211 protein-coding genes and 3 pseudogenes (1 of these 214 cut by a window edge) are annotated in these 222,237 nt (G+C 70.2%); 128 read left to right on the forward strand and 86 right to left on the reverse strand.

The annotated features are described in order from the left end of the window. Positions 1-408, reverse strand: partial view of an ATP-binding protein gene (locus ACWCRD_RS11465; protein WP_450965630.1) — the start only. It extends 1,158 nt beyond the left edge of the window; 408 of the gene's 1,566 nt are visible here — the first part of the coding sequence; its start codon is at positions 406-408; its stop codon lies off the left edge, out of view. After that, a complete protein-coding gene (afsQ1, locus tag ACWCRD_RS11470) occupies positions 405-1,082 on the reverse strand; it encodes a two-component system response regulator AfsQ1 (protein ID WP_030929935.1) in 678 nt (225 codons plus the stop codon). Before afsQ1 ends, ACWCRD_RS11465 begins: the two co-directional genes overlap by 4 nt. A 264-nt stretch (positions 1,083-1,346) precedes the next feature. Between afsQ1 and ACWCRD_RS11475 the strand changes: the two genes are divergently transcribed. After that, complete coding sequence (locus tag ACWCRD_RS11475) at positions 1,347-2,090, forward strand: SigE family RNA polymerase sigma factor (protein WP_344404457.1); 744 nt, start codon at positions 1,347-1,349, stop codon at positions 2,088-2,090. A 171-nt stretch (positions 2,091-2,261) separates the two neighbouring features. Here the strand turns inward: ACWCRD_RS11475 and ACWCRD_RS11480 are convergent, their stop codons facing one another. After that, a complete protein-coding gene (locus ACWCRD_RS11480; RefSeq protein ID WP_450965631.1) occupies positions 2,262-2,897 on the reverse strand; it encodes a uridine kinase family protein in 636 nt (211 codons plus the stop codon). 126 nt (positions 2,898-3,023) lie between these two features. On the opposite strand from ACWCRD_RS11480, the gene ACWCRD_RS11485 reads away from it, so the two are divergent. Continuing rightward, positions 3,024-3,425 carry a hypothetical protein gene (locus tag ACWCRD_RS11485; protein WP_450965632.1) on the forward strand — a complete coding sequence of 134 codons (402 nt, stop codon included), beginning with the start codon at positions 3,024-3,026 and terminating at the stop codon, positions 3,423-3,425. 73 nt (positions 3,426-3,498) lie between these two features. On the opposite strand, the gene ACWCRD_RS11490 is transcribed toward ACWCRD_RS11485, so the two are convergent. From ACWCRD_RS11490 to deoC, 5 genes are all read right to left on the reverse strand, one after another. Then, positions 3,499-3,750, reverse strand: a complete 252-nt coding sequence (locus tag ACWCRD_RS11490; RefSeq protein ID WP_450965633.1) for a type II toxin-antitoxin system RelE family toxin — start codon at positions 3,748-3,750, stop codon at positions 3,499-3,501. Then, on the reverse strand, positions 3,751-3,999 hold the full coding sequence (locus tag ACWCRD_RS11495; RefSeq protein ID WP_208782558.1) for a type II toxin-antitoxin system Phd/YefM family antitoxin: 249 nt from the start codon (positions 3,997-3,999) through the stop codon (positions 3,751-3,753). Positions 4,000-4,127: 128 nt separating this feature from the next. Further along, the gene (locus ACWCRD_RS11500) at positions 4,128-5,042 is read right to left on the reverse strand and encodes an aldehyde dehydrogenase family protein (RefSeq protein WP_450965634.1); all 915 of its coding nucleotides are present in this window, start codon (positions 5,040-5,042) and stop codon (positions 4,128-4,130) included. Then, positions 5,035-6,471, reverse strand: a complete 1,437-nt coding sequence (locus ACWCRD_RS11505; RefSeq protein WP_450965635.1) for an aldehyde dehydrogenase family protein — start codon at positions 6,469-6,471, stop codon at positions 5,035-5,037. The genes ACWCRD_RS11500 and ACWCRD_RS11505 overlap by 8 nt, the downstream gene beginning before the upstream one ends. A 5-nt stretch (positions 6,472-6,476) precedes the next feature. Then, positions 6,477-7,439, reverse strand: coding sequence for a deoxyribose-phosphate aldolase (gene deoC, locus ACWCRD_RS11510; RefSeq protein ID WP_450965834.1), 963 nt, complete (start codon positions 7,437-7,439; stop codon positions 6,477-6,479). A gap of 113 nt (positions 7,440-7,552) precedes the next feature. On the opposite strand from deoC, the gene ACWCRD_RS11515 reads away from it, so the two are divergent. Then, positions 7,553-8,242: a PH domain-containing protein gene (locus ACWCRD_RS11515; RefSeq protein WP_450965636.1), complete on the forward strand. Its 690-nt coding sequence runs from the start codon at positions 7,553-7,555 to the stop codon at positions 8,240-8,242. Between the two features lie 125 nt (positions 8,243-8,367). Here ACWCRD_RS11515 and ACWCRD_RS11520 read toward each other — a convergent pair whose 3' ends face one another. The 4 genes from ACWCRD_RS11520 to ACWCRD_RS11535 all read right to left on the reverse strand — a co-directional run bounded on the left by ACWCRD_RS11520 (position 8,368) and on the right by ACWCRD_RS11535 (position 11,816). Then, positions 8,368-9,999, reverse strand: a complete 1,632-nt coding sequence (locus ACWCRD_RS11520) for a phospho-sugar mutase (RefSeq protein WP_450965637.1) — start codon at positions 9,997-9,999, stop codon at positions 8,368-8,370. 117 nt (positions 10,000-10,116) lie between these two features. Beyond that, positions 10,117-10,941, reverse strand: coding sequence for a purine-nucleoside phosphorylase (locus tag ACWCRD_RS11525; RefSeq protein WP_450965638.1), 825 nt, complete (start codon positions 10,939-10,941; stop codon positions 10,117-10,119). Positions 10,942-11,047: 106 nt separating this feature from the next. After that, complete coding sequence (locus ACWCRD_RS11530) at positions 11,048-11,329, reverse strand: type II toxin-antitoxin system RelE family toxin (RefSeq protein ID WP_450965639.1); 282 nt, start codon at positions 11,327-11,329, stop codon at positions 11,048-11,050. A 49-nt stretch (positions 11,330-11,378) separates the two neighbouring features. Further along, complete coding sequence (locus ACWCRD_RS11535) at positions 11,379-11,816, reverse strand: gamma-glutamylcyclotransferase (RefSeq protein ID WP_275775213.1); 438 nt, start codon at positions 11,814-11,816, stop codon at positions 11,379-11,381. Between the two features lie 106 nt (positions 11,817-11,922). Between ACWCRD_RS11535 and ACWCRD_RS11540 the strand changes: the two genes are divergently transcribed. Both ACWCRD_RS11540 and ACWCRD_RS11545 read left to right on the forward strand, forming a co-directional pair. After that, positions 11,923-13,371 carry an NAD(P)H-quinone dehydrogenase gene (locus tag ACWCRD_RS11540; RefSeq protein ID WP_115906258.1) on the forward strand — a complete coding sequence of 483 codons (1,449 nt, stop codon included), beginning with the start codon at positions 11,923-11,925 and terminating at the stop codon, positions 13,369-13,371. A 166-nt stretch (positions 13,372-13,537) separates the two neighbouring features. Next, on the forward strand, positions 13,538-14,491 hold the full coding sequence (locus tag ACWCRD_RS11545) for a DeoR/GlpR family DNA-binding transcription regulator (RefSeq protein ID WP_450965640.1): 954 nt from the start codon (positions 13,538-13,540) through the stop codon (positions 14,489-14,491). 141 nt (positions 14,492-14,632) lie between these two features. On the opposite strand, the gene ACWCRD_RS11550 is transcribed toward ACWCRD_RS11545, so the two are convergent. Further along, positions 14,633-15,181, reverse strand: coding sequence for a TetR/AcrR family transcriptional regulator (locus ACWCRD_RS11550; protein WP_450965835.1), 549 nt, complete (start codon positions 15,179-15,181; stop codon positions 14,633-14,635). A 196-nt stretch (positions 15,182-15,377) separates the two neighbouring features. Further along, entirely contained in the window at positions 15,378-17,150 is a 1,773-nt protein-coding gene (locus tag ACWCRD_RS11555; protein WP_450965641.1) for an acetyl/propionyl/methylcrotonyl-CoA carboxylase subunit alpha, read from the reverse strand. A gap of 384 nt (positions 17,151-17,534) precedes the next feature. Here ACWCRD_RS11555 and ACWCRD_RS11560 point away from each other — a divergent pair, with 384 nt between their 5' ends. Next, on the forward strand, positions 17,535-18,038 hold the full coding sequence (locus ACWCRD_RS11560) for a hypothetical protein (protein WP_450965642.1): 504 nt from the start codon (positions 17,535-17,537) through the stop codon (positions 18,036-18,038). On the opposite strand, the gene ACWCRD_RS11565 is transcribed toward ACWCRD_RS11560, so the two are convergent. The 4 genes from ACWCRD_RS11565 to ACWCRD_RS11580 all read right to left on the reverse strand — a co-directional run bounded on the left by ACWCRD_RS11565 (position 18,007) and on the right by ACWCRD_RS11580 (position 20,791). Continuing rightward, positions 18,007-18,627: a Maf family protein gene (locus ACWCRD_RS11565; protein WP_450965643.1), complete on the reverse strand. Its 621-nt coding sequence runs from the start codon at positions 18,625-18,627 to the stop codon at positions 18,007-18,009. The genes ACWCRD_RS11560 and ACWCRD_RS11565 overlap by 32 nt on opposite strands. Before the next feature lie 61 nt (positions 18,628-18,688). Continuing rightward, positions 18,689-18,817 (reverse strand): morphogenic membrane protein MmpB, encoded by a 129-nt coding sequence (gene mmpB, locus ACWCRD_RS11570; protein ID WP_344404440.1) that lies wholly within the window; start codon positions 18,815-18,817, stop codon positions 18,689-18,691. A gap of 163 nt (positions 18,818-18,980) precedes the next feature. Beyond that, positions 18,981-19,190, reverse strand: coding sequence for an acyl-CoA carboxylase epsilon subunit (locus ACWCRD_RS11575; protein ID WP_450965644.1), 210 nt, complete (start codon positions 19,188-19,190; stop codon positions 18,981-18,983). Between the two features lie 8 nt (positions 19,191-19,198). Beyond that, complete coding sequence (locus ACWCRD_RS11580) at positions 19,199-20,791, reverse strand: acyl-CoA carboxylase subunit beta (protein WP_450965645.1); 1,593 nt, start codon at positions 20,789-20,791, stop codon at positions 19,199-19,201. Between the two features lie 111 nt (positions 20,792-20,902). Here ACWCRD_RS11580 and ACWCRD_RS11585 point away from each other — a divergent pair, with 111 nt between their 5' ends. Together ACWCRD_RS11585 and ACWCRD_RS11590 are read left to right on the forward strand one after the other, a co-directional pair. Continuing rightward, positions 20,903-21,769, forward strand: a complete 867-nt coding sequence (locus ACWCRD_RS11585; protein ID WP_450965646.1) for a biotin--[acetyl-CoA-carboxylase] ligase — start codon at positions 20,903-20,905, stop codon at positions 21,767-21,769. A 100-nt stretch (positions 21,770-21,869) separates the two neighbouring features. After that, on the forward strand, positions 21,870-22,985 hold the full coding sequence (locus ACWCRD_RS11590; protein WP_115906251.1) for an adenylate/guanylate cyclase domain-containing protein: 1,116 nt from the start codon (positions 21,870-21,872) through the stop codon (positions 22,983-22,985). Positions 22,986-23,126: 141 nt separating this feature from the next. On the opposite strand, the gene ACWCRD_RS11595 is transcribed toward ACWCRD_RS11590, so the two are convergent. Then, the gene (locus ACWCRD_RS11595; RefSeq protein WP_450965647.1) at positions 23,127-23,675 is read right to left on the reverse strand and encodes a hypothetical protein; all 549 of its coding nucleotides are present in this window, start codon (positions 23,673-23,675) and stop codon (positions 23,127-23,129) included. 175 nt (positions 23,676-23,850) lie between these two features. Here ACWCRD_RS11595 and ACWCRD_RS11600 point away from each other — a divergent pair, with 175 nt between their 5' ends. The 3 genes from ACWCRD_RS11600 (at position 23,851) to hutH (ending at position 27,667) form a co-directional block, all read left to right on the forward strand. Then, positions 23,851-24,669: an enoyl-CoA hydratase/isomerase family protein gene (locus ACWCRD_RS11600; RefSeq protein ID WP_450965648.1), complete on the forward strand. Its 819-nt coding sequence runs from the start codon at positions 23,851-23,853 to the stop codon at positions 24,667-24,669. A gap of 95 nt (positions 24,670-24,764) precedes the next feature. Further along, positions 24,765-25,952 (forward strand): diguanylate cyclase domain-containing protein, encoded by a 1,188-nt coding sequence (locus tag ACWCRD_RS11605; protein WP_450965649.1) that lies wholly within the window; start codon positions 24,765-24,767, stop codon positions 25,950-25,952. A gap of 176 nt (positions 25,953-26,128) precedes the next feature. Further along, entirely contained in the window at positions 26,129-27,667 is a 1,539-nt protein-coding gene (gene hutH, locus ACWCRD_RS11610; protein ID WP_450965836.1) for a histidine ammonia-lyase, read from the forward strand. A gap of 59 nt (positions 27,668-27,726) precedes the next feature. Here the strand turns inward: hutH and ACWCRD_RS11615 are convergent, their stop codons facing one another. Then, on the reverse strand, positions 27,727-28,539 hold the full coding sequence (locus tag ACWCRD_RS11615; protein WP_450965650.1) for a hypothetical protein: 813 nt from the start codon (positions 28,537-28,539) through the stop codon (positions 27,727-27,729). Between the two features lie 42 nt (positions 28,540-28,581). Next, a complete protein-coding gene (locus tag ACWCRD_RS11620) occupies positions 28,582-28,896 on the reverse strand; it encodes a hypothetical protein (protein WP_450965651.1) in 315 nt (104 codons plus the stop codon). Positions 28,897-29,005: 109 nt separating this feature from the next. Here ACWCRD_RS11620 and ACWCRD_RS11625 point away from each other — a divergent pair, with 109 nt between their 5' ends. The 5 genes from ACWCRD_RS11625 to ACWCRD_RS11645 all read left to right on the forward strand — a co-directional run bounded on the left by ACWCRD_RS11625 (position 29,006) and on the right by ACWCRD_RS11645 (position 34,203). Beyond that, a complete protein-coding gene (locus tag ACWCRD_RS11625; RefSeq protein ID WP_450965652.1) occupies positions 29,006-29,359 on the forward strand; it encodes a hypothetical protein in 354 nt (117 codons plus the stop codon). A 166-nt stretch (positions 29,360-29,525) separates the two neighbouring features. Next, complete coding sequence (locus tag ACWCRD_RS11630) at positions 29,526-30,794, forward strand: L,D-transpeptidase (RefSeq protein WP_450965653.1); 1,269 nt, start codon at positions 29,526-29,528, stop codon at positions 30,792-30,794. Between the two features lie 136 nt (positions 30,795-30,930). Next, entirely contained in the window at positions 30,931-32,370 is a 1,440-nt protein-coding gene (locus tag ACWCRD_RS11635; RefSeq protein WP_450965654.1) for an ABC transporter permease, read from the forward strand. 234 nt (positions 32,371-32,604) lie between these two features. Next, a complete protein-coding gene (locus tag ACWCRD_RS11640; protein WP_450965655.1) occupies positions 32,605-33,288 on the forward strand; it encodes an ABC transporter ATP-binding protein in 684 nt (227 codons plus the stop codon). 144 nt (positions 33,289-33,432) lie between these two features. Further along, positions 33,433-34,203, forward strand: coding sequence for a globin domain-containing protein (locus tag ACWCRD_RS11645; protein ID WP_450965656.1), 771 nt, complete (start codon positions 33,433-33,435; stop codon positions 34,201-34,203). A gap of 39 nt (positions 34,204-34,242) precedes the next feature. On the opposite strand, the gene ACWCRD_RS11650 is transcribed toward ACWCRD_RS11645, so the two are convergent. After that, positions 34,243-35,154 (reverse strand): helix-turn-helix domain-containing protein, encoded by a 912-nt coding sequence (locus ACWCRD_RS11650; protein WP_450965657.1) that lies wholly within the window; start codon positions 35,152-35,154, stop codon positions 34,243-34,245. Between the two features lie 171 nt (positions 35,155-35,325). On the opposite strand from ACWCRD_RS11650, the gene ACWCRD_RS11655 reads away from it, so the two are divergent. Both ACWCRD_RS11655 and ACWCRD_RS11660 read left to right on the forward strand, forming a co-directional pair. Continuing rightward, positions 35,326-36,366, forward strand: a complete 1,041-nt coding sequence (locus ACWCRD_RS11655) for an NAD(P)-dependent alcohol dehydrogenase (RefSeq protein WP_450965658.1) — start codon at positions 35,326-35,328, stop codon at positions 36,364-36,366. Between the two features lie 131 nt (positions 36,367-36,497). Next, on the forward strand, positions 36,498-36,881 hold the full coding sequence (locus ACWCRD_RS11660) for a VOC family protein (RefSeq protein ID WP_450965659.1): 384 nt from the start codon (positions 36,498-36,500) through the stop codon (positions 36,879-36,881). Between the two features lie 9 nt (positions 36,882-36,890). On the opposite strand, the gene ACWCRD_RS11665 is transcribed toward ACWCRD_RS11660, so the two are convergent. From ACWCRD_RS11665 to ACWCRD_RS11675, 3 genes are read right to left on the reverse strand one after another with little or no spacing between them, the layout of a single operon-like run. Further along, positions 36,891-37,628 carry a hypothetical protein gene (locus ACWCRD_RS11665; protein ID WP_450965660.1) on the reverse strand — a complete coding sequence of 246 codons (738 nt, stop codon included), beginning with the start codon at positions 37,626-37,628 and terminating at the stop codon, positions 36,891-36,893. 30 nt (positions 37,629-37,658) lie between these two features. Further along, positions 37,659-38,765 carry a serine hydrolase domain-containing protein gene (locus ACWCRD_RS11670; RefSeq protein WP_450965661.1) on the reverse strand — a complete coding sequence of 369 codons (1,107 nt, stop codon included), beginning with the start codon at positions 38,763-38,765 and terminating at the stop codon, positions 37,659-37,661. Positions 38,766-38,773: 8 nt separating this feature from the next. Beyond that, positions 38,774-39,424, reverse strand: coding sequence for a DUF4291 domain-containing protein (locus tag ACWCRD_RS11675; protein ID WP_450965662.1), 651 nt, complete (start codon positions 39,422-39,424; stop codon positions 38,774-38,776). Positions 39,425-39,593: 169 nt separating this feature from the next. Between ACWCRD_RS11675 and msrA the strand changes: the two genes are divergently transcribed. Further along, on the forward strand, positions 39,594-40,106 hold the full coding sequence (gene msrA / locus ACWCRD_RS11680; RefSeq protein ID WP_344404417.1) for a peptide-methionine (S)-S-oxide reductase MsrA: 513 nt from the start codon (positions 39,594-39,596) through the stop codon (positions 40,104-40,106). A 16-nt stretch (positions 40,107-40,122) separates the two neighbouring features. Here msrA and ACWCRD_RS11685 read toward each other — a convergent pair whose 3' ends face one another. Continuing rightward, on the reverse strand, positions 40,123-41,241 hold the full coding sequence (locus ACWCRD_RS11685) for a hypothetical protein (RefSeq protein WP_450965663.1): 1,119 nt from the start codon (positions 41,239-41,241) through the stop codon (positions 40,123-40,125). Positions 41,242-41,403: 162 nt separating this feature from the next. Between ACWCRD_RS11685 and ACWCRD_RS11690 the strand changes: the two genes are divergently transcribed. Beyond that, a complete protein-coding gene (locus tag ACWCRD_RS11690) occupies positions 41,404-42,558 on the forward strand; it encodes a cystathionine gamma-synthase (protein ID WP_450965664.1) in 1,155 nt (384 codons plus the stop codon). 13 nt (positions 42,559-42,571) lie between these two features. Here ACWCRD_RS11690 and ACWCRD_RS11695 read toward each other — a convergent pair whose 3' ends face one another. The 3 genes from ACWCRD_RS11695 to ACWCRD_RS11705 all read right to left on the reverse strand — a co-directional run bounded on the left by ACWCRD_RS11695 (position 42,572) and on the right by ACWCRD_RS11705 (position 44,026). After that, entirely contained in the window at positions 42,572-42,820 is a 249-nt protein-coding gene (locus ACWCRD_RS11695; protein WP_365836306.1) for a hypothetical protein, read from the reverse strand. 25 nt (positions 42,821-42,845) lie between these two features. Then, the gene (locus ACWCRD_RS11700; protein WP_450965665.1) at positions 42,846-43,349 is read right to left on the reverse strand and encodes a sigma factor-like helix-turn-helix DNA-binding protein; all 504 of its coding nucleotides are present in this window, start codon (positions 43,347-43,349) and stop codon (positions 42,846-42,848) included. A 170-nt stretch (positions 43,350-43,519) separates the two neighbouring features. Further along, positions 43,520-44,026 (reverse strand): MarR family winged helix-turn-helix transcriptional regulator, encoded by a 507-nt coding sequence (locus ACWCRD_RS11705; protein ID WP_450965837.1) that lies wholly within the window; start codon positions 44,024-44,026, stop codon positions 43,520-43,522. A gap of 166 nt (positions 44,027-44,192) precedes the next feature. Between ACWCRD_RS11705 and ilvA the strand changes: the two genes are divergently transcribed. The 3 genes from ilvA to ACWCRD_RS11720 all read left to right on the forward strand — a co-directional run bounded on the left by ilvA (position 44,193) and on the right by ACWCRD_RS11720 (position 47,470). Beyond that, on the forward strand, positions 44,193-45,422 hold the full coding sequence (gene ilvA, locus ACWCRD_RS11710) for a threonine ammonia-lyase (RefSeq protein ID WP_450965666.1): 1,230 nt from the start codon (positions 44,193-44,195) through the stop codon (positions 45,420-45,422). Between the two features lie 195 nt (positions 45,423-45,617). After that, positions 45,618-46,628 carry an ATP-binding cassette domain-containing protein gene (locus ACWCRD_RS11715; protein ID WP_450965667.1) on the forward strand — a complete coding sequence of 337 codons (1,011 nt, stop codon included), beginning with the start codon at positions 45,618-45,620 and terminating at the stop codon, positions 46,626-46,628. After that, positions 46,625-47,470 (forward strand): ABC transporter permease, encoded by an 846-nt coding sequence (locus ACWCRD_RS11720; RefSeq protein WP_344404410.1) that lies wholly within the window; start codon positions 46,625-46,627, stop codon positions 47,468-47,470. The genes ACWCRD_RS11715 and ACWCRD_RS11720 overlap by 4 nt, the downstream gene beginning before the upstream one ends. Before the next feature lie 67 nt (positions 47,471-47,537). Here the strand turns inward: ACWCRD_RS11720 and greA are convergent, their stop codons facing one another. Beyond that, a complete protein-coding gene (gene greA, locus ACWCRD_RS11725) occupies positions 47,538-48,038 on the reverse strand; it encodes a transcription elongation factor GreA (protein ID WP_030929763.1) in 501 nt (166 codons plus the stop codon). A 169-nt stretch (positions 48,039-48,207) separates the two neighbouring features. Continuing rightward, positions 48,208-48,606 (reverse strand): DUF4307 domain-containing protein, encoded by a 399-nt coding sequence (locus tag ACWCRD_RS11730; RefSeq protein ID WP_450965668.1) that lies wholly within the window; start codon positions 48,604-48,606, stop codon positions 48,208-48,210. A gap of 134 nt (positions 48,607-48,740) precedes the next feature. Between ACWCRD_RS11730 and mca the strand changes: the two genes are divergently transcribed. Both mca and ACWCRD_RS11740 read left to right on the forward strand, forming a co-directional pair. After that, positions 48,741-49,601: a mycothiol conjugate amidase Mca gene (gene mca, locus ACWCRD_RS11735; protein ID WP_450965838.1), complete on the forward strand. Its 861-nt coding sequence runs from the start codon at positions 48,741-48,743 to the stop codon at positions 49,599-49,601. Then, positions 49,594-49,842, forward strand: coding sequence for a hypothetical protein (locus ACWCRD_RS11740; protein ID WP_450965669.1), 249 nt, complete (start codon positions 49,594-49,596; stop codon positions 49,840-49,842). Before mca ends, ACWCRD_RS11740 begins: the two co-directional genes overlap by 8 nt. Positions 49,843-49,869: 27 nt before the next feature. On the opposite strand, the gene ACWCRD_RS11745 is transcribed toward ACWCRD_RS11740, so the two are convergent. Next, positions 49,870-53,070: an NB-ARC domain-containing protein gene (locus tag ACWCRD_RS11745; RefSeq protein WP_450965670.1), complete on the reverse strand. Its 3,201-nt coding sequence runs from the start codon at positions 53,068-53,070 to the stop codon at positions 49,870-49,872. A 139-nt stretch (positions 53,071-53,209) separates the two neighbouring features. Here ACWCRD_RS11745 and ACWCRD_RS11750 point away from each other — a divergent pair, with 139 nt between their 5' ends. The 5 genes from ACWCRD_RS11750 (at position 53,210) to ACWCRD_RS11770 (ending at position 61,965) form a co-directional block, all read left to right on the forward strand. Then, the gene (locus ACWCRD_RS11750) at positions 53,210-55,267 is read left to right on the forward strand and encodes a thioredoxin domain-containing protein (protein ID WP_450965671.1); all 2,058 of its coding nucleotides are present in this window, start codon (positions 53,210-53,212) and stop codon (positions 55,265-55,267) included. Between the two features lie 190 nt (positions 55,268-55,457). Next, positions 55,458-56,726 (forward strand): glycosyltransferase, encoded by a 1,269-nt coding sequence (locus tag ACWCRD_RS11755; RefSeq protein WP_450965672.1) that lies wholly within the window; start codon positions 55,458-55,460, stop codon positions 56,724-56,726. Continuing rightward, positions 56,723-58,372, forward strand: a complete 1,650-nt coding sequence (locus tag ACWCRD_RS11760; RefSeq protein ID WP_450965673.1) for an ArnT family glycosyltransferase — start codon at positions 56,723-56,725, stop codon at positions 58,370-58,372. Before ACWCRD_RS11755 ends, ACWCRD_RS11760 begins: the two co-directional genes overlap by 4 nt. Continuing rightward, positions 58,369-59,550 carry a glycosyltransferase gene (locus ACWCRD_RS11765; RefSeq protein ID WP_450965674.1) on the forward strand — a complete coding sequence of 394 codons (1,182 nt, stop codon included), beginning with the start codon at positions 58,369-58,371 and terminating at the stop codon, positions 59,548-59,550. The genes ACWCRD_RS11760 and ACWCRD_RS11765 overlap by 4 nt, the downstream gene beginning before the upstream one ends. Before the next feature lie 9 nt (positions 59,551-59,559). Further along, complete coding sequence (locus ACWCRD_RS11770; RefSeq protein WP_450965675.1) at positions 59,560-61,965, forward strand: galactose oxidase-like domain-containing protein; 2,406 nt, start codon at positions 59,560-59,562, stop codon at positions 61,963-61,965. Here the strand turns inward: ACWCRD_RS11770 and ACWCRD_RS11775 are convergent. From ACWCRD_RS11775 to trhA, 4 genes are all read right to left on the reverse strand, one after another. Beyond that, positions 61,962-62,687 (reverse strand): Mut7-C RNAse domain-containing protein, encoded by a 726-nt coding sequence (locus tag ACWCRD_RS11775; protein ID WP_450965676.1) that lies wholly within the window; start codon positions 62,685-62,687, stop codon positions 61,962-61,964. The genes ACWCRD_RS11770 and ACWCRD_RS11775 overlap by 4 nt on opposite strands. A gap of 33 nt (positions 62,688-62,720) precedes the next feature. Beyond that, positions 62,721-63,353: a TetR/AcrR family transcriptional regulator gene (locus ACWCRD_RS11780; RefSeq protein ID WP_450965677.1), complete on the reverse strand. Its 633-nt coding sequence runs from the start codon at positions 63,351-63,353 to the stop codon at positions 62,721-62,723. A 5-nt stretch (positions 63,354-63,358) separates the two neighbouring features. Continuing rightward, on the reverse strand, positions 63,359-64,912 hold the full coding sequence (locus tag ACWCRD_RS11785; RefSeq protein WP_450965678.1) for a DHA2 family efflux MFS transporter permease subunit: 1,554 nt from the start codon (positions 64,910-64,912) through the stop codon (positions 63,359-63,361). A gap of 101 nt (positions 64,913-65,013) precedes the next feature. Further along, positions 65,014-65,760: a PAQR family membrane homeostasis protein TrhA gene (trhA, locus tag ACWCRD_RS11790; protein WP_450965679.1), complete on the reverse strand. Its 747-nt coding sequence runs from the start codon at positions 65,758-65,760 to the stop codon at positions 65,014-65,016. Between the two features lie 342 nt (positions 65,761-66,102). Here trhA and ACWCRD_RS11795 point away from each other — a divergent pair, with 342 nt between their 5' ends. After that, entirely contained in the window at positions 66,103-67,926 is a 1,824-nt protein-coding gene (locus tag ACWCRD_RS11795; protein ID WP_450965680.1) for a phosphoenolpyruvate carboxykinase (GTP), read from the forward strand. Positions 67,927-68,341: 415 nt separating this feature from the next. Here the strand turns inward: ACWCRD_RS11795 and ACWCRD_RS11800 are convergent, their stop codons facing one another. Together ACWCRD_RS11800 and ACWCRD_RS11805 are read right to left on the reverse strand one after the other, a co-directional pair. Next, complete coding sequence (locus ACWCRD_RS11800; RefSeq protein WP_450965681.1) at positions 68,342-68,758, reverse strand: SCO4983 family protein; 417 nt, start codon at positions 68,756-68,758, stop codon at positions 68,342-68,344. A 47-nt stretch (positions 68,759-68,805) separates the two neighbouring features. Beyond that, positions 68,806-70,017: a pyridoxal phosphate-dependent aminotransferase gene (locus ACWCRD_RS11805; RefSeq protein WP_344404396.1), complete on the reverse strand. Its 1,212-nt coding sequence runs from the start codon at positions 70,015-70,017 to the stop codon at positions 68,806-68,808. Between the two features lie 931 nt (positions 70,018-70,948). Here ACWCRD_RS11805 and ACWCRD_RS11810 point away from each other — a divergent pair. Beyond that, on the forward strand, positions 70,949-71,818 hold the full coding sequence (locus ACWCRD_RS11810) for a S1 family peptidase (RefSeq protein ID WP_450965682.1): 870 nt from the start codon (positions 70,949-70,951) through the stop codon (positions 71,816-71,818). Positions 71,819-71,919: 101 nt separating this feature from the next. Here ACWCRD_RS11810 and ACWCRD_RS11815 read toward each other — a convergent pair whose 3' ends face one another. Both ACWCRD_RS11815 and ACWCRD_RS11820 read right to left on the reverse strand, forming a co-directional pair. Further along, positions 71,920-73,530 (reverse strand): N-acyl-D-amino-acid deacylase family protein, encoded by a 1,611-nt coding sequence (locus tag ACWCRD_RS11815; RefSeq protein ID WP_450965683.1) that lies wholly within the window; start codon positions 73,528-73,530, stop codon positions 71,920-71,922. 10 nt (positions 73,531-73,540) lie between these two features. Next, positions 73,541-74,806: an amino acid deaminase gene (locus ACWCRD_RS11820; RefSeq protein ID WP_450965684.1), complete on the reverse strand. Its 1,266-nt coding sequence runs from the start codon at positions 74,804-74,806 to the stop codon at positions 73,541-73,543. 218 nt (positions 74,807-75,024) lie between these two features. Between ACWCRD_RS11820 and ACWCRD_RS11825 the strand changes: the two genes are divergently transcribed. The 5 genes from ACWCRD_RS11825 (at position 75,025) to ACWCRD_RS11845 (ending at position 79,692) form a co-directional block, all read left to right on the forward strand. Next, positions 75,025-76,248, forward strand: a complete 1,224-nt coding sequence (locus ACWCRD_RS11825) for a sugar kinase (RefSeq protein WP_450965839.1) — start codon at positions 75,025-75,027, stop codon at positions 76,246-76,248. After that, complete coding sequence (locus ACWCRD_RS11830; RefSeq protein ID WP_450965685.1) at positions 76,245-77,021, forward strand: IclR family transcriptional regulator; 777 nt, start codon at positions 76,245-76,247, stop codon at positions 77,019-77,021. Before ACWCRD_RS11825 ends, ACWCRD_RS11830 begins: the two co-directional genes overlap by 4 nt. Next, a complete protein-coding gene (locus tag ACWCRD_RS11835; protein WP_450965686.1) occupies positions 77,018-77,428 on the forward strand; it encodes a RidA family protein in 411 nt (136 codons plus the stop codon). Before ACWCRD_RS11830 ends, ACWCRD_RS11835 begins: the two co-directional genes overlap by 4 nt. 133 nt (positions 77,429-77,561) lie before the next feature. After that, the gene (locus ACWCRD_RS11840) at positions 77,562-79,070 is read left to right on the forward strand and encodes a GntP family permease (protein ID WP_450965687.1); all 1,509 of its coding nucleotides are present in this window, start codon (positions 77,562-77,564) and stop codon (positions 79,068-79,070) included. A 64-nt stretch (positions 79,071-79,134) separates the two neighbouring features. Continuing rightward, positions 79,135-79,692, forward strand: coding sequence for a hypothetical protein (locus ACWCRD_RS11845; RefSeq protein WP_450965688.1), 558 nt, complete (start codon positions 79,135-79,137; stop codon positions 79,690-79,692). 10 nt (positions 79,693-79,702) lie between these two features. Here ACWCRD_RS11845 and ACWCRD_RS11850 read toward each other — a convergent pair whose 3' ends face one another. Continuing rightward, complete coding sequence (locus ACWCRD_RS11850; RefSeq protein ID WP_450965689.1) at positions 79,703-81,046, reverse strand: M14 family metallopeptidase; 1,344 nt, start codon at positions 81,044-81,046, stop codon at positions 79,703-79,705. Positions 81,047-81,284: 238 nt separating this feature from the next. On the opposite strand from ACWCRD_RS11850, the gene ACWCRD_RS11855 reads away from it, so the two are divergent. The 3 genes from ACWCRD_RS11855 (at position 81,285) to ACWCRD_RS11865 (ending at position 85,176) form a co-directional block, all read left to right on the forward strand. Next, positions 81,285-83,657, forward strand: coding sequence for an ATP-binding protein (locus ACWCRD_RS11855; RefSeq protein ID WP_450965690.1), 2,373 nt, complete (start codon positions 81,285-81,287; stop codon positions 83,655-83,657). Between the two features lie 53 nt (positions 83,658-83,710). Continuing rightward, entirely contained in the window at positions 83,711-84,616 is a 906-nt protein-coding gene (locus ACWCRD_RS11860) for an anti-sigma factor RsbA family regulatory protein (protein ID WP_450965691.1), read from the forward strand. A gap of 77 nt (positions 84,617-84,693) precedes the next feature. Then, positions 84,694-85,176, forward strand: a complete 483-nt coding sequence (locus ACWCRD_RS11865) for an ATP-binding protein (RefSeq protein WP_450965692.1) — start codon at positions 84,694-84,696, stop codon at positions 85,174-85,176. A 47-nt stretch (positions 85,177-85,223) separates the two neighbouring features. Here the strand turns inward: ACWCRD_RS11865 and ACWCRD_RS11870 are convergent, their stop codons facing one another. The 3 genes from ACWCRD_RS11870 to ACWCRD_RS11880 all read right to left on the reverse strand — a co-directional run bounded on the left by ACWCRD_RS11870 (position 85,224) and on the right by ACWCRD_RS11880 (position 87,301). Next, a complete protein-coding gene (locus ACWCRD_RS11870; RefSeq protein ID WP_450965693.1) occupies positions 85,224-86,465 on the reverse strand; it encodes a hypothetical protein in 1,242 nt (413 codons plus the stop codon). A 75-nt stretch (positions 86,466-86,540) separates the two neighbouring features. After that, the gene (locus ACWCRD_RS11875) at positions 86,541-87,047 is read right to left on the reverse strand and encodes a SigE family RNA polymerase sigma factor (protein ID WP_450965694.1); all 507 of its coding nucleotides are present in this window, start codon (positions 87,045-87,047) and stop codon (positions 86,541-86,543) included. A 65-nt stretch (positions 87,048-87,112) separates the two neighbouring features. Then, complete coding sequence (locus tag ACWCRD_RS11880) at positions 87,113-87,301, reverse strand: hypothetical protein (RefSeq protein ID WP_450965695.1); 189 nt, start codon at positions 87,299-87,301, stop codon at positions 87,113-87,115. On the opposite strand from ACWCRD_RS11880, the pseudogene ACWCRD_RS11885 reads away from it, so the two are divergent. Next, a pseudogene (locus ACWCRD_RS11885) lies at positions 87,290-87,492 on the forward strand (ATP-binding protein); the annotation flags it as partial. The gene ACWCRD_RS11880 and the pseudogene ACWCRD_RS11885 sit on opposite strands and share 12 nt — an antisense overlap. 183 nt (positions 87,493-87,675) lie before the next feature. Beyond that, positions 87,676-87,792 (forward strand): annotated as a pseudogene (locus tag ACWCRD_RS11890) (DUF6531 domain-containing protein); the annotation flags it as partial. 292 nt (positions 87,793-88,084) lie between these two features. Here ACWCRD_RS11890 and ACWCRD_RS11895 read toward each other — a convergent pair. Then, positions 88,085-89,791 (reverse strand): chitinase, encoded by a 1,707-nt coding sequence (locus ACWCRD_RS11895; RefSeq protein WP_450965696.1) that lies wholly within the window; start codon positions 89,789-89,791, stop codon positions 88,085-88,087. Positions 89,792-90,088: 297 nt separating this feature from the next. On the opposite strand from ACWCRD_RS11895, the gene ACWCRD_RS11900 reads away from it, so the two are divergent. From ACWCRD_RS11900 to ACWCRD_RS11965, 14 genes are all read left to right on the forward strand, one after another. Next, on the forward strand, positions 90,089-90,925 hold the full coding sequence (locus tag ACWCRD_RS11900) for a hypothetical protein (RefSeq protein ID WP_450965840.1): 837 nt from the start codon (positions 90,089-90,091) through the stop codon (positions 90,923-90,925). A gap of 93 nt (positions 90,926-91,018) precedes the next feature. Further along, positions 91,019-91,726 carry a Flp pilus assembly protein CpaB gene (cpaB, locus tag ACWCRD_RS11905; RefSeq protein ID WP_450965697.1) on the forward strand — a complete coding sequence of 236 codons (708 nt, stop codon included), beginning with the start codon at positions 91,019-91,021 and terminating at the stop codon, positions 91,724-91,726. 9 nt (positions 91,727-91,735) lie between these two features. Further along, a complete protein-coding gene (locus ACWCRD_RS11910; RefSeq protein WP_450965698.1) occupies positions 91,736-92,989 on the forward strand; it encodes an AAA family ATPase in 1,254 nt (417 codons plus the stop codon). A 2-nt stretch (positions 92,990-92,991) separates the two neighbouring features. Beyond that, positions 92,992-93,378 carry a pilus assembly protein gene (locus ACWCRD_RS11915; RefSeq protein WP_450965699.1) on the forward strand — a complete coding sequence of 129 codons (387 nt, stop codon included), beginning with the start codon at positions 92,992-92,994 and terminating at the stop codon, positions 93,376-93,378. 1 nt (position 93,379) lies between these two features. Continuing rightward, on the forward strand, positions 93,380-93,757 hold the full coding sequence (locus tag ACWCRD_RS11920) for a TadE/TadG family type IV pilus assembly protein (protein ID WP_450965700.1): 378 nt from the start codon (positions 93,380-93,382) through the stop codon (positions 93,755-93,757). 23 nt (positions 93,758-93,780) lie between these two features. Further along, a complete protein-coding gene (locus tag ACWCRD_RS11925; RefSeq protein WP_450965701.1) occupies positions 93,781-95,118 on the forward strand; it encodes a CpaF family protein in 1,338 nt (445 codons plus the stop codon). A gap of 36 nt (positions 95,119-95,154) precedes the next feature. Beyond that, positions 95,155-96,099 carry a type II secretion system F family protein gene (locus tag ACWCRD_RS11930; protein ID WP_450965702.1) on the forward strand — a complete coding sequence of 315 codons (945 nt, stop codon included), beginning with the start codon at positions 95,155-95,157 and terminating at the stop codon, positions 96,097-96,099. A gap of 46 nt (positions 96,100-96,145) precedes the next feature. Beyond that, entirely contained in the window at positions 96,146-97,033 is an 888-nt protein-coding gene (locus ACWCRD_RS11935) for a DUF5936 domain-containing protein (RefSeq protein WP_450965841.1), read from the forward strand. A gap of 19 nt (positions 97,034-97,052) precedes the next feature. Continuing rightward, positions 97,053-98,615 (forward strand): sensor histidine kinase, encoded by a 1,563-nt coding sequence (locus tag ACWCRD_RS11940; RefSeq protein WP_450965703.1) that lies wholly within the window; start codon positions 97,053-97,055, stop codon positions 98,613-98,615. Positions 98,616-98,682: 67 nt separating this feature from the next. After that, entirely contained in the window at positions 98,683-99,624 is a 942-nt protein-coding gene (locus ACWCRD_RS11945) for a response regulator (protein WP_450965704.1), read from the forward strand. Between the two features lie 159 nt (positions 99,625-99,783). Next, positions 99,784-99,984, forward strand: a complete 201-nt coding sequence (locus ACWCRD_RS11950) for a Flp family type IVb pilin (protein WP_232647703.1) — start codon at positions 99,784-99,786, stop codon at positions 99,982-99,984. Continuing rightward, positions 99,984-100,595: a pilus assembly protein TadG-related protein gene (locus tag ACWCRD_RS11955; RefSeq protein ID WP_450965842.1), complete on the forward strand. Its 612-nt coding sequence runs from the start codon at positions 99,984-99,986 to the stop codon at positions 100,593-100,595. Before ACWCRD_RS11950 ends, ACWCRD_RS11955 begins: the two co-directional genes overlap by 1 nt. Positions 100,596-100,611: 16 nt before the next feature. Then, positions 100,612-101,190, forward strand: coding sequence for a hypothetical protein (locus ACWCRD_RS11960; protein ID WP_450965705.1), 579 nt, complete (start codon positions 100,612-100,614; stop codon positions 101,188-101,190). An 8-nt stretch (positions 101,191-101,198) separates the two neighbouring features. Next, positions 101,199-101,849: an OmpA family protein gene (locus ACWCRD_RS11965; RefSeq protein ID WP_450965706.1), complete on the forward strand. Its 651-nt coding sequence runs from the start codon at positions 101,199-101,201 to the stop codon at positions 101,847-101,849. A gap of 87 nt (positions 101,850-101,936) precedes the next feature. On the opposite strand, the gene ACWCRD_RS11970 is transcribed toward ACWCRD_RS11965, so the two are convergent. Beyond that, positions 101,937-102,224: a GntR family transcriptional regulator gene (locus ACWCRD_RS11970; protein ID WP_450965707.1), complete on the reverse strand. Its 288-nt coding sequence runs from the start codon at positions 102,222-102,224 to the stop codon at positions 101,937-101,939. Positions 102,225-102,382: 158 nt separating this feature from the next. On the opposite strand from ACWCRD_RS11970, the gene ACWCRD_RS11975 reads away from it, so the two are divergent. From ACWCRD_RS11975 to ACWCRD_RS12010, 8 genes are all read left to right on the forward strand, one after another. Further along, on the forward strand, positions 102,383-102,700 hold the full coding sequence (locus ACWCRD_RS11975) for a hypothetical protein (protein WP_450965708.1): 318 nt from the start codon (positions 102,383-102,385) through the stop codon (positions 102,698-102,700). A gap of 281 nt (positions 102,701-102,981) precedes the next feature. Beyond that, complete coding sequence (locus tag ACWCRD_RS11980) at positions 102,982-103,329, forward strand: Uma2 family endonuclease (RefSeq protein WP_450965709.1); 348 nt, start codon at positions 102,982-102,984, stop codon at positions 103,327-103,329. Positions 103,330-103,353: 24 nt separating this feature from the next. Further along, positions 103,354-103,530, forward strand: a complete 177-nt coding sequence (locus tag ACWCRD_RS11985) for a hypothetical protein (protein WP_450965710.1) — start codon at positions 103,354-103,356, stop codon at positions 103,528-103,530. Positions 103,531-103,768: 238 nt separating this feature from the next. Continuing rightward, positions 103,769-104,038, forward strand: coding sequence for a hypothetical protein (locus ACWCRD_RS11990; protein WP_450965711.1), 270 nt, complete (start codon positions 103,769-103,771; stop codon positions 104,036-104,038). A 104-nt stretch (positions 104,039-104,142) separates the two neighbouring features. Then, positions 104,143-104,673, forward strand: coding sequence for an N-acetyltransferase family protein (locus ACWCRD_RS11995; protein ID WP_450965712.1), 531 nt, complete (start codon positions 104,143-104,145; stop codon positions 104,671-104,673). A 275-nt stretch (positions 104,674-104,948) separates the two neighbouring features. After that, positions 104,949-106,952: a PrsW family glutamic-type intramembrane protease gene (locus ACWCRD_RS12000; RefSeq protein WP_450965713.1), complete on the forward strand. Its 2,004-nt coding sequence runs from the start codon at positions 104,949-104,951 to the stop codon at positions 106,950-106,952. Next, on the forward strand, positions 106,949-107,338 hold the full coding sequence (locus ACWCRD_RS12005; RefSeq protein WP_450965714.1) for a hypothetical protein: 390 nt from the start codon (positions 106,949-106,951) through the stop codon (positions 107,336-107,338). The genes ACWCRD_RS12000 and ACWCRD_RS12005 overlap by 4 nt, the downstream gene beginning before the upstream one ends. 30 nt (positions 107,339-107,368) lie before the next feature. Then, positions 107,369-108,016: a hypothetical protein gene (locus ACWCRD_RS12010; RefSeq protein WP_450965715.1), complete on the forward strand. Its 648-nt coding sequence runs from the start codon at positions 107,369-107,371 to the stop codon at positions 108,014-108,016. Between the two features lie 115 nt (positions 108,017-108,131). Here ACWCRD_RS12010 and ACWCRD_RS12015 read toward each other — a convergent pair whose 3' ends face one another. Continuing rightward, the gene (locus ACWCRD_RS12015; RefSeq protein ID WP_450965716.1) at positions 108,132-108,857 is read right to left on the reverse strand and encodes an SDR family oxidoreductase; all 726 of its coding nucleotides are present in this window, start codon (positions 108,855-108,857) and stop codon (positions 108,132-108,134) included. 104 nt (positions 108,858-108,961) lie between these two features. Between ACWCRD_RS12015 and ACWCRD_RS12020 the strand changes: the two genes are divergently transcribed. Next, positions 108,962-109,810: a LysR family transcriptional regulator gene (locus tag ACWCRD_RS12020; protein ID WP_450965717.1), complete on the forward strand. Its 849-nt coding sequence runs from the start codon at positions 108,962-108,964 to the stop codon at positions 109,808-109,810. A gap of 27 nt (positions 109,811-109,837) precedes the next feature. Here the strand turns inward: ACWCRD_RS12020 and ACWCRD_RS12025 are convergent, their stop codons facing one another. Further along, the gene (locus ACWCRD_RS12025) at positions 109,838-110,212 is read right to left on the reverse strand and encodes a DUF192 domain-containing protein (RefSeq protein ID WP_450965718.1); all 375 of its coding nucleotides are present in this window, start codon (positions 110,210-110,212) and stop codon (positions 109,838-109,840) included. 129 nt (positions 110,213-110,341) lie between these two features. Between ACWCRD_RS12025 and ACWCRD_RS12030 the strand changes: the two genes are divergently transcribed. The 3 genes from ACWCRD_RS12030 to ACWCRD_RS12040 all read left to right on the forward strand — a co-directional run bounded on the left by ACWCRD_RS12030 (position 110,342) and on the right by ACWCRD_RS12040 (position 112,957). Further along, positions 110,342-111,103 carry a prepilin peptidase gene (locus tag ACWCRD_RS12030; protein WP_450965719.1) on the forward strand — a complete coding sequence of 254 codons (762 nt, stop codon included), beginning with the start codon at positions 110,342-110,344 and terminating at the stop codon, positions 111,101-111,103. Between the two features lie 78 nt (positions 111,104-111,181). Next, entirely contained in the window at positions 111,182-112,054 is an 873-nt protein-coding gene (locus ACWCRD_RS12035) for an LLM class flavin-dependent oxidoreductase (protein WP_450965720.1), read from the forward strand. 87 nt (positions 112,055-112,141) lie between these two features. Beyond that, a complete protein-coding gene (locus ACWCRD_RS12040; protein WP_450965721.1) occupies positions 112,142-112,957 on the forward strand; it encodes a methyltransferase domain-containing protein in 816 nt (271 codons plus the stop codon). 3 nt (positions 112,958-112,960) lie between these two features. Here the strand turns inward: ACWCRD_RS12040 and ACWCRD_RS12045 are convergent, their stop codons facing one another. Then, positions 112,961-114,115 (reverse strand): winged helix DNA-binding domain-containing protein, encoded by a 1,155-nt coding sequence (locus tag ACWCRD_RS12045; RefSeq protein ID WP_450965722.1) that lies wholly within the window; start codon positions 114,113-114,115, stop codon positions 112,961-112,963. A 648-nt stretch (positions 114,116-114,763) separates the two neighbouring features. On the opposite strand from ACWCRD_RS12045, the gene ACWCRD_RS12050 reads away from it, so the two are divergent. The 6 genes and pseudogenes from ACWCRD_RS12050 to ACWCRD_RS12075 form a co-directional block, all read left to right on the forward strand. Further along, positions 114,764-115,537, forward strand: coding sequence for an isoprenyl transferase (locus ACWCRD_RS12050; RefSeq protein WP_450965723.1), 774 nt, complete (start codon positions 114,764-114,766; stop codon positions 115,535-115,537). A gap of 328 nt (positions 115,538-115,865) precedes the next feature. Next, positions 115,866-117,191, forward strand: coding sequence for a PhoH family protein (locus ACWCRD_RS12055; protein WP_450965724.1), 1,326 nt, complete (start codon positions 115,866-115,868; stop codon positions 117,189-117,191). A gap of 419 nt (positions 117,192-117,610) precedes the next feature. Continuing rightward, positions 117,611-118,294 carry an aggregation-promoting factor C-terminal-like domain-containing protein gene (locus tag ACWCRD_RS12060; protein WP_450965725.1) on the forward strand — a complete coding sequence of 228 codons (684 nt, stop codon included), beginning with the start codon at positions 117,611-117,613 and terminating at the stop codon, positions 118,292-118,294. Positions 118,295-118,453: 159 nt separating this feature from the next. After that, the gene (locus ACWCRD_RS12065) at positions 118,454-119,809 is read left to right on the forward strand and encodes an AI-2E family transporter (protein WP_450965726.1); all 1,356 of its coding nucleotides are present in this window, start codon (positions 118,454-118,456) and stop codon (positions 119,807-119,809) included. Between the two features lie 273 nt (positions 119,810-120,082). Beyond that, entirely contained in the window at positions 120,083-120,295 is a 213-nt protein-coding gene (locus ACWCRD_RS12070) for a hypothetical protein (protein ID WP_450965727.1), read from the forward strand. 44 nt (positions 120,296-120,339) lie between these two features. Next, positions 120,340-120,561: pseudogene (locus ACWCRD_RS12075) on the forward strand (roadblock/LC7 domain-containing protein); the annotation flags it as partial. A gap of 169 nt (positions 120,562-120,730) precedes the next feature. Here ACWCRD_RS12075 and ACWCRD_RS12080 read toward each other — a convergent pair. The 5 genes from ACWCRD_RS12080 to ACWCRD_RS12100 all read right to left on the reverse strand — a co-directional run bounded on the left by ACWCRD_RS12080 (position 120,731) and on the right by ACWCRD_RS12100 (position 125,585). After that, a complete protein-coding gene (locus ACWCRD_RS12080; protein WP_450965728.1) occupies positions 120,731-123,064 on the reverse strand; it encodes an ABC transporter permease in 2,334 nt (777 codons plus the stop codon). After that, on the reverse strand, positions 123,061-123,747 hold the full coding sequence (locus tag ACWCRD_RS12085) for an ABC transporter ATP-binding protein (RefSeq protein ID WP_450965729.1): 687 nt from the start codon (positions 123,745-123,747) through the stop codon (positions 123,061-123,063). The genes ACWCRD_RS12080 and ACWCRD_RS12085 overlap by 4 nt, the downstream gene beginning before the upstream one ends. Continuing rightward, positions 123,744-124,268, reverse strand: a complete 525-nt coding sequence (locus tag ACWCRD_RS12090; RefSeq protein WP_450965730.1) for a PadR family transcriptional regulator — start codon at positions 124,266-124,268, stop codon at positions 123,744-123,746. The genes ACWCRD_RS12085 and ACWCRD_RS12090 overlap by 4 nt, the downstream gene beginning before the upstream one ends. 145 nt (positions 124,269-124,413) lie before the next feature. Beyond that, entirely contained in the window at positions 124,414-124,671 is a 258-nt protein-coding gene (locus ACWCRD_RS12095) for a hypothetical protein (protein ID WP_450965731.1), read from the reverse strand. Continuing rightward, positions 124,668-125,585: an SPFH domain-containing protein gene (locus ACWCRD_RS12100; protein ID WP_450965732.1), complete on the reverse strand. Its 918-nt coding sequence runs from the start codon at positions 125,583-125,585 to the stop codon at positions 124,668-124,670. The genes ACWCRD_RS12095 and ACWCRD_RS12100 overlap by 4 nt, the downstream gene beginning before the upstream one ends. 275 nt (positions 125,586-125,860) lie before the next feature. Between ACWCRD_RS12100 and ACWCRD_RS12105 the strand changes: the two genes are divergently transcribed. Next, complete coding sequence (locus ACWCRD_RS12105) at positions 125,861-128,242, forward strand: transglycosylase domain-containing protein (RefSeq protein WP_450965733.1); 2,382 nt, start codon at positions 125,861-125,863, stop codon at positions 128,240-128,242. A gap of 211 nt (positions 128,243-128,453) precedes the next feature. On the opposite strand, the gene ACWCRD_RS12110 is transcribed toward ACWCRD_RS12105, so the two are convergent. The 7 genes from ACWCRD_RS12110 to ACWCRD_RS12140 form a co-directional block, all read right to left on the reverse strand. Continuing rightward, positions 128,454-128,885, reverse strand: a complete 432-nt coding sequence (locus ACWCRD_RS12110; RefSeq protein WP_450965734.1) for a hypothetical protein — start codon at positions 128,883-128,885, stop codon at positions 128,454-128,456. Between the two features lie 662 nt (positions 128,886-129,547). Then, complete coding sequence (locus ACWCRD_RS12115; RefSeq protein ID WP_450965735.1) at positions 129,548-131,644, reverse strand: SpoIIE family protein phosphatase; 2,097 nt, start codon at positions 131,642-131,644, stop codon at positions 129,548-129,550. A gap of 307 nt (positions 131,645-131,951) precedes the next feature. Then, the gene (gene fomD / locus ACWCRD_RS12120) at positions 131,952-132,653 is read right to left on the reverse strand and encodes a cytidylyl-2-hydroxypropylphosphonate hydrolase (RefSeq protein WP_450965736.1); all 702 of its coding nucleotides are present in this window, start codon (positions 132,651-132,653) and stop codon (positions 131,952-131,954) included. Between the two features lie 72 nt (positions 132,654-132,725). Then, positions 132,726-134,114 (reverse strand): class II fumarate hydratase, encoded by a 1,389-nt coding sequence (locus ACWCRD_RS12125; RefSeq protein WP_450965737.1) that lies wholly within the window; start codon positions 134,112-134,114, stop codon positions 132,726-132,728. A gap of 80 nt (positions 134,115-134,194) precedes the next feature. Next, on the reverse strand, positions 134,195-134,995 hold the full coding sequence (locus tag ACWCRD_RS12130; RefSeq protein WP_450965738.1) for a DUF2690 domain-containing protein: 801 nt from the start codon (positions 134,993-134,995) through the stop codon (positions 134,195-134,197). A gap of 233 nt (positions 134,996-135,228) precedes the next feature. Next, positions 135,229-135,753: an SH3 domain-containing protein gene (locus ACWCRD_RS12135; protein WP_450965739.1), complete on the reverse strand. Its 525-nt coding sequence runs from the start codon at positions 135,751-135,753 to the stop codon at positions 135,229-135,231. A 514-nt stretch (positions 135,754-136,267) separates the two neighbouring features. Continuing rightward, positions 136,268-137,935, reverse strand: a complete 1,668-nt coding sequence (locus ACWCRD_RS12140) for a fumarate hydratase (protein ID WP_450965740.1) — start codon at positions 137,933-137,935, stop codon at positions 136,268-136,270. Positions 137,936-138,114: 179 nt separating this feature from the next. On the opposite strand from ACWCRD_RS12140, the gene ACWCRD_RS12145 reads away from it, so the two are divergent. Together ACWCRD_RS12145 and ACWCRD_RS12150 are read left to right on the forward strand one after the other, a co-directional pair. After that, the gene (locus ACWCRD_RS12145) at positions 138,115-138,816 is read left to right on the forward strand and encodes a DUF1707 SHOCT-like domain-containing protein (protein ID WP_450965741.1); all 702 of its coding nucleotides are present in this window, start codon (positions 138,115-138,117) and stop codon (positions 138,814-138,816) included. 174 nt (positions 138,817-138,990) lie between these two features. Next, positions 138,991-139,368, forward strand: coding sequence for a WhiB family transcriptional regulator (locus ACWCRD_RS12150; protein WP_450965742.1), 378 nt, complete (start codon positions 138,991-138,993; stop codon positions 139,366-139,368). A gap of 173 nt (positions 139,369-139,541) precedes the next feature. On the opposite strand, the gene glpX is transcribed toward ACWCRD_RS12150, so the two are convergent. Next, positions 139,542-140,576, reverse strand: coding sequence for a class II fructose-bisphosphatase (gene glpX, locus ACWCRD_RS12155; RefSeq protein WP_344405575.1), 1,035 nt, complete (start codon positions 140,574-140,576; stop codon positions 139,542-139,544). Positions 140,577-140,703: 127 nt separating this feature from the next. On the opposite strand from glpX, the gene ACWCRD_RS12160 reads away from it, so the two are divergent. Continuing rightward, positions 140,704-141,225, forward strand: coding sequence for a DUF4245 domain-containing protein (locus tag ACWCRD_RS12160; RefSeq protein ID WP_450965743.1), 522 nt, complete (start codon positions 140,704-140,706; stop codon positions 141,223-141,225). A gap of 62 nt (positions 141,226-141,287) precedes the next feature. On the opposite strand, the gene ACWCRD_RS12165 is transcribed toward ACWCRD_RS12160, so the two are convergent. The 3 genes from ACWCRD_RS12165 to xseA all read right to left on the reverse strand — a co-directional run bounded on the left by ACWCRD_RS12165 (position 141,288) and on the right by xseA (position 143,535). Further along, positions 141,288-141,878 carry a malonic semialdehyde reductase gene (locus ACWCRD_RS12165; RefSeq protein WP_450965744.1) on the reverse strand — a complete coding sequence of 197 codons (591 nt, stop codon included), beginning with the start codon at positions 141,876-141,878 and terminating at the stop codon, positions 141,288-141,290. Positions 141,879-142,039: 161 nt separating this feature from the next. Beyond that, a complete protein-coding gene (locus tag ACWCRD_RS12170; RefSeq protein WP_450965745.1) occupies positions 142,040-142,270 on the reverse strand; it encodes an exodeoxyribonuclease VII small subunit in 231 nt (76 codons plus the stop codon). 47 nt (positions 142,271-142,317) lie between these two features. Beyond that, a complete protein-coding gene (gene xseA, locus ACWCRD_RS12175; protein WP_450965746.1) occupies positions 142,318-143,535 on the reverse strand; it encodes an exodeoxyribonuclease VII large subunit in 1,218 nt (405 codons plus the stop codon). 181 nt (positions 143,536-143,716) lie between these two features. Between xseA and ACWCRD_RS12180 the strand changes: the two genes are divergently transcribed. Then, complete coding sequence (locus ACWCRD_RS12180; protein ID WP_450965747.1) at positions 143,717-144,727, forward strand: 4-hydroxy-3-methylbut-2-enyl diphosphate reductase; 1,011 nt, start codon at positions 143,717-143,719, stop codon at positions 144,725-144,727. A gap of 29 nt (positions 144,728-144,756) precedes the next feature. Continuing rightward, on the forward strand, positions 144,757-145,512 hold the full coding sequence (gene ppgK, locus ACWCRD_RS12185; RefSeq protein WP_450965748.1) for a polyphosphate--glucose phosphotransferase: 756 nt from the start codon (positions 144,757-144,759) through the stop codon (positions 145,510-145,512). A 56-nt stretch (positions 145,513-145,568) separates the two neighbouring features. Here the strand turns inward: ppgK and ACWCRD_RS12190 are convergent, their stop codons facing one another. Beyond that, positions 145,569-146,186 (reverse strand): DUF6542 domain-containing protein, encoded by a 618-nt coding sequence (locus ACWCRD_RS12190; protein WP_450965749.1) that lies wholly within the window; start codon positions 146,184-146,186, stop codon positions 145,569-145,571. Positions 146,187-146,385: 199 nt separating this feature from the next. Here ACWCRD_RS12190 and ychF point away from each other — a divergent pair, with 199 nt between their 5' ends. Then, positions 146,386-147,474, forward strand: a complete 1,089-nt coding sequence (gene ychF / locus ACWCRD_RS12195; RefSeq protein WP_450965750.1) for a redox-regulated ATPase YchF — start codon at positions 146,386-146,388, stop codon at positions 147,472-147,474. Positions 147,475-147,597: 123 nt separating this feature from the next. On the opposite strand, the gene ACWCRD_RS12200 is transcribed toward ychF, so the two are convergent. Together ACWCRD_RS12200 and ACWCRD_RS12205 are read right to left on the reverse strand one after the other, a co-directional pair. Next, positions 147,598-149,004, reverse strand: coding sequence for a replication-associated recombination protein A (locus ACWCRD_RS12200; protein ID WP_450965751.1), 1,407 nt, complete (start codon positions 149,002-149,004; stop codon positions 147,598-147,600). A 476-nt stretch (positions 149,005-149,480) separates the two neighbouring features. Then, positions 149,481-149,876, reverse strand: a complete 396-nt coding sequence (locus ACWCRD_RS12205; RefSeq protein WP_450965752.1) for an MmcQ/YjbR family DNA-binding protein — start codon at positions 149,874-149,876, stop codon at positions 149,481-149,483. A gap of 236 nt (positions 149,877-150,112) precedes the next feature. Between ACWCRD_RS12205 and ACWCRD_RS12210 the strand changes: the two genes are divergently transcribed. The 4 genes from ACWCRD_RS12210 to ACWCRD_RS12225 all read left to right on the forward strand — a co-directional run bounded on the left by ACWCRD_RS12210 (position 150,113) and on the right by ACWCRD_RS12225 (position 155,058). Continuing rightward, entirely contained in the window at positions 150,113-150,943 is an 831-nt protein-coding gene (locus ACWCRD_RS12210; RefSeq protein WP_450965753.1) for a helix-turn-helix domain-containing protein, read from the forward strand. 457 nt (positions 150,944-151,400) lie between these two features. Continuing rightward, complete coding sequence (locus ACWCRD_RS12215) at positions 151,401-152,837, forward strand: carboxylesterase family protein (RefSeq protein WP_450965754.1); 1,437 nt, start codon at positions 151,401-151,403, stop codon at positions 152,835-152,837. Positions 152,838-152,896: 59 nt separating this feature from the next. After that, a complete protein-coding gene (locus ACWCRD_RS12220) occupies positions 152,897-153,919 on the forward strand; it encodes an alcohol dehydrogenase catalytic domain-containing protein (protein ID WP_450965755.1) in 1,023 nt (340 codons plus the stop codon). Between the two features lie 386 nt (positions 153,920-154,305). Next, entirely contained in the window at positions 154,306-155,058 is a 753-nt protein-coding gene (locus ACWCRD_RS12225; protein ID WP_450965843.1) for an alpha/beta hydrolase fold domain-containing protein, read from the forward strand. Between the two features lie 262 nt (positions 155,059-155,320). Here the strand turns inward: ACWCRD_RS12225 and ACWCRD_RS12230 are convergent, their stop codons facing one another. Together ACWCRD_RS12230 and ACWCRD_RS12235 are read right to left on the reverse strand one after the other, a co-directional pair. After that, positions 155,321-155,989 (reverse strand): TetR/AcrR family transcriptional regulator, encoded by a 669-nt coding sequence (locus ACWCRD_RS12230; RefSeq protein WP_450965756.1) that lies wholly within the window; start codon positions 155,987-155,989, stop codon positions 155,321-155,323. 66 nt (positions 155,990-156,055) lie between these two features. Continuing rightward, on the reverse strand, positions 156,056-156,811 hold the full coding sequence (locus ACWCRD_RS12235; RefSeq protein WP_450965757.1) for an SDR family oxidoreductase: 756 nt from the start codon (positions 156,809-156,811) through the stop codon (positions 156,056-156,058). A 532-nt stretch (positions 156,812-157,343) separates the two neighbouring features. On the opposite strand from ACWCRD_RS12235, the gene ACWCRD_RS12240 reads away from it, so the two are divergent. Continuing rightward, positions 157,344-158,762 (forward strand): ATP-binding protein, encoded by a 1,419-nt coding sequence (locus ACWCRD_RS12240; protein ID WP_450965758.1) that lies wholly within the window; start codon positions 157,344-157,346, stop codon positions 158,760-158,762. Between the two features lie 559 nt (positions 158,763-159,321). Here ACWCRD_RS12240 and ACWCRD_RS12245 read toward each other — a convergent pair. Beyond that, a complete protein-coding gene (locus ACWCRD_RS12245) occupies positions 159,322-160,299 on the reverse strand; it encodes an SMP-30/gluconolactonase/LRE family protein (RefSeq protein WP_450965759.1) in 978 nt (325 codons plus the stop codon). Between the two features lie 137 nt (positions 160,300-160,436). Here ACWCRD_RS12245 and ACWCRD_RS12250 point away from each other — a divergent pair, with 137 nt between their 5' ends. The 7 genes from ACWCRD_RS12250 (at position 160,437) to ACWCRD_RS12280 (ending at position 167,491) form a co-directional block, all read left to right on the forward strand. Further along, entirely contained in the window at positions 160,437-160,883 is a 447-nt protein-coding gene (locus ACWCRD_RS12250) for a MarR family winged helix-turn-helix transcriptional regulator (protein WP_450965760.1), read from the forward strand. Between the two features lie 111 nt (positions 160,884-160,994). Then, complete coding sequence (locus ACWCRD_RS12255) at positions 160,995-162,113, forward strand: DUF4190 domain-containing protein (RefSeq protein ID WP_450965761.1); 1,119 nt, start codon at positions 160,995-160,997, stop codon at positions 162,111-162,113. Between the two features lie 147 nt (positions 162,114-162,260). Further along, positions 162,261-163,013 (forward strand): GntR family transcriptional regulator, encoded by a 753-nt coding sequence (locus tag ACWCRD_RS12260; RefSeq protein WP_450965762.1) that lies wholly within the window; start codon positions 162,261-162,263, stop codon positions 163,011-163,013. A gap of 389 nt (positions 163,014-163,402) precedes the next feature. Beyond that, the gene (locus ACWCRD_RS12265; RefSeq protein ID WP_450965763.1) at positions 163,403-163,603 is read left to right on the forward strand and encodes an SPOR domain-containing protein; all 201 of its coding nucleotides are present in this window, start codon (positions 163,403-163,405) and stop codon (positions 163,601-163,603) included. 18 nt (positions 163,604-163,621) lie between these two features. Then, complete coding sequence (locus ACWCRD_RS12270) at positions 163,622-164,014, forward strand: (deoxy)nucleoside triphosphate pyrophosphohydrolase (RefSeq protein WP_450965764.1); 393 nt, start codon at positions 163,622-163,624, stop codon at positions 164,012-164,014. 95 nt (positions 164,015-164,109) lie between these two features. Further along, the gene (locus ACWCRD_RS12275) at positions 164,110-164,541 is read left to right on the forward strand and encodes an ATP-binding protein (protein ID WP_450965765.1); all 432 of its coding nucleotides are present in this window, start codon (positions 164,110-164,112) and stop codon (positions 164,539-164,541) included. Between the two features lie 274 nt (positions 164,542-164,815). Next, positions 164,816-167,491: a SpoIIE family protein phosphatase gene (locus tag ACWCRD_RS12280; protein ID WP_450965766.1), complete on the forward strand. Its 2,676-nt coding sequence runs from the start codon at positions 164,816-164,818 to the stop codon at positions 167,489-167,491. Positions 167,492-167,578: 87 nt separating this feature from the next. Here ACWCRD_RS12280 and ACWCRD_RS12285 read toward each other — a convergent pair whose 3' ends face one another. After that, positions 167,579-169,168, reverse strand: coding sequence for a hypothetical protein (locus ACWCRD_RS12285; protein ID WP_450965767.1), 1,590 nt, complete (start codon positions 169,166-169,168; stop codon positions 167,579-167,581). A gap of 80 nt (positions 169,169-169,248) precedes the next feature. Here ACWCRD_RS12285 and ACWCRD_RS12290 point away from each other — a divergent pair, with 80 nt between their 5' ends. Then, on the forward strand, positions 169,249-170,469 hold the full coding sequence (locus ACWCRD_RS12290; protein WP_450965768.1) for a hypothetical protein: 1,221 nt from the start codon (positions 169,249-169,251) through the stop codon (positions 170,467-170,469). A 21-nt stretch (positions 170,470-170,490) separates the two neighbouring features. Here ACWCRD_RS12290 and ACWCRD_RS12295 read toward each other — a convergent pair whose 3' ends face one another. The 4 genes from ACWCRD_RS12295 to ACWCRD_RS12310 are packed head-to-tail and all read right to left on the reverse strand — an operon-like array spanning position 170,491 to position 174,349. Further along, positions 170,491-171,261 carry a succinate dehydrogenase/fumarate reductase iron-sulfur subunit gene (locus ACWCRD_RS12295; protein ID WP_450965769.1) on the reverse strand — a complete coding sequence of 257 codons (771 nt, stop codon included), beginning with the start codon at positions 171,259-171,261 and terminating at the stop codon, positions 170,491-170,493. Continuing rightward, positions 171,258-173,201: a fumarate reductase/succinate dehydrogenase flavoprotein subunit gene (locus ACWCRD_RS12300; RefSeq protein WP_450965770.1), complete on the reverse strand. Its 1,944-nt coding sequence runs from the start codon at positions 173,199-173,201 to the stop codon at positions 171,258-171,260. Before ACWCRD_RS12300 ends, ACWCRD_RS12295 begins: the two co-directional genes overlap by 4 nt. Before the next feature lie 16 nt (positions 173,202-173,217). Further along, positions 173,218-174,039 carry a hypothetical protein gene (locus ACWCRD_RS12305; protein ID WP_450965771.1) on the reverse strand — a complete coding sequence of 274 codons (822 nt, stop codon included), beginning with the start codon at positions 174,037-174,039 and terminating at the stop codon, positions 173,218-173,220. 19 nt (positions 174,040-174,058) lie between these two features. Next, complete coding sequence (locus tag ACWCRD_RS12310; protein WP_115906133.1) at positions 174,059-174,349, reverse strand: hypothetical protein; 291 nt, start codon at positions 174,347-174,349, stop codon at positions 174,059-174,061. A gap of 412 nt (positions 174,350-174,761) precedes the next feature. On the opposite strand from ACWCRD_RS12310, the gene ACWCRD_RS12315 reads away from it, so the two are divergent. The 3 genes from ACWCRD_RS12315 to typA all read left to right on the forward strand — a co-directional run bounded on the left by ACWCRD_RS12315 (position 174,762) and on the right by typA (position 179,727). Then, positions 174,762-176,897: an ABC transporter family substrate-binding protein gene (locus ACWCRD_RS12315; RefSeq protein ID WP_450965772.1), complete on the forward strand. Its 2,136-nt coding sequence runs from the start codon at positions 174,762-174,764 to the stop codon at positions 176,895-176,897. A 155-nt stretch (positions 176,898-177,052) separates the two neighbouring features. Continuing rightward, positions 177,053-177,685: a hypothetical protein gene (locus ACWCRD_RS12320; protein ID WP_450965773.1), complete on the forward strand. Its 633-nt coding sequence runs from the start codon at positions 177,053-177,055 to the stop codon at positions 177,683-177,685. A 134-nt stretch (positions 177,686-177,819) separates the two neighbouring features. After that, on the forward strand, positions 177,820-179,727 hold the full coding sequence (gene typA / locus ACWCRD_RS12325) for a translational GTPase TypA (RefSeq protein WP_450965774.1): 1,908 nt from the start codon (positions 177,820-177,822) through the stop codon (positions 179,725-179,727). Positions 179,728-179,863: 136 nt separating this feature from the next. Here typA and ACWCRD_RS12330 read toward each other — a convergent pair whose 3' ends face one another. Next, positions 179,864-180,088, reverse strand: coding sequence for a hypothetical protein (locus ACWCRD_RS12330; protein ID WP_450965775.1), 225 nt, complete (start codon positions 180,086-180,088; stop codon positions 179,864-179,866). 793 nt (positions 180,089-180,881) lie between these two features. Between ACWCRD_RS12330 and ACWCRD_RS12335 the strand changes: the two genes are divergently transcribed. The 11 genes from ACWCRD_RS12335 to ACWCRD_RS12385 all read left to right on the forward strand — a co-directional run bounded on the left by ACWCRD_RS12335 (position 180,882) and on the right by ACWCRD_RS12385 (position 194,077). Beyond that, positions 180,882-181,916: an ABC transporter permease gene (locus tag ACWCRD_RS12335; RefSeq protein ID WP_450965776.1), complete on the forward strand. Its 1,035-nt coding sequence runs from the start codon at positions 180,882-180,884 to the stop codon at positions 181,914-181,916. A gap of 83 nt (positions 181,917-181,999) precedes the next feature. After that, positions 182,000-183,814: an ABC transporter substrate-binding protein gene (locus ACWCRD_RS12340; RefSeq protein WP_450965777.1), complete on the forward strand. Its 1,815-nt coding sequence runs from the start codon at positions 182,000-182,002 to the stop codon at positions 183,812-183,814. 94 nt (positions 183,815-183,908) lie between these two features. Beyond that, positions 183,909-184,889 (forward strand): ABC transporter permease, encoded by a 981-nt coding sequence (locus ACWCRD_RS12345; RefSeq protein WP_450965778.1) that lies wholly within the window; start codon positions 183,909-183,911, stop codon positions 184,887-184,889. Positions 184,890-184,911: 22 nt separating this feature from the next. Further along, the gene (locus ACWCRD_RS12350; RefSeq protein WP_450965779.1) at positions 184,912-185,973 is read left to right on the forward strand and encodes an ABC transporter ATP-binding protein; all 1,062 of its coding nucleotides are present in this window, start codon (positions 184,912-184,914) and stop codon (positions 185,971-185,973) included. Positions 185,974-185,984: 11 nt separating this feature from the next. Further along, entirely contained in the window at positions 185,985-187,106 is a 1,122-nt protein-coding gene (locus ACWCRD_RS12355) for an ABC transporter ATP-binding protein (protein ID WP_450965780.1), read from the forward strand. Positions 187,107-187,267: 161 nt separating this feature from the next. Next, a complete protein-coding gene (locus ACWCRD_RS12360; protein WP_450965781.1) occupies positions 187,268-188,146 on the forward strand; it encodes a GNAT family N-acetyltransferase in 879 nt (292 codons plus the stop codon). A gap of 104 nt (positions 188,147-188,250) precedes the next feature. Further along, positions 188,251-189,885: a peptide ABC transporter substrate-binding protein gene (locus tag ACWCRD_RS12365; RefSeq protein WP_450965782.1), complete on the forward strand. Its 1,635-nt coding sequence runs from the start codon at positions 188,251-188,253 to the stop codon at positions 189,883-189,885. Between the two features lie 6 nt (positions 189,886-189,891). Continuing rightward, a complete protein-coding gene (locus ACWCRD_RS12370; protein ID WP_450965783.1) occupies positions 189,892-190,815 on the forward strand; it encodes an ABC transporter permease in 924 nt (307 codons plus the stop codon). Beyond that, complete coding sequence (locus ACWCRD_RS12375; protein WP_450965784.1) at positions 190,808-191,785, forward strand: ABC transporter permease; 978 nt, start codon at positions 190,808-190,810, stop codon at positions 191,783-191,785. Before ACWCRD_RS12370 ends, ACWCRD_RS12375 begins: the two co-directional genes overlap by 8 nt. A 284-nt stretch (positions 191,786-192,069) precedes the next feature. Continuing rightward, positions 192,070-193,053: an ABC transporter ATP-binding protein gene (locus tag ACWCRD_RS12380; protein ID WP_450965785.1), complete on the forward strand. Its 984-nt coding sequence runs from the start codon at positions 192,070-192,072 to the stop codon at positions 193,051-193,053. Further along, a complete protein-coding gene (locus ACWCRD_RS12385) occupies positions 193,046-194,077 on the forward strand; it encodes an ABC transporter ATP-binding protein (RefSeq protein ID WP_450965786.1) in 1,032 nt (343 codons plus the stop codon). The genes ACWCRD_RS12380 and ACWCRD_RS12385 overlap by 8 nt, the downstream gene beginning before the upstream one ends. A gap of 217 nt (positions 194,078-194,294) precedes the next feature. Here ACWCRD_RS12385 and ACWCRD_RS12390 read toward each other — a convergent pair whose 3' ends face one another. After that, positions 194,295-196,454: a prolyl oligopeptidase family serine peptidase gene (locus ACWCRD_RS12390; protein WP_450965787.1), complete on the reverse strand. Its 2,160-nt coding sequence runs from the start codon at positions 196,452-196,454 to the stop codon at positions 194,295-194,297. A 176-nt stretch (positions 196,455-196,630) separates the two neighbouring features. On the opposite strand from ACWCRD_RS12390, the gene ACWCRD_RS12395 reads away from it, so the two are divergent. The 8 genes from ACWCRD_RS12395 to ACWCRD_RS12430 all read left to right on the forward strand — a co-directional run bounded on the left by ACWCRD_RS12395 (position 196,631) and on the right by ACWCRD_RS12430 (position 204,226). Next, entirely contained in the window at positions 196,631-196,825 is a 195-nt protein-coding gene (locus ACWCRD_RS12395) for a hypothetical protein (protein WP_115906118.1), read from the forward strand. Positions 196,826-196,871: 46 nt separating this feature from the next. After that, positions 196,872-197,744 (forward strand): N-acetyl-1-D-myo-inositol-2-amino-2-deoxy-alpha-D-glucopyranoside deacetylase, encoded by an 873-nt coding sequence (gene mshB / locus ACWCRD_RS12400; protein ID WP_450965788.1) that lies wholly within the window; start codon positions 196,872-196,874, stop codon positions 197,742-197,744. Next, positions 197,741-198,151, forward strand: a complete 411-nt coding sequence (locus ACWCRD_RS12405) for a DUF6113 family protein (RefSeq protein ID WP_450965789.1) — start codon at positions 197,741-197,743, stop codon at positions 198,149-198,151. The genes mshB and ACWCRD_RS12405 overlap by 4 nt, the downstream gene beginning before the upstream one ends. Before the next feature lie 154 nt (positions 198,152-198,305). Then, positions 198,306-200,621 carry a hypothetical protein gene (locus ACWCRD_RS12410; protein WP_450965790.1) on the forward strand — a complete coding sequence of 772 codons (2,316 nt, stop codon included), beginning with the start codon at positions 198,306-198,308 and terminating at the stop codon, positions 200,619-200,621. Between the two features lie 143 nt (positions 200,622-200,764). Further along, on the forward strand, positions 200,765-201,691 hold the full coding sequence (locus ACWCRD_RS12415) for an ABC transporter ATP-binding protein (protein ID WP_450965791.1): 927 nt from the start codon (positions 200,765-200,767) through the stop codon (positions 201,689-201,691). Then, the gene (locus tag ACWCRD_RS12420; protein WP_450965792.1) at positions 201,688-202,419 is read left to right on the forward strand and encodes an ABC transporter permease; all 732 of its coding nucleotides are present in this window, start codon (positions 201,688-201,690) and stop codon (positions 202,417-202,419) included. Before ACWCRD_RS12415 ends, ACWCRD_RS12420 begins: the two co-directional genes overlap by 4 nt. A 5-nt stretch (positions 202,420-202,424) precedes the next feature. Next, positions 202,425-203,615, forward strand: coding sequence for a sensor histidine kinase (locus tag ACWCRD_RS12425; protein WP_450965844.1), 1,191 nt, complete (start codon positions 202,425-202,427; stop codon positions 203,613-203,615). After that, entirely contained in the window at positions 203,612-204,226 is a 615-nt protein-coding gene (locus tag ACWCRD_RS12430; RefSeq protein ID WP_450965793.1) for a response regulator, read from the forward strand. Before ACWCRD_RS12425 ends, ACWCRD_RS12430 begins: the two co-directional genes overlap by 4 nt. A gap of 115 nt (positions 204,227-204,341) precedes the next feature. Here the strand turns inward: ACWCRD_RS12430 and ACWCRD_RS12435 are convergent, their stop codons facing one another. Further along, positions 204,342-205,193, reverse strand: coding sequence for a transglutaminase-like domain-containing protein (locus tag ACWCRD_RS12435; protein ID WP_450965794.1), 852 nt, complete (start codon positions 205,191-205,193; stop codon positions 204,342-204,344). Positions 205,194-205,225: 32 nt separating this feature from the next. Next, the gene (locus ACWCRD_RS12440; RefSeq protein ID WP_450965795.1) at positions 205,226-206,278 is read right to left on the reverse strand and encodes a GNAT family N-acetyltransferase; all 1,053 of its coding nucleotides are present in this window, start codon (positions 206,276-206,278) and stop codon (positions 205,226-205,228) included. A 140-nt stretch (positions 206,279-206,418) separates the two neighbouring features. Between ACWCRD_RS12440 and fdxA the strand changes: the two genes are divergently transcribed. Both fdxA and ACWCRD_RS12450 read left to right on the forward strand, forming a co-directional pair. Beyond that, a complete protein-coding gene (gene fdxA / locus ACWCRD_RS12445; protein WP_030929316.1) occupies positions 206,419-206,739 on the forward strand; it encodes a ferredoxin in 321 nt (106 codons plus the stop codon). Positions 206,740-206,879: 140 nt separating this feature from the next. Then, the gene (locus tag ACWCRD_RS12450; RefSeq protein WP_450965796.1) at positions 206,880-207,971 is read left to right on the forward strand and encodes a bifunctional succinyldiaminopimelate transaminase/glutamate-prephenate aminotransferase; all 1,092 of its coding nucleotides are present in this window, start codon (positions 206,880-206,882) and stop codon (positions 207,969-207,971) included. Positions 207,972-208,037: 66 nt separating this feature from the next. Here the strand turns inward: ACWCRD_RS12450 and ACWCRD_RS12455 are convergent, their stop codons facing one another. Beyond that, entirely contained in the window at positions 208,038-208,493 is a 456-nt protein-coding gene (locus tag ACWCRD_RS12455) for an ATP-binding protein (RefSeq protein WP_450965797.1), read from the reverse strand. Between the two features lie 279 nt (positions 208,494-208,772). Further along, complete coding sequence (locus tag ACWCRD_RS12460) at positions 208,773-209,750, reverse strand: heavy metal transporter (RefSeq protein WP_450965798.1); 978 nt, start codon at positions 209,748-209,750, stop codon at positions 208,773-208,775. A gap of 85 nt (positions 209,751-209,835) precedes the next feature. On the opposite strand from ACWCRD_RS12460, the gene dapE reads away from it, so the two are divergent. Both dapE and ACWCRD_RS12470 read left to right on the forward strand, forming a co-directional pair. After that, entirely contained in the window at positions 209,836-210,915 is a 1,080-nt protein-coding gene (gene dapE, locus ACWCRD_RS12465; protein WP_450965799.1) for a succinyl-diaminopimelate desuccinylase, read from the forward strand. 99 nt (positions 210,916-211,014) lie between these two features. Next, positions 211,015-211,773: an LOG family protein gene (locus ACWCRD_RS12470; protein WP_450965800.1), complete on the forward strand. Its 759-nt coding sequence runs from the start codon at positions 211,015-211,017 to the stop codon at positions 211,771-211,773. A gap of 98 nt (positions 211,774-211,871) precedes the next feature. On the opposite strand, the gene folP is transcribed toward ACWCRD_RS12470, so the two are convergent. Continuing rightward, positions 211,872-212,732: a dihydropteroate synthase gene (folP, locus tag ACWCRD_RS12475; protein ID WP_450965801.1), complete on the reverse strand. Its 861-nt coding sequence runs from the start codon at positions 212,730-212,732 to the stop codon at positions 211,872-211,874. 164 nt (positions 212,733-212,896) lie between these two features. Between folP and ACWCRD_RS12480 the strand changes: the two genes are divergently transcribed. Together ACWCRD_RS12480 and ACWCRD_RS12485 are read left to right on the forward strand one after the other, a co-directional pair. Then, positions 212,897-213,253, forward strand: coding sequence for a DivIVA domain-containing protein (locus tag ACWCRD_RS12480; RefSeq protein WP_450965845.1), 357 nt, complete (start codon positions 212,897-212,899; stop codon positions 213,251-213,253). After that, positions 213,250-213,831: a DNA-3-methyladenine glycosylase I gene (locus ACWCRD_RS12485; protein WP_450965802.1), complete on the forward strand. Its 582-nt coding sequence runs from the start codon at positions 213,250-213,252 to the stop codon at positions 213,829-213,831. Before ACWCRD_RS12480 ends, ACWCRD_RS12485 begins: the two co-directional genes overlap by 4 nt. Positions 213,832-213,886: 55 nt before the next feature. Here the strand turns inward: ACWCRD_RS12485 and chcB are convergent, their stop codons facing one another. After that, the gene (gene chcB / locus ACWCRD_RS12490) at positions 213,887-214,690 is read right to left on the reverse strand and encodes a 2-cyclohexenylcarbonyl CoA isomerase (RefSeq protein WP_450965803.1); all 804 of its coding nucleotides are present in this window, start codon (positions 214,688-214,690) and stop codon (positions 213,887-213,889) included. 373 nt (positions 214,691-215,063) lie between these two features. Here chcB and ACWCRD_RS12495 point away from each other — a divergent pair, with 373 nt between their 5' ends. Next, a complete protein-coding gene (locus ACWCRD_RS12495; protein WP_003966491.1) occupies positions 215,064-215,231 on the forward strand; it encodes a DUF3117 domain-containing protein in 168 nt (55 codons plus the stop codon). A gap of 92 nt (positions 215,232-215,323) precedes the next feature. On the opposite strand, the gene ACWCRD_RS12500 is transcribed toward ACWCRD_RS12495, so the two are convergent. Beyond that, the gene (locus ACWCRD_RS12500) at positions 215,324-215,956 is read right to left on the reverse strand and encodes an O-methyltransferase (RefSeq protein WP_450965846.1); all 633 of its coding nucleotides are present in this window, start codon (positions 215,954-215,956) and stop codon (positions 215,324-215,326) included. A gap of 301 nt (positions 215,957-216,257) precedes the next feature. Between ACWCRD_RS12500 and sigE the strand changes: the two genes are divergently transcribed. Next, positions 216,258-216,962, forward strand: coding sequence for an RNA polymerase sigma factor SigE (gene sigE / locus ACWCRD_RS12505; protein ID WP_078912335.1), 705 nt, complete (start codon positions 216,258-216,260; stop codon positions 216,960-216,962). Further along, positions 216,959-217,939, forward strand: a complete 981-nt coding sequence (locus ACWCRD_RS12510; RefSeq protein WP_450965804.1) for an anti-sigma factor family protein — start codon at positions 216,959-216,961, stop codon at positions 217,937-217,939. Before sigE ends, ACWCRD_RS12510 begins: the two co-directional genes overlap by 4 nt. A 62-nt stretch (positions 217,940-218,001) precedes the next feature. Here ACWCRD_RS12510 and ACWCRD_RS12515 read toward each other — a convergent pair whose 3' ends face one another. Further along, a complete protein-coding gene (locus tag ACWCRD_RS12515; RefSeq protein WP_450965805.1) occupies positions 218,002-218,424 on the reverse strand; it encodes a hypothetical protein in 423 nt (140 codons plus the stop codon). On the opposite strand from ACWCRD_RS12515, the gene ACWCRD_RS12520 reads away from it, so the two are divergent. The 3 genes from ACWCRD_RS12520 to ACWCRD_RS12530 all read left to right on the forward strand — a co-directional run bounded on the left by ACWCRD_RS12520 (position 218,423) and on the right by ACWCRD_RS12530 (position 222,113). After that, positions 218,423-220,519 carry a trypsin-like peptidase domain-containing protein gene (locus tag ACWCRD_RS12520; protein WP_450965806.1) on the forward strand — a complete coding sequence of 699 codons (2,097 nt, stop codon included), beginning with the start codon at positions 218,423-218,425 and terminating at the stop codon, positions 220,517-220,519. The two genes, ACWCRD_RS12515 and ACWCRD_RS12520, sit on opposite strands and share 2 nt — an antisense overlap. Positions 220,520-220,723: 204 nt before the next feature. Next, positions 220,724-221,176 carry a sec-independent translocase gene (locus ACWCRD_RS12525; RefSeq protein ID WP_450965807.1) on the forward strand — a complete coding sequence of 151 codons (453 nt, stop codon included), beginning with the start codon at positions 220,724-220,726 and terminating at the stop codon, positions 221,174-221,176. Positions 221,177-221,441: 265 nt separating this feature from the next. After that, on the forward strand, positions 221,442-222,113 hold the full coding sequence (locus ACWCRD_RS12530; protein WP_450965808.1) for a hypothetical protein: 672 nt from the start codon (positions 221,442-221,444) through the stop codon (positions 222,111-222,113). The last annotated feature ends 124 nt before the right edge of the window (positions 222,114-222,237 follow it).

Consider the following 222,237-nt stretch of genomic DNA (forward strand, 5'->3'; position numbering starts at 1 on the left):
CGACCCGGGCACGTCCTGCAGCGAGAAGCCCTCCAGGCCGCTCGAACTGCCGTAGACGGTCCTGCCGTCGGCGTCCTGCGCGACGAGCAGCACGCTGAAGCGCTGGCTGCTGTTGGCCATCTGGCCCGCGGTGTGCTGCAGTTCGTCCTGCGTGGGGTGCGCGCTCAGGGTGCCCGCCCGGGTCTGCATCGCCTGCCGGAAGTCGCCGAGCACCGCGTCCTGGGTGCGGGTGAGCACGGCCTCGCGGTTGAGCCAGTACGCGATCCCGGACGCGGACACGGCGGCGGTGAGCGCCACCAGCCCGAAGACGACCACCAGGCGCAGCCGCAGACTGGTGAAGCGCAGCCCTGAAAGATGTCCCTTGCGAGTCGCGGCCCAGCCGCGAACCCCCCCTTGCGCTTTGGTCACTGAGGCGTGTCCAGCCGGTAGCCCACGCCACGCACGGTACGGATCAGCGTCGGGGACGACGGCACGTCCTCGACCTTGGCACGCAGCCGCTGGACACACGCGTCCACCAGCCGGGAGTCACCGAGGTAGTCGTGCTCCCACACCAGCCGCAGCAACTGCTGCCGGGACAGCGCCTGCCCGGGCCGCCGGCTCAGCTCCAGCAGCAGCCTGAGCTCGGTCGGCGTGAGCTGCAGGTCCTCGCCGTTCTTGGTCACCGTCATCGCCGCGCGGTCGATGACCAGGCTGCCGAAGCTCGCCGCGTCGGTCGACTCGCGGTCCCCGCGCCGCAGCACGGCCCGGATCCGGGCGTCGAGCACCCGCCCCTGGATCGGCTTGACCACGTAGTCGTCGGCGCCGGACTCCAGACCCACGACCACGTCGATGTCGTCGCTGCGCGCGGTCAGCAGAATGATCGGCAACTGGTCCGTGCGCCGGATGCGCCGGCACACCTCGAACCCGTCGATGCCGGGCAGCATCACATCCAGCACGATCAGGTCCGGCCGCTGCTCCCGCAGGAGCTTCAGACCGTCCTCACCGGTGGCAGCGGTGGCAACCCGGTGTCCCTGGCGCGTAAGAGACAGCTCCAGGGCCGTACGGATGGCGTCGTCATCCTCGATCAGCAACAGGGTAGGCACGCGCTCATTCTGGCCCATGGTGGGTCGGGGTTTCGACTCCGCTGCAGACCCGTACGCCTGTGTGCCCGTACCGCTCTGCTCTGTGACCGCGCTGTGTCTTCCCTGCGGCCGACCCCTGTGACAGGTCTGTGACAGTCGGCGGACACGGCCATGAAGGTGCGAGGGCAAGCTTCTCGGCACAGGCAAGGAAGCACCGCAGAGACACCGCGGAGATCCACCGCCTGAGCAAGTCGAACACCGGAAGTCCACGACGGGGGGCGCGAGATGAACATGCTGCACAGCACCAGCACCAGCGCAGTGGTCACGCGCCTGCACGACGTGAACGGGGGCCGGGGTTCCGAGAAGTCCGGTGCCGTGAGCGGGCGGGGGTGCGCTCGCGGCGCCGGGCGTCAGCACACCGCGTACATGACGGTGGTTGACACCTTCACGGGGGAGACGCACGGGGGAAGCGCGTACAGGGAGGACACGGGGGAGCGTCGCTCGCTGTCGGAGGCGGAGTTCACCGCCTACGTCCAGGAGCGCCGCGCCTCCCTGTACGCCACCGCCTACCACCTGACCGGTGACCGCTTCGAGGCCGAGGACCTGCTGCAGAGCGCGCTGTTCTCGACGTACAAGGCCTGGGACCGGATCAGCGACAAGGCCGCGGTCGGGGGCTACCTCCGCCGCACCATGACGAACCTGCACATCAGCGCGTGGCGCCGCCGCAAGCTGAACGAGTACCCGACCGAGGAACTGCCGGAGACGCCCGGCGACACGGACGCGATGCGCGGCACGGAGCTGCGCGCGGTCCTGTGGCAGGCGCTCGCCCGCCTCCCCGAACTCCAGCGCACCATGCTGGTCCTGCGCTACTACGAGGGCCGCACGGACCCGGAGATCGCGGAGATCCTCGACATCAGTGTCGGCACGGTGAAGTCCAGCATCTGGCGGTCGCTCCGCCGGCTGCGCGAGGACGAGGTCCTCAGCTTCGGCCGTGACGAGGAGGACGCCTTCGGGGAGCTCGTCGCCTGAGGGTTGGGGGGGAAGCAAGTAACGGGGGAAGCACGGGGGAGCGGTAACCGGGGGGAACCCACGGGGGACCAACGGGGGCTCATGGGGGAAGCACCACGGGGGAACGGGGGAAGCGGGACTGGAGGGCCGGGGGGTCCGTCCAGTCCCGCTTTTTTGCGTGTACCCGTCCGGTCAGCGCGAGGGGGTTGCGGCCGGGCGGCGGCCCACAGCGGCAGCCGCCAGCCGGCCCAGGGCCTCGTCCCGGTCACAGGCGTGGGCGCCGAGGGCGGTCTGGCGGGCGACGATCGAGCGTTCCTGGCGCATCAGACGCCAGCCGCGGCGCAGCAGGAACGGCACCGACTTGCGGCCCTCCTTGAGATCACGCAGGAAGCGACGGCGGAAGGTGCGGACCGCGCCGCGGTTCAGGCACAGCGCGTCGGCCAGCAGCCCCAACTCCCGGCAGCGCTCGACGATCTCGGCCGCGAAGATGCCCTCCGCGATGAACAGCGGGGTCCGTCCTATGTCGACGGTCTCCTCACCGGTGCGGGCCGAGAGCGAGATGTCGTAGACGGGAACCTTCGTACGGCCCGTGCGGCACAGCTCCGCGATCGCGGCGACGGCGGTGTCCGTGTCCCAGGAGTCCGGGTGGTCCCAGTCGATGTCGGAGCTTCCCGCCACCAGCGGCAGCGTCGGGTCCTCGCCCTCCTTGTAGAAGTCGTCGAGGCGCAGCACGGGCAGGCCGGAGCGGGCGGCGACAAGGGACTTGCCCGAGCCCGAGGGGCCGCAGAGCAGCACGACGCGGGCGGCGGAGGGGAGATGGATGCTCACGGGACACCAGTTTGACGTATTCCGTACGTCCTGCCGACCCCGCGGGTCGGCTTTGGTGTGCGCATCACATCTCAACTACCCTTCGTGTCGACCTGATTACTCAGCGAATCCAAGGTGACTACTGCAATGGCACGACACGCTTCCCCCTCCAAGCCCACCGCCCAGCGCGCCCTGATCGCCCTCGCGACCGTCTCGGCGGCCCTGGCCGCGAGCGCGGCGACGGCTTCCGCGGACTCGACGGCCGCCGTGAAGGTGCCGCTGTCGCCGGCGACCGCGGCGAACACGCTCAGCAAGCTCGACCCGCAGAAGAGCCTCCAGGGCCCGACCGGTCAGGTGCGGTCGGTCACCGGCTCCGTCCAGGGCCTCAAGCGCAACGCTCTCCCCGGCAACACCGTCGACCCGACGAGCAACCACATCGCCGGCCCGCTCTCCGGGCTGAGCTACCTCGCCGAGACGAGCCCGGTCGGTACGGTTCCGGCGGCACTGACGACGGCCGCCATGCTGCTGGGCGGCCCTCGCCTGGTCTGAACCCGGCCGGCGCATTGAAAGAGAGCCGCGTCTTCCCCCGAGGGAGGGAGGACGCGGTTCTCCGGTCTCTGAATCAGGCGGTTCGGCCGAGGTGGGTGACCAGGATGTGGATCACGTCGTTGTCGATGACGTACAGCACCCGGTAGTCCCCGACGTGCAGGCGTCGGAGGTCGGGTGATCCGTAGGGGACGGAGCCCGACGGGCGAGGCTGAGTGGCCAAGGCGTCCACGGCCGCGTAAACGGCGGACAGCCCGGCGGGATCCTCCTTGAGGAACCGCACGGCCGCGCTCGTGGCTCGAGGCTCCCAGATGATCTCGTAGGCCACTTACCGCAGCCCCAGCATCCGGCCGACTTCCTCATGCGGGATGCCCGGTTCAAGCGTTCCCTCTGCCTTGCGCCGCTGGTAGTCCGCGAACACCAGGGCGTCTTCGAGATCCTCTATCACCTGCGGCGATACGAGGAGAGCGGCCACGTGTCCGTGATCGGTGAGGGCGATGGTCTCGCGGCCGTGGGCGGCGCGCCGGACCAGGTCGCCGAGCTGGGAGCGGGCTGCGCTGATGGCGATCTCTACCATGCGCACATGGTGGCACATGATTACTCTAGTGTGCAATTGGTGTGACTATAGGCCTGCATGACTCGCCTCAGCAGGAAGAGCCGCGCCTCCCCCGGACGGAGGGGAGGCGCGGCTCGGTCGGGGAGGGCTCAGTACGCCGAGCCCGACGCGCCCAGCGACCCCGTCGGGTGCCAGACCGTCTTCGTCTCCAGGAACGCCGTCATGCGGTCGATGCCCGGGGTCGCCGACCAGTCGACCTCGTCCACAGGCTGTGGACGGAGCACCCGCTTCAGGTTGTCCGCCGCCGCGATCTCCAGCTCCTTCGCCAGTACGTCATCGGCGCCCGCGAGGTCGATCGCGTTGACGTCCTGGTGTGCGGCCAGCGGTGCCGCGATCTCCGCCGTACGGCCGGAGAGGACGTTGACGACGCCGCCGGGCAGGTCGGAGGTGGCCAGGACCTCGCCCAGGGACAGGGCGGGGAGCGGGGACCTCTCGGAGGCCACCACGACCGCCGTGTTGCCGGTCGCGATCACCGGGGCGATCACCGAGACCAGGCCGAGGAACGACGACTCCTGGGGCGCCAGGACCGCGACCACGCCCGTCGGCTCCGGAGAGGACAGGTTGAAGTAGGGGCCCGCGACCGGGTTTCCGCCGCCCACGACCTGGGCGATCTTGTCGGTCCAGCCCGCGTACCAGACCCAGCGGTCGATCGCCGCGTCGACGACCGCGGCCGCCTTGGACTTCGACAGGCCTTCCGAGTCGGCCACTTCGCGCACGAACTGCTCGCGGCGGCCCTCCAGCATCTCGGCGATGCGGTAGAGGATCTGGCCGCGGTTGTACGCCGTCGCGCCCGACCAGCCGCCGAACGCCTTGCGGGCGGCGACCACCGCGTCGCGGGCGTCCTTGCGGGACGAAAGGGGCACGTTCGCCAGCCAGTTGCCCTTTTTGTCCGTCACCTCGTACACCCGGCCGCTCTCGGAACGCGGGAACTTCCCGCCGACGTACAGCTTGTAGGTCTTGAAGACCGACAGACGCTGCTCGGTCTTCTCGTTCTTCTCAGACATCGAGGTACGCCTCCAGGCCGTGGCGGCCGCCCTCGCGGCCGAAGCCCGACTCCTTGTAGCCGCCGAACGGCGAGGTCGGGTCGAACTTGTTGAACGTGTTGGACCAGACGACGCCCGCACGGAGCTTGTTCGCGACGGCGAGGATCCGCGAACCCTTCTCCGTCCAGATGCCCGCCGACAGGCCGTACGGGGTGTTGTTGGCCTTGGCGACCGCCTCGTCCGGGGTGCGGAAGGTGAGGACCGACAGCACCGGGCCGAAGATCTCGTCGCGGGCGATCCGGTGCGCCTGGGTGACGTTCGTGAAGAGCGTCGGGGCGAACCAGTAGCCGGAGGACGGGATTTCGCAGGCCGGGGACCAGCGCTCGGCGCCCTCGGCCTCGCCCTGCTCGACGAGGGTGGTGATGCGGGAGAGCTGCTCCTCGGAGTTGATCGCGCCGATGTCCGTGTTCTTGTCCAGGGGGTCGCCGAGGCGCAGGGTGGTCAGGCGGCGCTTGAGCGAGTCCAGCAGCTCGTCCTGGATCGACTCCTGGACGAGGAGCCGGCTGCCCGCGCAGCAGACCTGGCCCTGGTTGAAGAAGATGCCGTTGACGATGCCCTCGACGGCCTGGTCGATGGGGGCGTCGTCGAAGACGATGTTGGCGCCCTTGCCGCCCAGTTCGAGGGTGAGCTTCTTGCGGGAGCCCGCCACCGTGCGGGCGATCTCCTTGCCGACCGCCGTCGAGCCGGTGAACGCGACCTTGTTGACGTCCGGGTGTGCGACGAGCGCGGCGCCCGTGTCGCCGTAGCCCGGAAGGATGTTGACGACACCCTTGGGGAGGCCGGCCTGGCGGCAGATGTCCGCGAAGAAGAGCGCGGACAGGGGGGTCGTCTCGGCGGGCTTGAGGACGACCGTGTTGCCGGTGGCGAGCGCCGGGGCGATCTTCCATGCCAGCATCAGGAGGGGGAAGTTCCAGGGGATGACCTGGCCCGCGACGCCCAGGGGGCGGGGAGCGGGGCCGAAGCCGGCGTGGTCGAGCTTGTCCGCCCAGCCCGCGTAGTAGAAGAAGTGCGCGGCGACCAGGGGCAGGTCGGCGTCGCGGGTCTCCTTGATCGGCTTGCCGTTGTCCAGCGTCTCCAGGACCGCCAGCTCACGGCTGCGCTCCTGGATGATCCGCGCGATGCGGAACAGGTACTTGGCGCGCTCGGAGCCGGGCAGCGCCGACCACTTCTCGAAGGCCCTGCGGGCGGCCTTCACCGCGCGGTCGACGTCCTCGGAACCGGCCTGGGCGACCTCCGACAGCACCTCCTCGGTGCTCGGGGAGACCGTCTTGAAGACCTTGCCGTCGGCGGCCTCCGTGAACTCGCCGTCGATGAACAGGCCGTAGGACGGCGCGATGTCGACGATCGAGCGGGACTCGGGTGCCGGGGCGTATTCGAATGCGGATGCCATGGTGATCAGTCCACCGTCACGTAGTCGGGGCCGGAGTAGCGGCCGGTGGCCAGCTTCTGACGCTGCATCAGCAGATCGTTCAGGAGCGAGGAGGCGCCGAAGCGGAACCAGTGGTTGTCCAGCCAGTCCTCGCCCGCGGTCTCGTTGACCAGGACGAGGAATTTCACGGCGTCCTTGGTCGTCCTGATGCCGCCGGCGGGCTTCACACCGACCTGGATCCCGGTCTGCGCGCGGAAGTCGCGCACGGCCTCCAGCATCAGCAGGGTGTTGGCGGGGGTGGCGTTGACCGCGACCTTGCCCGTGGACGTCTTGATGAAGTCCGCGCCCGCCAGCATGCCGAGCCAGCTCGCGCGGCGGATGTTGTCGTACGTCGACAGCTCACCCGTCTCGAAGATGACCTTGAGGCGGGCCGAGGCGCCGCAGGCCTCCCGCACGGCGACGATCTCGTCGTACACCTTCATGAAGTTGCCCGCGAGGAACGCCCCGCGGTCGATGACCATGTCGATCTCGTCGGCGCCCGCGGCGACGGCCTCGCGGACGTCGGCCAGCTTCACGGCGATCGGGGCGCGGCCCGCCGGGAAGGCGGTGGCGACCGAGGCGACCTTCACGGAGGAGCCGGCGACGGCCTCCTTCGCGGCGGGCACCATGTCGGGATAGACGCAGACGGCCGCGGTCGCGGGGGTCGTACGGTCCGTGGGATCGGGATGGACCGCCTTGGCGCCGAGCGCCCGGACCTTGCCCGGGGTGTCCGCGCCTTCCAGCGTCGTCAGGTCGACCATCGAGATGGCGAGGTCGATGGCGTACGCCTTCGCGGTCGTCTTGATGGAACGGGTGCCGAGCGAGGCGGCGCGCGCCTCCAGACCGACCGCGTCGACGCCGGGCAGCCCGTGAAGGAAGCGGCGCAGCGTGCTGTCGGACGCGGTGACGTCTTCGAGTGCGTGGGCTGCGTTGGGTGCAGTGGTGGGCATGGTCACCAGACGAGCATATCTACGCGCGTAGCGGCTGTACACCCCCGGCCGCTCATCAAGTGCGCAGGCACCGCGTACGGGCATCGTCGTGGCCGTCGGGCAGAATCGGCGGTATGACGACCCCGGACCACGAGTCACCAGCACCGCAGCCCCCTGCCCCCCAGTACAAGGACCGGGCCTACCGGTCGTCCGGGGGTCTCGCCGGCGGCGTCCTGCTGCTTGCCATCGCGGGCTGGCTGGGCATCGACGCGATCGTCTCCGGGCACGGCCGCACCCCGTGGCTGGCGCTTGCCACGCTGATCCTCGTCGTGCCGCTGATCCTGGCCTTCACGCTGCGCCCCGCCGTCCACGCCAACGCCGAGCGGCTGCGCATCCGCAACCCCTTCCGCATCGTCGTGGTGCCCTGGAGCGAGGTCGCCCTGCTGCGGTCCGGCTACTCCAACGAGGTCGTCGTGAAGTCCGGGAGCAAGTACCAGCTGTGGGCCGTCCCCGTCTCGCTGCGCGCCCGGAAGAGGGCGGCGCGACAGGAGGCCCGGGCCACGGTGGACGCGAGCGGCCGGGGCCGGCGGGGCCGTCTGGGCGGTGCCTTCGGAACCGGCGGACTCCCGGGCGGCACCGCTGTCCCGGAGGGACCCGTCCGCGCCGAGAGCGACAAGATCATGGACGATCTGCGCGAACTGCTCGAAACCCATGAGCGGACGGGGACGGCGCAGGGCGAGGTGACGGTGCGCTGGGCATACGAGATCGCGGGGCCCGCGCTGGCCGGCGCGGTACTGCTGGCGATCCTGGCGGCTACGGGCTGACCCGCGCCTGAGCCGCCGGGGGCACCGGCATCGCTCGGGCTGCTGTGGCACAACCCTCGAAGGGGCGCCCCGGGCCGATGGCCCAGGGCGCCCCTTCGAGGTGGCGCGGGTCCGAGCGGTGCCGCTCAGATGCCCGCCGCCGCCGACAGGTCCCGCTTGATCGCCGCGAGGAGGTCGTTCGCGGTGGCGTGGGCGGCCGGGAGGTCGGCGTGTGTGGGGGCGGGGACCACGACCTCCAGGTAGCACTTCAGCTTGGGCTCCGTGCCGCTCGGGCGGACGATGACGCGGGCGCCGTCGAGCGTGTAGCGCAGCCCGTCGGTGGGCGGCAGCTTCCCGGTGCCCCGGGTGAGGTCCTCGGCCCTGGTGATGGCGAGGCCGGCGAGCGCGGTCGGCGGCTGCTCCCGCAGCCGCCGCATGGCGCGCGCGATGACCGACAGGTCCTCCACCCGGACCGAGAGCTGGTCGGTGGCGTGCAGCCCGTGCTCCACGGCGAGGTCGTCGAGGAGGTCCGGCAGGGTCCGCCCCTCCTCCTTGAGCTCGGAGGCCAGCTCGGTGATCAGCAGCGCGGCGGTGATGCCGTCCTTGTCGCGCACCCCGTCCGGGTCCACGCAGTAGCCGAGGGCCTCCTCGTAGCCGTAGCGCAGTCCCTCGACGCGGGCGATCCACTTGAAGCCGGTGAGGGTCTCCTCGTACGGCAGACCCGCCTTCTCGGCGATACGGCCGAGCAGGGAGGAGGAGACGATCGACTCGGCGAAGGTGCCCCGGGCGCCGCGCCTGACCAGGTGGGCGGCGAGCAGCGCGCCCACCTCGTCACCGCGCAGCATCCGCCAGTCGCCGCCGTCCCGCACGGCCACCGCGCAGCGGTCGGCGTCGGGGTCGTTGGCGATGATCAGGTCGGGGTCGGTCGTGCGGGCCTGCGCGAAGGCGAGGTCCATGGCGCCGGGCTCTTCCGGGTTGGGGAAGGCCACGGTCGGGAAGTCCGGGTCAGGCTCGGCCTGTTCGGCCACCAGGACGGGCTCGGGAAAACCTGCCCGGGCGAACGCGGCGAGCAGGACGTCCTTGCCGACGCCGTGCATCGCGGTGTACACGGTGCGGGCGGTGCGCGCGGAACCGGCGGAGAGCACCGCCTCCGTACGCGCCAGATAGGAGTTCAGGACGCGGTCGTCGAGAATCTCCCAGCCGGCTTCCGGACGCGGCACGTCGTCCAGGGAGACGATCGCGTCGATCTCGGCGGCGATCTCCGCGTCGGCCGGCGGCACGATCTGCGAACCGTCCCCCAGATAGACCTTGTAGCCGTTGTCCCGGGGCGGATTGTGGCTGGCGGTGACCTCCACGCCCGCGACCGCGCCGAGGTGCCTTATCGCATAGGCGAGCACGGGCGTGGGCAGCGGGCGGGGGAGCACCGCGGCCCGGAAGCCCGCGCCCGTCATCACGGCCGCCGTGTCGCGCGCGAAGTCCGCGGACTTGTGCCGGGCGTCGTAGCCGATGACGACGAGCCCGCCGCGCTCCCCCTTGGCGTTGAGGTACGCGGCAAGACCGGCCGCGGCACGGATGACGACGGCCCGGTTCATCCGCATCGGCCCGGCACCCAGCTCACCGCGCAGACCCGCGGTGCCGAACTGGAGGGTGCCGCTGAAGCGCTCTTCGAGCTCCGCGACGTCACCGGCCTCGATGAGCTTGGCCAGCTCGTCGCGGGTCTCCGGGTCGGGGTCCTCGCCGAGCCAGGCGTTGGCGCGGGTCAGCAGTTCGTGGTGCACGTCCGGGTCAACCTCTCGTGTTCGTCAAAACCAGCCCCTTGGGGTCCCCCCACGCCCTTGAGGCAGTGGGGGAGTCTGAGGAGCGGGGGGTCCGGGGACCGGAGGCCCCTGCGTTGCCTACAGCCGTCCGAGGACCTGGGCCAGCAGCGATCCCATCCGCGTCGCGCTGTCCCGCCCCGCCTGCAGAACCTCCTCGTGGTTCAACGGCTCACCCGTCATCCCCGCGGCGAGGTTCGTCACCAGGGAGATACCCAGTACCTCCGCACCCGCCTCACGCGCCGCGATGGCTTCCAGCACCGTCGACATGCCCACCAGGTCCGCCCCGATCACCCGCGCCATCCGGATCTCGGCCGGCGTCTCGTAGTGCGGGCCGGGGAACTGGGCGTAGACGCCCTCCTCCAGGCTCGGGTCGATCTCCTTGCACAGGGCGCGCAGCCGCGGCGAGTACAGGTCGGTCAGGTCCACGAAGTTCGCGCCGACGATCGGCGACGTCGCCGTCAGGTTGATGTGGTCGCTGATCAGCACCGGCTGCCCCGGCCGCATGCCCTCGCGCAGCCCGCCGCAGCCGTTGGTCAGCACGATGGTCTTGCAGCCGGCGGCGACGGCGGTACGGACGCCGTGCGCGACGGCGGCGACCCCGCGGCCCTCGTAGTAGTGCGTACGGCCCAGGAACACCAGGGCCCGCTTCTCACCGATCTTGTACGAGCGGATCTTGCCGCCGTGCCCCTCCACCGCCGGCGGCGGGAAACCGGGCAGGTCGGTGACGAGGAGCTCGGCGTCGGGTGCGCCGAGGGCGTCCACGGCCGGTGCCCAGCCGGAGCCCATCACGAGGGCGACGTCGTGGGTCTCGGCACCGGTCAGTTCGCGCAGGCGCGCGGCGGCGGCGTCGGCGGCGGCGTGCGGGTCGCCCTGGATGTCGTCCGGAAGAAGAGATGCGTTCACGCGTCGAGAGTAGCCGCTCAACGCCTACGCGCGTAGATGGCAGAGCTCACGGGATGGCGATCGTTGTCTTGTCGTTTCCAACGAAGCCGCCGCGCGGGGTGGGCGGTCATGCGTCGGGGATGAGGACGTCCTTGTCGTTGAAGACCTCGACGATGAAGATCAGCAGGCGGCCGCGGCTCACCGTGTACTCCACCAGGACGTTCTGGGTGAGCCGGATCGTGCGGTCGTCCCCCGTGGAGCTTATGGGGCGGGACACATCGACGAAGGGGTCGCGGGCCAGCAGGGCTATGCCCTTGTCGAACGCGGTGCGCTGCCGGTCGTCGAGCCGGTCGCGGGCCGCGGCAGCCTGCACCGTGTAGTAGACGTCGTACGTGGTCGTGGGGGCCATGCGCTCTCCCCTTGGTGCGTCGATCCCCCCAGCTTAGAGGCGGGGACCCTCAGCAGGGACGCTTGCGTAGTTCCATCACGTAATCGTGTGGAGCTCCCGCGGATTCCGCCGCATCCGCGATCTCCCCGAGGTACCGCGCCGAGGGCAGACCGCCCTCGTACCCGTCCAGGACGTACGTCCACGCCGACTCCTCGCCCTCCAGCGTGTGCACCCGCACCCGCATCCGGCGGTAGACGCCCAGACCGACGCCCTCCCAGCGGTCCATGGACTCCTCGTCCGGCGGCGCGATGTCGTACAGCGCGACGAAGACCTGCGAGAACGGGTCCTCGACGATCGTCGCCAGGGCGCCCTCCCAGCCCATGTGCTCGCCCCCGAACGTCAGCCGCCAGCCGTTCAGCCAGCCCGTGGCGCGCATCGGCGAGTGCGGGGCGCGGCGGGTCATCAGCCGCGCGTCGAGGTTGCCGGCGTACGCGGCGTAGAGCGACATGGGTCGAGAGTACGGCAGCCGACCCACGCACCCCTGACGTATCAGCGGCCCCTTGCCAACCCATTGCCCCGCCCCCGGGCAGTGGCACCTTGAGCGGTGCGGGACAATGGGGTACGTGACTCGGATCGTGATCATCGGTGGCGGACCCGGCGGATACGAGGCGGCCCTGGTGGCCGCCCAGCTCGGCGCGGAGGTGACCGTCGTCGACTGCGACGGTCTGGGCGGGGCGTCGGTGCTGACCGACTGCGTACCGTCGAAGACCCTTATCGCTACGGCCGAGGTGATGACCACCTTCGACTCCTCGTACGAGGAGCTCGGCATCATCGTCGCCGACGACACCCCGCCGCTGGAGCAGGCGGCCCGGGTGGTCGGCGTGGACCTCGGCAAGGTGAACCGCCGTGTGAAGCGGCTCGCCCTGGCCCAGTCCCACGACATCACCGCCTCCGTCACCCGCGCCGGCGCCCGGGTCATGCGCGGCCGCGGCCGCCTGGAGGGCATGCAGGCCCTCGACGGCTCCCGCAAGGTGATCGTCTCCGCCGCCGACGGCACCGAGGAGACCCTCACCGCCGACGCCGTGCTGATCGCGACCGGCGGCCACCCGCGCGAGGTGCCCGATGCCCAGCCCGACGGCGAGCGCATCCTCAACTGGACGCAGGTGTACGACCTGAACGAGCTCCCCGAGGAGCTCATCGTGGTCGGTTCCGGTGTCACCGGCGCCGAGTTCGCCGGCGCCTACCAGGCCCTCGGCTCCAAGGTCACCCTCGTCTCCTCCCGGGACCGCGTGCTGCCCGGCGAGGACCCGGACGCCGCCGCCGTCCTCGAGGACGTCTTCCGCCGCCGCGGCATGAACGTCATGGCCCGCTCCCGCGCCGCCGCCGCCAAGCGGGTCGGCGACCGCGTCGAGGTCACCCTCTCCGACGGCCGTGTCATCACCGGCAGCCACTGCCTGATGGCGGTCGGCGCCATCCCCAACAGCGAGGGCATGGGTCTGGAGGAGGCAGGCGTCAAGCTGCGCGAGTCCGGTCACATCTGGACCGACAAGGTCTCCCGGACGACCGCTCCCGGTGTGTACGCCGCCGGAGACGTGACGGGCGTCTTCGCCCTCGCCTCCGTGGCCGCCATGCAGGGACGTATCGCCATGTACCACTTCCTCGGCGACGCGGTGGCCCCGCTGAACCTGAAGACCGTCTCGTCCAACGTCTTCACCGACCCGGAGATCGCGACCGTCGGCTACACACAGGCCGACGTCGACGCGGGCAAGATCGACGCCCGGGTGGTCAAACTCCCGCTCCTGCGCAACCCGCGCGCCAAGATGCAGGGCATCCGCGACGGCTTCGTGAAGCTTTTCTGCCGCCCGGGCACGGGCATCGTGGTCGGCGGTGTGGTCGTGTCCCCGCGCGCCTCGGAACTGATCCATCCGATCTCGATCGCCGTCGACAACAATCTGACGGTCGAACAGATCGCGAACGCGTTCACCGTGTACCCCTCCCTTTCGGGGTCGATCGCGGAGGTCGCGCGGCAGCTCCACACCCGCAAGACCGGCGGCGAGGTCTGACGGCCGAAACCGACTCCCCGCTGGTCACAGGGAGTTGTCGAGCATGCGTACGGCATAGGCGGGGCGGGTAGGCCCTATACCACTTCCCGCCCTCCTGTGCGAACAACTTCTGCTATTCGGCGCAAACAGCTGAAAGCAGACGGTCGCCCGCGTTACTGTCAGTTTCGTGTTCGCTGCAGAACGTCGCCAATTGATCCTCGAAATGGTGCGAGCGAACGGGGCCGTGTCGCTCCGTGAACTCGCCCGCGTCGTCCAGACCTCCGAAGTGACCGTACGGCGGGACGTGCGCGCACTGGAGGCAGAAGGACTCCTCGACCGCCGGCACGGCGGTGCGGTACTGCCGGGCGGGTTCACGCGGGAGTCCGGCTTTCCGCAGAAGTCACATCTCGCGACCGCCGAGAAGACGGCCATCGCCGACCTCGCCGCCAACTTCGTGGAAGAAGGCGAGGCCATCGTGGTCGGGGCGGGAACCACCACCCAGGAGCTGGCCCGCCGGCTCGCCCGGATCCCCGGGCTCACCGTCGTCACCAACTCCCTGCTGGTCGCCCAGGCGTTGGCCCATGCCAACCGCGTGGAGGTCGTGATGACCGGCGGCACCCTGCGCGGCTCCAACTACGCCCTCGTGGGCAGCGGCGCCGAGCAGTCCCTGCAGGGGCTCAGGGTGTCCCGTGCGTTCCTGTCCGGGAGCGGGCTCACCGCCGAGCGCGGGCTGTCCACGTCCAACATGCTGTCGGCGTCCGTGGACCGGGCGCTGGTGCAGGCGGCCGCGGAGGTCGTCGTGCTCGCCGATCACACCAAGCTCGGTACGGACACGATGTTCCAGACCGTGCCGACGGATGTGATCACCCGGCTGGTGACCGATGAGCCGCCGGTGCATGACGATCGGGCCGCGACCGAGTTGCAGGCGCTCGCCGATCAGGGCGTGCAGATCGCTGTGGCCGGGGCCTCGGGGAATTCGGGCGGTGATTCCGTCCCCCCGCGCCAGGCGCGCCGGGACGTGGCCCTGCCGGGGCCGCGGCGCGGGCAGCCGGGGGCCTCCGGCCTTCGGGCGGCGGCGATGCTTGACGGTTCCACCGGGGAGCGGGAGAGGGCCCGGGTTGCCGATTTGCGGCGGCGGTAGGGTTATTGCCTATTCGCCGTAGGGGTTTGTGTTGTTGCGCGAGTGCGGGCCGGTTGTGGCTTGTCGCGCCCACGCGGCGGAGCCGCAAATCGATACAGCCCCGCGCCCCTTAAGGGGCGCTCCCCTCAGGGCGGCTATAACTCAACCGGCCCTGAGGCCCCGCAAGGTGAGTGTCAGCAAGCGGTCTGCCAACTGGGGATCTGACGGGGATTCCTCTGCCGCCAGTGCGATGGCGTTGGTGAGTTGGAGGAGGTCGGTGATGGTGACGTCCTCGCGGACCTTGGCTGCTTGCTGCGCACGCTTCAGCAGGGCGGCGCCCGCCTCGTGCATCGGGGTGCTGCAGCTGGCCAGGGCCGAGGTGGCGTCGGAGGTCACGGACATCAGGGCCAGGGCCAGGCCGCGGTACTCGCCGGCGTGGGTGATGATCTCGCGCAGCCAGGTCACCAGGGCCGTGCACGGCTCGGGGGCGTTCAGGAGTTCGTGGGAGCGGTCCAGGAGGTCGCTCACCGCTTCCTCGAAGACGGCGCTCAACAAGGCGTGACGGTTGGGGAAGTGACGGTACAGGGTGCCGATGCCGACGCCCGCGCGCCGGGCCACGTCCTCCAGGGACGCGTCCGCGCCGTGCGCGGCGAAGGCGGCGCGGGCCTCGGTGAGCAGCCGTTCGTAGTTGCGGCGGGCGTCGGCACGCATGACGCGCGGGGGCGCCGGCGTCAGCTCTGTGCCGCCGTTCGCCGCGGTCCCCGCAGCCGTCGTGCCCACCATGCCTCCCACCTGCCCTCGCGCGCGCCCCGGTCTGCCTCCAGCATGCCATCGGAACGGGCGGAAACGAGGCGCCCGGCGGACTGAGTGCTTCAGTCCGCCGGGCGCCTCGGGATGTCGTGCCCGGTCAGTCCTTGATCTCGCAGATCGGTGCGCCGGAGCTGACGGACGCGCCGACGTCGGCGGACAGGCCCTTGATGGTGCCGGACTTGTGGGCGTTCAGCGGCTGTTCCATCTTCATCGCCTCCAGGACGACGACCAGGTCGCCCTCCTTGACCTCCTGGCCCTCCTCGACGGCGACCTTGACGATCGTGCCCTGCATCGGCGAGGCGAGCGTGTCGCCGGAGGCGACCGGGCCGGACTTCTTGGCGGCGCGGCGCTTCGGCTTGGCGCCGGCCGCGAGGCCGGTGCGGGCCAGGGACATGCCCAGCGAGGACGGCAGGGAGACCTCCAGGCGCTTGCCGCCGACCTCGACGACGATCGTCTCGCGGTCCGAGTCCTCCTCGGCCTCGGCCTCGGCCGGGGCGGCGAACGCGGGGATCTCGTTGACGAACTCGGTCTCGATCCAGCGGGTGTGGACCGTGAACGGCTCGGCGGAGCCGGTGAGTTCGGGGGCGAACGCCGGGTCCTTGACCACCGCACGGTGGAAGGGGATCGCCGTCGCCATGCCCTCGACCTGGAACTCCTCCAGGGCGCGGGCCGCGCGCTGCAGGGCCTGCTCACGGGTGGCGCCCGTGACGATCAGCTTGGCGAGCAGGGAGTCCCAGGCCGGGCCGATGACGCTGCCGGACTCGACGCCCGCGTCCAGCCGCACGCCCGGGCCGGACGGCGGGGCGAAGGTGGTGACGGTGCCGGGGGCCGGGAGGAAGTTGCGGCCCGGGTCCTCGCCGTTGATGCGGAACTCGAAGGAGTGCCCGCGCAGCTCGGGGTCGCCGTAGCCGAGTTCCTCGCCGTCGGCGATGCGGAACATCTCGCGGACCAGGTCGATGCCGGCGACCTCCTCGGTGACCGGGTGCTCGACCTGGAGGCGCGTGTTGACCTCGAGGAAGGAGATCGTCCCGTCGAGGCCGACGAGGAACTCCACGGTGCCCGCGCCGACGTAGCCGGCCTCCTTGAGGATGGCCTTGGAGGACGAGTACAGCTCGGCGACCTGAGCCTCGGACAGGAACGGCGCCGGGGCCTCCTCGACCAGCTTCTGGTGGCGGCGCTGCAGCGAGCAGTCACGGGTGGAGACGACGACCACGTTGCCGTGCTGGTCGGCCAGGCACTGGGTCTCCACGTGCCGCGGCTTGTCCAGGTAGCGCTCGACGAAGCACTCGCCGCGGCCGAAGGCGGCCACGGCCTCACGCACCGCGGAATCGTAGAGCTCGGGCACCTCTTCGAGGGTGCGGGCGACCTTCAGACCGCGGCCGCCACCACCGAAGGCGGCCTTGATGGCGATCGGCAGACCGTGCTCCTCGGCGAAGGCGACGACCTCCTCCGCACCCGAGACCGGGTCGGGGGTGCCGGCCACCAGGGGGGCGCCGGCGCGCTGGGCGATGTGCCGGGCGGCGACCTTGTCGCCGAGGTCGCGGATGGCCTGCGGGGGCGGGCCGATCCAGATCAGCCCGGCGTCCAGGACGGCCTGCGCGAAGTCGGCGTTCTCGGAGAGGAAGCCGTATCCGGGGTGGACGGCGTCCGCGCCGGACTCGCGCGCCGCGTTCAGGATCTTGTCGATCACCAGGTAACTGGTCGCCGGGGTGTCACCGCCCAGGGCGAACGCCTCGTCCGCGGCGCGGACATGCAGAGCGTCGCGGTCCGGGTCCGCGTAGACGGCCACGCTCGCGATCCCGGCATCCCGGCAGGCCCGGGCCACGCGGACAGCGATTTCGCCACGGTTGGCGATGAGCACCTTGCGCACGATTGAGGCTCCCTCCTTGAAACAAGCCGAGTTTAGGGACTGGCTACACGGCACTACGACCCGTCCCCAGTGGTGAGCTTGCCCACACGGAGCGTGATGCGAGGCTTGCTCGACCCGCGAAATCCCTTGTCGCACCTCGGTACGCAGGACTCCTCCCGGAAACCCTAGCTCTCCCATGTGGTCAAGGTCTCTGTGAGAGCGTGCTGCGGGCCACTCCGTTTCTTTGTGGAGTCCCTACGAATGGCCCAACGAATCTTTGCCGCCCGCAGAACCCTTGTCCCGAGGTTTACCCGTTAGTAGCGTTCGCGATGTCTCGTACGTACTCGAGGTAGCAGCAGCCTTGGCCGACCCCCTCGGGCGGCAGTCGAAAGTGGGTGGGGCCCGGTGGTGCGCAGACCGGTGGCGTGGGTCGTGGCGGTCGTGCTCTTCGTGGAGGCGTTCGGCATCGCGGCGCTGAACTGGTTCCTGGGGGTGGTCGTCGACCGGCAGGACATGTCGCTGGCCGGCCTCGACCCCGACATGATGTCGGCTTCCTCGAAGATCGGCGGTGTCGTCTTCGGCCTCTACTTCGCCCTGTGCGGCCTGGTCGCGCTCCTCGTGGCGATCCGCGACCGCCCGCCGGCCGGCTTCGGGCGCATCCTGCTGATCAGCGCCGCGGTCGTGCACGGGCTGCTGGGGGCCTTCGTATGGGGGCTGGTGGGCTGGACCGCGTTCCTGTTCATGGTGGTCGTGCTCGCCCTCATCGTGCTGCTCCTGATGACGTACGACCGTCCGGCCGAACCCACGGACGCGGTCCCGCCCGCGGCACCCGGCCCCGAGAGCGACGGCGGCAGCAAGGGCGAGGGGGGATCCCCCGTCAGCTCTCCGCCGGCGCCCACAACTCCGTGATGCCGACGCCCAGCTGGGCGAGGAGCCGGCGGACGAGGGGCAGGCTGATGCCGATCACATTGCCGTGGTCGCCGTCGATGCCCTCGATGAACGGCGCGCTGCGGCCGTCGAGCGTGAACGCCCCCGCGACATGGAGGGGTTCGCCGGAGGCGACGTAGGCGGCGATCTCCTCGTCGGAGGGGTCGCCGAAGCGGACGACGGTGGAGGCGGTGCCGGACGCGTACCGCTTGTTCGCCGTGTCCCAGACACAGTGCCCCGTCTGCAGGATGCCCGTGCGGCCGCGCATCGACTTCCAGCGGGCCGTGGCCTCCTCGGCGTCCGCGGGTTTGCCCAGGGCCTCGTCGTCCAGCTCCAGCACGGAGTCGCAGCCGATCACCAGGGCGCCGTGCGCCTCCGGCCTGGCGGCGACGACGGAGGCCTTGGCCTCCGCGAGGGCGAGGGCGAGTTCGGAGGGGGTGGGGGCGGTCACGGCGTCCTCGTCCACGCCGCTGACGATCACCTCCGGTGCGAGGCCTGCCTGGCGCAGGAGGTTCAGCCGGGCGGGGGACTGGGAGGCGAGGATGAGGCGGCGGCGGGGCGCATCTGTCATGCGGTCAGCGTAGCCGTGGGGTGCCACGCGGCGGAGCCGCACATCGCTGCGGCGGTGAGGGTCACCTCAGGCCGATCACGACCATCGCGAGGATCATGGCCAACGCCATGAGGAGGCCGAGCCGCCGCAGCATCTCCTGCATGTCGCGGAGTTCTTTGGGCGGCTCGTTCTCAGGGTCGGACCACAGCATGCCACCAGCGTGGGGCTTGGGCGGGGGACGGTGCCTGAGTACCCGTACTCAAGTTTGGGGCCCGCAGCGGTTCGTTGTCGGCTGCGGGCCCGGTGGGGGCTTGTCGCGCCCACGCGGCGGAGCCGCATATCGATACAGCCCCGCGCCCCTAAAGAGCCATCGCTTACCCCGGCCAGTATGTGCGGGCCCATGATGTGGGCCCGGGCTGGGGCAAGCGGTGGCTTGCGATCCTGGCCGGGTCCGACCAGGAGTCCCTGTCTCGTGTTGCGCCCGGCGGGACGGAGGCTTCCGCCGCGGCGCGGGCTCGGACCACCGCCAGGGCGGCGGCCAGCTCCTCCGGGGTCGGGTTGCCCCGTACGACCTTGATCGTCATGGCGGCTCCTAGAGGGGGATGTTGCCGTGCTTCTTCGGGGGCAGGGATTCCCGCTTGGTGCGCAGCTGACGCAGGCCGCGTACGACGTGGCGGCGGGTTTCGGACGGCATGATCACCGAGTCGATGTAGCCGCGCTCGGCCGCGATGTAGGGGTTGAGGAGGGCGTCCTCGTACTCCTGGATCAGACGGGCGCGGGTCGCCTCCACGTCCCCGGCGGCCTCCGCCTCCGCGATCGTGCGGCGGTGCAGGATGTTGACCGCGCCCTGGGCGCCCATGACGGCGATCTGGGCGGTCGGCCAGGCGAGGTTGAGGTCCGCGCCGAGGTGCTTGGAGCCCATGACGTCGTAGGCGCCGCCGAAGGCCTTGCGGGTGATCACCGTGATCAGCGGGACGGTCGCCTCGGCGTAGGCGTAGATCAGCTTGGCGCCGCGGCGGATGATGCCGGTGTGCTCCTGGTCGACGCCCGGGAGGAAGCCCGGCACGTCGACGAAGGTGATGACCGGGATGTTGAAGGCGTCGCAGGTGCGCACGAAGCGCGCCGCCTTCTCGCTCGCGTCGATGTCGAGGCACCCCGCGAACTGCATCGGCTGGTTGGCGACGATGCCGACCGGGTGGCCCTCCACCCGCCCGAACCCGGTGAGGATGTTCGGCGCGAACAGCGGCTGCGTCTCGAAGAACTCGGCGTCGTCCAGGACGTGTTCGATCACCGTGTGCATGTCGTACGGCTGGTTCGCGCTGTCCGGCACGATCGCATCCAGTTCGAGGTCCTCGGCGGTGACCGCCAGGTCCGCCTCCTCGGCGAAGACCGGGGCCTCGGAGAGGTTGTTGGACGGCAGGTACGACAGCAGCTGCTTGACGTACTCGATGGCGTCCTTCTCGTCCCCGGCCATGTGATGCGCCACGCCGGAGGCGGAGTTGTGGGTGCGGGCGCCGCCCAGCTCCTCGAAGCCGACGTCCTCGCCGGTGACGGTCTTGATGACGTCCGGGCCGGTGATGAACATGTGCGAGGTCTGGTCGACCATGACCGTGAAGTCGGTGATCGCGGGGGAGTAGACCGCGCCGCCCGCACAGGGGCCGACGACCAGGCTGATCTGCGGGATGACACCGCTGGCGTGGGTGTTGCGGCGGAAGATCTCGCCGTACGCGCCGAGGGAGGCGACTCCCTCCTGGATGCGGGCGCCGCCGGAGTCGTTGATGCCGATGACCGGACAGCCGGTCTTCAGCGCGAAGTCCATGACCTTGACGATCTTCTGGCCGTAGACCTCGCCCAGGGCGCCGCCGAAGACGGTGAAGTCCTGGGAGAAGACCGCGAGGGGACGGCCGTCGACGGTGCCGTAACCGGTCACCACGCCGTCCCCGTACGGGCGGTTGTTCTCCAGGCCGAAGTTCGTCGACCGGTGCCGGGCGAACTCGTCCAGCTCGACGAAGGAGCCCTCGTCGAGGAGGAGCTCGATCCGCTCACGGGCCGTCAACTTGCCCTTGGCGTGCTGTTTTTCGACGGCGCGTGCGGAGCCGGCGTGCGTCGCTTCCTCGATACGACGCTGGAGATCCGCGAGCTTGCCCGCGGTGGTGTGGATATCGATCTCTTCCGGCTCGGACATCGGGATCGCGGCTCCCTGCCTGCTCAAAAGGGGGGACGGTTACTCATCCGTAGAGTAGTGGGGGCGCTACGAATCAGCAGTGCGGCGTTTCACACACCTAGGGTGGCTTGCATGACGCCGCGAGATGCTTCAGACGACAGCCGCTGGTCCGACCTGGACCGGCCTCCGCTCAACGCCGCCGCACTGCGGCGCGGGCTCGTGCAGGAGGGCGGGCTGTGGCGCGAGGTGGAGGTGGTGCGCAGCACCGGCTCCACCAACTCCGACCTGGTCGCCCTGGCGGGCGCGGGCAAGGCGGGCGAGGGGTACGTCCTGGTCGCCGAGGAACAGACCGCCGGGAGGGGCCGCCTGGACCGCCAGTGGTCCGCACCGGCCCGCTCGGGCCTCTTCTTCTCCGTGCTGCTGAACCCGGCCGAGGTGCCGGTCGCCCGCTGGGGCTGGCTGCCGCTGCTCACCGGGGTCGCCGTGGCCACCGGGCTGTCCCGCTCCGCGGGCGTCGACACGGCACTCAAGTGGCCCAACGACCTGCTTGTTTCCATCGGCGGCGAGGAACGCAAGGCCGGCGGCATCCTCGCCGAGCGGGCCGGGGACGACGGGGTCGTCATCGGGGTCGGCATCAACGTCACCCTGCGGGAGGACGAACTGCCGGTGCCGCAGGCGGGCTCGCTGGCCCTCGCGGGAGCGGTGAGCACCGATCGCGACCCCCTGCTGCGGGCCATGCTGCGGTCCCTGGAGGAGTGGTACCGGCGCTGGCGCGACGCGGGCGGCGATCCTTCGGTCAGCGGCCTGCAGGAGACGTACGCGGCGGGCTGCGCGACGCTGGGCAGGACGGTGCGCGCGGAGCTGCCGGGCGACCGGTCGATCACCGGGGAGGCGGTGGCGGTGGACGGCGACGGAAGGCTGGTGATCGCCACGGCGGACGGGGTGCAGGAACCAGTGGGCGCGGGAGACGTCGTTCACCTGCGACCGGCTCAGGGGTGACCACCCCTGCCGGCGCCCGAACGGAGTGAGCTACCGCACACCTGCCGTACAGTTGAGGCCGGTCGATACCTGACCGTGGCAGATCGGAAGGGCAGCAGGCGTGACCGTCGACGACACGGGCTCCGGCACGGGCGCGGACGGCCGGGTGGACCCCCACGCCGCCGATCCCGGCGAGGACCCGCTCGCCCTGCGTCTCGAGCACCTGATCCTCGGCGCGGAGCGCCGCTACACCCCCTTTCAGGCGGCCCGCAGCGCCGGCGTCTCCGTGGAGCTGGCCACCCGCTTCTGGCGGGCCATGGGCTTCGCCGACATCGGACAGGCCAAGGCGCTCACCGAGGCCGACGTACTGGCGCTGCGCCGTCTGTCCGGCCTCGTCGAGGCCGGGCTGCTGAGCGAGGCGATGGCGGTGCAGGTGGCCCGGTCCACCGGCCAGACCACCGCCCGGCTCGCCGAGTGGCAGATCGACTCCTTCCTGGAGGGCCTCACCGAGCCCCCGGAACCCGGGATGACCCGCACCGAGGTGACGTACCCGATCGTCGAACTGCTCCTGCCCGAGCTGGAGGAGTTCCTCGTCTACGTCTGGCGGCGCCAGCTCGCCGCCTCCGCCGGGCGGGTGGTGCAGGCCGCCGACGACGAGGAGATGGTCGACCGGCGCCTGGCCGTCGGCTTCGCGGACCTGGTCGGCTTCACCCGCCTGACCCGCCGGATGGAGGAGGAGGAACTCGGCGAACTCGTCGAGGCCTTCGAGACCACCGCCGCCGACCTGGTCGCCGCGCACGGCGGCCGGCTGGTCAAGACGCTGGGCGACGAGGTGCTCTACGCGGCCGACGACGCCGGGATCGCCGCCGAGATCGCGCTGCGTCTCATAGAGACCATGGCGAACGACGAGACGATGCCCGAGCTGCGGGTCGGCATCGCCTTCGGCACGGTGACCACTCGTATGGGCGATGTCTTCGGTACGACGGTGAACCTGGCCTCCCGGCTGACGTCGATAGCCCCGCGTGACGCCGTCCTGGTCGACGCCGACTTCGCCCAGGAGCTGATCCGCACCGGGGAGGCGCCGGCCTCCGAGGCCGAGGCGGCCGAGGCGGCTGCCGCGGCGGAGAAGGAGGGGGAGGAGCCGCCGGTGTACCGGTTTGCGCTGCAGCCCATGTGGCAGCGGCCGGTGCGGGGGCTTGGCGTCGTCGAGCCATGGCTCCTGACGCGGCGGGGTTGAGCACCCCGCCGGGTCTGCTTTTTGCGGCTCCGCCGCGGGGCGGTGATGGGGCGTCTTTCGGGTGCGGCTTCGTCGTGGCTGGTCGCGCCCACGCGGCGGAGCCGCATATTGATACAGCCCCGCGCCCCTTCAGGGCGCTCCTCAGTCGGCGTCGGGGTGGTCCACGCACAGGCCGATGACCGGTACGCACAGGTCGGACTCGTCCGGCTGCGGGGTCGGCGGAGGCGTCGTGCGGGCGGGTGTCGGAGTCGGGTGTGGAGCGGGAGCTGGTGTCGCAGGCGGCTGCGGACCGGTCGTGGGCGCTGGGGTGTCCGGTGTGACCGGGATCGTTGTGGTGACCGGAGTGGGCGCCAGGCTCGGTCTCGGTGCCGCCGCCTGTGAGGACGCGACGGTGGAAGGCGCCGTCGGGGTCGTCGTCGCCCCGCCCATCGCGTAGGTCGCCGACGGGCTCACCCGGGGTGCGGCCGCGACGGCGGCCACAGCGGTGCTCGACTGGTCGGTGCCCGGGTCCTGGCCGGGGTCCGCCTCCGTGGTGCCTAGACCGGCGCTTCCCGAATCCGGTGCCATCCGCACGAGGCTCAGGGCGCCCGCGGCCAGGGCCAGGCCGCTGACGGCGAACAGCAGTTTGCGGGGGCGGGGCCTGCGATGGCGGCCGCGCCTCATCGATGTTTCCGCCGTCACCGTCATCATGTCCCCTCCCCCTTTGCGCCCGCGCTCCCCTGTGCGCCGTGGCGGACGCACCGTATGCGCTCCCATGGGCGGTGTGGCGGGAGTTGGGCGGGATGTCACCCGAACGGGGACAACGGAACGAAACCCTGCAATGATCGGGCCGACGGTTGTTAACCCGCGTTAACCGGAGGGTGTCATGGGCGAGGAGCGGTTCGGGGAGTTCGTGGTGGTGCGGCGACATGACGACGAGGGTGTCGGGGACGTCGGGCATGTCGCGGAACTCGTCCTCGACCGGCCCAAGGCCATGAACGCCGTGTCGAGCGAGATGGCGCGGTCGATCGCCGCGGCCTGCACGGCACTCGCCGCGGACCGTGACGTACGGGTGGTCGTGGTGACGTCCACGCACGAGCGGGCGTTCTGCGTCGGGGCCGACCTCAAGGAGCGCAACTCCTTCACCGACGCCGACCTGCTCCGGCAGCGGCCGGTCGCGCGGGCCGCCTACACCGGGGTCCTGGAGCTGCCGGTGCCGACGATCGCGGCGGTGCACGGGTTCGCCCTGGGCGGGGGCTTCGAGCTGGCCCTGTCGTGCGACCTGATCGTGGCCGACCGTACGGCGGTGGTGGGGCTGCCGGAGGTGTCCGTGGGCGTCATCCCGGGCGGCGGCGGTACGCAGCTGCTGCCGCGGCGGGTGGGGGCCGCGCGGGCGGCCGAGCTCATCTTCACGGCACGGCGTCTGCAGGCCCCGGAGGCACGGGAGTTGGGGCTCGTGGACGAGCTGGTGGAGGAGGGGCGCGACCGCGAGGCAGCGCTGGAGCTGGCCGCGCGCATCGCCGCGAACTCCCCGGTCGGCCTGCGGGCCGCCAAGCGGGCACTGCGCCTGGGGCACGGGCTCGACCTGCGGGCCGGGCTGGAGGTCGAGGACGCGGCATGGCGGTCGGTGGCGTTCTCGGGGGACCGGGCGGAGGGGGTGGCGGCGTTCAACGAGAAGCGGCGGCCCGATTGGCCGGGTGAGTGAAACCAGCCGGGGGTCTGGGGCGGAGCCCCCAGTACCGGTCACCCCACCGCCGTATCAGGAGAACAAACCAATAGAAACCTCCCTAACCTGGAGTAATGGGTGAGGACAAACGGCTCGCAGCAGTCGTCGCGCTGGCGCAGGGCATGGCCGCGGCCCACGGCTCGCGCGAGGCGTGGCGGGCGGCGGCGGCCGGGGGGTGCCGTGCGCTCGGCGGGAGCTTTGCCGCCCTGTCGGTGTGGGAGCGGGAGCTCGGCCGGCTGCGGGTCCTCGCGAACGTGGGGGAGCGGGCCGAGGGGGAGGAGGAGTTCCCGGAGGACGAGTCGTACCCCGTGCACCAGTTCCCCGAGATCACCGAGTTCCTGCACGAGCGGTGGGCCGGCGGCGGCGAGCCCGACGCCTGGGTCGAGACGGCGCAGGGGCCCGCGCCGGGCGGCCGCCCCGGATACCTCCACCAGCGGGTCGCCGCCCTGCGCCGCCGGGGCCGCGGGTGCTGTGTGGTCGCCCCGATCGTGCTGCACGGGCGCGCGTGGGGCGAGCTCTACGTGGCCCGCCCTGCCGGTGCTCCCGTCTTCGACCGGGGCGACGCCGACTTCGCGACCGTGCTGGCCGCCGTCGTCGCCGCCGGGATCGCCCAGGCGGAGCGGCTGGAGGAGGTGAGGCGGCTCGCCTACACCGACGCCCTCACCGGTCTCGCCAACCGCCGCGCCGTCGATGCGAAGCTGGACGAGGCCGTCGAGCGGCACCGCGCGGACGGCACGGTCGTCAGCCTCGTCGTCTGCGACCTCAATGGCCTCAAGCGCGTCAACGACACCCAGGGGCACGCCGTGGGCGACCGCCTCCTGGAGCGCTTCGGCTCCGTCCTCTCTCTGTGCGGTGCGATGCTCCCCGGTACGCTCGCCGCCCGCCTCGGCGGTGACGAGTTCTGTCTGCTCTCCGTCGGCCCGTCCGCCGACGAGGCCGTCAAGGCGGCCGACGAACTCTGTCGCCGCGCCGCCGAGTTGGAGCTCGGCGACGGGGTCGCCTGCGGGGTCGCTTCCACCGAGGATCCCATCGGGCCCGTGCGGTCGGCCCGGCGGCTGTTCCGGCTGGCGGACGCGGCCCAGTACCGGGCGAAGGCGCTCCGCGCGGTTGCGCCGGTGGTGGCTGGGCGGGCGGGGCCCGACGATCCGGTGGTGCGGTTGGCCGACGAGCCGCCGCCGCAGGGTCCTGCGGAGCGGCGGCGGTTCCGGGGGGCCCGGGGGGACGTGCCGGGGGCTCCGCCCCCAGACCCCCGGTCGGCCTGAACGGACTCGTCCTCGAACTCCCCCGCTCTCGGCTTCGCTCGAGCGGGGGACCCCCATGACGGGCTGAAAGACAACGACACCGACCGGGGGCCGAGAGGTGACCGGTGTGTAAGGGGTCCAGTGGCGACCCGGTAGTGACATCTTCGTCTTCACTGCGTACGCTCCTGAATATGGATATGCACACTGTGGTGGTGGGGACGTCCGGGGTGACCGCGTCCGACGTTCTTGCCGTGGCGCGCGGCGGTGCCCGGGTCGAGCTTTCCGCGGAGGCGGTGGCGGCCCTCGCCGCCGCCCGGGAGATCGTGGATGCGCTGGCGGCCAAGCCCGAGCCCGTCTACGGCGTCAGCACCGGCTTCGGCGCCCTGGCGACCCGGCACATCAGCCCGGAACTCCGCGCTCAGCTGCAGCGCAACATCGTCCGCTCGCACGCCGCGGGCCTCGGTCCGCGGGTGGAGCGGGAAGTCGTACGGGCCCTGATGTTCCTGCGGCTCAAGACGGTCTGCTCGGGGCACACGGGCGTGCGGCCGGAGGTCGCGCAGACCATGGCCGAGGTGCTCAACGCCGGGATCACCCCGGTCGTCCACGAGTACGGCTCCCTCGGCTGCTCCGGCGACCTCGCGCCGCTGTCCCACTGCGCCCTCACGCTCATGGGCGAGGGGGAGGCGGAAGGACCGGACGGAGCCGTCCGCCCCGCCGGTGAGCTCCTTGCAGAGCACGGGATCGCCCCCGTCGAACTGCGGGAGAAGGAGGGCCTCGCCCTTCTCAACGGCACCGACGGCATGCTCGGCATGCTGGTCATGGCCCTCGCCGACCTGGAAGCCCTCTACAAGTCCGCCGACATCACGGCCGCCCTGTCGCTGGAGGCGCTGCTCGGGACCGACAAGGTGCTCGCCCCCGAGCTGCACGCCATCCGTCCGCACCCGGGTCAGGGAGCCTCCGCCGCCAACATGCTGGCCGTACTGAAGGGTTCGGAGCTCACCGGGCACCACCAGGACGACGCGCCGCGCGTCCAGGACGCCTACTCGGTGCGCTGCGCCCCGCAGGTCGCCGGCGCCGGACGGGACACCATGGCGCACGCCCGGCTGGTCGCCGAGCGCGAGCTGGCGTCGGCCGTGGACAACCCGGTCGTCCTGCCCGACGGGCGCGTCGAGTCCAACGGCAACTTCCACGGCGCGCCGGTGGCGTACGTCCTGGACTTCCTGGCCATCGCCGCCGCGGACCTCGCGTCGATCGCCGAGCGGCGCACCGACCGGCTGCTCGACAAGAACCGCAGCCACGGCCTGCCGCCGTTCCTGGCCGACGACGCGGGTGTCGACTCGGGGCTGATGATCGCCCAGTACACGCAGGCCGCGCTGGTCAGCGAGATGAAGCGGCTGGCGGTACCGGCGTCCGCGGACTCGATCCCCTCCTCCGCCATGCAGGAGGACCACGTCTCCATGGGCTGGTCAGCCGCCCGCAAGCTGCGTACGGCCGTCGACAACCTCACGCGCGTGGTCGCCATCGAGCTGTACGCCGCCACCCGCGCGATCGAACTGCGTGAGGGCCTGGCCCCGGCGCCCGCCTCGCAGGCCGCCATCGCGGCCGCACGCGCGGCGGGGGTCCAGGGCCCCGGCCCGGACCGGTTCCTGGCGCCCGACCTCGCCGCCGCGGACGCGTTCGTGCGCGAGGGGCATCTGGTCGCCGCGGTCGAGAGTGTGACGGGACCGCTCGCCTGACCGCTCTTGTCGGTACGAGGGCCGCCGCTGTCTCCCCCCGGCGGCGGCCCTCCCGCATGTCAGCTCTGGGCGAGCTTGGCCGCCTGTGCCTTGACGATCTCGGCGGGGACACCGTACTTGTCCTGCTTGCCGGCCAGGGCCGCCAGGCTGATCGAGTAGTAGGTGGCGACCGTGGAGCCGTGCCGCACCACCTCGGCGTGCACCGTCGTCGTGTCGCCGTCGGCCTTGCCGGTCACGGCGAACGCCACCGACTCGTCACCGCTGCCGGAGGACTTCTCCTCGGCGACCTTGGTGAACTTCTGCGTGTCCTGGCCCTTGGCGGAGACCGTGAAGCCGTTCGCGCAGCCGCTCACCGCGTCCGACACCGACTTCATCGTGTCGTGGGCGCCCCCGCCGTCGTACGAGGACAGCGAGACGATCGTCAACTTGGACTCCAGGACGTCCTGGAGGCCGTTCATCGCGGCGTCGAGGTCCTTGTCCGAGGTGCCCGTCGGTGTGGGCTTGTCGGTCTTCTCCGTGGCCATCCGGTTGACGTACGCGCTCGTGTCGCCCGGCGCGAACCCGGTGAGGACGTAGGCGAGCGGTGCGCACCTGGCGTCGGCCACCTTCACCTGGTCCTTGGAGGCGGCGAACTTGCCGCCGGTGTCCGCGGACTTGACGTCGTAGCCGTCGAGGTCCGCCCCGCTGATGATGAGCTTCTTCAGCTCGGCCGCGCTGAGCGCCTTAGCGGCCGCAGTCGACGAGGAGGACGGGTCCTTGGAGCCGGAGCCCTTGGAGTCGTCCGCATTCCCGCCGCAACCCGTGATGAGGGCGAGCGACAGCACGCTCACGGCAGCCGTGGCGCCCGCACGCACCCTCGATGATCTCTTCATGGGCGGACTATGAAGGTCGCGTCAAGGAAACGTCAAGCGAATTCAAAAACCGAGGCGCTCCCGGCGCACCGAATACGCCACGAATCCGGCGCCGATCCCGAGGAAGACGGTGCCGCCGATGACGTAGGGAGTGGTGTCGGGGCTTCCCGTGTCGGCGAGTTGGGCCTGGGCGCCGGAGCTGTCCGTGGTCTCCGACACGGCCCGCGCCTGCGCTGTGACCTGCGAGGCCGGGGCCGCCGACGACGCTCTTCCCGCCGGTTCTTCCCCGGTCGCCTTGGCGGAGGGAACGAACCACAGGGCGCACAGGACGGTGCCTGCGGCGGTGGCGGTCAGCAACGGACGTCGAGCGGATGACACGGAATATCGATCCCCTTGTGGCGCTGGCGAATTGGCCGTGTGGGGCGATGTTAGTGAAAGGCGCGGGTCACAGGAAAGTCACGGGAGCCCCGGGCCTTACGCTCCGGGCATGAACGCTGAAGAGACATCACGTTTTGTCCGCCTTCGAGTGGAACTCGTCCTCGAAATCGAGGACCCCGGCGAACTGACCAAGGCGGCGCTGCGGCGCCTCGCCGCCGACACCGACATGCCGGCCGACGAGCGGGCGCACGCCGAGGGTGCTGTGACGGAAGACACGGCGGAGGCCCTCGCCTCTCTCGTCGACCCGTTCGACCTGGTGAGCGAGGTGCCGGGGGTCGACCTCGCGCAGGCCTCCTGGTCGAGCGAGCCCATCGACTACGACCCCGATTCGCCGGACTGGGACCTGGACGAGGATGATGTGGACGAAGACGACGAAGACGAGGGGGCCGACGGCGTCTCCTGAGCGGCTTGGGCAAGCGTGACCCCGGGTGGCAATTGCCGTCCGGGGTTTTCTTCGTCTCCGACGTGGTGTGCCCCACACCTGCGGGATATGTGGAACGGGACGAACCGGCCGTAGCGTTGAAGTTCGTTGACGGGGACTCTCGGGGCTTTTTGGGGATACGGCGACAATGGAGAAGCGTGTGATGACGAACAGTAAGCGGCGCAGGGGCCTGACGGTCGCGTCCGCACTGCTCGGCGGGGTTCTGGTGCTCTCGGCCTGTTCCGGCGGTGGCGGCGGCGACGCCTCCGGCAGCAAGGGCAAGGACACCTCGCAGGCCAAGGCCGACGAGGCGGCGGCCCAGAAGGCGTCCGAGGCGGACATCAAGATCACGCCGAAGGACGGCTCCGACAACGCCTCCATCAACAACTCCGCGGCCGTCACCGTCAGCAAGGGCACGCTCACGAACGTGACCATGACGACCGAGAGCGGCACCGCCGTCGCCGGCACGCTCTCCGCCGACAGGACCAGCTGGAAGCCGAGCGCCCAGCTGGAGCGCTCGACCACCTACAAGGTCGCGGCGGTGGCGAAGGACTCCGCCGGTCGCGTCGCCCACGAGAACGCCTCGTTCACCACGGTCGCCCCGGCCAACAGCTTCATAGGCACCTTCACTCCGGACAACGGCAGCACCGTCGGCGTGGGCATGCCGGTGTCGATCAACTTCGACAAGGCGATCACCAACAAGGCCGCGGTCCAGAAGGGCATCACGGTCTCCTCCAGCAGCGGCCAGGAGGTCGTCGGACACTGGTTCGGCGCCAACCGTCTCGACTTCCGCCCCGAGAACTACTGGAAGGAGAACTCCACCGTCACGCTGAAGCTCGCGCTCGACGGTGTCCAGGGCGCCTCCGGTGTCTACGGTGTGCAGCAGAAGACGGTCACCTTCCACATCGGCCGCAACCAGGTCTCGTACGTCGACGCCAAGACCAAGCAGATGAAGGTCACGCAGGACGGCAAGGTCATCAAGACCATCCCGATCTCGGCCGGATCGCCCGAGCACACGACGTACAACGGCGTCATGGTGATGTCCGAGAAGTACAAGCAGACGCGCATGAACGGCACGACCGTCGGCTTCACGGACAACGACGGCAAGGCCGAGTACGACATCAAGGACGTGCCGCACGCCATCCGCCTCACCAACTCCGGCACCTTCCTGCACGGCAACTACTGGGGCGCGAAGTCCATCTTCGGCTCGGTGAACACCAGCCACGGCTGCGTGGGCCTCTCGGACACCAAGGGCGCCAACGACACCAGCACGCCGGGCTACTGGATGTACAGCCACTCGATCGTCGGTGACGTCGTGGTCATCTCCAACACGGGCGACAAGACCGTCCAGCCGGACAACGGCCTCAACGGCTGGAACCTGAGCTGGGCGGACTGGAAGGCCGGTTCGGCCATCTGACCTCCTGTCGGTTCACAGCTTTCCGAAGCCGCCCCCAGGGGCGGCTTCGGTGTTTCCGGGCCCCTGCACGGCCTTCTCATCCATCTTTTATTCGGGCCTTATCGAGTCATCACGGGGCGTCCCTAGTTTGCGGCGCATGTTCTTCACCTACCTGAGGCGCGAACTGCGCCGCCGCAGAAAGGCGGCCCTCGTCGTCGCCTCCGGTCTTGCCCTCGGCATCGCGCTCGTCATCGTGGTCAGCTCCGTGTCGTCGGGCATGGGCAGGGCGCAGGACAAGGTCCTCCAGTCGCTGTACGGGCTGGGCACGGACATGACGGTCACCAAGGCGGCCACGCCGACGGCGGGCAACTCCCAGCGTCCGCGCTTCCAGTTCGACGCGCGGGGCAACGGCGACGACTCGACGCAGAGCAGCGACCGGGTCATCGTGCAGGGCTTCACGACCCTGGCCGCCTCGACCGTCAGCAAGGTCGGGGACCAGAAGGGCGTCTCGTCCGCGGTGGGCGGGCTGAGCCTCAACGTGGTGAAGGTCGACGGCCAGTTCACCCGCGGGCAGTTCCAGCAGAACCAGAACGCCGCGGGCGGCCAGGGCGGCCGTGGCGCGGGCGGCGGCACCGGGCAGCCCCAGGGCGAGGTGCGGGGCGGGGGCGCCAACTTCGACATCAACCAGTACACGGTGTACGGCACCGACGTCACCAAGACCGCGCTCGGCCCGCTGACCTCGTCGAAGATCACCAGCGGCCGTACCTTCAAGACGACCGAGACCGACGCCAAGGTCGCCGTGGCGGACTCCGCGTACGCCAAGGAGAAGAAGTACAAGGTCGGTTCGACCGTCACCATCAAGAACGTCAAGTTCACGGTGATCGGCATCGCCACCGCGGACAGCGCGGACGCGGCGGCCAACCTGTACATCCCGCTGCAGCAGGCGCAGACGCTGGCCGGCGAGAAGAACAAGATCACGACGGTCTACGTCAAGGCGACCGACTCCCAGCAGATCGACTCCGTCAAGTCGACCATCCAGAAGAACGTCTCGGGTACGACGGTCACGACGTCCACCGACCTTGCGAAGACGGTGTCCGGGTCGCTGTCCACGGCCTCGTCCCTCGCCACGAATGTCGGCAAGTGGCTGTCGATCGCCGTGCTGGTGGCTGCGTTCCTGGTGGCGGGGCTGCTGACGTCCGCTGCCGTTTCGCGGCGGGTGCGGGAGTTCGGCACGCTGAAGGCGCTGGGGTGGACGTCGGGGCGGGTGACCCGGCAGGTCGTCGGCGAAGCCATGGTCAACGGGCTGTTGGGCGGTGCGCTGGGGATCGCGCTGGGGCTGGCGGGGGCGTACGTCGTCACCAGCGTCAGCCCCACGCTGCAGGCGCAGTTGGGGGGTGGTGGCCCCGGGGGCGGCTTCGGCGGGCCCGGGCGGCGGGCGGCGAGGACGCTGGAGGTTGCGCTGACGGCGCCGGTGAGCGTGACGACGATCGTGCTGGCGGTGGTACTTGCGGTGGCCGGCGGTCTGATCGCCGGTGCCTTCGGAGGCTGGCGGGCGTCGCGGTTGCGCCCGGCGGATGCGCTGAGGCGCGTCGAGTAGCCGACGCCGGCTGCGGCTGGGGGGAGGGCGGTGCGCTCAGCCCGCGCGTGCGGGGTGCCGCTCCCTTTGGGCCGGGAGCCGCCCCAGCGGCACGACTGCCCGCAGCTACGCGCCCTGAAGGGGCGCGGGGCTGTATCGATTTGCGGCTCCGCCGCGTGGGCGCGATCAGCCCCCACCCACCCGCAGCCGAACAACGACACGCACCACCCCCGAACCCCACCCAGGAGTCACCTCATGTATGAGCTGAGAAACCTCACCAAGCGCTACACCCGAGGCAAGGACACCATCCACGCCCTCGACGCAGTCGACCTCTCCATCGCCGACGGCGACCGCCTGGTCATCCAGGGCCCCACGGGCGGCGGCAAGTCCACCCTCCTCCAGATGCTCGGCGGTCTCGACCGCCCCACCTCCGGCGAAGTCGTCCTCGACGGCACCGACCTGGCCAGGCTCTCCGAGGCCAGGCTCACAGACGTCCGCAGCGAGAACATCGGCTTCGTCTTCCAGTCCTTCAACCTCATCCCCACCCTCACCGCCCAGGAGAACGTCGAAACCGCTCTCGTACCCCTCGGGGTGAAGGTGAAGGAGCGGCGCGAGCGGGCCGCCGAGGCGCTGACCTCGGTCGGTCTCGGCGAGCGGCTCGGACACCTGCCCGGCGAGATGTCCGGAGGACAGCAGCAGCGCGTCGCCATAGCCAGAGCACTCGTCAAGCAGCCGAAGGTGCTGCTCGCCGACGAACCCACCGGAAATCTCGACGAGTCGATGCGCGACGAGATCATGGAGGTGCTGGAGCGCATGTGGAAGGAGCTAGGGCTGACCTTCATCATGGTCACCCACGACTCCGCGATCGCGAAGAAGGCCCCGCGGCTGGCGACGATCCGCAAGGGCAAGCTCACCGTCAAGGAGAACGCGGGCGCGTAACACGCGGAACAGGCGGGGAGGCCGTCTCTTGCCTCTCTCTTCTCCATTGAGGTTCGCCAAGTGAGCCGCAGGTTCGCTGAGCGCTGAGCGAACCGCCCGCCGGAAGTAAAGCTTCCGGCGGGCGGTCCGTGTTTCCGTGGGCGCATGACCACACAGACCGTCGAGTACATCCGCTACCGCATCCCGGAAGACCGCTCGGCGGAGTTCCTCGCCGCCTACACACGGGCCGCGGCCCAACTGGCGGCGGCACCGCAGTGCGTGGACTACGAACTCGCGCGCTGCGAGGAGGACTTCGAGCACTACGTCCTGCGCATCACCTGGACGTCGACCGAGGACCATGTGGAGGGCTTCCGCAGCTCGGACCTGTTCCCCGACTTCCTCGCTCAGATCCGCCCGTACGTCGGCAACATCGAGGAGATGCGTCACTACAAGCCGACGACGGTACGCGGCACGGGCTCGTCGGTGCCGACGCTGTACGACTGGGCCGGGGGCGCCGCCGCCTTCACCCGTCTGACGTCGGTCTTCTACGACAAGGTCCTGAAGGACGACCTCCTCGCCCCGCTCTTCGCCGACCTGGCCGCCGACCACGCCGAACACGTCGCCCTCTGGCTCGGCGAGGTCTTCGGCGGCCCCGCCACCTACTCCCTCACCCAGGGCGGCCACGGCCACATGGTCGCCAAGCACCTCGGCAAACACATCACCGAGCCACAGCGCCGCCGCTGGGTCAACCTCATCCAGGACGCGGCGGACGAGGCCGGCCTCCCGACGGACGCCGAGTTCAGGTCGGCGTTCTTGGCGTATGTGGAGTGGGGGACACGCCTCGCCGTCCATTTCTCGAGCCCGGACGCAAAGCCGCCGACGGAGCAGCCGGTGCCGCGGTGGACGTGGGGAGCCGTGCTGCCGTACCAGGCGTGAACGCTCAGCCCGTCCGGCGCGCCAACCGCCGGGCGCGCCTCAGGCCGACGGCGCCGACTGCCCCGCCCGAGTGGCATCCGCACCCCAACTGGCCAGCAACCGCAGCGCTTCCGCCGAGGGCGAGCCGGGTTCGGCGTGGTAGACGACCAGGGCCTGATCGCTGCCGTCGGTGACGGGGAACGACTCGTAGTTCAGCATCAGGTCGCCGACCAGCGGGTGGTGCAGGTGTTTGACGCCGTGGCTCTTCTCCTTGACGTCGTGCGTGGCCCACAGCCGCCTGAACTCCTCGCTCTTGACGGAGAGTTCGCCGACCAGGGCGGACAGCCGCGGATCGTCCGGATAGCAGCCCGCCTGCATGCGCAGCAGGGCGACGACGTCGGACGCCTTCTCCTCCCACGCCACGAACAGCTCGCGGTACGCGGGATTCAGGAACACCAGCCGGGCCCAGTTCCGCTCCTGCGGCGCCAGCTCCCCCCAGTCGCCGAAGACGGCCGCGGCCATCGGGTTCCAGGCGAGAATGTCCGAGTAGCGGCCTCCGATGTACGCAGGCACCGAGTCCATCGTGTCCAGCAGCTGCCGCAGCGCGCCCCGCACCTGCTGCGACCGCGCCGCCGGCTTCTTCTTGTGCTGCTTCGGCTTCGCGAGATGCGTGAGGTGGTTGTGCTCTGCGTCCGACAGCCGCAGCGCCCGCGCGATGGCGTCGAGCACCTCCGCCGACACGTTCCGCCCGTTGCCCTGTTCGAGGCGCGTGTAGTACGCCACCGAGACACCCGCCAGCTGCGCCAGCTCCTCCCGGCGCAGCCCGGGCACCCGCCGGTGCCGGCCGAAATCCGGCAGCCCCACGTCCCCCGGCTTCAGCCGGGCGCGCCGGGTGCGCAGGAACTCGCTGAGCTCGGCACGCCGGTCCAGTGCCCCCGCGGGCTCGGGTACGGGATGGGGCTGTTCGTCCATGCCTCAAGTATTCACTGTCGTACGCACACCATCCTGACCCCGCCAGTGGTAGGCACAGCGGACGTATGCAGAAGCGTGGCCTGGGTGAAGTCCGTCCGGTCCGGCATGCTGGGCGACATGCCCGGTCAGAAGGCAGCCGGGCGCGTAACCACTGCTAGGAGACCCCTCGGCATGACCACTGTTGCCGCTTACGCCGTCCCCGCCGCGAAGGCTCCGCTGGAGCGCACCACCATCGAGCGCCGCGAGGTCGGCGAGTTCGACGTCCTGATCGACATCAAGTTCGCCGGTATCTGCCACTCCGACATCCACCAGGCGCGGGAGGGCTGGGGCGAGGCGATCTTCCCGATGGTCCCGGGTCACGAGATCGCGGGCATCGTCTCCGAGGTCGGCGCCGGCGTCACCAAGTACCGGGTCGGCGACCGCGTGGGCGTCGGCTGCCTGGTCGACTCCTGCCGGGAGTGCGAGAGCTGCAAGGCCGGCGAGGAGCAGTACTGCACCGGCGGCAACGTCGGCACGTACAACTCCATCGGCAAGGACGGTGAGCCCACCTACGGCGGCTACGCGGAGAAGGTCGTCGTCGACGAGAACTTCGTCGTCCGCATCCCCGACGCCCTGTCGCTGGACGTGGCCGCGCCGCTGCTGTGCGCCGGCATCACCACCTACTCCCCGCTGAAGCACTGGAACGCCGGCCCCGGCAAGAAGGTCGCGATCCTCGGCATGGGTGGCCTCGGCCACATGGGTGTCAAGATCGCCCACGCGCTCGGCGCCGAGGTCACGGTCCTCTCCCAGTCCCTGCGCAAGAAGGACGACGGCCTGAAGCTGGGCGCCGACCACTACTACGCGACCAGCGACGAGCAGACCTTCAAGGACCTGCAGGGCTCCTTCGACCTGATCCTCTCCACGGTCTCGGCCCCGCTCGACTTCGGTGCGTTCCTGTCGCTGCTGAAGCGGGACGGCGCGCTGGTGAACGTCGGCGCCCCCGAGGAGCCGATCGCCCTCAACCTCTTCTCGGTGATCGGCGGCCGCAAGACCCTCGCCGGCTCCATGATCGGCGGTATCGCCGAGACCCAGGAGATGCTCGACTTCTGCGCCGAGCACGGCTTCGGCGCCGAGATCGAGGTGATCAGCGCGGACCAGATCAACGAGGCGTACGAGCGGGTGGTGGCGAGCGACGTCCGCTACCGCTTCGTGATCGACATCGCGACGATCTGACTCGTCTGACAGGTGGGGCCCCGGCGAAGGTGACGCCGGGGCCCCTCGTGTGCGGTCCCCCGACGCCGTTCTGAGGCGAGCCTTACCTTGTCCGCCCTTCGGAGTATCTTGGGCGTGAGGAGGCCCACACGATGAACGTGCAGCTGAACCACACCATCGTCGCCGCCCACGACAAGAAGGCGTCGGCCCGGTTCCTCGCCGACATCCTGGGGCTGGAGCCCAGTCCGCCGTTCGGCCCCTTCATCCCCGTCCAGATCCCGAACGGCGTGACCCTCGACTACATGGAGACGGACGGCGAGATCACGCCCCAGCATTACGCGTTCCTGGTGTCCGAGGACGACTTCGACACCATCTTCGGCCGTATCCAGGACGCCGGGCTGACCTACTGGGCGGACCCGTACCACCACCGCCGCGGCGAGATCAACCACAACGACGGCGGGCGGGGCGCGTACTTCGACGACCCCAACGGCCACAACCTGGAGATCATCACCAGGCCGTACGGCAGCGGGAGTTGACCTGCCGGTTCACTCGGAGGGAAGGAACTCGCCGGCTCCGTAGGACCGTACGAGAACGCTCCCGTCGGCGGACGGTTGCACGGAGTGCGCGCGTCCGAGCCCCGAGACCCGGGCGCGTGCGTCCGCGCCGACCTCCACGACCGTGTTCTCGTCGATCGCGACGCCGTGCGGGAGTCCGTGCCGTGCGACCGCGGCGATCATGCGCGGCAGCGTTCCCCACTGTGCCGCGTGCACCTCCACGGAGAAGTGCACCAGCCCGAGCCCGGGCCGCACTTCGATCTCCTCCAGGTCCTCTGCGGTGTCCTCGTGGCACACGGGTACGCCGTCGTCGAGCCACCCTCCGACGAGGGCGTGCGGCGCGGCGAGGGCCGCCCCGGCGGAGAAACCGGCGTACGGGATGCCGAACTCGGCGAGAGCGGACCGCAGTTGGTCCAGGCACCCGGCGAACGCGTCCTGATACGCGGGCGTCAGTCCGCCACAGACCACCAGCCCGTCCAGATCCTTGAGGCGGTCCGCGGTGAACTCCCCGCCGAGCGGCACCAGCAGCGGTACGGGGCTGCAGTCGGCGACCTTCCGCAGCACGGCGTCGTACCGGCCGAACTGCTCGCTGCCGTCCCCCTCGTCGAGCACGACACAGCCGATGCGCGGCCCCGTGGCCGCGCGCAGGAACGGCCCGTAGACGGCGTGCGCGGCCGTCGCGTCCCAGCCGCCCCCGATCAGGAACGTACGACTGCCACGGCTGCCCATCTGTGCTCCCACTCTCTCCCCGTCCGCCTGTCAGGCCCGCAGTCCCACGAGACCGTCGTAGGCGGACATGACGATCTCCAACCCCCGGTTGTCGTCGGCGGGTTCGCGCATCTGGTTCGTCACGTACGCCACCACCATCCGGGCCTCGGGTTCGATCATCACCATCGACCCGCCCCAGCCGCCCCACCCGTAGGTGTTGCCGAAGAGTCCGTAGCCCAGGCCCCAGCGCACCGGCATGCCCAGCACCCGGTCGTCGCCGCTGAACTGCTCCTCCCAGGCGCGATCGCACCCCGCCCGCGACAGCAGCCGCACTCCCCGCAGCGTCCCTCCGCAGGCCATCGCCGACTGCACGAGCGCGACCGACCGGGCGTTGCCGAATCCGCTCGCCGCGGGGATCTGCGCACGGCGCCAGGCCACGCTGTTGCCGTCGCGGACCCTGATGGCGGTCCCGGCGGCGGGCGTCGAGCCCCTGCCGGGCGCGCTCGCGGTGTACTCCTCGTCCCGTCCCGGCGGCGGCACCGTGAGCGCGACGCGCCGGTCGTGCTCGGCGGCCAGCCCGATGTGGAAGTCGGCCCCCAGCGGCCCGGCGATCTCCTGAGCGAAGAACTCGCCCACGCTCCGCCCGCTGATCCGCCACACCACCTCGCCCACGAGGAACCCCTGGGTGAGCGAGTGGTACCCGGCCGCGCTGCCCGGCTCCCACTGCGGGGCCTGCGCGACGAGCCGTGCCGTGGCGGACGGCCAGTCGTAGATCTCCTCGACCGGCCCGTCCCAGTCGGGCAGACCGGCGGTGTGCGAGAGCAGGTGCCGCACCAGCACCCGCTCCTTGCCCGCCGCGGCGAACTCCGGCCAGTACCGGGCCACGGGTGCGTCCAGGTCGAGTTCGCCACGGTCGGCCAGGACGAGCGCGCACAGCGCCGTCATGGTCTTGGTGACGGAGAAGACGCCCACGATCGTGTCCCGCTCCCACGGCACGGTGCGCTCGGCGTCGGCGAACCCGCCCCACACGTCCACCACCGGCTCGCCGTCCACGAAGACGGCCACCGATCCGCCCGCGTCCCCGGCGTCCAGCATCTCCGCCAGCCGATTGGGCACCGCGGTGAACAGACCGTCGTACGAGCCCTGGATGTCAGCCATGGGTGGCATTAGCCCGCATCGGCACGCGCCGCGGCAACCGAATTTGCGGCCGTCCGCTGTCCCGCCGACGGACGCAGATGGGCCAGGAGTTCCTCCGCCGCAGGGTAGGGGCGCTCCTGCGGAAGCAGCCGGGCCGCCGAGTCGAGGTCGCCGCTGCCCACGTACGCATGTATCTGCCGGGCCAGCGGGGTCACATCACTGATGGCGACCGTCCACTCGTCCGCATAGCGTCGTACGGCCTCACCGGAGAGACCGAGCTGCAGCGACCGGTACGGCAGCGGCCGCAGCCGCAGATCCCGCTCGGGATCCCACTGCACCCGAGCCGGCGCCCTCTTCAACGCACGCTGCCAGGCGGCACGGTCGGCATGCACCCGGGGTTCGTAGCTCGACAGACACGCATGCCGCAACGCCCACTCGAAGCCGCCCCGGCTGATCTCGACGGCGAGCACGGTCTCCTGCCCCGCCTTGGCGCCCCAGCCACAGCGGTACATCATCCACAGGAACGACGGCTTGATCCAGGTCATCCGGTCCCGCTTCCACGCGGCCGGGAAACGTCCCTCGCGGACCGCGGGCCCGCCGATTTCCGGTGGGTAGGCCTGGTAGACGGTGACCGTGGACTCTGCGTGGACCGCACGGATTGCGCGCTGTGGATCTTCCATGGCATCAGCGTGGGGGACCGCCGCCCCGCGCGGCGACCGGTTTTCCCGCCGAGGAGCGCCCCGGAATCGCCTGGGACCCTCGCGCGTTGAGGGGGGTGGGCACGGGATGCCGATGGTGCGCGAGCAGCGTCGCCCGAGTGACCGAGCTGACCGATATGGGAGGACTGCAATGGCTGCGCAGACGCAGAGGGCCGTGCTGGCGGGCGGATGCTTCTGGGGGATGGAAGAGCTGATCCGCCGGCTTCCGGGTGTGACGGCGACCCGGGTGGGATACACCGGGGGTGACGTGCCGAACGCGACGTACCGCAACCACGGCACGCACGCGGAGGCCATCGAGATCCTCTTCGACCCCGAGCAGACCGACTACCGCGCGCTCCTGGAGTTCTTCTTCCAGATCCACGACCCGAGCACCAAGAACCGCCAGGGCAACGACATCGGCCTCAGCTACCGCTCGGCGATCTACTACGTGGACGACGAGCAGAAGCGGATCGCCGAGGAGACGATCGCGGACGTGGACGCCTCCGGCCTGTGGCCGGGCAAGGTCGTCACCGAGGTGGAGCCGGTCGGCCCCTTCTGGGAGGCCGAGCCCGAGCACCAGGACTACCTGCAGCGTTACCCGGACGGCTACACCTGCCACTTCCCCCGCCCGGGATGGCGGCTGCCCGCCCGCACGGAGGGCTGACCACCCCGTCGCCCGCTCAGTGCGGCAGCGTCGCCGGGCTGCCGCCGTTCGCCTCGTAGCCCGCCACCGCCAGCGCCCGGTAGACCGCGAACTCGGCTGCCGGGTCGGCGGACAGGGTCCAGGGGAGCGCGCCGACATGGCCGTCGATGTGTATGAGCTGGTTCATGGCCTCCGCCCAGCGCTCCGCACGCACCAGGAAGAAGACCAGCAGGTGGCGCACGTGCGCGAGCATCGGGTCGTCGGGACGGGCCGAGTGGACGGCGTGCAGCGCCCCGTGGATCGCCTTCGTCACGGTCTCGCTCTGGTAGAAGCTGCTGACCAGGTTCACCTCGGGCAGGTGCTCGAAGACCGCGAACAGCGGCATCGCGGCGAGGAGTGAGCCCTGCGGCGCCCGCGCGGCCGCCGCCTCCGCGAAGGAGTACGCCAGCTCGCGCGAGCCGTGCCACTTCTCGCACCAGTAGTGCAGGGCGGCCAGGTGCGCGCCCATGTGGGTCGGGGCGCGGTCCAGGATCCGCAGCCAGAGCTGCTCGAACTCCGGCCGCGAGTAGGCCAGCCCGCGGGCCACCGACAGCTCGATGATGTACGGGACCGGGTCACCGGGGGCGAGCAGCGCCGCATCGCCGCACGCCGCCCTCGCCTCCTCCATGATGATCCGGAACTCGTCCGTGCCCGGCGCCGACGTCCGCCACGCCTGCTGGACCAGGAACTCCGCGTGCACCGCGGCGCCGCCCGCGTCCTTGGGCTGCTCGGCCCGCCACACCCTGAGCCATTGACCGCCCGGGGTCTCGCTGACCCCGCCGGGCCGCTGCTGCAGCTCCAGCGACGCGGCGCCGGCGAAGGCCTGCACACGCTGCCAGCGCAGCTCGCCCGCCGCCTCCGTGCCCGCCAGCAGCTGGGAGGCCGCGCGGTGGTCCTGCGTGCGCTGCACCAGGTCCAGGACGTCGAGCAGGTCCTGGTCGGGGCCGGGCATGCGGACGTCCAGCTCCTCCTCCCGCACGAATCCGTAGTTCGCGGGGTCGGCGGCGTCCGGATGACCGGCCGGGACCTGCTCGATCATGCCCCGCCTGCGCCGCAGCACGGGGAGCAGCACGAAGCCCAGCATGACGGCGGCGATCAGGACCCAGAGAAATTCCATGGCTCAAGCGTTCCAGACGCCGGTGACAATTGGCGAACCCGGTCGGCGACCTGTGGAAAACTCCCCGAGCCCGGAGCCGGAACCGAGGGAAAACCCGGCAGTACGGCCTCCCTCGCCTCGCCGTCCGGCGCGCGCGCCGCAAGCGCACTACCCTCGGTGCCCATGAGCGACAGGCACATCAGTCAGCACTTCGAGACCCTCGCGATCCACGCGGGCAACACCGCCGATCCCCTGACCGGCGCGGTCGTCCCGCCGATCTACCAGGTCTCGACCTACAAGCAGGACGGCGTCGGCGGTCTGCGCGGCGGCTACGAGTACAGCCGCAGCGCCAACCCCACCAGGACCGCCCTGGAAGAGAACCTCGCAGCCCTCGAGGGCGGCCGTCGCGGCCTCGCGTTCGCGTCCGGACTGGCGGCCGAGGACTGCCTGTTGCGTACGCTGCTCAGCCCCGGCGACCACGTGGTCATCCCCAATGACGCGTACGGCGGCACGTTCCGTCTGTTCGCGAAGGTCGTCGCCCGGTGGGGGGTGGAGTGGTCGGTCGCCGACACCAGCGATCCGTCCTCCGTACGGGCCGCCATCACCCCGAAGACCAAGGCCGTGTGGGTGGAGACCCCCTCCAACCCGCTGCTCGGCATCACCGACATCGCCGCGGTCGCGCAGATCGCCCGGGACGCGGGCGCGAAGCTCGTCGTCGACAACACCTTCGCCACGCCGTACCTGCAGCAGCCGCTGGCGCTCGGCGCGGACGTCGTCGTGCACTCGCTGACCAAGTACATGGGCGGCCACTCCGACGTCGTCGGCGGTGCGCTGGTCGTCGCCGACGAGGCGCTCGGCGAGGAGCTCGCGTACCACCAGAACGCGATGGGCGCGGTCGCCGGCCCCTTCGACTCCTGGCTGGTGCTGCGCGGCGCGAAGACGCTGTCCGTGCGCATGGACCGGCACAGCGAGAACGCCGGCAAGGTCGCCGACATGCTCACCCGGCACGCACGCGTGACGCGCGTTCTCTACCCGGGCCTGCCCGACCACCCCGGTCACGAGGTCGCCGCCAAGCAGATGCGGTCCTTCGGCGGCATGGTCTCCTTCCGGGTCGAGGGCGGCGAGGAGGCGGCCGTCGAGGTCTGCAACCGCGCCAAGATCTTCACGCTCGGCGAGTCCCTGGGCGGCGTCGAGTCGCTGATCGAGCACCCCGGGCGGATGACCCACGCGTCCGTGGCGGGCTCGGCGCTGGAGGTGCCCGCCGATCTCGTACGCCTCTCCGTCGGCATCGAGAACGTCGACGACCTCCTGGAGGACCTGCAGCAGGCGCTCGGCTAGCCGACCCGCCCGCTCACCAGCCCGTGTACGGGGGAGTCGTCTGCGAGGGCGGCTCCACCCACGGACGGGCCATCATCGCCCACACGAGGAACGCCACACCCGCGGCGCACAGCAGCAGCCACATCAGACGGCGCGCGAGCGTCCTGCGGCGCAGGCTGCGGGCACCGCGGCGCACGACCTCCCCGTACAGGTCCGGCGGCACCGGCGGCGGCACCTGCTCCATGATCCGTCGTGCTGCGGCCTCGCGCTCGGCCCGGTTCATGCGCGTCCCCCTTTGCCGGCGCGCCTCATGACGGCGCCACCTTCGCCCCGCCGACCGCCGGTGCCGGGCTGCGCGGCGGATGCAGCAACGTCGCCGTGGCCCGGTCGCAGATCGCGCGGACGCGATCCGTCGGCAGGCCGAGCAGCGCCGCCGTCTGCTCCTCGCCGACCCCCTCGTACAGCCTGAGGACCAGGATCAGACGCTCCTGCGGCGCCAGCAGGGCCAGCGGACTGCCGGGATGCGGGCGGCCCCGCCCGAAACCGCCGTACTGGTGCCATGCCGCGCGCGCGAAGCGGCTCGCCAGGTACTGGCGGGCGCGGTCGTACGGGTCCTCCCCGCGCAGCCGGTCCCAGCACGCGTACGTGTGCGCGAGGGCCAGCGTCAGCAGGCGCCGCGCGCGCGGGTTGTCGTCGGGGGCCTCCGCAGTGAGCAGCGTGGCGGCATGCAGCAGCCGCCCTGCCGCGCCCGCGACGAACGCCTCGAACTCCCGGGCCCGGCGGGCACCTTGGAACACCTGCCGCTGTCGCACCGCGCCTCCCGCCCTGACGCGACCCTGACCGAACGGACCCGGCCGCGTACGGGGTGCACAACCGCGTACGACGGGGCCCGGTCTCATCTGAGGCCAGGGGTGGCCTTTCGGTCAAGAGCTGCGCGGCACGCGGGCGTACCGAACAGGGCGGGCGCGCCTGCCGACGGCGGCTACGAGGCCGACGACGCCTCCGGCGCAGGCACCCCCTGGGCCGACATCCGGGAGGAGAGAGCGGTGTTGAAGCGCGTCAGGAGCGTGCAGAACGCCTCTCGCTCCTCCGGCGCCCAGTCGTGTGTCAGCTCGGCCATCAACTGACGCCTCGAGGAGCGCACTTCCTCCAGCCGTGACTGGCCGCGCGGGGACAGCTGGAGCACCACCGCCCGCCCGTCCTCGGGGTGCGAGGTGCGCTTGACGAGCCCGGTGTCCACGAGCGGAGCCACCTGCCGGGTGACCGTCGAGGAGTCGATGCCCATGCTCGCCGCGAGCGCCTTGACGCCCATGGGGCCTTCCTTGTCGAGGCGGTTGAGCAGCAGGTATGCGGCGCGGTCCATGGAGTTGCGCACCTGCCCGACGCCGCCGAGCCGGGTCTGTTCGGCACGGCGGGCGAAGACCGCCACCTCGTGCTGCAGCGTGTCGAGGAGACCGGTGTCACCGACGGTCGTCATGTCCATCGACATTTCAGGTGTTGTGGGCATGGCCGGAGGCTCACTTCATGAAGGGGGGCTGGCTGGAATGGGGGACAGAGTACGCGGCCGGGGGGCAAGCCGTACCGGCGCTGCACAAACCAGTCTCGGACGTTGGTCACAGCGACCGTGCGCGCCTGTGAACTGCGATGCTTGAGTCATGAGCTACAGCACGGCTGACTCCTTTCGGCCCGTGACCCTCGACGACGTGCGGGGCGCCCAGAAGATGCTCTCGGGCGTGGCGCGGGTGACGGCGATGGAGGGCAGCAGGCATCTGTCCCAGCTGGTGGGCGCGCCGGTGCACTTCAAGTGCGAGAACCTTCAGCGCACGGGTTCGTTCAAGCTGCGCGGCGCCTACGTCCGGATCGCCGGGCTGCTGCCCGAGGAGCGGGCCGCCGGGGTGGTGGCGGCGAGCGCCGGCAACCACGCGCAGGGCGTCGCGCTGGCGTCCTCGCTGCTCGGCGTGCGGGCGACGGTGTTCATGCCGAAGGGCGCCCCGCTGCCGAAGATCAGCGCCACCCGCGAGTACGGCGCCGAGGTGCGCCTGCACGGGCAGGTGGTCGACGAGACGCTGGCCGCCGCGCAGGCGTACGCGGCCGAGACCGGCGCGGTGTTCATCCACCCCTTCGACCACCCGGACATCATCGCGGGCCAGGGCACGGTCGGACTGGAGATCCTCGAGCAGTGCCCGGAGGTGCGCACCGTCGTCGTCGGCATCGGCGGGGGTGGCCTGGCGGCCGGCATCGCGATCGCGGTGAAGGCGCTGCGGCCGGACGTACGGATCGTGGGTGTGCAGGCGGAGGGTGCGGCGGCGTACCCGCCCTCGCTGGCGGCCGGGCGCCCGGTGTCGGTCGAGCACCCGGCGACCATGGCCGACGGCATCAAGGTCGGGCGGCCCGGCGACGTGCCGTTCGAGATTGTCCGCGAGCTGGTCGACGAGGTCCGCACGGTCTCCGAGGACGCCCTGTCCACCGCGTTGCTGCTGTGCCTGGAGCGGGCCAAGCTGGTCGTCGAACCGGCCGGTGCGAGCCCCGTCGCGGCGCTGCTGAGCGAGCCGGGAGCCTTCGAGGGCCCGGTGGTGGCGGTGCTGTCCGGCGGGAACGTCGACCCCCTGCTGATGCAGCGCGTCCTGCGTCACGGCATGGCGGCGCAGGGGCGCTACCTGGCCGTACGGCTGCGGCTGACGGACCGGCCGGGGGCCCTCGCGACGCTTCTCGGGGTGTTGTCAGTGGTGGACGCTAACGTCCTCGATGTGAGTCACGTACGGACCGACCCACGGCTCGGGCTCACGGAGGCGGAGGTCGAACTGCACCTGGAGACCAAGGGGCGGGAGCACTGCGCCGAGGTCGGCCGGGCACTGCGCGAGGCGGGCTACACGGTCATCGACTGAGCCGCCCGGCGACCGGGCCGAGCAGGAACCCCAGGTCAGGAGCTCTTCGCCACTCGATCGAGTAAATGCGTTGAGAGACGCGATACATCGCGTTACGGTGTGTGTCGTGACGGCCGCCTGTCACGCCACCCGACAGGCGGTGCAAGTGCGCAACCCAAGGCTTTCCGAAGCATCCCCGACGACGTGGAGACTCATATGCCAGGCGCCATCTATGCCGAAGGCCTGGTCAAGACCTTCGGTGACGTAAGGGCTCTGGACGGCGTCGACCTCGATGTCCCCGAGGGCACCGTGCTGGGCCTGCTCGGGCCGAACGGCGCGGGCAAGACGACGGCGGTCCGCTGCCTGACCACTTTGCTGCGCCCCGACAGCGGCAGGGCGGTCGTGGCCGGCCTCGACGTCCTCAAGCAGCCCAACGAGGTGCGGCGCTCCATCGGCCTGTCCGGCCAGTTCGCCGCGGTCGACGAGTATCTGACCGGCCGCGAGAACCTGCAGATGGTCGGCCAGCTGTACCAGATGAAGGCCAGGGCCGCGAAGGCCAGGGCGGGAGAGCTGCTGGACCAGTTCGACCTCGCGGAGGCCGCAGACCGGCCCGCGAAGACCTACTCCGGCGGCATGCGCCGCCGACTCGACCTCGCCGCGGCCCTGGTCGTCTCGCCGCCCGTGATGTTCATGGACGAGCCGACGACCGGCCTCGACCCCCGCAATCGCCAGCTGCTGTGGGAGGCCATCAAACAGCTCGTCTCCGGCGGCACGACCCTGCTGCTCACCACCCAGTACCTGGAGGAGGCCGACCACCTCGCGCACGACATCGTGGTCGTCGACCACGGCCATGTCATCGCCCGTGGCACCTCCGACCAGCTCAAGGCCCGCACCGGCGGCGAGCGCGTCGAGGTCGTGGTGCACGAGCGTGAACACATGTCGACCGCAGGCGAGATCCTCACCGGCTTCGGAAAGGGCGAGCTCACCGTCGAGGAGCACACCCGCAAGCTCACCGTGCCCGTCGCCGGCGGCGCGAAGCTGCTCGCCGAGGTCATCCGGGAGCTCGACACCCGCGGCATCGAGATAGATGACATCGGCCTGCGCCGCCCCACCCTCGACGACGTCTTCCTGTCCCTGACGGGACACGTGGCAGAGGTCAAGGACGAGGAGAGCGGCACGCCCGCGGAGACCAAGGACCGCAAGCAGAAGAAGGAGGCAGCCAAGTGAGCGCCGTCACCGACGCCGTGCGGGTCGCGCCGCCCGCGAACCCGGTCAGCCAGTCGATCCGCGACTCGCTGGTCGTTGCCAAACGCAATCTGATCCGCATGTCCCGGATCCCCGAGATGGTCATCTTCGGCCTCATCCAGCCGATCATGTTCGTGGTGCTGTTCAGCTATGTGTTCGGCGGTTCCATGAACATCGGCGGCACCACGGACCCCCAGGTCTACCGCGAGTTCCTGATGGCCGGCATCTTCGCCCAGACGGTCACCTTCGCCACCGCGGGGGCGGGCGCGGGCATCGCCGACGACATGCACAAGGGGCTCATCGACCGTTTCCGCTCGCTGCCCATGGCACGCGGCGCGGTGCTGACCGGACGGACGCTGGCCGACCTGGTGCAGACGGCCCTCACGCTGTTCGTGCTGGCCATGGTCGCCCTGCTGGTCGGATGGCGTACCCACACCAACATCGGTGAGGTGCTCGGCGCCTTCGGCCTGCTGCTCCTGACCGGCTACGCGTTCACCTGGATCGGCGCGGTCATCGGTCTGTCCGTGCGCACGCCCGAGGCGGCCACCTCCGGCGGTCTGATCTGGCTGTTCCCCGTCACGTTCATCTCGAACGCGTTCGTGGACTCCAGCCGTATGACCCCCTGGCTGCGTCATATCGCCGAGTGGAACCCGTTCAGCGCGACGGTCCAGGCCTGCCGCAAGCTCTTCGGCAACCCCGGCGTCTCGCCCTCGGACGCCTGGCCCATGGCGCACCCCGTGTGGGCCTCGTTGATCTACTCGGTCCTGATCATCGTCATATTCAGGACGCTGGCGGTGCGGAAGTACCGCTCGGCGACGGCGTGACCGACGGAACGAAGGCGCCCCCGGCGTCACCACGACGCCGGGGGCACCAAAGGACGTGCAGACCGGATCAACCGGTGTAGGGCTCGGCCTTCAGGATCGTCACCGAAGCCTTCTTGCCGTTCGGCAGCTCGTACTCAGCGTCCTCGCCGACCTTGTGGCCGATCACGCCGGAACCCAGCGGGGACTGCGGCGAGTACGTCTCGATGTCCGAGCTCGCGTACTCGCGCGAGGCGAGCAGGAAGGTCATCGTGTCGTCCTCGTCGCCGTCGAAGGCGATCGTCACGACCATGCCGGGGGCCACGGCGCCGTCCGCCGAGGCCGGGGCCTCGCCGACCTTGGCGTTCTCCAGAAGCTGGGTCAGCTGGCGCACACGGAGCTCCTGCTTGCCCTGCTCTTCCTTGGCCGCGTGGTACCCGCCGTTCTCACGCAGGTCGCCCTCCTCGCGCGCGGCCGCGATCTTGGCGGCGATCTCCGTGCGCGCAGGACCAGACAGGTACTCCAGCTCGGCCTTGAGCTGGTTGTACGCCTCCTGGGTCAGCCAGGTGACGTTCTCGCTGGTCTGGGTCACAGGTGCTCCTCGTAGGTACTGGGAATACAAAGCATCGCCCTACCCAGAAGAATGGTCCTTCACGGATGGGCGAAACCACGAGCCTAACAATTCAGCGGCTGAAGGGGGAGGACATAAGCCACCAGAATTGCATCAATGCAGGTCACGTCTTGTGTATTTCCGGCTGACGTCAGTCGGCGTGGCAGCCGAGAAGTTCCGCCGTGGTGCCCTCGGAGGTCGTACGCAGCGTGACGACCCGGTCGATGCGCGTGGCGTGCCCGCCGAAACGGAAGTCGGCCCGGCCCACCTCCGCCCCGTCCTTCGACTGGGAGCGGATGGTGCAGTAGCCGGAGGTGCCGGCGTCCTTGCGGACCTCCAGATGCACCTTCACCGAGTCCTTCTGCGCATCGAAGGTGATCACCTCGGCGCTGATCTTGTTCTGGGCGACGTAGTGGTAGGCGAAGTAGCCGATCAGCAGCAGCAGGAAGGTCCCGAGCACAGCCCCGGCGATCTTGAGCTTGCGGTCGGCGCGCTCGTCCGAGGAGCGGCCGTAGCGGCCCTCGGGCAGCCGCGTGCTCGCCGTACTCATGATCGTCCTCTCCCAAACCGGACCACGGAATTTTTCTCCCCCGGATTCGGTCACTATAGAAGCCGCCGATCGCGCCGGTTCACACCGGGCGCCGACTTACCGAGGATTGAGTCTTGACTGACCAGCTGCGACTGATGGCCGTGCATGCCCACCCCGACGACGAGTCGAGCAAGGGCGCGGCCACCATGGCGAAGTACGTGTCCGAGGGGGTGGACGTGCTGGTCGTGACCTGCACGGGCGGGGAGCGCGGCTCCATCCTCAACCCCAAGCTGCAGGGCGACAAGTACATCGAGGAGCACATCCACGAGGTACGCAAGAAGGAGATGGACGAGGCCCGCGAAATCCTCGGGGTGAGCCAGGAGTGGCTCGGCTTCGTCGACTCCGGCCTGCCCGAGGGCGACCCGCTGCCGCCGCTGCCCGAGGGCTGCTTCGCCCTGGAGGACGTCGACAAGGCGGCCGGCGAGCTGGTGAAGCAGATCCGTTCCTTCCGTCCCCAGGTGATCACCACCTATGACGAGAACGGCGGCTATCCGCACCCCGACCACATCATGACCCACAAGATCTCGATGGTGGCGTTCGAGGGCGCGGCGGACACCGAGAAGTACCCGGAGTCCGAGTTCGGCCCCATCTACCAGCCGCTCAAGCTCTACTACAACCAGGGCTTCAACCGCCCCCGCACCGAGGCGCTGCACAACGCGCTGCTGGACCGCGGCCTGGAGTCGCCGTACGCGGACTGGCTCAAGCGCTGGAGCGAGTTCGAGCGGGTAGAACGCACGCTGACCACGCACATTCCGTGCGCCGAGTTCTTCGAGATCCGCGACAAGGCGCTGATCGCCCACGCCACGCAGATCGACCCCGACGGCGGCTGGTTCAAGGTCCCGATGGAGATCCAGAAGGAGGTCTGGCCGACGGAGGAGTACGAGCTGGCGAAGTCGCTCGTCGATACCTCCCTCCCCGAGGACGACCTCTTCGCGGGCGTCCGCGACAATGCCTGACATGAGCGCAAGCGTGAGCCTGGCAATGACGCACCTCGTCCCCCTCGCCAAGGAGGTGGACGAGAACAAGGTCACCCCCGGCGTCCTCGGCTTCATCGTCTTTGCGGCGATGGCCCTGGCGGTGTGGGCCCTGATGAAGTCGATGAACCGGCACATGGGCAAGGTGAAGTTCAAGGAGCCGGCCGACGCGGATGCCGGGACCGCGGAGTCCGCTGCCGACTCCGAGGCACGCCGGAGCTGACGCAGTGGGAGCGGGGGTGGCCGGCGGTCAGTGACTGGCCGGTACCGCCACCCCCATCACCTCCCGCGCATGCCGGCTCGGCACCATCCCGAGCCGCCAGGCCTGCCAGCCCTCCTCCAGGTTCACGCCCCGCTCCAGCAGCAGCTGATACGCCTCCACGTAGTCGTCGAGCTTCCGGTCCCGCAGGGGATGGCCGGAGCGGGAGAGCTGGGCCAGTTCCTCCTGGGCGACCGCCGTGCCGATCTCCACGCCGCCGGGGGCCGCGTAGGGAAGCAGGGTGCAGCGCAGGAAGCGCGCCCAGTCCGCGCCGCGCTGGTCGCCGTACGAGGTGAACAGCTCCACCGCGTCGTCGCACAGCGCCAGCGCCTGCTGGCTACGGGCATTGCCCGCGTCCACGACCGCGAGTTCCAGGCAGGTCCATGCCTCGCCGTGGGCGACGCCGATGCGCTGGAAGTCGGCGCGGGCGTCGACCAGGAGCTGGCGGGCGAAACCGGAGTTCCTGAGCGAGCCCGTCTGGGCGGCGCGCTGGTCGCGGGTGACTCTCGCCGAGTGGTGGCGGGCGCAGGCCAGGCCGTAGACGTCGCGCATACGGGAGAACATCGTGCGGGAGCGTTCCAGTTCGCGGACCGCGTGATCGAGGTTGCCGGTCTCCTCCAGGGCCTGGCCCAGGTAGTAGACCGTCCAGGCCTCGCCACGGGCGTCCTCGTTGTCCCGGTGCCGGGACGCCGCCTGTCGCAGGCCGTCCACCGCCTGGGACGGATCGCCGGCGACCAGGCGGGCCCGGGCCAGCTGGGTGAGGGCCCAGGCCTCGCCGCGGGCGTCGCGGGTGCGGCCGTAGCGGTCCAGGGCCGCGTTCAGCTCGGACTCGGCGCGCGGGACGTCTCCCATGCGCAGGGACAGCTGGCCGAGCTGGAAATGGGCCCACGCCTCGCCGTGCACGGACTCGTTCGCGCGGTGCAGGACCAGAGACTCGGAGAGCAGCCCCAGTGCCTCCGGCACATGGCCGCGGTCCCGTTCCACCGCGGCCAGGGCGTGCATCGTCCAGCCGCGGTCCGTCGCCAGTTCGGGGGCCGCCTGCAGCTCCAGCGCCTCGCGGAGCTTCACCGCCGCCTCCGTGAGGTTGCCCTGGTGGTGCAGGGTGATGCCCAGGGAGCACAGGGCACGGGCCGCGCCCGCGTCGTGGTGGGCCTCCATGTACAGGTCGACCACCGAGGTCAGCGTCGTCCGCGCCTTGTCCAGCTCACCCAGCTGACGGGCCGCGATGCCGGTGCGCCACTGCACCGAGCGGACCAGCAGACCCTGGTCGACGGCCTGCGCCAGCTCGCTGATCTCGCCCAGACGGTAGAGGTCGCCGCGCAGCAGGCAGTAGTCGCACAGCGCGCCCAGCAGATTCAGCACCGCCGCCTGGTTCACGCCCTCCGCGTGCCGCAGCGTGGAGGTGATGAAGCTCGACTCGTCGTCCAGCCAGCGCAGCGCCTCGTCCAGAGACGTGAAGCCGTGCGGGCTGAAGCGGTCCGAGCGGGTCGACATGTTGCCGTCGACCAGCCGCAGCACCGAGTCGGCGAGGTCGGCGTAGTTCACGATCAGGCGTTCCTGCGCGGCCGTGCGCTCGCCCGCCTCCTCCTCGTCCAGCAGACGGGCATGGGCGAAGGCCCGCACCAGGTCGTGGAGGCGGTAGCGGCTGCCGCGCACATGGTCGATCAGGCCGGCCCGGGAGAGCGCCACCAGATGCCGGGTCGCCTCCGTCTCGTCCGTCGCCAGCAGGGAGGCGGCCGCGGCGGCACCGAGGGAGGCCCGCCCGGCCAGCGCCAGCCGGCGCAGCAGCCGGCGGGCCGCCTCCGACTGGTCCGTGTAGCGCAGCCACAGCACACGCTCGATCGGCTCCACGGGGCCGTACGCCGCCAGATCCGTGGCCAGCTGCCGCGGCGAGCGCGGGCCCAGCGACGAACCGGCGATGCTCAGCGCCAGCGGCAGCCCGCCGCACAGCTCCCGGATACGGTCCGCCGCATCGGCGTCGTACGGCCCCGAGCTGTCCTGCGCCGCCGCGTCCAGCAGCTCCTCCGCGCCCGCCGCGTCCAGCGCCTCGACCGGCAGCTCATGGACATGGGCCTGCAGGTCGGAGGGGAGTTCGAGGGGCTCGCGGGCGGTGACCAGGACCAGGCTGTCGGAGCGCTCGGGGACGAGCGTACGGATCTGTTCGGAGTCCGAGGCGTCGTCCAGGACGACCGTGACCGGCAGGCCCGTCAGATGCTGGTGGTACAGCTCGCTCAACCGCTTGACCTGCTGGTCCGGGGAGGAACGCTCACGGAACAGCAGCTGCTCGCGGGGCGCGCCGAGCCGGTTCAGCAGGTGCAGCAGGGCGTCCCGGGTGGACAGCGGCGGCTCCTTGGGGCTGCCGCCGCGCAGGTCGACCACGCAGGCGCCGCGGAAGTAGTCCTTCAGGTCGTGCGTGGCCCGCATCGCGAGGGCCGTACGGCCGCTGCCGGGCGCCCCGTGCAGGATCACCACCGTGGGGCGGGTGTCCGTGCTCGCGCGGGACGCCTGCACCCACTGCCGTATGCGTGCCATGTCCTGCCGCCGCCCCGCGAACGCCCCGGCGGGCTCCGGGAGCTGGGCGAACGACTGCGCCAGCACATTCCGCCCGCGGGCCGCCGCGCTCTTGTCGGTGCCCCGCAGCTGCGGTCCCGGCTTCTTCGGGCCGGTGGACGCGGCGCGCACCCGCTGCTGGTCGAGGAACGGCCGGATGCCGCGCACCTCCAGTGCCGTCAGCCACTGCAGCCGCAGCTGTTCAGGACCGCCGGGCTGGTTCGCGGCGCCGGCCCGGTGGTGGGCGGCGGGCAGATGGGAACCGGCCACCTTGATCACGGTCGCCGCGGCGCCGACCACGCCGACCGTCACGCCCGCCCCCACCGCCGTACCGGTGTCCGTGCCGAAGGCCAGGTCGGCCACGGCCGCAGCGACCGCCGCAACAACCGCCACCAGCAAGGGAGTCCCGGCCCCCTCCTTCGCGTACCTCTGCCCGAAGGTCAGCCGGTCGCCCTCCGCCTCGTCCAGCGCCCGCGTGTAGGCCTCGTACTCCTCGGCGGCCGTCTCCGCCATCGCGTCCAGCGCGCCGCGCGACCGCGACAGCAGCACCGCTCCGTCGGTGCGTCCGCCGGAGCGTCGTACCTCTTCCTCCACGGCCCGGGCCAACAGCCGTTCGGCATCCACCCGATGGCTGTCCCGCATGTCACGTCCCCCTCCGGCGGCAACTCCTTTGCGTACGAGTGTCCTTCGGGGAAGCCGCGAGCGACAGAGGGCAGCGATCACCGGCGTCCGGGACAGGCCTGGCGCGTGCCACCGGGGGTACTGCGGCAGGATGGACCTCATGCCGAACCGACTGGCTCACGAGACGTCCCCCTACCTGCTCCAGCACGCGGACAACCCCGTCGACTGGTGGCCCTGGTCGGCCGAGGCCTTCGAGGAGGCGCGCAAGAGCGGCAAACCGGTCCTGCTGAGCGTCGGGTACTCCAGCTGCCACTGGTGCCATGTCATGGCCCACGAGTCCTTCGAGGACCAGGCCACCGCCGACTTCCTCAACGAGCACTTCGTCAGCGTCAAGGTCGACCGCGAGGAGCGCCCCGACGTCGACGCCGTCTACATGGAGGCCGTCCAGGCCGCCACCGGCCAGGGCGGCTGGCCCATGACCGTGTTCCTCACGCCGGACGCCGAGCCCTTCTACTTCGGCACGTACTTCCCGCCCGTGCCGCGGCACGGCAGCCCCTCCTTCCGGCAGGTCCTGGAGGGCGTCCGCTCCGCGTGGTCCGACCGGCGGGACGAGGTCGCCGAGGTCGCCGGGAAGATCGTGCGGGACCTCGCCGGCCGGGAGATCTCCTACGGCGACGCACAGGTCCCGGGCGAGGAGGAGCTCGCACAGGCGCTGCTCGGGCTGACCCGTGAGTACGACCCGCAGCGCGGCGGGTTCGGCGGCGCACCGAAGTTCCCGCCGTCCATGGTGATCGAGTTCCTGCTGCGCCACCATGCCCGGACCGGCGCCGAGGGCGCCCTGCAGATGGCCGTGGACACCTGCGAGCGCATGGCCCGCGGCGGCATCTACGACCAGCTCGGCGGCGGCTTCGCCCGCTACTCCGTCGACCGTGAGTGGGTCGTCCCGCACTTCGAGAAGATGCTCTACGACAACGCCCTGCTGTGCCGTGTGTATGCGCACCTGTGGCGGACCACCGGCTCCGAGCTCGCCCGTCGCGTCGCTCTGGAGACCGCCGACTTCATGGTCCGTGAACTGCGCACCGCCGAGGGCGGTTTCGCCTCCGCTCTCGACGCCGACAGCGACGACGGCACGGGCAGGCACGTCGAGGGCGCGTACTACGTGTGGACGCCCCAGCAGCTCACCGAAGTCCTCGGCGAGGAGGACGCCCGGCTCGCCGCCCACCACTTCGGCGTCACCGAGGAAGGCACCTTCGAGCACGGCCAGTCCGTCCTCCAACTCCCGCAGCACGACGGCCTGTTCGACGCCGAGAAGATCGCCTCCATCCGTGAGCGACTGCTCGACAGGCGGAGCGAGCGTCCCGCCCCGGGCCGCGACGACAAGGTGGTCGCGGCCTGGAACGGTCTCGCCATCGCCGCCCTCGCCGAGACCGGCGCCTACTTCGACCGCCCCGACCTGGTCGAGGCCGCGGTCGGCGCCGCCGATCTCCTCGTACGGCTGCATCTGGACGAGCAGGCCCGCCTCGCCCGTACCAGCAAGGACGGCCGGGCCGGCGCCAACGCAGGGGTGCTGGAGGACTACGCCGACGTCGCCGAGGGCTTCCTCGCGCTCGCGTCCGTCACCGGCGAGGGCGTCTGGCTCGAGTTCGCCGGGTTCCTGCTCGACCATGTCCTCGCCCGTTTCGTCGATGCCGAGTCCGGCAGCCTCTACGACACCGCCGCCGACGCCGAGCAGCTGATCCGCCGGCCGCAGGACCCCACCGACAACGCCACACCGTCCGGCTGGACCGCCGCCGCGGGCGCCCTGCTGAGCTATGCCGCCCACACCGGGGCCCCCGCCGCGGCAGCGGCTCATGTCAACGTCCATCGGGCCGCCGCGGAAAGGGCGTTGGGCGTGGTGAAGGCGCTCGGGCCGCGGGTGCCGCGCTTCATCGGCTGGGGGCTCGCCGTCGCCGAGGCCCTCCTCGACGGGCCGCGGGAGGTCGCGATCGTCGGCCCGGCGCTCGACGACCCCGCCACGAAGACCCTGCACCGCACGGCACTTCTGGGCAACGCCCCGGGCGCGGTCGTGGCCGTGGGACTTCCGGAGAGTGACGAGTTTCCGCTCCTCGTCGACCGGCCGCTGCAGCAGGGTCAACCTGCGGCTTACGTCTGCCGTAACTTCACCTGCGATGCCCCGACCACCGATCCGGAACGGTTGCGGACCGCGCTGACCAGCTGAAACGGCAGCGGGCAAGGGGCAGTTACGTAAGCGGTGTTCGAATTGTTCACTCTCGGGACCCGTTGTGAAGAAATGCGTTCTTCATTGAAACGGCCTACAGACTTCACAGATCACCCTTAATGTCTACACAGTTCCGCGACAGATGTGACGTCTGTCGCGGCAGGGGGCATTGGGGATCTGGGGGGATCTGTTGCTGACGTCTGTCTTCATCGCTGCCGTCTCACTGGCCTTGTTCTGGATGGCGGCCTTCACCCTGTGGTGGCAGATGCACGCGTGGCGAACGCCCGAAGTGCTCGCCTCCACCCGCTTCAGCAGGCCGGACGGGGACGAGCATGTCTCCTTCTCGCTGCTGCTGCCGGCCCGGCACGAACAGGCCGTGCTGGACCACACCATCCAGCGTCTGCTGGAGTCGACCCACACCGACTTCGAGATCATCGTCATCGTCGGGCACGACGACCCCGCGACCACGGAGGTCGCCGAGCAGGCGGCCGCGCGCGACCCGCGCGTCCGTGTCGTCGTCGACACCCATGAGAAGAAGAACAAGCCGAAGGCCATGAACACGGCGCTGCCGCACTGCCGCGGTGATGTCGTCGGGGTCTTCGACGCCGAGGACCAGGTCCACCCCGAGCTCCTCGCGCATGTCGACCACGCCTTCCGCACCACGCACGCGGACGTGGTGCAGGGCGGCGTCCAGCTCATCAACTTCCACTCCAGCTGGTACTCCCTGCGCAACTGCCTGGAGTACTTCTTCTGGTTCCGCTCCCGGCTGCACCTGCACGCGCAGAAGGGGTTCATCCCGCTCGGCGGCAACACCGTCTTCGTACGGACGGACGTGCTCAGGAAGGCCGACGGCTGGGACCCCGACTGTCTGGCCGAGGACTGCGACCTGGGCGTACGGCTGTCCAGCGTCGGCAAGAAGGTCGTCGTCGCCTACGACTCCGACATGGTGACCCGGGAGGAGACACCCGGAAGCCTCATGTCGCTGCTCAAGCAGCGCACCCGCTGGAACCAGGGCTTCCTCCAGGTCTACCGGAAGAAGGACTGGAAGCAGCTCCCGGGCTTCGGGCAGCGGCTGCTCGCCCGGTACACACTGATGACGCCGTTCCTGCAGGCCTTCTCCGGGGTGATCATCCCGCTCAACGCGGCGGTCGCGCTCTTCCTGGACGTGCCCGTCGGGGTCGCCTTCCTCACCTTCCTGCCGCTGGTCACCGCGGCGGTCACCTTCGTCTTCGAGGTCGTCGGGCTGCACGACTTCGGCAAGCAGTACGGGCTTCGCGTCCGCCTCGCCCACTACCTGAAGCTGGTCGTGGGCGGCCCCTTCTACCAGGTCCTCCTCGCCGGGGCCGCGATCCGCGCCGTATGGCGTGAGCAGCGCGGCCGCAACGACTGGGAGCTGACCAGCCACGTCGGCGCACATCTGAACGACACAGCGGTACTCCGAGAGGACGTCCCTGCGTGACCTCCACCCTTCCCGCGGTGACCACTCCGAAGGTCCCCGCGCAGCGGCAGCCTGCGCCCGAAACCGGTTCGGCCGGCCTGACGGCCCCGCCCCGACGCCTCCGCTCCTCCCGCCCCGACCTCCTGCTGTGCGGCGCGCTCCTCGTGGCGATCCTCGTCGTGCAGGGCTGGAACATCGCCGACTACCCGACGCTCAGCGACGACGAGGGCACCTACCTCGCCCAGGCCTGGGCGGTCCAGCAGGGCAGGGGCCTGGCCCACTACACCTACTGGTACGACCATCCGCCCCTCGGCTGGATCCAGATAGCCCTGCTCACCTGGATCCCGTCCTGGCTGAGCCCCGGCTCGATGACCGTCGGCTCCATGCGTGCGGTGATGCTGATCGTCTCCGCGGTCAGCGCGGTCCTCGTCTTCGTCCTCGCCCGCCGCCTGTCCCTCCCGCGCTGGGCCGCCGGGCTCGCGATGGTTCTGTTCGGCCTCTCGCCGCTCTCCGTCGTCCTCCAGCGCGAGATCTTCCTCGACAACCTCGCGGTGATGTGGACGCTGCTCGCCTTCACCCTCGCCGCCTCCCCGAGCCGCCACCTCTGGCACCACTTCGGCGCGGGCCTCGCGGCCGCCACGGCCGTGCTCACCAAGGAGACGATGCTCGTCGTCCTCCCCGCGCTGTTCGTCACCATGTGGCGGCACAGCCACCGCGACACCCGCAAGTTCGCGGTGACGGGAGCCGTCACGGCCTGCACCCTGATCGGCCTGAGCTATCCCCTCTTCGCCCTGCTGAAGGGCGAGTTGTTCCCGGGCGGCGGACACGTCTCGCTCTTCGAAGGCGTCAAGTACCAGATGACCAGGCCGGGTTCGGGCTTCGTCCTCGACCGCGGCTCCGGCTCCTGGGGCGTCCTGCACTCGTGGCTCTACTACGACCGCGTCCTGCCGTTCGGCGGCCTCGCCGGCGCTCTGCTGCTGGTGGCCGGCTGGCGCCGGTCGGTCACCGCGCGCGCCCTCGCCGGACCGGCCCTCACCGTCGCGATCCTCACCGCGCTGGCCCTGCGGCCCAACGGCTATCTGCCCGCGATGTACGTCATCCAGGCGCTGCCCTTCCTCGCGCTGGTCCTCGCCGGGGGCATCGCCTCCGTCGCCCACGCCGTGCTGCGCAGGTGGCGGCGCCCCGACGAACAGCGCTGGACGACGTACGGCCGTTACACCCTCGCCGCCGTCCTGGCGCTCGCCGCCGGCGCCTACACCGTCCCGAAGTGGTACGACGGCGACCGCACCGCCGTCACCGCCGACGCCAACGCCCCCTACCGCTCCGCCTCCAAGTGGCTGGCCACCGAGGTCGCGCACCCGAAGGACACCCGCGTCCTGGTCGACGACGCGCTCTGGCTGGACCTGGTGCACGAGGGATACCGGCCCGGGCTCGGCGTCATCTGGTTCTACAAGGCCGACCTCGACCCGGCTGTCACGAAGACGATGCCGCACGGCTGGAAGGACCTCGACTACGTGGTCGCCTCCCCGACGGTGCGGCGCGACGCGGTGGATCTGCCCAACGTCAGAGCGGCCATCGAGCACTCCACGCCGGTCGCCACCTTCGGGACCGGTCCCGACCGCATCGAGATCCGGCGGATCCAGACCGCCTCCGGAGGCGTCCGATGACCCACGAGTACACCGCCCCCGGGGAGCTCGACGATCCCGCCGCACGCGGCGTCGAAGTCGCCGAGCCCGGCGCCGTCACCATCGTCGTACCGACGTACAACGAGTCCGCGAACATCCGCCGGCTTCTGCACCAGATCACCGAGTCGGTGCCCTCCCGCCTGCCCTGTGAGGTCGTCTTCGTCGACGACTCCACCGACGACACCCCCGAGGTGATCCAGGAGGCGGCGAAGGACTGCCCCTTCCCGGTCACCGTGCTGCACCGTGAGGAGCCCGTCGGCGGTCTCGGCGGGGCCGTCGTCGAGGGCATGAAGGCGGCCGGGTCGGACTGGATCGTCGTCATGGACGGCGACTGCCAGCATCCGCCGTCCCTGGTACCGGAGTTGGTGGCCACCGGCGAGCGCGCGAACGCCGGACTCGTGGTCGCCTCGCGGTACATCAAGGGCGGCAGCCGCGCGGGGCTGGCCGGCAGCTACCGGGTGGCCGTCAGCCGCGGGGCCACCTGGCTGACGAAGTCCCTGTTCCCGCGCAGACTGCGCGGCATCAGCGACCCGATGAGCGGCTTCTTCGCGATCCGCCGCAGCGACATCGCGGCGGAGGCCCTCAAGCCCCTCGGCTACAAGATCCTCCTGGAGCTGGCGGTCCGCAGCCGCCCCCGCCAGGTCACCGAGGTGCCCTTCGTCTTCCAGGACCGTTTCGCGGGGGAGTCCAAGTCGTCCGCGCAGGAGGGCTTCCGCTTTCTGCGCCATCTGGTCGGCCTGCGCACCGCCTCGCCCGTCGCCCGCATGGTGGGCTTCGGTCTGATCGGCGCGAGCGGCTTTGTGCCGAACCTGGTCGGGCTGTGGGCGCTGACGGTCGCCGGCCTGCACTACGTACCGGCCGAGATCCTCGCCAACCAGTTCGGCGTCGCCTGGAACTTCGTCCTCATCGAGCATCTGCTGTTCCGCGACCGCCGCGCGCATCGACGCTGGTGGGACCGCCTCGGCCGGTTCGCGCTGCTCGCCAACGCCGACCTGGTGCTGCGCATCCCGCTGATCGCACTGTTCGTGAACCGGTTCGGTATGGGCGCGCTCACCGCCACCGCGCTCGCGCTGGTGACGACGTTCGTCCTGCGCTTCGTCGGGACCGAAGCGCTGGTCTACCTCCCGCGCAGGGGCCGCGGGAAGAGCACCGCAAGCTAGGAGAGCCGTGTGAAAAAGCACCGCAGGAGAACCGCACTGGTCGGGGTGGGGGCCCTGACCGCCGGTCTGCTCCTCACCACACCCCAGTCCGCCGAGGCGGCCAACCTCGTCAAGAACCCCGGCTTCGAGACGGACGGCACGGGAGGGATGCCGTACTGCTGGGAGAAGTCCGGCTGGGGCGACAACGACTTCACGTTCGAGACGACGAGCGACGCCCACAGCGGGGCCAAGGCGATGAAGGTGTCGCTCACCCGTCGCGTCGACGGCGACCGCAAGGCACTGATCACCGAGTCGACGGACTGCGCGCCGGTGGTGACGGCGGGCAAGCAGTACGACCTCGGGCTCTGGTACAAGACGACCACGCCGGACGCCAACATCACCCTGTTCCGGCACGACGCCACCGCCGGCTGGCAGTACTGGACCGACCTCAAAACCCTGGAAATGCAGGGGAGTTGGACCCAGGCAACGGTCCGCACGCCCGAGATCCCGGCCGGTACCGACCGCATCACCTGGGGTGTCTCCGTCTACGGCACCGGCTCGGCGACCACCGACGACTACACGATGGACCAGGTCCCCGACGTCACCCCGCCCGCCATCTGCACCGGCACGGCGGACGAGTGCGCGAACGGCCGCTGGGACGTGCTGCCCACGCAGAATCCGGTCCGCTCCATGCACTCCGTCGTCCTCAACAACGGCAAGGTGCTGCTGATCGCGGGCTCCGGCAACAGCGAGGAGAACTTCAACGCCGGCACGTTCACCAGCGCGGTCTACAACCCGGCCGACGGCTCCTACAAGGTCATCCCGACCCCGAAGGACATGTTCTGCTCCGGCCACATCCAGCTCCAGGACGGCAGGGTCCTGGTGCTGAGCGGCAACAAGGCGTTCCCGGCGGCGGACGGTTCGCACGGCTACGAGGGCTACAAGGACTCCTACATCTTCGATCCGGCGACCGAGACCTACAGCAGGACCAACGATCTCAACGACGGCCACTGGTACCCCTCGGCGACCGAGCTCGGCAACGGTGACGTCGTCTCCTTCGGCGGTCTGCGCGAGGACTCGACCGGCTCGGTGACCGCCGAGTACTGGTCGCAGGCCCAGCAGAAGTGGCTGGCGCTGTGGCAGGTCAATCAGACCTGGTCGTACTGGGGTCTGTACCCGTCGATGATCCTGATGCAGGACGGCCGCCTGTTCTACTCGGGCAGCCATGTCTTCGGCAACAACATCCCGGGGACCGGTTCGGCGATCTACGACTACAACGCCAACACGATCACGCAGGTCCCGGGCCTGCAGAACAAGGACCAGCGCGACCAGTCCGCGAGCGTGCTGCTGCCCCCGGCGCAGAGCCAGAAGGTCCTCACCATCGGCGGCGGCAACATCGACTCCAACCCGGACGCGAACCGTCTGACGGATGTCATCGACCTCAAGCAGGCCAACCCGTCGTACGTCGCCGGGCCGCCGATCCCGCAGGGCACGGTCGACCTCGGCAACGGTCCGGTGGCCGAGACCGGCAACCAGGGCAAGATGTACGTCTCCGCGGTCCTGCTGCCCGACGGCAAGGTGCTGGAGACCGGGGGCGGACTGCACAACCGCGCCAACCCGGTCCACGAGGCCTCGCTCTACGACCCGGACACCAACACCTTCGACCCGGTGGCCGCCGATCCGGAGGCCCGCGGCTACCACTCCTCCGCGTTCCTGCTGCCCGACGGCCGTGTGATGGCGACCGGCGACAACCCGGGCAACGGCACCTGGAACCACAACGTGTCGATCTACACGCCGCCCTATCTCCTCAAGGGCGAGCGCCCGACGATCACTTCGATGATCAACACCGAGTGGCACTACGGCGACACCCAGCGGATCACCGTCGACCACCCCGTCGTCAAGGCCGAGTTGATCCGCCCCGCCGCCGTCACCCACTCCTCGGACCCGAACCAGCGGTTCGTCGACCTGCCGCTGTCCGTCGACGGCAACAACGTCGACCTGAACGTCACCAGCAACCCCGACGTGGCCCCGCCCGGCTGGTACATGCTCTTCGCGGTCGACGCCAACGGCGTTCCGTCAGTGGCCAAGTGGGTGCACCTCCAGGGCCCGCAGGCCCTGAGCGCCGCCACCGCCGACGCCCACGTCCACTCCTTCGCCGACTCCCTGTCGGGCCGGGTCGCAGGGCCCGGCAAGAAGCGCACGTCGGTCAAGGTCCCCGTCACCATCTCCGGCTGCGACCGGCACTACGGCTCGGTCAACGTGTGCGTGCCGACCGTGTTCCCGCCGGGCGTGAAGGCGACGGCCAGGTCCCGCTGTGCGTGGCTGAAGAAGAACGACTACGGCCGCCTGGAGGTCAACGGCAGGGACGATCCGCTGGGCCTCGACCCGAACAAGGACGGCCTCGCCTGCGGAAAGGCGGATCTGAGGAAGAGCTAGTTCGCGAACTCCTCCAGGGCGCGCTCCACGATGGCCACCAGCTGCTGGTGGTGCGCGCCCTTCCAGTACGCGCGGCCGCAGTCCCGGCACTGTGCGAAGACGTCGTACGACCGGTGCGTGCCGCCGTGCAGCTGGTCGGCCACCTCTTCCTTGGTGGCCTCCTTCAGCAGCCCGTTGCAGGCGGTGCACCGGGTCCAGGGCCTGAGTTCGGGCCGGAACCGGTCGAGGACGTCCCGGAGTTGGTCCTCGGGCCGGGTGCTGTAGACATACGCCCCGGCCCACAGTTCGCGGCGGCGCAGCAGGCCCCGGTCGCGGCTGAGCATGACCCGCTGCTCGGCGGCCGAGCGGGCGGCGAGGGCCGGGTCGCCGATGTCCGTCGACTCGTACGCCGTGTCCACACCGAGCAGGCGCAGCCGGCGGGCGAGCGTGCCGAGGTGGACGTCGAGGAGGAAGCGCAGCGGGGCGCCGGGGACCCGCTGGGGGCGCTCGACGGGCCGGACCTGCACGGTGTCGCCCGCGGTGGGGACGTAGGAGTACGGGACCTCGCGGCCGTTGACCCACAGCGTCCCGACCTCGGTGAGCGGGACGCCGGCCGACTCGACGACGTGGCCGAGGGAGGAGACGCCGTCGGTGGCGACGGGGCTGGCTCCCCGGCGGCGCTCGCTCGGCACGAACAGGGCCAGGTCGGGGGCGAACTCGACGTGGATCTCGGGACCGTTCACCCGGTCAGGATGTCATGGGTGGGGGCGGCGGGCTCAGGGCTTTTCGGTGGGGAGGCCGTGTTCCATGACGTCCAGGGCGCGGTCCACGAGGTCGCTCAGCTCGCCCTCGAAGCCGTTCTCCGCCCAGTACATGGAGACCTCCATGAGGCCGCCGATGAACGACATCGCGTAGACGCGGACCTCGAGGCTGTCCGGGGCCAGGCCGTGGCGCTCGGCGATGGCCTCGCGCAGCAGGCGACCGGTGGCCGACATGCTCTCGACCATGCGGGAGCGGACGGCGGGGACCTGGACGGCGAGGTGGGCCCGCATCCGGGCCACCTCGGGGTCCTCCCGGTGGTTCGTCTCGATGGCCAGGCGCATCACGTGCCGCACCGACTCGATCCATGACTCGCCGGCCGGCCGCGCCCGCAACTCCTCGGCCATCAGCGGGTCGTACTCGTCCGTGAGGACGATGTCCTCCTTGGTCGGGAAGTACCGGAAGACGGTGGACGGCGACACCTCGGCCCGCTCGGCGATCTGCTCGATGGTCGTGGCGTCGTAACCCTGCTCCTTGATCAGCGCGTACGTCGCGGAGCGGATCGCCTCGCGGGTCTTGATCTTCTTGCGTTCGCGCAGGCCCAGCTGGGGGCGGTCGGCGGGGGAGCAGGGGGTACGTGCGGCCGTCATGGAGGTCATTGTCCGGCATCCGTCACGGCGGTGGCCATCTCCGTGGTGTCCTGCGGCTCCTTGCGTGCGGCGGCCGTCGTGTCCGGCAGGAACGCGGCGGCCGGCAGCGCCGACACGAGGGCGGCGATCCCGCACACCAGCAGCACCAGGCCCATGCCGTGGACGTAGGCGCTGTCGGCGGAGGCGGCGAGGTGGGCGGAGTGGGCCTTGTCGGCGACGAGGTGCGCCGCGACGACGGAGTTCCCGGCGGTGTCGGCGACCCCGGCGGGCAGCCCGGTCACGTCCAGCCGGTCCCGGAAGGCGCCGGAGAGCAGACTGCCGAGCAGGGCGATGCCGATCGCGGCGCCGACCTGGCGGAGCGTCATGAGCAGCCCGGAACCGCTGCCGGCGCGGTCGCGGGGGAGGGTGTCCAGCGCGCCCGTCATGGAGGGGATGAGGGAGAAGCCGAAGCCGAGACCGGTGATCGACAGCCACAGCGCGGTGAAGCCGTAGCCCGAGCCGGCCGTCGTACGGCTGCCGAGGAGCGCGGCGAAGGCCAGCACCACCAGGCCGGCGCTCACCGTGGCCCGGGCGCCGAAGCGGGCCGCGACCTGCGGGGCCGTCCGGGAGGCGACCAGCAGACCGCCCATCATCGGCAGCAGCCGGACGCCGGTGCCGAGGGCGTCGTGACCGAGGACGGCCTGGAGATACGGCGGCAGCACGAACAGCAGACCGGACAGGACGAACATCACCAGGGTCGCGGCGATCGCGTTGAGCAGGAAGCCGCGGTGCGCGAGCAGCGTCATGTCGAGCATGGGGCGCTGCGTCCGGCGCTCGCGCAGCACCAGCGCGGCGATCAGGAGCACCGCCGCCCCGATCATGCCGAGGACCAGCGGGTCGCCCCAGCCGCGGGTGGGCGCCTCGATGATGGCGTAGATCAGGGCGCCGAGCCCGGTCGCGGTGAGCGCGGTGGAGAGGGTGTCGACCCTGGGGGAGGCGGGGTCCCGGGTCTCCGGGAGCAGGAAGACGCAGGCCGCGATGCCGATGGCGGCCATGGGGACGTTGACCAGGAAGACCGAGCCCCACCAGAAGTGGTTCAGCAGCCAGCCGCCGATGATCGGGCCGAGCGGCAGTCCGAGCGCGGAGGCGGCGGAGATGATGCCCACGGCCTTGGTGCGCTCGTCGGGGCCGAACAGCGACGGCAGTACGGACAGGGCGAGCGGGGTGACCAGCGCACCGCCGATGCCCATGAACGCGCGGGCCGCGATGACCCAGTCCACGTCCCCGGCGAGCGCGCCCACCAGGGAGCCGGCCAGGAAGATCCCGAGCCCGGCGATCAGCATCAGCCGTCGCCCGAACCGGTCGCCGAGCAGCCCGGCGGGGAGCATGAGCGCCGCGAAGACGACGACGTACGCGTCCGCCATCCACTGCTGCTGACCGGTGCTCGCGCCGAGATCGCCGGCCATGGTCGGCAGCGCCACGTTGAGGATCGTCATGTCGAAGCCGAGCGTCAGCATGCTCGCGACCAGAGCCCCGAGGGCCCACCAACGGCGAGGGTTCAAGGTGGTGGCAGTAACCATGAAATGAGAGTAGCTCTCAAAATGTAGTAGCTGTCAATCGATTTGGGCATGCAAAAAGGGCCACGGCGGTGAAGCCGTGGCCCTCGGGGTGCTGCGAAGTGCTACCCGTGCTGGTACGCCACCAGTGAGATCCCCACGTAGTGGACGACGAACGCGGCCAGCGTGAACGAGTGGAAGACCTCGTGGAAGCCGAACCAGCGTGGTGACGGGTTCGGACGCTTGATGCCGTAGATCACGCCGCCCGCGCTGTAGAGGAGACCGCCCACGATCACCAGGACCAGCACCGCGATGCCGCCCGCGCGCATGAAGTCCGGCAGGAAGAAGACGGCCGCCCAGCCCATGGCGATGTAGCAGGGCGTGTAGAGCCAGCGCGGGGCGCCGACCCAGAAGACCCGGAAGATGATGCCCGCCGCGGCGGCACCCCAGATGCCCCACAGCAGCCACTGCCCCTTCGCGCCCGGCAGCAGCAGCATCGTCAGCGGTGTGTACGTGCCCGCGATGATCAGGAAGATGTTGGCGTGATCGAGCCTGCGCAGGACGCCGTCCATGCGCGGGCTCCAGTTGCCCCGGTGGTACAGCGCGCTCACGCCGAACAGCAGGCAGGCCGTCAGGGCGTAGATCCCGCAGGCGATGCGGCCTCTGGTCGAGTCCGCGAGGGCCGTGAGCACCAGGCCCGCGATGAGTACGGCCGGGAACATGCCGAGGTGGAGCCAGCCGCGGAGCTTCGGCTTGATCGGCTCGGCGAGCTGCTGGGCGTGCTGTTTGATCTGGTGCGGAATGGAAGGCGCGTCGGAACCGCGGCCGGCGGCCGGCGTGTCCGTTGGCGCGTCGGGGACGGGCGCAGTCATGCCCTTCATCGTACCTACGGGACCGTAAGTTGCGGATGAGTGCGGGCTGAGAACGGGCCAAGAGTGGCCATCATCTCACGGCAGTTGGCGCCTGAGGCCGTCGGGCAAAAGAACCTTCAGATGAACTCAACGTGCACGCAAAAACACGCTTGGAAACACTCTCCCGCGTGACGATCCCCACTCCGCTCACCTGTGAGGCCCTCTGGACATATGGGCACTCGCGTCGGATGATCAAATGAGTGCGGTCGGCACCGGATGAGCGCTGAAGATCCAGCCACGAAGCATCCGGGTCGCAGCCCCCACGGGGCCTCCAAAACAAAAATCCCTCATTTAGGAGCAATCGTGGCGCGCGACATCGCGGCTCCCCCCGTCATCCCCACCCAGCACAAGGAACTGGTCTCGTGGGTGAACGAGATCGCAGAACTGACGCAGCCGGACAGCGTGGTCTGGTGTGACGGATCCGAGGCCGAGTACGAGCGCCTGTGCGAGGAGCTCGTCGAGAAGGGCACCTTCAAGAAACTCGACCCGATCAAGCGCCCGAACTCCTACTACGCGGCCTCCGACCCGACCGACGTCGCGCGCGTCGAGGACCGCACCTTCATCTGCTCCGAGAAGGAGGAGGACGCGGGCCCGACCAACCACTGGAAGGACCCCGCCGAGATGCGGGAGATCTTCTCCGGCGAGAAGGGCGTCTTCCGCGGCTCGATGAAGGGCCGGACGATGTACGTCGTCCCGTTCTGCATGGGCCCCCTCGGCTCGGACCTCTCCGCGATCGGCGTCGAGATCACCGACTCCGCCTATGTCGCGGTGTCCATGCGGACGATGACCCGCATGGGACAGCCCGTCCTCGACGAGCTCGGCTCCGACGGCTTCTTCGTCAAGGCCGTGCACACCCTCGGAGCGCCTCTCGAGGCCGGCGAGAAGGACGTCCCCTGGCCGTGCAACCCGGCCAAGTACATCTCGCACTTCCCCGAGAGCCGCGAGATCTGGTCCTACGGCTCCGGCTACGGCGGCAACGCCCTGCTCGGCAAGAAGTGCTACGCCCTGCGCATCGCGTCCGTCATGGCCCGCGACGAGGGCTGGCTGGCCGAGCACATGCTGATCCTGAAGCTCACCCCGCCGACCGGTGAGTCCAAGTACGTCGCCGCAGCCTTCCCGAGCGCCTGCGGCAAGACGAACCTCGCCATGCTGGAGCCCACCGTCTCCGGCTGGACGGTCGAGACGATCGGCGACGACATCGCCTGGATGCGCTTCGGTGAGGACGGCCGCCTGTACGCGATCAACCCGGAGGCCGGCTTCTTCGGCGTCGCGCCCGGTACGGGTGAGCACACCAACGCCAACGCGATGAAGACGCTGTGGGGCAACTCGGTCTTCACCAACGTCGCCCTCACCGACGACAACGACGTGTGGTGGGAGGGCATGACGGAGGAGACTCCGGCCCATCTGACGGACTGGAAGGGCAACGACTGGACTCCGGAGTCCGGGACCCCGGCCGCGCACCCCAACGCCCGCTTCACCACCCCCGCCGCGCAGTGCCCGATCATCGCGCCCGAGTGGGAGGACCCGAAGGGCGTGCCGATCTCGGCGATCCTCTTCGGCGGCCGCCGCGCCACCGCGGTCCCGCTGGTGACGGAGTCCTTCGACTGGAACCACGGCGTCTTCCTCGGCGCCAACGTGGCCTCCGAGAAGACCGCCGCCGCCGAGGGCAAGGTCGGCGAGCTGCGCCGCGACCCGTTCGCCATGCTGCCGTTCTGCGGCTACAACATGGGCGACTACATGGGCCACTGGATCGACGTCGCCAAGGACAAGGACCAGTCCAAGCTGCCCAAGATCTACTACGTCAACTGGTTCCGCAAGAACGACGAGGGCAAGTTCGTCTGGCCCGGCTTCGGTGAGAACAGCCGCGTCCTGAAGTGGATCGTCGACCGTCTCGACGGCAAGGCGGACGGCGTCGAGACCCCGATCGGCATCCTGCCGACCAAGGAATCCCTCGACACCAAGGGCCTCGAACTCTCCGAGTCCGACCTGGACTTCCTGCTCACGGTCGACAAGGAGGTCTGGCGCGAGGAGGCCGCCCTGGTCCCCGAGCACCTCAACACCTTCGGCGACCACACCCCGAAGGAACTCTGGGACGAGTACCGGGCGCTGGTGGAGCGCCTGGGCTGAGGTCCGCTCCGCGAAAGCTCCGCGGCCGGTTGGGATGCCCTGACCAGTGATCGTCACGGCCGGCCGCGGTGAGTTACGGCGAGGCCGCGTACAACGACGTACGTGGCTCGGGCCTGTCGTGCTGCTTCCGTCCGCCCCGACGGAAGCAGCACGACAGGCCTTCGCCATGTGCGGGTGCGGGCCCGTCGTGGCCGATCGCGCCCACGCGGCGGAGCCGCATATCGATACAGCCCCGCGCCCCTCAAGGGGCGAGGGGAACTGCGCGACAAGCCACAACGAACCGGCAGCCGCAGAATCAGAGGAACCCCTACGGCGAACAGGCACCGCCGCCCAAGCCGACGCAGTGCTGTGGCTCCCGGTCCGCGCGTCTCTGCGGGTGCACGCGGACCGGGGCCGTCAAGGGAGCCCGGAGGGCTCAGTGGGACGCGAGTTCGCGGGGCTCCAGCGCCGCCGCGTGTACGTCCATCTGCTCGGCGGCGAGAATCGCAGCCGCCGTATCCGCCCGCGACGCCGCCACGACCAGGGCGCGTCCCGCGAGGGCGTGTGCCCGCTGGTGCAGGGCGACGGGGTCGTCGCCGGACGGTGCCGAGGGCATACGGACCGGCGTGACACCGCCCCGCAGCCGGGCCACCAGCGCGGCAAGCCGCTCGGCCGCGGCGTCCAGCTGCTCGGAAGCGGCAGCGCCCCGCAACTCGTCCGTGACGGCGAGCAGGGCAGCGAGATGACCCGCGAGCTGGATGTCCAGCTCCTCCTCGCGGGACCGGTGCGGAAAGTCGGAGGCGGGGCCGGCCATCGTGCTGTGGACCGACTTGGCGCGGATCGGTTCGTACATGGATGGCCTCCCGTGCTGTCAGGAAACCATCCTAGCTTAGATTTCGTCTAAAGTTGGCTGTAGCCATCGAGGAAGTTCCCGATCCGGGTGACCGCGTCCCGCAGATCCCCGACCGACGGCAGGGTCACGACCCGGAAGTGGTCGGGCTCGGACCAGTTGAACCCGGTCCCCTGGACGACCATGATCTTCTCGCGGCGCAGCAGGTCCAGGACCATCCGCCGGTCGTCCTTGATCTTGAACACCTTGGGGTCGAGGCGCGGGAAGAGATACAGCGCGCCCTTGGGCTTCACGCAGGTCACGCCCGGGATCTGGGTGAGCAGCTCGTACGCGACGTCCCGCTGCTCCTTCAGCCGCCCGCCCGGCAGCACCAGGTCGTTGATGGTCTGCCGTCCGCTCAGCGCCGCGACCACGCCGTGCTGCCCCGGCATGTTCGCGCACAGGCGCATGTTCGCCAGGATCGTCAGACCCTCGATGTACGAGTCCGCGTGGGCGCGCGGCCCGGAGATCGACATCCAGCCGACCCGGTAGCCCGCCACCCGGTACGCCTTCGACATGCCGTTGAAGGTGAGGGTCAGCAGGTCGGGGGCGACGGCGGCGGTCGGGGTGTGCGTGGCACCGTCGTAGAGGATCTTGTCGTAGATCTCGTCCGAGCAGACCAGCAGGTTGTGGCGGCGGGCGATGTCGGTCAGGCCCTTGACCATCGCCTCGTCGTAGACGGCCCCCGTCGGGTTGTTGGGGTTGATGATGACGATCGCCTTGGTGCGGTCGGTGACCTTGCGTTCGACGTCGGCGAGGTCGGGCATCCAGTCGGACTGCTCGTCGCAGCGGTAGTGCACGGCCGTGCCGCCGGAGAGGGAGACGGCTGCGGTCCACAGGGGGTAGTCGGGTGACGGTACGAGGACCTCGTCGCCGTCGTCGAGCAGGCCCTGCATGGCCATCACGATCAGCTCGGAGACGCCGTTGCCGACGAAGACGTGCTCGACGTCGGTCTCGATGCCGAGGGTCTGGTTGTGCATGACGACCGCCCGGCGGGCGGCCAGCAGGCCCTTCGCGTCGCCGTAGCCGTGCGCCGTCGACACGTTGCGGAGGATGTCCTCCAGGATCTCGGGCGGGCACTCGAAGCCGAACGCCGCCGGGTTCCCCGTGTTCAGCTTGAGGATGCGGTGCCCGGCCGCCTCGAGCCGCATCGCCTCCTCGAGCACCGGGCCCCGGATCTCGTAACAGACGTTGGCGAGCTTGGTCGACTGGATCACCTGCATGTCTGGGAGCTTACGGCCCGGTAACGCGTCTTGGCCCGTGTTATCCGCCACGTGAGACATGGGGTTTGGGCCGTTATCGCCGGTAGCTGTCCCACGAGTCCCGCCCGTCTCTACAATGCGCGGTCATGTCCAGGCCACCCGAGTACGAATACGGGGCACCTCAGGGTCCGCCGAACGTGTACCACCCGCAGCCGGAGTCGGTCCCCTCGTACGAGGAGTATGCCGATCCGGCCGTTGCGCATGGGTGGCTGAACGCGTATGACGAGACGCGGGAGATGCCTCCGGCGGTGGACGAGACGTATGTGGCCCCTCCGCTGGCAGACAGGCCTTCCCGGCGGAAACCCAAACGTGCGGCGGGGAGGCGGTGGAACGGCCGTCGGGCGTCTGGCGGTCCGTGGGGGCTGGTCGCGCAGTTCCCCGCGCCCCTCAAGGGGGCTGTCGTTGCCGGGGGTGCCGTGGGTGCCCTCATCGTCGGGTTCTCGTTCGCCGGGTCCTCCTCCTTGCCCTCCGGTGGTGCGCAGGGCAAGAAGGCGAGCACTGCCCCGGCGGCGCCCGCTTCGGAGTCCTCCGCCGGGGTGGTTGCCGGCCCGTCGTCCGGCAGTGGGGCGGAATCGGCCCCGGCGGCCTCTCCGAGCCCGAGCGTCTCCCCGAGCCGTACCGCGTCCGCGTCCGGAGGCGGGACCCGAGAGCCCTCCGCCGGGACTTCCACCACGGCGGTCACGGCGACGCCCACCCCCACCGCGAGTGCGTCGGGTCCGGGTCGCTCCGGCCGCAACCCCGGACACGGTCAGGGCGGCACCAAAGGTCCCAAGCAGCCGTAGGGCTGGATACGTTCTTGCCCAACCACCCCTCTCCCCTCACAATGCACATGTCAAATCTATGGGCGGCCGGAAAATCTCCGGTCGCCCAAGTCGCAAGAGGGGACCCCCACATGAAGAAGCCTCTCCTCGCCGTGCTCTCGGCCCTGGTGATAACCGGGGCGGGCATGGCACCCGCGGTCGCGGCGCCCCTGCTCACGGACGGCGCGGCCACCAAGACGACGACGAAGACGGCCACGCCCACCATCAAGGCCGTCAACTTCGCCGGCACCGTGGCGCTCAGCAACTGCTCCGGCTCCGTCGTCCGCTTCCCGAACTCCGCGGACACCGACCCGGCGCTCGTCATGACCAACGGCCACTGCCTGGAGACCGGGTTCCCGGAGCCGGGCGAGGTCATCGTCGACCAGGCCTCCAGCCGTTCCTTCAGCCTGCTCAACTCCTCCGCCACCAAGGTCGGGACGCTGCGCGCGAGCAAGGTCGCGTACTCGACGATGACGGACACGGACGTCACGATCTACCAGCTCACCACGACCTACGCGAAGATCAAGAGCACGTACGGCATCAGCCCGCTCACCGTGCAGGACACGCACCCGACCGCGGGCACCGCGATCACGGTCGTCTCCGGCTACTGGAAGAAGACGTACGCCTGCAACGTCGACGGCTTCGTCTACCGCCTCAAGGAGGGCGACTGGACCTGGAAGGACTCGCTCCGTTACACCTCCGCCTGCCAGACCATCGGCGGCACCTCGGGCTCGCCCGTCGTCGACAACGCCACCGGCAAGGTCGTCGCCGTCAACAACACCGGCAACGAGGACGGCGAGCGCTGCACCGAGAACAACCCGTGCGAGGTCGACGCGAACGGCAACGTGACCGTCCGCCAGGGCATCAACTACGCCGAGGAGACCTACCAGATCCCAGCCTGCTTCGGAGCCGGCAACAAGCTGAACCTGAGCGCCGCCGGCTGCACTTTGCCCAAGCCGTAGCGCCTCTGTCGGGGGGGGGGGCGATCGGCCGTATGGCGTCTGCGGCGCCGCGGTGGCCGGTCGCGCAGTTCCCCGCGCCCCTGAGGGTGGTTGGCGATCCGTCACATGGGACTGTGACGGACCGCTCTGCCCGCCAACACGTCCGTCCGCCGGCCGTCCTCGATGACGAAGCGGCCGTCGACGAGGACGTAGGGAATGCCCGTCGGAAGCGTGCGCGGATTCTCGTACGTCGACCCCGCGGCCACCGTCTGCGGGTCGAACAGCACCAGGTCGGCCCGGTAGCCCTCGCGGACCAGGCCCCGGTCCGGCAGCCGCAGCCGGGCGGCGGGCCGTGAGGTCAGACGGGCGACGCACTCCTCCAGCGACAGCACGCCCAACTCCCGTACGTACCGGCCGAGATACTGCGGGAAGGTGCCGTAGGCGCGTGGGTGCGGTTTCGTGCCCTGGAGGATGCCGTCCGAGCCGCCGGTGTGAACTCGGTGCCGCATGATCGCCCGGACGTTCTCCTCATGGCCCACGTGCTGCAGGATCGTCGAGCCCAGCCGGTCCGCCAGCAGCAGCTGACGGGCGGTGGCCCACGGGGCCTCGCCGCGCGCCTCGGCCGACTGCAGGATCGTACGGCCGACGAAATCGGCCAGCCCCGCATCCGCCACGCCGGAGATCTCGATCGTGTCCCACTCGACGGGCACGCCGTGGCAGCCGTCCGCGCCCACGACCTCCATGTGGTGCCGGATCCGCTCGGCGGTCCCGTCGTCCGCCAGCCGCTTCAGGACCGCCTCGGGACCGCCCTCGCTCGCCCAACTCGGCAGCAGCGCCACGAGAGTTGTGCAGCCGGGCGTGTAGGGGTACGTGTCGAGGCTGATGTCGGCCCCGGCCGCCAGCGCCTCGTCCAGCAGGGACAGCAACTCGGGCGCCCGGCCCTTGTTCACGCCGAAGTTCATGGTGGCGTGGGCCAGATGGAGCGGGCAGCCCGCTTCCCGGGTAAGCGCCACCATCTCCTCGTACGCCTCCAGGGCGCCCGCCCCGTACGAGCGGTGATGGGGGCAGTAATACCCGTCGTACTCGGCCACCACCCGGCACAGTTCGGTCAGTTCGGCGTCCTTGGCGTACATGCCGGGCGTGTAGGTCAGCCCGGACGACATGCCGACCGCGCCCTGCTCCATGCCCTCCGCGACCAACTGCCGCATCCGGTCCAGCTCCTGCGGGGTCGCCTCGCGGTCCTCCCAGCCGACGGCCAGCATGCGGACCGTCCCCTGCGGGATCAGATAGGCCGCGTTCACCGCGATCCCCTGATCCAGCCGGTCCAGGTACTCGCCCACCGAGCGCCAGTCGAAGTCGATGTCGTCGCCGTACCCGTTCCAGCCGGTGATCGCGCGGCGCACCTCGGCGAGCGTGCGGTCGTCGACAGGGGCGTACGACAGCCCGTCCTGGCCCAGCACCTCCAGCGTGACGCCCTGCGCGGCCTTGGCGCTGTGGTCGGGGTCCCGGAGCAGGGCCAGATCGCTGTGCGCGTGCATGTCGATGAAGCCGGGGGAGAGGACCAGCCCCTCCGCGTCCAGCTCCCGGCGTGCCTTCGGGCGCAGGCAGCCCGCGGCGGCCGCCTCCTTGACGATCGAGACGATCCTGCCGCCGTCGACCACCACGTCCGCCCTGTACGAGGGCTCACCGCTGCCGTCCACGACGTCCGCGTCCCGGATGACCAGCTCTTCCACGGCCTGCCTCCTAGAAGAAGGTACGGATGTAGTCGACCACCGTGCCGTCCGCCTCCGCCACCGGGATCAGCTGCCACTTGTCGAAGGAGGTGCACGGGTGGGACAGGCCCATGCCCAGCCAGTCCCCGACCTCCAGGTCCGCCTCCTCCGTCGTCCGCAGCCAGGCGTGCTGGTCCGACAGCGCGGTCACCGAGATGCCGGTGGCCGGGCGTTCGGCGCCGTCCCGCCGGACGACCTGGGCGAAGGGAAGGTCGAGGTCGTACGCCGCGTCCCGCTTGCCCGCGTTGACGAAGGCCTGATCGGCGGCGGGACGGGAGACGACCTGGGTCCAGAGCCGGAAGGCGGGCTCCAGGGCACCCTCCTCCGGGACCCGGTTGAAGGGGGTGAGCTTGCGGTAGTGGCCGTCGTCGTGCGAGACGTAGGCGCCGGAGCGCAGCAACTTCAGGACCGGAGCGGACAGTTCGGGGATCTCCGCGAACTCGTCGGCCACCGCGTCGAACCAGGCGCTGCCGCCCGCGCTCACGACGATCTCGTCCAGGCCCGCGAACCGCCCCGCCTTGTCGAAGTCCACGGCCAGTGCGACCAGCCGCCGCAGCCACGCGTGCACCCGCTCCGGGTCGGCCTGCGGGACCTCGCCCTCATAGCCCGCGACACCGACGAGCCGCAGCGTCCCCGTCCCGGCCACGGCATCGGCGACCGACGCGCACTCCGCCTTTGTACGGACCCCGGTACGGGCGCCCTCACCGGCCGCCAGCTCGATCACGACGTCCAGCGGGCGGGCGGCCCCCTGCAGCGCCGCGTCCATCAGCTCCACCCCGCGCACGGAGTCGACGTAGCAGACGAGACGGAACTCGGGGTCGGCGTCGAGCTCGGCCGAGATCCAGCGGAGGGCCGCGGTGTCGACGACCTCGTTGGCGAGGAAGACCCGCTGGGTCCCGAACGCCCGCGCCACGCGCACCTGGTGCGGCACCGCGAGGGTGATGCCCCAGGCGCCGCGCTCGATCTGCCGCCGGAACAGCTGGGGGGCCATGGTGGTCTTGCCGTGCGGGGCGAAGGCGAGGCCGTGGCGGGTCGCATATGTCTCCATCAGCGCGAGGTTGTGCTCCAGGCGCTCGGCCGACAGGGCGAGGACGGGGGTCACGAAGCCGCCGGTGAAGAGATTGCGGCGCTGGGCGGCCAGCTCGCCCACGGTCAGTCCGTCGGCGTCCGGCGGGAGGCCCTTGAACCGGTGGTCGACGCGTTCCCCGGCGAGCCGGGCGAGGTCTTCCGTGCCCATTGAGCCTCCCTGATCAGGTGCGTTGCAATGCTTGCAACATCCATTGCATATATCGCTTACCGCTGTCTAACATCTCGGCCAACGCGGGGTCAACGAACATCCGCCGCCCGCCACACCACCGAGGAGTTACGACGATCGTGACCGCGACCGGACCTTGCAATGCCCCCGACGGCGCCGGTGCCGTCGAGGTCGTCGATGTCGTCACGCTCGGCGAGTCCATGGTCACGTTCCTGCCCTCCCGTCCCGGTCGCCTCGCCGACGTCCCCTCCTTCGACCGCGCCATCGGCGGCGCGGAATCCAACGTGGCCTGCACCCTCGCGGCCGCCGGGCACTCCGTGCGCTGGGTGAGCATGGTCGGCGCCGACGGGTTCGGCGACCACCTCGTCGAGGCGATCGGGGCGTACGGCGTCGACGTCACCGCCGTACGGCGGGACCCGGCGCGCCCGACCGGCATCTACTTCCGCACGGCCGGCGACCGGTCGACCGCCGCCCACGAGGTGGCGTACTACCGGACCGGCTCCGCGGCCTCCGCGATGACGGTCGGCAACACGGACCTGGACGCGGTGCGCGCGGGCCGGGTACTGCATCTGTCGGGGATCACGGCGGCGTTGTCCAAGGGGTGCCTGGGGTTGATGCGCGAGCTGACCGCGCCGCGGGCCGGGCGCCCGCTGATCTCCTTCGACGTCAACTACAGGCCGGGTCTGTGGCCGGACGCCGACGGGGCGGGCGTGCTGCTGGAACTGGCGCGCGGCGCCGACGTCGTCTTCGTGGGGGAGGACGAGGCGGAGGAGGCATGGGGGGTGACGGGGGGACCGGAGGCGGTGCGCGCGGTGCTGCCGGAGCCGGGGGTGCTGGTGGTGAAGCAAGGGCGCGTGGGGGCCACCGCTTTCGTGTCGGCCGCGGGCGGTGATGGGCTGGTCGCGCCCACGCGGCGGAGCCGCACATGTCACAGCCCCGCGCCCCTGAAACCGACCGGCGGTCAAGCCGTGCCGCCCGCGGCAAGCCGCTCCGCACAGCCTGCGGGCAGTCGTGCCGCTGGGGCGGCTCATGACCCGAAGACAGGCGGCACCCCGCAAGCGCGGGCCGGCGACACCGCCCCTGCCTCGGCCCCCACGCCGGGCGTCTTCGTCCCCGCCCTCGCCGTGGACGTCGTAGCGACCATCGGCGCCGGAGACGCGTTCGCCGCCGGATTCCTCTCCGCCACCCTCCGCAACCTCCCCTTGAGGGAGCGCCTACGCCACGGCCACCTCACGGCGGCAGCCGCCCTCACCGCCCAAGGCGACCTCGCCCCACCCCCCGCCCGCCACCACGCCGACCGCCTCGCCGCCCTCGACGACGAGGCGTGGGGGAAACTTCGACTCGGCCCCGGCTGGACGCAAGCCGATGATCACGCCGTGGAGCGAGCCGTCGATCGGGCCGACGAGGAGGTACGTACGCCATGAGCCAGACCGTCGACCGCGCGCTCAGCATCCTGCCGCTGCTCGCGGAGGGTCCCGCCGACCTCGGCCAGGTCGCCGACCGCCTGGACGTGCACAAGTCCACGGCCCTGCGCCTGCTGCGCACGCTGCACGAGCACGGCCTCGTCTACCGCCAGTCCGACCAGCGCTACCGCCTCGGCGCCCGCCTCATCGCCCTCGCCCAGGAGGCCATGGAGAACCTCGACATCCGCGAGATCGCCCACCCCCACCTCGTACGCCTCAACGAGCAGTGCGGGCACACCGTCCATCTCGCCGTGTACGAGGAGTCCGAGGTCCTCTACATCGACAAGGTGGAGAGCCGCTACCCGGTCCGGATGTACTCGCGGATCGGCAAGCCGGTCGCGATCACCGTCGCCGCGGTGGCCAAACTGCTCCTCGCCGACCTGCCCGAAGGGGAGCGCCGGGCGCTCGCCGACAAGCTCGACTACCCCATGTACACCTCCCGTTCCACCCCCAACGCCCCAGCTTTCCTGGGGGAGTTGGACACGGTGCGCGAACAGGGCTGGGCCACCGACCTCGGCGGCCACGAGGAGTCCATCAACTGCGTCGCCGCACCGATCCGCGGTGCCGACGGCCGGGTCGTCGCCGCCATGTCGGTCTCCGCGCCGAACGTCGTCGTCACCGCCGACGAACTCCTCACCCTGCTCCCCCTGGTGCGCCGCACGGCCGACGCGATCAGCGGGGAGTACTCCGGAAGAACCCCCGTGAAGGACAGCGAAGCGAAGGACCCCCTATGACCGACAAGATCGCGCTCACCCCCAAGACCCACACCACTCCGCCCGCGAAGTTCTCCCACGGCGTCAGGAAGGGCAACATCCTGCAGGTCGCCGGCCAGGTCGGCTTTCTGCCCGCCGAGGAGGGCAAGCCCCCCACGCCCGCCGGTCCGACCCTGCGCGAACAGACCCTCCAGACCCTCGCCAACGTCAAGGCGATCCTGGAAGAGGGCGGCGCGAGCTGGGACGACGTGATGATGATCCGCGTCTACCTCACGGACGTCGACCACTTCGCCGAGATGAACGCCATCTACAACAGCTACTTCGAGGAACAGGGCCTCACCCAGCCGCCCGCCGCGCGCACGACGGTCTACGTCGGTCTGCCCGCGGGTCTCCTCATCGAGATCGACGCGCTGGCCGTACTCGGCTGACGGCCTCTCAACTCACGCAAGCCAACTCCCGCACACCGTACGCACTCACGGCCCGGCGCCCGTCATCCCAAGGGGCGCCGTGCCGCGATCCCCCCTGCCCGAGAGCCTTATGCACTTACGTAGAGGACCCCCAATGTTCCTCCCGCTCGCCGCAACAGCCCCAGCCCCCGTGGCCCCACCCCACACCGGAGGCCTGCTCCTGCTGGTCGACGGAACGGCCGGCCTTCTCACCGTCGCCGCCATCGGTATCGCCCTGCTCCTCTTCCTGATCATCAAGGTCAGACTCCAGCCGTTCGTCGCGCTGCTCGCCGTCTCCATAGCCGTGGGGCTGCTGGCGGGCCTGTCGGTCACCGAGCTCTTCGGCACGGTCCAGCGTTCGGACGCGGTGTCCACCATCGAGACCGGCATGGGCGGCATCCTCGGCCATGTCGCGATCATCATCGGCCTGGGCACGATGCTCGGCGCGATCCTCGAAGTCAGCGGCGGCGCGGAGGTGTTGGCGTCACGCCTGCTGGGCCTGTTCGGCGAGAATCGGGCCCCGCTCGCGATGGGCCTGACGGGCCTCATCTTCGGCATCCCGGTCTTCTTCGACGTGGGCATCTTCGTCCTCGCGCCCATCGTCTACGCCGCCGCCAAGCGGTCGGGCAAGTCGATCCTGCTGTACTGCCTGCCCCTGCTCGCGGGCCTGTCGATGACCCATGCGTTCCTGCCCCCGCACCCGGGGCCGGTGGCCGCGGCCGGACTGCTCCATGTGCAGCTCGGCTGGGTCATCCTGATGGGCGTCGTCTGCGGCATCCCGGCGGTGCTGGCCGCCTGGGCGTTCTCCGCCTGGATCGGCCGCCGCATCTTCGTCGCCGTACCGCAGGACATGGTGGAGGCGGCGGCGGAGGCGAAGCTGGCTGCCCCCGTGCGGAGCGCGGTGATGGATCGCAGCAACGAGCAGCGGGAGCAGGGCGTCGAGCCGCGCGAGCACCCGGTGCCGCTGGGCACGGTGCTGGGCATCATCGGCACCCCCCTGATCCTCATCCTCGCGGCCACCTTCTCCTCCATCGCGCTGGACCCCTCCACCGGCCGCTCGGTGATCGAGTTCTTCGGCCACCCGTTCGTGGCCCTGACGATCGCGCTGCTGCTGGCGTACTACCTGCTGGGCATCCGCCGCGGCTGGTCCCGCAAGTCCCTGGAGACGGTGTCCACGGCCTCGCTGAAGCCGGTGGGCAACATCCTGCTGGTGGTCGGCGCGGGCGGTGTCTTCGGCGCGATCCTGAAGGCGAGCGGTGTCGCGCAGGCCCTCTCGGACACCTTCCACGACGTGGGTCTGCCCGTGCTCGTCCTCGCCTACCTGATCTCCGTGGTCCTGCGCGTGGCCCAGGGCTCGGCAACGGTGGCGATCGTCACGACAGCCGGAATCGTCGCCCCCCTCCTGACCGAGGGCCACCACTCCCAGGCCTTCGTCGCCCTCGTCATCATGGCCATCTCGGCAGGCTCGATCTTCGCCTCGCACGTCAACGACGGAGGCTTCTGGATGGTCGCCAAGTACTTCGGCATCAGCGAGCGGGACACCCTCAAGACGTGGACGGTGCTGGAGACGGTGCTGTCGGTGGTGGGGTTCGCGGTGGCGGCGGTGCTGAGCCTGTTCGTGTAGGCGTCTCATAACGAAGTTGGGGCTGGCTGTGTCCGCCACAGGATCTTCGACCATACTGCCCGCTGTGGAGCAGCGCATAGGATCGAGCAGCCAGCCCCTGAAGGGCGAGCCCGTGACCGGTGCCGGATTCGACCCGGCCTTCATTCCCGGGCTCACCTCACCCGTCTCCGAGAAGCCGGAGGAGGTCGAGGCGGAAGACGCCGCGCCCGCCGAGCCCGAGCCCGAGCTCAAGGACGAGGACGTCGAGTCCGGGGCCGAGGAGCAGGAGCCGGCCGCGGAGGACGAGGACTCCGGGGACGGTGACGAGGACGAGGTCCCCGACGGGCCCGTCTTCGAGGCCTCCGACCGGCGCGCCAGGATCGTCGCCGATCACAGAGGCGTCCGCCTCACCCTGGACGACCAGGAGTGCGAGTTCCGCTGGGACGAGATCGGCGCCGTGGAGACCGAATCGCCCCGCTTCGGCAAGCGGTTCACCATCACCGTCCACACCCCCGACCGCCGCTGGTACCCGATCGAGATCGAGGCGACGGCCAGGGCGCGATTCAGCGAGTGGGACGAACAGCTGGACGCGGTCCTCGACGCCTACTTCGAAGACGGCACCGAGGCCGAGGACGCCGACTAGCCGCCGGCCGCTAGCTGCAGTACTGGGCCGCCTTGCCGATGGACCGGTACATACAGTCCGCGTTCTCCAGCAACTGCAGCACCGCGTCCCGGTTCCGTGACGTCTCCCGCTCGATGACCTCGTCGGGCGGGTAGAACCCGCCCCCGGCACTGGACGTCGGATACATCTCGAAGGTGTAGTCGAAGATCTTCTGACTGCCCCAGAGGTAGTCGTCGATCGAGCCGTCCGTGATGTACAGGTCACTGGACTGCTCGGCGGTGTACCCGTTGCTCGCCGCCATCTTCTGCCCCACGGCCTTGAAGGCGGCGGCGTCGTCCGCCGTCATCCCGGCCGCCGTGTCCGAGTAGGTGTACCCGAACGGCCACAGCACCAGCTCGCTGTAGGTGTGGAAGTCGATCCCTGCGGTGATCTGCTGCTTGCCGCCGACCACCCGGCTGCGTACGAAGTCGGCGACCACCTTCACCTCGGGCGCGGACTCTGCCGCGGCACCGCGGTAGGTCTCGGACGACGTGGAGCCCGAAGAGCCGCCGCAGCAGCCCCACTTGTAGTTCCAGTTCCGGTTGAGGTCCGTACCGACGTACGAGGAGCCGGAGTTGGGCTGACGGTTCTTCCGCCACGACCGGTAGGAGCCGGTCGCGATGTCGTACTCGCCGCCGTCCGGGTTGAGATCCGGCACGATCCAGATCTCGCGGCCGTTCACCAGGTTGGTGATGCGGGAGTCGCTGCCGTAACCGGCGCCCAGCTCGCGCAGCAGATACAGAGCCATCTCCACCGTCAGGTGCTCACGGGCGTGCTGGTGGAAGGTGAAGAGCACCTCCGGCTCGTTCTCGTCCGTCGCCACGTTGTCGCTGACCTTGACGGCGACGATGTCCCGGCCCTGGTACGACTTGCCGATCACCCGCTTGCTCATGATGTTCGGGTAGGCCGCGAGCCGCTGGTCGATCTCCGCGTTCATCTCGGCGTAGTTGTGGTACTTCGAGTCGGCCGAGGGGAAGTCGTGGAGCCGTACGCCGTCCGGGGCCGAGGAGCGGTCCGGCGCCGAGCCCAGCGGTGAGACGTCGTAGCCCTGTCGGCGGAGTGCGCTGATCTGTGCCGCGTGCCCGGAGACGACCACCGTCTCCTCGTCGGCCTCGTCCACGGTCACACCGGACGCGGCGATGGCGGTGCGGGTGACGCGGGTGTTGTGGTCGACGTGGATCTCGTACTGGCGGATGTCGTCGGCCGACGGTGCCGCCTTGCGGGCGCTGTCGGCCGTCGCCGAGACGGGTGCCGCGAGGGCGAGGGTGAGCAGGACGGCGAACGCGGCGGTGCGTCTGCCGCCGCGGGCGCCCGAGCCTCGTGTCCGAAGTCGCATGAAGTCTCCTGGGGAGGTGGGGTGGTTCGTGCGACGTGCCTGTGAGCTAGCTGTGCGGGTGCCGCCCATCGTCATGGAATGGCATGGACAGGTCAAGAGAGCGAAAACCGGCCGGAGTGTACGCGCAGCCGTCACCGCACAGGCGCCCTCCGGTGAAGTGCACTCGCGGGTGTGAGGGGAACGTGCATATATGCCGATTGCGGAGAAGAGTGAGGTTCCGTTTCCAGGGAGGCTGATCATGGGCGGATCAGCGCCGCGACGGGACCGTCACCTGCCGGTCGAGACCACCAGCTTCGTCGACCGGCGCGGCGAACAGACCGAGGGCCGCGAACTGCTCGCCAGGGCGCGCCTGGTCACGCTGACCGGACCGGGCGGCGTGGGCAAGACCCGGCTCGCCGCACGCATCGCGGCCCGTGTGGAACGGGCCTTCCCGGACGGTGTGCGCTTCGTGCACCTGGCCGGACTGCACGACCCGGCGCTCGTTCCGCTCGCCGCCGCCGACGCGCTCGGCCTGCACGACCACTCCGCGCAGCCCCCGCTGGACGCCCTGGTCGAGCAGGTACGGGACCGGCGCCTGCTGCTCGTCCTGGACAACTGCGAACACCTGCTGCAGGCCTGCGCCGAACTCGCCGCCGCCCTGCTGCACGGCACCACCGGCGTCCGTGTCCTCGCCACCAGCCGGCACCGCCTCGGGCTCACCGAGGAACACCTCATGGAGGTACGGCCGTTACCCGTCCCGGACCCGGACGGCGATCTCAGCGCGGCCGACGGCTACCCCGCCCTCGCCCTCTTCGCCGACCGTGCCGCCGCCGTCGTCCCCGGCTTCCGGCTGACCGCCGGCAACCGCGCCGCCGTGGCCCGCCTCTGCCGCCGCCTGGACGGCCTTCCGCTCGCCATCGAGCTGGCCGCCGTACGGATGCGGGTCCTCGGTGTCGAACAGCTCCTGGAGCGCCTCGACGACCGCTACCGCCTCCTCACGGCCGGCAGCAGCGCGGCGCTGCCCCGCCACCAGACCCTGCGCGCAGCCGTCGACTGGAGCCACGAACTCTGTACCCCCGAGGAGCAGTTGGTGTGGGCGCGGGCCTCCGTCCTGCCCGGCGGCTTCGACCTGGAGACGGCGGAGGCGGTGTGCGCGGACGGCGAGGGAAGCGACCCGGCCGGAGGCCGGGGGAGGGTGCGTCCGCAGGAGGTGCTGGAGGCGGTCGCGGGGCTCGTCGACAAGTCCGTGCTGGGGAGGGAGACGGGACCGGACGGCGTGCGCTACCGGCTGCTGGACACCCTGCGGCACTACGGCCTCGACCGGCTGCGGCAGCTGGAGGGCGAGGAGGACGCCACCCGGCGCCGTCAGCGCGACTGGATGCAGCGGCGGGCCGCCGACTGCGAACGCGCCTGGTTCGGGCCCGGACAGCGGGAGATCGTCGCCCGGCTGCGGGCCGACCAGGACGGCCTGCGCGCCGCCCTCGACTTCAGCCTGACCGCCCCCGGCGAACGCCTCGCTGCCCTGCGCCTCGCGGGCACCCTGTGGTTCTACTGGCACGCCTGCGGCGCACCCCGCGAGGGCCGCTACTGGCTGGAGCGGGCCCTCGACGCCAACCCCGGACCGACCGTCGAGCGGGCCCGCGGACTGTGGGTGGCCGGCCTCCTGGCGGGCGCCACCCAGGACATGGCCGGAGGCCTGCGCCGCGCACGGGAGGCCCAGGCGCTGGCCGAGCACCTCGGCGACAAGGCCGAGGCCGCCCACGCCGCCTACGTCATCGGCGTCATCCGCCTGTTCGGCAACGAACTGCCCGCCGCCCTCGACCACTTCGAGGCCACCGTCGCCCGCGGCCCCGTCCCCGGCCAGCACCTCAGCCTGCACGGCCTCGACCAGGTCGAACTCGCCTGCGCCCTGGGCTTCCTGGGCCAGGCCGACCGCGCGGTCGAGGTCTGCGAGCGGGCCCGCCGGCTGTGCGAGGAGCACGGCGAGGAGTGGGTGCGCTCGTACGTGCTGCGGATGCTGGCCCTCGCCCACACCGTGAAGGAGGACTGGGACGAGGCCGGACGGCACGCCCGCGATGCCCTGCGCCTCAAGCTCGCCGTCAACGACGTCACCGGCATCGCCCTCACCCTCGACCTGCTGGCCCATGTCGCGACCCGGGCGGGCGCCCACGAACACGCGGCCGCCCTGCTCGGCGGCGCCGACCGCACCTGGGCCGACATCGACCGGGACCGCTGGGGCTCGACCCACCTGGCCGCCATCCGCCGCGACAGCGGCGAGCGGGCGTCGGCCGCCCTGGGACGGGCCGCCTTCGAGCGGTCGTACGAGAAAGGAGGCGCCCTCGGACTCGCGGAACTCGTGGCGTATGCGACGCAGGACGAGGAACCCCGACGCCCCGCACCGGCAAGGGAGACGAGTGGCCGCCGCAGATCCCGGCCCCCGCAGGACAGCACGCTCACCCGCCGCGAGACCGAGGTCGCCGAACTCGTCGCCCAGGGCCTCGCCAACCAGCAGATCGCCGACCGGCTCGTCATCGCCCGCCGCACCGCAGAAGGCCATGTGGAACGCATCCTCAGCAAACTCGGCTTCAGCAACCGCAGCCAGATCGCCGCCTGGGTGACCGCCCAGAACTGAGCCCCGTCCAGGCTCCCCTCCCGGCTCCTCCACCCCCCACAGAGCGGAGAACCATGACCAGCACACCACCCGCCCCCACCCCGTTCGACCACCGCATGGCCGTGTACGGCGCGGACGACGAGTTCGTGGCCGCGGCGCTGCCGTTCCTCGTCGAAGGCCTCGGCGCCCCCGGCGAACCCCCGCCGGTGGCCATCGCCGCCCCCGACAAGCTGGACCTGCTGCGCGACGCCCTCGGGGGCGACACGAAGTGCGTCACCTTCGTCCCGCACACCGAGTGGTACACCGGCTCGGCCGCCAACGCCGTGGCTCAGGGCGCCGGTTACCTCGCCGCGCACGCAGGGCCCGGCGGCCGTATCCACCTCCTCATGGAACCCGTCTGGAACGGCCGCGCTGGGCGCTCCGTCCGGGAGACCACCGAGTGGATCCGCTACGAGGCGCTCGCCAACCTCCTCTTCGCACCGCTGGCGACGACGGCCCTGTGCGCCTACGACACCCGCACCGCCGGCGCGGCCATCATCGAGGCGGCCCGCCGCGCCCACCCCGACACCGCCGTCTACGAGGACCCCGTCCGCCTCGCGGCCGAACTGGACTCCGTACCGCTGCCGTTGCCCCCGGCCACCGCGGAACCGCTCACCCAGCCGTACCGGGAGGCCGTTCGCAGAGGAGCAGCCGCCCGCGGACTGGTGCCCGCGGACGCCGAGTTGTTCACGGAGGCGGTCACCGCGGCGGCCACCGCCCTCGGCCCCCTGACCGGCGCCGTGATGTGGGGGGAGGCGCCCGCCTGCATCTGCGAGCTGCGCGCACCCCGCCGCCTCGACGACCCGCTGGCCGGCTTCGTCCCCCCACCCTTCCCCGAACTGGAACCGGACCAGGGCCTGTGGTTCGCCCGCCAGGTCTGCGCCTACGTCGACATCCGTGACGACGGGACGGGGACGACCGTACGGCTGCAGTACGGGTAACCGCTTGCCCGTACGCAGGTATGGAAACAGGTAGTCCTCCCCGTTTGCCCCGGCACCGGGGAGGACACTCTGAAACCATGCTGGATCTCTCCGGGACCCCCCACCCGGACTCGGACGCTCAGTTCGCCCCGTACCCTCAACCGCCCCTGCGGGCAGGCCATTCGAGCGTGGAGTACGATCCCCGCCCGACCGCCGTCCGCGAGGCCCGCGCGGAGGTCCGAAGACAGCTGGAGGTCTGGGGGCTGACCGACCGGGACGACCTGGTGGACGTCGCCGAACTCCTCGTCAGCGAACTGGCCACCAACGCCCTGCTGCACTCCGCGAGCCGCTTCCGGCTCACCCTCTCCGCCGCGCACGGCGTCCTGCGCTGCGAGGTGCGCGACGGCGGCCGCCGCACCCCGCAGGTGCTGCAGGCGGGCGCCTCGGAGAGCGGCCGCGGGATGTTCCTGGTGAACGCGCTCGCCAGACGCTGGGGCTGCCACCAGGACGGACAGGGCAAGACGGTGTGGTTCGAGCTGGGTACGTGCGGGGCGGACGGCTGCGGCCGGCGGGACCCGTAGCGGCGGGCCCGCCCATGCACCGCCCTTTCTTCTGATGGCGCGCCCGGCTACTGCCGCCACCACTTGGAGCTCAGCGCGATCTCGCGGAGCTGTTTCATGGTCAGTGCGGGGGTCTTGCGGGTCGCGGCGGTGTCCTGTGCGCCGGAGTTGAAAGCACTGATCACCACTCGCCTCCCGTCGGTCCTGATGGTGTCGACGGTCCACATCACGACACCGGCGCCGCCCTTCTCGCCCGGCACCTGGTGCGTGGCGACCTTCGTCCCGTCGGCCAGGACCTCCGCGTCGGAGCCGAAGAGGTCGCCCTCGGCGTCCGACATGTTGGTCTGGACGTTGACCTGGACGAGGCTCTTGCCCCTGCCGTCGTCGAGGACGAGATAGCCGAATCCGGAGTCCTCACCGCTGTCCTCGGACACCTTGAAGGCCCCCTTGGGGAGGAGGGACTTGAGGGTCGGAGCGACTGCCACGGAGGCGGCCGGCCCGGTGTCGCTCGGCTGTGCGGTCGGCCTGCTCCTGTCCGGCGGCATCGCGTCGACGGCGTCCCGCCAGGCACCGGCGGCGGCCAGCTCCCTCAACTGCGCCGGCGACAGCGGGGGTTCGGACCGGCTGACCGGCGCGTCCTTCTCGGCGGCCGCGTTCCACTCGCTCACGCTGACATGCTGCCCCTGTGGCGTGACGAGCTCGGCGCTCCACCACTTGGTGTCCACCCGCCGGTCCGGATACTCGTACCCCTGCAGCACCATGACCACCGAGGCGTCCGGCAGCCGGGTGGTGCTGCAGGCGTCGTAATGGGCGAACGCCTTCCCCGGGCACTCGGTGGTCCTCCGCGCCTCGTCACTGCCCGGCTCGACCCGCCCCAGGTTGACGCTGATGGCCGCTGCGCCCTTTCCGTCGTCGTACACGAGCTGCACGTACGACCCGCGCGCTTCCGCCTTGCTGAACTTCCCCTTGGGAAGCAGGCCTTCGAGGGTCCGGATCAGCTGGTCGCCGGAGACGGGTGAGGGGGCCGGTGTGGCGGCGGCTGTGTGGCCGCCGCTGCCGACCGAGGCCCCGTCCTGGCGTGCCGACGATCCGCCGCCGGGCAGCAGCAGCGCGCCGCTCACGCCGACGAGGGCGAGCGAGGCGGCCCCGCCCGCGACGACGACCCGCCGCCGCAGCAGCAGGCGGCGCCGGCCCCGCAGTTCACCGGCGGCGACGAGCGCGGCCCGGTCGGCGACGAAGGTGTCGCCGGCCTGCCGCAGCCCGGCCGAGAGCTGTTCCTCGAAGGGGTTGCCGTGCTGTTCGAAGGGCATGACGGACCACCGTTTCGCGAAATGGATGAAGGCAGAGAGGGAAGAGGACGGCTCCACAGGCCGGCCAGGTGCCGCTCAGGGGCGGGCGTACTCGCCGAGGTCCTCACCGAGCAGCTCCCGCAGCCGCCCCAGGGCACGGACGCACCGCGTGCGCACGGCTGCCGAGCTGGCGTTCATGGCCTGGGCGGTCTCCTCGATGGAGCGGTCCTCCCAGTACCGCAGCACGACCACGGCCCGGTCCTTGGCGGGCAGCCGGGCCAGGGCCTCCAGGAGGGTCAACCGCAGCGGGGTGTCGCGGCCGTCGTCGGGCACGTCGGGCAGCACGTCGGTGGCACGCTCGGTGCTGCTGCGCCTGCGCTGATGGGTGAGGAACGTACGCATGAGAACGGTCTGCGCGTATCCCGCGGGATTCTCCACGCGGGACACGCGCCTCCAACTGACGTACAGCCGCCCGAGCGTCTCCTGCACCAGGTCCTCGGCCAGATGCGTGTCACCGGCGGTCAGCAGACAGGCGGACCGGTAGAGATGCCCGGCACGCACCGCAGCGAACTCGGCGTACTCGTCCGCGCGTGCCTGTCTCATACCCGTTCCCCCTGTCCGCCGGCGCCGCCCTCACTTCATTGACGCGGTGGGGCCGGAGAAATGTTTCATAGCAGGTGGTCTGCCTTGCCCGCCTTGATGTCGAGGATCATGGTGCGGAGGGCTTCGCGGGTGGCGGTGAGGTAGCTGTCCTCGGCGCCGGCTATGGCGATGTAGGCGTTGCCTTGGGGGTCGGTGCCGAGGCGGAAGCAGCTGGCTCCCTCGCCGCCCCTCCGAGTGATCCCTACGACAGCCATCCCCGCCATACGCAACCCCACCTCGCCAGGACGTGCGACACCCGCCGCCGCGCTGCCCTACGTGTTCTGGCCTGCGTCTGCCGCGCCTGCGACGGTTCCTGGGATTTCGGCGAATCCCACGAACCGGGCGGCGGGAGCGGATGTGGGCGACGCTGCCGAGGGTTACGGCGGCGAAGTATGGCGCATTTTGAGTTCAGCGCCCCGCCGCGGCCAAGCCTGAGATTGCCGCCGATGCGGAGCAGTTCGAGTCCGCAGTATGTCTAAGACGGGTGGCCGCGGCGGCTGAGACGCCCGAACTCCAGCCTGAGTGAACAAGCCTGCGCTAGCGGTCGTTCCGGTTCGACCGTGGCAGTCCGCTCCGCCATACCGTGGCCGACGCGCTGCTGCCCAACAAGCTGCCCCTGGTCTTCACCCGGCAGTTCGAGTCGTCGTACCGGGCGGGCCGCTGGTTCGGCCCGCGCTGGACATCCGTCGCGGACCAGCGCCTGGAGGGTGGCAGCTGCCATAGTCCTGTACGGGCAAGGTCAGGTGGATAGGCTTCTCGCAGTGGCGCAATTGGCCGGCGAAGACTGGAGGGATGCCTTGGTGGCCGGAGGGCTGGCGCACAGCGATTGGTTCGATCGATTGAATGCAGAGTTCGGGCCAGAGTAGTGAGCATTTCCGATCTTCACTAGCGGGAGCGTGGATCGGAAATGCTCAACGATGAAGCTAGAGCGCTGCCCATGGGTGCAGCCGCCGCCCCTCCGCCGCTGCCGCACCGCCAAAGCGCCTCAGACCAGACTGCTACGGCAACCCATGCACATGCGCCCCCACCGCACCCGACCACGAACCGCCCGCAGCCGCGTCCCAGTTGGTCGACCACGTCATCGCGCCCCGTAGATCGGGATACGTCTTCGACGGCTTGAAGGTGCCGCAGTTCGTGCCTGCCGTCAGGCAGTCGAGGGCGTTGTTCACGACCGTCGGGGACACATAGCCGCTGCCCGCCGCGCTCGTCGAGGCCGGCAGGCCCAGGCCCACCTGGGACGGTGTCAGGCCGCCCTCCAGCTGGATGCAGGCCAGCGCCGTCAGGAAGTCCACCGAGCCCTGGCTGTACACCTTGCCGTCGCAGCCCAGCATCGAGCCGCTGTTGTAGTACTGCATGTTGACGACCGTCAGGATGTCCTTCACGTTCAGCGCGGTCTGGAAGTACGCGTTCGACGTGGACTGCATGTCGATCGTCTGCGGGGCCATCGTGATGACCAGGGACGAGCCCGCCTTCGCGGAAAGGGAGCGGAGGGCCTGGGACATGTACGTGGCGTTGAGGCCGTTCTCCAGGTCGATGTCGACGCCGTCGAAGCCGTATGTCTGCATCAGGGAGTACACGGAGTTCGCGAAGTTCGCCGCCGACGTCGAGTCGCTCACCGACACCGTGCCGTTCTGGCCGCCCACGGACACGATGACCTTCTTGCCGGCCGCCTGCTTGGCCCTGATGTCCGCCTTGAACTGGTCGACCGTGTAGCCACCCAGTCCCGCCGAGTCCAGGTTGAAGGTCACGGCGCCCGGTGTGGTCGTGGCGTCCGCGAAGGCCACGGCGATGATGTCGTACTGGGACGAGACGTCGGAGATCTTCTGGACCGTGGCGCCGTTGTTGAAGTTCTGCCAGTACCCGGTGACCGCGTGCTTGGGGAGCGCGGTGCCGCCGCCGGAGGACGCGGTCGTCGTGCCCGTCACCGCCGTCGACTTCGCCGACTCACCCGCCGAATTGGTCGCGGTGACCTGGAAGGAGTACGACGTCGAGGCCGTGAGGCCGGTCACGGTCGCCGAAGCACCCGTCACCGCCGTCACCTTCGTGCCGTTCCGGTAGACGTTGTAGCCGGTCGCGCCCGAGACCGCGCTCCAGGCCAGGGAGACCGAGGAGGAGGTCGTGCCGGAGACCGAGAGGCCGCTCGGCGTGGCGGGGACCGTCGGCGCCGGGTCGCCGCCTCCGCCGCCGTCCGGGCCGTACACCGACACGTCGTCCGCGTAGTACGCGGCCTGGCCGTACCAGCCGTGCGTGTACACCGTCACGGAGGTCGTGGCCGACCCCGTGGTGAAGCTCGTCGTCAGCTGCTTCCAGGAGGAGGAGTCCGGGGTCCAGGTCGACACGTCCGTGGTGCCCGTGCCGGTCACGCCCAGAAAGGCGTAGCCGCCCTGCACCCAGGCGCTCAGCGAGTACGTCGAGTTCGGCTTCACCGCCACCGTCTGGCTGCACCGGGCGTCGTCCTGCCCGGCCGGAGTGGCCTTGAGTGCGGCCGCGCCGCCGTGCACGGGGGCGGAGACCGTCGTACCGCTGCTCGCGGAACAGGTCCAGTTGCTCAGACCGGATTCGAAGCCGGCGTTCCTGGCGTTGTTGACGTCCGCTGCGGACGCCTGGCCCGTACCCGCGAAGGTGAGGGCGAGGGCGGCGGTGACGGCTCCTGACCAGAGCCGTGCTGTCGACAGCCGTGCTGCCGATCGTCTCTGTGGGGACATGACAATACGTTGGTCCAGACCAATTCAACTGTCAAGAGGTCCAGACCAAATGGGCCGCGGACTCGCGCATGGATCGGCGAGATGCTCGAACCTGCCCCGTTTTGACGCAACTTGTGAAACGCCAGTTGCTCATCAGCTACACAAACGCTGTTCTCCGGCCACAGAGGCGTGGATACAGTGCTGAGGTAGTCACGGAGTGAAGTCGTTTCGGTGTCCCGGAGTTACGCGCCGGTTCGCCGACGGGCGTACCACGGGGAGCTGCGCGTGCCAACTGCCATCGCCGTGACCAGTGCCGACATGGCGCTGCCACCGCAGGACGAGCGGACCCTGCCTGCCGTCGTGCTGCAAGACCTGGACAAGCAGCCGCTGGAGCAGGCGCTGGCGGGTGTGCAGAGTCTGATCGACCAGCACGGCCATCTGATCGTCGTCTGCTCACAGGCGGTCTCCGCGGAGACGGGCCGACGGCTGCACACGATCCGCTCCCTGCTGGAAACCGACCGTATGGCCCTGTTCCGTCCCGCTCTGCCCCCGCTCGGACTGGCCGTCCTGGCACGCCAGTTGAGGCAGCTGGCCTCCTGCGATCTCAGCCCCGGGGTGCTCGCCTCCGCCGGCCGCCTCCTCACCCACTACATCCACGCCGGAGCACTGCTCGGCTCGGTCGCCCGCCTCGACCGCCTCGACCGCGTCGAGGTAGGCCTCAGGCAGCACGCCAAGTCCTGGGTGCCGGGCCAGCACTTCGCCGTACTCGCCCATCCCGAGCCGCAGTTGGTGAAGCTCGCCCCCGGGGCCACCCTGCCGGGGCCGGAGTTCGGCACTTCGATGCTGGTCGCCAAGGGGCAGCTGCAGTCGGACTGGGTCACCGCGAGCCTGGCCCCGCAGTGGAACGCGCAGGGGCTGCGGGAGGCGGTGCTGCCGGCCGAGTCCGCGGTCTGGTGGGGCACGGGCAAGCTGATCGAGTTCGCCGCCTTCCTGCCCGACCTGCCCGTGCTGTACCAGCTGGTCACCTCGGTACGGCAGGGCTCCTGCCACTGGTGCGGTATCGACGTCATCGGCGACCGCTGCGTCTTCTGCTCCGCAGGCCCGCCGCCCGTCCTGGAGAACCAGAACCAACTCCCCGCGGGGAGAGGCTCCTGAACGGCATGAACCGGCGGTCCGCCCCGCCGTAGAGGCACCGCTCGCACGATCCCGTCCGCTCGACCGATATCCCCCAATGAGGTTGTACGGTTCATGAACTCCCGTCAGCGCCGTGGCGTGCTACTCCTGCTTCTGTCGGTCGTCTGCGCCCTCGGCGCGTTCGTCGGCGTCCTGTCCGTCATCAGTGACGTGAAGTCCCAGGTCGGGCCCAAGGTCACGGCGTACGAGGTCAAGAGCGACATCAAGCCGTACAGCAGCCTCAGCGCGTCGCAGTTCGAGAAGACCGAGATGCCCAAGCGGTGGCTGTCGGCGAACGCGGTCACCGATCTCGCCGGCATCCGCGGGAAGGTCGCCGTGACGACCCTCAAGAAGGGCTCCCTGCTGCAGAGCGACATGATCGCCGATCAGCCCGCTCTGCAGCCCGGGCAGCAGGAGGTCGCCATCATGATCGACGCGGCGACCGGAGTCGCCGGCAAGATAACGCCGGATTCCAAGGTCAACGTCTACGCCACCTTCGAGGGACAGAAGCAGGGCGACCCCGACCTGTCCAAGATCATCGTGACGAACGCCAGGGTCCTCGACGTCGGCGACCTCACCTCGCTCCAGCCCGACGCAGACAACCGCACCGGCCAGTTCACCAAGGCAGTCCCCATCACCTTCGCGCTCTCCGCCCTCGACGCCCAGCGCCTGACGTACGCGGAGTCCTTCGCCAAGCGGGTCCGGCTCGCGCTGGTCGCGCCGAGCGAGACCGGCACCATCCCGGAGCAGGACCGCACGTACCAACTCGCCAAGGACAAGTGAGAGGCCCCCATGCCCACGAGGATCCTCCCGGCAGTCGGTGACGTGGACGCGGTCCGGTCCATCACGACACTGCTCAGCCAGCTCCCGGACGCCGAGCCGGTGACCCCGGTCGTCGACTCGACCCAGCTCGTCGACACCCTCGCACGGCTCGCCGCCGAGTCCGTCGACGAGCTGCCCGAGGTCGTGGTGGTGCACGAACGGATCGGCCCGGTACCGGCGCTGGAGCTCATCCGCGAGGTGGCCCTGCGCTTTCCCGCGGTCGGGGTCATCCTCGTCACCTCGGACGCGAGCCCCGGCCTGTTCCAGGCGGCGATGGACTACGGCGCGCGCGGCCTGGTGGCCCTTCCGCTCAGCTACGAGGAGCTGGCCAGCCGCGTCCAGGCAGTCGCGCAGTGGTCGGTGGGCGTACGGCGCCATCTCGGCTCCGGCGGCGACGTCTTCACCGGCGTCGGCGGCACCGTCGTCACGGTGAGCGGCGCGAAGGGCGGCGTGGGCGCGACCCTGACCGCCGTCCAACTGGCGCTGGCGGCACAGGCCTCGGGGCGCAGCACCGCGCTGGTGGACATGGACCTGCAGACGGGGGACGTGGCCTCGTACCTGGACGTGCAGTTCCGCCGCTCGGTCGTGGACCTGGCGGCGATCACCGACATCTCACCGCGGGTGCTCGCGGACGCGGTCTTCCGCCACGACACGGGCCTCGCACTGCTGCTCGCCCCGGGGGAGGGCGAACGCGGCGAGGAGGTGACCGACCGGGCGGCCCGGCAGATCGTCAGCGCCCTGCGCTCCCGCTACGAGATCGTCGTCATCGACTGCGGCGCCCAGCTCGGCGGGGCGGGAGCGGCCGCGGTGGAGATGGCCGACACGGCCCTGCTGGTCACGACCCCGGACGTGGTCGCGGTGCGCGGCGCAAAGCGGACCGTACGGATGTGGGACCGGCTGCAGATCCGCAAGGCCGAGGAGACCACGGTGGTCGTCAACCGGCATTCGCGCGGTACGGAGATCCAGCCGCCGCTGATCCAGAAGATCACCGGTACGGCGGTCGCCGGGACCGCGATCCCCGCCAACTTCAAGGAGCTGCAGGGGGCGGTGGACGCCGGCCGGGTCCACGAGCTGGACAGCAGGGGCGCGGTGAAGCAGGCGCTGTGGACGCTGGCGGGGGAGCTGGGGCTGGTCAAGACGGTCACGGGGGCGCAGCGGGGTGGGCGGTTCCGGGGGGACCGCGGGTCGGTGAGTTTCCGGCGGCGCCGGGAGGGTGGGGGATAGGGATGCGGCTGGCGCTGCGCGCAGGCGGGGACAGGGGCCAGGTCACCATCGAGTTCCTGGGCATGATGCCGACGATCATCATCACGCTGGTGGTGCTGTGGCAGCTCGTGCTGGTGGGGTACGCGTTCACGCTGGCGGGGAATGCTGCGGACGAGGCGGTACGGGCGGGGACGGCGGCGAAGGTCGACCGTGACGGCAAGTGCCGGCAAGCGGGGCTCGACAAGCTGGGGGGCGCATGGAGAGAGGGGGCCGAGGCGGGCTGCACGACCGGGAACGGTTATGTCACAGCCGACGTCAGCATCAGGGTCCCCGTCCTCTTCCCGGGCGCGCTCAGCCTCCCGTTCACCGTGCGGGGCCACGCGGGTGCCGTAGAGGAGGCGAAGAACTGAGATGCCGTACGACCGCACGGCCCGTGACCGCGACCGCGGCCAAGTCGCCATCGAGTACCTGGGGTTCCTGCCCATCCTCCTGATCGTCGGGATGGCGGTGGTGCAGCTCGGGCTGATCGCGTACACCGCACAGCAGGCCGGTACGGCGGCCCGGGCCGGGGCGCGGGCGGAATCGCTGAAGCCGGGGACCGCCCAGGAGGGCTGCGCGAACGCGATCAGCAGCGGGCTGTCCGTCACCTGTGTCGCCGCGCCGAACGCCGACACGGTCACCGTCACCGCCACCGTCCAGATCCCGTCGATCGTCCCCGGCTGGGACTTCGACCCCGCCAGGAAGACCGCGACCATGCCTCTCGACTCGACCCACTCGACCACCGGCTGACGCGGGAACAAGGAGCACCGACGATGAGCCTGCGCGCACGCATCAACACCCCCGAGGAGAACGGCCACCGGGGCGAGGACGGCCACCTGGTCGCCTCCTACCGGGCCAAGCTCCTGGAGGAGATCGACCTCGCGGAGATGAGCGCGCTGGCCGCGGCCGAGCGCCGCGCCCGTCTGGAGCGGGTGCTCGGGCACATCATCAGCCGCGAGGGCCCGGTGCTGTCCACGGTCGAGCGCTCCCAGCTGATCCGCAGGGTGGTGGACGAGGCGCTGGGCCTCGGCATCCTGGAGCCGCTGCTCGAGGACGCGTCGATCACGGAGATCATGGTGAACGGCCCGGACGCGATCTTCGTCGAACGAGGCGGACGGGTGGAGCAGCTGCCCCTCCGCTTCCCCTCCCACGACCAGCTGATGCAGACGATCGAGCGGATCGTCTCCACGGTCAACAGGCGTGTGGACGAGTCGAACCCCATGGTCGACGCCCGCCTCCCGTCCGGCGAGCGCGTCAACGTGATCATCCCGCCGCTGTCCCTCACGGGCGCCACCCTCACCATCCGCCGCTTCCCGCGCTCCTTCACGCTCCAGGAGATGATCGGCTTCGGCTCGCTGGACGAGCCCATCCTGTATCTGCTGGCGGGGCTGGTGCAGGCGAAGTCCAACGTGATCGTGTCGGGCGCGACGGGCACGGGCAAGACGACACTGCTGAACGCCCTGTCGGGCCTGATCCCCGAGACCGAGCGCATCATCACGATCGAGGACTCGGCTGAACTCCAGCTGCAGCAGAGCCATGTGATCCGGCTGGAGTCCCGCCCCCCGAACGTCGAGGGCAAGGGCCAGGTCACCATCCGCGACCTGGTGCGCAACTCCCTCCGTATGCGCCCCGACCGCATCGTCGTCGGTGAGGTCCGCGGCGGCGAGTCCCTCGACATGCTCCAGGCGATGTCGACCGGCCACGACGGATCGCTGGCCACGGTGCACGCGAACAGCGCGGAGGACGCGCTGATGCGACTGAAGACCCTGGCATCGATGTCCGAGGTCGAGGTCCCCTTCGAGGCGCTGCACGACCAGATCAACAGCGCCATCGACGTGATCATCCAGCTCACCCGCTTCGCCGACGGCGCCCGCCGCGTCACCGAGATCGCGATCCTCGACAGCCACGGCAGCGAGCCGTACCGCCTGGCGACGGTGGCCCGATTCAACGCACAGCCGATGGCCGCCGACGGCCGCATCCACGGCGCCTTCGAGTACTTCCCGCTCCCACGCCGCACCGCGGACCGCCTCTACATGGCGAGCCAGCCGGTTCCCCAGGCGTTCGGCGTCGCCGAGTCCGCGGCACAGCTCGCCATCCGAGAAACCAGGTAGGAACCGTCCCGATGGAACCCAGGTAGGAACCGCCCGATGGATCTGCACACCCTAGTCCTGCTCACCACCGGCATCACCCTGCTGACCTGCGTCCTGGCGGTCGTGGGCCTGCACTCCTACGCCACCGGCAAGGCCCAGCGCCAGGCACTCGTCGACCGCCTCTCGGCCGCCGGGCAGATACCGGCGGGCGGCCGCCGCCGGCGCTTCCGCAAGCTGGACCGCCGCCTGCGCCGTACGAAGCCGGGCAAGAAGCTGGAACTGCGGCTGGCGGCGACGGGCCTGGACATCACTCCGGGCGAGTTCTTCGTCTACATGCTGGCGACGGTGGCGGGCCTGTGGCTCATCGGCCAGGCGTCCCTCGCGCCCTTCTTCGGCCCGCTGGCCGGTCTGCTGGGCATCGGGGTGGCGCTGCAGTTCCTGAACTGGCAGCGGCAGAAGCGGATCGAGAAGTTCATCAACCAACTGCCCGAGCTGGCCCGGATCATGGCCAACGCCACCCAGGCCGGACTGGCGCTGCGCACCGCGATCGGGATGGCGGCGGAGGAACTGGAGGCGCCGGCCGGGGAGGAACTCGCCAAGGTCGCCAACCAGCTGGCACTCGGCGCCTCCATGGACGACGCACTGGGCGAACTCGCCGAGCGGCTGCCGTCACGCGAGCTGGTCGTACTGGTGACGACACTGGTGCTGTCGAACCGGGCGGGCGGACAGGTGGTCACGGCCCTGCGCAACCTCACGGACACCCTCGAGGAACGCAAGGAGACGCGGCGTGAGGTCCGCACCCAGCTCTCCCAGGTCAACATGACCTCGTACGCCGTCCCCGTGCTCGGCGTGGGCTCCCTGTTCCTCATGAACGGCGTCAAGCACGGCGCCCTGGACCGTATGACGGGCTCCTCCGTGGGCCAGGCCGCCGTGATCATCGCCTTCGCGCTCTACGCGGTCGGCTTCATCCTCATCCGCCGCCTGTCCCGCATCGACGTCTGAGACGCCCGAGCGTCCGAGAAACTCTGGAGGGAGGACGACCATGGGACTGGGACTTCTGCTGGCACTGGTGATGGGCCTCGGCGTCGCGGGCATCTTCGCCGGCATCCGCATGTACCGCGCGGACGCCAAGCTGCCCGGCGACCTGGTGCTCGCCCTGGAGGTGGGCTCGACCCGCACGGGCGCGGTCGACTCGCTCGTCGACCGCCTCGGCATGCGGTACGCGCCCGCGGTCCTGCGCCTGATGGGCCCGAAGCTGGTCGCCAGGTACCGCCGCAAGATCGACCTCGCGGGCAACCCCGGCGGCCTGACCATCAACCGCTATGCGGCCCGCCGCGCGGTCTACGGCTTCCTGGGCGGCGTGGGCTTCCTGGTGTTCCTGATGAGGGGCCAGTACCTCGTCGCCCTGCTCCTGCTGGCCTTCGGCGCGTTCTGGACGGAGGTCGGCATCTGGTCGGCCATCCGCATCCGCAAGGACGTCATCGAGCGCACCCTGCCGGACTTCCTCGACGTGCTCGCCGTCGTGGTGAGCGCGGGCCTCGGCTTCCGCCAGGCCCTGGACCGGGTGGCGTCGAAGTACGAGGGCCCCTGGGCGGACGAACTGCGCATCACCCTCCGCCAGATGGACCTCGGCATGAGCCGCCGCCAGGCCTTCGCGGAGCTGCGCCGCCGCAACGACTCCGAACAGGTCGCGATGTTCGTGACGGCGCTGCAGCAGGGCGAGGAACTGGGCGCCCCGATCGTCGACACCCTCGTAGCCCTCGCGAAGGACATGCGCCGCACGGACGCGCAGAACGCCCGCCGCAAGGCGGCCCGAGCGGTACCCAAGGCCACCATGATGATCACCACCTTCATGGTCCCGGCCACGATGATCCTCCTCGGCGCCGGCCTGATCCTCGGCTCCGGCACCGACTTCGGCTCACTCACGGGCAAGTAGGGACGGAGTGACGAGGACGATGGCGACGACAGAGGAACGCGCGGGCCGCGAGGCACGCACGCGACTGCTACGACGACGCCCGAAGACCCCCGAGATCACGACTCCGCCGACGGGCACCGTCCTGCCGCCCCACGCCCGCACGGGCGCCCACGACATCCCGGTGACCTCGGCGACACCGCAGCTGCCCCCGGGGTGGGAACGGGTGGACGCGCCGCTGCCCGCGTTGCCGGCGCAGCCGGATCCCCGGGGCCGGGCCTGGCCGCCGGACCCACCGGCACCTGCGGCTGCACCTGCTCCGGCGGCAGCTCTGGTTTTGCCGACGGGACCACCGGCCCCGGACGACGAGAGCCGCACACCCCCCACGATCCCCCTCCAGATCAACGCCCTCCAGGCCATGTGCCGCCAGGTCTTCGGCTTCCGCCTCGCCATGATCGCGCTGGCCGCCCCCGCCGCCCTCCTCCACGCGGCGCCGGGCCTGGCCACCCGCCTCGTGGGCGCGGCGGTCGTCGCCACGTTCATGGGCTCCTACGTCCTCTTCAGGGACTGGGAGCGCTTCGGCCCCCTGCTCCTGCGGCACCCCACGCTCCTCGCCGTGGACATGCTCTTCGGCTCCCTGCTGCTGATCTCCGCGGGCCCGGACACCCCCCTCGCCTACGTCAGCGTCTGCACCCCGCTGCTGGCCGGCATCGTCTACGGCTGGCGAGGGGCCGCGGTCTTCGCGTCGCTGCAGTCCCTGATCCTCTTCTTCGTGCACGCGGCGGCGAGGGACCTGCACTCCGGCCGCCCCGCGGAGACCCTGCTCCTGCCCGGCCTGTGCGTGATCGCAGGCGCGGTCGGCTCGGCCCTGCGCAACCTCATGTTCCGCTTCGGTGCCGCGACGCAGGCCCTGACCACGATGCAGGCCCGCCTGGCGGTGACGGAGGCCGTCAGCACCGAACGGGCACGTCTGGCAAGGGAGATGCACGACTCCGTGGCGAAGACCCTGCACGGGGTGGCCCTCGCCGCGGACGGCCTGGCGGGCTCGGCGGGCAGCCCTCACCTCGACCCGAAACTGGTCAAACAACAAGCCGAACTGGTCGCCCGCTCGGCCCGCCGAGCCGCCGCCGAGTCCCGCGAGCTGCTGGCCGACCTGCGCCGCGAATCCGACCCGGACCACACGACCGACGTCCTGGCCGAACTGGCGGCCCGCACCCGGGACTTCACCACCCGCACCGGCGTCACGGCGGCCTGCCGTGTGACGGGCGACGACCCGGTGCCACCCGTCCCACCGGCCGTGGCCCGGCAACTCCTCACCATCGCCTCCGAGGCGATGGAGAACGCCCACCGCCACGCGGCCCCGACCCGGGTGGACGTCCACGCAGGCGTCCACGGCGGCCTCCTCCGCATCAGCGTCCAGGACGACGGCCGCGGCCTGCCCTCCGGCACCACCCTCGAACAACTCCGCCGGGCAGGCCACTTCGGCCTGGTCGGCATGGTCGAACGTGCGGCATCGGTGGGCGCCCGCATCAGCATCGGCCGCGGCGCCCACTCCAAGGGCACGGAGGTCTGCCTGGAACTCCCACTGGCGGCGGTGACGACGTAGCCATCGCGCACGACGTAGCCATCGCACCCCACCCCCGTCCTTCCCCCTCCCGAGAGGAGGCCGCCCGATGCCGGACCCCACGAATCCCCACCCAGGCCCCCAACAGCAGCCACCCCACAGCCCGTTCGAGCCGGCCCCGGCGCCCGCGCCGCTCAAGATCGTGGTGGCGGACGACAACCCGGTCGTCCGCGCAGGCCTCACGGCGCTTCTCTCCGGCCGCGCCGACATCACCGTGGTGGCGGAAGCGGCAGACGGCCGCCAGGCCTACGAAGCGGCCCGCCGACACCACCCCGACGTCATCCTCCTGGACGTCCGCATGCCCGGCGTGGACGGCATCTCGGCGCTCCCGTACCTGGTGCAGATCGCCCCGGTCGTGATGCTCACGTACAGCAGGGAGTCGGAGATCGTCCAGGAGGCCCTGCGCCGGGGCGCCGGCGGCTACCTGGTCCACGGCGAGTTCACCGCCGACCAACTGGTCACAGCGGTATGGGACATCAAGGAGGGCAGGGCCCACTTCACGCCTACGGCGGCGGGGGCACTGCTGGAGCAACTGCGCCAGAGGCAAGGAGGCCTTCCGCTTCCAGAGGGTCTGGGTGGTGCAACTGCATACGAAGATGAGCGCCCAGCGCATCCGCATTCGCCGACTCAACAACCCCTCCCGCCAGCAGCTTTAGGCGCACCCCCCACCTCGACCTCCACTATTTCTTCAAAAAACCTTTCGCAGATGCAACCGCATGTGGGACAGTCGTCGTCTGGGTGGTCGAGTGGCCGTCCCGTGGCTGCTCCCGACAGGGCAAGGTTCCAACTGAGCACGAGGGAGGCGGAGATCATGGACCTCATCGCGTCCGGCATGAACAACCAGCAGATCGCCGCCACCTGCTTCATCAGCGAGAAGACGGTCAAGAACCACATCAACCGCATCTTCGCGAAACTCCACAGCACCAGCCGCGCCGAAGCAGCCGCAAAATGGCTCGGCACGGCGCCCGGTTCGGACCGAGGGGCGGGGTGACCTAGATGGCGGCAGGGGGGAACGGGAAGCCACGAGGTCGCGGCCGGGCCATGCTCTGGGCCCTTGATTGGGCCCTGGGGCCCTTCAGCGGGAAGGGTGTTGCACCGTACGGTTCTCGTGCCGAGAGCGGCACGGAGATCCGACCCGGAGGGGAACACCATGAGCAACTGGATCAACACCACTGTCGCGTACCTGCAGACCCGCGCCGCCCGCAACGACAAGGGGCAGACGGCGGTGGAGTATCTGGGGATCATCGCGGTGGTGGTGGCGATCGTGTTGGCCATTACGGGGACGGACATCGGCAACACGATCTACACCGCGATCACGGACAAGATCAACCAGGTCATCGGCAATGGATGATGTTGCCCCGTAGGTACAACGATGCAGGGCAGGCTTTCCCCATCTACATCACGGTGGTGGCGGGCCTGCTCTTTCTCGCGTTCGCGTACCTTGCGGTCGGCCAGGCCGCGGCAAATCGGAACGGGGCCCAGACGGCAGCCGACGCGGCTGCTCTCGCAGCGGCGCAGGACACCCGGGACACACTCGCAGGACAGTGGCTGGACGTCGTACGCGACCCAACGAAGTGGCAGGACTTCCTTGACGGACGAGCGGCGGTTCTCGACGGCTGTCCGCGTGCGAACCAGCTTGCGGCGCAGAACGATGCGCAGATGCTCGGTTGCAACGGGCAACCGTCGGACCTGAGCTACACGGTCCAGGTCAAGACGGACAAGTCCGTCGGAGAGTCGATCGTCCCTGGTACGGAGAACAAGCACTCCACGGCATCCGCCAAGGCCGTGATCGAGCCACTCTGCCCGTTGCCTCCCGGTGGCGATGTCCGAGACAACCCACTGCCGAAGCTCACCTGCAAAAACAAGGAATGGGACCTTAATCCGGACGACCCCACCGGCCTGCCGGGTCCCAAGGATCTCTTTGACGTCCATCTGGCCGACGGACAAGCGAATGACGAGTGACGAAGGAAGCAGAGGCATGAGCATTCGGTTCACAACGAAGGCCCGCAGGGGGATGGTCGCATTGACCGTTGCGGCGGGGCTGGCCGTCGGTGTGGCCGGCTGCGGCGGCGGAAACGACGGCAAGAAGCCGGAGCCGTCGGCCTCCGCTTCTCAGAAGAGCGGATCCCAGCCGAGCGCTCAACAGGGGCAATCGGACACGCCCTTGGCCGAGTTGAAGGGCTCGGACGGGCTGCTTCTGCAGATCACCTCTGCCCAGCGTGATTCGGGCGGTTTCGTCACTGTGAGCGGCACCCTGAAGAACGATGGCGCTCAGAGGGTCACGGTGCCCGCAGCAGTGCGGGGCAACGAGACGGAGATCATTCGAAACGGAATGTCGTTCGGCGGTGCAACTCTCGTCGACAGCCAGAGCAAGAAGCGTTACTACGTGCTGCGTGATACGGAAGGGCGGCCCCTCACGACGACCGGTTTCTCTTCGCTCAAGGCGGGCGAATCAATGGCGGTCTTCATGCAGTTCCCGGCGCCTCCGACCAGCACGACCCAAGTCACCTTCCAACTGCCGTCGTTCGCTTCCGCCCCGATCGAGATCTCTGGGTGAGGCGCACAATGAACCACACACCGCGAACAGGGGCGCCCCGGCTCGCCTTGGTCATCACCGCCGCCTCCCTCATGGTCGCCACCAACCTCGTCGGCGCCGTGACCGCCCACGCGGACGACACCCCGAGCGTCCCGCCCGGCACCGAACCGTCGGCCTCGGCCCCGGTCAAAGTGGACCCCAACGACCCCGACCTCAAACTCCCCGAGGGCGCCACCCTCGCCGCCCCCAAGGTCCTGGACATCAAGTCCGTCGTAGAGGACCAGGGTGGCGAGGAGCGCCGCGAAGACACCAACTCCGACGTCAAGTTCGCCCTTCAGGCCGAAGTCCTGTTCAGCAAGGACAGCGCGAAGCTGAGCGATGAGGCGAAGTCCCGTATCGCCGCGATCGCGGACGAGATCAAGAAGCAGAACGCGACAAAGGTCCGCGTCTTCGGCTTCACGGACAACCTGGGCTCGGCGGCCCACGGCGACGTCCTCTCCCGGCAACGCGCCAACGCGGTACAGAACGTCCTGGACCAGGAGCTGCACGACCCGAACATCACGTTCGAGGTACGCGGCTACGGCGAGCAGTACCCGATCGCGGACAACTCGACGGAGGAGGGCCGGAGGAAGAACCGGCGGGTGGAGGTCACGTTCCCGCGCGGCGAGAGCGGCAACTGACGTAGACCGCGCGATATACGGGAACGAACCGGGGCCCGTCCCGTGCCGTCACAGGCGAGGGGCGACCCCGGTCGTCGTTTGCGGGTGTCAGCCGTCGGCTTTGTCGCTCTCGGACGCGTCGGCATCGGGGGTGCCGGTGGGCAGCGTCGGGACCACATAGGACCCCTTGCCGGACACTGTGTAGATCAAGCCGCGCTCTCGCAGCTCCCGCATGGCGCGGCGCACGGTCATGTGGGCGATGCCGTACTCCTCGGCGAGCCTGAGTGATGCGGGGATCATGCGGTCGGGTGCGTATTCCCCACTGCGGATCCTGGACTCGATCACGTCGGCGAGCTGCATGTAGAGGGGCCGGCCGGATTCGGGGTCAAGGGACATGGCTCGAACGTAGGTAGTTGTGCCATGCTCGGCATCTTTAGCTCTAGCTACAGCTAGATGCATCAAGCTGCGTCACGCTATGTTGGTCACGCAAGAACCCCCGCGACCGTCCGACCGGTCCGGGGGCATTGGCCACCAACCCCATGGAGGTTGACGACGTGAGCATTATCCACGCGACGGCCCGCTGGATCCTGGGCGTCCTCGCGCCCGGTACCGGCACCCGCCGAGCGACCGGACGACCGGCCCCCGCCCGCGCCCCACAGGCGCCCCGCCCAACAGCCGTACCGCTTCCCGCTCACCGCTCTCCGTACGGCCTGCCCGTGCCGCTCGACGGCCGCGCCACCGCACCGATCCGCCCGTATGTGCTGGCGGCCGAGCGCGAGTGTGCCCGGTGGCGCCGGATCGCGCTGGTCATGGCGGCGGACTTCGGCATCGACGTCGACCGGCATGTGGTCGGCTCGGAAAGGGCGGCGTGATGGGGGCGCGAAGCGAGCGGCCCAGGAGGCCGTACGGCGATGACGCGTCGGATGCAGAGCCGGAGCCGCCCGGCATGCGGCAGTCGGGGACACGTCAGCCGGTACGGATGTGTGTGCGCTGCCAGGTGACCACCGAGACCCCGGTCGTGGTGTGCGTGGTGCATCAGAACTCGGGGCCCGGGTTCACCGTGTACGCCTGCCAGGCATGCGCCCCGCACTTCCCGCCGTCGGACGTGTCCGCGTGCGCCGGGGGCCAACGGTGACGGTTCGCGGGACGGCGGATGCGTCGGCGCTGTCGGGGGATCGAGCGGGGCGGTATCCCTGAGGGCTTCAAGGTCGAGGTCTTCGACGGAAGGGTGATCATGACCCCGCGGAGTCCGGAGCAGCACTGGACCGTCTCCGATGTCAAGGATGCGGTGAAGGCCGCGGGCATCGCTCGTGAGCGGGTCTTCGGCGACGTACTCATCACGTTTCCCGGCGAGAACGACGCAGCGCCGGACCTGACGATCGTCGGATTCGACGCCGAGCGGCGGAAGAACAGCTACTCCCGCATCGACGTGCTGGCGGTGGTCGAGGTCCCGTCCGAGCCGGAGGACGAGAAGGACTACGTGCGGAACGTCCGGAAGTAGGGGCGCTATGGGATCGACTTCTACATGATCGCCGACCCGTTCAAGCAGATGGTCACGCTGATGTCGGAGCCGCAGGCCTCGGGGTACGGGCGGGGCGTCGAGATCCCGTACGGCCAGCCGGTCGGTTTCACTCTGGCCACCGGGGAGCGGGTGAAGATCGACACCGGTACTTTCCCCACGCGTGCTGCAGATAGGCGATGACGTCGGGTTCACCTGAGGTGAGGCAGCCGGTGCCACTGCATCGGCTGCCTCGGATCGGCCAAGCCGGCTGGGCCAACGGGCCCTCGTCGGGCTTGATGCAGTGCGGGGCCGATTCCGGAGCGGTATGCGGGGCCGCGGCCCGGGAGACGATCACCTCAAGAGGTTCCGTGAACCTCCATTCCCGCCGTGGTCGGACAGGGGTGCAGAGCCGCACTCTTCTTATGGCATGGTCGACGTCATGATCCGAGTGCCCGCAGAGGTCCGTGCCCTGCTCGCCGCCGTGGCGGAGGCGAGAGGTGTCAGTCTCCATGCCCTGATGGAGGAGATGGCTGCTCAGACGCTGGCTCCCGAGCAGATCAAGGAACGGGCCGACCGTACCCGCGCCCTGCTTGCCGAGCGGTTCGGGCATTACGTGACGGACGATGAGTCCGCGGAGATGCGGCGCAGGATGCGCGAAGCGACAGCTGTTCACCGGAGTGTGCTTGCGGAGACGGAGCCGTCCCATTGAGCTCCGCCGGAAGCCATCTCCTCGAAACGTATCGCGTTGTCGTAGGTCCCGACTGCAGCGCATTCAAAGGGAACCGCACATCGAGCCGGCCACGTCACCTGGGCATGACGACTTCCCGGATTCTGCTGCGAACTGCGAGCCTCGACGACCTGGACCGGATCACCGACCTGCACACCCAGGCGCGCGCCGCGTACTACCAGGCAGGCGGGTTCTCGGAGCCGGATCTCACCTCTCCTGAGGCACGTTCCAGGCGGCGGGAGATGTGGATGCGCGCCGTCGAGAACGACACCAAGACGGTGCTGTGCGCAGTGAGCGGAGGCGAGGCCGTAGGCATCCTGGCGATGGGCCCGCCCCTGGATCCTGACGTGGACACCGCAGTTGCCGGCCAGCTCTACCAGATCCATGTTCGTCCCGGGAACTGGGGACTTGGGATCGGCAGCCGACTGCACGCGGCATTCGTGCAGCAGCTTCGCGATGCGTCTCTGACGACCGGCGTGCTCGAAGCGTGGGAGCGCAACAGCCGGGCTCACGCCTTCTACGCCCGGCACGGATGGAAGCCTGACGGGCACCATCGGCCCGGTCCGGCTGACGCGAACTATGTGCGCATGCGCCTGGAGTTGAGTCCCTCGGCCTGAGCATCTGAGCCGGGGCCTCTGATGCCGAGGAGGAGGCGCTACAGCAAGTGACCGACTTTGCCTGCCTTGATCTCCAGGCCCTACCGGCGCGTTCTCTCTGGCAGGCATGTTCATGTGGGCGAAGGACGCGCGCCCTCGGATCGCCACTCACACCTTTAATCCCCCAGCAACGAAGGCCAGTTAATCGTTGTGGTCATCGACCGGCCGAACTGACATGATGTTCGCGGTAGCAACGTACTTGCTTTGGGGGAGCGGGGGCTTGCGTGACCGTACTCATGACGGCTGCGGCCGTGTACGGGGTCGTCCAGCTGTTCGTGCTGTCGTATCCGACGCGCTCGGTGCGCCTCGCCACAGTGCTGCTGGCGCTCATCGTGGGTGTCTACGTCTGCGGAACGGCCGTGGCCCTGCTGGAATTGACGTACACCAGGTTGATCGCCGACCGGACAGGCCAGTCTCTGATCGACGTCGTGAACACCACGTCCTACACCACGGCTCCTTGGGTGGAGGAACTGGTAAAGGCCTCGCCGTTGTTGGTCGTAGGACTGCATGCCAAGGTACGGCGGCAGTGGGGCTTGGCAGACTTCACCGTGCTGGGGGCTGGGCTGGGCGCTGGATTCGGTCTGTTGGAGTCGCTGCTGCGTTACTCCCTGGACGCGGATCGGGCGTTTGTACGTCACGGCGGCTGGATCGTCCCGGACAGCCTCTCCCCGCCGTACATCCCGGGCCTGAGCCAGGTGCTCACCTCCTGGCTGCCTTCCCCGGCTGCGTCACTGGACCTCGGGCAGACCGGTGACATCTCCGTCCCCACCTTCAACCACCTGGCGTGGACAGCCCTGGTGGGACTGGGAGTCGGCGTTCTATGGCGAGCCAAGAGCTGGGTGAAGTCACTGGCGGTGATTCCGCTCGCCGCGTCGGTGGCGTATCACACCCTGAACAACTATGTCGTCCAACACCCGATCGACAGGCGGGCCAAGCAGTGGCTGGAGCACCTGGACGGCAAGCTGTGGCTCGCCCCTCTGGTGGCACTGCTCCTGGCGATGGCCGTCGACTTGGTCTGCCTGCGTCGGGGAAAGCGGCGAATACCTGGCCTGTTGCTGTCGGCGGAGCGGGCGGACGGCGACACCGCTGCCGTGCTGATCCGCTACGCAAGCCGGCGCCTCCCGTGGACCCCCCTGATCGCGCTGCGCTTCTTACGCTTGCGACGAGCTCTCTGCTTCGCAGCGGCCGGCACCCCGCCCCCTGCCCTTGAGCCGTTGCGCCGGGCAGTGGCCGATATCGCCACGCGGATCGACGTCACCGACCACGAACGGGCTTGGCGTACGGCCGACGTACGCGCCCATGTGAGAGCGGCCAGAGCCGCTGCGGGCGGCCGCAGGCGGCTCGTAGCCCTGATCCCGTGCGTCCTGCTGCTCCCGTCCGTCCTCTTCCTCTGCGTCGGTTCGTTCAAGGCGACGGCCGGGCTCCAGGACTACTTCACCACTGGTAGCGGCCCGAAGGTGCTGCTGGGCTTCGCGATGGCCGCCCTGGCGTGGATCGCCTGGCAGCTGGCCATCCTGGTACGCACCTGGCGGCACGCGGCAGCGCAGCTGCTGGGCGAACAACTCGCGACCCACCGCTTGCGTCTCTCCTCCGCGCTGGCTTCTGCGACGATCGGGACGCTCTTGATCTGGCGCAGCGCGGGGCCGGCCGGCCCCGACGGACGGGTCATTCCCCCGGCACACCTCCTCGACGCCCTGAACCACCTCCTCGTATACCTGGGCTTCGCTCTGCTTCTCCTCTCCCTGCTCGCGCTCTTTCCACCGGGAGCCGGGCTGGCGCTTGCCGGTGTCTCCGCGTGGGGCGAAGGTGCGCTGGGAGCTGTGCTTGCTGCGCGGCTCGGCGCGGCGGGCATCGCCCTGATGGCTGCCGGGGCTGTCGGCGGAGGGGGTGGTGGCGCAGGCGGCGGAACCGGGCAATCTCCGGGCGCCTCCCCTGCGAAGCAGGCTCCGACTGCTTCCGGCGACGCGATCGGAGGGCAGCGGACGGCATCCGGTATCGCAAAATGGGCGCGCGAGCAGGGGTGGACCGAGACACAGACGGAGAACGGTCCGCCGAAGTTCGTCGATGAGAACGGGATAGTCCGTGTGACGTTGAAGCAGGGGAGCAGCCGTGCTCCGGGTAGCGGCATGCCGCATGTGGAAATCAGGAATGCCCAAGGAGAGAGAATTGATCCGAACGGGAATCTCGTCACAAGGAAGAGTCCGGGTAACCACACGCCGATCACTTGGGATCTGCCATGAACGCTGAAAAGGTCGACTATGCGCAGCTCGATGGATTTGCGAATGTCTACCTGGAGGACAGTTTCGTTTTGGAGGTCGAAGCTACCCCGGGATTTCTGGTCCTTGAGGTGGAGCTGGTTCTCACCGCCCAGCATCCCGCCTACCACCCGCCTGTCCCCGGTGAGCAACACTGTTACGCACGGGCGAGGATCGAATTCCCGAAGGTGCGCAACCTGACGTGGACCGACCAGGGAACACCTCCGGCTGTGGACGCCTCCGGAACCAAGGACTTCGGTGGTATCGATGCGCTCTTCTGGAATGGTTCGATCTTCCATGTGGAGGGAGACTGGGGAGCGATTGACGTGGCGTCGGCTCCACCTGCCGTCAGGTTGTCCCCCGAGCTGTGAGTGGACGGGGGCCCGACATCGAGGGGGATTGTGAGAATCGAGGAGATCCTGGCCGGGTTCGACGGACGGGGCCGCGCCTCGTTCCTGATCGGCGCCTTCCAGGCCCTGGACCCGCAGGTGATCACGGCGATCGCCTACGAATGCGGCTACGACCTTCAGGCAACCGAGGCCCCGAGCCGGAGTTCGGTCCGTTTGACCTACGTGCGCAACGACTCGCCGCCGGCCCGCCGGCGCGCCTGGCAGACCCAGGAACGGCTGCGCGCCGGAGGTCCGCTTCTGCCTGTGTGGGGAGTCCCGGGACCGCAGCCCGGGAGCGTTTGGCCGGTGACGGCCGTCGGGATGGCGTCGACACGACAGCGTGTGGCTGCCTACGAGGCGAACGGCGCGAAGGGCCCGGTCGTCGGCTTCGCGTTGCTCGCGCTGGGTTGCTTCGTTTTTGCCTGGGTGGTGCGAGGCACGCCGGGCCCCGCCCTCGGCATGGGGGTGCTGGGTGTTCTCCTGGGGGCCGTTGCCGCACTGGCGCCGCGCTGGGCGAAGCGTTGGTACGAGAGGAACCGGCAGTTGGTCCGGCTCTACGACCGAGAGCGCTCCGGCACGGTGGCGCCGCCACAGCCACCGCCTACGTTGGGTCGTAGCCGTGATGGCCGGACGGATGGAGCGGGTGCCGGCGGGTCTTAACTTCACCATGTCGCGATCTTGGGCGGCGACATACTCCGTGTGTTCTCGTCGCCGCCATGCAGCGCCGTCGAGCCGGTGCCCGGCGGCGCCGATCCGGCGGGACGTTCGGGTCACGTCACCACGGCACCTCCCCCGCGTCCTCGAAGAACCCGCCCGTCGGCCCGTCGTCCGGCAGCGTCGCCAGGTGGATGGCGATCGCCGCGCCCTGTTGCGGGGTGCGGACGCCGCGGAAGCCGTTGAGGTCGGTGGCGCAGTAGCCGGGGCAGCCGGCGTTGATCAGGATGTTCGTGTCGCGCAGTTCCCTGGCGTACTGGACGGTGACGGCGTTGAGGAACGTCTTGGAGGGCGCGTAGGCAACGGCGATCGGGCCGGTTTCTGTGCCGGGAGTGGTCTGCCGGGTGAGGGAGCCGACGCTGCTGGACATGTTCACGATCCGCGGCGAAGCCGACCGGCGCAGCAACGGCAGCATCGCGTTGGTGACGCGGATGACGCCGATCACGTTCGTCTCCACGGCCGCGCGCACCGTGTCGAGGTCGACCGTGGTGGGTGACTGCGGCATGCCGCCGGTGATCCCGGCGTTGTTGACGAGCACGTCGAGGCGTCCGCCGCGGTCCTCCAGCAGCTCGGCGGCTGCGGCCACGCTCGCGTCGTCGGTCACGTCGAGCGGTACGCCGAACGCGTCCACGCCGTCCGCATGCAGCTTCGCCACGGCGGCCTCGCACCGCTCCTCGTTCCGGGCGGCGACCCCGACCCTCCAGCCGAGGGCACCCAGCCCGGCCGCGATCTCGTACCCGATTCCCTTGTTCGCGCCGGTCACCAGCGCGATCGTCTGTTCGCTCATGCGGTCGATCCTGTCCGGGCCCGGCGGGAGCAGGCCAACACCGATCGGGTGGGCAGCGATACCGCAGGGGTATCGATACCGGTCGGGGCCGGTACCCTGGCGGCGTGGAGACGCGTGAACTGCGGTACTTCGTCGCCGTCGCCGAGGAGCTGCACTTCGGCAGGGCCGCACAGCGGCTGGGGATCGCACAGCCCCCGCTGTCGCGGACGATCAGCCGACTCGAACGGCGCCTCGGGGCGGTCCTGCTGGAACGCACCAGCCGCACGGTCGCCCTGACCGAGGCCGGGTCGGTGCTCCTACGGGAGGCCCGCGCGGCACTGGACGCGGTCGAGGCCGCCGAGCGCCGCACCCGCCGCGCCGCCCTCGCCGCGGGCGGCCAGGCCGGAGTGGTCCTTGCCTCGAAGGCCGGCGCGTCCAGCGAACTGCTGGCGAAACTGCTCGACACCTACGCCGCCGAGCCCGATGCGGCCCCCGTCGAGGTGCTCCTGTGCGGAATCGGTGAGCAGGAACGACTGCTGCGCGACGGCCGGGCCGACGTGGCCCTGCTGCACCTGCCGTTCGACGCGACGGCGGGGCTCGACACCGAAGAGCTCTGCACGGAACGGCAGGTCGTGATCCTGCCGGCCGGGCATCCGCTCACCAGCCGGCCCCATGTGCAGATGGCCGACGTCAGGGAGTTGCCCGACCTGCCGATGCCGCGCTGGCCCGGCCGGGACGGCACGTACCCCGACGGCCCGGGTCCACAGGCCCGGGACCATGCGCAGTTGCTCCAGCTGATCGCGCTCGGCCGCGCCTGCTGGATCGCGCCGGAGTCGAGCCGGGGCCAGCTGCGCGACGACCTCGCCACCGTGCCGGTTCTGGACGCACCGGCGGTCACGACGGTCATCGCCTGGCCACCGCACAGCCGCTCCCGGGCCGTCGCGAGCCTTGTCCGCACCGCGACACGTCTCTAGCAGAACAGCCCGGAACCGCAGGCCACCTCAGCCGCCGACCCGCACCTCCACCCGGGCCCCCGGCCTGACCCCCCAGCCCTCCATCGCCCCGGCCTCCGACTCCAGCACATGCCGCGCCCTGGCCCGGAGCAGCCCCAGCCGCCAGGGCTTCATGGTGACCACGGCGATGACGGTCAGCTCGCGGTCGAGGTAGGCGACGTCGATGGGCATCCGCATCCGGAACGTGTGCACGCTGTTGGCGGGGGAGAGCAGCATCGCCCCGTCGACCGAGTCCCGCCCCAACAGCCCTTTCGTACGGGCGCGGTAGGAGGTGGCGATCTCCAGGGGGACGGCGACAGCACCTGCCTCATCCCCCGTACGCACGATCAACTTCCCTGGCCCGTCCGCCCATTGCCGCCCCATCCCGAGGCCCCTCCCACCGCCGCCGTCTGCTGTGCCTGGAACCGAAGGTATCCGCTCCCCACCGCAGTAGGCCCCCCATGGGCCCAGGGGCCCGTGCCGTCCGGCCCGCGCCGGGCATAGGGTCCCGCCGTGCGCACACTCCTCACCCTCGTGGTGGCCCTGTGGGGCGCGGGAGCGGGCCTGCTCCTGCCCCGCGCCGCCCACCGCTTCTCGGTCGACCCGGACCAGCCGTGGAGCGACCGCTGCCCCGCAGGCCACCGGATCACGGGCGCCTTCTCCGGCTGGCTGGGCAGGGCGGACTGCCGACAGACCGAAGGGGCAGAGGGGACAGGGGTGTGCGGTCCGTACGGCCCGAGCAAGGTGGCCGTCTCCACGGCAACCGCCCTCGCCTGTACGGCTCTTGCCGCCGCAGCGGGGCCCCACCCCGAGACGGCGGTCTGGGTGCTCCTCACCCCCGTGGCTGTCCTGCTGACCCTCGTCGACCACCGCGTCCACCGACTCCCCGACGTCCTGACGCTGCCGCTGGCCGCCACGACCGCCGCACTCCTGGGCGCCGCCGCCGCCCTCCCCTCCGCCACGGGATCCTGGCCCACGGCCCTCCTCGGCGGCCTGAGCCTGGGCGCCGCCTACCTCGTCCTCTTCCTCGTCCACCCGTCCGGCATGGGCTTCGGCGACGTGAAACTCGCCCTCGCCCTGGGCACGGCCCTCGGCTGGTACGGCTGGCAGATCCTCGTGACGGGCGCCTTCGCGGGCCTTCTCTACGGCTCGGTGTACGGCTTCGGGATGGTTCTCGCCCGCCGCGCGGGCCGCAAGTCGGCAATTCCGCTCGGCCCGTTCATGATCGGTGGGGCGTTCACAGGACTGCTGCTGGGCGCAGTCGCGGCGGCCTGAGGGCGCGCACTGCGCGCGCCAAAGGCAGCGGTGCATAAAGGAGTTGTTCCGTTCGTCCCGCCCGGATAGGAAGAAGCCATGACTGGACTCGGTGCCGTGTTCCGCCCGCAACTGCCTCCCGAGCGCCTCAGGGACGTCGCCCGCCTCGCGGACGAGAGCGGCCTCGAAGAGCTCTGGCTCTGGGAGGACTGCTTCCGCGAGGGCGGGATCTCCACCGCCGCGGCCGCCCTGGCCTGGACGGAGCGGCTGCGGGTGGGCGTCGGGCTGCTGCCCGTACCGCTGCGCAACGTCGCCATCACCGCCATGGAGACCGCCGCGCTGCACCGGATGTTCCCGGAGCGCGCCGTCGTCGCCGTCGGGCACGGGGTGCAGGACTGGATGGGGCAGGTCGGGGCGCGGGTCGAGTCGCCCGTCACCCTGCTCCGTGAGCACCTGGTCGCGCTGCGGGCCCTCCTCGGCGGTGAGCGGGTGACGACCGAGGGGCGCTACGTCCGGCTCGACGACGTCACGCTCGACTGGCCGCCCGCGGGGCCCGTGCCCGTGCTGGCAGGCGCCACCGGGCCGCGTTCGCTGCGGCTGGCCGGGGAGGCGGCCGACGGCACGATCCTCACCGCGTCGACCACGGCCGACGGCGTACGGCGGGCCCGTCGGCTCATCGACGAGGGCCGGGAGTCCGCCGGTCGCACCGACCCGCACCAGGTGGTCGTGTACCTCCTCACCGCCACCGGCCCCGACGCCACCGCCCGGCTCCACGCCGAACTCACCGACGAGGGGCTGGAGGCCGTCCCCGACCTCGGGGTCGCCGGAGACGCCGCTGCCGTGGCCAAGGCCGTACAGCACCTGGCGGACGCAGGCGCCGACAGGGTGATCCTGCAGCCGACGGGCGACGAGCCCGACCCAGAAGGTTTTGTACGGTTCGCAGCACAAGAGGTCAGACCGCTGGTCCCGTGACCGCAGGGTTCGCACAGTCCGCGACGGTTCGCCAGTGTCCCCTAAGGGGCGCGGGGAACGGCGCGACCAGCCACGACGGAGCCGCAGATGCCGATCCACCGCAAATCACTCGTGCCCCGCAGGGAACCCCACCGCTTCAAGACCCTCCTCGCCGAAGGCGCAGCCGTACCCACCGAAGGCTGGGACTTCTCCTGGTTCAAGGGCCGCGCCACCGAGCAGCGGCCCTCCTGGGGCTACGCCGTCTCCCTGGCAGACCGCCTCGCCGGGGCGAAAGCCGCCCTGGACATCCAGACCGGCGGAGGCGAGGTCCTGCACTTCGCCCTCGGCCGGGCCGCAAAGGCACCGGCGCTCACCGCCGCAACCGAGGGCTGGCCGCCGAACGTGGCCAAGGCCACCGCCCTGCTCCGCCCCCACGGCACCGTGGTCGTCTCCGTGCCCGAGGACGCCCCGCTCCCCTTCGCGGACGGCGCCTTCGACCTCGTCAGCAGCCGGCACCCGGTGACCCCGCACTGGACGGAGATCGCCCGCGTCCTGGAGCCCGGCGGCACGTACTTCGCCCAGCACGTCGGCCCGAACAGCGTCTTCGAACTCGTCGAGTACTTCCTCGGCCCCCAGCCCGAGGCGTCGCGCAGCACCCGCCACCCCGACCACGAACGCGCCGGCGCCGAGGCCGCCGGCCTGGAGATCGTCGACCTGCGCGCCGAACGGCTGCGCATCGAGTTCCACGACATCGCAGCCGTCGTCCACTTCCTGCGCAAGGTGATCTGGATGGTCCCGGGCTTCACGGTCGAGGCGTACGAGGACCGGCTCCGCGCCCTGCACGAACAGATCGAGGCCGAGGGGCCGTTCGTCGCGCACAGCACCCGCCACCTCTTCGAGGCCCGCAAGCCGCACCACCGGTGAGCCCTATGCGTGCGCTCCCGCCGTCACCTCACCGACGACCAGCTCCGCCTGCGCCTCCAGCACTTCGCCGACCCGCTCCACCTGCTCGCCGAGCTCCCGCTCCTGCCGCGCCGTCAGCCGTCCGAGCGGCTCCACCGTGACGGTCGTACGACGTCCCCGGCGCCGCTGGTGCCACACCCCCGCCACCACGCCGTCCACCAGCAGCACCGGATAGTTGCCCGCCTGGCCGCCCGCCAGCGCGCGTTCGTAGGCGGCCCCCGGGAACAGCAGCTCCCGGGGCTGCGCGGCGATGCCGTACGCGTCGAAGTACGGCAACAGCCGGACCCCGGGCAGCCGCCCCTGAGGGAACTCCGTGTCGCCCGCCACGACCCAGCACCCCCTCGCCCCCTCGAAGACGACCTCCTCGATCTCCCCCGCCCCGGCGAGCGTGCCGAACAGCTCGGCGGCCCAACCGCCGGGCGCCGCCAGCCACTTGGCGAAGTTCTGCGGGGTCGCCGGTCCGTACGCGCGCAGGTAGCGGAGCGCCAGCTCGCGCACCGCCTCGTCCGGCGGCAGCGGGGTGAAGTGCGGCGGGCGGGTGTACGTCACCTTGCGGCCGCGGTTCGGGCCGAAGCACAGGGCGCCGGACTGGCCGGCCCGGTGCAGGACCTGCCGCCAGCGCGGCCACAGGTCCTGGAACGCGGGCATCACCCGGTCGCCGGCCCAGGCACCGGTGCGCGCGACGACCTCATTGCTCAGCTCGTCGATGGTCAGGGCGGCCCCTTCCAAGGCATCTCCGATCGCCGCCACGATCTGCCGTGCCTGCTCCTCGGAGACCCGCACTCCCGGTGCGAACGGGCTGGCGGTGGACGGTACGGCGGGCAAGGCCGAGCACCACAGGGGCAGTTCGCGCGCGGGCAGCAGATGTACGGTCCCGCGCGGGCCGTGCGTCTTCACCAGCGTCCGCTCGTCCCACAGCGCGGCGCGCACCGCTGCCCGGGTCGTCCCGGCCGTCCGCACCCCCACCGACACCTCGGCCGCCGACAGCACCTGCGCATGCGCGGCGAGCATCGCGTCGACCACATCGGCGACCGCCGTGCCCGGCTCGGCAGGGTTGGCCAGGAACTGCCGTTCCAGTCGGCGCGCGCTTGCCTCGTTCCAGCTGATCCTCAGGGTCATGGGACGACCGTAGGACCTAAGGAGGTCAGTTTCTGTCCTAGATCGAGGTTCGGTGCGCGGGCGCGGGCGGTTTCCACATCGTTATCCACTCGAGTCGATTCCAGTCGCATGGGTCACGTAAGTTCAGACCAAGGTAATTCGCGTGAGCAAAGCCGCGCGGCGGCACCGCGCGGTGGAGGGGGCTGCGCGGTGCCGTATCCCCGTCAAATCGGCGTTCGCGGGCCGGTTCACCCGGCTGGGGGATGCCGGGACAACTCGCCGAACAAGCCCCAAGACCCGGCAAACCCTCCGGATCACTCTGCTTCCCGAACGTTTCCCCTGGAAATCCGCTGTGATCCGGCCATGAGCCCGCTGTGAAAGTGCCTCTCCATGGCCATCGCCGCGTCGCCGTTCGAATTCGGAGAGTAGTTGTGGCACGCCGATGCACCCAGCAGCACTTACGAAGGGTTATGGTGGAAACCCCCCCTCGGGCCGGTCCGTCTCCCCCCCACGGACCGGCCCGTTTTCTGTGCGCCCGACCACCCCTTGGGGGAGCCGTGGTGGAGCCGGGGGTAGGCTTCGCCTCCGGGGACCGCCATACGGACAGGATCGCCCTCCACACTCCTGGGCCCGCGCCTGTCCGATCCGTACGGAGGGGCTGACAATCACGTGAACCTGCGCGACAAGCTGCGCGGCCTGCTGGTCAGGCTGTACGCACGCCGGGTGGAAGGCCACCTGGACCACGCTCAGGTGCCCAAGCACATCGGCGTCATCATGGACGGCAACCGACGCTGGGCGAAGGCCGCGGGCTCCTCCACCGAGCACGGCCACCGGGCCGGGGCCGAGAAGATCGAGGAGTTCCTCGGCTGGTGCAGCGAGACGGACGTCGAGGTCGTCACCCTCTGGCTGCTGTCGACGGACAACTTCGACCGGCCCCAGGAAGAGCTCGGCCCGCTCCTCGGGATCATCGAGGACGTCGTGAAGACCCTCGCCGCCGACGGTCGCTGGCGGGTGCACCACGTCGGCACCCCCGACCTGCTCCCGCCGCAGATGCAGACCACCCTGAAGGAGGCCGAGGAGGCCACCGCCGGCATCGACGGGATACTGGTCAACGTCGCCATCGGATACGGCGGCCGCCAGGAGATCGCCGACGCGGTGCGCTCGATGCTCCTCGACGCCCAGGACAAGGGCACCTCGATGGAGGACCTCGCCGAGGCCGTCGACATCGACATGATCGGCCGCCACCTCTACACCGGCGCCCAGCCCGACCCCGACCTGGTGATCCGCACCAGCGGTGAGCAGAGGTTGTCCGGATTCATGCTCTGGCAGACCGCGCACTCCGAGTACTACTTCTGCGAGGTCTTCTGGCCGGCCTTCCGCAAGGTCGACTTCCTGCGCGCCCTGCGTGACTACGCGGCGCGACACCGGCGTTACGGCGGCTGACACGCCGTAGCCCCTGAAGAGGGCGCGAGTACCCCGATTTGGGGCACATGTAACGAGGAGTTCACCAGGGCGCCGTCATATGCGTCGGCATGGTGACGCATGTTCGAGGGCATAAGCCAGTCAGGTCGACGCCCGAACCACGGGTGTCGGATCTCAGCGGGCGGCACGGGGCCGTCCGCCCGGGAGGCCCTTTGCACCAGCCCGACCGTGCGGTTTCAGCACGGAAGACAAGGCGGAGGGCCGGTTTTCGGCCCGTGCATCGCGGCCGTCGACCGGCCCAGCTCCACTCCGTCGCTCCCCGACCTCATCCGAGGGGGTACGTCCTTCCGTGGTGACCAGCACAAAGCGCCACAAGCCAGACCGGCGCACTTATGTCCTCGACACCAGTGTTCTGCTGTCGGACCCCAATGCACTGAACCGCTTCGACGAGCACGAGGTCGTGCTCCCCATCGTCGTGGTCACGGAGCTGGAGGCCAAGCGGCACCATCCCGAACTCGGGTACTTCGCCCGGCAGGCCCTGCGCCTGCTCGACGACTTCCGGGTCCGGCACGGCCGTCTCGACGCCCCCATCCCGATCGGGGACCTCGGCGGGACCGTGCGTGTCGAGCTCAACCACTCGGACCCCAGCGTGCTGCCGACCGGCTACCGCCTGGGGGACAACGACTCCCGCATCCTCGCGGTCGCCCGCAACCTGCAGGCCGAGGGGTACGACGTCACCGTCGTGTCGAAGGACCTCCCGCTAAGGATCAAGGCCTCGTCCGTCGGGCTCCTCGCCGAGGAGTACCGCGCCGAACTCGCCATCACGGGCTCCTCCGGCTGGACCGGAATGTCCGAACTGACCCTGCCCGGCGAGCAGGTGGACCTCCTCTTCGAGGAAGGGCACGTCTATGTGCCCGAAGCGTCCGACCTTCCCGTGCACACGGGGCTGACCATCCAGTCGGAGCGCGGCAAGGCGCTCGGCCGGGTCACCGCGGAGGGCAACATCCGCCTGGTGCGCGGCGACCGGGAGGCCTTCGGTATCAAGGGCAGGAGCGCGGAGCAGCGGATCGCGCTCGATCTGCTCCTGGACCCGGACGTCGGGATCGTGTCCATGGGCGGCCGGGCCGGCACCGGCAAGTCGGCGCTCGCGCTGTGCGCGGGACTCGAGGCGGTGCTGGAGCGGCGCCAGCACCAGAAGGTGATGGTCTTCCGGCCGCTGTACGCGGTCGGCGGGCAGGAACTCGGCTATCTCCCCGGCTCCGAGGCCGAGAAGATGAGTCCCTGGGCGCAGGCGGTCTTCGACACGCTCTCCGCGGTCACCAGCCGCGAGGTCATCGAAGAGGTCACCGCACGCGGAATGCTGGAGGTCCTTCCGCTCACCCACATCCGCGGACGCTCGCTGCACGACGCCTTCGTGATCGTGGACGAGGCGCAGTCACTGGAACGGAATGTACTGCTGACCGTTCTGTCCCGAATCGGCGCCAATTCGCGGGTGGTTCTCACCCATGACGTGGCACAGCGGGACAATCTGCGCGTCGGTCGCTACGACGGTGTCGTCGCCGTGGTCGAGAAGCTGAAGGGGCATCCGCTCTTCGCGCATGTGACGCTGACCAGGTCCGAGAGGTCCCAGATCGCTGCGCTTGTGACCGAAATGCTCGAAGACGGACAGATCTGAGGAAGACGGCCAAGTCTGAGGTAGTTCAAGGTCAGTTGGCGCCGTCCCGCAAAGGCTGTGAGCCTAGCGGGGCGGCGCCTTCGCGTGTTGCTGTTTCTCAAAATCCCTGGGGTCAAACGGGATGTGAGCTTTCACACGCAACTCAGAATTGCCACCCGGCGTCCGGTTACGGCAGAGTCTCACTCCTGTCAGGCCCCGCATACGACACACCTGTACCCCCAGCGGTACGGCACCACACGAGCACCACAGCTAACTCCACAGCGTCGTCGTATGCCGCCCGAGCACCACGCGGCGCTCCCCTCGCGGGAGTTGCCCACCGGGCCCGCGCCTCCCGTGACCCCGTAGTTGGGAGGCCAGAGTCAGGGGCACGATTGCGTCCGCCAGGGTCACCGAAGCGGGCGATGCTGGAAGGAAACCGTGTGAGCCGGATTTCGGTCCGGGGATTCGCAGTGGCCTCGGCCACCGCGGTCACCGCCGTCGGAAGCGTTGTCGGAGTTGCCTCGGGCAGCACCGCCGTGCCCAACGACGCCGAGGCGACGGCAAGCGACGCGACGCTCCTGGCGGACATACCCGCGGGCCAGCAGGCCCAGGTCCAGACCGCCTCCCTGACGCAGCAGGCCGATGCCCAGGCCATCCAGGCCGACGCGAGCGCCAAGAAGGACGCCGAGGAGGCTGCCCGCAAGGCTGCCGCGGACACCGCGATCGCCAAGAAGGCTGCGGCGGAGAAGGCGGCCCAGGAGGCCAAGGACCGCGCCGACGCCAAGGAGAAGGCCAGCCGCAGCGCTGGTGACTTCCCGATCCAGAGCTCGTACTCCATCGCCGAGATCCAGGCGATGGCACGGCAGATGGTGCCCGGCAACCAGTTCCAGTGCTTCAGCTACATAGTGGACCACGAGTCCAGCTGGAACTATCACGCGGTCAACGCCTCCTCCGGCGCCTACGGCCTCTTCCAGGCGCTGCCCGCCTCGAAGTACTCCTCGGCCGGCTCCGACTGGCAGACCAACCCGGCCACGCAGATCAAGTGGGGCCTGAACTACATGAACGACCGCTACGGCAGCCCGTGCGCGGCGCAGTCCTTCTGGGCCGCCAACCACTGGTACTAGGCCCGGCGCCAAGCCGCCGAGACCCACGGTCTCGCCTCTCAACCTTCTACAGCCCCTCCCCGTCATAGGGGGAGGGGCTGTTGCCCTGTACGGTCGATCCGACGACTCCAGGGGGGAGTGGTGTGGAGCACCCGGGGACGCGGGGGAAGAGGACGGATCATGTCGCGAGTGCCAGGGTGGCTCGGCCGCATCGGTGCCGGTCTGACCGAGGTGAGTGAGCGGTTGGACGAGCGCCGCGCCGAGATGGAGCGGGAGAGCGCCGGGGACGACGGACCGCGCCCGCCCCGCAAGGCCGCCGCTCAGGCTCCGCCGCCCCCGGACCACGCGGCCGAGGCGCCGCCGCCCGCGCCCGTCGTCCGCCCCGACCCCGTGCAGGCCGTGCCGTGGAGTGTGCGCGTCGCCGCCGAGGCCGGCTGGCGGCTGCTGGTGCTCGCGGGCACGGTCTGGGTGCTGATGCGGGTCATCAGCGCCGTACAACTCGTCGTCTTCGCCTTCGTCGTCGCCCTGCTCATCACGGCGCTGCTGCAGCCGACCGTGGCCCGCCTCAAGAGTCACGGCGTCCCGCGCGGCCCCGCCACCGCGCTCACCGCGATCCTCGGCTTCGTCGTGATGGGGCTGCTGGGCTGGTTCGTGACCTGGCAGATCATGGAGAACATCGACAACCTCTCCAACCAGATCCAGAACGGCATCGACGACCTGCGCAACTGGCTGCTGAAGAGCCCCTTCCACGTCACCGACAAGCAGATCAACCAGATCGCCAAGAACCTGCGCGAGGCGGTCGGCGCGAACACCGACCAGATCACGTCCTTCGGTCTGGAAGGCGTCCAGGTCGTCGTCGAGGCACTCACCGGCATCCTGCTGACCTTCTTCTCGACCCTCTTCCTGCTCTACGACGGCCGGCGCATCTGGGAGTGGACCCTGAAGCTGGTGCCGGCGGCGGCCCGACCCGGTGTCGCGGGCGCGGGCCCGCGGGCCTGGCGCACGCTGACCGCCTATGTGCGCGGCACGGTGCTGGTGGCCCTGATCGACGCCATCTTCATCGGCCTGGGCATCTACTTCCTCAACGTCCCCATGGCCGTCCCGCTGGCCGTGTTCATCTTCCTGTTCTCCTTCATCCCGCTGGTCGGCGCGGTGGCCTCCGGCGCACTGGCGGTGGTCGTCGCGCTGGTCACCCAGGGCGTGTTCACGGCCGTGATGACGCTTCTCGTGGTCCTCGCGGTCCAGCAGATCGAGGGCCACATCCTGCAGCCCTTCATCCTCGGCCGCGCGGTACGCGTCCACCCCCTCGCGGTGGTCCTGTCGGTCGCGGCGGGCGGCATGGTGGCCGGAATCGGCGGCGCGGTGGTCGCCGTACCGCTGGTGGCGGTGACGAACACGGTGGTGGGGTACTTGAGGGACTACTCGGCCGGACTGCACCCTGCCGATCAGCCTCATTCAGCCCGTCCGGCGTTCGAGGACGAGGCCGTTCAGGCCGAAGGCGGGTCTGGGGGCGCAGCACCCGGCGACAGCCCCTGAAACGAGCGCACCGCTCGATCAAATGCGCACCGAACAAAGCCATTTGAACGAGCCCCCCGCTCAACTTCCGTCACGTGAAGACAGCTCGGAAATCTGCACCCGGAATATGCGTTCGGACTGATACACCTTCCCGCGTGATGTCGGGCTACGACCTGCTGGCGCGGGCCCTCGCCGCCGAGTCGCCCGGGGCGCCGGGCCCGGAGACGCTGCTGCTGCGGTCCGGGCCGTACCGCCCGCGACCTGGCCTTCCGTGCCGGGAGCGGCGTCTGCACCGTGACCGTCGAGGTTGCGCGGATGCTCGGCGAGGGGCTGCTGGAGTGCCCCGCCGCGCCCGTGCCCATCCCGGGTGCGCGCACCCGCCGACGGCATCCGCCGCCGCACCCCGCCAGCGCCCGCACCACCCCCCCGCAATCACCGACACCCGTCGAACTGCCCCGGCGCAGACCGGGCGGCTTCTTCCGCCTGCGGAACGGAACCCCGAAATGAATCAGCCGAGCAGCCGCGAAATGCCGGAAACGCGAAGAGAAATACGGGAGTTGATCCAGGCGACCGCCCGCGGCACGCTGCGCCGGACCGTGACGTACGGCAGCCACGGCTGCGCGGCCTTCTACGCCGTCGGCGACACCGCCCTGATGGTCGTGCTGGGCGACGAGGGGATGGACGTCGACCGTCTGCACCGGGTGAGCCAACCCGCCCTGGACCGTATCGGCTCGATCCTCTTGCACCAGGACAAGACAGCAGAAGGAGTCTGAACTGACCGCCGGCAACCACCCGCCGGAGGTCCTCGACCTGCCGGCCGGCGCGACCCTCGACAGAACGACCACCACTCTTCGCGCAGGTACGGCGGGTGGTGCGGGAGTACGGCCTGTGAACGGACAGGGCCCCTCCCCGCGTCGGGGAGGGGCCCTGGGCCTGGGCCGGCTACTCGGTGCGCAGCCCGTCCGGGCGCATCAGCCGCAGCAGCGGGGGCAGGCTGAGCAGGGTCACGGTGAGTACGACACCCGCGCCGATGGCCGTCATCGACAGCACGCTCGCCCAGTCCACGGTCACCGTCTCGCCGGTCATCCGCAGCAGCACCGCGCCCAGCGTCAGCCCGACCACCGACGCCAGCAGCAGGCCCAGCGCGATCGGGATCGCCGTCTGCCACAGCACCGACAGGCTCAGCGTGCGGCGCCGGGTGCCGAAGGCGACCAGCGAGGACAGCAGGTTCTTGCGCTCCCGCAGCTGCTCCAGCTGGGAGACCAGCAGGCTCGCGCCGATCAGCAGCAGGACGCAGGTCGCGCCGACGAACAGGCCGGTGCGGATGGAACGGAACTGCAGCGACTGGCTGCTGGCCGCCATGGTGTTCACGTCCGCCAGCAGGTCCAGCCGCGCCGCGGTGTTGCGTACGTAGTCGTCGGCGTCCGGCACCGACGGCTTCAGCGAGACGTACACCTCCCGGACCATGCCGGCCATCGCACCCGCGGGCAGCGCGCCCGGGGTGAACAGCAGACCGCCGCGCGCATAGCCGGTGGGGTCGTCGTGCTCGGCCGCCGCCTTGATGCCGGGGGGCACCTTCCAGGCCACCGTGTGGTGCGTGGAGCCGGTGTAGGCCGGGTCGAAGTACAGGGTGCGGCCCTGTGTGGTGAGCTCCTTGGCCTTGGCGTCGTAGTTGCCGCCCTTGACCACGAAGACGTCACCGTCGCGGCAGGTCGACAGCCGGGCCACCTCCCGCAGCTCCGCGCAGGTGCCCGCGGCCGCCTCCAGTGTGTTGTCCGCCTCCTTGGCCCGGTCGCCGAGCGTGCCCTGCGAGATGGCCGAGGCGCGGCGCACGCCCTTGGTCGCGGTGAGTTGCCGGGCGGCCTCGGCCAGCGGGACGTCGCCGCGTACGTAGACCTGCATCTGGGCCCGGCTCAGGTCGTTGGTGGTCGCCTTGGTGTAGTCGTGCTCCACCCCGGCGAACAGCATCTGCAGCGCGATCGCCCCGGCCACCGCGACCGCGATGCCGTTGACCATGCGGGCCGCCGAGCCGCTGCTCAACTGCAGCCTGCGTACGGCCAGTTGCCACGACACGGATCCGGCGTCGAGCCGGTTCACCACGGCCTCCACGATCCAGGGGAGCAACGCGGTGACGCCGACCAGCAGCAGCACGGTGCCGCCGATCACCATCCACTCGTTGAAGTTCCCGTTGTGGTTGCCCTGGCCCACCATCGGGTACAGCAGCCCGAGACCGGCCAGCGGCAGCAACAGCCGCCACCACAGCCTCCGGCGCGGCGGCTTCGCCGTACGGACCACGCCCAGCGGCTCGATGACGACCCCGCGCAGCGCGAACAGCGTCACCAGGACGGCCGCGGCCGGTACGGCGACGGCGACGAGCGCGACCAGCGCGGGCGAGGGGTTGAGGTCGCTCGGGAACACACTGATGTCCCGCACCACCAGCACCCCCGCCAACTGCCGCCCGGCCAGGAAGAAGACGGTGCCGAGCACGAGGCCGAGCAGCGCCCCCGCGAGCGCCTCGCCCCCCGCGATCCGGCGCGCCATCCGCCCGTCCGCCCCGACCAGCCTGAGAGCCGCGAGCCGGCGGTCCCGCCGCTCACCGCCGAAGCGCACGGCGGCCGCGATGAACACTCCGACGGGCAGCAGCAGCACCACGAAGATGATCATGATGAGGAGTATGAGGATCGGGTCCAGCTTGTCGGGCGTGTGGTCCCGGGAGGGCCCGAAGTAGTCGATCCGCTCGACCGAGCCACCCGCCAGATGGTTCTCCAGCCCCGTCGCCCCCGCGTAGTAGGCGAGTTCGGCGGGCCCGATCAGCCCGGGATGCCCGATGGTGCCGACCACCCGATACGGCATGCGGTCCCGCAGCATCCGGCCGGAGCCGGAGTCCAGCAGCTTCTCCAGCGCGGGCGAGACGACCATCTCGCCCTTGCCCGGGAACTTCTCCACCCCCGGCGGCAGCGGCGCCTTCGCCCCCTCGGGCTCCACCAGCCGCCCTCGCACGTCCTTGCCGCGGAAGGCCGTGTCCGTATTGGCGATGACGAGCGTGTCGTCCGCCTTCGGCAGCACCTTCGCGCTGTACGTGAAGTCGTCACGGTCGGTGCCCCGTTGGTTCCGCGCGGACAGCGCGCTCGGTATCGCCGTGGTCAGCAGCAGCAGCGCCACACCGAGGCCGACGCCGACGGCTGTCAGCACGGCACGCGTCCACCCTTCACGGCCGCCGGCGAAGGCGAACCGCACCCCCATGGCCAGGTCCCCGGCCCACCCCCGAAGTGTCATACGATCCGCTCCATGTCCCGGGACTTCCCGTCCCGTACGACGATCTCGCGGTCCGAGTACGCGGCCACCCGGGCCTCGTGCGTGACGAGGACGACGGCGGCGTTGGTGGAGCGGGCGGCATCCGTGAGCAGATCCATCACGCGCTCGCCGTTGAGGGAGTCGAGCGCGCCGGTGGGCTCGTCGGCGAACAGCACCCGGGGGCTGGTGACCAGCGCCCGGGCGACGGCGACGCGCTGTCCCTGACCGCCGGAGACCTCGCCGGGCCGCTTCTTCGCGAGGTCGTCGACCTCAAGCCGCTCCATCCAGGTCAGCGCGGTCCGCTCGGCCTCCTTGCGGGAGGTGCCGTTCAGCCTGAGCGGCAGGGCGACGTTCTCGACGCAGGTCAACTCCGGTACGAGCTGGCCGAACTGGAACACGAACCCGAACTCGGAACGCCTGAGCGCACTGCGCTCCGCATCGCTCATGGTCGCCATCTCGCGCCCGGCGTACAGGATCGACCCCGAGTCGGGCGTCACGATCCCGGCGAGACAGTGCAGCAGCGTCGACTTGCCGGACCCGGAGGGGCCCATCACGGCGACGACCTCGCCGGGGTGGATGGAGAACTCGGCGCCGTCGAGCGCGGTGGTCGGTCCGTACGACTTGCGCAGCTCGTCGGCGACGAGCAGGGAACCTGCGGGAGTCACTTGGCCACCGCCTCCGCGAGCTTGTCGAGGCGCGCGGCGGTGAGCTCCAGCCAGCGCAGGTCGGCCTCGAGATGGAACAGGGCGTGATCGCAGATGAGCTGGTCGGCCAGGTTCCCCTTGCGCTTGCGGTCGGTGAGGATCCGCATCATCCGCAGGTGCTCGGAGCGCTGCGTGTCGAGGATGTCGGCCGCGTTGCGGTGGGTGAGCAGGGCGAGGACGACCTTGGTGTACAGCGTGGACTGCAGATACGGCTCGGGCGCCTCCGGCGTCGCCAGCCAGCGCTCCACGTCGGTGATCCCGGCGTCGGTGATCGCGTAGCGCTTGCGCTCGGGCCCGCCGCCCGCCTCGATGCCGTCGACCTCGACGAGCCCGTTCTTCAGCAGGCGGGACATCGTCGAGTAGACCTGGCCGTAGTGCAGCGGCCGGTCGTGACCGAACTTCTCGTCGAAGGCCCGCTTCAGGTCGTAGCCGTGGCGGGGCCCGGACTCCAGGAGCCCCAGAAGAGTGTGACCGATGGACATGTCCACGACTCTACATATGGTGTATACGCCTTGTGTATACGCCTGGTGCTTAGATCATGGCAGGGCGTACAGCCGACTCACAGCTCCGCAGGTGGGAGCCGATTGTCATGGTTCAGTAACGACTCCGGGTTGAGGACGAGGCCGTTCAGGCCGATGGGGGTCTGGGGGCGGAGCCCCCAGGTGGCCGCCCGCGACGGGGTATCGGCCCCGCCTCCCCGGGCAGCCGCCCCGCCTCCGCGAGGGCGCGCCGCAGCAGGAACTCGATCTGCGCGTTCGCAGAACGCAGTTCGTCACCGGCCCAACGGGCAAGCGCCTCGTACACCAAAGGGTCCAGCCGCAGCAGCACCTGCTTGCGCTGCTGTGGCCGGCGCCGGGGCGAAGCCCCCTCGGAAGGATCCGTCACTGGTAGAGGGTCCCGGTGTTGAGCACGGGCTGCGGGGCGCGGTCCCCGCACAGCACCACCATCAGGTTGGACACCATCGCCGCCTTCCGCTCCTCGTCCAGTTCCACGATGTCCTGCTCGGCGATCCGGGCGAGCGCGGCCTCGACCATCCCCACCGCTCCGTCCACGATCTGCCGCCGGGCGGCGACGACCGCCCCGGCCTGCTGCCGCTGAAGCATCGCGGAGGCGATCTCGGGGGCGTACGCGAGATGCGTGAAGCGCGACTCGATGATCTGCACCCCGGCCGCCTCCACGCGCGCGTGCAGCTCGGCGGCGAGCTTCTCGGTGATCTCCTCCGCGTTGCCGCGCAGCGAAAGCCCGCCCTCGTCATGGGCGTCGTAGGGGTACTCGATCGCGATGTGGCGTACGGCCGCCTCGGTCTGCGTGGCGACGAACTCCAGGTAGTTGTCCACCTCGAAGGTGGCCTGCGCGGTGTCGCGCACCTTCCACACGACGACCGCGGCGAGCTCGATCGGATTGCCGTACGCGTCGTTGACCTTGAGGACGGCGGTCTCGTGGTTGCGCACCCGCGTGGAGATCTTGGTGCGCGAGGTGAAGGGGTTCACCCAGCGCAGGCCGTCCTGCCGGATCGTCCCCCGGTAGCGCCCGAACAACTGGACGACTCGCGCCTCGCCCGGCGCCACGGTGTTGAGGCCGCGCAGCGAAATCAGCGCGGCGACGAGGACGACGGCACCGCCGGCCGCGAAGGCCGGATTTGCCTGCGCGGCCGCGAACAGGACGCCGGCGACCAGGAGCCCGAGCAGCCCGAGCAGCAGCGCGAGCGCGCCGCCGATGCTGTGCGCGGTGACCTCGCGGACGCGGGGCGCGGGCATCTCCGGTATGTCGGCCTCGGGAGCGTTGTCGTGTATGGGCATGGGTGGTCCCCCGTTGTCGTGGTGCGGTCTGGTTGGCGTGCCCTCAAGCGAAAGCATGCACCTAGCTAAGTGATAGCACTTTACCCCTCCAAGGCAACCCTGAACCCTTCTCGGCCGTCGGTTCCATCGGGGCGGGTGCTGATTGTCACGTCCGCAAAAGAGCGGATCCACCGACCTTTGTCACACCTCCCGGTGTTAGCTTTCTGAGCTGACCTGTGCGGGCGAACCTGTGTGACAGATGAGCACACTTGAACGAAGCGGAGCGGAACGGACCCATGGGACGAGCGGAAGAGAGACGAGCGCGACAGCGTGGTGGCCGCCGCGCGGCGCCCCCGACGCGCTCGTCCGGTACGACGGGACCCGCGGACCTCTCCGGGCCCGAGCCCACCGTCATAGGCGGCCGTGCCGCGGCGCGCAAGGCCGCCAAGGGCAAGGCGGGCCGCGGCAAGGCGGGCAAGGGCAACGGCAAGGAGGGCAAGAGCTTCATACGCCGGCTCTTCACCTGGAAGAAGATCGTGGGGACCTTCTTCGCCCTCTGTCTGCTCGGCATGGGCGCCTTCGTCGCGCTGTACATGATGATCAAAGTCCCCGACGGCGGCAACCCCGACGCGACACTGCAGAGCAACGTCTACAAGTACAGCGACGGCTCGCTGCTGACGCGCGACGGTGAGAAGAACCGCGAGATCGTCGACCTGTCCAAGGTGCCCAAGGACGTCCAGCACACCTTCGTCGCCGCCGAGAACAAGACCTTCTACGAGGACAACGGCGTCGACCTCAGGGGCACCGCCCGAGGCATCCTCAACACGCTCTCCGGCAAGGGCGCGCAGGGCGGTTCGACGATCACCCAGCAGTACGTCAAGAACTACTACCTGACGCAGAACCAGACCGTCACGCGCAAGCTGAAGGAACTGGTCATCTCGCTGAAGCTGGACCGGACGAAGAGCAAGGACTTCATCCTCGCCGGCTACATCAACACCAGCTTCTACGGCCGCGGCGCGTACGGCATCCAGGCCGCCGCGCAGGCCTACTACCACGTCGACGCCCAGAAGCTCTCGGTCGAGCAGGGCGCCTATCTCGCCGCCCTGCTCCAGGCGCCCAACCAGTACGACTGGGCGATCGCGACCCCCACCGGCAAGAAGCTGGTGCAGGCCCGCTGGAATTACGTCCTCGACAACATGGTCGAGAAGAACTGGCTGGACAAGTCCAAGCGCGAGCGGATGACGTTCCCGACTCCCAAGGCTCCCAAGGCCGCGCCCGGCATGGGCGGCCAGACCGGCTACCTGGTGGACGCGGCCAACACCCAGCTGGCCAAGCGGCTGGTGACCCAGGGCACGGCCGACAACTTCAATGACGCCCTGAACATCGTCAAGCAGGGCGGCTGGACCATCACGCTCAACATCGACAAGAAGAAGCAGGCGGCGCTGGAGAAGGCCGCCAAGTCGCAGCTGATCAGCAAGCTCGACTCGAAGAAGCGCTCGGTCGACGCGGACGTCCAGGCCGGTGCCGCCTCCGTGAACCCGAAGACGGGTGCGGTCGTAGCGATGTACGGCGGACAGGACTACTACAAGCACTACCGCAACAACGCGACCCGCACGGACTACCAGCCCGCGTCGACGTTCAAGCCGGTGATCCTCGCCGCCGCCCTGGACGAGGCCGCCCAGACACAGAGCGGCCAGGCCATCGGTGCGAACACGATCTACGACGGCACCAGCAAGCGCCAGGTCGTGGACAGCAACGGCAACAAGGTCGGCTTCGCCCCCGAGAACGAGGACGACCGGAGCTACGGCCCCATCACCGTCCAGACGGCGATGAACCAGTCCGTGAACTCCGTCTTCGCACAGATGGGCGTCGACGTCGGCATGCGCAAGGTGCTCAAGGTCGCGAGCCAGCTCGGCATGGACACGGCCGGCCTCGATCCGAGGCCCGCGCAGACCCTCGGCACCATGGGCGCGAGTCCGCTGCAGATGGCCGGGGTCTACGCGACCCTCGACAACCACGGCAGGCAGGTCACCCCGAGCGTCATCAAGTCCGTGGAGAACAGCAGGCATTCGGTCACTCTGCCGAACCCGATCGGTGACCAGGTCATCAGCCCCGAGGCAGCCGACACGGTCACCTCGGTGCTGACGGGCGTGGTCAACGACGGTACGGCCCAGCAGTCGGTCGAGGCCAACCCCAACCGCGACGGCCGCAAGGTCGCCGGCAAGACGGGTACGTCCGACGAGAACCGCTCGGCCTGGTTCACCGGCTTCACGCCCGACCTGGTCACCTCGGTCGGCCTGTTCGGCGAGAACCACAAGACCTTCGCACAGGTCTCGATGTACCACGCGGGCGGACTGCCCCGCGTCAACGGTGGCACGTTCCCGGCGCAGGTCTGGGCGGCGTACACCTTCGGCGTCGCCAAGACGGACCTGAAGTTCGAACTGAACACCAATCAGGGTGCGGCGGTCCAGCCGTCCTGGACGCCGTCGCCCACGCCGTCGCCGAGCAGGACGCCCAGCCAGTCGCCTACGACTCAGAAGCCGACCAAGTCGCCGACGCAGACGCCCACGCAGACGCCGACCCAGACGCCCACGCAGACGCCGACGCAAACACCCACGCAGACGCCGACGCAGACCCCGACGGCCCCGGCGGACCCGTTCAATCCGAACGGCCAGTAGCAGCAACAGCAAAGGGCGCCTGGCGGGTGCAGGGCAATGTGATGCCGTTGCACGGCGTGTCGCGGGCGCGTCAGCATGAGCGGCGCTCCTGGTCGACAGCTACCTGCCTTTCGCGTGCTCGGCGCCCGATTGCCGGGCGCCTGCCCCGAGCAGGTGTGCCTTCCCGCGGCAGGAGTCGCGGGAAGGCACACGGGTGACGGCAGAGCAGGCGTCAGGAGACGCCGGCCGAGCAGTAGTTCATCAGATGCGAGCCCTCGAATCGGGCGACCTCGATGCCGAGGTCCCAGATCCCGCTGACCCCGCCCGCGGTGGCGGATGTGTCGAACTCCTTGGAGGTGCCGTATCCGTCGTAGTTCGAGTGCCAGGGGTAGTACCCCTTGGAGCCGTCGGCGTAGTACGCCACCACACGGATGCTTACATGGTGGCCGTCCTCGACCCAGTCATAGACCTTGAGCTTGATGGACGGCACCGTCCTCTGGCCGACGCCGCGATGCCACCCGCTGGTGGCTATGGAACCGCTGGCACCCTCGGTCTCGCACTCCCCGGAGTACCTGTAGTCCGCAGCGTGCGCGGGGGCCGCCGCGAGCCCCAGAGTGAGAGCCAGGCCGGCCACGAGTGCGCCGAACTTTGCTTTGCTAGCCATGCAATTGCCTCCAGAAATATGTTGATCATTTACTGCAGTGGGACCGGAGGGAACACCGATCGCGCGCTGATCTGGCGGGGCTTCTCGAGTATTTCCGTTGCCTCTGTGATCGCCCGGAAAGTGAAAGTGCAAATCGCTGCTTCAAAGAAGTCGCTCACCATGAACCGGTTTGTGTACCGGAATCCCGGTCCGAAGAAGACCGCCACGGCGCAGCAGTAGAGGGCTGCCCAAAAAGGTGCCACGCCGCATTGGGCTTGTGGGTGTGGTCGGGATTGTGGTCAGGGGGTGGGCAGGGCGCCTTCGGGAAGGGTCAGCGAGGGAGGGCGTCCAGGGCCGGCGAACTACCGATTCTTCTGAGACGCAACTCGATCCCCCACGTGCCAATGCATACGGATGGGGGCCACACGGAGTGCACTGTGCGGGAGTCCCCCTGGACGCTCACGCGCTCAGGAGGCCGGAGTGGTCGAGTCCGGGTCGCTGATCGCGAGGTCACCTTACACGAGGCATGGACACGCCAGGCAAGAACTTAAACGATGCATGACTCGAAGCCTCGTGGCGCGAAACACCGACAGGCCGCTGGAGGGCGACTCAAGTCAGCGGCGAAACTGTGGGGTTCCGGTGATCAACGGCTTGAGGCGACCTGGCGGTGATCCCGCGGAGCGCTATGTCCGGTTCAGCTCGAACCAGACCACCTTCCCGGTGCTCAGCCGCGTCGCCCCCCACCGCCGGGCCAGCCTGTTCACCAGGTACAGCCCACGACCGCCCTCGTCCGTCGCCCGTGCCTGCCGCAGCCGCGGCAACTGCGGTACGTCGTCGCCGACCTCGCAGCGCAGTACGTCGGTGCGCAGGAGTCGTAGCGTGACCGGGCGGGACGCGTAGCGGACGGCGTTGGTGACGACCTCGCTGACGAGGAGCTCCACGGAGTCGCTGAGGTCCTCCATGCCCCAGCGGGACAGTGCCCGCCGGGCCAGCCGGCGGGCGCGGCCGGGTGCAGCGTCCTCCGGCTCCAGGAACCAGTACGCCACATCGCTCGGCGCGATCCCGTCGAAGCGGGCGGCGAGCAGCGCGATGTCGTCGTCCCGGTCGCCCGGGCCGAGCATGTCGAGCACCTCGTCGCAGAGTGCTTCCAGCGGCGGCGGATGGTCGGGTCCGGTCAGCTGTGCGGTCGCGGCGAGCTTCTCGCGCAGCTGCTCTATGCCGGTCCACACGTCCCGCAGCCGGGACTCGACCAGACCGTCGGTGTACAGGAGCAGCGTCGCCCCGGCCGGTGCGTCCAGCTCCACGGCCTCGAAGTCGACGCCGCCCACACCGATCGGCGCCCCCGGCGGCACTCGCAGCACCTCGGCGCGGCCGCCCAGGTGCAGCAGGACCGGCGGCGGATGGCCGGCGTTGGCGATGGTGATGCGGTGCGAGACGGGGTCGTAGACGGCGTAGAGGCAGGTCGCCATGCGGTCGGTGCCCAGGCGCTGGGCCTGTTCGTCGAGGTGGTGCAGGACCTCCTGCGGGGGCAGGTCGAGTCCGGCCAGGGTCTGGGCCGTGGTCCGCAGCTGGCCCATGATGGCCGCGGACGTCATGGAGTGGCCCATCACGTCACCCACCACCAGCGCGACCCGGCTGCCGGGCAGCGGAATGGCGTCGTACCAGTCGCCGCCCACCCGCGCGGTCTCCGCGGCGGGCAGATAGCGGGACGCCAGCCGTACGCCAGTGGGACGTGGGAGGGTCTCCGGCAGCATGGTGCGCTGCAGCTCGTCGGCGATGTACGCCTCGCGCCCGTACAGCACCGCCTTGTCGATGCCGAGGGCGCTGTGCGTGGCGAGCTGGGCGGCGACCAGGAGGTCGTCGGCCTCGAAGGCCATGCGCTCCGGGCGGCGCAGGAAGAGCGCGGCGCCGATCACCCGGCGGCGGCCGCGCAGCGGGGCGAGGATCGCGCGCTGTCCGCCGGGTACGACGAACTCCCCGCCGTCGCCCAGGAGTTCGGGCAGGGCGGCGCGGGCGGCGGGCGCGTCGGTGAAGACCGGGCGGACCCCGCGCAGCACCTCGGCGAGCGCGCTGCCCGGCCGTACCTCGCACAGTTCGGCGCCGACCGCGTCGAGCCCCGTCATCTCCGGGGGCTCCGGCTGCAGGGCGGGCGAGAAGCCGCCCTCGGTGTCCCGCTCCGCGGGGATCCGGTCGGTGCGCCGCAGCCGCAGCACGAGCGGGCCGGTGGGCCGCTCGTCGCCGACGGGCAGCGGGTCGCGCAGATAGACGAGGATCGCGTCGGAGAAGGTCGGCACGGTGGCCCGGCACAGGCCCATGACGATCTCGTCGAGGTCGATGCCGCGGGCGATCCGCCGGGTCGCGGCGCCGACGAAGCGCAGCCGGTCGCCGTCCCGCCGCATCGGCGTCGGCTGCCCGGGCGCCGTCATCCCCTGTCCGGTACGGCGCTCCTGGGCGCCGGCCACCTGCGGCCGGTCCTGCGCGCCGTCCGGCTGGTCCGGGATGGTCTCGGGGACGGGGCGCGGGCGGTGCGTGCCGGGCTCCACGGCTTCTGAGGCGGCGGGCTGCGAGTGCTCGGGGCCGGTGGTGTCGGAGGGGGGCGAGACCGGGTCCTTTCCCTGGCTTCCTTTGCTGCACGGCGTGGCCGTACCCGGCGTCGACGGGGTCTCCCCGGTGCGCGCCTGTGCGGGTAAAGCGGCCGTGGGGGAGGGCGTCTGGGTGTGCAGGAGCGCCCCGCGGGGGTCCGCGGGGTCGGCGCCCGGCTGCGGGCGCTCGAAGGACATGGGGTGCTCCGTCACGCGTGTCGAATCCGTCCGTCCGGGGCTGCGCATTGCGAGCGCAGTTGGTCCCGCAGGAATCCCGATACCCGGAATACGTGTCCCCGGAACGGAATTCCCGCGTGGTCAGAGGCTGCTGTCGTGCCACCGGCGAACCGTTCACGGCTCGCTGCGGTGTTGCCCTCGTACCCCTCGCTCACGTCCTGCCGCCCCTCGGTGACGATCGGTCAAGCCCAGCGCATGCTCCGGCAGTTGCTGCCGCACCTTGCGGAGGACGATCCTACGGTTGTGGACCGGGGGCGCATCAAGAGTCTCACGTGGACACATGCGCGGGCGTACGGTCCCAGTCCTCCGGCAAAGACGGTACAGCCCAGGACGGATCCGGGCGCCAGTGCTGCCAGCCGTCGCTGAACGGCGGGCCCCAGGCGCGGATCACCTCCACCGCCGACCGGCCCGCCCTGCGCACCTGTTCGGCGGCCGACGCGTCCATCAGCCCGTCCTGCTGGGCCTGCGCGAACTCGTCCTCGTCACGCCAGTGCCAACTGCGGTCCGGGTGCACGGAGATGTCCAGGAAGTGGTCCTCGGAGTCGACCCCGCCGTCCCAACGCACCAGCGGCGATTCCAGATTCACGTACCAGTTCTTGAACCGCCAGCCCGGCTCCCAGAACAGCCACACCGACCAGGGCTCGCCGGGGCGGGCCAGCTTCAGCACGCCGGTGCCGAACCAGTGGTCGAGCTGGACGGTACGGGGCTTGGTGTAGCGGGACCGGAGGGGCTCGACATGCACCGGGGTGCCGTCGGCGAGCACGGGCCGTACGCACTCGGTGCCGGGTGCGAGCCACACGGCGAGCAGTTCGTCGTCGTCCCGGACGACGGTGACGGGGCGTGCGATGTGGAAGCGCTCGCCGGCGTTCTCCCGGTAGCGCCACAGGACCTGGGTCCCGGGGGTCCAGAACCCCCTCCGCACCGCCGCAGCCGCGTCCGCTTCCGCTCTCATCGCTCCACCCTCTGCCATGCACAGATATTAGGTGCCCGGGGCATACGACGCTGCGGCGCGCGTCACGGTTCGCGACGGTGCGACGAATGGTTACGGATGCGTCATCCGCAGGACATCCAGGGCCTCGTCGAGCTGCTCAGCCGTGAGGTCGCCGCGCTCCACGTACCCGCTCTCCAGGACGACTTCGCGGATCGTCTTCTGCTCCGCGAGTGCCTTCTTGGCGACCTTGGCGGCCTCCTCGTAGCCGATGTACTTGTTGAGCGGAGTGACCACGGAGGGCGAGGACTCGGCGTACTCGCGGGCCCGTTCCCGGTTCGCGGTGATGCCGTCCACGGTGCGGTCGGCGAGCAGCCGGGAGACGTTGGCCAGCAGCCGGACCGACTCCAGGACGTTCCTGGCGATGACCGGCAGCATCACATTGAGCTCGAAGTTGCCGGCGGCTCCGGCGGCGGCGACGGTGGCGTCGTTGCCGGTGACCTGGGCGGCGACCATGAGCACGGCCTCCGGGATGACCGGGTTGACCTTCCCGGGCATGATCGACGAGCCGGGCTGGAGGTCGGGCAGGGTGATCTCGGCGAGGCCGGTACGCGGCCCGGACGCCATCCACCGCAGATCGTTGGCGATCTTGGTCAGTCCGACGGCGACCGTCCGCAGCTGTCCGCTGGTCTCGACGATCCCGTCCCGCGCCCCCTGCGCCTCGAAGTGGTTGCGTGCCTCGGTGAGGGGGAGCCCCGTGACGCGGGCGACCTCCTCGATGACGGCGGCCGAGAACCCGGGCGGGGTGTTGATGCCGGTGCCGACCGCCGTCCCGCCGAGGGGCAGCTCGGCGAGGCGGGGCAGCGCGGCATGCAGCCGCTCGACGCCGTAGCGGATCTGGGCCGCGTAGCCGCCGAACTCCTGTCCCAGGGTCACCGGCGTGGCGTCCATCAGATGCGTCCGCCCGGACTTCACGACGTCGGCGAACTCCTCGGACTTGCGGGTGAGGGCGTCGGCGAGGTGTTCCAGGGCGGGGATCAGGTCGTGGGTGACGGCGGCGGTTGCGGCGATGTGGATGGAGGACGGGAAGACGTCGTTGGACGACTGGGAGGCGTTCACATGGTCGTTGGGGTGTACGTCCCTGCCGAGCCGCTCGGTCGCAAGGGTGGCGATGACCTCGTTGGTGTTCATGTTCGACGAGGTGCCGGAGCCGGTCTGGAAGACGTCGATCGGGAAGTGCTCGTCCCAGTCACCCCGGGCGACCTCGTCGGCGGCTTCCTGGATCGCCTCGGCGATGTCCTTGTCGAGCACCCCCAGCCGCGCGTTCACCTTCGCGGCGGCGCCCTTGATCCGGGCCAGGGCCTCGATGTGGGCGCGCTCGATGCGCTGGCCGGAGATCGGGAAGTTCTCGACGGCCCGCTGTGTCTGGGCCCGCCACTTGGCGTCGGCGGGGACGCGGACCTCGCCCATGGAGTCGTGCTCGATGCGGTAGTCGTCGCTCATGCCCGTATAGCGATCGGAGAGGCGGGGATGTTCCGGACCTTGGGCCGGCCGGGGGTCGTTGCGCGGGCCGGTACCGCTCATCAGCGGCCCGGCACTCCGAACCGGCCGGTGCACACGGGCTTTTCGGCCACCTCGGCGCAGGCCTGGGCCCCGCGCGGGTCCGGAGAAGCCAGCATCGGGCTGCTGTACCCGTCGGACTTGTCGCCCTGGTACTCCGCGGACAGCTCGTCCTGGCCCGACCTGATCCAGATCTCCCGCGCGCCACCCGTCCGGGTGCGCAGCTCGGACCAGACCGTGGCGCAGGACGGCGAGAACCGCAGCAGCACCACCTCGGCGGCCCTGGCGACCGTGCTCTCGGTGCGGGCGTCCCGGGCGCAGGTCTCGGAGGTGGGGAGTTCCCCCTGGCAGTCGCTGCCGTGGCAGGAGGCGGCCGTCCTGGGTGCCGCTGTGCGGCCGGGGTCCAGGACGTCCGCGGCGGCCGCGGTGACGGCCACGGTGGCGGCCATGGTGGCGAGGGCGACGACGGCGCGACTCGGACGCGGGATGCGGCGGCGCCGGGTGGTGACGGGCGGCACGGACGGGTCCGGCTGCCGCTTCGCGACGGTCGCCCCGTCGGCCTGCGCCCGTGCCGCGGAGTCCCAGAGGGCGAGGAGAGGACCGGGGTCGGCGTCGGCGAGCCGTACGAGGGCCACGACGGCGGCCCGGGGCGGGAACTGATCGCCGTTCAGATAGCGGTGCCAGGTCGACTTGCTGAACGGGGTGACGCCGGCCAGCGCGGCCAGGCTCAGTCCCGTCCGCTGCTTGAGGGCACGCAGCCGCTCCGTCAGGAGCCGCCCGTCGTCCTGCGACGCGTCGGGCAGCGGCTGCCTCTGGACCGTCACGTGGCTCTCCATCTCGCTCCCTCGCCATGCCGGGGTGACCGCCCTGATGTGTTCCCGGCGGCGGCGCCCGGCCATACCGCGATCACCGGAATATGAAGGGGAGTTGACTGAGTTGACCTGCGATTACGCCGAGTGGGGGTGTGATCGGCGGATTACCGGACGGCATCTCCCGGCGGGCTTGCGCCGCCCGCCGGGAGGTACCGGGGATCACGACCGGTGCGGTCGAGGGGGCGTCAGCACCAGCGGACGGTGCCGAGGTTGTGCACGTAGCGGGCGGAGACCCAGCCCCTGTGGTGGGCGAGCCGGTACCAGCGGTGGTTGCCGCGGACGTTGGAACCCCGCACCTTGCAGGTGAGGGCCACGCTGGAACCCACCGCCCGCGAGCCGACGACGCGGTAGCCGGTGCCCGGCCCGGAGCGGACGTTCAGCGGCAGACGGTGGGTGGCGACATTGCCCCAGGTGTGGTTCCTGACGATGTGCCGGACGCCGTGGACGTGCCGGTGGTGGCGGTGGTGGCGCGCGGCACGGCCCTTCGCCTGGTGGCGGCCGTGGTGGCACTTCGGCGCCTTCGGCTTGGCGGGCAGCGTGGACGGCGTGGGGGCCGGCTGCCACGCCGGTACGGAGATCTGCGGGGGAGTGGAGTTCAGCGCGTGGGCCTGCTGCGGGGCCGGCCCGGCGGAGGCGACGGCCGCCACCGGGAAGACGGCGACGACCGCGAACGCGGCCACAAGGCCGCTGCGCAGTGAGCGTCGGATCATGGGTTGTCCCTCCGAGATGACCTGCGGATCACGGGCTGTGATCCAGTCAGCACGGAGCGTTTCCGGCGAAGTGCCCAAAGATGCCGTCCCACCCGTTCCTGGGACGAACTGGGACGCCCCCAGTCATTCAGCGAAGCACTACGCCCATGCCACCGCCGTCCCGGGACACGACGACGCCACCTGCGGCACCGGTCTGCGCCTTTCAGCCCGTCCGGCGTTTCAGGACGTGCCCGTATGGACGGATGGGGGTTTGGGGGCGGAGCCACGGGCGGGGAACAGGGGCGACCCGCGAGGGGGCGCGGCGGAGCCCGCGAAGGGGCCTGGGGGTGGGCCGTAGGGGTGCGGGGGTCGGCCCCCGGGTTCGGGGTGCAAGGGCGTAGTCCCCGCCGGTGGCCAGGGGCGGAGCCCCGCGAGGGACCCGAGGGGCGGGGGCGAAGGGGCGCAGCCCCTGGGGGTGGGACGGGTAGGGGCGGGGGGGCGAGAGCCGGTCCCCGCCCCGCCGCGCCGTGAGGTGCTAGGCCAGGCCGGGGCCGCGTACCGGAATGGATGTGAACGTCGGCTGCGGGGCCGGGTCCTGGAAGAAGTCGTTGCCCTTGTCGTCCACCACGATGAACGCCGGGAAGTCCTCGACCTCGATCTTCCAGACCGCCTCCATGCCGAGCTCCTCGTACTCGACGACCTCGACCTTCTTGATGCAGTCCTGGGCGAGCCGGGCGGCCGGCCCGCCGATGGAGCCGAGGTAGAAGCCGCCGTGCGCGCCGCACGCGTCCGTGACCTGCTTGCTGCGGTTGCCCTTGGCCAGCATCACCTTGGAGCCGCCCGCCGCCTGGAACTGCTCGACGTAGCTGTCCATACGGCCGGCCGTGGTCGGGCCGAAGGAGCCGGACGCGTAGCCCTCCGGGGTCTTCGCGGGGCCCGCGTAGTACACCGGGTGGTCCTTCAGGTACTGCGGCATCTCCTCGCCCGCGTCCAGCCGCTCCTTGATCTTGGCGTGCGCGATGTCGCGGGCCACGACCAGCGGACCGGTGAGGGACAGACGGGTCTTGACCGGGTACTTCGTCAGCTCGGCGAGGATCGACTCCATCGGCTGGTTCAGGTCGATCCTGACGACGTCCCCGTCCTGCTCCAGGTGCTCGTCCGTCGTCTCCGGCAGGAACCGCGCCGGATCCGTCTCCAACTGCTCCAGGAAGACACCCTCCGCCGTGATCTTCGCGACGGCCTGGCGGTCGGCCGAGCAGGACACGGCGATCGCGACGGGGCACGAGGCGCCGTGCCGCGGCAGCCGCACCACACGCACGTCGTGGCAGAAGTACTTGCCGCCGAACTGTGCGCCGATCCCGATCTTCTGCGTCAGCTCGAAGACCTTCTCCTCCAGCTCCTTGTCACGGAAGCCGTGACCGAGCTCCGAGCCCTCGGCCGGGATCTCGTCCAGGTAGTGCGCCGAGGCGTACTTCGCGGTCTTCAGCGCGTACTCGGCGGACGTACCGCCGACCACGATCGCCAGGTGGTACGGCGGGCACGCGGCCGTACCCAGCGAACGGATCTTCTCCTCCAGGAACTTCATCATGGAGGCCTCGTTCAGGACGGCTTTCGTCTCCTGGTACAGGAACGACTTGTTGGCGGAGCCGCCGCCCTTCGCCATGAACAGGAACTTGTACGCGCCGCCGTCGGTGGCGTACAGCTCGATCTGCGCCGGCAGGTTGGAGCCGGTGTTCTTCTCGTCCCACATGGTCAGCGGGGCCATCTGCGAGTACCGCAGGTTGAGGTTGAGGTACGCGTCGTAGATGCCCTTCGACAGCGCCGCCTCGTCGCCCCCCTCGGTGAGGACGTTCTGCCCGCGCTTGCCCATGACGATCGCCGTGCCGGTGTCCTGGCACATGGGGAGCACGCCCGCGGCCGCGATGTTCGCGTTCTTCAGCAGGTCCAGCGCCACGAACTTGTCGTTGCCGGACGCCTCGGGGTCGTCGATGATGCGCCGCAACTGGGCCAGGTGCGCGGGCCGCAGGTAGTGCTGGATGTCGTGAATGGCCTCCTCGGCGAGCTTGCGCAGCGCCTCCGGCTCCACCTTGAGGAACGTCCGCCCGTCGGCCTCGAAGGTGGACACACCTTCGGAGGTCACCAGCCGGTACGGGGTGGTGTCCTCTCCCATGGGGAGCAGATCGGTGTACGCGAACTCAGGCATCTCAGCCCATTCCTCACTCGACAGACGGCGCCCGCCGTCATTGGCGGGCGCTCACCAGCGTAGAACCTGCCGTTGACACCGGGCTTGTGAGGTAAGGCTCAGTTCGAGAGCGGTATGGGTTTTCCACAGGTCTCGATGAGGGGTAGTCGCGATCTATCGCGTTTCGGTACGCTGCTGTCGTGGACCTTCAGAAGAGCGACCGACACCAGGACACGGCACCGCGGGTTTCCGAACTGCGCGCCTCCGACGCCGACCGTGACCGCATCGCCGACCTCCTGCGCGAGGCCCTCGCCGAGGGCCGCCTGACCGCCGACGAGCACGCCGAGCGCGTCGAGGGTGTGCTCGCCGCCAAGACGGTCGGCGAACTGGAGGTCTTCATACGGGACCTGCCCGCGGCCCACCAGCATCGCGCGACCCCCGCCTTCGCCGCCGCCCCGAGCCGCCCCACGGTGGGCGCGATCCCGGCCGACCCCGACGACAACGTGGTGGCGGTGTTCAGCAGCGCCGTCCGCAAGGGCCGCTGGCGTGCGGGGCGCCGCATCCATGCGTACGCGATCTTCGGCAGCGTGGAGATAGACCTCAGCGAGGCCCTCTTCGAGTACCAGCAGGTCGCGATCAAGACGTTCTCGTTCTGCGGCAGCGTCGAGGTCCGCGTCCCGGAGAACGTGTCACTGCGCGGCACCGGCGGCGGGGTGCTCGGCAGCTTCGAGGTGGACAACCTCGACTCGACCGAAGCGAACGCCCCGGTGGTCTACGTCGACGGCTGGGCCGTGCTGGGCAGCGTCGAGGCCCGGCCGAAGCGGGGCAAGCTCGTCGCGGACATCCTCGACCGCGTCCAGCACAAGGTCGACAAGAGTTTGCGCAAACACCTGAATCGTTGACGGTTGTTAATTCCGGCGCGCCCGCTGGGTATGGGGCCGCCCGCGGTCGCGCGCCCGAGGCGCTCGCGAGCACGCGAAATCCAGCGGTTCGGAACTCAGTGCATAGGCTCGCGCACAGCGGGTAGGCCTTGCTGCATCGTCGCTCGCTCGCGAAGCCGTCGTCAGGAGTAGACCGTGCTGCAACCGCCGCATTCGTCCCTGCATGTAGCTGCCGTTCCGGCCCAGCGGGTGCCAGTGCGGGACAGGGACCAAGACGCCCCATGGCACACCGAGGCGGTGTGCCGGCGCGATGAGGCCGGCCTGTTCTTCGCACCTTCCAAGGAACCCACCGCCGCCCGGCTCTCCCGCGAGGAGGCGGCCAAGCGCGTCTGCGCCCGCTGTCCCGTCATGGTCGAGTGCCGCGAGCACGCACTGCTGCAACCGGAGCCCTACGGCGTCTGGGGCGGCCTCACCGCCGCCGAACGCCGCGTGGTCCTGGCGCGCAGGCGCCGCCGCGAGATGGAGCTCAAGAAGACGGCCCGCTCCCAGGGCCGCATAGCGGCAGCGGGCTGACCGCCCAGCGCACACACGCCGATGGGGCGCCCCCACCGCACCGGGGGCGCCCCATCGCTGTCATCGCCGCCGCGCGCTTGAAGGCAGGCGGCACTGCACGTTACTAAGGGGCGCGGGGAAGTGCGCGACAAGCCACGAACTACCCGCACCCGCCAACAAACTGCAGCCCCGAGCTACTTGGCACGATCAAAATCAATCGCGCTGTAAGCGCGCAGCTTGCTCAGCCGATGCTCGGAGTTGATCTGCCGCACCGTCCCCGACTTCGACCGCATGACGATCGACTCGGTGGTGGCGGTCTCCGACCGGTACCGAACCCCCCGCAGCAACTCCCCGTCCGTGATCCCGGTCGCCACGAAGAACACGTTCTCCCCGGCGACCAGGTCGTCGGTGGTGAGCACCCGGTCGAGATCGTGCCCGGCCTCGATCGCCCGCGCCCGCTCCTCGTCGTCCTTGGGCCACAGCTTGCCCTGGATCGTCCCGCCCAGACACTTCACGGCGCACGCGGAGATGATCCCCTCCGGCGTACCGCCGATCCCGAGCAGCATGTCGACGCCGGTGCCCTCGCGCAGCGCGTAGATCGACCCGGCGACGTCACCGTCGGAGATCAGCTTGATGCGCGCACCGGCCTCCCGGATCTCCTTGATGATCCCCTCGTGCCGCGGCCGGTCGAGGATCACCACCGTCACGTCCTCCGGCGTGGAGCGCTTGGCCTTGGCGACGCGGCGGATGTTCACGGAGACCGGCGCGTCGATGTCGACGAAGTCGGCGGCCTCGGGCCCGGTGACCAGTTTGTCCATGTAGAAGACTGCGGACGGGTCGAACATCGACCCGCGGTCCGCGGCCGCCAGCACGGCGATCGCGTTGGGCATGCCCTTGGCCGTCAGGGTGGTGCCGTCGATCGGATCGACGGCGATGTCGCACTCCGGCCCGGTCCCGTCACCGACGCGCTCGCCGTTGAAGAGCATCGGGGCCTCGTCCTTCTCGCCCTCGCCGATGACGACCACGCCGTTCATCGACACGGTGGAGACGAGGGTCCGCATGGCGCGCACCGCGGCACCGTCGGCGCCGTTCTTGTCGCCCCGCCCGACCCAGCGGCCCGCGGCCATCGCGGCGGCTTCGGTCACCCGGACGAGTTCGAGGGCGAGGTTGCGGTCGGGGGCTTCGCTGGGGACTTCGAGCTCGGACGGCAAGTGATGATGCTCGGTCATCGAGGCGCACCTTTCTGATACGACGACGGCCGGATGAGGGTTCGACCCTCGACTCTATCGTCAGTCCGACAAAATGAGCAGGGGACCCCACGGATGAGCGAGCCGGGCACCTGCGACGATAGGGGGCGTGGCAGGTTCGAACGGCAAGCAGAAGACGGTCCGGGACATGATCCTCTCCCTGGGCCTCATCGGGATCGCGGCGGCACTCATCTACGTGTTCATCCCGCACGACGACTCGCCTCCGGACCTCCCGCGGGTCGACTACCGCGTCGAACTGCTCACGGCGCGCCGCGCCGCCGCCTACCCGGTGGCCGCACCCGAGGGCCTGTCCAAGGACTGGAAGGCGACCTCGGTCCGATTCCAGGGCGACCAGTTCGACGCCTGGCACCTGGGCTTCCACACGCCCGACGGCCAGTACGTGCAGATCGAGCAGTCGACTCAGAAGCCGTCGACCTTCATCGACCAGGCGACCCAGGGTTCGAACGCGACGAAGGCCACCGAGGAGATCGCCGGCCGCACCTGGACCCGCTACACCGGCGGCCGCTACGACGCCCTCGTGCTCCCCGGCAAGGGCTCGACGACGGTGGTCGCGGGCACGGGCTCGTTCCAGCAGCTGACGGAGATGGCGCGGGCGCTGAAACTGGCGTAGGCGTTCCTGCACGGCGAAGGCCCCCGCGGTGACGCGGGGGCCTTCGCCGTGTCCGGGGTCGCTCAGACCGTGGTGACGACCTCGTCGTACGCCAGGCGCGGGGAGCGCGGGAACCAGGCGTCCTCGCCCGGCTTGCCGATGTTGACGACCATCAGCGGGGTGTGGTCGTCGTCCAGGAACTCCTTCTGGACGCCCGCGAAGTCGAGGCCGGTCATCGGGCCGGCGGCGAGACCGGCGGCGCGGACGCCGATGATGAAGTACGCGGCCTGCAGCGCGGCGTTCAGGCCGGCGGCACCCTCGCGGGCGGGGCGCTCGGAGAAGAAGACGTCCTTGGCGGCCGGGAAGTGCGGGAAGAGGGTCGGCAGCTCCTCGTGGAACTCGTTGTCCGCGGAGAGGATCGCGACCAGGGGCGCGGTGGCGGTCTTGGGCTGGTTGCCCTCGGCCATGTGCTTGACCAGGCGCTCACGGGCCTCGGCGGAGCGGACCAGGGTGACGCGCAGCGGCGACTGGTTGAAGGCGGTCGGACCGTACTTGACCAGGTCGTAGATCGCCTGGATCTGCTCGTCGGTCACCGGCTCGTCGGTGAAGGTGTTCGCGGTACGGGCCTCGCGGAAGAGCAGGTCCTGGGCGGCGGGGTCAAGAACGAGAGACATGCGGGAACTTCCTCCGGGATGGCGCCGGGATCCGATCCGGACCGTGGTCCGGATCGACTGACGAGACCGACGGTACGCGAAGGAAGGTTCAAGGTTCAACTATAACCGGGGTGTGGTGATCCGCTTCACAGCGGACCGCCGCCACCGCCCCTTGTCGTGCGCTACTCGCCGTCGGTCTCTTCCGCGGCCTCTTCCTCCGCGAGGGCCGCGTCCAGCCGGGCGCGGGCCCCGTCCAGCCAGCGCCGGCACACCTTGGCCAGCTCCTCGCCCCGCTCCCAGAGCGCCAGGGACTCCTCCAGCGTCGTACCGCCCGCCTCGAGCCGTCGTACGACCTCGATCAGCTCGTCCCGTGCCTGCTCGTAGCCGAGCGCCTCATCCACCTTGCTGGTCATCCGCCCACCCTATGCATCGACTCGGACCGTGCCGTGTTCCCGTGTTCTCAGCGTTCTCGGTCGGCCCGGACCACCGTGAACTCGCCCTCGGCCACACGCGCCCGCAGTGTCTCGTCCGCCCCCACCTCGTCCGGGGCGCGGACGACATGCCCGTCGGACTTCTGCAGCACGGCGTAACCACGCTTCAGGGTCGCGGCGGGGGAGAGGGCCACCACGCGCGCGTGCGTGTGCGTCAGCTCGGAGGCGGCACGGTCCAGGAGATGCCCGAGCGTGCGCCGCGAACGGTCGACCAGCGAGGCGACATGATCGGCCCGCTCGTCGATCATCCGGTGCGGATCCTGTATCGAGGGCCGGGCGAGCGCCTGGGCGAGCCCGCGCTCCTCCCGCTCGACGAGCGCCTGGACGCACCGCCGCGCGCGGTTGCGCAACTGCTGCACGCGCTCGTACTCCTCCCCGACATCCGGTACGACCTTCTTGGCGGCGTCGGTGGGGGTGGAGGCCCGCAGGTCGGCGACGTGGTCGAGGAGCGGGTTGTCGGGCTCGTGCCCGATCGCCGACACGACCGGCGTACGGCACGCGGCGACGGCACGCACGAGCTGCTCGTCGGAGAACGGAAGGAGGTCCTCCACGCTCCCGCCCCCGCGCGCGACGATGATGACGTCCACCTCGCCGGCCTCGTCCAGCTCCTTCACGGCCTGCACGACCTGCGGGACGGCGTGCACGCCCTGCACGGCGACGTTGCGCACCTCGAAGCGGACGGCGGGCCAGCGGTGCCGGGCGTTCTCCAGTACGTCCCGCTCGGCGGCCGAGGCGCGGCCGCAGACCAGCCCGATGAGCTGCGGCAGAAAGGGCAGCGCCTTCTTCCGCTCGGACGCGAACAGCCCCTCGGCGGCGAGGGACTTCTTCAACTGCTCCAGCCGCGCGAGGAGTTCACCGACCCCCACGGGCCTTATCTCGGCGGCCCTCAGGGACAGCTGCCCCCGTGGCGCATACCACTCCGGTTTCGCGAGTACGACGACCCGCGCACCCTCGCTCACCACATCGGCGACGGCGTCGAAGACCTGCCGGTAGCAGGTGACGCTGACCGAGATGTCGTGCGACGGATCCCGCAGTGTCAGAAACACGACCCCGGCGCCGGGCCGCCGCGAGAGCTGAGTGATCTGCCCCTCGACCCAGACGGCCCCCAGCCGGTCGATCCACCCACCGATGAGCCGCGAGACCTCACCGACGGGCAGGGGCGCTTCTGGGGACGTGTTGAGAGCCATGCCGCGAGCGTAACGGCCAAGACTGACAACTCCGGGCTGCGTCCTTCAGCCCGTCCGGCGTTTGAGGACGAGGCCGTTCAGGCCGAAAGCGGGGGTCAGGGGGCTGCAGCCCCCAGGGGACGGGAATGGGCAGGGGCGGCGGGGGCGACGCGATCTTCCGCCCCCCGAGCCCGGCCTTACGATGGACCGCATGACTGCTTCGCCTGGCCGCCGTGTCCTGCTCGCCGCCCCCCGGGGCTACTGCGCGGGTGTGGACCGCGCCGTGATCGCCGTCGAGAAAGCCCTGGAGCAGTACGGGGCTCCGATCTATGTCCGGCACGAGATCGTGCACAACAAGTACGTCGTGCAGACCCTGGAGAAGAAGGGCGCCGTCTTCGTCGAGCGCACGGAGGAGGTCCCCGAGGGGAACATCGTGATGTTCTCCGCGCACGGCGTGGCCCCGGTCGTCCACGAGGAGGCCGAGCGCGGCAGGCTCGCCACCATCGACGCGACCTGCCCGCTCGTCACCAAGGTCCACAAGGAAGCCGTCCGCTTCGCCAAGGAGGACTACGACATCCTCCTGATCGGGCACGAGGGCCACGAGGAGGTCATCGGCACCTCCGGCGAGGCCCCCGAGCACATCCAGCTCGTCGACGGGCCGGGGGACGTCGCCAAGGTCGAGGTCCGCGACCCGTCCAAGGTCGTCTGGCTGTCCCAGACCACCCTCTCCGTCGACGAGACCATGGAGACCGTCGACGCACTGCAGGAGAAGTTCCCGCAGCTGATCTCGCCGCCCAGTGACGACATCTGCTACGCCACGCAGAACCGCCAGCTCGCGGTGAAGCAGATGGGCGCCGAGGCCGAGCTGGTGATCGTCGTCGGCTCCCGCAACTCCTCCAACTCCAAGCGGCTCGTCGAGGTCGCCAAGCTCGCGGGCTCGCGCGAGGCCTACCTCGTGGACTTCGCCGACGAGATCGACGAGGCCTGGCTGGAGGGCGTGTCCACGGTCGGCGTCACCTCCGGAGCCTCCGTCCCGGAGGTCCTGGTCGAGCAGGTCCTGGAGTGGCTCGCGCAGCGCGGCTTCGAGGACGTCGAGATCGTCAAGGCGGCCGAGGAGTCCATCACGTTCTCGCTGCCCAAGGAGCTCCGCCGCGACCTGCGCGAGGAGGCGGCGGCGCTGATCGCGGAGCGAACCGGCACCTCGCCGGAGTGACTGTCAGTCGTCCGTCGTAACGTAGAGCCATGCAGATCTTCGGTGTGGACATCGGTGGGTCCGGGATCAAGGGCGCCCCTGTGGACCTGGACAAGGGCGACCTGGCTCAGGAGCGCTGCAAGGTGCTCACTCCGCACCCGGCGACGCCCGACGGCGTTGCCGACGGCGTGAAGCAGGTCGTCGAGCACTTCGGCTGGACCGGCCCGGTCGGCCTCACCTTCCCCGGCGTGGTCACCGGCGGATCCACCATCCGTACGGCGGCCAACGTCGACAAGAGCTGGATCGACACGGACGCGAGCGCGTTGTTCGGCGCCCGCCTGGGCGGCCTGCCGGTGACCGTCGTCAACGACGCGGACGCGGCGGGCGTCGCCGAGATGCACTTCGGCGCCGGCCGGGGCCGCCGGGGCACGGTCATCCTGCTGACCTTCGGCACCGGCATCGGCAGTGCCCTGTTCGTCGACGGCACCCTGGTGCCCAACACCGAGCTGGGCCACCTGGAGCTGCACGGCCACGACGCGGAGAAGCGCGCCTCCAGCAAGGCCAGGGAGGACGGCGAGCTGACCTGGGAGCACTGGGCGCACCGCGTGCAGAAGTACCTCGCCCACGTCGAGATGCTGTTCTCACCCGAACTGATCGTCATCGGCGGCGGCGTCAGCCGTAAGTCCCAGAAGTTCCTGCCCTTCATCGACGGCATCAAGGCGGAGATCGTCCCGGCGCAGCTGCAGAACAACGCGGGGATCGTGGGCGCGGCGATGCACGCCGCGGAGAGTCAGAGCCGGGCCTAGGGCCTGTCGTCGAATTCCCGCCTGCCCGCTGCGTCTGGCACGCATTCCCCCACTGCCTAAGGGCGTGGGGGACCCCCAGCCGCGTTGTACCGCGGCGGACGGCGGTCGCCGGTGCGTCGGCGGCGCATCAGGGCCGCCTTCCGTCCCGTGACGATCAGGCCCGCGACGAGGGTTCCCCCGTACAGCCACCCGGCCTGCGTGGCCAGTGCCGTCACCAGGCCCATCAGCCGGCCGAGCAGCCCGCCGCTGCTGTCGGCCACCGGGAGCAGGCCCGCCGCGAAGGCGATCGGTACGACGACGGGTGCGGTCGCCAGGTCGCTCTTGCGCACCCAGAGCGCCGTCAGCAGGCACACCGGCAGGAACAGCACGCCGTACAGGGTCAGCGACGCCCCGAACAGCAGCTGGTCGAGACAGCCGAGCGTGAACATCACCGCCCCGCTGAACAGTCCGCTGCCCAGCCCGGTCAGCCGCGGGTTGGGCAGCCGCCGTACGGCCTCGGCCGGCGGCGGGCCGGGCTGCCGCGCTGCCGGGCGCGTGGCGGGGCGGCGCTGACCGGCAGGTCGCGCACCACCGCCCGCACCCCCACCGCTTCCGCCGCGCTTCGCCTGCGGGGGCAGCGGGGGCGTGCCGCGTCGTGCTCCGTTGTGCGGTGGTCCCGACCCGTGTTGCTCCACCGGACCAACTTAGGTCGGTTTATGTGTGCAATCGCCCCTCAGACACGCCGATGGGCGGAGCCTGGCCAAGCGTTCGACGGGGAGCCGGGGCGGGGACCGGTACGCCGTAGACTGGTGGATCGGCCCGCCCGTGCACCGAAGAAGGACCGGGCCCACCGCCCCAGTCCCCTGATGTCTCTCACGTACGGGAAGTCGCAACGTGTCGCTCACGATCGGAATCGTCGGCCTGCCGAATGTCGGCAAGTCGACCCTGTTCAACGCCCTGACCAAGAACGACGTGCTCGCGGCCAACTACCCGTTCGCCACGATCGAGCCCAATGTGGGCGTCGTCGGCGTCCCTGACGCCCGGCTGACGAAACTGGCCGAAATCTTCTCTTCGCAGCGCATCCTCCCGGCGACCGTCGACTTCGTCGACATCGCGGGCATCGTGAAGGGCGCGTCCGAGGGCGAGGGCCTGGGCAACAAGTTCCTCGCGAACATCCGTGAGTCCGACGCGATCTGCCAGGTCATCCGCGCCTTCAAGGACGAGAACGTCGTGCATGTCGACGGCAAGGTCTCGCCGAAGGACGACATCGAGACGATCAACACCGAGCTGATCCTCGCCGACCTCCAGACCATCGAGAAGGTCCTGCCCCGGCTCCAGAAGGAGTCGCGGATCAAGAAGGACGTGGCTCCCAAGGTGGCGGCGGTCGAGGCGGCGAGGGAGATCCTGGAGAAGGGCGACACGCTGTTCTCGGCGGGCATCGTCCAGGGCTCCGGCAACGAGGAGCTCCTCCACGACCTCCACCTCCTGACCACGAAGCCCTTCCTCTACGTCTTCAACGTCGACGAGGACGAACTGGTCGACGAGGACTTCAAGGCCGAGCAGCGCGCCCTGGTCGCGCCCGCCGAGGCGATCTTCCTCAACGCCAAGCTCGAGGCGGACCTCGCCGAGCTGGACGAGGAGGACGCCATGGAGCTCCTGGAGTCCGTCGGCGCCGAGGAGCCGGGCCTGACCACCCTCGCGCGCGTGGGTTTCAACACCCTCGGCCTGCAGACCTACCTCACGGCCGGCCCCAAGGAATCCCGCGCCTGGACCATCAAGAAGGGCGCCACCGCCCCCGAGGCCGCCGGTGTCATCCACACCGACTTCCAGAAGGGCTTCATCAAGGCGGAGGTCATCTCCTTCGAGGACCTGGTGGAGACGGGTTCGGTCGCCGAGGCCCGCGCCAAGGGCAAGGCGCGGATGGAGGGCAAGGACTACGTCATGCAGGACGGGGACGTGGTGGAGTTCCGCTTCAATGTGTAGCGGCTGACTTACCGCCACATCGCCGATCTGGCAAACATGCAGTTCAGGGAGGGTCCGGCTCTTCGGAGCCGGGCCCTTTGTTTTATCCCGTGCTGGGATGGTGCTGGGATAGCTGACCCCTCGTCACCTGTTGTCATCCCTGGTCATCCGTACCGTGCTGGGTTCGTGCTGGGATGATGTGAGAGCGCTCGTGCTGGACCGTGCACTGTTCGGAGCCTGGTCAGCCGCGTTGCCTGCGGGCACATCGGCCCAGTGGCGCAGGCGTTCGCTGATCTGAGCTTCGTAGCCGTTGCGGGTGGGCCGGTAGTACGTCTCGCGGTCCATGCCGTCGGGGAAGTAGTCGTCACCGGAGAAGCCGTCGGCCGTATCCGGGTCGTAGTGGTAGTCCTTGCCGTAGCCGAGGTTCTTCATCAGCCGGGTCGGGGCGTTGAGGATGTGGGCGGGCGGCATGAGCGAGCCGGTCTGGCGTGCGGATCGGTGTGCGGCGTCGAAGCCGCGGTAGACGGCGATGGACTTGGGGGCCGTGGCGAGGTAGACGACGGCCTGGGCGATCGCCAACTCGCCCTCGGGGGAGCCGAGCCGGTCGTACACGTCCCAGGCGGCGAGGGTCTGCTGGACGGCGTGTGGATCGGCCATGCCGATGTCCTCGTTCGCGAAGCGGACCAGGCGGCGGGCCACGAACAGCGGGTCCTCGCCGCCGTCGAGCATGCGGGCGAGCCAGTACAGGGCCGCGTCCGGATCGGAGCCACGCATCGACTTGTGCAGTGCGGAGATCAGGTTGTAGTGGCCCTCCTGTGCCTTGTCGTACAGCGGGGCCCGCTGCTGGATGTGATGGGCGAGCCCGGCGGTGTCCAGGGGAGTCCCGGTGTCCGGGAGGGCCTGGAGCTGTTCGGCCATGTTGAGGAGGTAGCGGCCGTCGCCGTCGGCCATGGCGATCAGGGCGCGGCGGGCGTCGTCGTCCAGGGGCAGACGGTGGCCGGTGAGCTGTTCGGCGCGGTCGAGGAGCATGGTCAGTGCGGCTTCGTCGAGGCGTTTGAGGACGAGGACCTGGGTGCGGGAGAGGAGAGCGCCGTTGAGTTCGAAGCTCGGGTTCTCGGTGGTGGCGCCGATCAGGGTGACTGTGCCGTCCTCGACGTAGGGCAGGAAGCTGTCCTGCTGGGCGCGGTTGAAGCGGTGGATCTCGTCGACGAACAGCAGGGTGCCCTGGCCGATGCCGCGTCGGCTGCGTGCGGCGACGAAGACCTTGCGCAGATCGGCCACGCCGGAGAAGGTGGCCGACACCGGTTCGAAGCCCAGGTGGCCGGCGTCCGCGAGGAGCCGGGCGATGGTCGTTTTCCCGACGCCGGGCGGGCCCCACAGGATGGCGGAGCTGAGGTGCCGCTGGGCGACCATGCGGCCCAGCGGGGCGTCTGGGGTAAGGAGGTGGTCCTGCCCGACGACATCTTCCAGCCGGGTGGGGCGCAGGCGGTCGGCGAGGGGCCGGGCGGGCTCCTCGCCGAAGAGCGGCAGGGTCGCTTCGGTCGGTTCCATCGGTCTCTCGGTCGCAGGCGGACGTGTGCGGACGTGTGCTGACATGACGAGCCTTGCACGTGGCACTGACAGTCGTCGGCTCAACCGCTCGCGAGCAAGCTCGCCGAACTCATCGAGCCTCGGGGCGGTCGCGTCGCGGCAGCCGCTCGACGACCAGGTCGTAGGAATCCTCGACCGCGTCGGTGACCAGCCGCTTGGTGATGCCGGGACCTGCCCCGAGCGAGATCCAGCGGCGTTTGTCGAGGTAGCGGCCCGGTGTGATCGAGGCGTGGTCGCGTACTTGCGCGCGGGCGTGTTCGGGTTCTCACTTGACCGTGATGATCTGCTCGTCCGGGTCGTCGGTGATGATCAGGAACACCTTTCCCGGGACCTTGTACACGTCGAGTCCGGGGGTGAAGGGGTAGCTGTGGCTGACGTCGGGGAGGGCGAGGGCCGCCTGGCGGGCGGTGTCCTGGAGCCGGTCACCGGGGCCGCGCTCACCGGGACGCCCGGGTGCCGGTGCCGTAGGTGTGCGGGTCGACGGGCTGCTCGGCCCTGGGCAGGCGGGCGACGATGAGCCGGTAGGAGTCGGTGACGAGTTCCCTGACAAGCTCCTTGTCGACGCCTTCTCCGCTCTCCAGGGTGATCCAGTGCCTCTTGTTCATGTGGTAACCGGGGGTGATGTGGCTGTACTGCTCCCGCAGCGCGTGGGCCTCGCCGGGGTCAGCCTTGAGGATCACGACCGGACGCCCCGGGACCTCGGTCATCAGCATGAACACCTTGCCGCGCACCTTGAAGACCTCCCAGTCGGGGCCGAAGGGGTGCTCCAGCTGGGCTCCGGGGAGTTCCTCCGCGCAGTCGGCGGCGGTCTTGTGCAGGGTCGGTCCGTTCATGGGACATTGCCTTCCTCAGGTGGTGACGGGCTGCGGCATCGAAGGAGGGGGAGGGCGCGCCGCGCGGGCGCGGTGGCAGGTCCATCCTTCCGTCGCAGCCGACTGGAAGGACGGTAGGCTGCGGACACGTGATGGTCGGCAAGCGACAACCCGTCCCGAGCGGAAGTGCGGCCCGCCCGGCTGCGGTTCCGCTGTACGGTTTCCAGCCCCCGGTCGGTACTCCCTATGGCCTTGAGGTGAGTACCGTCGAGGATTTCTTCGCCCAGCACGACGACTGGCCGTGGAATCCGCCCCGTCCGGGCCGTGCCACCTTCCACTACCTCATCGCTGTCACCGAGGGCGAGCTGCGGCACGACGTCGACCACGTCACGTGGACCGTCGCCCCCGGCCAGTGGCTGTGGGTGCGTCCAGGGCACGCGCAGTGCTGGCATCCGCCCGGCGCGGCCCGCGGCCCGTTCATCCTGTTCGAACCCGACGTGCTGCGGCCCGACATCGCCCGTCTCCTGGCCCCGCTCACCGCGCACGACGCCCCAGCCGTGCTGAGCCCGCACCCCGACGACACCGCCTGGCTCCAGCAGACGGCACTCCAGCTCCTGGACGAACACCGCGCCCTCGGGCGCCGCCCCCTCGACGTCCACCACGCCCTGCGCCGCAGCCTGCTCGAATCGCTGCTGCTGCGCCTGGCCAACTCCCCAGGCATCGTCCCCGTCGGCACGGCCACGGCCGGCACGGGTCGTGCCGACAGGTACGGACGCTTCCTGGACGCCCTGGAGCTGCACTTCCGCGAGCTGCACCAGGCCGCGGACTACGCCGAACTGCTCGGCTGCTCGGTCCGCACCCTCAGCCGCGCCGCCCGGGACGCCACCGGCAAGGGCGTGCGTGAACTCATCGACGAGCGGCGCCTCCTCGAAGCCCGGCGCCTGCTGGGAGTTGCCCGGTGGGATGCCCGGGTTGTGGCCATCCACCTCGGCTTCACCGACGCCGCGAACTTCGGCCGCTTCTTCCGCGACCGCACCGGTCTCACCCCCGCCGCCTTCGCGGCCCGCGACACCACGACCCACCCGTGAGCGGAGCGCGGCGGCGGGTGACCGACCTCTGGCCGTCCGCGCGCTGACCGACTTGACGGGGCCCGGCTTGCGGTGGGTGACGAACACCGTGGCCGCGCACGGCCCTCTGGCTTTCAGCACGGCTGACCGGGCCCGGCGCTGCAGCCGTTTGCCGCACCGCTGAGGCTCGACCTCGACGGCAGCTCACCGGTGCCGCCGCCCCATGCAGCGCCTGCTCGGCTGGCTTCCCAAGGTCTTCCGGGCCCGCTGATGGCAGACCCCAGGCCACCCGGACCTCCCCTCGACGGCCTGGGTGACGACAGAAGAGAAGCAAAGAAGTGTCACTTGCTGACCACCATGTGACCGCTTCCGACCGGGGACTTTGTCGGATCCCGGGAAACGATGGGAGGCGTCACCGCGAGCAACCAGTAGTCGGAGCACCGCGCGAAGCACCCGAACCGCGCTGGAAGGACGTGCCATGACCGCCACCGCTCCCAAGGCCCCAACTGCACCAGGGGTGCGGTCCTGGTGGGGAATCCCGTATGCCACCGCCGAGCGGTACCGCCGCCCCGTGGTCGCGGGCTTCGATCCGGACCGCCCCTATGACCGCAAGGGCGTCGTCTCCGTCCAGCCCGACGGCGGCGACTGGCTCGAGGCGGACAGCGGGATGGGTGAGGACTGCCTGAACCTGAACGTGTGGGCTCCCGAGGAGCCGGTCGGGAAGGCGCTGCCGGTGACCGTGTACATCCACGGCGGCGGATTCGAGTACGGCGCGAACACGCAGATCACCTCGAACGCCGCCGGTCTCGCCGCGTCCGGGCGTGTGGTGAGTGTGTCGATCAACTACCGGCTCGGTGCGCTGGGGGCGGTCTCGCTCTCCCAGTACGGCGGGCGGCTCGCCGAGGCCGGCAACCTCTGTCTGCAGGACGTCATCGCCGCGCTGACCTGGATCAAGCGGAACATCCTCCACTTCGGTGGCGACCCCGACAACGTCACGGTCTACGGACACAGCGGCGGCGCCTACTCCACCTTCGGGTTGCTCGGAGCCTCTTCCGCCAACGGCCTGTACCGGCGACTGGCCGGGTTCTCCGCCGGGCCCTCACGTCTCCAGCCGGCCTGGTGGGCCGAGGAACTCGCCCACCGGTTCGTCACCGAACTCGGCGTCGCGGACAACCCCGAGAAGCTGATCGACCGGGACACGGCCTCCCTGGTGGACGCCCTGCACAAGGTCACCCCGACGGACCTCGGAGCCCGTGGCGGGATGGACAGCAAGAGCCTCGGAGTCGTCCTGGACACCCGGCAGCCCGGCGCGGTGCTGCACGCCCATCCCATGGACGTACTCGCCTCGGGCACGCACCGTGACGTCGACGTCCTGTTGAGCTTTGCCAGTGACGACATGGGCTGGTGGGTGGCGAACGATCTCGACCGGTTCGACCCGCACACCGTCGGCCGCATCGTCGACGAGGTCGCGGGGTGGCGCATTCCCCGCTCCCGCGCCACGAAGATCGTCGACGCCTACGACCAGGGCGGCCGCACCCCTGCCGAGGTCCGCGCCGCACTCCTGTCGGACTACATCTTCGGGCTCCCGGCAGCCCGCGGCGCCCTGGCGCACGCCGCGGCGGGCGGCAACGCCCATCTCGTTCTGATCGGGCCCGCCGAGGGCGCGCCCGCCGTGCACGGCACCGAGATGTACGCCCTGGTCGGCCAGGAAAAGCCGGGCCGCAGTGCCGAGCAGGCCGAGCGTGACACTCGTATCCGCGACATCGTGCTCGACTTCGCCACCGGCGAGCAGGCCCGTCTGTGGCCCGCCGTCACGGACCGGCCCATCTCGGGAAGCGTCGGCAACCTTCCCTTCGAGGCGCATGCCCACTATCAGGAGGCGCTCGACCTGTGGGAGGGCATCGACCGCCCCTGACGGCCACCGGGCGATACGGAACCGCGCACCACGGGAGAGAACAGGCAAAGGAACTCGACATGAGCCAACCGACAGCAGCCGGCTGCACCACCCCCGCGACGATGCGGGCCGTCGTCGTCACCCGGCCCGGCGGCCTCGACGCACTGGAGATCAAGGATGTGCCGGTGCCCGTCCGCAAGCCCGGCTGGGTGCGGATCAGGGTGAAGGCGTTCGGCGTCCATGAGTCCGAGGTCACCACCCGCAAGGGCGAGTCGGATGCGGAGGTCACCTACCCGCGCATCCCCGGCATCGAGGGCGTCGGCGTGGTCGATGAGGCCGACGAGGACAGCGGGCTGCGCCCGGGACAGCAGGTCGCGACCATGATGGGCGGCATGGGCCGCTCCTACGACGGCGCGTACGCCCAGTACGTGACCGTCCCCGCCGGGCAGGTCATCCCGTTCGAGACCGGCCTGCCCTGGGACGTCGTAGGCGCGCTGCCGGAGATGTTCCAGACCGCCTACGGATCGCTGACCACCGGCCTGGACCTCAGGCCCGGGCAGACGCTGCTGATCCGCGGCGGCACGTCCACGGTCGGGCTGAGCGCGGCCACGATCGCGAAGGACCTGGGAGCCACCGTGCTGTCCACCACCCGCCGTGCGGAGCGGGCCGGGGAACTGCGGGCCGCGGGCGTCGACCATCCCCTCGTCGACAGCGGCACGATCGCCGTCCAGGTGCGCGAGCTGTTGCCGGACGGTGTCGACGCCGTACTGGAGCTGGTGGGCTGCTCGGTCCTCGCTGACACCTTCCGCACCGTCCGCCGCCACGGCACGGTCTGCTTCACCGGAGCCCTGGCGGGCCAGTGGACGATTCCGGACTTCTCCCCGTTCATGATCCCGGGCGGGGTGCGGCTGACTTCCTACGCGGGTGAGGCCGCCGACCTCCCGGCCGACGTCCTCGCCCACCAGCTCCAGGCCATCGCCGAAGGACACCTCAACGTCCCGGTCGCGAAGGTCTACCACGGCTTGGAACAGGTCCGTGACGCCCAGGCCGACCTCGAATCCGGCACCACGCCGGGCAAACACGTCGTCGTCCCGGACGACTGACACCTGATCGCGGGATGCGACCAGGTCATCGCACACATCGACTCGAGCTGCTCGATCAGCACATCGTGCGCAGTGAGCGCCTCAGCCCGGTGGTGAGCGCCGCTGCTCCCCGTCGTGTCCGAAGGACAGAACAGATGGCAGACCAGACAGCAGCAGACTTCTTTGGTGCCGTGACCACCCGGCCTCCGTTGGACCCGGAGCTCGCGCCCGTCGAGGAGGCGCGGGGGGCCGTTTTTCCGGCCCTGTCGGACCAGACCCTGCCAGAGATCCGACGGCAGATCGCCGCGGGTTCCCCCGGGTTGGATTCGGAGGCTCTGACGGCGGGCGGCAGAGTGCGGGTGGAGGAGCGCCAGGTACCCGGGCCGGAAGGCGCGCCGGACATCACTGTGCTGATTCTCCGCCCAGTCGAGGACCGAGGCCCCAAGGGAGGCATCCTCAGCCTCCACGGTGGCGGGATGATCATGGGAGGCCGCCGGGACCACGTGAGCCATCTCCTCCCCCATGTGATCGAGGGGAGCGCGGTCGTCGTGTCTGTCGAATACCGGCTGGCGCCGGATCACGCCGACCCCGCGCCGGTCGAGGACTGTTACGCGGGGCTGGTGTGGACGGCGAAGAACGCGGCCGAACTCGGCATCGACCCCGAGCGGCTCCTGATCGCCGGAGTCAGTGGCGGCGGCGGTCTCGCGGCGGGGACCGCGCTGCTCGCCCGCGACCGCGCCTTTCCCAGGCTCAGCCACCAGATCCTGATCTGCCCCATGCTCGACGACCGCCTCGCGACGCACAGCAGTCGCATGGTGGACCGCGACGGCGTATGGGACCGCCACAGCAACCTGTACGCGTGGACCTCCGTACTGGGCGAGCGGCGCGGCGGCCCGGACGTGTCGCCGTACGCCGCGCCGGCCCGCGCCGAGGACCTCAGCCGACTGCCGCGCACCTACATCGACACCGGCTCGGCGGAGGGGTTCCGCGACGAGATCCTGATCTACGCCGGCCGCCTGTCCGAGGCAGGCGTGAGCGTCGATCTCCACATGTGGGGCGGAGCCTTCCACGGGTTCGACATGACGGTGGGTCATGCGGCTGTGTCGCGCGCTTCCAGCGCGACCCGGGAGGAGTTCATCCGGCGGGCTCTCGACTGCTGAGCAGTGTGACCATGGGAGTGGAGGCTCCGTCGCGTGATCGCCTCGTCGAGGTGGAAGTCGTCGAAGACACGGCGGCCGGCCACCCGGTCGTGGGCCTTCACCGCCATACCGAGCAGGCGCACACGCTGGAACCCGACGGAATGGACGCACCGAGCCCAACGCCGGGGGCGCGCTGCTGGTTCGGTCGAGTCACCGATACCTGCACCTGTCCCGGTAGGGCGACGTATCGGGCTCATGGCAGCGTGAACTGGTGGTGCGGGGTTCAGGATCCGGCGCGGTAGCGGGTGAGCATGAGGGCGACGGCTTCGTCCACGATCGTGGTGTCGGTGGGGTCGGGCGGGATGAAGTCGGTCCGTACGAGTTGAGGCCACAGGAGCTGGCCGCAGATCATGCCGAGGAACTGTTCGGCCACTGCGGATGACGGCTGTGTCTGTCCGTCAGTCGAACGGAAGTCGAGTGTGCCGGCCTGCGCTTCGGCGTCCAGGTAGTCGCGGAGCCGGTCGAAGAAGGGACCGCGGTCGATGGCGAAGCCGGTGCCGACGATGTCGGCGAGTTCCGGCATCTGCGGAAGCTCGGTGATGATGAGGCGGCACAGCGCCGCCGTGCCGGGCCGCGAGACCAGGCAGGCGTAGTCGCGGCCGATGTGGTCCAGCCCGTACCGGGGATCGCCGGGTGGGGGCGCTTCGGCGTACTGCACATCCAGCTGCCACTGTTCGGAGGTGACTGCTGCGAACAGCGCAGCCTTGGAGGGGTACCGCTTGAAGAGGGTGCCGGTGGAGACGCGGGCCTCCCTGGCGATCTGGGCCAGGGAGGTCTTGTCGTATCCCCGGGCGAGGAAGAGGTCGCGGGCGGCGCGAATGATGCGCGCGCGGTTCTCCGCTTTGATCTGCGCGTGATATCCGGCCTGGCTCGTACCGTCACCGGTTTCCATTCGGTCACGGTCCGCCGCCGTCATACTCACACCCCTTCTCGCGTTCCTAAGACGCGTCCTCACATGTCAGAGGATGGTCTGGCCGCCGTCCAGGATAAGGTCCTGGCCCACAGCGAAGGCGGAGGCATCGGAGGCCAGGTACACGACGGCTTCCGCGACCTCCTCGGGCATACCCATGCGACCCAGGGGGATGCCGGAGCTGATCGCCTCCAGAACCGCCTTCTGCTGCGCGGGATCCTCGACCCCGATCTTGGAGTACAGCGGGGTGTCCACCGGGCCGGGGCTGACCGCGTTGAACCGGATGCCGTGCGGCCTGAGCAGGTCCGCGTTCCACGACCGCATCAGGGAGCCGACAGCCGCCTTGGTCGCGGCGTAGGCGTTCGAGTGACCGTAACCGCCGTGCGCACTGTTGGATGCGTTGAGGACGACCGAGGACGGGTTGGCCAGCACGGGCACCAGGGCCTGCGTAAGAAAGAAGACGCTCTTGACGTTGATGTCGAAGAGCCGGTCGTAGCTGTCCTCCGTGTGGTCCTCGAACGGCCGCCAGTCCGAGACGCCAGCGTTCAGGAACGCCACGTCCAATTCCCCGAAGTGCTCCCGCACCCGCTCCGCCAGACCGCGCTGCGCATCGAGATCGCGCGCATCGGCCTGCACCACCGGCACCTTGTCCCCGAGGATCTGCCGCGCCTTGTCGATGCTGGCCGGGGTGACCCCCGTGACCAGCACGTCGGCCCCCTCCTCGACAAAGCGCTGCGCGGTCTCCAGACCGATCCCGCTCGTGCCGCCGGTGATGAGGGCGCGCTTGCCCGCAAGACGATTCATGTGCCTGTTCCTTGCCGAGAGACGAGGTAAGTCGGTGGACTCACCTTCGGAAACGTAACCCGGCGCCACCCTGGAGGCAAGTCGATCCACTTACCTTTTTGGGTGGCTGATCAACGTGTGGCTGGGCTGGTCGGTGCGGCACGGTGGACGAGTAGTTGATCGCGATGCTGGTCGACCGGGGGCGTTCATCGATACGGCGGCCGCTCCGGCTGCCGTGTCCACCCGCTGCTCCAGGCGGATGCCTCACGGTTCGTCGGCTGAATCGCCGGCGGGCCGACCCGGTGGGTGGGGCTGGCGAAGTTCCTCGAAATCCGCCCGGACGGCGAAAGGGTGGAACTTCGCCTTCGATGCGGCGTGGGCTTCGGGGGTGTCGCGTTCGACCGGCTTGCAAGCTGGCCCCGTTACCCCTTCCTCGGGCCGCGAGGGACACGGTTCCACGACTCGTGATCGTGGGCGAAAACTGGCGAAGACAGCCTACTAACGGCTATGTTACTAACATTATCGTTAGTCTCGTGCGTGGAGGTCGGCAGGCATGGTGGATTTCGTCGGTCGGCGGCAGGAGCTGGCGACGCTGGAGCGCGAGCTGCAGAAGGTCGCCGCAGGGGTCGGGTGGGAGCGGCCCGGTCGGTGCGTGATGCTGCGTGGGCGGCGCCGGGTGGGCAAGTCGCGGCTGGTCGAGAGGTTTGTGGACCGCTCCGGGGCACCGTTCTTGTTCTACGCGGCAACCGGTGCGTCCCCTGGAGATGATCTGGCACGGCTGGCCCGGGACGCCCAGGCATCGACGCTGCCGCTGGCACAGCTGGTGGCCGCCGCGCGTCCGGAGAGCTGGGATGCCGCTTTCGATGTGCTGGCTGCGGCCCTGCCCGCCGACCGAGCGAGTGTGCTGGTCATCGACGAGGTGCCGTACCTGATGGATGCCGACGGCGCTTTCGAGGGGGTGCTGCAGCGGGCCTGGGACCGGGTCTTGGAGAGCAAGCCCGTACTGCTGGTCCTCATTGGCTCGGACCTGTCGATGATGGAGGCTCTGAACAGCTACGGGCGCCCCTTCCACCAGCGCGGCCGTGAGATGGTCCTCGGGCCGCTGAATCCCGCCGAAGTAGGCCGGATGCTGGCATTGGACCCGGCGGAAACCTTCGATGCCGCGCTGATCACCGGTGGGCTGCCGCTGATTTGCGCGGAATGGCCGCGGGGCGCGGGTGTGTGGGAGTTCCTCGGTGAGGCGCTGAATGATCCGGTCTCGCCACTGTTGGTTTCGGCCGAGCGCTCACTGGCCGCGGAATTCCCGCCGCAGGCTCAGGCACGTACGGTGCTGGCCGCGATCGGCAGTGGCGAGCGGACCTTCACCAACATCGCCCGCGCGGCTGGCGGGATCGGGGCGACGCCACTGCAGCGAGCGCTGGAGCTGCTCACGGGCAAGCGGATCGTTGCGGCGGAGCTGCCGGTTTCCCTGCGGCCGTCGAAGGATCGTCGCTACCGGGTGACAGATCCCTACCTGCGGTTTTGGCTGCACCTGCTCGGCCCGGCCATGGGGGAGATCGAGCGAGGGCGGGGCGATCTGACCTTGGCGCGGATCCGGGAGAACTGGACCAGTTGGCGTGGCCGGGCGGTCGAGCCGCTCATCCGCGATGCGCTCGCCCGGATCTTGCCCGACGACCAGTTGCCGGCGGCGTCGGCGGTGGGCGGTTACTGGACCCGCACCAATGACGTCGAGATCGACATCGTCGGGGCGGACCGCGGCCCCATCGCCAAGGAACTGCTGTTTGTCGGCTCCATCAAGTGGCTGGAGCAGTCGCCCTTCGACCGGCACGACCTGGCAGCTCTCCACCGACACAGGGCCGCGCTCACCGACGAACCTGTTCCAGTCGTGGCGGTTTCGCGCAGCGGATTCGACTGTCCGGGGCTCGATGCCGCCTACGGCCCCGGCGACTTGCTCACCGCATGGCCGCTGTGAGTGGCATGGCAGCGAGGCGATGTGCGCTGCTCGCGGACCTTGCGGAGAAGTCCCACAGACCTCGGCCTCTTGGGCCGACGCTGTTGTGTAGCGTTGGCGATCCTGAGTCTTCTCGTACTTTCTCGCGGCGCCCGTGCTGGGACGGTGCTGGGATGCGCCCACATTTCCGCAGGTCACGGCCTTGTGGTCGAGTTCCGCTTCAACGTCTAGGCCCTGCGGGACATCGCCAGGCTGGGGCGGCGTCACGGACGCCGGCCGCCGGGTCGGCGGTGCAGGCTCACGCGCCCGCGTCGTGGCTGCTCGTGGCCACCTCCGACGGGCGGTGAGGCCCTGCGCCGACCCGCTCCGTCACGCGTCCGCGTACGCCCGTAAACCTCGCTGCAGGCGGCGGCGCTCATCCTGGCCGCGCTGCAGGCGGGGCAGAGCCCGCTGCTGCCGCTCGGCGACGACGGCGTGAGTGCGGTCCCCGACCACCTCGACCAGGTACGCGACGAGGCCCTCGCCTGGGAGAAGCGCACCCGCCGCACCGGCTTCCGCGACTGACCCCCCGGGCCGGCCCTCAGATCCCGTCCACCCACGCCACGGTGAACGGCTCCTCGGGCACCCCCTGCCCCATCGGGCCGCCCTTGTCGAACTGCGAGCGGACGACCAGCAGCCGGCCGTGGGTGCGGGCGAGCGTGGTCGGGATCTGCAGGGCAGTGTCGGTGAACTGCCGCTCCAGCCGGGCCGAGGTGCCGTGCGGGGACAGCCGCCAGCGGCTGAGGGTGTTGGTGGCGTTGTGCGCGGCCCACAGCGTGCCGTGCGCCAGCTCCAGGCCGTCGCCGTGCTTCAAGTCACCGCCGTCCAGAGTCACTTGGCGCACGGATCCGGAGACCGTGCCCACCCGGTACAGGCCGCCGCCCGTCATGCCGACGGCGAGCAGGTACCGCCCCGCCGGGTCGACGACTATGCCGTTGAGGAAGAGCCCGTCGGACGGGTTCACGGCGCTCAGGTCGTAGGCGGCGTCGAGCGTCGCGCCGCCGCCGCGGGCCCGGGCCAGGTCGGCCGGGGTGACGCGGTAGACCACCGGGCGGGAGCTGTCGGTGAGATAGGCCGTGCCGTCAGGACCCAGCGCCAGGTCGTTGACGAAGGAGGGGCCGCTGCCGGGGACGGTGAAGCGCGCGAGCAGGGCACGGGTGCGCAGGTCGTAGACGTCCACCCCGGCGGTGGAGTCGATGACCCACAGACGCCCGGCCCGGTCGACCTTCAGGCCGTTGGCGGTGGTACGGCCGTCGGTGCCGGACGGGAGGAACACCTCGGCCGCACGGCTGCCGCGCACGGCCCGGTACACCGCACCCGTCGTGTACGAGCCGACATAGGCGTCGCCGGTGCGCGCGTCCAGCGCGATGCCTTCGGGATAGGCGCGGTCCTCGGGAAGCGTGAAGGCGGTGCTGATGCGGGGTGCGGCGGCGCGGGCGGCCGTCGCCGGAAGCGCCACGGCGCCGGCCAGCGCGGCGGCGGTGGTCAGGAAGGTGCGGCGGTGGATCGAACGGGACACGTCGACGCCTCTCGTTTCGGGCCGATTCGGTACTCACTCCCTTGCGTGTATGAACGTAGATTAGAACTCTAATCTTCGTCAATGCATTAATGGGCGGCTGCATGTTGATCGTTGAATGGGGCCGCTACCATGCGGAGATGACGTCCATGCCCGTGTCCGAGCGCCTCGGCTCCCACCTCAAGCGGGCCGAACAGGCTCTCAGCGCGACCAAGGCGGCCGTCCTCAAGCCGGCCGGTGTGACGGTGGCGCAGTACTCGGCGCTGCTGCACCTCTCCGAGAACCCCGGTATCTCGGCCGCGGCCCTGGCCCGCCTGTGCGGGGTCACCCCGCCGACGATGAACACGGTCCTGAACAACCTCCAGGACCGCGCCCTGATCGACCGCACCCCCCACGAGTGGCACAAGAACGTCCTGGAGACCCGTCTCACCGACGAGGGCCGCGCGGTGATGGCCGACGCGGACGCCCGTGCCGTACGGGTCGAACGGGCCCTGGCCGCCGAGTTCACGGACGAGGAACGCGAGGCGCTGACCGGGCTGCTGGGGCGGTGCGTGACACTGCTGGAGACGGAGCGCGGGCAGGTGTAACGGAGGCGGGGGGTCCTCTTCTCCTCACCACGCGCTTACCATGCGCCCAGTCGTACGAGTTCCGTACGCCAGTTCTGTGCGTCAGTCGTCCGAACCAGGAGCACGGCAGCCGTGTCCACACCACCCCCGCCTCCCGGGCCGTACCCGTACCAGCCCTGGGGACAGGGCTACCGCCCGTACAACGCGCCTGCGCCGGTCAACGGGGTCGCCATCGCCGCCCTGGTGCTCGGCATCCTCTGCTTCGTTCCCGCCCTCGGGCTGCTCCTCGGGCTGGTCGCGCTGCGCCAGATCAGGAGGACCGGAGAGCGGGGCCGCGCGATGGCCGTCACCGGTGCGGTCCTCTCCGGTCTCGGGCTCGTGCTGTGGGTGGCGGTCCCGGTCGGCGGCGCCGCGCTCCACGGCTGGGTGAAGGGCGCCGCACGCGACCACGGCAGCGCCTACTCCCTCACCAAGGGCGAGTGCTTCGACTCCCCGAGCGGTTCCCTGGACGGCGTGGCCTACGACGTCGACAAGGTGCCCTGCACCGGCCTGCACGACGCCGAGGTGTTCGCCACGTTCCGGATGCCCGGCGGCGCCGACTACCCCGGCGACGGGGAGATCACGGACGCCGCCGACGCCAGGTGCTACGAGTTGCGCTACGGCTACGCCATGGACGCCTGGGCCGTCCCCGACGACGTCGACGTGTACTACCTGACGCCGAGCCGGCAGAGCTGGCGCTACGGCGACCGCGAGGTCACCTGCCTGTTCGGCAACACCGACGAGAAGGCCGGCGTGGAGGGTTCCCTGCGCAACGACGAGCAGACCCTGGACGCCGACCAGGCCGCCTATCTCAAGGCCGTCGACGTCGAGAACGCCGCTTTGGACCGGCAGCCCTCGGACAGCCCCGACGACGATCTGCGGGCCAACCGCCAGTGGGCCGGACAGATGGCGGCCGCGCTCGACAAGGAGGTCCGGATGCTGCACGACCACTCCTGGCCGACCGGTTCGCGGACGCCGGTCGCCAAGGTCGCCGAGGAGGTCGCGGCACGACAGCAGGAATGGGCGTACGCCGCGAAGGCCGGTGACGCGAACGGCTTCTACGAGCACTACGACCTCGTCATGGCGCTCTCGACACCCGACCGCGCCGTCACCGCCCGCAAGGCTCTGGGCCTGGACGCCACCCCGCCCGAATCCAAGGACGCGGACGACGACGGGAACGGCGGCTCAGGTGCCTCCGAGTTCGAGGTGTGACCACGGCTATAGCGGGGAGAAAGTGCCTGCGTAAAGCCCTCCGCGGGCACATGTCATCACATCGAGTGATTCTCTGGCCTTTGCTTGCACAGCACAACCCACGGTTGCCAGGCTGTTGCTGTCTGTACAACCTGATGGGAGCGGCCAGTGACTTTCGGTGAGCAGCCGGCGTACCTGCGTGTCGCGGGTGATCTCCGCAAGAAGATCGTCAATGGTTCGCTGCCGCCGCACACCCGACTGCCCTCCCAGGCCAGAATCCGCGAGGAGTACGGCGTCTCGGACACCGTCGCGCTGGAGGCGCGCAAGGTGCTGATGGCGGAGGGCCTGGTCGAGGGGCGCTCCGGGTCGGGGACGTACGTCCGTGAGCGCCCGGTGCCCCGCAGCGTGGCCCGCTCCGGGTTCCGTCCGGCCGGCGGCGCGACGCCCTTCCGCCAGGAGCAGGCCGACGGCGAGGGGCGCGGCACCTGGGAGTCCAGCAGCACCCAGGCCGAGGCGAGCAGCTGCGTCGCGGAGCGGCTCGACATCAAGCCCGGCGACCGCGTGATGTGCACGAGGTACGTCTTCCGCGAGGCCGGCGAGGCGATGATGCTCTCCACCTCCTGGGAGCCCCTCGCGGTCACGGGCCGCACCCCGGTGATGCTTCCCGAGGAGGGCCCGCTCGGCGGCATGGGTGTCGTCGAGCGCATGGCGGCGATCGACGTGATCGTGGACAACGTCACGGAGGAGGTCGGCGCCCGCCCCGGCCTCGCCGAGGAACTCGTGACCCTCGGCGGCGTCCCCGGTCATGTCATCCTGGTCATCCAGCGCACTTTCTTCGCGTCCGGCCGCCCCGTGGAGACGGCCGACGTCGTCATCCCCGCTGATCGCTACCGCGTGGCGTACCACCTCCCAGTGAAGTAGCGCACACCTTTACGGCAGTTGACCCCGCCGCCCCCTCGCCGCCACCCCCTCCGCACGCCCTCGGAACCGGCTCGTCCGCCGCTGGAATCTGGCCGTTCTCGCAGGTCGCCCCACGCATGCCCGCCATGTCGCTGACCATGGGGGTCCCCCCGCTCGAGCGCAGCCGAGAGTGGGGGAGCGTCGACGCGTGCGCGCGGCGCGTTCGATTCCGTGCGCCCCCCCTCGTTCTGGCCGGTTGCGTACCTCTTTGTGAAAAGGCGTGTTCGCTGCGTAAAGGTAAGGCGTACGCTCGGGCATATGCGGATTGCGGTTTCCTTAGAGGGTGGGGCACGGCACGAACCGCGGGCGAGGAGCGGTCGGGCCGGGGCGGGAAGGAGCGGTGGGGCGCGATGAACGACGGCACGATCACGCTTCCCTGGCTCGTCATTCGGCAGGACGACAACGGCAATCAGTACCGCGTCGGCCGGTACGCGACCCGGGCCGAGGCCCAGAAGATCGCGGACAGCCTCGACGACCGCGGGCACAAGCAGCTGTACTGGGTCGAGCGCATAGGCCAGAACGGGCAGAACGGATCAGCCGCGGTCAACTGACTCCCGTAGGCTCCCCGCATGACGGAACGGATCGTGGTGGTGGGCGCCGCCCTGTTCGACGGCGACCGCCTGCTCGCGGCGCGCCGTAGTGCACCTCCCGAACTCGCCGGCCGCTGGGAACTCCCGGGCGGCAAGGTCGAACCGGGCGAGACTCCCGAGGCGGCCCTCGTGCGCGAACTGCACGAAGAACTCGGCGTGGACGCCGATCCCGTGGCCCGCGTACCGGGCGAGTGGCCCCTGAAGCCCCCGTACGTCCTGCAGGTGTGGACGGCCCGCCTGCACCCGGATTCCGCTGCCCCCAAGCCCCTGCAGGACCACGACGAACTGCGCTGGCTCACCCCGGACGAGCTGTGGGACGTGCCGTGGCTGGACCAGGACATCCCAGCGGTCCGTGAGCTGACCGGCGCCTAGGCGCCCGGCGCCCCCCCACCGGAGCAAGCTCCCGCCGTGGACGGTACTGCATCCCTGATATCGGGTATGTGCCCATTAACCCCACGAAACCGGACATGGGTGGGCTTCTGGCCTGGGAAGTGATCGGCGTGATCGACACAGAAGGCGACTGCGCCGAGTGGAGCTTCCCCGCGGAACCGGGAGCCGCCCGCAGCGCCCGCGCCGCCGTCCGCGGCCAACTGCGCACCTGGGAGCTCGACGCCCTCGGAGATCTCACGGCCCTGCTGGTCAGCGAGCTGGTGACCAACTCGCTGCGGCACGCCACGGGACCCATCGGCGTACGCCTCGTACGGCCCGCAGGGCTGGTGGACGTCCTGCTGGTGGAGGTCTCCGACCCGCTCCCCGACCCGCCGCGCGAACGCGTCGCCCGCCCCGAGGACGAGAGCGGCCGTGGGCTGCAACTCGTCGCCCACTCCTCGCGCCGCTGGGGGACCCGGCCCGGCGAGGCGGGCAAGACGGTGTGGTTCGAACTGGCCCTGCCCGGCTGAGCCGGTGGCAGTGTCCGGCCCCTCGGACGCTGTACGCGAACACCCGCCCTGTAGACCGACCCGATCAGGCCGGTGGCAGTGTCCGGCGAGCGGGATTCGACGAGGTGTCGGCTGGTTAGAAGACTGGAAGTGTTGTCGCAGCCGGGACCGAAAACCGTCGGGACCGTGCTGTGATCGTGAACACCGTGTTGTGCGGCGCCGTAGTGCTGGATACTGCGGGCAGCCGCACCCGGTGACCGGTGCCGGACGCGGTGAGCTGGAGGGGACGGTTCGCGTGAGCGAGATACCAGCGAAGGCCACGGGGTCCGAGGACCCGTCGGACGGCGCGAGGGCAAAGGCCGCGGGTGATGCCGCGGCCGATGTGACGAGCGGGACGGCGGGCGCGACGGGCCCGTCTTCCTTCGACGGATCCGACGGGACCGAGGGAACACCTCACGGTGACGCCATGTGGCAGAGCAGTCCACCCGGCTCCATCTACGACTACATCAAGGTCGCGTCCTTCTCCATCGGCCCGGACGGGCTCGTCGACCAGTGGAGTCTGCGCGCCGAGCAGCTCTTCGGGATCCCCGCCGAGCGCGCGGTCGGCATGGACCCCATCGAGGCGTTCATCGATCCCGATCTCCGGGAGCAGGGTCAGCGCAAGATGGCCGAGATCCTCGACGGGCGGGAGTGGACCGGAGTGGTCCCGTTCCGTCAGCCCGGTGCGGCGGCGGGGGAGAGCGGGCGGGAGGGTCTCGCCGAGGTCTATGTGATGCCGACGCGGACCGAGGAGGGCGAGAAGGCCGCCGTCTGCATCGTGGTCGACGTACGCACCCTGCGCAGCATCGAGACCGACCTTGCCGCCTCGCAGTCGATTTTCGGTCAATCTCCTTTCGGTTTCCTTCTGATCGACCCCGACCTGCGGGTCCGCCGCGTCAACGAGCAGTTTGCGAACACCTTCGGCGGCACGCCCGACGACCACCGCGGCCGCGGTGTCCACGACTATCTGCAGCGGCCCGAGGCCGAGCGGGTCGCGGCGACCCTGCGGCGGGTTCTGGAAACCGGCAACTCCATCACGGACATGCACGTCACGGGCTTCGTGCCAGGTTCCGAGGACCGCCGGCACTGGTCCATCAACCTGTACCGCGTACACAGCGGCTCCGGGCGCCCCATCGGCGTCGCATGGCTCGGAACCGACATCACCTCCCGCCGCGCCGCGGCCCGCGAGGCCGCTGCCGCGCGGCGCAATCTCGCCCTTCTCAACGAGGCGGGCGCCCGTATCGGCAACTCCCTCGACCTGGAGACGACGGCCCGCGAACTCCTCGACGTCGTCGTCCCCGGCTTCTGCGACCTCGCCACGGTCGACCTCTACCAGGGACTGCTGGCGGGCGACGAGACCCCGCCGGGCCTCGCCGACGGCAGCGCGGAGCTGCGCCGGGTCGCCTTCGCCAGCGCGGTCTCCGACGCGCCGTTCGTCGGGGGCGGCGCACCCGTCGCCGTCGGCGCGGTCCACCACTACCCCTTCAACTCCCCCTGCGCGGACGCCCTGCGCACCGCCCGCACCCAGCTCGTCCCCGCCGAGGAGGGCGGCCTCGTCCAGTCCACGCTGGCCGTGCCGATGGTCGCCCACGACACCGTCGTAGGACTCGCGCAGTTCGCCCGTACGAAGGGCAGCGAGCCGTTCGGCGACCGGGACCGGGATCTGGCGGTGGAGCTCGCGGCGCGCGCCGCCGTCTGTATCGACAACGCGCGTCTGTACCGCCGTGAGCACGAGCGGGCCCTGATACTGCAGCGGTCGCTGCTCCCGCCGGGCGACCCGGTGGCCTCCGGTCTGGACATCGCCTGCCGCTATCTGCCGGGCAACTCCTCCGCCGACCGCCCCAGCGAGGTCGGCGGCGACTGGTTCGACGTGATCGAACTGCCGGGGCACCGTACGGCGTTGGTGGTCGGGGACGTCATGGGCCGCGGTCTGCGGGCGGCGGTGGCGATGGGCGAACTCCGTTCGGCGGTACGGACACTCGCGCTCCTCGACCTCGAACCGGCGGAAGTGCTGAGTGCGTTGGACGAGATCGCCCGGGGCCTCGGCGCGCCCGGCGGTGTCCAGCAGGCCACCCGCGCGGCCCGCCGCCCCCGAGAGGCGGACCTCTCCGAGGTGTACCTCGCCACCTGCGTCTACGCGGTCTACGACTCCGTCACGCGTCGCTGCACGTTCGCCAACGCGGGCCATCTGCCGCCCGTGCTGGTCGAGCCCGGCGAGGACGCGCTGATGCTCGACGTGCCGCCCGGCATGCCGCTGGGCGTCGGCGGGGAGCCCTTCGAGGAGGTGGAGGTCGAACTACCCGAAGGTGCACTGTTGGCGCTCTACACGGATGGACTGGTCGAAAGCCGCGACCACCCCCTGGACGAGGGTCTCCAGGCGTTCGTCGGCGCGCTCACGGACCCCTCCGCGCCCCTGGAGGACGTCTGCGACCAGGTCCTCAACACCCTCGACACCCACCACGGCGAGGACGACATCGCCCTGCTGATGGCCCGCGTCCAGGGTCTGCCCGCGGACTCCGTCGGCGACTGGACGCTGCCGCGCGAGCCGCGCAGTGTGGGCAGGGCCCGGGAGTACGCCCGCGGGCAGCTGCTGTCCTGGGACCTCGAACCCCTCGTCGACACAACGGAGTTGCTGGTCAGCGAGCTGGTCACGAACGCCCTGCGGTACGGGGAGGGTGAGATAAGACTGCGGCTGCTGTTGGACCGCACGCTGGTCTGCGAGGTCTGGGACTCCGGCCTCGTCCAGCCCCGCCGCCGCCGCGCCCGCGACACCGACGAGGGCGGCCGGGGCCTCCAGCTGGTCGGCCTCCTGAGCGCGGCGTGGGGTTCCCGCCGCACGCCACGCGGCAAGACGGTGTGGTTCGAACTGCCGCTGCCGGACGGGGAGACGGGGCTGGCGGATCCGGCGGAGGCGTTGCTGAGTCTGTTTTGACCGCCGGTGCGCCTGTTGGGGAGGGGGGTGCTGTTGTCCGGCGACTGCGGGTGCGTTGTGGCTGGTCGCGCAGTTCCCCGCGCCCCTTTAGAGCGGGTTCGTTGCCCGGCGGGCATGGGTGCGGGGTCCGCCGAAGCTTGATGGTGAGCCATCGCTCAACAGCACACCGCCGGTGATTGCGCCGGCGGTTCCGGTTTCGTGTTCGGCGGCGCCGGCGACCGGGTTGCCGTGCACCCGTACGTCCCGTTCGGCGAGTTCGTGGGCCCGGCGGGCCAGGGCGTCGGCGGTGAGGAGGTCCGGAGGCTCCTCGGTGAGCAGCCGCCGCGCCTCCGCCAGCCGGGTGCGCGCCGTGCTGCCGACGGCCCCCCGGTGTGTCATGACGAAGGCGTCGGCCTCGGCCACGGCACTGCGTGCGACCAGCGACGCGGCGGCCGACAGCACCCCGGCCCGCCCCACGCCCACCGGCAGGAGCCCCCGCACCAGCAGCCGGAGGGCGTCGAGCGGATCGTAGGGCCCGGCGGTCAGCTCTTCTCGTACGGCCGTCAGGACGAGGTCGGCGTGCGCGGCGCGGGCGTGCAGCTCACCGGCGGGGAGGTCCCCCGGGCCGGTCCGCGCGCCCGCGAGTTCCGCCTCCGCCCCGGTGAGCGCGGCCGGCACCAACTCCGCGGCCGAGGCCAGATGGGCGGCGAGCCGCTCGATGCCGGCCACGAACACCTCGGCCTGTGCAGTCGCCCCCTCGGCGGCCCGCAGATGCCGTGCCGCGTCCGCTGGCTCCCCCATGTCGGCCGCCTGACGGGCCTGGTTCAGCCGGGTCGTGGCGAACACCAGGCGGTCCTTGGCCTGTTCGGCATGCCCGGTGACGGTCTCGACCGCCGCGGACCCGTACCGCCCCGCGAGAGCGGCCAGTGCCGCCCCGGCGCCTCCGGTGCGGGCGGCCAGCGCACGGAACCGTTCCTCCGCGACTTCCAGCGCCTGGCCCAGACCCTCCGCCGTCTCCAGCGCGCGGAGCAGATCGAACCCCGCGGCCTCCGCGTCCAGCCGTCGCCCCGCTTCCTGACACCGCCCGATCATCCCGGCGAGCGCATGCCGCCGGGCCGCCTCGTCCTCCGGGATCCCGTCGTCGTACTGCTGCCGCATCCGAAACGCGGCGGACAGCTCGGCCTCGGCGTCCCGCACGGCCCGTACGAACGGCGCCACGGAATCCGCCCCGGACCGCGCCTCGGCGAAGTCGAGTTCCTCCCGGCTGGTGCGCACCCAGTCGTCGGCCTGGGCCAGCAGGACCCGTACCCGTTCGTCGAGTTCGGAGAGCGGCGGTGCGGCGGGCCCGGCGTGCCAGGCGTGCCCGGCGGGGGCCAGGCCACCACCGGGTGTCGTACGCGTCCGGGCGCGCCGTGTGCGCCGCACATACCCGTACCCCGCTACCACCACCACCGCGCCGGCCGCGACGACCGGCAGCACCAGATCGGCGGCCGACGTCCCGTTCCGCTTCGGCGCGGCGGCGCTCGCGGCGGCCGGATGCGCACGGGCGGCCGGAACCGGCACCTCACTGTTGATCGTCATCCATGGCAACACCAGCCACACCACCGCGGCCAGTCCGCCCACCACGGTGTGCAGCACCCGCACGGATATGTGAGCGGTGGCCCGCCGCGGCCGGCCCCGAATCAAGGGTGACGTCACATTTCGGAGCGTATGAGCAGGAATGCGGTCGCGCGACCGGGGTGGGGCGGATCGGACGCAATCGACGAGGGGGAGCGGGAATGGAGCGGGCGGAGCACACGGAGGCAGATACAGCGGGCCCCAAGGGCGGCAGGAGAGAGGAGACCGCGGCAGAGGAGCCGACCGCGACCAGGCGCATCCCCGCAGCCGCCGACGGCGAGGGACCCCCACAGGGGCCACCCGCACCCGACGACGAAAGTAGTACGGGTGGTGCGGGTGGGAACGAAAAAGCCGATGGCGAAGCCGAGGCGAAAAGGCTCCCGCCCCGCCGCTGGCGCCGCCTCACCCTCGCCCTGGTCCTGGCCCTGCTCCTCCCCCTCCTCGCCGCAGAATCCGCCCTCCGCCTCAACTACACCGGCGACCCCGAGGAAGGCACGTACACCAGAAACCGCGACGCCATCTGGCTGGGCCACGCCTGGGTCGACGGCCGCAAGACCGAGTCCGACGTCGCAGCCCTCGCCGACCGTCTGAAAACCACCGGCATCCGCGACCTGTACGTCCACGCAGGCCCGCTGGAACACAACGGCACCCTCCCCAAGTCCACGTACAGCAAGGCGACTTGGCTGACGAAAACCCTGCACGACCGAGCGCCGCGGCTACGCGTCCAGGCCTGGCTCGGCGACGTACTCGCGACCGAGGGCCCGACGGGGATGCGCCTGGAGCGGCCCGCGACCCGCGCGGCCGTCGTCGCCTCGACCCGCGAGATCCTGGCGGCCGGCTTCGACGGCGTCCACTTCGACCTCGAACCCCTCCACTCCGGCGACCGGAACTACCTCACCCTCCTCGACTCCCTCCGCTCCGTCACCCGCGCGCACCACGCCCTGCTGTCCGTCGCCGCCCACCAGATCGACCCGCTCCCCGGCTTCCACGCCTTCTGGGACGCGGTCTCCGGACACCCGAAGTGGTGGTCGCAGAGGTTCTTCGGCCAGGTCGCCCGCAGGGTCGACCAGATCGCCGTGATGTCGTACGACACCATGCAGCCGCTGCAGAGCCTGTACGGCGGCTACGTCGCCCAGCAGACCTCGCTCGCACTGGAGGTCACCCCGCCCACGACCGACCTGCTGATGGGCCTGCCCTTCTACCACGAGAACCGGTTCGGCCACTGGAACCATGCCGAGACCGCATCCGCCGCCGTCCGCGGCGTCCGTCTGGGCCTGTCCCGCACGGACGCGGACCGATCCCGCTTCGGCGTCGCGCTCTACGTCGACTTCGCGGCCACGGAGGCGGACTGGAGGGCGTACCGGGACGGCTGGGTGCGCTGAACCCGGCCGCCCTCCCGCGGCCTACGAAGACCGCCGCCTGATCTTCGACCCCAGCCACACCAACGGGTCGTACTTGCGGTCGACCGCCCGTTCCTTCAACGGAATCAGCGCATTGTCCGTGATCTTGATGCCCTCGGGGCAGACCTCCGTGCAGCACTTGGTGATGTTGCAGTAGCCGAGCCCGTGTTCGTCCTGGGCGGTCTTCTTGCGGTCCAGGCCGGTCTCGGCGGCCGCGTCCAGCGGGTGCATGTCCAGCTCCGCGACCCGCATCAGGAAGCGGGGCCCGGCGAACGCCGTCTTGTTCTCCTCGTGGTCCCGCACCACATGGCAGGTGTCCTGGCACAGGAAGCACTCGATGCACTTGCGGAACTCCTGCGAGCGGTCCACGTCCTCCTGCATCATCCGGTACTCGCCTGGTCCCACACCCTCCGGCGGCACGAACGCCGGAACCTCGCGCGCCTTGGCGTAGTTGAAGCCGACGTCGGTCACCAGATCCCGTACGACCGGGAAGGCGCGCAGGGGCGTGACGGTGATCGTCTCCTCCGGCGTGAACACCGACATCCGTGTCATGCACATCAGCCGCGGCCGCCCGTTGATCTCGGCGGAGCACGAACCGCACTTGCCCGCCTTGCAGTTCCAGCGGACCGCCAGATCAGGGGCCTGCGTGGCCTGGAGGCGGTGGATGATGTCCAGCACCACCTCGCCCTCGTTGACCTCGACCTTGAAGTCCTCCAGGCCGCCGCCCTTGACATCGCCCCGCCAGACCTTGAAGCGGGCCTCGTAGCTGCTCACTCGTACAGCTCCTCTTCGGCGAGGTACTTGACCAGCTCCTCCTTGTCGAAGAGGGCGAGCAGGTCGGCGCGGATGGGTTCGGTGGTCTCACGGGAGAGGGCGATCTGACCCTGCACGGGGTCCGTCGCCGCAAGGCCGCCCGTGGGGTCGATCAGCTGGCACAGCAGATTGATGTTGCGCCACTTGCGGTCCATCGTCGGATGGTCCTCGCGGGTGTGGCCGCCGCGGGACTCCGTGCGCTCCAGGGCCGCCCGGGCCACGCACTCGCTGACCAGCAGCATGTTCCGCAGGTCCAGCGCGAGATGCCAGCCGGGGTTGAACTGGCGGTGCCCCTCGACACCGGCCCGGCGGGCCCGTACCCGCAGGTCCGCCAGCTTCTGAAGCGCCTGCTCCATCTCGCCCTCGCGGCGGATGATGCCGACGAGGTCGTTCATGGTCTGCTGGAGTTCCTGGTGCAGGGTGTACGGGTTCTCCGGCGGGCGGCCGTCGTCCTCGCCCGGCGCGGGGCCCTCGGCGGAGAAGGGGCGCAGCGCCTCCGCGGCCGCGGCGTCGACCTGGACCTCGTCCACGGCGGGACGTTCGAAGGCCAGGGCCGCCGAGTACTCGGCCGCGTGCCAGCCCGCCCTGCGTCCGAACACCAGCAGGTCGGAGAGGGAATTGCCGCCGAGGCGGTTGGAGCCGTGCATGCCGCCGGCCACCTCTCCGGCCGCGTACAGCCCGGGCACCCCGCGTGCGGCGGCGGTGTCGGACTCGACCGCGATGCCGCCCATCACGTAGTGGCAGGTCGGCCCGACCTCCATGGCCTCCGCGGTGATGTCGACGTCCGCCAGTTCCTTGAACTGGTGGTACATGGACGGCAGCCGGCGCCGGATGACCTCGGCGGGCATACGCGTCGACACATCCAGGAAGACACCGCCGTGCGGGGAGCCGCGGCCCGCCTTCACCTCGGAGTTGATCGCGCGGGCGACCTCGTCACGGGGGAGCAGCTCGGGCGGACGCCGGTTGTTGTCCGGGTCCCCGTACCAGCGGTCGCCCTCCTCCTCCGACTCCGCGTACTTCTCCTTGAAGACGTCGGGGATGTAGTCGAACATGAAGCGTTTTCCGTCGGAGTTCCTGAGCACCCCGCCGTCGCCGCGGACCGACTCCGTGACGAGGATGCCCTTCACCGACGGCGGCCAGACCATCCCGGTCGGGTGGAACTGCACGAACTCCATGTTCAGCAGCGGCGCCCCGGCCAGCAGCGCGAGCGCGTGCCCGTCGCCCGTGTACTCCCACGAGTTCGACGTGACCTTGAAGGACTTGCCGATGCCGCCCGTCGCGATCACCACGGCAGGGGCTTCCAGGACGAAGAAACGGCCGCTCTCACGCTCGTAGGCGAAGACACCGGAGACCCGGCTGCCGTCCTTCAGGACCCTCGTGACCGTGCACTCCTGGAAGACCTTCAGCCGGGACTCGTAGTCCCCGGTCTCGCGATGGTCCTCCTGCTGGAGGGAGACGATCTTCTGCTGGAGCGTGCGGATCAGTTCGAGGCCCGTACGGTCGCCGACATGCGCGAGGCGCGGGTACTCGTGGCCGCCGAAGTTGCGCTGGGAGATCTTTCCCGCCTTCGTACGGTCGAAGAGGGCGCCCCAGGTCTCCAGCTCCCACACCCGGTCCGGGGCCTCCTGCGCGTGCAGCTCGGCCATCCGCCACTGGTTGAGGAACTTGCCGCCGCGCATGGTGTCGCGGAAGTGGACCTGCCAGTTGTCGTGCTCGTTGACATTGGCCATCGCCGCCGCGATGCCGCCCTCGGCCATCACCGTGTGCGCCTTGCCGAACAGCGACTTGCAGATGACTGCCGTGCGGGCGCCCCGCTCGCGCGCCTCGATGGCGGCACGCAGTCCGGCGCCCCCGGCGCCGACCACGACCACGTCCCACTCCTGGCGGTCGACCACGGACATCAGAAGGCACCCCTCATCAGAAGAATCGCGGATCGTCGAAGGCGCCGGACGCCACCAGATAGACGTAGAAGTCGGCGAGCGCCACGCTCACCAACGACGCCCAGGCGAGCAGCATGTGCCGGGCGTTCAGCTTCCCGACGAACTGCCACGCCTTGTAGCGCACGGGATGCTTGGAGAAGTGTTTGAGCTTGCCGCCGACGATGTGCCGACAGGAGTGGCAGGAGATCGTGTAGGCCCAGATCAGCGTGATGTTGACCAGGAACACGACGGTGCCGAGGCCCATGTGGCCCCAGTTCTCGTGCGTGTCGCGGAAGGACAGCACCGTGTCGTACGTCAGCACGCCCGCGACCAGGATCGCCGCGTAGAAGAAGTACCGGTGGATGTTCTGCAGGATCAGCGGGAAGCGGGTCTCACCGGTGTACTTCTTGTGCGGCTCGGCCACCGCGCAGGCCGGGGGCGAGGCCCAGAAGCCCCGGTAGTAGGCCTTGCGGTAGTAGTAGCAGGTCAGGCGGAAGCCGAGCGGGAAGATCAGGATGATGATGGCCGGGGAGATGCCCCACCAGCTCCCGAAGAGGTCGGCGTTCGGGCCCGACGGCATGTTCTTGCAGTTCTCCGCCAGACACGGCGAGTAGAACGGGGAGACATACGGCGCCGAGTAGTAGTCCGCGTTCGCGAAGGCCCGCCACGTCGAGTACACGATGAAGGCCAGCAACCCGGCCGCGGTGGCGGCCGGAGCCAGCCACCAGCGGTCGGTCCGCAGATGCGGGGCGTCGATCGCGGCGCGCGTACCGGTGCGTACACCGCCGCTGTTCAGATGTGGTTCCGTACCAGTGGCCAACTCATGACTCCGGTCGGGTTCAGGGGGCGTGGCGGTCGCGGGCGCCGAGTCCTTCGTCGTCCGTGTCGATCCACAGCGAGGGGTCGTACGGGGTGTCGGGGATGGTGACGAGTTCCGGCTTGCGCGGTGCGCTCGGACTCGACGCCGCCTCGCGCAGGAGCGCGACGCTCTCCCGCAGGTGATCGGCGTCGGCGCGGACGCGGCGGATGTCCAGACCGCCGCTGCCCAGCTGCTTCTCCAGGCGGCCCACGGACCGGGACAGGTCGTCCAGGCAGCGCTGCATTGTCGTCAGGTCGTCTTGCACGGACATGACGTGACCTCACTTCCATGGGCCGTCAGGCCCCAGGTGGCAACGTTCATGCGCCTGCGAGTGTTGCGCGTCACACCTGCCGGTGGGAAGGGATGTGCAGCGATTGGCGGATTGCATGCCTCCAGTGCACGCCTGCAAGCGCTCTGTGTGCGCCGGGGGCGCACATTGGGCCGTACGAGTGGGGTTGCCCGGCTGTGCCGCCGTGTCACCCCCGGACGGCGAACCCTTTCCTCTTCAGTGGGCCGTACATCTGATCAACTCCAAAATACCGCCAAATGTGATCAGACCCCTACTTATTGTCCGGCGTGAGCGGCTCCCGGAGGTAGCAGTGATGTCCCACGTTCGGCAGCACCCCGAAGGGGCGCGGGGCAGCATCGATGGGCGGCTCCGCCGCGGGGAGCGACGAGCCACGATGGTGCCGCGGACGAACCACGGCCTGTCGCGGCCCTTCCAGCGGAGCGCGATCGCCTTTCTCGCCGCGGGCCTGCTCGTGGTGCCCCTGCTCGCCGGCTGCGGCTCCGAGGACGAGGCGGGCAAGCCCCTTGCCGGGCCGGACATCGCGCCCGCCGGGCGGGACCAGGTGGCCGACGGCGGCACCCTGCGGTGGGCCGTGGACGACGTGCCGGAGACCCTGAACACGTTCCAGTCGGACGCCGACGCGGTCACCAACCGCGTCGCGCAGGCCGTCCTCCCGTCCATGTACCGGCTGGACCCGAACGGGCGGCCCCAGCGCAACTCCGACTACCTGGAGTCCGCCAAGGTCGTCCAGACCGAGCCCAGGCAGGTCGTGCTCTACAAGATCGCCCAGCAGGCCGTGTGGAGCGACGGCCGCGAGATCGGCGCCGCCGACTTCGCCGCCCAGTGGCGCGCCCTGTCCGGCAAGGACACCGCGTACTGGACCGCCCGCAACGCCGGCTACGACCGCATCGAGAAGATCGAGCGCGGCGCGAACGACCTCGAGGTCAAGGTCACCTTCGCCCGGCCCTACGCCGACTGGCAGTCGCTGTTCTCGCCGCTGTACCCCAAGGACGTCATGGGGACGCCGGACTCCTTCAACGACGGGGCGCGCAGGACGCTCAAGGTCACCGCGGGGCCCTTCGCCCTGAAGGCGGTCGACCACAAGAACAACCAGGTCAGCCTGGTCCGCAACCCCCGCTGGTGGGGCCGGCCCGCCAAGCTCTCCGAGATCGACCTGAAGGCCGTACCGCTCGACAAGCGGCCCGCCGCGCTCGCCGACGGGGAGATCGACCTGGCCGAGATCGACCCGTCCGCCGCGCAGCGCATCGCGCCGGCCGCGGGGGCCAAGGGCTCCGCCGCGCTGCCGGGCCCACAAGCCCGGCGCGCCGCCGCCAAGGCCCTGCCTGCCGACGCCGAGGGCCTGAGCGGTTTCGAGGTCCGCAAGTCCCTTGAGCCCGTCTACACCCAGCTCGCCCTGAACGGCGCCGAGGGCCCCCTCGCTGACGAGCGCGTCCGCCGGGCGGTGGCCCGCGCCCTCGACCGCAAGGCCCTCGCCGAGGCCGTACTCAAACCGCTCGGGCTGCCTGCCGTGCCCGTCGGCAGTCATCTCGCGCTGTCCGGGCAGGCCGCCTACGCCGACAACAGCGGCGCGCTCGGCGGCCAGGACACCAAGGAGGCGCAGGCGCTGCTCGCCGACGCCGGGTGGGTGCGCGGCGGTCCGGTCAAGGAGGAGAAGAAGAAGCAGAAGGGCGACAAGGCCGCCGGGGCCCAGGGCCGGAAGGCCGACGAGTCCGAGGGCGGCGACGACGGGACCTACATCGTCGGCGAGGACGACAACGGCGACAGCAAGAGCGGCCACGACAAGGACCCCAAGGACCACAGCAAGAAGGACGAGAAGGCCAAGGGCGGCACGCATCTCGCGGACGGCAAGTACGCCAGACCGCAGCCGCAGCACGGCGGCGTGCCCGGCGCCTACGCCCCCAAGGGCACCGCGGCCCCGGCCGGCGCCGCCACGGCGATGCTGGCCAAGGACGGCAAGCCGCTCACCCTGCGCTTCGTGCTGCCGTCCGGACCCGGCTCGCAGGCCCTGCGGACCGTGGCCGACCGGATCAGCGCCATGCTGCAGCGGGTCGGCATCGGCACCCGGATCACCAAGGTCTCCGACGACAGCTACTTCAAGGACCACATCGCCTCCGGGGAGTTCGATCTCGCCCTGTACTCCTGGCCCGCCTCCGCCTTCCCGGCCACCGACGCCCGGCCCATCTACGCCAAGCCGGTCCCGGCCGCCGACGGCTCCCTCGACGTCGAGCAGAACTACACCCGCATCGGCACCGACCAGGTCGACCACCTCTTCGATCAGGCGGCCGCCACCCTCGACACCGACGAGAACCTCTCCCTGATCCGCAAGGCCGACTCCCGCATCTGGGCCGCCGCCGGCTCCATCCCGCTGTACCAGCGCCCCCAGCTGACGGCCGCGGCCAAGAACCTGGTGAACGCCGGCTCCTTCGGCTTCCAGACCCCGGTCTACGAGGACATGGGCTTCCTGAAGAAGGGGGCGAAGCCTTCGGCGAGCGCGAAGCCGAACGCCTGACGTGGCGGTAGCTCAGGGCTCCCTCAAGTCGGTTGCCTTCCGCGCCCGGTGCCCGCACCATGAGGTCGGTATCGATCATGGTGCGGGCGCCGGGCGTCCGTGCGCGGGGCAGACGGGGGCGGGGCATGCGTGGTGTCGCACGCGGGAGTGGCGCAGTGGGTCTGGCCGCGGCGGTGCTGTTCGCCGGGCTCACGGCCTGTACCGGCGGCGCGAGCGGACACCATGAGGCGAAGGCGCCGGTGAGGGCCTGTGCCGACGGCACCTTCACCTGGTCCCGGATCAAGCAGACGGACGAGCTGACCGGCATCTCCGACGTGGAGGTGCTGGGCGTCGGCGGCGGACCGCTACGGCACGGCATGCGGCGCGTGGCCGGCCCGCGGCCCTCGGTGCGCGCCGCGGGACCGGCCGTCCCTGCCGCCGAGGTCCTCTTCTCGCTGGGCAAGAGGATCGGCGAGATCGACTCCGACGCGCACACGCTTGCGGAGGACGACAGCGGCACGACGTACGCCTTCACGGATGTGCACGCCAAGGCCCCGGCGCCGGCCAGCCGCACCAGCCGGATCGACGGAGCCGGGCACTTCGTGCAGTACGCCGGAGTGCGCATGGAGGAAGGTGACTTCCGCTACTCCTGCGCCGACGGCGGCACCACGACGGGCCATGCGCGCAACTGGACGGTCGACATGGCCGGCACCCTCGACTGCCAGGCGAACGTCGGCCGCTCCGACCTCGCCCGCCAGGCGGCCCGGCGCTCCTGCGCGGCGGGCTCCCCGGCCACCCGGGACGCCTGAGCCGACCGCCCGGGCGAGCCGCCGCGGCCGAGGCCCCGTACCATGGGGTGAGGCCGTGGCGTGTCCAGCCCGGCAGGGTCCGCGTAACACAGACGTACGCGTCGGCCTTCCTCACACTCCAGGAGTACGCCTTCATGGCCACGCGCCACGACATCCGCAACGTCGCCATCGTCGCCCACGTCGACCACGGCAAGACGACCCTCGTCGACGCCATGCTGAAGCAGGCCGGTGCCTTCGCCGCGCACGCCGCCGAGTCGCTCGACGACCGAATGATGGACTCGAACGACCTGGAGCGTGAGAAGGGCATCACGATCCTGGCCAAGAACACGGCCGTGAAGTACCACCCGAAGGATGGCGGCGACGTCATCACCATCAACATCATCGACACCCCGGGCCACGCCGACTTCGGTGGCGAGGTCGAGCGTGGTCTGTCGATGGTGGACGCGGTGGTCCTGCTGGTCGACGCCTCCGAGGGCCCGCTGCCCCAGACCCGGTTCGTGCTGCGCAAGGCCCTCCAGCAGCGCCTGCCCGTCATCCTGTGCATCAACAAGACGGACCGCCCGGACTCCCGGATCGACGAGGTGGTCAACGAGACCTACGACCTCTTCCTCGACCTGGACGCCGACGAGGACCAGATCGAGTTCCCGATCGTCTACGCGTGTGCGCGTGACGGTGTGGCCTCGCTGACCAAGCCGGAGGACGGCACCGTCCCGGCCGACAGCGACAGCCTGGAGCCCTTCTTCTCCACGATCCTGTCCCACGTCCCGGCTCCGGAGTACGACGAGACGGCCCCGCTCCAGGCGCACGTCACCAACCTGGACGCCGACAACTTCCTCGGCCGTATCGCGCTGCTCCGTGTCGAGCAGGGCGAGCTGCGCAAGGGCCAGACCGTCACGTGGATCAAGCGTGACGGCACGATGTCCAACGTGCGCATCACCGAGCTGCTGATGACCGAGGCGCTCACCCGCAAGCCCGCCGAGAAGGCCGGCCCGGGTGACATCTGTGCCGTCGCCGGTATCTCGGACATCATGATCGGTGAGACCCTGGCCGACCCGGAGAACCCGATCCCGCTGCCGCTGATCACGGTCGACGAGCCGGCGATCTCGATGACCATCGGTACGAACACCTCGCCGCTGGTCGGCCGTGGCGGAACCGGCAAGGGCGCCGACAACAAGGCCGCGGTCAAGGACCGCAAGGTGACCGCCCGTCAGGTCAAGGACCGCCTGGACCGCGAGCTGATCGGTAACGTCTCGCTGCGCGTGCTCGACACCGAGCGTCCGGACGCCTGGGAGGTCCAGGGCCGCGGTGAGCTGGCGCTCGCCATCCTGGTCGAGCAGATGCGCCGCGAGGGCTTCGAGCTGACCATCGGCAAGCCGCAGGTCGTCACCAAGGACGTCGACGGCAAGGTCTACGAGCCGGTCGAGCGCATGACGATCGACGTGCCCGAGGAGCACATGGGCGCCGTCACGCAGCTCATGGGCGTCCGCAAGGGCCGCATGGACAACATGTCCAACCACGGCTCGGGCTGGGTCCGCATGGAGTTCGTGGTCCCGTCCCGCGGCCTCATCGGCTTCCGTACCGAGTTCCTGACCCAGACCCGCGGCACGGGCATCGGCCACTCCATCCACGAGGGCCACGAGCCCTGGTTCGGCCAGCTGCAGACCCGTAACAACGGCTCCCTGGTCGCCGACCGCGCCGGTGCCGTCACCGCCTTCGCGATGACGAACCTCCAGGAGCGCGGCGTGCTCTTCGTCGACCCGGGCACCGAGGTGTACGAGGGCATGATCGTCGGCGAGAACTCGCGCTCCGACGACATGGACGTGAACATCACCAAGGAGAAGAAGCTCACCAACATGCGGTCGTCCTCGGCCGACACGTTCGAGGCGATCGTCCCGCCGCGCAAGCTCTCCCTGGAGCAGTCGCTGGAGTTCTGCCGCGACGACGAGTGCGTGGAGGTCACCCCGGAGGCGGTCCGCATCCGCAAGGTGAACCTGGACGCCCGCGAGCGCGCCCGCGCGGCGAGCCGCGCCAAGCACGGCTGACCTTGGGGGCACGTGGATGCCGGGCCACTCCGATGGGTGGGGGCCCGGCATCCACAGCCTCAGGTGCCTTTTAAGACACCTGACTCTCGTTTGCTTTCCCACGCCTGCTGCCTCATCCCCCCGGCAACGCATCGGGTCACTGCGCTGACCCATGCTGCGCGAGCGCGTGCGCCACGGCCTCCTGCAGATCGACGACCTCGAAGTCGAGGTGCATCGTGATCCGCTGAGCGCCGTCCTGGGCGGGCCGGACCGGTGGGACATGCCCGTCCCCGCGCTGGAAGGCGATGCAGGCCACACCCTCTGACCCGTCGTGCCCGGACATCCGCGGGGTGCCGGGCTTGTGGCCGGCGCGGGCGTCCATGTCGGCGAGTACCCCCCGGCGTTCAGACAGATGTAGGGAAAACCCTAGTTCTCGTTCCGGATCCGTAAAGGCGGTTCGAACCGGTCTAGGCTCCTGCCAGCGTGAGTTCTGGCCATCCGCCGTGAGAGCGATGCGAACAGCCCCGGGCTGTCGGCCTGGTGACCGAAAGTGATGGACCGCGCGGTCCATGCACAGTGGCCGTAGATCCGCAACTCAATTTTCATGGGTTTCGCGTTCGGTATACGGACGTGCGGGTCCGATAGGTGTGTAACAAGTCCGTTTCGCAGGGATCTTTCGGCTAACCCTTTGTCCGGATTTTGGAAGATGTACGCGTAAGGTGTGATCGAACCGAGACCTTATGAGTGTGGTTCGGCCATGGCTCATGGCAGATAGTTAGGCGCGTAGCGCTCGGGTCGACGGGTCTCGCACTGTGGGGGCAGCGTGGACTCGCGAGCACAAGGGATGTCTGTCTGTCCGTCAGGGGTGGCGGGGAGCAGACACATGCCCTGCCTGTCGGTGAACACGTGGAGTCATGAGGAGGAGCCCCATGTGCGGTGTCATGAACACCAGGTGGGCCACGCCGCCCGTGGTGGGCAACTGCCCCGCTGGTAGCGGCGGTTCACTCTGAGGGATTTGACGGCCGTTCAGCGCGGGCCAGCGCCTACGCGCGTCCGGCTGCGGATTTCTCGCTTCCTCGGGAGCTTCGACACTTCTTCATGAACCGGTCCCGGTCGCGCACACCCTGCGGCGGCCGTCGGCTCGGCACACCCACACCTGTTGAAATGGACCAACTGTGACCAGTCCTATCGAGGTTGACGGCGGCGGTACGTCGGTCGTCGTCGACGGCGCCCCCCAGCCTCCGAAGGAGGCCGCGGCGGCCAAGCTCGAGGGCCGCTCGCCCGGCCAGCTGATGTGGATCCGCTTCAAGCGCGACCGCACCGGCGTCATCTCGGCGTTCGTCGTGCTCTTCTTCTTCGTCGTCGCGGCCGCCGCGCCACTGATCTCGAAGCTGTACGGCAAGAACCCGTACACGATCTACGCCGACGTCCGCCCGGAGTTGTTCGACAGCGCGGGTGTGCCGGTGCAGCCCAACGGCGGTATCAGCAGCGAGTTCTGGTTCGGGCTCGAACCAGGCAACGGCTACGACGTGTTCACCAAGCTGATCTACGGGATCCGCACCTCGCTGATGATCTCCGTCGCGGTGACGATCGCCACGGTGGTGACGGGCATCCTGCTGGGCATCGCGGCCGGCTACCTCGGCGGCAGGACCGACTACTGGATCGGCCGGGTCATCGACTTCCTGCTGGCCTTCCCCGCGCAGCTGTTCTTCATCGCCAGCATGCCCGTGGTGGTGTCGCTGTTCGTCAGCCCGCGCGACGAGACACCGACCTATGTGCGGGTGGTCGCGCTCATCCTCGTCCAGTGGTTCCTCGGCTGGATGAGCCTCGCCCGCATCCTGCGCGGCACCACGCTCGCCCTGCGCGAGAGGGAGTTCATCGAGGCGGCGAAGGTCAGCGGAGCCTCTCCCTGGCGCATCATCCGCAGGGAGCTCCTGCCGAACGTGGTGACGCCGATCCTCGTGCAGGCGACGTACATGCTGCCGGCCTTCGTGACGGCGGAGGCGGGACTGTCCTTCCTCGGCGTGGGCATCGTCGAACCGACCCCCGACTGGGGCCAGATGTTCTCCAAGGCGTCGACCGAACTCGTCCTGCAGAACGACATCACCTACATGATCTTCCCCGGCGTCTCGATGGTCATCTTCGTCGTCGCGTTCAACCTGCTCGGGGACTCGGTCAGGGACGCCTTCGATCCCAGGGCAGCGCGCTGACCGAGAGTTTGGGCGTCCTCGCCCGGATACGCACAGCAATTTCTTCGCATCAGGCGACACACAGATGGGTGGAGACTTCAGTGATGAGTAGGGGCGGACGCCAGACATACGCCGCGCTCTCCGTGCTCGCGGCGGGGGCACTCGTGCTCACCGGCTGCAGCAAGGGCGGCAGCAACGCCAGCGACAACGAGAAGAAGGACCAGCAGAACGCCAAGCGGCAGCAGGCGTCCATCAAGTTCGGCAACGCGGCGGACTCGCAGGGTCCGGCCACCGCCGTCCCGGGAGCCAAGCAGGGCGGCACCATGGAGGTGCTGCAGCGCGACTCCTACGCCCACCTCGACCCGGGGCAGATATACGTCTCCGACGAGGGCTCCCTGGCCACGCTGCTCTTCAGAGGGCTCACCGGCTACAAGGCCACCAGCAACGACGGCAGCAAGCACGAGGTCGTCGGCGACCTGGCCACCGACTCCGGTACCACCACGGACGGCGGCAAGACCTGGAAGTACACCCTCAAGGACGGCATCAAGTTCCAGGACGGTACGCCGATCACCTCGGCGGACTTCCGGCAGACCTTCGAGCGCCTGTTCGCGCCCTTCATCAACCAGGGCCCGACGTACCTCCAGCAGTGGATGGCCAACACCTCCAGCGCCGCCGACTACCGCAAGCTGCTGCCGGACGGCCCGTACAAGGGCAAGCACCTGCCCGACAGCGTCCTCGAGACGCCGGACGCCAAGACCATCGTCTTCCACTTCCAGAAGCCGCACCCCGACCTGCCGTACGCCCTCGCCATGGCGGGCTACGCGGTGGTGTCCAAGAAGGGTGACACGCAGCAGAAGTACGACAAGGCGCCGCTCGCGACCGGTCCGTACAAGATCCAGTCGTTCAAGTCCGGCAAGTCGATGGTGCTGGTCAAGAACACCAACTGGGACCCGAAGACGGACCCGATCCGCAACCAGTACGTGGACCAGTTCAACTTCACCTTCAACGTCCAGTACGAGGGCTCCACCAAGGCGCTCCTCGCGGACACCGGTGCCGACAAGACCGGCGTCAGCTTCAACAACTCGGTCGACGCGGGCAACATCAGCGCGGTCCTCGGCGGCAACGCGGCGATCAAGGCCCGTACGGTCGCGGGCTACCAGCCCTATGTCGGCCAGATCAACATCAACATGAAGCACGCGCCGTTGCAGGACAAGACGGTCCGTGAGGCCATCGCCTACGCCCTGCCGATCACGCCGATCATCCGCGCCTTCGGCGGCAGCTCGGCCGCGGAGGTCGCCGGCGGCTACATCAGCCCGACCGTCAGCGGCTACGACGCCTCCTTCGACCCGTGGGGCAAGAAGAAGAACCCCGGCGGTGACGCGGCCAAGGCCAAGGCGCTGCTGAAGAAGGCCGGCAAGCTCGGCCTGAAGCTGACCTACGGCTACCAGAACACGCCCGAGGGCCAGCAGTACTCCACGGCCATCGCCGCGGCCCTGAAGAACGCCGGCTTCAACGTGCAGCGCCAGGACATCCCGGCCGAGACGTACTACGACCAGGTCGGCAAGGTCAACAACAACTACGACATCTACGCCTCCGCCTGGGGCGCCGACTGGCCGTCCGCCTCGACCGTGATCCCGCCGGTGTTCGACGGCCGCACGATCGCCGACGGCTCGCCGAACTACTCGCACGTCAACGACCCGAAGGTCAACGCCGACATCGACGCCGCGAACAAGATCGCGGACCCGGTCAAGTCGGCCGAGGCCTGGGAGAAGATCGACCAGTACCTGGCCAAGGACGTCATCAACGCCGTCCCGACCATCTACTACAAGCAGGTCCAGATCTCCGGCTCCAAGGTCGGCGGCCTGGTCTACGACGACGTCCTCGGCGGAATCGACCCGCGTCGTCTCTTCATCAAGTAACCCCCCTGTCCGACCGGTACCCGGTGCGTCCGCCTAGCGCGGTGGTCGCACCGGGTACCGCCCGGCCCGCTGACGTCAGAGAGCTGCCCCTGTCATGCTGCGCTTCCTCGTCCGCCGGACCCTCGGTGCCGTCGTCATCCTCTTCCTGTTGAGCATCGTGACGTTCTTGCTGTTCTTCGGGATGCCTCGTGATCCGGCGCTGCTGATGTGCGGCAAGACCTGCAACCCGACCAGTCTCGCGAACATCCACCATGTGCTCGGCCTGGACAAGTCGATCCCCGAGCAGTACGGGATCTTCCTGAAGAACCTCGTCCTCGGCAGCAACCAGTTCGCCCAGGGCCCCTGCCCCGCCCCCTGCTTCGGGTACTCGTACCACACCAACGACCAGGTCTGGGCGACCATGATGGACCGCCTGCCCACCACCATCTCGCTCACCCTGGGTGCCGCGGTGGTCTTCCTGATCGCGGGTCTGGGCACCGGCATGCTCGCCGCCTGGAGGCGCGGGACACTGCTCGACAAGTCGGTCACCGCGGGGTCGATGGTGATCGGTTCGCTGCAGATCTACTTCATCGGCCCGCTGCTGCTCGCGGCCCTCGTCTACCAGTCCCACCTCTTCGACAAGCCCGTCTACAACGACTTCACCGCGGATCCGGTCGCCTGGTTCACCGGGCTGATCATCCCGTGGGTGGTGCTGTCCACGATCTTCGCCTCGCAGTACACCCGTATGGCGCGCTCGGCGATGATCGAGCAGCTCCAGGAGGAGCACGTGCGCACCGCCCGCGCCAAGGGCATGTCGCGCAAGTACGTCTTCTTCCGCTACGCCTGGCGCGGCTCGCTGATCCCGATCGTCACCATCTTCGGCATCGACCTCGGCTCGCTGCTGGGCGGCGCCATCATCACGGAGTACACCTTCGGACTGGCCGGCCTCGGCCGACTGGCGGTGGAGTCCGTGCAGTTCAGCGATCTGCCGGTGCTGCTGGGCGTGATGCTGTTCTCCGCCGCCATGATCCTGCTGTTCAACATCATCGTCGACGCCTGCTACGCCTTCATCGACCCGCGCGTGCGGCTCTCCTAGGCCGGGTAAGAGGAGCACTCTCGTGACCACTATGACCAAGGAAGCCGGCGCCCCCGTGCCGGCCGACGCGGGCACCTTCCTCTCCGTGCGGGACCTGCACGTCAGCTTCAAGACCGAGGACGGCGTCGTGAAGGCCGTCAACGGCCTCTCCTTCGACCTGGAGCGGGGCCGGACCCTCGGCATCGTCGGTGAGTCGGGCTCCGGAAAGTCCGTCACCAACCTGACGATCCTCGGCCTGCACAACCCGATGTTCACCACCGTCGAGGGCGAGATCCTGCTGGAGGGCAAGGAGCTCACCACCGCCCGGGAGTCGGAGCTGGAGAAGCTGCGCGGCAACAAGGTCGCCATGATCTTCCAGGACCCGCTCACCGCGCTCTCGCCGTACTACACGGTGGGCCGGCAGATCGCCGAGCCGTTCAGGAAGCACACCGGGGCCTCGAAGAAGGCGGCCTGGGACCGGGCCGTCGAGATGCTCGGCAAGGTCGGCATCCCCAACCCCAAGGAGCGGGCGAAGGAGTACCCGCACCAGTTCTCCGGCGGTATGCGCCAGCGCGCGATGATCGCCATGGCACTGGTCTGCGACCCCGACCTGCTGATCGCCGACGAGCCGACCACGGCCCTGGACGTGACGGTCCAGGCCCAGATCCTCGACCTGCTGAAGGACCTCCAGCAGGAGTTCGGCTCGGCGATCATCTTCATCACCCACGACCTGGGTGTCATCGCCGACATGGCCGACGACATCATGGTGATGTACGCGGGCGGCGCGATCGAGCGCGGCACGGTGAACGAGGTGATGCGCACGCCGCAGCACCCCTACACCTGGGGTCTGCTGAACTCCATGCCGCGCATCGACTCCGACCTCGCCGCCCCGCTCGCGCCGATCCCGGGCGCCCCGCCCTCGCTGCTCACGCCGCCTTCCGGCTGCCGCTTCCACCCGCGCTGCACCTTCCAGGACCGGGTCGGCGGCAACCGCTGCGTCACCGAGCGTCCGCTGCTCGCCCCGGACCGCGCCTCGGCGTGCCACCTCACGGCGGAACAGAAGCACACCATCTTCGTCGAAGAGATCAAGCCCCGTCTGGGCTAGGAGGACACGTCATGACAGAGGACCTCGTCCTTCCCGCCCCCCGCGACGCGGGCACCGGCCCGAGCGGGGAACCACTGCTCGAAGTCACCGGCCTGACCAAGCACTTCCCGATCAAGGGCGGCTTCCCGATCCGCCGTACGGTCGGTGCCGTGCAGGCCGTCGACGGTCTCGACCTCACCGTGCACGTCGGTGAGAGCTTCGGCCTGGTGGGGGAGTCGGGCTGCGGCAAGTCGACCACCGGCCGGCTGATCACGCGGCTGATGGAACCCACCGGCGGCAAGATCTCCTACCGCGGCCAGGACATCACGCACGCCTCGCGCAAGGAGCTGGCGCCGATCCGCTCCGAGATCCAGATGATCTTCCAGGACCCGTACTCCTCGCTGAACCCGCGGCAGACGGTCGGCAAGATCATCTCCGGTCCGATGGAGATCAACGGCATCGAGCCCGAGGGCGGCCGTGAGAAGCGCGTACGTGAGCTGCTCGAGATCGTCGGTCTGAACCCCGAGCACTACAACCGCTTCCCGCACGAGTTCTCCGGCGGCCAGCGTCAGCGCATCGGCGTGGCGCGGGCGTTGGCGCTCGAACCGAAGCTGATCGTCGCGGACGAGCCGGTGTCGGCCCTGGACGTGTCGATCCAGGCCCAGGTGGTGAACCTGCTCCAGAAGGTGCAGGACGAACTCGGCATCGCGTTCCTGTTCATCGCCCACGACCTCGCTGTCGTACGGCACTTCTCGCAGCGCGTGGCGGTGATGTACCTCGGCAAGATCATCGAGGTCGGCGACCGCGAGTCCATCTACACCCGGCCCCGCCACCCGTACACCCACGCCCTGCTGTCCGCCGTTCCCGAGGTGAGCCTGAGCGGCGAGGACACCGACGGGCGCGAGCGCATCCGCCTGGCGGGCGACGTCCCGTCGCCCATCTCCCCGCCCTCCGGGTGCCGTTTCCGTACCCGCTGCTGGAAGGCGCAGGACAAGTGCGCCACCCAGGAGCCCCCGCTGATCCAGCTCTCCGGCAATCACGACGGCCACCTGACGGCCTGCCACTTCCCGGAGGAGCCGACCATCGAGGGGCGTGCGGAGGACATCGTGCTGGATCCGGCGCTGGCGGCGCTGGAGGAGGGCGCCGAGCAGTAGCGGCCAACTGGTCGGCCGTACCGCGGAGATGACCTCAGGGGCGGCGGGGAGTATCAGGCCCCGCCGCCCCATGACTCGTTCTGCGGGCTGCGGGCTGCGGGCGGTGGGCAAACCTGAAGGGCGTTCCGTTCAGAAGTCGAGTACGTCGGGGATCATGAAGCATGCGCCCGGACGACTGGCAACTCACCGAAGACATCGACGACTTCCTCGCCCGAGCCGGAGACTTTCTGCGCTCGCGCCCCGTCATGCACAACACACCGCTGACGACGCTCGAGAAACTGAGAAAAAGCGGCGCGGACCCGTACGCCGCCGGGGCCAAGGTCTTCGGCCGACTGGAGTCGGGGGGCGAGGTCCGCGCCGTCTTCTACCGCACTCCGCGCGGCCGCCTGACCCTCACCACCCTCTCCGCCGGGCAGGCCGACACGCTCGCCGCCCACCTGGCCGGCCTCGGCCACACCTTCTCCGGCGTCACCTCGGACCACGACACCGCCACGGCTTTCGCCGAGGCATGGAGACGGCACACGGGCGCGGCGCCGGTGCGCGACTGGCAGGCCCTGCTCTACCGACTCGGCACACTCACCCCGCCGGAGCCGGTCCCAGCGGGCCGGGGGCGGCTCGTGGGCGAGGCAGACCATGAGCAGGTGATGCGCTGGTGCCGTGAGTTCGCCGCGGATGTCGGGGAGGCCGTCACCGTCGACTCCGCTTCCTGGGCCGGCACACGCTTCGCCGAGAAACGCTATACGTTCTGGGAGATCCCGGACGGCACGCCCGTCTCCATGGCGGGCGCGAACCCGATGGTGGCCGGCATGGTCCGGGTGGACCCCGTCTACACCCCCGCCCACCTGCGGGGCCGCGGTTACGCGGGCGCGGTGACGGTCGAGGTGAGCAGGACCGCGCTGGCCGCGGGCGCGACGGACGTAGTTCTGTTCGCCGATCCGGCCAACCCCACCAGCAACGCGCTCTACCAGCGCATCGGATACGTCCCCGTCGCGGACTTCACCGGGTACGACCTCTCCCGAACCGGGCGTGGCGGGAGCTGACCCATCCGGATGGCGCGTTCCCCCAACGGGTGGCGTGCGAGTGCGGTGTGCCTTCTCGGGCCCGATATTGACCGGTAACGGACAGTATCCCGGAGGAGGCCCCCATGCCCGCAGCCACGCACGCCAAATGGGCCGCAGGCGCCGCGGCGGTCGCACTCGCCGCGACGGCCTGCGGGGGCGGCGGCAGCAGCGGCGGCGGCGGTGGCAGCAGCAGCGCGGTGCTCAGCTCCTCCTGGGGCGACCCGCAGAACCCGCTGGAGCCGGCCAACACCAACGAGGTGCAGGGCGGCAAGGTCCTCGACATGATCTTCCGGGGGCTGAAGCGGTACGACCCGAAGACCGGCGCCGCCAAGGACATGCTCGCCGAGAAGATCGACACCACCGACTCGCAGAACTTCACCGTCACCGTCAGGAGCGGCTGGAAGTTCAGCAACGGCGAGGCCGTCACCGCGAAGTCCTTCGTGGACGCCTGGAACTACGGCGCCAGCCTCAAGAACAACCAGAAGAACGCGTACTTCTTCGCGTACATCGAGGGCTACGACAAGGTCCACCCCGAGACCGGCAAACAGACCGCCGACACGCTCTCCGGCCTCAAGGTCACCGGCCCCAGGACCTTCACCGTCAAGCTCACACAGAAGTTCTCGACCTTCCCGGACACCCTCGGCTACGCGGCCTTCGCCCCGCTGCCCGCGGCCTTCTTCTCCGACCACGCCGCCTGGATCAAGAAGCCCGTCGGCAACGGGCCGTACACGGTGCAGTCGTACACCAAGGGCTCGAAGATGTCCCTGAGGAAGTGGGACGGGTACCCCGGCACGGACAAGGCACAGAACGGCGGCGTGGACCTCAAGGTCTACACCGACAACAACACCGCCTACACCGACCTGATGGCCGGCAACCTCGACCTGGTGGACGACGTCCCGGCCGCCCAGCTCAAGAACGTCAAGAACGACCTCGGCAACCGGTACCTCAACACGCCCGCCGGCATCATCCAGACGCTCGCCTTCCCGTTCTACGACCCGGCCTGGAACAAGAGCGGCTCGGAGAAGGTCCGCAAGGGCCTGTCCATGGCGATCAACCGCAAGCAGATCACCGACACGATCTTCCAGAAGACCCGCACCCCGGCCACCGACTGGACCTCCCCGGTCCTCGGCACCAAGGGCGGCTTCCAGGACGGGCTGTGCGGGAGCAGTTGCGAGTACAACCCCGGTGAGGCCAAGAAGCTGGTCCAGGAGGGCGGCGGGCTGCCCGGCGGCCAGGTCAAGATCTCGTACAACGCCGACACCGGCTCCCACAAGGAGTGGGTGGACGCCGTCTGCAACTCCATCAACAACGCGCTCGGCAACGACAAGGCCTGCGTCGGCAACCCGATCGGCACCTTCGCGGACTTCCGCAACCAGATCGGGCAGCACAAGATGACCGGGCCGTTCCGAGCCGGCTGGCAGATGGACTACCCGCTCATCCAGAACTTCCTGCAGCCCCTCTACTACACCAACGCCTCCTCCAACGACGGCAAGTGGTCCAACAAGGACTTCGACAACTTCGTCAACCAGGCCAACACCGAGACCGACACCACCAAGGCGATCGGGCTCTTCCAGAAGGCCGAGAAGGTCGTCCGCGACAACATGGCGGCCATCCCGCTCTGGTACCAGAACGGCAGCGCGGGCTGGTCCGACCGGCTCTCGAACGTGGCGCTGAACCCGTTCAGCGTGCCCGTCTACGACGAGATCAAGGTCGGCTGACCGCGCATGGGACGGTATGTGGTCCGGCGTCTGCTCCAGATGATCCCGGTGTTCATCGGGGCCACGCTGCTGATCTTCCTGATGGTGAACGTGATGGGCGATCCCATCGCGGGACTCTGCGGTGAGCGGCAGTGCGACCCGGCCACGGCCGCGCAGCTGAAGAAGGAGTTCGGCCTCGACAAGCCGGTGTGGCAGCAGTACCTGACCTACATGGGGAACGTCTTCACCGGCGACTTCGGCACCGCGTTCAACGGCCAGAAGGTCACCGAGCTGATGTCGACGGCGTTCCCCGTCACCATCCGGCTGACGATCGTCGCGATCCTCATCGAGATCGTCATCGGCATCACTCTGGGTGTGATCACCGGCCTGCGGCGCGGCCGGCCGGTCGACACCTCGGTCCTGCTGGCCACCCTCGTGGTCATCTCCGTCCCCACCTTCGTGACCGGCCTGCTGCTCCAACTGCTCCTCGGCGTCGAGTGGGGCTGGATCAAACCGTCGGTCTCCCCCGACGCCACCTTCAGCGAACTGATCGTGCCGGGCCTGGTCCTCGCGTCCGTCTCCCTGGCGTACGTCACCCGGCTGACCCGTACCTCCATCGCGGAGAACCGGCGCTCCGACTACGTCCGCACGGCCGTCGCCAAGGGCCTGCCCCGGCAGCGGGTGATCATCCGTCATCTGCTGCGCAACTCGCTGATCCCCGTGGTCACCTTCATCGGCACCGACATCGGCGCGCTGATGGGCGGCGCGATCGTCACCGAGCGGATCTTCAACATCCACGGCGTGGGCTACCAGCTCTACCAGGGCATCCTGCGCCAGAACACGCAGACCGTCGTCGGCTTCGTGACCGTCCTCGTCCTCGTCTTCCTGGTGGCGAACCTGCTGGTCGACCTCCTGTACGCCGTACTCGACCCGAGGATCCGCTATGCCTGAGCAGTACGAGTCCGAGGGCGCCGTCTCCTCCACGGGCATGGGCGGTGCGATGGACCTCGCCGTGAGCGAGGCGGGGACCCTGGAGCGGACGCCCGGCGGGCCGGAAGGGACGGGACCCGCGGGCAGGCCGCGCTCCCTGTGGTCGGACGCCTGGCACGACCTGCGCCGCAACCCGGTCTTCATCGTCTCGGCACTGGTGATCCTGTTCCTGGTCGTGATCTCCCTGTGGCCCTCCCTGATCGCCTCCGGCAACCCCCTCAAGTGCGACCTGGCCAAGGCCCAGGAGGGTTCCCAGCCCGGGCACCCCTTCGGCTACGACGGGCAGGGCTGCGACGTCTACACGCGCACGGTGTACGGGACCCGCATCTCCATCAGCGTCGGCGTCCTGGCCACGCTCGGTGTCGCGCTGCTCGGCTCGGTGCTCGGCGGGCTCGCCGGGTACTTCGGCGGGGGCTGGGACTCGCTGATGTCCCGGATCACCGACATCTTCTTCGCGATCCCGGTCGTGCTCGGCGGACTCGTCCTGCTCTCCGTGGTGACCAGCAACACGATCTGGCCGGTCATCGGGTTCATCGTGCTGCTCGGCTGGACGCAGGTCTACCGCATCGCCCGCGGCTCGGTCATCACCGCCAAGCAGAACGACTACGTGCAGGCCGCCCGGGCGCTCGGCGCCTCCGACTCCCGCATCCTGCTGCGGCACATCACACCGAACGCGGTCGCGCCGGTGATCGTCGTGTCGACCATCGCGCTCGGCACGTACATCGCGCTGGAGGCGACCCTGTCGTACCTCGGCGTCGGTCTGAAACCGCCCACGGTCAGCTGGGGCATCGACATCTCGGCGGCCTCCCCCTACATCCGCAACGCCCCCCACATGCTCCTGTGGCCGGCCGGCGCGCTGGCGATCACCGTACTGGCGTTCATCATGCTCGGCGACGCGGTCCGCGACGCCCTCGACCCGAAGCTGAGGTGACGGCGTCATGGCGCTGGAAGCGTGTGATCTGCGGGTATGGTCCCGGGCCCTGGCGCAGGACCGCCCGGCCCGGCCCGGCCCGCAGTCCTGCACCGCACGGCGGGACGCCCCGGACCTGTGCGCCCGGCGATCGTGGTCCGTCTTCTGGCGGGGGCCGGGCACGCGAGGACGTGAAGCCGTCGGCCCGGCGCTTCATGCGGAGCGGCGCGGTCCGGATTCCTGCACCGCTCGGCGGGACGCCATCGTGCGCGACGCCCTCGACCCGAAGCTGAGGTGACGGCGTCATGCTGCTCGAAGTGCGGGACCTGCACGTGGAGTTCCGGACCCGGGACGGGGTCGCCAAGGCCGTCAACGGGGTCGACTACGCCGTGGACGCGGGGGAGACCCTCGCGGTGCTCGGCGAGTCCGGGTCGGGGAAGTCCGTCACCGCGCAGGCGGTCATGGGCATCCTCGACATGCCGCCCGGGAGGATCACGGGCGGCGAGATCCTCTTCCAGGGCCAGGACCTGCTGAAGCTGAAGGAGGAGGAGCGCAGGAAGGTCCGCGGTGCCGAGATGGCCATGATCTTCCAGGACGCGCTGTCCTCCCTCAACCCCGTGCTCTCCGTGGGCGACCAGCTCGGCGAGATGTTCGTCGTGCACCGCGGGATGTCGCGGAAGGACGCGCGCGCGAAGGCCGTCGAGCTGATGGAACGGGTGCGGATCCCGGCCGCCAGGGAGCGCGTCAAGGACTACCCCCACCAGTTCTCCGGCGGTATGCGCCAGCGCATCATGATCGCGATGGCGCTGGCACTGGAGCCGGCGCTGATCATCGCCGACGAACCGACGACCGCGCTGGACGTCACCGTCCAGGCCCAGGTGATGGACCTGCTCGCCGAGTTGCAGCGCGAGTACAACATGGGGCTCATCCTCATCACCCACGATCTCGGGGTCGTGGCCGACGTCGCGGACCGGATCGCAGTGATGTACGCGGGCCGGATCGTCGAGTCGGCTCCGGTGCACGACATCTACAAGGTGCCCGCGCACCCGTACACCAAGGGCCTGCTGGAGTCGATCCCGCGGCTCGACCAGAAGGGCCGGGAGCTCTACGCCATCAAGGGCCTGCCGCCCAACCTCATGCACATCCCGCCGGGCTGCGCCTTCCACCCCCGCTGCCCGATGGCCCAGGACGTCTGCCGGACCGACGAACCGCCCCTGTACGAGGTGAACGGGGAAGAGCCGGACCGCCGCAGTGCCTGCCACTTCTGGAGGGAGTGCATGAATGGCTGAGTCGATTCTGCAGGTCAGAGGGCTCTTCAAGCACTATCCGCTCACCCGGGGAATTCTCTTCAAGAAGCAGGTCGGCGCGGTGAAGGCCGTCGACGGCGTGGACTTCGAACTGGCCCGCGGCGAAACCCTCGGCATCGTCGGCGAGTCCGGCTGCGGCAAGTCGACGGTCGCCAAGATGCTGGTCAACCTGGAGAAACCGACGGCAGGGGAGATCCGCTACAAGGGCGAGGACATCGGCAAGCTGTCCGCCAAGGCCCTGCGAGCCGTGCGGCGCAACGTCCAGATGGTATTCCAGGACCCGTACACCTCCCTCAACCCCCGGATGACCGTGGGCGACATCATCGGGGAGCCGTACGAGATCCACCCCGAGGTGGCGCCCAAGGGCGACCGGCGCAAGAAGGTCCAGGAACTGCTGGACGTGGTCGGGCTCAACCCCGAGTACATCAACCGCTATCCGCACCAGTTCTCCGGCGGCCAGCGCCAACGCATCGGCATCGCACGAGGTTTGGCGCTGCGCCCCGAGGTCATCGTCGCCGACGAGCCGGTCTCCGCGCTGGACGTCTCCGTGCAGGCCCAGGTCATCAATCTGATGGACCGGCTGCAGAGCGAGTTCGAGCTGAGCTATGTCTTCATCGCGCACGACCTGTCGATCGTCCGGCACATCTCGGACCGGGTCGGCGTGATGTACCTGGGGCGGATCGTGGAGACCGGCAGGGACGCCGAGATCTACGACCATCCGACGCACCCCTACACCCAGGCGCTGCTGTCCGCCGTCCCCGTGCCCGACCCGGTGGCGCGGGAGCGCCGGGAGCGGATCATCCTCGCCGGAGATGTGCCGTCACCGACGAACATCCCCTCGGGGTGCCGCTTCCGCACGCGGTGCTGGAAGGCGCAGGAGCGGTGCGCGCTGGAGGTGCCGCTGCTGGCGGTGCCGGCCGCGTTCCGGGACGTGAACGGTCCGGCCGCCCATGACTCGGCCTGCCACTTCGCAGAAGAAAAGGCCGTCGTGCCGACCGATGAGTAACACGCAGGCAACTTGGCCGACCCGGTTCCGATATACGGACGCGTCAGTCTCTAGAGCGTACGGCCGTGCGGGTGCCGTAAACGGGCCGGGGCTCGCCATGTAGCCCCGGCCCGTTGCCCCTCTTTGCGCCTAAGCCGGCGCCGCTCTCGCGGATGTGGCCGGTGCTTCGTCGTGGTTTCTCGATCAGTGGTTGCGGTGCTCTGTGGAGTGTCGTTGCTCAGGCAGGCTTGAGGGCGCGACGGAGGAAGTCCAGCTGGAGCCGGAGCAGGTTCTCGGCGACCGACTCCTGCGGGGTCATGTGCGTGACGCCGGAGAGCGGCAGCACCTCGTGCGGACGGCCGGCGGCCAGCAGGGCCGAGGACAGCCGCAGCGAGTGGGCCACCACCACGTTGTCGTCGGCGAAACCATGAATGATCATCATCGGCCGGTGCGGTTCGGCCGCGTCCACCAGGCCCGCGTCGTCGATGAGCGAGTTGCGACGGTACACCTCCGGCTGCTCGTCGGGGTGGCCGAGGTAGCGCTCCTGGTAGTGGGTGTCGTACAGCCGCAGATCGGTGACCGGGGCGCCCACCACGGCCGCGTGGAAGACGTCCGGGCGGCGCAGCACCGCGAGCGCCGCCAGATAGCCGCCGAAGGACCAGCCGCGGATACCGACCCGGGTCAGGTCCAGGGGGAAGCGGTCGGCGAGCGCCCGGAGCGCGTCCACCTGGTCCTCGACGGTGGCCCCCGCGAGGTCGTCGCGGACCGCCTTCTCCCAGGCCGGGGAGCGGCCCGGGGTGCCGCGGCCGTCGGCGACCACGACCGCGAACCCCTGGTCGGCGAACCACTGCGAGGTCAGATGCGGATTGTGCGCGGCGACCACCCGCTGGCCGTGCGGACCGCCGTAGGGATCCATGAGGACCGGGAGCGGGGTCTCGCCGTCGTGGTCGCGGGGAAGCAGCACGGCGCACGGGATGCGCCGTGCGCCCCCCTCGGTCAGGGTCACCCGCGGGGTCATGCCGGGGTCTTCCGCGTACGAGGCGACGGTCACCGCGTTCCCCCAGCCTCCGGCCGGGGGGACCCCCATCTCCCTTCGGTCGCCGTCGCGAAGCACCTGCACGCGGGCGCCCGGCCGGTCCGGTACGGCGGACACCAGCACCGTCACGCCCCCCGCACGCACCGCCGAGTGCACGCCGGGCTCCTGCGAGACACGCTCAAGGCCGAGCTCGTTGACGCGGTAGACATGCACCTCGCCGGTCTCGGGGGCCTCGGCCTCCTCGCCGGCGGACGCGGCGATCAGCACGTTGTCGTCCGAGACGTCCAGCACCGCCCGGACGTGCAACTGCGGGCCCGTCAGCGGGCGTTCACCCACCGCGAGGACCCGCGCGCCGCCCTCGTCGACGATGCGCACCAGCTGCCCGGACGGGCTCCAGCAGGGCACCCCGGGGAAAAGATCAAGCCAAACCTGATCTTCGTCCGCGTGCACCAGCCGGGTCGTACCCGTCTCAGGGCTCACGGCCAGGAACAACTGACTGCGCTGGTCGCGCGCTTGGACGAGCAGCAGCGGTGCGCCCGCCTCTGACCAGTGCACATGCGCCAGGTACGGATAGCGCGCCCGGTCCCAGACGACCTCCGTGCGCGCCCCGTCCAGACCGATCACGAACAGCCGTACGTCCGCGTTGTCGGTGCCCGCCGCCGGGTAGGCGACGTGCCGTGGCTCACGTTCCGGCTGGGCCGGGTCGGAGATCCACCAGCGCCGCACCGGCGTGTCGTCCACGCGCGCGACCAGCAGCCGGTCCGACTCCGGCGACCACCAGAAACCGCGCGAGCGGCCCATCTCCTCGGCCGCGATGAACTCGGCGAGACCGTAGGTGACGTTCGCCGACTCCGGCTCGGCGAGGGCCCGTTCGTCCTTGCCCTCGGCACCCACCACCCGCAGCGCACCCTGCGCGACATAGGCGACATGCCGGCCGTCGGGGGAGGGGCGCGGGTCGATCACCGGTCCGGGAGCGGGGAGTTCACGTGCCGTACCGGCCCGCAGTTCGGCCGTGAAAAGCCGCCCTGACAAGGCGAAAGACGCCAACTCCACGGCCGCGTCGGTGGCGTAGCCGACGATGCCCGCGCCGCCCTCGCGGCTGCGTTCGCGGCGCGCCCGCTCCTCCGGCGGAAGCTCCTCGGAGGTGCCGCCGAGCAGGGCGCGCGGATCGGCCGCCACGCGCTCCCCGCCGCCCTGTACATCGAGAACCCACAGGGAACTCGCCCTGTCCGTACCGGAGGTGGAGCGCAGGAACACGACACGGGTGCCGTCGGGGGCCACGGTGAAAGCGCGCGGCGCGCCCAGGGTGAACCGCTGGGTGCGGGCGTGCCTGCGGGGGAAGGAGTCGGACGTCGTCGTCATGCCCTGACCATATTGGCCATGCGCCCCCTTGTGCGGCCGTGCGCCGATCGATGCGCGCGGTCGGATAGTTATGATCACTAGCGCATAGTGGGTATGAACCTGCTGGTTGTTGTGTGGTTCTGTCCGGCCCCTAAGTTCGACCCCCGCGCTCTTGGGACCTTTGGAGGTGAGCCGCCGTGGCACTCTCGATTTCGGCGGTGGTGCTGCTGGCGATCATCGTCTTCCTTCTGATCAAGAAGTCAGGACTGAAGGCGGGGCATGCGATCGTCTGCATGCTGCTCGGGTTCTATCTCGCCTCCTCGACCGTCGCTCCCACCATCCACGAGCTGACGACGAACATCGCGGGGATGATCGGCAGCATCAAGTTCTGAGGCCGGGCTGCACCGCGCTGTCGGTGCCGCCTCGTAGGGTGGCTCCATGACGGAACAGCCCTCCCGGCGTCTGCTGCTGGTGCACGCGCACCCGGACGACGAGTCGATCAACAACGGCGCGACCATGGCCGCGTACGCGGCCGGTGGTGCCCGCGTGACGCTGGTCACCTGCACCCTGGGCGAGCTCGGCGAGGTCATTCCGCCGGAGCTCAGGCACCTCACCGGCACCGCCCTGGGCGAGTACCGGCTGCGGGAGCTCACGGCCGCCATGCGCGAGCTCGGCGTCGAGGACTTCCGTCAGCTCGGCGGCCCGGGCCGCTACCGCGACTCCGGGATGACGGGCCTGCCCGACAACGACGACCCGGCCTGCTTCTGGCAGGCGGACGTGGACGAGGCGGCCGCCCACCTCGTCGAGGTGATCCTGGAGGTACGCCCCCAGGTCCTCGTCACCTATGACGACAACGGCGGATACGGCCACCCCGACCACATCCAGGCCCACCGCGTGGCCATGCGCGCGGCCGAACTGGCCGCGCGGACAGGGTGGGAGATCCCCAAGGTCTACTGGAACCGCGTGCCGCGCTCCGCCGCCGAGGGTGCCTTCGCCCGGCTTGCGGAGGATCTGCCCGGACTGCCCTTCTCCAAGGCGGCCGTCATCGACGACGTACCGGGTGTGGTGCCCGACGACCGGATCACCGCCGAGATCGACGGCACCGCGCACGCCGCCGCCAAGGCCGCCGCGATGCGGGCCCACGCCACCCAGATCGAGGTCGCCGAGCCGTACTTCGCGCTCTCCAACGAACAGGCGCAGCCCCTGTTCACCACCGAGTACTACGAATTGGTGCGCGGGGAAGCCGCCGAGCCGACAGAGACCGATCTCTTCGCCGGGATCGAGTTCGCCGGTGCCGAGGAGGCGTCATGACGGAGCGCGGTTCCCTGCTCGCCCAGCCGCTGCAGCGGCCCTCCGCCGGACGGACGCTGCTGTACGTGGGCCTCTTCGTGCTCGGCGCGGTCGTCGGCGCGGCCGGTGCGCTGGTGCAGGCCGGCTGGTTCCCCGGCGGGCTGCTGCTCGCGCTCGCCGGCGAGGCCGGGCTCTGTCTCGGCGGCGGACGGGCCACCGGCAGCCGCGGCGGGGCGGTCGCACCTGCCGCCGGATGGATGATCTCCGTCATCCTGCTCACCGCCAGCAGACCCGAAGGGGACTTCCTCTTCGGCGCGGGAGGAGGCTCCTATCTCTTCCTCTTCGGGGGGATGGCCGTCGCTGTGATCTGCGCCACGCTCGGACAGGGGCGGCAACCAGGTGGCCGTGACGTCCGACTTGGCAAGTGACGTACCACTTCGCCATTAACTGACCGTGGGAGTCCCGTGTGGGTTTCCCCGGCGGTCATGGGATACGCGCCAGAAGTGGCCAGTATGGTGGTGCGCGCCGCCGAGCCGCCCGTGAGGTTGTGTCGGGCGGTGGAGCCAACCGGGAGAACCTGCCTTGAGTCGTGAAACTGACACTCCGTCCTCCGGGCCCAACGGGCGCGGCGGAGCCGCCTACCCGTCGGGCACGCCGCCGTACGGGACCCCCACGGCTTCCGACGCCGGTACGGATGCGGGCCGTTCGGCCGCGCAGCCGGAGGACCGCAAGACCGAGACCACCCTGACGACCCGGATCCGGATCAACATCCCAGGGTCGAGGCCCATTCCGCCGGTCGTCGTGCGTACGCCCGTCGCGGACGCCGAGGGCTCCGACGACACCGGGGAGACCGAGGCTCCGGGGCCGGGCGCCACCCAGGCCATGAGCACCGTCGAGTCCCCGGCCGAGCCCGCTCAGCCCGCCGAGGACAGGACGAGCGGGTGGTTCGCGCCCCGCAAGTCCGCGCCCGCCAAGGGCGGTCAGGGCGGAGGCTCCACCAACGGCGCCGGTCTGCCGGGCGGTTCGGGCGCGGGTGCGCCGGCCTCCCCGGGAGCCGGGCCCCTCGGCGGGGGTGCCCCCTCCGGCGGCGCCCGTCCGGGCACCGGCCGCCCCGGCGGCGTGGTCGGCTCCATGAGCGTGCCGGGCGGCTCCCGGCCCGGCGGCGCCCCCCGCCCGGGCGGGACGAACGGCGCCGGGCTGCCCGGAGCGACCGGCGGCCCCGTGGCCCCCGGGCACGGCGGCGGCACCGGTTCCTTCGACGTCACCGAGGCGCTGGCCGCCGGACCGCTCGGGGGCGGCGCGCGCCCCGGCAGCGGCGGCAGCGAGCCCCGCCGTGACGACCTCCCGTACTTCTCGGACGGCGAGCGCGGCACCCAGAACGGGCAGAACCGGCAGAACGGCCAAGGCGGTTACGGCGGCCCGGGCGGCGCGAGCGGCTTCAACGGGCCGAACGGCCGCGGCGGCCAGGGCGGCGCCCAGGGCCCCGCGGGCCCGACCGTCGGCCCGGTCACCGGTGACGGCCCCGTGACCCCGCCCTTCGGCGCCGGACCCGGCGGACCTGCCGGGCCCAAGGGACCCGGCGGCTCCGGCGCGCCTGCCGGCATCGGCGGCCCCGCGGGCATCGGCGGCCCTGGCACCATCGGCGGCCCTGGCGGCCCCGGAACCATCGGCGGCACGCACGGCGCGGGCCTCGGCCCCGGTGGCGGTCTCAGCGACGACACCGCGATCCTCACCCCGCAGAAGCCGGCCCCCGAGCCGGCTCCGCAGGGCTTCCCGGCGCCCGAGAACATCTCCGGACACACCGTCACCAGCGGTGTCCCGGTCGGGTCGCCCGGCACGAGCTCGCCGTTCGGCCCCGGCTCCCACACCGACGGCCCACTGCCGCACACGCCCCCGAAGCTGCCCGAGCCGGGCGGCCAGAACACGTCGGCCGCCGCAGCGCCCAAGAAGCAGAAGAAGAAGGGGCGCAACAAGCTGGTGCTGCTCGGCACCGGCGTGGTCATCGTCGGTGGTCTCGCGTACGGCGCCGGGCTGCTGATGAACCACTCCGACGTGCCCAAGGGCACCACCGTGCTCGGCGTCGACATCGGCGGCGGCACCCGCGACGAGGCCGTCAAGAAGCTCGACGCGGCCTTCGGCGACCGGGTGGACAAGCCGCTGAAGCTGTCCGTCGGCGGCAGGACGGTCGAGCTCAAGCCGGACCAGGCGGGACTGCAGTTCGACGAACAGGCCACGGTCGCGGCGGCCGCGCAGGCCGACTACAACCCGATCTCCGTCATCGGCTCCCTCTTCGGCAACCACCGGGTCGTCGACCCGGTCATGCCCGTCGACGAGGAGAAGCTGACCGCCGCCCTGCAGTCCACGGCGGGCGGCTCCGGCTCGATGAGCGACGGCACGATCGAGTTCAAGTCGGGCAAGGCCGTCGCCGTCTACGGCAAGGCGGGCAAGGGCATCGACGCGGCCAAGTCGGCCCAGGCGGTCGAGGAGGCGTACCGCAGCCAGGTGGAGACCAACTCCACCGACCCGGTCGCGGTCGTCACCACGACCCGGCAGCCGACGGTCACGAACGCCGAGGTCGACCGGGAGATGAAGGCCTTCGCCGAGCCGGCGATGTCGGGCTTCGTCACGGTCCGGGCGGGCGCGGCGCAGGTCAGGTTCAGCCCGCAGAACTCGCTGTGGAAGTTCCTCAGGGTCCAGGCGGTCGGCGGCAAGCTCGTCGACAAGCCGGACCTCACCGCGCTGAAGAACCTCTACGGCGGCGCCTTCGACGGCGTCCTGATCACCCGGGGCACCGGCAAGAAGACGGCCGTCACCCCCCAGGACGTCTACGTCGCCCTGCGCCAGGCCCTGCTGAGCAAGACCAACCGGGTCGGGGTCATCCAGACGAACCCCAGCTGACGTCAGTCCCGGAAAGGGGGCACCCGGCACGCGCCGGGCGCCCCCTTCGCCGTATGTCACCGTCCGCCGTATGACATCTGTCATCCGGCAGTCAGGACCGCCGACACTGCCATGACCTGGGTGTGCGCGGCCACCATGGATCCATGACGACGACAGCGCAAGCGACCACCGCCCCGGTGGTCGGCTTCGACCAGGTGAGCAAGACGTACGGGACCGTACGGGCCGTCGACGGGCTGACCCTCGCCCTGCACCCGGGGGAGACGGTGGCCCTGCTGGGGCCGAACGGGGCCGGCAAGTCGACCACCCTCGACCTGCTGCTCGGCCTCAAGCTCGCCGACAGCGGCACGGTCCGGATCTTCGGCACCAGCCCGCGCGAGGCCATCGTCGCCGGGCGCGTGGGCGCCATGCTGCAGAGCGGCGGGCTGATGGACGAGGTCACGGTCGCCGAGCTGGTGAAGCTCGCCTGCGATCTGCACCCGAAGCCGTACAAGGCCAAGGACGTGCTCGCCCGCGCCGGGATCTCGCAGATCGCCGACCGCAAGGTCAACAAGCTCTCCGGCGGCCAGGCCCAGCGCGTCCGCTTCGCCCTCGCCACGGCCGGCGACAGCGACCTGATCGTCCTCGACGAGCCGACCACCGGCATGGACGTCTCCGCCCGCCAGGCCTTCTGGGCCACCATGCGCGAGCAGGCAGACCAGGGCCGTACGGTGCTGTTCGCCACGCACTACCTGGAGGAGGCCGACGCCATCGCCGACCGGGTGCTCGTCCTGCACCGGGGCCGGCTGCTGGCGGACGGCACGGCGGCCGAGATCAAGGCGAAGGCCGGGGCGCGCAGGGTGTCGTTCGACCTGGAGGGCGCCATCGACGAGGCGCCGATCCGGGCGCTGCCCTTCCTCACCTCGATCGACATCAGCGGTCAGACCGTCCGTATCCAGTCCTCCGACGCCGACGCGACCGTGCACGCCCTGTACGGCCTCGGCGTCTACCCCCGCAACCTCGAAGTCGCCGGGCTCGGTCTGGAGCAGGCCTTCGTCGCCATCACCGCCGCCGAGGAGGCGAAGCAGTCGTGAACAGCCTGATCAAGCTGGAACTCACCCGCGCCCTGCGCAACCGCAAGTTCCTGTTCTTCTCGGTGATCTACCCGTCGGTGATCTTCCTGCTCGTCTCCAACCAGACGGGGAAGGTCGACGGCACAGGACTGAGCGTGGCCTCGTACGTCATGGTCTCCATGGCCTCCTTCGGCGCCCTGACCGCGGTCCTCATGGGCAACAGCGAGCGCATCGCCAAGGAGCGGGAGGGCGGCTGGGTGCGGCAGCTGCGGCTGACCACGCTGCCCGGGCGCGGCTATGTCCTCGCCAAGACCGCCAGCGCCGCCGTCGTCAGCCTCCCGTCCATCGTGGTGGTCTTCCTGGTCGCCGCGGCCGTGCGGGGCGTACGGCTGGACGCCTGGCAGTGGTTCGCGCTCACCGGGGCGATCTGGGCCGGCAGCCTGGTCTTCGCCGCGCTCGGCGTCGCCATCGGCTATCTGGCCACCGGGGACGCGGTCCGTCCGATCACGATGATCACGTACTTCGGTCTGTCGATCCTCGGCGGCCTGTGGATGCCGTCGACGACCTTCCCGCAGTGGCTGCAGGACATCGCCAAGTGGCTGCCCACGCACGCGTACGCTGCCCTCGGACGGGCCATCGAACAAAGTCAGTCCCCCGAGACCAAGGACCTCGCCCTCCTCGTCGTCTACTTCGTCCTGTTCGCGGGCGGCGCGGCGTGGCTGTACCGGAAGGACACGCTGAAGGCGTGAGCACGATGACGGACGACGGGCTGCCCGCGGAACTCCGGGCCGAGAACGCGAACCGGATCGGCCAGCCGCCCCGCGACCGGGGCGAGGCCATGCGCAAACTGGTCTGGATCCTGCCCTGGCTGATCTTTCTCGGATCGCCGGTGCAGGACCTGACCTCCGGCCACCACACGCCTGCCGCGACCGCGGCGGGCTGGGTGGCCCTGGTCTCCTTCACCGGTGTCTATCTGGCGCTGGTCTTCCGGAACATGGGCCGCCCGTTCTCCGGACGGGCCGTCGGCTCCCTCGTCGCCCTGCTCGGCACGCTCGCCCTGGTCCTGTGCCTCACCCTCGGCAGCGAGTGGATCGGCCTCTTCGTGTACGTCTCCGTCACCTGCGGCGCCACGCTGCCGCAGCGGATCGCCTACTGGGCGGTCGGGGTGAACACCCTCACCATGGTCCTTGTCCTGCTGCACTTCCGTGCGGACGACTGGAGCCTGGTCCTGGTGGTGCTGCTCCTGGGCTTCGCGATGATGGGCGTGAAGCAACTGGTGCGGACGACCATAGAGCTGCGCAAGGCCCGCGCCACGGTCGCCCAACTGGCCGCCAACGAGGAACGTCTGCGCCTCGCCCGCGATCTGCACGACCTCCTCGGCCACTCGCTCTCGCTGATCACGCTGAAGAGCGAACTGGCGGGCCGTATGCTCCCCGACCACCCCGACAAGGCGGCCCAGCAGGTCGCCGACATCGAACAGGTCAGCCGCCAGGCCCTGGTGGACGTCCGCGAGGCGGTCTCCGGCTATCGCCGCCCGCGCCTGTCCGAGGAACTCGCGGGCACCCAGGTCGCCTTGACGGCAGCCGGCGTCACGGCCGAGGTCCCCGACCAGCCGGACCTCAGCGGCGTCTCGGTGGAGAGCGAGTCCGCCCTCGCCTGGGCGCTGCGCGAGGCGGTCACCAACGTCGTACGGCACAGCGGTGCCACCCGCTGCACGGTGGAGGTGCTGCACCGCCAGACCCTGGACGGCCCGGTCCTCGAACTCGCCGTCGAGGACAACGGCTCGGGCGGGCCCGGCAAGGACCCGGGCAACGGTCTGACGGGGCTGACCGAACGCCTGGAGAAGACCGGCGGCACCCTGGAGGCAGGCCGCATCAAGCACGGCTTCCGCCTTGTCGCCCGCGTCCCCGCCGACACCCCGTCGGCCGTAGGATCCGGGGCATGAGCTCTACGATCAAGGTGCTCCTCGCCGAGGACCAGTCGATGGTCCGCGAGGCGCTGGCCGCCCTCCTCGGCCTGGAGGACGACATCGAGGTCGTGGCCCAAGTGGCACGCGGCGACGAGGTGTTGGCGGCCGTCCGCGAGCACGCCGTGGACGTGGCCCTCCTCGACATCGAGATGCCGGGCTGCACCGGCATCGAGGCGGCGGCCCAGGTCCACAAGGCCCTGCCCGCCGTGAAACTGGTCGTCCTCACCACCTTTGGCCGCCCCGGCTACCTCCGCAGCGCCATGGAAGCAGGCGCCGACGCCTTCCTGGTCAAGGACGCCCCCGCGGCCCAACTCGCCCAGGCGGTACGCAAGGTCCTGGCAGGCGAGCGGGTCATCGACCCCACCCTGGCGGCAGCGGCCCTGGCAGAGGGCGCCAACCCCCTCACCGACCGCGAACGCGAGGTCCTGCGCGCGGCAGCCGACGGCTCGACGAACGCGGAACTGGCGGCAGCACTGCACCTGTCCCAGGGAACGGTCCGCAATTACCTCTCGACGGCAATCCAGAAACTGGCGGTGAGAAACCGAGCCGAAGCGGTACGGATCGCTAGAGAAAAGGGCTGGCTCTAGCGCCCCGAAGGGGCGCGGGGCTGTATCGATATGCGGCTCCGCCGCGTGGGCGCGACAAGCCACAACGGACTTGCACTCGCACACTTGCACAAACCCCTATGGCGATTGAGCGAACTCAGTTGAGGAGCGCCCGGGCCGCCCGGGCCTGCCCCCGCACACGCTCGGCAGCCGATTCATCCACCGCCGCCACGACATCGGCGTAGGCCTCAAGTTCCACCGCCCCATCGACGAAGTCACCCCGCTGCACGAGCAACTGAGCCCGCTCATAACGCAACCGCGCCGGATGCGAAGGCAACAACAACGACAACTCCACCGCCCACAGCGATACATCCGACCGCTCAGGTCGCGCCGCAGCCCACGCCCGGATGTTGTTGAGAATCCGCAGAACGACATCCAGCGGATCCGTCGGCGTCAACATCGACGGATCCAGCGGAGCCCCGGTGGCGCCCGCCACCAACAGCTCGGCGTCGCCGACCCCCAGCACCCGCCCCCCGTCGAACGGATCCACCAGCACCTGCTGCTCCTGGGGCCCGAACCCGACCACGAAGTGCCCCGGCAGCGCGACCCCGTACACCGGCGCCCCCGCCCGCCGTGCGACCTCCATCCACACCACCGACAGCAGGATCGGCAGCCCGCGCCGCCGCCGCAGCACCTCGTGCAGCAGCGAGGACTCCAGACGCTGGTAGTCGGCGGGGGAGCCGCGGAAGCCGTCCCGCTCCCCGAGCAGGTGGTGCAGCGCCGTGGCCCACGCCATCGGACCGCCCGGCCGGAACGGCACCCGCCCCGCCAGCCGGTCCAGCTCCATCTGGGCGGCGTCCAGGCCCGCCTCGTCCAGTGCCCCGTCCGCCTCCGCGCCCACCAGCAGGCACAGCGTGGACAGATCGGGCCGCTCGGACCGCGCCTCCTCGGCGAACCGCCGCCGCAGTTCGGCGGACCGCTCGGGCGGTGGGGGGTATGGGGGACGCATAGCAGGCTGGTGCCCTCTCCCGGCGATCGGTACTACCGGCCGCTGCCGGGAGCCGCCGGTTCCCGGTAGTGGTGGTAGGCGTGGTGCGCGGCGAAGCCCATCCCGGCGTACAGCGCCCGCGCCCCCGCGTTGTCCGCCTCGACCTGCAGCCAGGCGGCCGAGGCGCCCTCGTCGAGCGCCCGCCGGGCCAGCGCGGCCATCACGGTGGTGGCCAGCCCGCGCCTCCGCTGCTCCGGATCCACCTCGACGGCGGCGAAGGACGCCCACCGCCCGTCCACGACACACCGCCCGATCGCTGCGGGCGCCGCACCCACGGACGAGCCGGGGACGGTCGCGAACCACACCGAAGGACCTCCCCCACTCTCGGCTTCGCTCGAGCGGGGGGACCCCCTTCCCAGCACCTTCAGCGCCACCTCGCTCACCCCCTTGCGCTGGTACCGCGCAAGCCACGCCTCGTCCGCCTCCCGGGACAGCACGACCCCGGACGCCTCCGCCCGGTCCGCGACCGGCGCCAGCGCCCCGATCCACAGCTCGGCGGTCACCTCACGCACCCACCCGCGCCGCTCCAGCTCCGCACACAGCAGCTCCTGCGTGCCCTCGGCGCCTGTCGCGGTCTGGATGTACGCGGGCAGCCCACGGTCGCCGTACCACCGTCGTACGACGTCCAGCGCCTCGTCGAGCGGCACGCCAGGGTCGCCGAGCGGCAGGACCGAATTGGCGCGCCGGGTGAACCCGGCAGCGGCCCGCAGCTCCCACTCGCCGAGCTGCTCGCTCTCCACCGGCCGCCACGCCCGCGAGGCGACGTGCGCGAGCTCCTCGTACGAGGTGGCGGGACCCCGTCGGCGGGCCGGGGCCGACGGTACGACCTTCCCCGCGACCAGCGCAGATTCCGGAATCCGGACGCTCTCGCCCCCCTTGCGTGTGATCAGCAGCACACCGTCGTCCCATGATGTGAGAACACCCACCGTGTCGGTGAACTTCTCTTCCGGGACTCCAGGTTCGATCAAGCGTCGTACCGAGACCCGTTTCCCCACGTCAGCAGCGGTGATACGAACCTCGAGACGTCCGCCGGCCGAGATTTCCACAGGTCAGTTCACCCCTCCTGTTCGGATCATGCCCAAGAACGGAGATACTAGGGGCGGGCATCGACGACGCCGCGCTCCCGCGCGCCAGGCGGCGGAGCCTGAGGAGGCCCGCCAGCGCCCTATCGAGGAGGAACGACAGCGTGACCTACGTCATCGCGCAGCCTTGTGTCGACGTCAAGGACAAGGCGTGCATCGAGGAGTGCCCGGTCGACTGCATCTACGAGGGCCAGCGGTCCTTGTACATCCACCCGGACGAATGCGTCGACTGTGGTGCCTGTGAGCCGGTCTGCCCGGTCGAGGCGATCTTCTACGAGGACGACACTCCGGAGGAGTGGAAGGACTACTACAAGGCGAACGTCGAGTTCTTCGACGAGCTCGGCTCCCCCGGCGGCGCCAGCAAGCTGGGCCTGATCGAGCGGGACCACCCCTTCATCGCCGCGCTGCCGCCGCAGGCCGAGTAACCACGCAAGCGGCCCGCACAGAACGTGCCGCCTCGGTCCCGTACGGCCGGATCGCCCTGGTGATCGCCGTACTGGGCCGAGGCGTTTGCCGTACCAGGGCCCTTGGGCCGTCTGCCGTACCAGAAAGTGAGCCAGATCCCGTGTCCGCAGTCTCCGACCGCCTGCCCACCTTCCCCTGGGACAAGCTGGAGCCTTACAAGAAAACGGCCGCCTCGCACCCGGACGGCATCGTCGACCTCTCCGTCGGCACCCCGGTCGACCCGGTCCCCGAGCTGGTCCAGAAGGCGCTCATCGACGCGGCGGACTCCCCGGGCTATCCGACGGTCTGGGGCACCCCGGCCCTGCGCGACGCGATCACCGGCTGGGTCGAGCGCCGCCTCGGCGCCCGCGAGATCACGCACAAGCACGTCCTGCCGATCGTCGGCTCCAAGGAACTCGTCGCCTGGCTCCCCACCCAGCTGGGCCTCGGCCCGGGCGACAAGGTGGCCCACCCGCGCCTGGCCTACCCGACGTACGAGGTGGGCGCCCGTCTGGCGCGCGCCGACCACGAGGTCTACGACGACCCGACGGACCTGGATCCGGCGAACCTGAAGCTGCTCTGGCTGAACTCGCCGTCGAACCCGACCGGCAGGGTGCTGGGCAAGGAGGAGCTGACGCGGATCGTCGCGTGGGCGCGCGAGCACGGGATCCTGCTCTTCTCCGACGAGTGCTACCTCGAGCTGGGCTGGGAGGCGGAGCCGGTCTCGGTGCTGCACCCCGATGTGAACGGCGGCTCGTACGAGGGCATCGTGTCCGTCCACTCCCTCTCCAAGCGCTCCAACCTGGCGGGCTACCGCGCGGCCTTCCTGGCCGGTGACCCGGCCGTCCTCGGCCCGCTGCTGGAGATCCGCAAGCACGGCGGCATGATGACGCCGGCACCCACGCAGGCGGCCGTCGTGGCGGCCCTGGGCGACGACGCCCATGTCCAGGAGCAGCGCGAGCGGTACGCGGCCCGGCGCACGGCCCTGCGCCAGGCGCTCCTCGGCCATGGCTTCCGCATCGAGCACAGCGAGGCCAGCCTCTACCTGTGGGCGACGCGGGACGAGTCCTGCTGGGACACGGTGGCCCACCTGGCCGAGCTCGGCATCCTGGTCGCGCCGGGCGACTTCTACGGCACGGCGGGCGAGAAGTTCGTCCGCGTGGCGCTGACGGCGACGGACGAGCGGGTGCGGGCGGCCGTGGAGCGGCTGTAGCCGCCGTGGACGTGACGAGGGGGGCCCGGGACACCGTCCCGGGCCCCCCTCGCCGTACAGGGTCGCTCAGCCGCCGATCGGCAGGCCCTTCACCGGCAGGTTGCCGGTGCTCGGCAGGCCGCCCTTGAGCGAGCCCGCCGGCAGGGTGCCGCCGTTGTCGGCCGCCGTCTGCGTGGTGACGCCGACGATCTCCCCGACGGAGCCCGCCGCGGCACCCGCCGCACGCTGCGCGGCCGGAGCCGCCTTCTTCGCCACGCTGCCGCCGGTCTTGCCCGCGTTCGGCACGGCCTTCTTGACCGCGTTGCTGCCGGCGTCGCCCGCGAGCCCGGTCACGTTCTGCGCCGCACCGTCGACGGTGTTGCCGACGCTCGCCCCGTCCAGAGCGGTCAGGCCGCCGACGTTCGGGGCAGCGGGCAGTTCGGGGGCCGCACTCGCGGAGCCGGCCGCACCGACCCCGGCAGCCGCTCCCGCTGCGACGAGCAGCGCGGCACGGGCGATCCGACGGGTCAGGGGGAGGGACATGATGCTCCTTCGATGGATGTTGATCGTCCGGGCTCGGACGATGTGACTACCGCTCGAAGGCCCCGAAGGTTGCGGCGTCCCAACGTAAAGAGTTGGCAATGCGTCGCATTATCGGCTGCGGATAAAAACGGGCAAAAAGCGTCGGTCCGGAAAGTCTGCCGAATCCTTACAGCCCTTTGCAGTCAAGGGCTTTGACGGATGCAGGGGTGACGGTGCGAAAACCTGCCCACCCCGTGGATCAAGCATGCCCGGCATAACCCGTGCGAGTGAAGGACCGCACTACTGCGCAGTGACGATCCGGACCGCGCCGACGGCCTTTTCCGCCCCGTCGACGCCGTCCGCGGCGGCCTTGTGCCACGGGTTGTCGGCGTTCCCGGCGGTCCACTCCCGCCCGCCGTAGGAGACCCGCTCGATGTGCAGCGCGGAGGAGTTGGCCACGGCCCAGTGGGCGAGCTGCCAGCCGCGCTGGCGGACACTGCGGCCCTTGGCGGGGCTCTTGCCGGCCGTGACGGGGAGCGTGACGGTGCGGGCGCTCGTCCCCGGGCTCTCGGTCGGCGAAGGTGCCGGTGTCGACAGGGCGTTCACTTCCGCGGCGGCCGGCTGCAGGGCGTCGCGCCCGAAGTCCCGTACGAGAGCGGCCCGTACCGCGTCCGGACCCGCCGCCTGCGTGGTGGCCGGGAGACCGGCGCAGGTCAGCGTGGCCGGCGAGTTCCCGGTGAGAGCGGCGGAGAGCAGGGTGGCGTCCGGCTCGTGCTTGGCGTACGCCTCGGGATACCCGCTGCGCTGCACACGCTGTGCGGCGACCGTGAGGGGGAGATTCGCGTAGTCGGGCACCTTGGCCAGGTGCCGGTAGAACATGCCCGCCGCGTACGTCGGGTCCAGGATCTGCTTCCTGGTGCCCCAGCCCTGCGAGGGCCGCTGCTGGAACAGGCCGAGCGAATCCCGGTCGCCGTGCTCGATGTTGCGCAGCTGCGACTCCTGCAGCGCGGTCGCGATCGCGATGGTCACCGCCCGCTCGGGCATGCCGCGTCCGGTGCCCACCGCGGCGATCGTCGCCGCGTTCACCGCCTGCTCCGGCGTGAAGTCGTACGACGTCCCGCCGGGCTCGCCCGAGACCACTCTGCAGCCCGATCCGCCTCTGCTCCCGGTGACGTACTGCACCGCGAGATAGCCCGCGACGGCGAGCAGGATCACGAAGGCCGCTCCGATCCGGAAGAAGCGGCCACGGCGTTTGAGGGTGGATGACGGCTCTGGCACGTCATAAAAGGTAGCGGAGGGCTCTGTGGCCCACGTGACGGATGTGGCCGGTGGGCCGGCGCCCCGGCGGGTTAGGGTCGACGGCATGGCCGACACCCCACTTGACCTCACCCTGGACGCCGCCGAGCTCACCGCGCAGCTGGTCGACTTCCCGTCCGAGAGCGGCACCGAGAAGCCCCTCGCCGACGCGATCGAGTCCGCCCTGCGCGCCCTGCCGCACCTGACGGTCGAGCGGTACGGCAACAACGTCGTCGCGCGCACGGACCTGGGCCGGCCGGAGCGGGTGATCCTGGCCGGCCACATCGACACCGTGCCGATCGCCGGCAACGTCCCGTCCCGGCTGGACGCGGACGGCGTCCTGTGGGGCTGCGGCACCTGCGACATGAAGGCGGGCGTGGCCGTGCAGCTGCGCATCGCGGCCACGGTGCCGGCCCCCAACCGCGACCTGACCTTCGTCTTCTACGACAACGAAGAGGTGTCGGCGGACCTCAACGGCCTCAAGCACGTCGCCGAGGCGCACCCCGAGTGGCTGGAGGGCGACTTCGCGGTGCTCCTTGAGCCGTCCGACGGCGAGGTCGAGGGCGGCTGCCAGGGCACCCTCAGGGTCCTGCTGAGGACGACGGGCGAGCGCGCGCACTCGGCGCGCAGCTGGATGGGCTCCAACGCCATCCACGCGGCCGCGCCGATCCTGGCCCGCCTGGCCTCGTACGAACCCCGCTACCCGGTGATCGACGGCCTGGAGTACCGGGAGGGACTGAACGCGGTGGGCATCTCGGGCGGCGTGGCGGGCAATGTCATCCCGGACGAATGTGTCGTGACCGTCAACTTCCGCTATGCCCCCGACCGCACGGAGGAGGAGGCGATCGCCCACGTCAGGGAGGTCTTCGCGGACTGCGGGGTGGCCGAGTTCGTGGTGGACGACCACAGCGGGGCGGCGCTGCCCGGCCTCTCGCACCCGGCCGCGGCGGCGTTCATCGAGGCGGTCGGCGGAACCCCGCAGCCGAAGTACGGCTGGACGGACGTCTCGCGTTTCTCCTCCCTGGGCATCCCCGCGGTCAACTACGGCCCCGGCAACCCGCACTTGGCGCACAAGCGGGATGAAAGGGTGGAAACCGGGAAGATCCTGGCGGGTGAGCAGCGGCTGCGGGCCTGGCTGACGGCCTGACCCGTACACCGCTCCACGGCGGACATGCTCACGTCCCCCGTCCGTAACCCGCGTAGATCTACTCTGAGGTGGAGACACCTGCAAGCGGAGGGAGCGCACATGGCTACCGGGAACCCCGAGGGCAAGAAGGTGCCGCCGGATGAGCAGCGACTCGGACCGGTCCTCCGAAGGCGCGGCCAGGTGACGGAGAGCACGACCGACCAGCGGCTGCTGGACGAGCGCGCTCCCACCGACTGGGTGCACACGGACCCGTGGCGGGTGCTGCGCATCCAGTCGGAGTTCATCGAGGGCTTCGGCACCCTCGCCGAACTCCCGCCCGCGATCAGCGTGTTCGGCTCGGCGCGCACACCCGTCGACTCCCCGGAGTACGAGTCGGGCGTCCGGCTCGGCCGCGGACTGGTGGAGGCGGGCTGGGCGGTGATCACCGGCGGCGGCCCGGGCGCCATGGAGGCGGCCAACAAGGGCGCCTGCGAGGCGAAGGGCATCTCGGTCGGCCTCGGCATCGAGCTGCCGTTCGAGCAGGGGCTCAACCCCTACGTCGACATCGGCCTGAACTTCCGCTACTTCTTCGTCCGCAAGATGATGTTCGTGAAGTACGCGCAGGGTTTCGTGGTCCTGCCCGGCGGCCTGGGCACCCTGGACGAGCTCTTCGAAGCCCTGACCCTGGTGCAGACCCAGAAGGTGACCCGCTTCCCGATCGTGCTGTTCGGGAGCGAGTACTGGGGCGGCCTGGTCGACTGGCTCAAGAACACCCTGATCGCCCAGGGCAAGGCCTCGGAGAAGGACCTGCTGCTGTTCCACGTCACGGACGACGTGGACGAGGCGGTGGCGCTGGTCTCGAAGGAGGCGGCGCGCTGAGGTCTTTCAGCCCGTCCGGCGTTTGAGGACGAGGCCGTTCAGGCCGATCGGGGGTCCAGGCGGCGGAGCCCCCTGGCGGTCGGCTCCGCCGTGGGGCGCTACGCCAGCCCCCGCCGCGCCACCGCCGGGGGACGATGCCCCGCGATGGACGCCACCATGTCGAGCACCTGACGGGTCTCGGCGACCTCGTGCACCCGGTACACCTGCGCCCCCAGCCACGCCGACACGGCCGTGGTGGCGAGCGTCCCCACCACCCGCTCCTTCACCGGCTTGTCCAGGGTCTCGCCCACGAAGTCCTTGTTGGACAGGGAGACCAGGACGGGCCACCCCGTGTCCACCATCTCCCCGAGCCGCCGCGTCGCCTCCAGGCTGTGCCGGGTGTTCTTCCCGAAGTCGTGCCCCGGGTCGATCAGCACGGACTCCCGGGGCACCCCCAGCGCCACCGCGCGCTCGGCAAGACCCAGCGTCACCCGCAGAATGTCGGCCACGACATCGTCGTACGTCACCCGATGCGGACGCGTACGCGGCTCGGCGCCGCCCGCGTGCGTGCACACCAGCCCGACCCCGTACCGCGCCGCGACCTCGGCCAGCCCGGGGTCGACGCCGCCCCACGCGTCGTTCAGCAGATCCGCGCCGGCCTCGCACACGGCCTCGCCGACCTCGGCCCGCCAGGTGTCCACACTGATGACCACGTCCGGGAAGCGCCGCCGGACCTCCGCGACGAACCCCACCGTCCGCCGCGCCTCCTCCTCGGCCGACACCTCGTCGCCCGGCCCCGCCTTCACCCCGCCGATGTCGATGATGGCAGCCCCCTCCGACACCGCCTGCTCCACGCGCGCGAGGGCGGGCTCGTCCCGGAAGGTCGCTCCCTGGTCGTAGAAGGAGTCCGGGGTCCGGTTCACGATCGCCATGATCACCGGCTCGTGCGCCTCGAATGCGCGCCTGCCCAGCCTGAGCATCCGCTGTGACCTCTCGTAGTACGACCTGGGTAAGACCGGTTCCTCGGCCGCCTGCGACCCTAACTGTCAGACTCGCATGGCACGATCGGACCCTGAGACATCCGGCTTCATCTTCAGCTTCATCCAGCTTCCGAACATCGAGCGTGGGGACCACAGCGATGGTTATGTTCTTCTTCCTGGTCGTCGCTCTCGCCGTCGTGGTCGCCGCCGTGACACTGGCCGTGGTGGGCGGCGGGGAGGGCGAGGGGCCGTTGCCCGAGGCCGCCCCCGAGCGGCTGCAGGACCCGCTGCCGCTGGACCGGCCCGTGGGCCGCGACGACGTCGACAGCCTCCGCTTCCCGCTCGCCGCCCGCGGCTACCGCATGGCGGACGTCGACGACGCCCTCAACCGCCTCGGCGCCGAACTCGCCGAGCGCGACGCCCGTATCGCCGACCTGGAGTCCGCACTGGCGGGCGCCCAGGCCGCCGCACACCACGTCTCCATGGACAAGCCGATGCACGGCCAGGCGGAGCAGCAGTGAGCGACGGAACCGCCATCGCCGGCCCGGACGGCGCCCTGCGCTGTCCCTGGGCCCTGTCCACCGAGGACTACGTGGCGTACCACGACGAGGAGTGGGGCCGCCCGGTCCACGGCGACGACGCCCTCTACGAGCGCCTGAGCCTGGAGGCCTTCCAGTCGGGCCTGTCCTGGATCACGATCCTGCGCCGCCGCCCCGGCTTCCGCGCGGCTTTCGCCGACTTCCGCATCGCCAAGGTCGCCGCATTCACGGAAACAGACCGCGCCCGCCTCCTCACCGACCCCGGCATCATCCGAAACCGAGCCAAGATCGACGCGACCCTGGCCAACGCGCGTGTGCTGGCGGAGTGGGCACCGGGTGATCTGGACACCTTCATCTGGTCCTATGCACCGGAGGCGGGACCGGCCCCGAAGACGTTGGGGGATGTCCCCGCGGTGACACCCGAGTCGACGGCACTTTCCAAGGCGCTGAAGAAGCGAGGGCTGCGTTTCGTCGGCCCGACAACAGCGTACGCATTGATGCAGGCGTGTGGGCTGGTCGACGACCACTTGGAAACCTGCGTGGTCAGGAGCGCCCCTTAAGGGGCGCGGGGAACTGCGCGACAAGCCACAACGTACCCGCACCCCGCAACGGAGCTCACCGCCCCAAATACTTCGGCTTCTCCTTGTTCACAAACGCCTGCACGGCAATCACATGGTCCTCCGAGGACCCCGCCCGGGTCTGCAGCTCGTCCTCCTTGTCCAGCGTCTCGGACAAGGTGTGCGAGAACCCGTAGGCCACCGCCTCCTTGATCGCCCCATACGCAACCGTCGGCCCCTCGGCCAACGCCCGGGCCACCTTCTCCGCCTCGGAGTGCAGCTCGCCGGCCGGCACCAGCCGGCTCGCGATCCCCAGCTCGTACGCCTCCTGCGCCTTGATGCTGCGCGGGAAGAGCAGCAGGTCGGCGGCGCGTCCCGGACCGACGACGCGTGGCAGGGTCCAGGACATGCCGGAGTCGGCGGTCAGCGCGACCCCCGCGAAGGACGTGTTGAAGGCGGCGGTGTCCGCGACGATGCGGTAGTCCGCGGCGAGGGCGAGACCGAAGCCGGCCCCGGCGGCCACCCCGTTCACCCCGGCCACCACCGGCTTCGGCATCCCGGCGATCGCCCGCACCACCGGGTTGTAGTGCTCCTTCACCGTGCTCATGGTCTGCCCGGACCCGGTCTCCCGGTCCTGCGCCAGCAGCCCGATGTGCTCCTTGAGGTCCTGCCCCACACAGAACGCCCGCTCCCCGGCGGCGGTCAGCAGCACCGCCCGTACGGCGTCGTCCTCGGCCGCGGAGCGAACCGCCTCCCGCAGGGCGACCTTCGTCGCGATGTTCAGCGCGTTCATCGCCTCGGGGCGGTTCAGCGTGATCGTCGCGAGTCCGTCGCTCACCTCGTAGAGCACGGTGTCGGCCATGGTGTGTCCCCTCGGCTGTCCCGGTTCAGGCGTACCGGCCGGTACGCCCCTGTCCGTAGGACAGCATGGCGGAGATCACCGCCGGGGGACCGGAGCGGACGTGTGACCTGCGTCAAAGAATCCGCGACGGTTCACGGTCGGCGGAACTCCGTGCGGCCGCGCAGTATCGCAGTCACATCGCCGAATTGAGTGGTTTTGCTCGCGCGCGTTGCCCAAGCGATGCCGACTGATGTTGGTCATCGGGTCCTGAGATGCGGGATAATGGCTTGGAAGCAATGTGTTCGATGCCGGTGTCGCGTGTCTCACGCTGCGCGCGTGCCCTCCCAGGGCCGTCGGCTTTGACGATGAGCTGGTTTCAGGAAGGGGAACGAGCATGGCGGCCATGAAGCCGCGGACGGGCGATGGCCCGCTCGAGGTGACCAAGGAGGGGCGGGGCATCGTCATGCGCGTTCCGCTCGAAGGCGGCGGTCGGCTCGTCGTCGAGCTGACCCCTGACGAGGCCGACGCGCTCGGCGACGCCCTCAAGAAGGTCGTCGGCTGACGCGGAAGCGACCATACCCTTTCAGCTGCCCCGGCATCCAAGTGGTGCCGGGGTTGCTGTTTGCCGGCCCTTCCCCGCTCGCTCCCCGGCCCTCACCGCTTGACCCCGCACAGCAGTCCGTCACCCACCGGCAGCAGTGACGGCACCAGCTCCTGGCTCTCGCGGACCGCGCGCAGCAGCTCCCGCAGACGCAGCACCTCCGTGGGCTGCGGGCCCGAGTCCACCGTGCGGCCGTTGGCGAAAACGCCCTCGAAGACGACCAGGCCACCGGGGCGCAGCAGGCGCAACGATTCAGCGAGATAGTCCAGGAATTCCAGGCGGTCGCCGTCGCAGAAGACGAGGTCGTAGCCGGCGTCCGCGAGCCGGGGCAGGACGTCCAGGGCGCGGCCCGGGATGAAGCGGGCGCGGTTGCTGGCGAAACCGGAGGCGCGGAAGGCCTGGCGGGCGAACTGCTGGTGTTCGGGCTCGGGGTCCACCGTGGTCAGCACCCCGTCCGGGCGCATGCCGTGCAGCAGATGGATGCCGGAGACGCCGGTGCCGGTGCCGATCTCCGCCACCGCCTTCGCGTCCACCGAAGCCGCCAGCAACCGCAGCGCGGAGCCCGTGCCGGGCGACACCGAGCGCAGGCCTGCCTCACGGGCCCGGTCGCGGGCCCAGCGCAGCACTTCGTCCTCGGCGACGTAGGCGTCGGCGAACGCCCAGCTCGTCTGCCGGTTGCCGGTAATGACCCTCTCCTGTCCCCGTGGTTGCCTGGGCGTGACTGTATCCGTTGGGCCCGGGAACCCGCAGATGGGACCGGGCGTTTAGAGGGGTAGGCGACGTCACGGGGGGACACAGTTGGATCACGATGAAGGGCAGCGGCCCGAGCAACTGCAGCAGCAGGGGTCCGAGCGGTATCAGCCCACATCAAATTCTCGTAAAACCGCTTATCCGGAGCTAACGGGCGAGGTGGCTATGGTAGGGGCTCCACTGGACACCACCAGAGCCGACAGGGGAGGTGCGGCCGCGTCTGGGGATCGGGGAGGAGTGCTGCGGCGCTTTCTCGGATCGGCAGGCAGGCCGAAATCCGTGAACGACACCGCTGCTGACCCCAGCCACGCCGCTGACCACGCCCAGACCGCGACTTTCTCCACCGACGCGGACGGGCAGGCGTGGACTCCGCCCACCTGGGAGGAGATCGTCAGCACCCACAGTGGCCGCGTCTACCGACTTGCCTACCGCCTCACGGGCAACCAGCACGACGCCGAGGACCTCACCCAGGAGGTCTTCGTCCGCGTCTTCCGGTCCCTGTCGACCTACACGCCGGGCACCTTCGAGGGCTGGCTGCACCGGATCACCACCAACCTCTTCCTGGACATGGTCCGCCGCAAGCAGCGCATCCGCTTCGACGCCCTGGGCGATGACGCGGCCGAGCGGCTGCCGAGCCGTGAGCCGTCGCCCCAGCAGGTCTTCAACGACGCCCACTTCGACGCGGACGTCCAGCAGGCCCTCGACACCCTCGCGCCCGAGTTCCGCGCCGCGGTCGTCCTGTGCGACATCGAAGGACTGTCGTACGAGGAGATCGCCGCGACCCTCGGCGTCAAGCTCGGCACGGTCCGCTCCCGGATCCACCGCGGCCGCTCGCAGCTGCGCAAGGCTCTCGCGCACCGTTCGCCGGAGGCCCGGGCCTCCGAGCGCCGCTCCTTCGTGCCTCGGGTACCCGCACTGGGGGGAGGGGGCGCGACCGCGTGAGTGGAACACGACCCAGCCCCGCCGAAAGGCGTCTGGCCGAGCAGCATCTGGGAGACCGACTCTCCGCCCTGGTGGACGGAGAGCTCGGTCATGAGTCGCGCGAGCGTGTCCTCGCCCACCTGGCCACCTGCGCCAAGTGCAAGGCGGAGGCCGATGCGCAGCGGCAGTTGAAGAACGTGTTCGCGGAGGCGGCTCCGCCGCCGCCCTCCGAGAGTTTTCTGGCCCGGCTGCAGGGCCTTCCGGGGGGAGGTGATCCGGACGGCGGTGGCTCGCCGTTCGGCGGGGGAGGACTCCTCGGCACGGCCCCCGGAAGACCGGGCATCACCGGGGTCTTCGGCCTGAAGCGCGGTGAGCGCTTCGAGTTCGACTACGTCCCCTCCTCTTCCTCGCACGCCCCGATGCTCCCGCCGTCCGCGGACCACGGCTTCCGCATACACGACGTCAGCCGGCACGAGGCCGAGCGATCGGCCTCGCGCGGGATGCGGTTCGCGTTCGTCGCCGCCGGTGCGGTGTCGCTCGCCGCGGTCGCCCTGGGCGGCGTCACGGCGGGCACCCCGGTCGACACCACGGATGCGCGCGGCGGCACGGGGGCGGGCAGCAATGTGACCCCGATGCGTACGCAGGGGACGGGCGCCGCTACGGCCCCCGAGACCCAGCGGCGTCGTGGCGTCGGCCCACTGCTCGCGCAGGGCCGGCAGTCGCTCGGTGACGCCCCGGTGGCCCCGACCGAGGTGTCCGCACCGCTGCTGCCGGGGGTACCGAGCCCTGCCGGTGCGGCGCAGACCGTGCACACGCTGACCACCCCCGTGATGGCGGGTGCCGCAGTGATGTCCCCGCTGATACGCCCGCTCACCTCGACCCCGCTGCTCACCCTGACCTCGTGGTCCGCGGCCCCCGAGGTCTCGTCCCACGGGCTGCTCGCCGCACCCCTCCCCGACACGGCTTCCGCTCCCCCCTCCCCCCACCCTTCCCGCTGACCGGCCCCTGCGCGACGGCCCGCGAACCTGGTTGAATCCGTGGTGGACCGCGTCCACGGCAGTCAGCCGCGCGCGGAATCGACAACGGAGGCCACCGCCGACGAGGCGCGCCGCGTCGTGGCCAGCTGTGGGGAGATCATGAACGAGGGGAAGCCCACGAAGCCGAAGTGGTGGAACCGCCCACGCCCGCAGACCCCTGCGGCGCCCGCACCGGGGGCGGCGGGGTCGCCGGGGGCCGCGCTGCGCTCGACGGCGGCCGAGGATGCTGCGGGGACCGCTGCCGGTTCGCCGATGTCCGGGGATGCGGCTCCGGATTCGCCGGCGGTTGCGGCTGCGGGCTCGACGGGAGGCTTCGACGCCTCGGCCGCTTCGACCGGGGCCGGGGATTCGGCTCCGGAGCCGGCGGCGGCCGAAGGCTCGACGGCGGTCGCCGACACCGCGGTCGTGAATGCGGTGCCGCGACACGTGGCCGGGACGCCGGCCATGACAGATGACGGTGCCGACGGTGACTTCGAGTTGGAGCCGCCGGCCGGGGATCGCAGCGGGACAGCCGTCTCCACGGCCGCCCAGCAGCCGGGTAGGCCGAAGGACGCCGGCGGCGACCGTGCGGTCGTCCCCGACGGCGACTTCGAGCTGGGCCTGCCGGAAGGTCTTTCCGCTGAGCGCGCGGCTGCCGTCGAGGGCGAGGGCGCAGTTTCCGCGGAGGGAAAGGTCGCGCCGGGGCGTCCCGTTGTGGTCGGCGGCGAGGGTGCTCTTCCCGAGGGCGACTTCGAGCTGGGCCTGCCGGAAGGGGCTTCGGGTGGGCGCGCGGCTGCCGTCGAGGGCGAGGGCGCAGGGGCGAGGGATGGGGAAGTCGAGCCGGGGCGGGGCCCCGACGGCGACTTCGAGTTGAGGGCTCCGCAGGACAGGGCCGGGACCCGGGCCGAGGGCGGCCCGGCCACCGAGGGACCGGCCCCGGAGGAGCCCCGCACCGGAGGCGACTTCGAGCTGGACCCGCCCGCCGAGGCGGCCGCCCCCATCACGGACGAGGCCTCGGCTCCGCCCGCCGCCGAGCGTCCCCGACCGCTGCACGACCCTGACCCCTACAGCACCCCGCCGTACGGCGAGCCCGGCCCCTGGGCCCCCGCTCCGCCGGTACAACACCCGGCGGCCAGAGCCGCGCAGGGCACGCCGGTACCGACGCCGACTCCGCCCCACGCCGCACCGCCGTCGGCCCCCGGCACGCCCGTCGCCGGTGTGCCCACCCCCGTGGCAGCCGCCGAGCCCCACAGCGTGCCCGACGTATCCCCCCAGCCGCCGTCCCCCGCCGCTGCAGTCCCCCACGGCGCGCCCGCCTCGACGCAGCCCCCCGGTCCAGCGGCTCCGGCACTCCTTTTCACCCCCTGGCAGAACTACGACCCCTGGGCTCCCGCCCCGCTTCAGCAGACCGGGGCTGCTGTCGAGGGGGAGGGCAAGCGGCGTCGGCGGGTGCGGAGGGGGCTGGTGGGGGGTGCTGTGGTGCTGGCGCTCGTGTCCGGTGGGGTCGGTGGAGGGATCGGGGCGTACCTCGAGCGCAACGGGGGCGTTGGCGGCGTAGAGCTGCCGCAGGCCGGGAAGGAGCCTGCCGGGCGGGCTCCGGACAGTGTGGCCGGGATTGCCGCCCGGGCCCTGCCCAGCGTGGTGACCCTGCATGTGACCGGCGCCGACGAGTCCGGCACCGGAACCGGTTTCGTGCTCGACGACCAGGGTCACATCCTCACCAACAACCACGTCGTCGAACCGGCCGCCGGGTCGACGGGCGCCACGGGCGAGATATCCGTGACCTTCAACAGCGGGGACACCGCCAAGGCCACCGTCGTGGGCCGGGACAGCGGCTACGACCTCGCCGTCGTCAAGGTCAGCAATGTGCACGGCCTGAAGCCCATGGCCCTCGGCAACTCCGACAATGTCCAGGTCGGCGACCCCGTCGTCGCCATCGGCGCCCCCTTCGACCTGGAGGGCACCGTCACTGCCGGCATCATCAGCGCCAAGGAACGCCCCATCACCGCCGGCGGCGACAGCTCCGACGGCAGCGATGTGTCGTACGTCGACGCGCTGCAGACCGATGCGCCGATCAACCCCGGCAACTCCGGCGGGCCCCTCCTCGACTCGAAGGCCCGTGTCATCGGCATCAACTCCGCCATCCGCTCCGCCGACAGCAGCACCGACGAGAGCGGTCAGGCCGGTTCCATCGGGCTCGGCTTCGCCATACCCGTCAACCAGGCCAAGCGGGTCGCCGAGGAACTCATCAACACCGGCAAGGCCACCCACCCCGTCATCGGCGTCACCCTCGACATGGACTACTCCGGCGACGGCGCCCGCGTCGGCACCAAGGCCTCCGGCGGCGGCCCCGCCGTCAGCAAGGGCGGCCCGGGCGACAAGGCCGGCATCAAGGCGGGCGACATCATCACCGCGGTGGACGGCGAGCGCGTGCACTCCGGCGAGGAGCTGATCGTCAAGACCCGGGCCCACCGCCCCGGCGACCTCCTGGAGCTGACCGTGCGGCGCGACGGCAGGGAGAAGAAGATCTCGCTGGTGCTCGGTTCCGCCGACGGCGACTGATGGACACCAACCTCACAGGTACGACCCCCAACCACCGCTCACAAGGCAAACAACCCCCAAAACCGCTCAGGAAGACGCACTCGGAAGCCCCGGGACAGTACCGGTCGTACGGGATCGCCGGGTACCGTGGGTCCCGCCCGGACCACGGAAGACCCGCACAGACCACCGAGGGCCGAGGACCGAGGACATCGCAAGGAGCTTCAGGTGTTCAATGACATAGGACCGCTCGAGCTGGTGACGCTCGTTGTCCTTGCCGTGCTCGTCTTCGGTCCGGACAAGCTCCCGAAGTTCATTCAGGACGTCACTCGGACGATCCGCAAGATCCGTGAGTTCTCGGAGAGCGCGAAGCAGGACATCCGCAGCGAACTGGGCCCGGAGTTCAAGGACTTCGAGTTCGAGGACCTCAATCCCAAGACGTTCGTCCGCAAGCACCTGGACAACGACGAACTGGGGCTCAAGGAGATCCGCAACGGCTTCGACCTGAAGAAGGAGATGGCCGAGGTCACGGACGCCGTCCACGGCACCGAGGCGCCGGCCTCCTCGTCCTCATCGTCCCCCTCTTCCTCATCGTCCTCCGGTTCCACCGGCGGCCGCGTCGACATGACGAAGAAGCCCGAGGAAGACGACCGCCCGCCGTTCGACGCGGACGCCACCTGAGCGCCTGCGTCTGAGCCGCCGTACGCCCCAGCTGATCCCCCGCGCCGTACCCGCGCCCCACGTGACGCGTTTCATAGTCCACGGCGCCCCTGCACGGCCTGAAACCCGTCCTCTGCACGACCCACGCGCCGGGCGGTTTCCGTGCTGTCCTGAGCGGGGTGGCTATGCTGCCGAGTTGTTGTGCGGACCGTACTTCGAGGAGTAACGCCGCCCGAAGGGGGGCGGGCCGCTCCGGTCCGATGAGAACGAGGAGGCGTCCGGGCACATGGAGACGACGAGTCAGGCGGTCGCGCAGGCGCCGGCTGCGGAGGGACAGGAACAACTGCCCGCCGCCCGGCGCACGGTCGACGGCTACCTGCTGGCGCCCTTCCCGTGGTACGGCCTCGACGAGGCCTTCACGGGTCCGCGCTGGCTGATGCAGGTCGGGACGGCGGCCGACGACGCCGTCGAACACGGTTCGATCGGACACGGCGACGAGCCCTCCGTGAAGAACGAGTACGCGGTCGGGACGGCCGGAGAGCCCAAGGAGAAGTTCGCGGTCGTGGTCACGGTCGCCGCCAACCCCGTGCGGCGCAGCGCCGACGGCACGGGGCTCCTGGAGGCCACCTCGGTGTCCTCGGCAGCCTGGCTCGCGGGTGTGGGGCTGCTGTCCTTCACCTGGCCGGGGCAGATGGACCACTCCCTGCGTGACGACTGGCTGGAGCAGCAGACCGAGACGGCCTGGGCCCTCGCGGACGACCTGGCCGGTCCTGACTGGTCGACGCTGTCGCTGCCGGTGGACGGCGTCCCGACGCCGTTCCACTACCGCGAGTCCGAGTTCGGCTGGGTCCTCGCGGGTTCCACGCAGCAAGGGGTGCACGTGGGGGCGTACGGGAGAGGCATGAGCGCCTACGGCCTGGGCTTCGCCATGATCAAGGACATCAGCACGTACGCCTAGCCGGGCCTACGGCAGAGGGGGGCGCCGTCCGGCCGGCCTTCCCCGGCACGGAGATCGTCGGCGGCACCTACGGCAAGGTGGCCCTCGCGCTCGCCGAGCGTCGACAGCACCGCCTCCAGATGCT

Source organism: Streptomyces sp. NPDC002092 (assembly GCF_053593775.1).

Coding starts and splice junctions, on each gene's coding strand:
- ACWCRD_RS11475 (WP_344404457.1), top strand. CDS start 1,347: ATGAACATGCTGCACAGCACCAGCACCAGCGCAGTGGTCACGCGCCTG.
- ACWCRD_RS11485 (WP_450965632.1), top strand. CDS start 3,024: ATGGCACGACACGCTTCCCCCTCCAAGCCCACCGCCCAGCGCGCCCTG.
- ACWCRD_RS11495 (WP_208782558.1), bottom strand. CDS start 3,999: ATGGTAGAGATCGCCATCAGCGCAGCCCGCTCCCAGCTCGGCGACCTG.
- ACWCRD_RS11500 (WP_450965634.1), bottom strand. CDS start 5,042: ATGTCTGAGAAGAACGAGAAGACCGAGCAGCGTCTGTCGGTCTTCAAG.
- ACWCRD_RS11505 (WP_450965635.1), bottom strand. CDS start 6,471: ATGGCATCCGCATTCGAATACGCCCCGGCACCCGAGTCCCGCTCGATC.
- deoC (WP_450965834.1), bottom strand. CDS start 7,439: ATGCCCACCACTGCACCCAACGCAGCCCACGCACTCGAAGACGTCACC.
- ACWCRD_RS11515 (WP_450965636.1), top strand. CDS start 7,553: ATGACGACCCCGGACCACGAGTCACCAGCACCGCAGCCCCCTGCCCCC.
- ACWCRD_RS11530 (WP_450965639.1), bottom strand. CDS start 11,329: ATGGCCCCCACGACCACGTACGACGTCTACTACACGGTGCAGGCTGCC.
- ACWCRD_RS11535 (WP_275775213.1), bottom strand. CDS start 11,816: ATGTCGCTCTACGCCGCGTACGCCGGCAACCTCGACGCGCGGCTGATG.
- ACWCRD_RS11540 (WP_115906258.1), top strand. CDS start 11,923: ATGGGGTACGTGACTCGGATCGTGATCATCGGTGGCGGACCCGGCGGA.
- ACWCRD_RS11550 (WP_450965835.1), bottom strand. CDS start 15,181: ATGCGTGCCGACGCCCGCCGCAACTACGAACGGCTGCTCACCGAGGCC.
- ACWCRD_RS11565 (WP_450965643.1), bottom strand. CDS start 18,627: ATGACAGATGCGCCCCGCCGCCGCCTCATCCTCGCCTCCCAGTCCCCC.
- mmpB (WP_344404440.1), bottom strand. CDS start 18,817: ATGCTGTGGTCCGACCCTGAGAACGAGCCGCCCAAAGAACTCCGCGAC.
- ACWCRD_RS11575 (WP_450965644.1), bottom strand. CDS start 19,190: ATGACGATCAAGGTCGTACGGGGCAACCCGACCCCGGAGGAGCTGGCC.
- ACWCRD_RS11580 (WP_450965645.1), bottom strand. CDS start 20,791: ATGTCCGAGCCGGAAGAGATCGATATCCACACCACCGCGGGCAAGCTC.
- ACWCRD_RS11585 (WP_450965646.1), top strand. CDS start 20,903: ATGACGCCGCGAGATGCTTCAGACGACAGCCGCTGGTCCGACCTGGAC.
- ACWCRD_RS11595 (WP_450965647.1), bottom strand. CDS start 23,675: ATGATGACGGTGACGGCGGAAACATCGATGAGGCGCGGCCGCCATCGC.
- ACWCRD_RS11600 (WP_450965648.1), top strand. CDS start 23,851: ATGGGCGAGGAGCGGTTCGGGGAGTTCGTGGTGGTGCGGCGACATGAC.
- ACWCRD_RS11605 (WP_450965649.1), top strand. CDS start 24,765: ATGGGTGAGGACAAACGGCTCGCAGCAGTCGTCGCGCTGGCGCAGGGC.
- hutH (WP_450965836.1), top strand. CDS start 26,129: ATGCACACTGTGGTGGTGGGGACGTCCGGGGTGACCGCGTCCGACGTT.
- ACWCRD_RS11615 (WP_450965650.1), bottom strand. CDS start 28,539: ATGAAGAGATCATCGAGGGTGCGTGCGGGCGCCACGGCTGCCGTGAGC.
- ACWCRD_RS11625 (WP_450965652.1), top strand. CDS start 29,006: ATGAACGCTGAAGAGACATCACGTTTTGTCCGCCTTCGAGTGGAACTC.
- ACWCRD_RS11630 (WP_450965653.1), top strand. CDS start 29,526: ATGGAGAAGCGTGTGATGACGAACAGTAAGCGGCGCAGGGGCCTGACG.
- ACWCRD_RS11635 (WP_450965654.1), top strand. CDS start 30,931: ATGTTCTTCACCTACCTGAGGCGCGAACTGCGCCGCCGCAGAAAGGCG.
- ACWCRD_RS11640 (WP_450965655.1), top strand. CDS start 32,605: ATGTATGAGCTGAGAAACCTCACCAAGCGCTACACCCGAGGCAAGGAC.
- ACWCRD_RS11645 (WP_450965656.1), top strand. CDS start 33,433: ATGACCACACAGACCGTCGAGTACATCCGCTACCGCATCCCGGAAGAC.
- ACWCRD_RS11650 (WP_450965657.1), bottom strand. CDS start 35,154: ATGGACGAACAGCCCCATCCCGTACCCGAGCCCGCGGGGGCACTGGAC.
- ACWCRD_RS11655 (WP_450965658.1), top strand. CDS start 35,326: ATGACCACTGTTGCCGCTTACGCCGTCCCCGCCGCGAAGGCTCCGCTG.
- ACWCRD_RS11660 (WP_450965659.1), top strand. CDS start 36,498: ATGAACGTGCAGCTGAACCACACCATCGTCGCCGCCCACGACAAGAAG.
- ACWCRD_RS11665 (WP_450965660.1), bottom strand. CDS start 37,628: ATGGGCAGCCGTGGCAGTCGTACGTTCCTGATCGGGGGCGGCTGGGAC.
- ACWCRD_RS11670 (WP_450965661.1), bottom strand. CDS start 38,765: ATGGCTGACATCCAGGGCTCGTACGACGGTCTGTTCACCGCGGTGCCC.
- ACWCRD_RS11675 (WP_450965662.1), bottom strand. CDS start 39,424: ATGGAAGATCCACAGCGCGCAATCCGTGCGGTCCACGCAGAGTCCACG.
- msrA (WP_344404417.1), top strand. CDS start 39,594: ATGGCTGCGCAGACGCAGAGGGCCGTGCTGGCGGGCGGATGCTTCTGG.
- ACWCRD_RS11685 (WP_450965663.1), bottom strand. CDS start 41,241: ATGGAATTTCTCTGGGTCCTGATCGCCGCCGTCATGCTGGGCTTCGTG.
- ACWCRD_RS11690 (WP_450965664.1), top strand. CDS start 41,404: ATGAGCGACAGGCACATCAGTCAGCACTTCGAGACCCTCGCGATCCAC.
- ACWCRD_RS11695 (WP_365836306.1), bottom strand. CDS start 42,820: ATGAACCGGGCCGAGCGCGAGGCCGCAGCACGACGGATCATGGAGCAG.
- ACWCRD_RS11705 (WP_450965837.1), bottom strand. CDS start 44,026: ATGTCGATGGACATGACGACCGTCGGTGACACCGGTCTCCTCGACACG.
- ilvA (WP_450965666.1), top strand. CDS start 44,193: ATGAGCTACAGCACGGCTGACTCCTTTCGGCCCGTGACCCTCGACGAC.
- ACWCRD_RS11715 (WP_450965667.1), top strand. CDS start 45,618: ATGCCAGGCGCCATCTATGCCGAAGGCCTGGTCAAGACCTTCGGTGAC.
- ACWCRD_RS11730 (WP_450965668.1), bottom strand. CDS start 48,606: ATGAGTACGGCGAGCACGCGGCTGCCCGAGGGCCGCTACGGCCGCTCC.
- mca (WP_450965838.1), top strand. CDS start 48,741: ATGGCCGTGCATGCCCACCCCGACGACGAGTCGAGCAAGGGCGCGGCC.
- ACWCRD_RS11740 (WP_450965669.1), top strand. CDS start 49,594: ATGCCTGACATGAGCGCAAGCGTGAGCCTGGCAATGACGCACCTCGTC.
- ACWCRD_RS11745 (WP_450965670.1), bottom strand. CDS start 53,070: ATGCGGGACAGCCATCGGGTGGATGCCGAACGGCTGTTGGCCCGGGCC.
- ACWCRD_RS11750 (WP_450965671.1), top strand. CDS start 53,210: ATGCCGAACCGACTGGCTCACGAGACGTCCCCCTACCTGCTCCAGCAC.
- ACWCRD_RS11765 (WP_450965674.1), top strand. CDS start 58,369: ATGACCCACGAGTACACCGCCCCCGGGGAGCTCGACGATCCCGCCGCA.
- ACWCRD_RS11780 (WP_450965677.1), bottom strand. CDS start 63,353: ATGACGGCCGCACGTACCCCCTGCTCCCCCGCCGACCGCCCCCAGCTG.
- ACWCRD_RS11785 (WP_450965678.1), bottom strand. CDS start 64,912: ATGGTTACTGCCACCACCTTGAACCCTCGCCGTTGGTGGGCCCTCGGG.
- trhA (WP_450965679.1), bottom strand. CDS start 65,760: ATGACTGCGCCCGTCCCCGACGCGCCAACGGACACGCCGGCCGCCGGC.
- ACWCRD_RS11800 (WP_450965681.1), bottom strand. CDS start 68,758: ATGTACGAACCGATCCGCGCCAAGTCGGTCCACAGCACGATGGCCGGC.
- ACWCRD_RS11805 (WP_344404396.1), bottom strand. CDS start 70,017: ATGCAGGTGATCCAGTCGACCAAGCTCGCCAACGTCTGTTACGAGATC.
- ACWCRD_RS11810 (WP_450965682.1), top strand. CDS start 70,949: ATGAAGAAGCCTCTCCTCGCCGTGCTCTCGGCCCTGGTGATAACCGGG.
- ACWCRD_RS11820 (WP_450965684.1), bottom strand. CDS start 74,806: ATGGGCACGGAAGACCTCGCCCGGCTCGCCGGGGAACGCGTCGACCAC.
- ACWCRD_RS11825 (WP_450965839.1), top strand. CDS start 75,025: ATGGTCACGTTCCTGCCCTCCCGTCCCGGTCGCCTCGCCGACGTCCCC.
- ACWCRD_RS11830 (WP_450965685.1), top strand. CDS start 76,245: ATGAGCCAGACCGTCGACCGCGCGCTCAGCATCCTGCCGCTGCTCGCG.
- ACWCRD_RS11835 (WP_450965686.1), top strand. CDS start 77,018: ATGACCGACAAGATCGCGCTCACCCCCAAGACCCACACCACTCCGCCC.
- ACWCRD_RS11840 (WP_450965687.1), top strand. CDS start 77,562: ATGTTCCTCCCGCTCGCCGCAACAGCCCCAGCCCCCGTGGCCCCACCC.
- ACWCRD_RS11850 (WP_450965689.1), bottom strand. CDS start 81,046: ATGCGACTTCGGACACGAGGCTCGGGCGCCCGCGGCGGCAGACGCACC.
- ACWCRD_RS11855 (WP_450965690.1), top strand. CDS start 81,285: ATGGGCGGATCAGCGCCGCGACGGGACCGTCACCTGCCGGTCGAGACC.
- ACWCRD_RS11860 (WP_450965691.1), top strand. CDS start 83,711: ATGACCAGCACACCACCCGCCCCCACCCCGTTCGACCACCGCATGGCC.
- ACWCRD_RS11865 (WP_450965692.1), top strand. CDS start 84,694: ATGCTGGATCTCTCCGGGACCCCCCACCCGGACTCGGACGCTCAGTTC.
- ACWCRD_RS11870 (WP_450965693.1), bottom strand. CDS start 86,465: ATGCCCTTCGAACAGCACGGCAACCCCTTCGAGGAACAGCTCTCGGCC.
- ACWCRD_RS11875 (WP_450965694.1), bottom strand. CDS start 87,047: ATGAGACAGGCACGCGCGGACGAGTACGCCGAGTTCGCTGCGGTGCGT.
- ACWCRD_RS11880 (WP_450965695.1), bottom strand. CDS start 87,301: ATGGCTGTCGTAGGGATCACTCGGAGGGGCGGCGAGGGAGCCAGCTGC.
- ACWCRD_RS11895 (WP_450965696.1), bottom strand. CDS start 89,791: ATGTCCCCACAGAGACGATCGGCAGCACGGCTGTCGACAGCACGGCTC.
- ACWCRD_RS11900 (WP_450965840.1), top strand. CDS start 90,089: ATGGCGCTGCCACCGCAGGACGAGCGGACCCTGCCTGCCGTCGTGCTG.
- cpaB (WP_450965697.1), top strand. CDS start 91,019: ATGAACTCCCGTCAGCGCCGTGGCGTGCTACTCCTGCTTCTGTCGGTC.
- ACWCRD_RS11910 (WP_450965698.1), top strand. CDS start 91,736: ATGCCCACGAGGATCCTCCCGGCAGTCGGTGACGTGGACGCGGTCCGG.
- ACWCRD_RS11915 (WP_450965699.1), top strand. CDS start 92,992: ATGCGGCTGGCGCTGCGCGCAGGCGGGGACAGGGGCCAGGTCACCATC.
- ACWCRD_RS11920 (WP_450965700.1), top strand. CDS start 93,380: ATGCCGTACGACCGCACGGCCCGTGACCGCGACCGCGGCCAAGTCGCC.
- ACWCRD_RS11925 (WP_450965701.1), top strand. CDS start 93,781: ATGAGCCTGCGCGCACGCATCAACACCCCCGAGGAGAACGGCCACCGG.
- ACWCRD_RS11930 (WP_450965702.1), top strand. CDS start 95,155: ATGGATCTGCACACCCTAGTCCTGCTCACCACCGGCATCACCCTGCTG.
- ACWCRD_RS11940 (WP_450965703.1), top strand. CDS start 97,053: ATGGCGACGACAGAGGAACGCGCGGGCCGCGAGGCACGCACGCGACTG.
- ACWCRD_RS11945 (WP_450965704.1), top strand. CDS start 98,683: ATGCCGGACCCCACGAATCCCCACCCAGGCCCCCAACAGCAGCCACCC.
- ACWCRD_RS11950 (WP_232647703.1), top strand. CDS start 99,784: ATGAGCAACTGGATCAACACCACTGTCGCGTACCTGCAGACCCGCGCC.
- ACWCRD_RS11955 (WP_450965842.1), top strand. CDS start 99,984: ATGTTGCCCCGTAGGTACAACGATGCAGGGCAGGCTTTCCCCATCTAC.
- ACWCRD_RS11960 (WP_450965705.1), top strand. CDS start 100,612: ATGAGCATTCGGTTCACAACGAAGGCCCGCAGGGGGATGGTCGCATTG.
- ACWCRD_RS11965 (WP_450965706.1), top strand. CDS start 101,199: ATGAACCACACACCGCGAACAGGGGCGCCCCGGCTCGCCTTGGTCATC.
- ACWCRD_RS11970 (WP_450965707.1), bottom strand. CDS start 102,224: ATGTCCCTTGACCCCGAATCCGGCCGGCCCCTCTACATGCAGCTCGCC.
- ACWCRD_RS11980 (WP_450965709.1), top strand. CDS start 102,982: ATGCGTCGGCGCTGTCGGGGGATCGAGCGGGGCGGTATCCCTGAGGGC.
- ACWCRD_RS11985 (WP_450965710.1), top strand. CDS start 103,354: ATGATCGCCGACCCGTTCAAGCAGATGGTCACGCTGATGTCGGAGCCG.
- ACWCRD_RS11990 (WP_450965711.1), top strand. CDS start 103,769: ATGATCCGAGTGCCCGCAGAGGTCCGTGCCCTGCTCGCCGCCGTGGCG.
- ACWCRD_RS11995 (WP_450965712.1), top strand. CDS start 104,143: ATGACGACTTCCCGGATTCTGCTGCGAACTGCGAGCCTCGACGACCTG.
- ACWCRD_RS12000 (WP_450965713.1), top strand. CDS start 104,949: ATGACGGCTGCGGCCGTGTACGGGGTCGTCCAGCTGTTCGTGCTGTCG.
- ACWCRD_RS12005 (WP_450965714.1), top strand. CDS start 106,949: ATGAACGCTGAAAAGGTCGACTATGCGCAGCTCGATGGATTTGCGAAT.
- ACWCRD_RS12015 (WP_450965716.1), bottom strand. CDS start 108,857: ATGAGCGAACAGACGATCGCGCTGGTGACCGGCGCGAACAAGGGAATC.
- ACWCRD_RS12025 (WP_450965718.1), bottom strand. CDS start 110,212: ATGGGGCGGCAATGGGCGGACGGGCCAGGGAAGTTGATCGTGCGTACG.
- ACWCRD_RS12035 (WP_450965720.1), top strand. CDS start 111,182: ATGACTGGACTCGGTGCCGTGTTCCGCCCGCAACTGCCTCCCGAGCGC.
- ACWCRD_RS12040 (WP_450965721.1), top strand. CDS start 112,142: ATGCCGATCCACCGCAAATCACTCGTGCCCCGCAGGGAACCCCACCGC.
- ACWCRD_RS12045 (WP_450965722.1), bottom strand. CDS start 114,115: ATGACCCTGAGGATCAGCTGGAACGAGGCAAGCGCGCGCCGACTGGAA.
- ACWCRD_RS12065 (WP_450965726.1), top strand. CDS start 118,454: ATGTCGCGAGTGCCAGGGTGGCTCGGCCGCATCGGTGCCGGTCTGACC.
- ACWCRD_RS12080 (WP_450965728.1), bottom strand. CDS start 123,064: ATGACACTTCGGGGGTGGGCCGGGGACCTGGCCATGGGGGTGCGGTTC.
- ACWCRD_RS12090 (WP_450965730.1), bottom strand. CDS start 124,268: ATGTCCATCGGTCACACTCTTCTGGGGCTCCTGGAGTCCGGGCCCCGC.
- ACWCRD_RS12100 (WP_450965732.1), bottom strand. CDS start 125,585: ATGCCCATACACGACAACGCTCCCGAGGCCGACATACCGGAGATGCCC.
- ACWCRD_RS12105 (WP_450965733.1), top strand. CDS start 125,861: ATGGGACGAGCGGAAGAGAGACGAGCGCGACAGCGTGGTGGCCGCCGC.
- ACWCRD_RS12110 (WP_450965734.1), bottom strand. CDS start 128,885: ATGGCTAGCAAAGCAAAGTTCGGCGCACTCGTGGCCGGCCTGGCTCTC.
- ACWCRD_RS12115 (WP_450965735.1), bottom strand. CDS start 131,644: ATGTCCTTCGAGCGCCCGCAGCCGGGCGCCGACCCCGCGGACCCCCGC.
- fomD (WP_450965736.1), bottom strand. CDS start 132,653: ATGGCAGAGGGTGGAGCGATGAGAGCGGAAGCGGACGCGGCTGCGGCG.
- ACWCRD_RS12125 (WP_450965737.1), bottom strand. CDS start 134,114: ATGAGCGACGACTACCGCATCGAGCACGACTCCATGGGCGAGGTCCGC.
- ACWCRD_RS12135 (WP_450965739.1), bottom strand. CDS start 135,753: ATGATCCGACGCTCACTGCGCAGCGGCCTTGTGGCCGCGTTCGCGGTC.
- ACWCRD_RS12140 (WP_450965740.1), bottom strand. CDS start 137,935: ATGCCTGAGTTCGCGTACACCGATCTGCTCCCCATGGGAGAGGACACC.
- glpX (WP_344405575.1), bottom strand. CDS start 140,576: ATGACCGAGCATCATCACTTGCCGTCCGAGCTCGAAGTCCCCAGCGAA.
- ACWCRD_RS12165 (WP_450965744.1), bottom strand. CDS start 141,878: ATGTCTCTCGTTCTTGACCCCGCCGCCCAGGACCTGCTCTTCCGCGAG.
- ACWCRD_RS12170 (WP_450965745.1), bottom strand. CDS start 142,270: ATGACCAGCAAGGTGGATGAGGCGCTCGGCTACGAGCAGGCACGGGAC.
- xseA (WP_450965746.1), bottom strand. CDS start 143,535: ATGGCTCTCAACACGTCCCCAGAAGCGCCCCTGCCCGTCGGTGAGGTC.
- ACWCRD_RS12180 (WP_450965747.1), top strand. CDS start 143,717: ATGGACCGCATGACTGCTTCGCCTGGCCGCCGTGTCCTGCTCGCCGCC.
- ppgK (WP_450965748.1), top strand. CDS start 144,757: ATGCAGATCTTCGGTGTGGACATCGGTGGGTCCGGGATCAAGGGCGCC.
- ACWCRD_RS12200 (WP_450965751.1), bottom strand. CDS start 149,004: ATGGAACCGACCGAAGCGACCCTGCCGCTCTTCGGCGAGGAGCCCGCC.
- ACWCRD_RS12205 (WP_450965752.1), bottom strand. CDS start 149,876: ATGAACGGACCGACCCTGCACAAGACCGCCGCCGACTGCGCGGAGGAA.
- ACWCRD_RS12215 (WP_450965754.1), top strand. CDS start 151,401: ATGACCGCCACCGCTCCCAAGGCCCCAACTGCACCAGGGGTGCGGTCC.
- ACWCRD_RS12220 (WP_450965755.1), top strand. CDS start 152,897: ATGAGCCAACCGACAGCAGCCGGCTGCACCACCCCCGCGACGATGCGG.
- ACWCRD_RS12230 (WP_450965756.1), bottom strand. CDS start 155,989: ATGGAAACCGGTGACGGTACGAGCCAGGCCGGATATCACGCGCAGATC.
- ACWCRD_RS12235 (WP_450965757.1), bottom strand. CDS start 156,811: ATGAATCGTCTTGCGGGCAAGCGCGCCCTCATCACCGGCGGCACGAGC.
- ACWCRD_RS12240 (WP_450965758.1), top strand. CDS start 157,344: ATGGTGGATTTCGTCGGTCGGCGGCAGGAGCTGGCGACGCTGGAGCGC.
- ACWCRD_RS12250 (WP_450965760.1), top strand. CDS start 160,437: ATGACGTCCATGCCCGTGTCCGAGCGCCTCGGCTCCCACCTCAAGCGG.
- ACWCRD_RS12265 (WP_450965763.1), top strand. CDS start 163,403: ATGAACGACGGCACGATCACGCTTCCCTGGCTCGTCATTCGGCAGGAC.
- ACWCRD_RS12270 (WP_450965764.1), top strand. CDS start 163,622: ATGACGGAACGGATCGTGGTGGTGGGCGCCGCCCTGTTCGACGGCGAC.
- ACWCRD_RS12275 (WP_450965765.1), top strand. CDS start 164,110: ATGGGTGGGCTTCTGGCCTGGGAAGTGATCGGCGTGATCGACACAGAA.
- ACWCRD_RS12290 (WP_450965768.1), top strand. CDS start 169,249: ATGGAGCGGGCGGAGCACACGGAGGCAGATACAGCGGGCCCCAAGGGC.
- ACWCRD_RS12300 (WP_450965770.1), bottom strand. CDS start 173,201: ATGTCCGTGGTCGACCGCCAGGAGTGGGACGTGGTCGTGGTCGGCGCC.
- ACWCRD_RS12310 (WP_115906133.1), bottom strand. CDS start 174,349: ATGTCCGTGCAAGACGACCTGACGACAATGCAGCGCTGCCTGGACGAC.
- ACWCRD_RS12315 (WP_450965772.1), top strand. CDS start 174,762: ATGGTGCCGCGGACGAACCACGGCCTGTCGCGGCCCTTCCAGCGGAGC.
- typA (WP_450965774.1), top strand. CDS start 177,820: ATGGCCACGCGCCACGACATCCGCAACGTCGCCATCGTCGCCCACGTC.
- ACWCRD_RS12330 (WP_450965775.1), bottom strand. CDS start 180,088: ATGGACGCCCGCGCCGGCCACAAGCCCGGCACCCCGCGGATGTCCGGG.
- ACWCRD_RS12340 (WP_450965777.1), top strand. CDS start 182,000: ATGAGTAGGGGCGGACGCCAGACATACGCCGCGCTCTCCGTGCTCGCG.
- ACWCRD_RS12345 (WP_450965778.1), top strand. CDS start 183,909: ATGCTGCGCTTCCTCGTCCGCCGGACCCTCGGTGCCGTCGTCATCCTC.
- ACWCRD_RS12355 (WP_450965780.1), top strand. CDS start 185,985: ATGACAGAGGACCTCGTCCTTCCCGCCCCCCGCGACGCGGGCACCGGC.
- ACWCRD_RS12360 (WP_450965781.1), top strand. CDS start 187,268: ATGCGCCCGGACGACTGGCAACTCACCGAAGACATCGACGACTTCCTC.
- ACWCRD_RS12365 (WP_450965782.1), top strand. CDS start 188,251: ATGCCCGCAGCCACGCACGCCAAATGGGCCGCAGGCGCCGCGGCGGTC.
- ACWCRD_RS12370 (WP_450965783.1), top strand. CDS start 189,892: ATGGGACGGTATGTGGTCCGGCGTCTGCTCCAGATGATCCCGGTGTTC.
- ACWCRD_RS12375 (WP_450965784.1), top strand. CDS start 190,808: ATGCCTGAGCAGTACGAGTCCGAGGGCGCCGTCTCCTCCACGGGCATG.
- ACWCRD_RS12380 (WP_450965785.1), top strand. CDS start 192,070: ATGCTGCTCGAAGTGCGGGACCTGCACGTGGAGTTCCGGACCCGGGAC.
- ACWCRD_RS12385 (WP_450965786.1), top strand. CDS start 193,046: ATGGCTGAGTCGATTCTGCAGGTCAGAGGGCTCTTCAAGCACTATCCG.
- ACWCRD_RS12390 (WP_450965787.1), bottom strand. CDS start 196,454: ATGACGACGACGTCCGACTCCTTCCCCCGCAGGCACGCCCGCACCCAG.
- mshB (WP_450965788.1), top strand. CDS start 196,872: ATGACGGAACAGCCCTCCCGGCGTCTGCTGCTGGTGCACGCGCACCCG.
- ACWCRD_RS12405 (WP_450965789.1), top strand. CDS start 197,741: ATGACGGAGCGCGGTTCCCTGCTCGCCCAGCCGCTGCAGCGGCCCTCC.
- ACWCRD_RS12415 (WP_450965791.1), top strand. CDS start 200,765: ATGACGACGACAGCGCAAGCGACCACCGCCCCGGTGGTCGGCTTCGAC.
- ACWCRD_RS12425 (WP_450965844.1), top strand. CDS start 202,425: ATGACGGACGACGGGCTGCCCGCGGAACTCCGGGCCGAGAACGCGAAC.
- ACWCRD_RS12430 (WP_450965793.1), top strand. CDS start 203,612: ATGAGCTCTACGATCAAGGTGCTCCTCGCCGAGGACCAGTCGATGGTC.
- ACWCRD_RS12435 (WP_450965794.1), bottom strand. CDS start 205,193: ATGCGTCCCCCATACCCCCCACCGCCCGAGCGGTCCGCCGAACTGCGG.
- ACWCRD_RS12455 (WP_450965797.1), bottom strand. CDS start 208,493: ATGTCCCTCCCCCTGACCCGTCGGATCGCCCGTGCCGCGCTGCTCGTC.
- dapE (WP_450965799.1), top strand. CDS start 209,836: ATGGCCGACACCCCACTTGACCTCACCCTGGACGCCGCCGAGCTCACC.
- ACWCRD_RS12470 (WP_450965800.1), top strand. CDS start 211,015: ATGGCTACCGGGAACCCCGAGGGCAAGAAGGTGCCGCCGGATGAGCAG.
- folP (WP_450965801.1), bottom strand. CDS start 212,732: ATGCTCAGGCTGGGCAGGCGCGCATTCGAGGCGCACGAGCCGGTGATC.
- ACWCRD_RS12480 (WP_450965845.1), top strand. CDS start 212,897: ATGTTCTTCTTCCTGGTCGTCGCTCTCGCCGTCGTGGTCGCCGCCGTG.
- chcB (WP_450965803.1), bottom strand. CDS start 214,690: ATGGCCGACACCGTGCTCTACGAGGTGAGCGACGGACTCGCGACGATC.
- ACWCRD_RS12495 (WP_003966491.1), top strand. CDS start 215,064: ATGGCGGCCATGAAGCCGCGGACGGGCGATGGCCCGCTCGAGGTGACC.
- ACWCRD_RS12520 (WP_450965806.1), top strand. CDS start 218,423: ATGACAGATGACGGTGCCGACGGTGACTTCGAGTTGGAGCCGCCGGCC.
- ACWCRD_RS12515 (WP_450965805.1), bottom strand. CDS start 218,424: ATGGCCGGCGTCCCGGCCACGTGTCGCGGCACCGCATTCACGACCGCG.
- ACWCRD_RS12530 (WP_450965808.1), top strand. CDS start 221,442: ATGGAGACGACGAGTCAGGCGGTCGCGCAGGCGCCGGCTGCGGAGGGA.